This is a genomic window from Pseudomonas sp. OVF7, from assembly GCF_030644265.1.
Classification (GTDB): Bacteria; Pseudomonadota; Gammaproteobacteria; order Pseudomonadales; family Pseudomonadaceae; genus Aquipseudomonas; species Aquipseudomonas gorinensis.
Genome location: NZ_CP128996.1, coordinates 3,774,542 through 4,005,227, shown reverse-complemented (window position 1 = coordinate 4,005,227; position 230,686 = coordinate 3,774,542). Strand labels below are relative to the sequence as shown.

182 protein-coding genes, 1 pseudogene and 2 riboswitches (2 of these 185 cut by a window edge) are annotated in these 230,686 nt (G+C 61.8%); of the genes and pseudogenes, 96 read left to right on the top strand and 87 right to left on the bottom strand.

The window, feature by feature from the left end:
- Positions 1 to 629: the 5' portion of an IS110 family transposase gene (locus tag QU606_RS18200; RefSeq protein WP_024074122.1), read on the bottom strand. It extends 397 nt beyond the left edge of the window; the window shows 629 of its 1,026 coding nt (coding positions 1–629); its start codon is at positions 627 to 629; its stop codon lies off the left edge, out of view.
- Positions 630 to 896: 267 nt separating this feature from the next.
- Between QU606_RS18200 and QU606_RS18195 the strand changes: the two genes are divergently transcribed.
- From QU606_RS18195 to QU606_RS18180, 4 genes are all read left to right on the top strand, one after another.
- Positions 897 to 1,874, top strand: coding sequence for a helix-turn-helix transcriptional regulator (locus tag QU606_RS18195; RefSeq protein WP_024075347.1), 978 nt, complete (start codon positions 897 to 899; stop codon positions 1,872 to 1,874).
- 132 nt (positions 1,875 to 2,006) lie between these two features.
- Complete coding sequence (locus tag QU606_RS18190) at positions 2,007 to 2,888, top strand: transporter (RefSeq protein ID WP_304997283.1); 882 nt, start codon at positions 2,007 to 2,009, stop codon at positions 2,886 to 2,888.
- 22 nt (positions 2,889 to 2,910) lie between these two features.
- Positions 2,911 to 4,074: an MFS transporter gene (locus QU606_RS18185; RefSeq protein ID WP_069075899.1), complete on the top strand. Its 1,164-nt coding sequence runs from the start codon at positions 2,911 to 2,913 to the stop codon at positions 4,072 to 4,074.
- A 34-nt stretch (positions 4,075 to 4,108) separates the two neighbouring features.
- On the top strand, positions 4,109 to 5,215 hold the full coding sequence (locus QU606_RS18180; protein ID WP_304997282.1) for a class II histone deacetylase: 1,107 nt from the start codon (positions 4,109 to 4,111) through the stop codon (positions 5,213 to 5,215).
- Positions 5,216 to 5,342: 127 nt separating this feature from the next.
- On the opposite strand, the gene QU606_RS18175 is transcribed toward QU606_RS18180, so the two are convergent.
- Together QU606_RS18175 and QU606_RS18170 are read right to left on the bottom strand one after the other, a co-directional pair.
- Entirely contained in the window at positions 5,343 to 6,284 is a 942-nt protein-coding gene (locus tag QU606_RS18175) for a p-hydroxyphenylacetate 3-hydroxylase reductase component (RefSeq protein ID WP_024075343.1), read from the bottom strand.
- A gap of 65 nt (positions 6,285 to 6,349) precedes the next feature.
- Positions 6,350 to 7,519 carry a p-hydroxyphenylacetate 3-hydroxylase oxygenase component gene (locus tag QU606_RS18170; protein WP_069075902.1) on the bottom strand — a complete coding sequence of 390 codons (1,170 nt, stop codon included), beginning with the start codon at positions 7,517 to 7,519 and terminating at the stop codon, positions 6,350 to 6,352.
- A 272-nt stretch (positions 7,520 to 7,791) separates the two neighbouring features.
- On the opposite strand from QU606_RS18170, the gene QU606_RS18165 reads away from it, so the two are divergent.
- Positions 7,792 to 9,279: an aldehyde dehydrogenase family protein gene (locus QU606_RS18165; protein WP_024075341.1), complete on the top strand. Its 1,488-nt coding sequence runs from the start codon at positions 7,792 to 7,794 to the stop codon at positions 9,277 to 9,279.
- A gap of 44 nt (positions 9,280 to 9,323) precedes the next feature.
- Here QU606_RS18165 and QU606_RS18160 read toward each other — a convergent pair whose 3' ends face one another.
- The 3 genes from QU606_RS18160 to feaR form a co-directional block, all read right to left on the bottom strand.
- Positions 9,324 to 10,178, bottom strand: coding sequence for a transporter (locus QU606_RS18160; RefSeq protein WP_102623832.1), 855 nt, complete (start codon positions 10,176 to 10,178; stop codon positions 9,324 to 9,326).
- 87 nt (positions 10,179 to 10,265) lie between these two features.
- Positions 10,266 to 12,380: a PQQ-dependent dehydrogenase, methanol/ethanol family gene (locus QU606_RS18155; RefSeq protein WP_304997281.1), complete on the bottom strand. Its 2,115-nt coding sequence runs from the start codon at positions 12,378 to 12,380 to the stop codon at positions 10,266 to 10,268.
- Between the two features lie 130 nt (positions 12,381 to 12,510).
- A complete protein-coding gene (feaR, locus tag QU606_RS18150; protein ID WP_024075338.1) occupies positions 12,511 to 13,452 on the bottom strand; it encodes a transcriptional regulator FeaR in 942 nt (313 codons plus the stop codon).
- Between the two features lie 334 nt (positions 13,453 to 13,786).
- On the opposite strand from feaR, the gene QU606_RS18145 reads away from it, so the two are divergent.
- From QU606_RS18145 to QU606_RS18125, 5 genes are all read left to right on the top strand, one after another.
- The gene (locus tag QU606_RS18145; protein WP_168233236.1) at positions 13,787 to 16,219 is read left to right on the top strand and encodes a TonB-dependent siderophore receptor; all 2,433 of its coding nucleotides are present in this window, start codon (positions 13,787 to 13,789) and stop codon (positions 16,217 to 16,219) included.
- A gap of 62 nt (positions 16,220 to 16,281) precedes the next feature.
- On the top strand, positions 16,282 to 17,895 hold the full coding sequence (locus tag QU606_RS18140) for an ABC transporter substrate-binding protein (RefSeq protein ID WP_193690700.1): 1,614 nt from the start codon (positions 16,282 to 16,284) through the stop codon (positions 17,893 to 17,895).
- Positions 17,892 to 18,842 (top strand): ABC transporter permease, encoded by a 951-nt coding sequence (locus QU606_RS18135; protein WP_024075335.1) that lies wholly within the window; start codon positions 17,892 to 17,894, stop codon positions 18,840 to 18,842. The genes QU606_RS18140 and QU606_RS18135 overlap by 4 nt, the downstream gene beginning before the upstream one ends.
- 3 nt (positions 18,843 to 18,845) lie before the next feature.
- The gene (locus QU606_RS18130) at positions 18,846 to 19,739 is read left to right on the top strand and encodes an ABC transporter permease (RefSeq protein ID WP_150055360.1); all 894 of its coding nucleotides are present in this window, start codon (positions 18,846 to 18,848) and stop codon (positions 19,737 to 19,739) included.
- Positions 19,736 to 21,367, top strand: coding sequence for an ABC transporter ATP-binding protein (locus tag QU606_RS18125; RefSeq protein WP_168233213.1), 1,632 nt, complete (start codon positions 19,736 to 19,738; stop codon positions 21,365 to 21,367). Before QU606_RS18130 ends, QU606_RS18125 begins: the two co-directional genes overlap by 4 nt.
- Before the next feature lie 9 nt (positions 21,368 to 21,376).
- Here the strand turns inward: QU606_RS18125 and QU606_RS18120 are convergent, their stop codons facing one another.
- Positions 21,377 to 22,717, bottom strand: coding sequence for an ABC transporter substrate-binding protein (locus QU606_RS18120; protein WP_173903842.1), 1,341 nt, complete (start codon positions 22,715 to 22,717; stop codon positions 21,377 to 21,379).
- A gap of 324 nt (positions 22,718 to 23,041) precedes the next feature.
- On the opposite strand from QU606_RS18120, the gene QU606_RS18115 reads away from it, so the two are divergent.
- Positions 23,042 to 23,560: a sterol desaturase family protein gene (locus QU606_RS18115; protein ID WP_304997280.1), complete on the top strand. Its 519-nt coding sequence runs from the start codon at positions 23,042 to 23,044 to the stop codon at positions 23,558 to 23,560.
- Positions 23,561 to 23,847: 287 nt separating this feature from the next.
- Here QU606_RS18115 and QU606_RS18110 read toward each other — a convergent pair whose 3' ends face one another.
- The 6 genes from QU606_RS18110 to QU606_RS18085 form a co-directional block, all read right to left on the bottom strand.
- Positions 23,848 to 24,987: an FAD-binding oxidoreductase gene (locus tag QU606_RS18110; protein ID WP_102623836.1), complete on the bottom strand. Its 1,140-nt coding sequence runs from the start codon at positions 24,985 to 24,987 to the stop codon at positions 23,848 to 23,850.
- Entirely contained in the window at positions 24,980 to 26,602 is a 1,623-nt protein-coding gene (locus QU606_RS18105) for a methionine--tRNA ligase (protein ID WP_304997279.1), read from the bottom strand. The genes QU606_RS18110 and QU606_RS18105 overlap by 8 nt, the downstream gene beginning before the upstream one ends.
- Before the next feature lie 4 nt (positions 26,603 to 26,606).
- Positions 26,607 to 27,731: an FAD-binding oxidoreductase gene (locus QU606_RS18100; protein ID WP_227496877.1), complete on the bottom strand. Its 1,125-nt coding sequence runs from the start codon at positions 27,729 to 27,731 to the stop codon at positions 26,607 to 26,609.
- Positions 27,728 to 28,081: a cupin domain-containing protein gene (locus QU606_RS18095; RefSeq protein WP_150053779.1), complete on the bottom strand. Its 354-nt coding sequence runs from the start codon at positions 28,079 to 28,081 to the stop codon at positions 27,728 to 27,730. Before QU606_RS18095 ends, QU606_RS18100 begins: the two co-directional genes overlap by 4 nt.
- A 16-nt stretch (positions 28,082 to 28,097) precedes the next feature.
- Positions 28,098 to 29,438: a lysine N(6)-hydroxylase/L-ornithine N(5)-oxygenase family protein gene (locus QU606_RS18090; protein ID WP_304997278.1), complete on the bottom strand. Its 1,341-nt coding sequence runs from the start codon at positions 29,436 to 29,438 to the stop codon at positions 28,098 to 28,100.
- A 96-nt stretch (positions 29,439 to 29,534) separates the two neighbouring features.
- The gene (locus QU606_RS18085; RefSeq protein WP_102623838.1) at positions 29,535 to 30,908 is read right to left on the bottom strand and encodes an MFS transporter; all 1,374 of its coding nucleotides are present in this window, start codon (positions 30,906 to 30,908) and stop codon (positions 29,535 to 29,537) included.
- 139 nt (positions 30,909 to 31,047) lie between these two features.
- Here QU606_RS18085 and QU606_RS18080 point away from each other — a divergent pair, with 139 nt between their 5' ends.
- Positions 31,048 to 31,809, top strand: coding sequence for a helix-turn-helix transcriptional regulator (locus QU606_RS18080; RefSeq protein WP_024075325.1), 762 nt, complete (start codon positions 31,048 to 31,050; stop codon positions 31,807 to 31,809).
- On the opposite strand, the gene QU606_RS18075 is transcribed toward QU606_RS18080, so the two are convergent.
- From QU606_RS18075 to QU606_RS18055, 5 genes are all read right to left on the bottom strand, one after another.
- On the bottom strand, positions 31,784 to 32,449 hold the full coding sequence (locus QU606_RS18075) for a glutathione S-transferase family protein (protein ID WP_024075324.1): 666 nt from the start codon (positions 32,447 to 32,449) through the stop codon (positions 31,784 to 31,786). The two genes, QU606_RS18080 and QU606_RS18075, sit on opposite strands and share 26 nt — an antisense overlap.
- Positions 32,446 to 33,915 carry an FAD/NAD(P)-binding protein gene (locus QU606_RS18070; RefSeq protein WP_304997277.1) on the bottom strand — a complete coding sequence of 490 codons (1,470 nt, stop codon included), beginning with the start codon at positions 33,913 to 33,915 and terminating at the stop codon, positions 32,446 to 32,448. Before QU606_RS18070 ends, QU606_RS18075 begins: the two co-directional genes overlap by 4 nt.
- Entirely contained in the window at positions 33,912 to 34,346 is a 435-nt protein-coding gene (locus QU606_RS18065) for a nuclear transport factor 2 family protein (protein ID WP_024075322.1), read from the bottom strand. Before QU606_RS18065 ends, QU606_RS18070 begins: the two co-directional genes overlap by 4 nt.
- A gap of 111 nt (positions 34,347 to 34,457) precedes the next feature.
- Positions 34,458 to 35,000 carry an ester cyclase gene (locus QU606_RS18060; protein ID WP_024075321.1) on the bottom strand — a complete coding sequence of 181 codons (543 nt, stop codon included), beginning with the start codon at positions 34,998 to 35,000 and terminating at the stop codon, positions 34,458 to 34,460.
- Positions 35,001 to 35,028: 28 nt separating this feature from the next.
- The gene (locus tag QU606_RS18055; protein ID WP_304997276.1) at positions 35,029 to 36,033 is read right to left on the bottom strand and encodes a polysaccharide deacetylase family protein; all 1,005 of its coding nucleotides are present in this window, start codon (positions 36,031 to 36,033) and stop codon (positions 35,029 to 35,031) included.
- Positions 36,034 to 36,134: 101 nt separating this feature from the next.
- On the opposite strand from QU606_RS18055, the gene QU606_RS18050 reads away from it, so the two are divergent.
- From QU606_RS18050 to QU606_RS18030, 5 genes are all read left to right on the top strand, one after another.
- Positions 36,135 to 37,031, top strand: a complete 897-nt coding sequence (locus tag QU606_RS18050) for a LysR family transcriptional regulator (protein ID WP_304997275.1) — start codon at positions 36,135 to 36,137, stop codon at positions 37,029 to 37,031.
- A gap of 204 nt (positions 37,032 to 37,235) precedes the next feature.
- Positions 37,236 to 38,477, top strand: coding sequence for a multidrug efflux RND transporter periplasmic adaptor subunit MexE (gene mexE, locus QU606_RS18045; protein WP_024075318.1), 1,242 nt, complete (start codon positions 37,236 to 37,238; stop codon positions 38,475 to 38,477).
- A 15-nt stretch (positions 38,478 to 38,492) separates the two neighbouring features.
- Complete coding sequence (locus QU606_RS18040; RefSeq protein ID WP_024075317.1) at positions 38,493 to 41,672, top strand: efflux RND transporter permease subunit; 3,180 nt, start codon at positions 38,493 to 38,495, stop codon at positions 41,670 to 41,672.
- On the top strand, positions 41,669 to 43,084 hold the full coding sequence (locus tag QU606_RS18035) for an efflux transporter outer membrane subunit (protein WP_024075316.1): 1,416 nt from the start codon (positions 41,669 to 41,671) through the stop codon (positions 43,082 to 43,084). Before QU606_RS18040 ends, QU606_RS18035 begins: the two co-directional genes overlap by 4 nt.
- A gap of 140 nt (positions 43,085 to 43,224) precedes the next feature.
- Entirely contained in the window at positions 43,225 to 43,752 is a 528-nt protein-coding gene (locus QU606_RS18030; RefSeq protein WP_041160930.1) for a hypothetical protein, read from the top strand.
- Between the two features lie 56 nt (positions 43,753 to 43,808).
- Here the strand turns inward: QU606_RS18030 and QU606_RS18025 are convergent, their stop codons facing one another.
- Together QU606_RS18025 and QU606_RS18020 are read right to left on the bottom strand one after the other, a co-directional pair.
- On the bottom strand, positions 43,809 to 44,192 hold the full coding sequence (locus QU606_RS18025) for a hypothetical protein (protein ID WP_304997274.1): 384 nt from the start codon (positions 44,190 to 44,192) through the stop codon (positions 43,809 to 43,811).
- A 297-nt stretch (positions 44,193 to 44,489) separates the two neighbouring features.
- Complete coding sequence (locus tag QU606_RS18020) at positions 44,490 to 45,512, bottom strand: AraC family transcriptional regulator (protein WP_069075914.1); 1,023 nt, start codon at positions 45,510 to 45,512, stop codon at positions 44,490 to 44,492.
- Positions 45,513 to 45,679: 167 nt separating this feature from the next.
- Between QU606_RS18020 and efeU the strand changes: the two genes are divergently transcribed.
- The 4 genes from efeU to efeO (QU606_RS18000) are packed head-to-tail and all read left to right on the top strand — an operon-like array spanning position 45,680 to position 49,906.
- On the top strand, positions 45,680 to 46,525 hold the full coding sequence (gene efeU / locus QU606_RS18015) for an iron uptake transporter permease EfeU (protein ID WP_304997273.1): 846 nt from the start codon (positions 45,680 to 45,682) through the stop codon (positions 46,523 to 46,525).
- A gap of 10 nt (positions 46,526 to 46,535) precedes the next feature.
- Positions 46,536 to 47,738, top strand: coding sequence for an iron uptake system protein EfeO (gene efeO, locus QU606_RS18010; RefSeq protein ID WP_024075312.1), 1,203 nt, complete (start codon positions 46,536 to 46,538; stop codon positions 47,736 to 47,738).
- A gap of 14 nt (positions 47,739 to 47,752) precedes the next feature.
- The gene (gene efeB / locus QU606_RS18005; protein WP_150294139.1) at positions 47,753 to 49,060 is read left to right on the top strand and encodes an iron uptake transporter deferrochelatase/peroxidase subunit; all 1,308 of its coding nucleotides are present in this window, start codon (positions 47,753 to 47,755) and stop codon (positions 49,058 to 49,060) included.
- A gap of 27 nt (positions 49,061 to 49,087) precedes the next feature.
- Positions 49,088 to 49,906 carry an iron uptake system protein EfeO gene (gene efeO / locus QU606_RS18000; protein WP_304997272.1) on the top strand — a complete coding sequence of 273 codons (819 nt, stop codon included), beginning with the start codon at positions 49,088 to 49,090 and terminating at the stop codon, positions 49,904 to 49,906.
- Positions 49,907 to 49,961: 55 nt separating this feature from the next.
- Here the strand turns inward: efeO (QU606_RS18000) and QU606_RS17995 are convergent, their stop codons facing one another.
- On the bottom strand, positions 49,962 to 53,354 hold the full coding sequence (locus QU606_RS17995; protein WP_304997271.1) for a hypothetical protein: 3,393 nt from the start codon (positions 53,352 to 53,354) through the stop codon (positions 49,962 to 49,964).
- Positions 53,355 to 53,450: 96 nt separating this feature from the next.
- Positions 53,451 to 54,794 (bottom strand): CDP-diacylglycerol--serine O-phosphatidyltransferase, encoded by a 1,344-nt coding sequence (gene pssA, locus QU606_RS17990; protein ID WP_102623844.1) that lies wholly within the window; start codon positions 54,792 to 54,794, stop codon positions 53,451 to 53,453.
- Between the two features lie 124 nt (positions 54,795 to 54,918).
- Here pssA and QU606_RS17985 point away from each other — a divergent pair, with 124 nt between their 5' ends.
- A complete protein-coding gene (locus QU606_RS17985; protein WP_024075307.1) occupies positions 54,919 to 55,482 on the top strand; it encodes a TetR/AcrR family transcriptional regulator in 564 nt (187 codons plus the stop codon).
- Between the two features lie 42 nt (positions 55,483 to 55,524).
- Positions 55,525 to 56,004 (top strand): nuclear transport factor 2 family protein, encoded by a 480-nt coding sequence (locus QU606_RS17980; protein WP_102623845.1) that lies wholly within the window; start codon positions 55,525 to 55,527, stop codon positions 56,002 to 56,004.
- A gap of 201 nt (positions 56,005 to 56,205) precedes the next feature.
- On the opposite strand, the gene QU606_RS17975 is transcribed toward QU606_RS17980, so the two are convergent.
- A complete protein-coding gene (locus QU606_RS17975; protein ID WP_024075305.1) occupies positions 56,206 to 57,363 on the bottom strand; it encodes a PQQ-dependent sugar dehydrogenase in 1,158 nt (385 codons plus the stop codon).
- Between the two features lie 22 nt (positions 57,364 to 57,385).
- Positions 57,386 to 57,703, bottom strand: coding sequence for a hypothetical protein (locus QU606_RS17970; protein ID WP_024075304.1), 318 nt, complete (start codon positions 57,701 to 57,703; stop codon positions 57,386 to 57,388).
- Positions 57,704 to 57,886: 183 nt separating this feature from the next.
- Here QU606_RS17970 and QU606_RS17965 point away from each other — a divergent pair, with 183 nt between their 5' ends.
- The gene (locus tag QU606_RS17965) at positions 57,887 to 58,738 is read left to right on the top strand and encodes a Ku protein (RefSeq protein ID WP_304997270.1); all 852 of its coding nucleotides are present in this window, start codon (positions 57,887 to 57,889) and stop codon (positions 58,736 to 58,738) included.
- A 26-nt stretch (positions 58,739 to 58,764) separates the two neighbouring features.
- Positions 58,765 to 61,269: a DNA ligase D gene (gene ligD, locus QU606_RS17960; protein WP_304997269.1), complete on the top strand. Its 2,505-nt coding sequence runs from the start codon at positions 58,765 to 58,767 to the stop codon at positions 61,267 to 61,269.
- A gap of 17 nt (positions 61,270 to 61,286) precedes the next feature.
- Here ligD and lpxO read toward each other — a convergent pair whose 3' ends face one another.
- Positions 61,287 to 62,186, bottom strand: a complete 900-nt coding sequence (lpxO, locus tag QU606_RS17955) for a lipid A hydroxylase LpxO (RefSeq protein ID WP_102623849.1) — start codon at positions 62,184 to 62,186, stop codon at positions 61,287 to 61,289.
- 341 nt (positions 62,187 to 62,527) lie between these two features.
- Here lpxO and QU606_RS17950 point away from each other — a divergent pair, with 341 nt between their 5' ends.
- Positions 62,528 to 62,914 (top strand): TIGR03067 domain-containing protein, encoded by a 387-nt coding sequence (locus tag QU606_RS17950; protein WP_024075299.1) that lies wholly within the window; start codon positions 62,528 to 62,530, stop codon positions 62,912 to 62,914.
- A 138-nt stretch (positions 62,915 to 63,052) separates the two neighbouring features.
- Here the strand turns inward: QU606_RS17950 and QU606_RS17945 are convergent, their stop codons facing one another.
- Entirely contained in the window at positions 63,053 to 63,865 is an 813-nt protein-coding gene (locus tag QU606_RS17945) for a bifunctional 2-polyprenyl-6-hydroxyphenol methylase/3-demethylubiquinol 3-O-methyltransferase UbiG (RefSeq protein WP_024075298.1), read from the bottom strand.
- Positions 63,866 to 64,020: 155 nt separating this feature from the next.
- On the opposite strand from QU606_RS17945, the gene QU606_RS17940 reads away from it, so the two are divergent.
- The 3 genes from QU606_RS17940 (at position 64,021) to QU606_RS17930 (ending at position 68,429) form a co-directional block, all read left to right on the top strand.
- Positions 64,021 to 65,259 (top strand): MFS transporter, encoded by a 1,239-nt coding sequence (locus QU606_RS17940; RefSeq protein WP_193690647.1) that lies wholly within the window; start codon positions 64,021 to 64,023, stop codon positions 65,257 to 65,259.
- 142 nt (positions 65,260 to 65,401) lie between these two features.
- On the top strand, positions 65,402 to 66,988 hold the full coding sequence (locus QU606_RS17935) for an ABC-F family ATPase (protein WP_024075225.1): 1,587 nt from the start codon (positions 65,402 to 65,404) through the stop codon (positions 66,986 to 66,988).
- A 265-nt stretch (positions 66,989 to 67,253) separates the two neighbouring features.
- On the top strand, positions 67,254 to 68,429 hold the full coding sequence (locus tag QU606_RS17930; RefSeq protein ID WP_193690591.1) for an MFS transporter: 1,176 nt from the start codon (positions 67,254 to 67,256) through the stop codon (positions 68,427 to 68,429).
- Here the strand turns inward: QU606_RS17930 and QU606_RS17925 are convergent.
- On the bottom strand, positions 68,423 to 69,460 hold the full coding sequence (locus tag QU606_RS17925) for a dienelactone hydrolase (protein ID WP_024075223.1): 1,038 nt from the start codon (positions 69,458 to 69,460) through the stop codon (positions 68,423 to 68,425). The genes QU606_RS17930 and QU606_RS17925 overlap by 7 nt on opposite strands.
- A 241-nt stretch (positions 69,461 to 69,701) precedes the next feature.
- Positions 69,702 to 70,313 (bottom strand): FMN-dependent NADH-azoreductase, encoded by a 612-nt coding sequence (locus QU606_RS17920; RefSeq protein WP_024075222.1) that lies wholly within the window; start codon positions 70,311 to 70,313, stop codon positions 69,702 to 69,704.
- 124 nt (positions 70,314 to 70,437) lie between these two features.
- On the opposite strand from QU606_RS17920, the gene QU606_RS17915 reads away from it, so the two are divergent.
- Together QU606_RS17915 and QU606_RS17910 are read left to right on the top strand one after the other, a co-directional pair.
- The gene (locus QU606_RS17915) at positions 70,438 to 71,346 is read left to right on the top strand and encodes a LysR substrate-binding domain-containing protein (protein WP_024075221.1); all 909 of its coding nucleotides are present in this window, start codon (positions 70,438 to 70,440) and stop codon (positions 71,344 to 71,346) included.
- Positions 71,343 to 71,699: an MmcQ/YjbR family DNA-binding protein gene (locus QU606_RS17910; RefSeq protein WP_024075220.1), complete on the top strand. Its 357-nt coding sequence runs from the start codon at positions 71,343 to 71,345 to the stop codon at positions 71,697 to 71,699. Before QU606_RS17915 ends, QU606_RS17910 begins: the two co-directional genes overlap by 4 nt.
- On the opposite strand, the gene QU606_RS17905 is transcribed toward QU606_RS17910, so the two are convergent.
- On the bottom strand, positions 71,688 to 72,071 hold the full coding sequence (locus QU606_RS17905; protein WP_304997267.1) for a DUF1294 domain-containing protein: 384 nt from the start codon (positions 72,069 to 72,071) through the stop codon (positions 71,688 to 71,690). The genes QU606_RS17910 and QU606_RS17905 overlap by 12 nt on opposite strands.
- Positions 72,068 to 72,898, bottom strand: a complete 831-nt coding sequence (locus QU606_RS17900) for an undecaprenyl-diphosphate phosphatase (protein ID WP_024075218.1) — start codon at positions 72,896 to 72,898, stop codon at positions 72,068 to 72,070. Before QU606_RS17900 ends, QU606_RS17905 begins: the two co-directional genes overlap by 4 nt.
- Before the next feature lie 230 nt (positions 72,899 to 73,128).
- On the opposite strand from QU606_RS17900, the gene QU606_RS17895 reads away from it, so the two are divergent.
- From QU606_RS17895 to QU606_RS17885, 3 genes are all read left to right on the top strand, one after another.
- On the top strand, positions 73,129 to 74,763 hold the full coding sequence (locus tag QU606_RS17895) for a methyl-accepting chemotaxis protein (RefSeq protein WP_193690590.1): 1,635 nt from the start codon (positions 73,129 to 73,131) through the stop codon (positions 74,761 to 74,763).
- A gap of 132 nt (positions 74,764 to 74,895) precedes the next feature.
- Positions 74,896 to 75,459: a nicotinamide riboside transporter PnuC gene (gene pnuC / locus QU606_RS17890; protein WP_024075216.1), complete on the top strand. Its 564-nt coding sequence runs from the start codon at positions 74,896 to 74,898 to the stop codon at positions 75,457 to 75,459.
- Positions 75,456 to 75,974 carry an AAA family ATPase gene (locus QU606_RS17885; protein WP_024075215.1) on the top strand — a complete coding sequence of 173 codons (519 nt, stop codon included), beginning with the start codon at positions 75,456 to 75,458 and terminating at the stop codon, positions 75,972 to 75,974. The genes pnuC and QU606_RS17885 overlap by 4 nt, the downstream gene beginning before the upstream one ends.
- Positions 75,975 to 76,083: 109 nt before the next feature.
- Here QU606_RS17885 and ggt read toward each other — a convergent pair whose 3' ends face one another.
- The gene (ggt, locus tag QU606_RS17880; protein WP_024075214.1) at positions 76,084 to 77,808 is read right to left on the bottom strand and encodes a gamma-glutamyltransferase; all 1,725 of its coding nucleotides are present in this window, start codon (positions 77,806 to 77,808) and stop codon (positions 76,084 to 76,086) included.
- Between the two features lie 160 nt (positions 77,809 to 77,968).
- Between ggt and QU606_RS17875 the strand changes: the two genes are divergently transcribed.
- Positions 77,969 to 78,616 carry a TetR/AcrR family transcriptional regulator gene (locus QU606_RS17875; protein ID WP_069075925.1) on the top strand — a complete coding sequence of 216 codons (648 nt, stop codon included), beginning with the start codon at positions 77,969 to 77,971 and terminating at the stop codon, positions 78,614 to 78,616.
- A gap of 45 nt (positions 78,617 to 78,661) precedes the next feature.
- Here QU606_RS17875 and QU606_RS17870 read toward each other — a convergent pair whose 3' ends face one another.
- The 4 genes from QU606_RS17870 to QU606_RS17855 form a co-directional block, all read right to left on the bottom strand.
- Positions 78,662 to 82,183 (bottom strand): molybdopterin cofactor-binding domain-containing protein, encoded by a 3,522-nt coding sequence (locus QU606_RS17870; protein ID WP_304997266.1) that lies wholly within the window; start codon positions 82,181 to 82,183, stop codon positions 78,662 to 78,664.
- A gap of 2 nt (positions 82,184 to 82,185) precedes the next feature.
- On the bottom strand, positions 82,186 to 82,671 hold the full coding sequence (locus tag QU606_RS17865; RefSeq protein ID WP_024075211.1) for a (2Fe-2S)-binding protein: 486 nt from the start codon (positions 82,669 to 82,671) through the stop codon (positions 82,186 to 82,188).
- Between the two features lie 514 nt (positions 82,672 to 83,185).
- Positions 83,186 to 83,620, bottom strand: coding sequence for a MarR family winged helix-turn-helix transcriptional regulator (locus QU606_RS17860; RefSeq protein ID WP_041161193.1), 435 nt, complete (start codon positions 83,618 to 83,620; stop codon positions 83,186 to 83,188).
- 129 nt (positions 83,621 to 83,749) lie between these two features.
- On the bottom strand, positions 83,750 to 84,802 hold the full coding sequence (locus QU606_RS17855; RefSeq protein WP_024075209.1) for a 2,5-dihydroxypyridine 5,6-dioxygenase: 1,053 nt from the start codon (positions 84,800 to 84,802) through the stop codon (positions 83,750 to 83,752).
- Between the two features lie 308 nt (positions 84,803 to 85,110).
- On the opposite strand from QU606_RS17855, the gene QU606_RS17850 reads away from it, so the two are divergent.
- The 7 genes from QU606_RS17850 to QU606_RS17820 all read left to right on the top strand — a co-directional run bounded on the left by QU606_RS17850 (position 85,111) and on the right by QU606_RS17820 (position 96,065).
- Complete coding sequence (locus tag QU606_RS17850) at positions 85,111 to 86,244, top strand: FAD-dependent monooxygenase (protein ID WP_024075208.1); 1,134 nt, start codon at positions 85,111 to 85,113, stop codon at positions 86,242 to 86,244.
- Positions 86,241 to 87,041: an alpha/beta fold hydrolase gene (locus QU606_RS17845; RefSeq protein ID WP_277378230.1), complete on the top strand. Its 801-nt coding sequence runs from the start codon at positions 86,241 to 86,243 to the stop codon at positions 87,039 to 87,041. The genes QU606_RS17850 and QU606_RS17845 overlap by 4 nt, the downstream gene beginning before the upstream one ends.
- Before the next feature lie 10 nt (positions 87,042 to 87,051).
- Entirely contained in the window at positions 87,052 to 87,804 is a 753-nt protein-coding gene (locus QU606_RS17840; protein WP_024075206.1) for an Asp/Glu racemase, read from the top strand.
- Positions 87,805 to 87,891: 87 nt separating this feature from the next.
- Positions 87,892 to 88,524, top strand: coding sequence for an N-carbamoylsarcosine amidohydrolase (locus tag QU606_RS17835; RefSeq protein WP_024075205.1), 633 nt, complete (start codon positions 87,892 to 87,894; stop codon positions 88,522 to 88,524).
- 282 nt (positions 88,525 to 88,806) lie between these two features.
- A complete protein-coding gene (locus QU606_RS17830) occupies positions 88,807 to 90,117 on the top strand; it encodes an MFS transporter (RefSeq protein WP_024075204.1) in 1,311 nt (436 codons plus the stop codon).
- Between the two features lie 153 nt (positions 90,118 to 90,270).
- Positions 90,271 to 91,416: a MalY/PatB family protein gene (locus QU606_RS17825; RefSeq protein WP_193690587.1), complete on the top strand. Its 1,146-nt coding sequence runs from the start codon at positions 90,271 to 90,273 to the stop codon at positions 91,414 to 91,416.
- Between the two features lie 101 nt (positions 91,417 to 91,517).
- A complete protein-coding gene (locus tag QU606_RS17820; protein ID WP_304997265.1) occupies positions 91,518 to 96,065 on the top strand; it encodes a dermonecrotic toxin domain-containing protein in 4,548 nt (1,515 codons plus the stop codon).
- Between the two features lie 71 nt (positions 96,066 to 96,136).
- Here the strand turns inward: QU606_RS17820 and QU606_RS17815 are convergent, their stop codons facing one another.
- Positions 96,137 to 96,352 carry a molybdopterin-binding protein gene (locus QU606_RS17815; protein ID WP_003173733.1) on the bottom strand — a complete coding sequence of 72 codons (216 nt, stop codon included), beginning with the start codon at positions 96,350 to 96,352 and terminating at the stop codon, positions 96,137 to 96,139.
- Positions 96,353 to 96,669: 317 nt separating this feature from the next.
- On the opposite strand from QU606_RS17815, the gene QU606_RS17810 reads away from it, so the two are divergent.
- The 3 genes from QU606_RS17810 to QU606_RS17800 are packed head-to-tail and all read left to right on the top strand — an operon-like array spanning position 96,670 to position 99,177.
- Positions 96,670 to 97,626, top strand: coding sequence for an aliphatic sulfonate ABC transporter substrate-binding protein (locus QU606_RS17810; protein ID WP_102623858.1), 957 nt, complete (start codon positions 96,670 to 96,672; stop codon positions 97,624 to 97,626).
- Between the two features lie 10 nt (positions 97,627 to 97,636).
- Positions 97,637 to 98,464 (top strand): ABC transporter permease, encoded by an 828-nt coding sequence (locus tag QU606_RS17805; protein ID WP_304997264.1) that lies wholly within the window; start codon positions 97,637 to 97,639, stop codon positions 98,462 to 98,464.
- Positions 98,465 to 98,466: 2 nt separating this feature from the next.
- The gene (locus tag QU606_RS17800; RefSeq protein ID WP_150055330.1) at positions 98,467 to 99,177 is read left to right on the top strand and encodes an ABC transporter ATP-binding protein; all 711 of its coding nucleotides are present in this window, start codon (positions 98,467 to 98,469) and stop codon (positions 99,175 to 99,177) included.
- On the opposite strand, the gene QU606_RS17795 is transcribed toward QU606_RS17800, so the two are convergent.
- Complete coding sequence (locus tag QU606_RS17795) at positions 99,174 to 100,091, bottom strand: FecR domain-containing protein (RefSeq protein WP_304997263.1); 918 nt, start codon at positions 100,089 to 100,091, stop codon at positions 99,174 to 99,176. The two genes, QU606_RS17800 and QU606_RS17795, sit on opposite strands and share 4 nt — an antisense overlap.
- Complete coding sequence (locus QU606_RS17790; RefSeq protein ID WP_024075197.1) at positions 100,088 to 100,606, bottom strand: sigma-70 family RNA polymerase sigma factor; 519 nt, start codon at positions 100,604 to 100,606, stop codon at positions 100,088 to 100,090. Before QU606_RS17790 ends, QU606_RS17795 begins: the two co-directional genes overlap by 4 nt.
- Positions 100,607 to 100,872: 266 nt before the next feature.
- Between QU606_RS17790 and QU606_RS17785 the strand changes: the two genes are divergently transcribed.
- Entirely contained in the window at positions 100,873 to 101,838 is a 966-nt protein-coding gene (locus QU606_RS17785) for a threo-3-hydroxy-L-aspartate ammonia-lyase (protein ID WP_304997262.1), read from the top strand.
- Positions 101,835 to 102,215, top strand: a complete 381-nt coding sequence (locus QU606_RS17780) for a RidA family protein (RefSeq protein WP_304997261.1) — start codon at positions 101,835 to 101,837, stop codon at positions 102,213 to 102,215. Before QU606_RS17785 ends, QU606_RS17780 begins: the two co-directional genes overlap by 4 nt.
- Here the strand turns inward: QU606_RS17780 and QU606_RS17775 are convergent.
- Positions 102,203 to 102,829, bottom strand: coding sequence for a transcriptional regulator (locus QU606_RS17775; protein ID WP_024075194.1), 627 nt, complete (start codon positions 102,827 to 102,829; stop codon positions 102,203 to 102,205). The genes QU606_RS17780 and QU606_RS17775 overlap by 13 nt on opposite strands.
- A gap of 298 nt (positions 102,830 to 103,127) precedes the next feature.
- Between QU606_RS17775 and QU606_RS17770 the strand changes: the two genes are divergently transcribed.
- Positions 103,128 to 104,378 carry a ribonucleotide-diphosphate reductase subunit beta gene (locus QU606_RS17770; RefSeq protein ID WP_024075193.1) on the top strand — a complete coding sequence of 417 codons (1,251 nt, stop codon included), beginning with the start codon at positions 103,128 to 103,130 and terminating at the stop codon, positions 104,376 to 104,378.
- An 85-nt stretch (positions 104,379 to 104,463) separates the two neighbouring features.
- Here the strand turns inward: QU606_RS17770 and QU606_RS17765 are convergent.
- The 5 genes and pseudogenes from QU606_RS17765 to mdeB all read right to left on the bottom strand — a co-directional run.
- Positions 104,464 to 104,880, bottom strand: a pseudogene (locus tag QU606_RS17765) (response regulator); the annotation flags it as partial.
- 2 nt (positions 104,881 to 104,882) lie between these two features.
- Positions 104,883 to 106,211 carry an ATP-binding protein gene (locus QU606_RS17760; protein ID WP_024075191.1) on the bottom strand — a complete coding sequence of 443 codons (1,329 nt, stop codon included), beginning with the start codon at positions 106,209 to 106,211 and terminating at the stop codon, positions 104,883 to 104,885.
- 11 nt (positions 106,212 to 106,222) lie between these two features.
- Positions 106,223 to 106,834 carry a chemotaxis protein CheC gene (locus QU606_RS17755; protein ID WP_024075190.1) on the bottom strand — a complete coding sequence of 204 codons (612 nt, stop codon included), beginning with the start codon at positions 106,832 to 106,834 and terminating at the stop codon, positions 106,223 to 106,225.
- Positions 106,834 to 107,193: a response regulator gene (locus QU606_RS17750; protein ID WP_024075189.1), complete on the bottom strand. Its 360-nt coding sequence runs from the start codon at positions 107,191 to 107,193 to the stop codon at positions 106,834 to 106,836. The genes QU606_RS17755 and QU606_RS17750 overlap by 1 nt, the downstream gene beginning before the upstream one ends.
- Positions 107,194 to 107,590: 397 nt before the next feature.
- A complete protein-coding gene (gene mdeB, locus QU606_RS17745) occupies positions 107,591 to 110,269 on the bottom strand; it encodes an alpha-ketoglutarate dehydrogenase (protein ID WP_304997260.1) in 2,679 nt (892 codons plus the stop codon).
- 204 nt (positions 110,270 to 110,473) lie between these two features.
- Between mdeB and QU606_RS17740 the strand changes: the two genes are divergently transcribed.
- From QU606_RS17740 to QU606_RS17730, 3 genes are all read left to right on the top strand, one after another.
- Positions 110,474 to 111,400: a class I SAM-dependent methyltransferase gene (locus QU606_RS17740; protein WP_069075890.1), complete on the top strand. Its 927-nt coding sequence runs from the start codon at positions 110,474 to 110,476 to the stop codon at positions 111,398 to 111,400.
- Between the two features lie 148 nt (positions 111,401 to 111,548).
- Positions 111,549 to 112,265, top strand: coding sequence for a phosphatidylcholine synthase (gene pcsA, locus QU606_RS17735; RefSeq protein WP_024075186.1), 717 nt, complete (start codon positions 111,549 to 111,551; stop codon positions 112,263 to 112,265).
- Positions 112,266 to 112,402: 137 nt separating this feature from the next.
- Positions 112,403 to 113,182, top strand: coding sequence for a TSUP family transporter (locus QU606_RS17730; RefSeq protein ID WP_041161192.1), 780 nt, complete (start codon positions 112,403 to 112,405; stop codon positions 113,180 to 113,182).
- Here the strand turns inward: QU606_RS17730 and nudC are convergent.
- Positions 113,150 to 113,983 carry an NAD(+) diphosphatase gene (gene nudC, locus QU606_RS17725; protein WP_069075891.1) on the bottom strand — a complete coding sequence of 278 codons (834 nt, stop codon included), beginning with the start codon at positions 113,981 to 113,983 and terminating at the stop codon, positions 113,150 to 113,152. The two genes, QU606_RS17730 and nudC, sit on opposite strands and share 33 nt — an antisense overlap.
- A 5-nt stretch (positions 113,984 to 113,988) precedes the next feature.
- Positions 113,989 to 114,801, bottom strand: coding sequence for a crotonase/enoyl-CoA hydratase family protein (locus tag QU606_RS17720; protein WP_024075183.1), 813 nt, complete (start codon positions 114,799 to 114,801; stop codon positions 113,989 to 113,991).
- Between the two features lie 191 nt (positions 114,802 to 114,992).
- Here QU606_RS17720 and QU606_RS17715 point away from each other — a divergent pair, with 191 nt between their 5' ends.
- The 4 genes from QU606_RS17715 to QU606_RS17700 all read left to right on the top strand — a co-directional run bounded on the left by QU606_RS17715 (position 114,993) and on the right by QU606_RS17700 (position 118,646).
- Positions 114,993 to 116,282 carry a chloride channel protein gene (locus QU606_RS17715; protein ID WP_069075893.1) on the top strand — a complete coding sequence of 430 codons (1,290 nt, stop codon included), beginning with the start codon at positions 114,993 to 114,995 and terminating at the stop codon, positions 116,280 to 116,282.
- Between the two features lie 40 nt (positions 116,283 to 116,322).
- Positions 116,323 to 116,877 carry a UPF0149 family protein gene (locus tag QU606_RS17710; RefSeq protein WP_024075181.1) on the top strand — a complete coding sequence of 185 codons (555 nt, stop codon included), beginning with the start codon at positions 116,323 to 116,325 and terminating at the stop codon, positions 116,875 to 116,877.
- 90 nt (positions 116,878 to 116,967) lie between these two features.
- Positions 116,968 to 118,224: a 3-phosphoshikimate 1-carboxyvinyltransferase gene (gene aroA, locus QU606_RS17705; protein WP_024075180.1), complete on the top strand. Its 1,257-nt coding sequence runs from the start codon at positions 116,968 to 116,970 to the stop codon at positions 118,222 to 118,224.
- 32 nt (positions 118,225 to 118,256) lie between these two features.
- Entirely contained in the window at positions 118,257 to 118,646 is a 390-nt protein-coding gene (locus QU606_RS17700) for a hypothetical protein (RefSeq protein WP_041161191.1), read from the top strand.
- Between the two features lies 1 nt (position 118,647).
- Here the strand turns inward: QU606_RS17700 and QU606_RS17695 are convergent, their stop codons facing one another.
- Complete coding sequence (locus QU606_RS17695; protein WP_102625512.1) at positions 118,648 to 119,247, bottom strand: NAD(P)H-dependent oxidoreductase; 600 nt, start codon at positions 119,245 to 119,247, stop codon at positions 118,648 to 118,650.
- Between the two features lie 72 nt (positions 119,248 to 119,319).
- On the opposite strand from QU606_RS17695, the gene QU606_RS17690 reads away from it, so the two are divergent.
- Complete coding sequence (locus tag QU606_RS17690; protein ID WP_069075897.1) at positions 119,320 to 119,913, top strand: TetR/AcrR family transcriptional regulator; 594 nt, start codon at positions 119,320 to 119,322, stop codon at positions 119,911 to 119,913.
- 223 nt (positions 119,914 to 120,136) lie between these two features.
- Here QU606_RS17690 and QU606_RS17685 read toward each other — a convergent pair whose 3' ends face one another.
- Complete coding sequence (locus QU606_RS17685) at positions 120,137 to 120,802, bottom strand: GNAT family N-acetyltransferase (RefSeq protein ID WP_304997259.1); 666 nt, start codon at positions 120,800 to 120,802, stop codon at positions 120,137 to 120,139.
- A gap of 20 nt (positions 120,803 to 120,822) precedes the next feature.
- The gene (locus QU606_RS17680; protein WP_304997258.1) at positions 120,823 to 121,725 is read right to left on the bottom strand and encodes a LysR family transcriptional regulator; all 903 of its coding nucleotides are present in this window, start codon (positions 121,723 to 121,725) and stop codon (positions 120,823 to 120,825) included.
- 112 nt (positions 121,726 to 121,837) lie between these two features.
- Here QU606_RS17680 and QU606_RS17675 point away from each other — a divergent pair, with 112 nt between their 5' ends.
- From QU606_RS17675 to QU606_RS17650, 6 genes are all read left to right on the top strand, one after another.
- On the top strand, positions 121,838 to 123,043 hold the full coding sequence (locus QU606_RS17675) for an MFS transporter (RefSeq protein WP_304997257.1): 1,206 nt from the start codon (positions 121,838 to 121,840) through the stop codon (positions 123,041 to 123,043).
- A gap of 46 nt (positions 123,044 to 123,089) precedes the next feature.
- Complete coding sequence (locus tag QU606_RS17670) at positions 123,090 to 123,800, top strand: FadR/GntR family transcriptional regulator (protein WP_024075173.1); 711 nt, start codon at positions 123,090 to 123,092, stop codon at positions 123,798 to 123,800.
- A 112-nt stretch (positions 123,801 to 123,912) separates the two neighbouring features.
- Entirely contained in the window at positions 123,913 to 125,106 is a 1,194-nt protein-coding gene (gene lhgO, locus QU606_RS17665; RefSeq protein ID WP_304997256.1) for an L-2-hydroxyglutarate oxidase, read from the top strand.
- Positions 125,107 to 125,163: 57 nt separating this feature from the next.
- Entirely contained in the window at positions 125,164 to 126,489 is a 1,326-nt protein-coding gene (locus QU606_RS17660) for an MFS transporter (RefSeq protein WP_024075171.1), read from the top strand.
- 81 nt (positions 126,490 to 126,570) lie between these two features.
- Entirely contained in the window at positions 126,571 to 127,422 is an 852-nt protein-coding gene (locus tag QU606_RS17655; RefSeq protein WP_024075170.1) for a CAP domain-containing protein, read from the top strand.
- Between the two features lie 172 nt (positions 127,423 to 127,594).
- The gene (locus QU606_RS17650) at positions 127,595 to 129,781 is read left to right on the top strand and encodes a GAF domain-containing protein (protein WP_024075169.1); all 2,187 of its coding nucleotides are present in this window, start codon (positions 127,595 to 127,597) and stop codon (positions 129,779 to 129,781) included.
- 3 nt (positions 129,782 to 129,784) lie between these two features.
- On the opposite strand, the gene QU606_RS17645 is transcribed toward QU606_RS17650, so the two are convergent.
- The 4 genes from QU606_RS17645 to QU606_RS17630 form a co-directional block, all read right to left on the bottom strand.
- Positions 129,785 to 130,951, bottom strand: a complete 1,167-nt coding sequence (locus QU606_RS17645; protein WP_102624224.1) for a GGDEF domain-containing protein — start codon at positions 130,949 to 130,951, stop codon at positions 129,785 to 129,787.
- A gap of 51 nt (positions 130,952 to 131,002) precedes the next feature.
- Positions 131,003 to 133,240 carry a 1,4-alpha-glucan branching protein GlgB gene (gene glgB / locus QU606_RS17640; RefSeq protein WP_102624225.1) on the bottom strand — a complete coding sequence of 746 codons (2,238 nt, stop codon included), beginning with the start codon at positions 133,238 to 133,240 and terminating at the stop codon, positions 131,003 to 131,005.
- The gene (gene treS, locus QU606_RS17635; protein WP_024075166.1) at positions 133,237 to 136,584 is read right to left on the bottom strand and encodes a maltose alpha-D-glucosyltransferase; all 3,348 of its coding nucleotides are present in this window, start codon (positions 136,582 to 136,584) and stop codon (positions 133,237 to 133,239) included. The genes glgB and treS overlap by 4 nt, the downstream gene beginning before the upstream one ends.
- 92 nt (positions 136,585 to 136,676) lie before the next feature.
- A complete protein-coding gene (locus QU606_RS17630) occupies positions 136,677 to 138,665 on the bottom strand; it encodes an alpha-1,4-glucan--maltose-1-phosphate maltosyltransferase (RefSeq protein WP_304997255.1) in 1,989 nt (662 codons plus the stop codon).
- 204 nt (positions 138,666 to 138,869) lie between these two features.
- Here QU606_RS17630 and QU606_RS17625 point away from each other — a divergent pair, with 204 nt between their 5' ends.
- Both QU606_RS17625 and QU606_RS17620 read left to right on the top strand, forming a co-directional pair.
- Entirely contained in the window at positions 138,870 to 139,043 is a 174-nt protein-coding gene (locus tag QU606_RS17625; RefSeq protein ID WP_168233082.1) for a hypothetical protein, read from the top strand.
- A 333-nt stretch (positions 139,044 to 139,376) separates the two neighbouring features.
- Positions 139,377 to 140,207 carry a M10 family metallopeptidase C-terminal domain-containing protein gene (locus QU606_RS17620; protein WP_051448884.1) on the top strand — a complete coding sequence of 277 codons (831 nt, stop codon included), beginning with the start codon at positions 139,377 to 139,379 and terminating at the stop codon, positions 140,205 to 140,207.
- A gap of 7 nt (positions 140,208 to 140,214) precedes the next feature.
- Here the strand turns inward: QU606_RS17620 and QU606_RS17615 are convergent, their stop codons facing one another.
- Positions 140,215 to 140,712 (bottom strand): MgtC/SapB family protein, encoded by a 498-nt coding sequence (locus QU606_RS17615; protein WP_304997254.1) that lies wholly within the window; start codon positions 140,710 to 140,712, stop codon positions 140,215 to 140,217.
- Positions 140,713 to 140,832: 120 nt separating this feature from the next.
- Here QU606_RS17615 and QU606_RS17610 point away from each other — a divergent pair, with 120 nt between their 5' ends.
- From QU606_RS17610 to mapR, 3 genes are all read left to right on the top strand, one after another.
- Positions 140,833 to 141,072: a DUF3203 family protein gene (locus tag QU606_RS17610; protein WP_304997253.1), complete on the top strand. Its 240-nt coding sequence runs from the start codon at positions 140,833 to 140,835 to the stop codon at positions 141,070 to 141,072.
- 184 nt (positions 141,073 to 141,256) lie between these two features.
- Entirely contained in the window at positions 141,257 to 142,672 is a 1,416-nt protein-coding gene (ccoG, locus tag QU606_RS17605) for a cytochrome c oxidase accessory protein CcoG (protein WP_277378240.1), read from the top strand.
- 212 nt (positions 142,673 to 142,884) lie between these two features.
- Entirely contained in the window at positions 142,885 to 144,294 is a 1,410-nt protein-coding gene (mapR, locus tag QU606_RS17600) for a GntR family transcriptional regulator MpaR (protein WP_024075160.1), read from the top strand.
- A gap of 58 nt (positions 144,295 to 144,352) precedes the next feature.
- On the opposite strand, the gene QU606_RS17595 is transcribed toward mapR, so the two are convergent.
- The 7 genes from QU606_RS17595 to tpx form a co-directional block, all read right to left on the bottom strand.
- Positions 144,353 to 145,099 carry an SDR family oxidoreductase gene (locus tag QU606_RS17595; protein WP_024075159.1) on the bottom strand — a complete coding sequence of 249 codons (747 nt, stop codon included), beginning with the start codon at positions 145,097 to 145,099 and terminating at the stop codon, positions 144,353 to 144,355.
- A gap of 54 nt (positions 145,100 to 145,153) precedes the next feature.
- Complete coding sequence (locus QU606_RS17590) at positions 145,154 to 147,250, bottom strand: bifunctional diguanylate cyclase/phosphodiesterase (protein ID WP_024075158.1); 2,097 nt, start codon at positions 147,248 to 147,250, stop codon at positions 145,154 to 145,156.
- A gap of 225 nt (positions 147,251 to 147,475) precedes the next feature.
- Complete coding sequence (locus QU606_RS17585) at positions 147,476 to 149,041, bottom strand: efflux transporter outer membrane subunit (protein WP_024075157.1); 1,566 nt, start codon at positions 149,039 to 149,041, stop codon at positions 147,476 to 147,478.
- Positions 149,038 to 152,145, bottom strand: coding sequence for an efflux RND transporter permease subunit (locus QU606_RS17580; protein ID WP_102624227.1), 3,108 nt, complete (start codon positions 152,143 to 152,145; stop codon positions 149,038 to 149,040). Before QU606_RS17580 ends, QU606_RS17585 begins: the two co-directional genes overlap by 4 nt.
- Positions 152,142 to 155,243: an MdtB/MuxB family multidrug efflux RND transporter permease subunit gene (locus tag QU606_RS17575; RefSeq protein ID WP_304997252.1), complete on the bottom strand. Its 3,102-nt coding sequence runs from the start codon at positions 155,241 to 155,243 to the stop codon at positions 152,142 to 152,144. The genes QU606_RS17580 and QU606_RS17575 overlap by 4 nt, the downstream gene beginning before the upstream one ends.
- On the bottom strand, positions 155,240 to 156,538 hold the full coding sequence (locus QU606_RS17570; protein WP_304997251.1) for an MdtA/MuxA family multidrug efflux RND transporter periplasmic adaptor subunit: 1,299 nt from the start codon (positions 156,536 to 156,538) through the stop codon (positions 155,240 to 155,242). Before QU606_RS17570 ends, QU606_RS17575 begins: the two co-directional genes overlap by 4 nt.
- A gap of 231 nt (positions 156,539 to 156,769) precedes the next feature.
- On the bottom strand, positions 156,770 to 157,270 hold the full coding sequence (gene tpx, locus QU606_RS17565; protein ID WP_024075153.1) for a thiol peroxidase: 501 nt from the start codon (positions 157,268 to 157,270) through the stop codon (positions 156,770 to 156,772).
- A 158-nt stretch (positions 157,271 to 157,428) separates the two neighbouring features.
- Here tpx and QU606_RS17560 point away from each other — a divergent pair, with 158 nt between their 5' ends.
- Positions 157,429 to 158,718: a glycosyltransferase gene (locus tag QU606_RS17560; RefSeq protein ID WP_024075152.1), complete on the top strand. Its 1,290-nt coding sequence runs from the start codon at positions 157,429 to 157,431 to the stop codon at positions 158,716 to 158,718.
- 85 nt (positions 158,719 to 158,803) lie between these two features.
- Here QU606_RS17560 and QU606_RS17555 read toward each other — a convergent pair whose 3' ends face one another.
- Positions 158,804 to 159,316: a GNAT family N-acetyltransferase gene (locus tag QU606_RS17555; protein ID WP_041161187.1), complete on the bottom strand. Its 513-nt coding sequence runs from the start codon at positions 159,314 to 159,316 to the stop codon at positions 158,804 to 158,806.
- A gap of 245 nt (positions 159,317 to 159,561) precedes the next feature.
- Here QU606_RS17555 and QU606_RS17550 point away from each other — a divergent pair, with 245 nt between their 5' ends.
- The 10 genes from QU606_RS17550 to QU606_RS17505 all read left to right on the top strand — a co-directional run bounded on the left by QU606_RS17550 (position 159,562) and on the right by QU606_RS17505 (position 176,051).
- Positions 159,562 to 160,467 carry an AraC family transcriptional regulator gene (locus QU606_RS17550; protein ID WP_024075150.1) on the top strand — a complete coding sequence of 302 codons (906 nt, stop codon included), beginning with the start codon at positions 159,562 to 159,564 and terminating at the stop codon, positions 160,465 to 160,467.
- 167 nt (positions 160,468 to 160,634) lie between these two features.
- Positions 160,635 to 167,039 (top strand): hypothetical protein, encoded by a 6,405-nt coding sequence (locus QU606_RS17545; RefSeq protein ID WP_304997250.1) that lies wholly within the window; start codon positions 160,635 to 160,637, stop codon positions 167,037 to 167,039.
- A gap of 284 nt (positions 167,040 to 167,323) precedes the next feature.
- Entirely contained in the window at positions 167,324 to 168,607 is a 1,284-nt protein-coding gene (locus tag QU606_RS17540; RefSeq protein WP_168233115.1) for a sugar ABC transporter substrate-binding protein, read from the top strand.
- Between the two features lie 134 nt (positions 168,608 to 168,741).
- Entirely contained in the window at positions 168,742 to 169,632 is an 891-nt protein-coding gene (locus tag QU606_RS17535; protein WP_024075147.1) for a carbohydrate ABC transporter permease, read from the top strand.
- A gap of 10 nt (positions 169,633 to 169,642) precedes the next feature.
- Positions 169,643 to 170,473, top strand: a complete 831-nt coding sequence (locus QU606_RS17530) for a carbohydrate ABC transporter permease (protein WP_005788583.1) — start codon at positions 169,643 to 169,645, stop codon at positions 170,471 to 170,473.
- 36 nt (positions 170,474 to 170,509) lie between these two features.
- Entirely contained in the window at positions 170,510 to 171,613 is a 1,104-nt protein-coding gene (locus QU606_RS17525) for an ABC transporter ATP-binding protein (protein ID WP_024075146.1), read from the top strand.
- Between the two features lie 18 nt (positions 171,614 to 171,631).
- A complete protein-coding gene (locus QU606_RS17520; RefSeq protein WP_024075145.1) occupies positions 171,632 to 173,113 on the top strand; it encodes a mannitol dehydrogenase family protein in 1,482 nt (493 codons plus the stop codon).
- Positions 173,114 to 173,249: 136 nt separating this feature from the next.
- Complete coding sequence (gene xylB, locus QU606_RS17515) at positions 173,250 to 174,731, top strand: xylulokinase (protein WP_304997249.1); 1,482 nt, start codon at positions 173,250 to 173,252, stop codon at positions 174,729 to 174,731.
- 12 nt (positions 174,732 to 174,743) lie between these two features.
- Complete coding sequence (locus QU606_RS17510; protein ID WP_024075143.1) at positions 174,744 to 175,682, top strand: carbohydrate kinase; 939 nt, start codon at positions 174,744 to 174,746, stop codon at positions 175,680 to 175,682.
- Between the two features lie 99 nt (positions 175,683 to 175,781).
- A complete protein-coding gene (locus QU606_RS17505; RefSeq protein ID WP_024075142.1) occupies positions 175,782 to 176,051 on the top strand; it encodes a DUF2790 domain-containing protein in 270 nt (89 codons plus the stop codon).
- Between the two features lie 61 nt (positions 176,052 to 176,112).
- Here QU606_RS17505 and QU606_RS17500 read toward each other — a convergent pair whose 3' ends face one another.
- Together QU606_RS17500 and ilvA are read right to left on the bottom strand one after the other, a co-directional pair.
- Complete coding sequence (locus QU606_RS17500; RefSeq protein ID WP_024075141.1) at positions 176,113 to 176,382, bottom strand: DUF1652 domain-containing protein; 270 nt, start codon at positions 176,380 to 176,382, stop codon at positions 176,113 to 176,115.
- 245 nt (positions 176,383 to 176,627) lie between these two features.
- A complete protein-coding gene (gene ilvA, locus QU606_RS17495) occupies positions 176,628 to 177,650 on the bottom strand; it encodes a threonine ammonia-lyase, biosynthetic (RefSeq protein ID WP_024075140.1) in 1,023 nt (340 codons plus the stop codon).
- 272 nt (positions 177,651 to 177,922) lie between these two features.
- Between ilvA and QU606_RS17490 the strand changes: the two genes are divergently transcribed.
- Both QU606_RS17490 and map read left to right on the top strand, forming a co-directional pair.
- Positions 177,923 to 178,126: a ParD-like family protein gene (locus tag QU606_RS17490; RefSeq protein ID WP_024075139.1), complete on the top strand. Its 204-nt coding sequence runs from the start codon at positions 177,923 to 177,925 to the stop codon at positions 178,124 to 178,126.
- Positions 178,123 to 178,878, top strand: a complete 756-nt coding sequence (gene map, locus QU606_RS17485; RefSeq protein WP_168233090.1) for a type I methionyl aminopeptidase — start codon at positions 178,123 to 178,125, stop codon at positions 178,876 to 178,878. Before QU606_RS17490 ends, map begins: the two co-directional genes overlap by 4 nt.
- Before the next feature lie 151 nt (positions 178,879 to 179,029).
- On the opposite strand, the gene pepN is transcribed toward map, so the two are convergent.
- Genes pepN through QU606_RS17455 form a run of 6 tightly spaced genes read right to left on the bottom strand, consistent with a single transcriptional unit; the run spans position 179,030 to position 185,529 of the window.
- Positions 179,030 to 181,687: an aminopeptidase N gene (gene pepN / locus QU606_RS17480; protein WP_304997248.1), complete on the bottom strand. Its 2,658-nt coding sequence runs from the start codon at positions 181,685 to 181,687 to the stop codon at positions 179,030 to 179,032.
- 12 nt (positions 181,688 to 181,699) lie between these two features.
- Positions 181,700 to 182,530 carry a DUF2797 domain-containing protein gene (locus tag QU606_RS17475; protein ID WP_304997247.1) on the bottom strand — a complete coding sequence of 277 codons (831 nt, stop codon included), beginning with the start codon at positions 182,528 to 182,530 and terminating at the stop codon, positions 181,700 to 181,702.
- Complete coding sequence (locus QU606_RS17470; RefSeq protein WP_017528545.1) at positions 182,527 to 182,787, bottom strand: YeaC family protein; 261 nt, start codon at positions 182,785 to 182,787, stop codon at positions 182,527 to 182,529. Before QU606_RS17470 ends, QU606_RS17475 begins: the two co-directional genes overlap by 4 nt.
- 14 nt (positions 182,788 to 182,801) lie before the next feature.
- Positions 182,802 to 183,671, bottom strand: coding sequence for a rhomboid family intramembrane serine protease (locus tag QU606_RS17465; protein WP_024075135.1), 870 nt, complete (start codon positions 183,669 to 183,671; stop codon positions 182,802 to 182,804).
- Complete coding sequence (locus QU606_RS17460; RefSeq protein WP_162163607.1) at positions 183,668 to 184,642, bottom strand: metallophosphoesterase; 975 nt, start codon at positions 184,640 to 184,642, stop codon at positions 183,668 to 183,670. Before QU606_RS17460 ends, QU606_RS17465 begins: the two co-directional genes overlap by 4 nt.
- Entirely contained in the window at positions 184,639 to 185,529 is an 891-nt protein-coding gene (locus QU606_RS17455) for an NAD(+) kinase (RefSeq protein ID WP_003217892.1), read from the bottom strand. The genes QU606_RS17460 and QU606_RS17455 overlap by 4 nt, the downstream gene beginning before the upstream one ends.
- Positions 185,530 to 185,672: 143 nt before the next feature.
- On the opposite strand from QU606_RS17455, the gene QU606_RS17450 reads away from it, so the two are divergent.
- Positions 185,673 to 186,623, top strand: coding sequence for a DUF1853 family protein (locus QU606_RS17450; RefSeq protein ID WP_304997246.1), 951 nt, complete (start codon positions 185,673 to 185,675; stop codon positions 186,621 to 186,623).
- Between the two features lie 121 nt (positions 186,624 to 186,744).
- Here the strand turns inward: QU606_RS17450 and QU606_RS17445 are convergent, their stop codons facing one another.
- From QU606_RS17445 to cobW, 4 genes are all read right to left on the bottom strand, one after another.
- On the bottom strand, positions 186,745 to 187,347 hold the full coding sequence (locus QU606_RS17445) for a VWA domain-containing protein (RefSeq protein ID WP_304998632.1): 603 nt from the start codon (positions 187,345 to 187,347) through the stop codon (positions 186,745 to 186,747).
- Positions 187,348 to 187,400: 53 nt separating this feature from the next.
- Positions 187,401 to 188,399, bottom strand: coding sequence for an ATP-binding protein (locus QU606_RS17440; protein ID WP_102624234.1), 999 nt, complete (start codon positions 188,397 to 188,399; stop codon positions 187,401 to 187,403).
- Positions 188,400 to 188,510: 111 nt separating this feature from the next.
- Positions 188,511 to 192,272 (bottom strand): cobaltochelatase subunit CobN, encoded by a 3,762-nt coding sequence (gene cobN / locus QU606_RS17435; protein WP_304997245.1) that lies wholly within the window; start codon positions 192,270 to 192,272, stop codon positions 188,511 to 188,513.
- 3 nt (positions 192,273 to 192,275) lie between these two features.
- On the bottom strand, positions 192,276 to 193,343 hold the full coding sequence (gene cobW / locus QU606_RS17430; protein ID WP_150294029.1) for a cobalamin biosynthesis protein CobW: 1,068 nt from the start codon (positions 193,341 to 193,343) through the stop codon (positions 192,276 to 192,278).
- 91 nt (positions 193,344 to 193,434) lie between these two features.
- A riboswitch (cobalamin riboswitch) is annotated at positions 193,435 to 193,635 on the bottom strand.
- Between the two features lie 41 nt (positions 193,636 to 193,676).
- A riboswitch (cobalamin riboswitch) is annotated at positions 193,677 to 193,882 on the top strand.
- A 95-nt stretch (positions 193,883 to 193,977) separates the two neighbouring features.
- Between cobW and QU606_RS17425 the strand changes: the two genes are divergently transcribed.
- From QU606_RS17425 to cobM, 4 genes are all read left to right on the top strand, one after another.
- Positions 193,978 to 194,166, top strand: coding sequence for a CbtB-domain containing protein (locus QU606_RS17425; protein WP_024075128.1), 189 nt, complete (start codon positions 193,978 to 193,980; stop codon positions 194,164 to 194,166).
- 11 nt (positions 194,167 to 194,177) lie between these two features.
- Positions 194,178 to 194,882 carry a CbtA family protein gene (locus QU606_RS17420; protein WP_041160918.1) on the top strand — a complete coding sequence of 235 codons (705 nt, stop codon included), beginning with the start codon at positions 194,178 to 194,180 and terminating at the stop codon, positions 194,880 to 194,882.
- Entirely contained in the window at positions 194,879 to 195,271 is a 393-nt protein-coding gene (locus QU606_RS17415; RefSeq protein WP_024075126.1) for a cobalamin biosynthesis protein, read from the top strand. The genes QU606_RS17420 and QU606_RS17415 overlap by 4 nt, the downstream gene beginning before the upstream one ends.
- A gap of 70 nt (positions 195,272 to 195,341) precedes the next feature.
- Positions 195,342 to 196,088: a precorrin-4 C(11)-methyltransferase gene (gene cobM, locus QU606_RS17410; RefSeq protein ID WP_024075125.1), complete on the top strand. Its 747-nt coding sequence runs from the start codon at positions 195,342 to 195,344 to the stop codon at positions 196,086 to 196,088.
- A gap of 439 nt (positions 196,089 to 196,527) precedes the next feature.
- Here the strand turns inward: cobM and nfuA are convergent, their stop codons facing one another.
- Complete coding sequence (nfuA, locus tag QU606_RS17405) at positions 196,528 to 197,112, bottom strand: Fe-S biogenesis protein NfuA (protein WP_003190728.1); 585 nt, start codon at positions 197,110 to 197,112, stop codon at positions 196,528 to 196,530.
- Positions 197,113 to 197,206: 94 nt separating this feature from the next.
- Positions 197,207 to 199,501 carry a fatty acid cis/trans isomerase gene (locus QU606_RS17400; RefSeq protein WP_102625397.1) on the bottom strand — a complete coding sequence of 765 codons (2,295 nt, stop codon included), beginning with the start codon at positions 199,499 to 199,501 and terminating at the stop codon, positions 197,207 to 197,209.
- 164 nt (positions 199,502 to 199,665) lie between these two features.
- Between QU606_RS17400 and metH the strand changes: the two genes are divergently transcribed.
- Positions 199,666 to 203,376, top strand: a complete 3,711-nt coding sequence (gene metH / locus QU606_RS17395) for a methionine synthase (protein ID WP_304997244.1) — start codon at positions 199,666 to 199,668, stop codon at positions 203,374 to 203,376.
- A 24-nt stretch (positions 203,377 to 203,400) separates the two neighbouring features.
- Here metH and QU606_RS17390 read toward each other — a convergent pair whose 3' ends face one another.
- A complete protein-coding gene (locus tag QU606_RS17390) occupies positions 203,401 to 210,438 on the bottom strand; it encodes a dermonecrotic toxin domain-containing protein (protein WP_304997243.1) in 7,038 nt (2,345 codons plus the stop codon).
- A gap of 141 nt (positions 210,439 to 210,579) precedes the next feature.
- On the opposite strand from QU606_RS17390, the gene QU606_RS17385 reads away from it, so the two are divergent.
- Positions 210,580 to 210,795: a DUF2970 domain-containing protein gene (locus QU606_RS17385; protein WP_024075121.1), complete on the top strand. Its 216-nt coding sequence runs from the start codon at positions 210,580 to 210,582 to the stop codon at positions 210,793 to 210,795.
- Here QU606_RS17385 and QU606_RS17380 read toward each other — a convergent pair.
- Complete coding sequence (locus tag QU606_RS17380) at positions 210,792 to 211,859, bottom strand: ABC transporter substrate-binding protein (RefSeq protein ID WP_069075863.1); 1,068 nt, start codon at positions 211,857 to 211,859, stop codon at positions 210,792 to 210,794. The two genes, QU606_RS17385 and QU606_RS17380, sit on opposite strands and share 4 nt — an antisense overlap.
- Before the next feature lie 422 nt (positions 211,860 to 212,281).
- Between QU606_RS17380 and QU606_RS17375 the strand changes: the two genes are divergently transcribed.
- Both QU606_RS17375 and QU606_RS17370 read left to right on the top strand, forming a co-directional pair.
- On the top strand, positions 212,282 to 213,940 hold the full coding sequence (locus QU606_RS17375) for a nitrite/sulfite reductase (RefSeq protein ID WP_024075119.1): 1,659 nt from the start codon (positions 212,282 to 212,284) through the stop codon (positions 213,938 to 213,940).
- Positions 213,924 to 214,418 carry a DUF934 domain-containing protein gene (locus QU606_RS17370; RefSeq protein ID WP_024075118.1) on the top strand — a complete coding sequence of 165 codons (495 nt, stop codon included), beginning with the start codon at positions 213,924 to 213,926 and terminating at the stop codon, positions 214,416 to 214,418. The genes QU606_RS17375 and QU606_RS17370 overlap by 17 nt, the downstream gene beginning before the upstream one ends.
- Before the next feature lie 319 nt (positions 214,419 to 214,737).
- Here QU606_RS17370 and QU606_RS17365 read toward each other — a convergent pair whose 3' ends face one another.
- Positions 214,738 to 215,142: a MerR family transcriptional regulator gene (locus QU606_RS17365; RefSeq protein ID WP_193690566.1), complete on the bottom strand. Its 405-nt coding sequence runs from the start codon at positions 215,140 to 215,142 to the stop codon at positions 214,738 to 214,740.
- Positions 215,143 to 215,213: 71 nt separating this feature from the next.
- Here QU606_RS17365 and QU606_RS17360 point away from each other — a divergent pair, with 71 nt between their 5' ends.
- The gene (locus QU606_RS17360) at positions 215,214 to 216,446 is read left to right on the top strand and encodes an NADH:flavin oxidoreductase/NADH oxidase family protein (RefSeq protein ID WP_193690565.1); all 1,233 of its coding nucleotides are present in this window, start codon (positions 215,214 to 215,216) and stop codon (positions 216,444 to 216,446) included.
- A gap of 77 nt (positions 216,447 to 216,523) precedes the next feature.
- Entirely contained in the window at positions 216,524 to 218,248 is a 1,725-nt protein-coding gene (gene poxB / locus QU606_RS17355; RefSeq protein ID WP_150294016.1) for a ubiquinone-dependent pyruvate dehydrogenase, read from the top strand.
- A 55-nt stretch (positions 218,249 to 218,303) separates the two neighbouring features.
- On the opposite strand, the gene QU606_RS17350 is transcribed toward poxB, so the two are convergent.
- On the bottom strand, positions 218,304 to 218,861 hold the full coding sequence (locus tag QU606_RS17350; RefSeq protein ID WP_024075114.1) for an NADPH-dependent FMN reductase: 558 nt from the start codon (positions 218,859 to 218,861) through the stop codon (positions 218,304 to 218,306).
- 227 nt (positions 218,862 to 219,088) lie between these two features.
- On the opposite strand from QU606_RS17350, the gene QU606_RS17345 reads away from it, so the two are divergent.
- On the top strand, positions 219,089 to 219,325 hold the full coding sequence (locus tag QU606_RS17345; protein ID WP_027606489.1) for a hypothetical protein: 237 nt from the start codon (positions 219,089 to 219,091) through the stop codon (positions 219,323 to 219,325).
- Positions 219,326 to 219,388: 63 nt separating this feature from the next.
- Here the strand turns inward: QU606_RS17345 and QU606_RS17340 are convergent, their stop codons facing one another.
- Complete coding sequence (locus tag QU606_RS17340) at positions 219,389 to 219,733, bottom strand: hypothetical protein (RefSeq protein ID WP_041161183.1); 345 nt, start codon at positions 219,731 to 219,733, stop codon at positions 219,389 to 219,391.
- 103 nt (positions 219,734 to 219,836) lie between these two features.
- Complete coding sequence (gene gspG / locus QU606_RS17335; protein ID WP_069075859.1) at positions 219,837 to 220,283, bottom strand: type II secretion system major pseudopilin GspG; 447 nt, start codon at positions 220,281 to 220,283, stop codon at positions 219,837 to 219,839.
- A gap of 153 nt (positions 220,284 to 220,436) precedes the next feature.
- Between gspG and QU606_RS17330 the strand changes: the two genes are divergently transcribed.
- Positions 220,437 to 221,345 carry a LysR substrate-binding domain-containing protein gene (locus tag QU606_RS17330; protein WP_069075858.1) on the top strand — a complete coding sequence of 303 codons (909 nt, stop codon included), beginning with the start codon at positions 220,437 to 220,439 and terminating at the stop codon, positions 221,343 to 221,345.
- Positions 221,346 to 221,435: 90 nt separating this feature from the next.
- Here the strand turns inward: QU606_RS17330 and QU606_RS17325 are convergent, their stop codons facing one another.
- From QU606_RS17325 to QU606_RS17305, 5 genes are all read right to left on the bottom strand, one after another.
- A complete protein-coding gene (locus tag QU606_RS17325; protein WP_041160917.1) occupies positions 221,436 to 221,990 on the bottom strand; it encodes a GNAT family N-acetyltransferase in 555 nt (184 codons plus the stop codon).
- Positions 221,991 to 222,010: 20 nt separating this feature from the next.
- Positions 222,011 to 224,266 (bottom strand): Orn/Lys/Arg decarboxylase N-terminal domain-containing protein, encoded by a 2,256-nt coding sequence (locus QU606_RS17320; RefSeq protein ID WP_024075108.1) that lies wholly within the window; start codon positions 224,264 to 224,266, stop codon positions 222,011 to 222,013.
- 92 nt (positions 224,267 to 224,358) lie between these two features.
- The gene (dnaQ, locus tag QU606_RS17315; protein WP_168233117.1) at positions 224,359 to 225,093 is read right to left on the bottom strand and encodes a DNA polymerase III subunit epsilon; all 735 of its coding nucleotides are present in this window, start codon (positions 225,091 to 225,093) and stop codon (positions 224,359 to 224,361) included.
- 82 nt (positions 225,094 to 225,175) lie between these two features.
- Entirely contained in the window at positions 225,176 to 225,628 is a 453-nt protein-coding gene (gene rnhA, locus QU606_RS17310; protein WP_024075106.1) for a ribonuclease HI, read from the bottom strand.
- A gap of 86 nt (positions 225,629 to 225,714) precedes the next feature.
- Positions 225,715 to 226,473: a class I SAM-dependent methyltransferase gene (locus QU606_RS17305; RefSeq protein WP_024075105.1), complete on the bottom strand. Its 759-nt coding sequence runs from the start codon at positions 226,471 to 226,473 to the stop codon at positions 225,715 to 225,717.
- Between the two features lie 65 nt (positions 226,474 to 226,538).
- Here QU606_RS17305 and gloB point away from each other — a divergent pair, with 65 nt between their 5' ends.
- The 3 genes from gloB to QU606_RS17290 form a co-directional block, all read left to right on the top strand.
- Complete coding sequence (gene gloB, locus QU606_RS17300) at positions 226,539 to 227,306, top strand: hydroxyacylglutathione hydrolase (protein ID WP_024075104.1); 768 nt, start codon at positions 226,539 to 226,541, stop codon at positions 227,304 to 227,306.
- 98 nt (positions 227,307 to 227,404) lie between these two features.
- Positions 227,405 to 228,817 carry a lytic transglycosylase domain-containing protein gene (locus tag QU606_RS17295; protein ID WP_150294008.1) on the top strand — a complete coding sequence of 471 codons (1,413 nt, stop codon included), beginning with the start codon at positions 227,405 to 227,407 and terminating at the stop codon, positions 228,815 to 228,817.
- 211 nt (positions 228,818 to 229,028) lie between these two features.
- Positions 229,029 to 230,686, top strand: the 5' portion of a protein-coding gene (locus QU606_RS17290) for an extracellular solute-binding protein (RefSeq protein ID WP_150055978.1). Its footprint extends 172 nt past the window's final position; 1,658 of the gene's 1,830 nt are visible here — the first part of the coding sequence; it begins with the start codon at positions 229,029 to 229,031; its stop codon lies off the right edge, out of view.

Below are 230,686 nucleotides of genomic sequence, written 5' to 3'. Positions count from 1 at the left end.
CTCCCCAGATCATCGTCGGCCAGCTGGCAAGCCAGTTGTTTGTCCAGTTCCTTGATCTGTTCATCCAGGTAAACGAAGTGATCGTGCAGGCGTTGCAACAGCACTGTCAGCCGCACAGGCAGCTCATGCTCGGCCAAAACAGCTGCCAAACGCTTCATGATGGCTGAGCCTTTGGGCAGGCTGATGCCAAATTCCAGCAGGAAACCGTGCATCTGATTGGCTGTCTTGGTGCGGTCATGCACCAACGACTCGCGCATGCGATGCAGGACAGACAGGGTTTGCTGAGACTCGGTTTTAGGCGTAACGAAGCGCATGGACGGACGGGAAGCCGCCTCGCAAATGGCCTCTGCGTCGATAAAGTCATTTTTGTTGCCCTTGACGAAAGGGCGGACAAACTGCGGTGAAATCAACTTGGTCGTATGCCCCATCGCCGCAAGCTGACGGGCGATGAAGTGAGAGCCGGCACAGGCTTCCGTTACCACGACGCAGCTCGGCAAGTTGCCGAAGAACCGCATCATCTGCGCTCGCGAGAGCTTTTTGCGAAACACCTCGCGGCCCGATTTGTCTTGGCCCAGAAGGTGGAAATTATGTTTGCCGAGATCGATCCCGATCAGTGCTGACTCGCTCATGATGATGGCCTCCAAAAACAAAACACCCTGCGAAAGCGTAGCCCTCGCAGGGTGTGGGGGTGACCATCTCATTAGCCCGGTTGCGTTTGCGCGACAGCCGATGCCCGCAGCCGTCAGTCATACGATCCATCGTGCATCTGTAGGATAGCGATCCTCTTTCAAACCGCTGATACTCATCCCCAGGCCCTGCCCACGTCCAGACGACGTTCCGGTCCTTAATGACTTCGTGACGAAAACAATAAGAATGTCGCACAGAGGTACCTACGAATGAGCCGTCATGACCATGGACATGCCAGCCTCCTGGAAGCGTTCAGCGCGATAACACTGGAGCTTCAGCGCCTGGCGCAGAACAAAGATATCGAGCATTTCCATCACGCCGCGCTGAGCTGCATCAGCCAACTGTTGCCCTTCGACAGTGCCTGGTGGGGCCGTGCGGCACTGATTGACGGGTTGCCTGAAGAACACCACTCCTACCTCTACAAATTGCCCCGCAGCTACCTGCCGGACTGGCAATCGATTCGTCATATCGACGTGACCGTCGGCAAGGTCCACGACAACCTGGGACAAGCGGTCATCGTCGACATGCGCAACCCCGCCAGCGGTCCTGGGCTCAACTGGCTCGGCGAGCTGTATGGCATTGGCCAATTGCTGTGCGTTGCGTACGTCGACCCGCAGACCCACCTCAGTGATCACCTCACGGTGTATCGCGCTCCCGACGCACCGTGCTTTACCGGTCAGGATTGCCTGTTGCTGAACAACCTCATGCTGCATCTGGTAGCGGCGGTATCGGCCAATCAGATCCGCACCCTGGTGGCCATGCGCGAAACCCTCACCAGCCCGCGCAATCTGGCGCTCGCCGTATGCGACCAGCGCGGCACACTGCACTGCGCGGAACGTGGCTTCGTCGACTTGCTGCTGAGCGAATGGCCGGACTGGACCGGCCCTTGCCTGCCGGTGGCGATGGACGCCCAGGGGTATGAAGGCAAGCACTTGCAGGTCGAGGCTTCGACGGTCGGTGACCTGTTCCTGCTGGCAGCCCGCAGCCGCACGGTGCTGGTGCAACTGAGCCCACGGGAAAACGATGTGGCCCAGGGCTTCGGCGAAGGCAAGACCTACAAGGAAGTCGCCCGCGATCTGGGCATGTCACCCAATACCGTGCGCCACCACATCCGCGCCATCTACAGCAAACTCGGGGTCAAGGACAAAGCCCGAATAGCTCATCTGCTGCACGCCCCGCCTGACTGATCTGCACCGCTGACTCGCGCTGACTTTTTCGCGGTCCTTTTGACCGCCACGGGGCGCTTTTGCGCTTTTTTTTGCCCCTCTGCCAATGACGGGCGATCCGTTCGCCGCACAACAACTCAAAGAAGAGATGCAATGCCCATGACCAGGACCTTCACCCGCAACACCGCACTGGCCCTCATCAGTGGTCTGTCGAGCCTGCACGCTGGCGCTGCCGACCTCAACGCCCGGGATTTTTTTGGCGCGCCCTCGGGTACCACCCTGGGCGTACTCTATTTGCCGGCAAGCCGCGCCGGCGATTTCCACGGCCCGGCCGACAGCACCGGCAAGGCCGACCTGCAGGTCAACGCTATGGCTTATCGCCAGGTCTTTTTCACCGACATCTGCGGCACGCTCTGCACGCCACAGTTCATCGTGCCCTTCGCCGACATCAACGCCCGCCTGCCGGGTGCCAGCCAGCACACTGGAGAAAGCGGATTCGGTGATCCTCAGGTCGGCGGCACAGTGTTCTTCATCAACGACCCCGCCTCGCGCACCTACAGCGGACTGCTGAGCCTGATTACCCTGCCGGTGGGTGAGTACCACAGCAACCATCCAGATGTGTCGCCCGGCGCCAATCGCTGGGGCGCCACCTTCGTTTACAACTACACCCAGGGCATCGGTGAAAAATGGGTGCTGGAAGCCAACCTCGAAGCCCAGCTTTATGGCAAGAACGACGACTACTTCGGCAGCGACCTGAAACAGGACCCGCTGTATCGACTGCAAGCCTTTGCCTCCTACGACTTCACCCCAAGCACCTATGGCGCGTTGCGACTGATCCACGCCGACGGCGGCGAGCTGCGCATCAATGACCAGCGCATCGACGACACCCACAAGCGCTACACCCAGGTGGGTTTCGAAGTCGGTCATTGGCTCGATCAACAGAATCAATTGATGTTCAGCCTCTCGCAGAACGTCGCCACCGACAACGGCTATCACGGCACCGACGCGCTGCTGCGCCTGGTCCATGTGTTCTGAATTCATTCATCGGAGCTTGACCATGAACACCCAGACCAAACCGCTGCCCCATCAGCGTTCCCTCGCTTCATCGCAACTGGCATTGCTGGCCGCCATTGTGCTGTTTGCCGCCATCACCCCGACCATCCTCATGACCGCACCGGCAGTGGCGGCGCAACTGGCGACTCAATGGCAGTTGAGCGCCTCACAGATCGGCGATCTGTTCTCCACTGAACTGGGCGCCATGAGCCTGGCCACCCTGCCCGCTCTCTGGTGGCTCAAACGTGTCGACTGGCGCCGCGCCGCATTGGCGGCCGGGGTTGTGTTTATTGCAGCCAACCTGTTGTCGATACTGGCCCACGATTACCCGATGCTTCTGGCATTGCGCTTCTGCAGCGCCCTGGCCGGCGGTTCATTGATGATTATCTGCCTGTCCAGCGCGGCCTCGACGTCCAACCCCGGACGCGTCTATGGCTTATGGGTGATGGGGCAACTGGTGGTCGGGGCGCTGGGTTTGAGCATCCTGCCACGCCTGTTCGAACACTACGGGCTGTCGGCCTGTTACTTGATCCTCGCCGGACTGATGACCGTTTTTCTGCCACTGGCTCGTTATTTCCCCCAGGGCAGCCCGCCGCCTGCAAAAGTCGCCGAGCGAGTAGCCCTCGCCTCGAAGTGGAAGGCCGCACTGGGCATTCTTGGCATCCTGAGTTTTTACATCAGCCTGAGCGGCGTCTGGACCTTTATCGGTTCCATCAGCACACGCGCCGGCCTCTCTGCCGAGTCCAGCGGCGAGATCCTTGCCATCGCCACGATGACAGGCATTGTCGGCGCCGGTTGTGCCTCGCTGATCGGCAATCGTCTGCCACGCCTGCTGTTGCTGCTGCTCGGTTATGCGGTGATGGCAGGCTCGGTGCTGTTGTTGCTGGGCCAACCCGACATGCTGCGTTTTGCATTGGCCGCGCTGCTGTTCAAGTTCACCTGGACCTTCATCCTGCCGTTGATTCTGGCCTGCCTGGCCGACCTCGACCGCTCCGGAAAACTGATGAACGCCTCCAACCTGGTGATCGGTGGCGGCCTGGCCATCGGCCCGAGTGTGGCTGGGCGGCTGATCGAAGCCAGTGGCGACTTTCAATCGCTGCTGATCGGCGGGGCCTGCATCACCTTGCTGTCCCTGGTGTTGATTCTGAGCTGCCGCCCTAGCGCATGAGCAGCCCTTTTACCCTAAAAAAATGGAAACGACGATGAGCCGAAAAAGTGCATTTTTCTTCGACGAACTCAGCCTTTGGCACAGCGCTGGACTGCACGCCTTGACCTTGCCCGTAGGAGGTTGGGTGCAACCGCCTGCCGCTGCCGGCCACGCCGAATCGCCGGAAACCAAACGCCGGTTGAAGAGCCTGTTGGACGTTTCCGGCCTGACCCGACACCTGCAGGTACAAAGCGCCAATCCGGCAACGCATGAGGACCTGCTGCGGGTGCATACGCCTGGCTACCTGCAACGTTTCAAGGCCATGAGCGATGCCGGGGGCGGCGAATTGGGGCCGAACGCGCCCATCGGGCCCGGCAGTTATGAAATAGCCAGACTCTCCGCCGGCCTGGCCATGGCCGCGGTGGACGCGGTGCTGTCCGGCGAGGTCGACAATGCCTATTCCCTGTCACGCCCACCGGGCCACCACTGCCTCGCCGACAGCGCCATGGGCTTCTGCTTCCTGGCCAATATCGCCATCGCCATCGAGGCCGCCAAAGCGCAGCGTGGATTGGGCAAAGTCGCGGTGATCGACTGGGACGTGCACCACGGCAACGGTACGCAATCCATCTTCGAAGAGCGTGCCGACGTGCTGACCATTTCGCTGCATCAAGACGGCTGCTTTCCTGCGGGTTACAGCGGTGAAGCGGATCGCGGCCGTGGCGCGGGATTGGGAGCGAATATCAATATTCCGTTGCCCCCCGGCAGCGGTCATGAGGCTTACCTCTACGCGATGCAGCGCATCGTGATGCCGACGCTGGAGCGTTTTGAGCCAGAGTTGATCATCGTCGCCTGCGGTTACGACGCCAACGCCGTCGACCCGCTGGCCCGGATGCTGTTGCACAGCGACTCGTTCCGGCAAATGACCCGCTGCGTGCGCAAAGCCGCCGAACGCCTGTGTCAAGGCCGTCTCGTGCTGGTGCATGAAGGCGGGTATTCCGAAGCGTATGTGCCGTTTTGCGGATTAGCCGCCATTGAGGAACTGGCGGGCGTCCGGACTGAAGTGGCCGATCCCATGCTGGAATTTGTGCAGTTGCAGCAACCGAAGGAAGCGCTTGCGGCGTTTCAGCGGCACTGGATCGATGCGCTGGCCGAAGCACGCTGAGCCTGGATGCTGACAACGTTGCGGGTCAGTTCGCGGGGCCGAACCTGACGCAAAAAAATCCGATGCCATCACAGGCATCGGATTTTTATTGGTTGCCGCTAAAGATCAAACGCGCTTGGGCTGGCAGTCAGCAGTGGCTGATCAGTCGCTTCAACACGGTCTTGAACGTTTCGATCTGCGCTTCGCTGAATTCGGCAAAGACTTTCTCTTGTTGCGCCTGCGCGATCGCCCAAAGGTCTTCGGTCTGCTCGATACCGGCCGCCGTCAGACGTACGCCGTTGTCATCGTCGTTTACCAGCCCCTTGCGCTTGAGATTGGCGACGGCCTCATCGATTTCCCGAACAGGCATCGCCACCTCACGCAACAGATCATTGGGGCTCAGCCTGGCGTCGTTTTCCAGCACCATCAGCATGCGCGCCTCGCTGGTACGCAGGCCGGTGGACAGTTGCCGAGGCTGGTAGCTGGACTGGTAGGCGCGCACCGCCTGGGTCATCAAGTAATACAGGTTATGGCTGAGACGCCCCTGGAAATGGCTGCTCGGCGCCTGGTTTTCATCGCGCTGAGTCATTCGGGTATGGGGCAAGACCATGGAGTAAGCCCCCTGGTGATACAGCAACGGCGAGCGACCGAAATCGTCGAAAGCCACCACCTTGCCAATCATGATCCAATGGTCACCACCGTCGACCTGCTGGTACTTCTCACAATGAAAACGAGCCGCGCAGTCGGCAAACACTGGCGAGCCGCCCTCCCCCGATTCGTACTCGATCTCGGCGAAGCGATTCTCCTTGGGTCGGGCGAAGTTATTGGAGAGGTCGATCTGGTCCGCCGCCAGCACGTTGACGGCAAAATGACTGGCCTCCTCGAACACCTCATGGCTGTTGGAACGTTTGTCGATACTCCACAGCACCAACGGGGGGTCAAGGGACACCGAGTTGAAACTGTTGGCCGTCACACCGACCTTGCGCCCGCTGGCGTCGGCCGCCGTCACCACGGTGACGCCAGTGGCAAAGTTGCCCAGGGCGCGGCGAAAGGCGCGAGGGTCGAAAGACGCAGAACATTTATCAGACATGCAAGACTCCCGGACTGCTTGCACAAGCAGCCCTGATTATTGTTATGGCGCGTAGGGCGAATGACTCAGATCATGCTGGGATCGGGCTCGAGGCCCATCAACTCACGACCCAGGATCTGCGCGCAGACGTCGTAGTCGGTGTAGGCATGGGCACCGGTCATGTGCGAGTCACGGAACAGGCGCTGCATCTCGTTGTGCTCGAACCAGGCATTGCCGCCAGCGGCCTCGAACAGACGGTCCACGGCCTGGATGCACATTTTGGTCGCATAGGCCTGGTTGGTGCGCCAGAACGCCAGGGTTTCACGGCTCGGATAGCGCTGCTGCTCACTGTGCTCGGCGTGTTCCTGCCAGGTCTTTTCGAGAAAGGCCCGGGCCGCGGCGACCTGGTGCGTCGACTCGGCCAGGCGCATCAGTGCGGGCGTAGCCGCACCCACCGCGGCCCCGGTGTAGGCACGCACGCGCGTTTTGGTTTTTTCGCGGAAGACCTCCAGCATGCGCTCGGCAACCCCCAGGCTGACGGTGGAGAAACCGCTGGCAAAGTAAGGACGGTATGGCGAGTAGAAAATCTTGCTGTCCGGGTACAAGCCGAAGCCTGCCGACTTGCCTTCCATCATGTCCTTGGCTTTTTGGATGCGGTGCTCCGGCACCCAGGCGTTGTCGATGATCAGGGTCTTGGTGCCACTGCCTTTCATGCCGGCGGCAAACCAGTCATCGCGAATCTGATAGTCGCTGCGCGGCAGCACGGCAAAGCAATAGTCCTGGGTGCCTTCGGCATTCTTGCGCCGGAAACCGACAATCGCCCACTCGGCATGGTCACAGCCACTGCTCCAGCCCATCTCGCCGCTGAACAACACGCCCCCGTCGACCTCTTCGGTGCGGCCGAACGGCGCGATGCTGCTGCTCGCGGTTGCATTGGGGTCCTCGCCCCAGACTTCCTGCTGCAACTGCGCGGAAAACATTGCCAGTTGATGACTGTGGGTGCACAGCAGGCTCATCGCCCAGGCCGTGCTGGCGCAGGCTCCGGCGAGCAAGGCGATGCAATCGGCAAATTGCGGCAGGGAGATCTCCATGCCACCGAAGGCACGGGGCTGAAAAGCACGGTGCAGGCCGATGCCTTTGAGCAGCGCGATGTTTTCGTCGGGGACCCTGCGGTCTTGCTCCGCCTTGAACGCATTGGCGGCAATGGTCGGCAGAATGGACTTGAGGTCTTCGAGGAGCGGGTTTGGCTTTTTCATGGAGGGCCCTGCTTATTATTGGATGTCCGGCGGCCTTCCATTATCGAGGGGCGGCGCCGGCTGCAGGCTCAGTATGCGGTGAGCGGCATGTCCGGAAAATGCACCTTCCAGATGCAAAATTGTACTTTTCATGGGCGCTGGCCGCGCCCCGCCAACACGACTGGCGCGCCGGTGGCAGGCACAGGCATGGCGCCAGGCAGTCACAGTCAAGCCGACGTGGCAGCGGTTGATTAACCTCCCCGTTTGCCCTTGTTCGCCACCAGGAAAACCCCATGACCGACATCACCCTCCTGCCCCAAGTCGAAGCCTTCCTGCGTCGTCGCCATACGCTGTTTATCGATGGCGGCTACGTGCAGAGCCATTCCAGCCAGACCCTGGAAGTCATCAACCCCGCCACCGACCAGGTGATCGCCCACGTCGCCGATGCGGACGCTGCCGACGTCGACGCGGCGGTGGAGTCCGCTCGTCGTGGCTTCCAGCAATGGTCCCAAGTGGCCCCGGCCGTGCGCGGCAACGTGCTGCTCAAGCTTGCCGACCTGCTGGAACGCAACCGCGAGGAACTGGCCCAGATCGAGACGTGCCAGTCCGGCAAGATCATCCAGGTCTCCCGCGCCTTCGAAGTGGACCAGGCCGCGCACTTCCTGCGTTACTACGCCGGCTGGGCCACCAAGATCAGCGGCCAGACCCTCACCCCGTCCCTGCCCTCCTTTGCCGGCGAACGCTATACCGCGTTCACTCTGCGCGAACCGGTTGGCGTGGTGGTAGGCATCGTGCCGTGGAATTTTTCGACCATGATCGCCATCTGGAAACTCGCCTCGGCGTTGGTCACCGGCTGCAGCATTATCATCAAGCCCAGTGAATTCACCCCGCTGACCATCCTGCGCATCGCCGAACTGGCGGTCGACGCGGGCTTGCCTGCCGGGGCCCTGAACGTGTTGACCGGAAGCGGTCGGGTCGGCCAGGCACTGGTTGAACACCCGGGGACCGATAAGGTGTCATTCACCGGCTCGGTGCCGACCGGCATCGCCGTAGGCCGCAGTGCGGCCAGCGCAGGATTAACCCGCGCGACCCTGGAACTGGGCGGGAAAAACTCGGCGGGGTTCCTGCGCGATGTGGACCTCGACACGGCAGTCAACGGCATCATTGAGGCGGGTTTCCTGCACTCCGGGCAGATCTGCGCCGCGGCTGAACGCTTTTTCGCCCATCGCTCGCAGATCGAGCCGCTCATGGCTCGGCTGTCCGAGCGTCTGGGCAAACTGCACATCGGTTCGCCGCTGGATGAACGCACTGAATTCGGCCCGGTCACCAACCGCCAGCACCAACGCAAGCTCGAAGGTTTTTTTGCCAAGGCCCGTGCCGAAAACAATACGATCATTCACGGCGGCAAGCCCATGGATCGTCCCGGCTGCTATGTCGAGCCGACCGTGATCCTCGCCAACAGCCTCAACGACAGCTTGCTCAACGAGGAAACCTTCGGCCCGATTGCCACGTTCTTGCCCTACGACACCGAAGAAGAGTTGCTGGCGCTGATGAACCACACGCCCTATGGCTTGAGTGCCAGCCTCTGGACCAATGACCTGAGCAAGGCGCTGCGCATGGTACCGGCCATCCATGCCGGGACGGTGTGGGTGAACATGCACACCCTGCTGGACCCGGCCGTACCCTTTGGCGGCGTCAAGTCATCGGGGATCGGGCGCGAATTCGGCTCAGCATTTATCGACGATTACACCGAACTCAAATCGGTGATGATTCGCTATTGATCCGGCGCCGGCATGGACCGTGTCCATGCCGGGCAACCCTTGGCTCAGTAGAAGTACGCCAGGCGAAACTGCAGCGAATTATCAATCTTCACGCCCTCGCGCACCGACGTGTCATGCATCAACTGCCCCATCACTTGCACCTGCTTGCCCAGCATGGTCGCCACGGTGAAGCCCAGCGTGCCGTTGCTGCGGCTGGTGGCCAGGGTTTCATGGTCAAGGGTTTCGCGCGCGCCCCAGTTATGCCGGTAGGAGACCGCAGCGTAGGTGTCCGGGGTGAAGTTGTAGCGCAGGTGGTTGTGCAATTGCAGCAAGGGATCCTTTTTCGCATCGGTGGAGCGCTGCTCATCGTAGAACTCGGTTTCGGCGATCACATCCCAGGTGATTTTATCGGTAAGCCCCTTGATGTAACCGACCTGGAAGTCCAGGGCCCAGCGGTTGCTGCTCAAGGCAAAGCCCTGGTTCTTCTCGCTGCCGGTCGGCGCGGTGACGAATACCGACCAGCCCAGGTGTTCGTTCTTGGCCAGGTCGGCGATGGTCCACACCGTGCCACCGAAAGTGATATCCCCCAGCCCCGAATGCTTGCTGTCGGTGGCGCCAGTCTTCTGGTAGCCGAAGGGGATGACGATCTGCGGGTCCCAGGTCAGCCCAGTGTTGAAGAACTCGGTGAAGTGAATCAGCCGCAGCACCCCGACGGTGAGGTCAAGGTCGAGGTTGTCGGCGACTTTCTTGCCGCCGGAGTACACCTTATCCCCGCGCGGATTCTGCTGGTACAACACCACCACGTCCGTGCCTTGGGGCAGCGCCGTGTAGTCGCCCGGATCGGGTTTGACATCGGCCTGGGCCAAAGGGGCCAGGCTGGCGAGAAGTGTGCTCAGTGTCAGGGTATTGAGTGCTTTCATGGCGGATCTCTTTATTGTTATTGGGGGCATGGCTTCGCCATGACGACTCCGTGGGGAGTCGCCAGGCACAGGTGAAACAACGGGGAATCAGTGGGCGTCGACGTGCCCGACAGCCTTGAGGTCGGCTTGCAGATCCTGGGTGCGCTTGACCAGGTATTGACGGATCAACTCCATGTCTTCGCGCTGGAGAATGTCGGAGAAGTTCGGCATCCCGCGGGTGATCAGCGCGCCGCTGACAAACGCCGGGAACGCCGCATGCTTGTTGTCGTCCAGGTAGCGCAGGTCCGGCACCACACCGCCACTGATCGCGTTGAGGCCATGGCAACCTGCACACAACCCGTTGAACAGGCCGCGCGCCTGCGCCAGTTGCTCAGGAGTTGCCGTGAGTGCCTGGTGGGTGGTCGGCAATACCGGGGCAACCTTGGGGGGCGGCAGTTCGCCGTGGGCGCCCAGCTTGAAGGCTATCACCCGTGATTCGGCGCGCACCTTGCCCTTATTGGTCAACGGCCCGGTGAGCAAGGGGATGATCCCGCCCCATCCCACCGAGAACGCCACGTATTGCTCCCCCTTGACGGTATAGGTGACAGGCCCGGCCATCACCCCGGAGTTGGCGCGATGCTCCCACAATGGCTTGCCGGTGTCGGCGCGGTAGGCGACCACGCGGCCATCGGCCGTGCCCTGGAACACCAGGTTGCCCGCCGTGGCCAGTGTGCCGCCGTTGCCGGCGCTGATATAAGGCTGCTTCCAGGCGGCCTGCTGCTTGACCGGGTCCCAGGCGATCAGCTCACCGCTCCAGGCGTCACGGATTTTATTCAAGGCTTTCGGGTCTTCAGGCAGGTCCGGCACATCCAGCCCGAAGTTCACCACTGACTTGTTCGACAAGAACATCGGTGCCTTCGCGGCCTTGAGTTCGGCCAAGGTGTACTGGGCCGGGATGTAGACGTAGCCGGTCTTAGGGCTGAACGACATGGGGTGCCAGTTGTGCCCACCGAGAAAGCTGGGCTGCACCACTTTCGGCGCTTTGGAATAGTCGGCCGCACCGGTCAGGATGGGGCGTCCGGTTTTCATGTCGATACCGCTGGCCCAGTTGACCGGGACGAAATTCTTCGCCGACAGCAGTTGGCCGTTAGTGCGATCCAGAACGTAGAAAAAGCCGTTTTTCGGCGCCTGCATGATCACCTTGCGCAGGGTGCCGTCGATCTTGATGTCAGCGAGGATCATGTGCTGGGTCGCGGTGAAATCCCACTGGTCTTGCGGGGTGATCTGGTAGTGCCACACGTATTCGCCGGTGTCTGGCCGCAGCGCCAGGATCGACGAGACATAGAGGTTGTCGCCCTTGCCATTGGTACGGAACTGGTAGTTCCAGGGTGAACCGTTGCCCGTGCCCACATAAAGAAGATCAAGCTCGGGGTCGTAGGCCATGGAGTCCCAGACGGTACCGCCGCCGCCCCATTTGACCCAGCCATCGCCGTCCCAGGTCTTCATCGCCTTGGCCATGGCCGGGTTTTCCGGTGGCAGTTTCGGATCACCTGGCACCGTGTAGAAACGCCACACCTGTTGGCCGGTCTCGGCGTCGTAAGCCGTGACGTAGCCGCGTACGCCAAACTCGGCGCCGCCATTGCCGATCAGCACCTTGCCCTTGACGATGCGCGGCGCGCCTGTGATCGAGTAGCTCTTGGTACGATCGATGATGGTGTCGACGCTCCACACCGGCTGACCATTCACCGCATCCAGGGCAATCAAGCGTCCATCAAAACTGCCCACATAGACCTTGCCCTGCCACACCGCCACGCCCCGATTGACCGGGCCGCAGCAGCCCTGGCTAAGGTTTTCGGGCGGGACTTTAGGGTCATACTTCCAGAGCAACTCGCCGGTGGCGGCATTGATCGCATAGACAATGCTGAAAGCCCCGGTGGTGTACATCACCCCATCGACCACCAGCGGCGTGGCTTCGGTGCCGCTGTCGATATCCAGTTTCGTCGTCCAGGCCATGCCCAACTGCCCGACGTTGTCGGCATTGACGCTATCGAGCGGGCTGTAGCGTTGCTCGTCGTAGGTGCGGCCGTGGCTCATCCAGTTGCCTGGCTCCTGGTCGGCGGCGATGATGCGCCGACCGTCGACCTGCGCCGGACCCGCCCACACACCCGGGCACAACGCAGCCATCAGTAAAGGGCTGCCGATCAGCAAGCTCCGTGTTCTCATTTTTATTTTTCTCCAGCAATAATCGGCTCGGTATCAACCCCAGCCCAGGCAATCTTATTAGAGTGCCTGCCACGCCCAAGGACTTGACTGAGTCTGCCAAACCGCTTGGCATTCCCTGCCAGGCCGGCATTTATAGGGCGTGTTGGCGATAGTCCCGAGGGGCATGCTGGAAATGGCGCTTGAAGACGCGACTGAAATGCGCCGCGTCGACAAACCCCCATTTAAACGCGATCTGGGTGATTGATTCATGGCGCAGGTCTTGCGCGCACAGGTCTTGCGCCACCCGTTCCAAGCGGCGTTGCTGGATGTAGCGGGAGATACTCTCGTGGCGTTGCTCAAACAGCCGGTAAAGCTGGCGCACCGAGACGTTCAAGTGTCGGGCCAGGTATTCAGGGCCCAGTTCCGTCTCTTGCAGTGAGGTTTCCACCAGTCGCGTGGCCAGTCCGTAAATATCATCCTGGCCCACGCAGGCAAAACCGGGCTGGCGTTCGTCACGCTCGCGCAGGCCGGCGGCGGCCAAGCCGATCAATGCTTGCGCCAGTGCCGGGCCATCGCTGCGGCCACCCTCGTCCTTGCGCAACTCCACATCCCCCAGCGAGCGCGCCAACGTGCGAATCATGTGAGTGGCGACGCTATTGCGCGCAAGCTTGCCGAACAACTGTTCGGGGCGAAGCTGGTGGCTGACTTCGTCACGTGACAGATGGATCGAGATGTTGTGCACCAGGCCCTGGGGTTCGATCTCAAATGCCTGCGCCGAGTCGACCAGGGCAATGTCGTCTGGCCCCAACTCGATCACCCGGTTTTGCTGGCGAATGCGCTGATGGCCCGCACCCTGGAGAATCAGAAAGCAGTAGCGATCATCGTCCCCGTCCCCCGAGGTGCGCTGGCGGCTGATCAACCCTGCGTTGGTACGGATATGCGCCACCCCCAGGCCGCAGACATCCTGGCCATGGACACTGCCGATAAACAGGCTGTGCTGGTTTGACAGCGTCGTGTTGAAGTTACCGCAGACTGCACGCAAGTCGCGGTTCCAGTTGGCGAATGCATCGCAAGCGTGAAGCAAGGCAGGCATACCCCCCTCCCACTGATTCTTTTTAGTTATTCCGTTAACATATTATCTATCTGCGGCATATGCAAGCCGAGGGGGCCCGCGATGCTGGGGCCTATGGAGCGTGCACCGAGGACTTTGCGCAGCGTTGAGCCGCTCACGGGCAACATAATAAAAATAGATGATCTTATAAATTATTAAGATAACAATATCTAATAATTAGCTTATTCCAAAAAAGACTTTCACTCCCGTTTCTTATAGTAATACCTTCACATCACAGACCGACCCCATGCCTGGCGGAGGACGTACCCCCACGACCACCAGGAGCCTTCAGCAGGCTTACATGGACCTTTCCAACATGCCAGACATCACCGCCCCGCTCCCCCTCAACAAGTTCCACCTGTCACTCTTGACCAGCTCGTTGCTGCTGGCCAGCGCGCCCTCCTTCGCCGAGACCACGACGGATGACGCCCAACTGGGCACGGTCACGGTGATTTCCACCGGCATGCGCGGCCAACAGCGCACCGTGGCCGACAGCCCGGCACCGATTGACGTGATCAACAGCGAACAACTGCTCAAGACCGGCCGCGCCGAACTGTCCGAGGCCATTGCCAAGCTGCTGCCCTCGTTCAACTTCGGCACCAACATTGCCGGCTACAACTCAGTGACCCGCCCCCTCAGCAACCGCAGCCTGGGCCCCGCCTACACCCTGGTGCTGGTCAACGGCAAGCGCCGGCACAACGGCGCGACCGGCCAGCGCGGTTCGATCGATAACAGCGGCGCGAACGCGGTGGACATCGACCTGATCCCGGTCAGCGCCGTCGACCATATCGAGGTACTCAAAGACAGCGCTGCCGCCCAGTACGGCTCGGATGCGGTGGCGGGCGTGATCAACGTGATCCTCAAGAAAGACAACAGCGGCGGCCACCTGGAGACCAGTTACGGCCAGTTGTTTTCCGGCCAGGGCGAAACCATCAAGGTGGCGGGCGACGAGGGGTTCAAGCTCGGCGAACGCGGCTTTTTCCACTTCTCCGCCGATGCCCGCAAACGCGGGACCGCCGCCTGGAACGACAAGGCCGACAGCACGGTCAGGGCGTTCAGCGACCCCGCCAAGGAAGCCGCCTGGAACCGGGTGGCGATCAAGAACGGCGACCCTGACCTCAAGGCATTCAACCTGGCCTACAACGCCGAATTGCCCCTGGAAGACCTGACGCTGTACTCCTTCTCCACCTATGGCGAGCGTGACGCCGAGGCCGCCAACTACTTTCGCCTGCCCACCGGCAGGGCCGCGGTGCCCGAGGTATTTCCGGACGGTTACTACCCGCTGAACAACATCAAGGACCGCGACTACCAACTGCTGTTTGGCGGCAAGGGGCAAGTGGCCGAGTGGAACTGGGACCTGAGCACCACTTATGGGCGCAACAACGTCCACCACTCCAGCGACCTGAATATCAACCCGTCGCTGGGCACCGCCTCACCGACGCGGTTCGACAACCTGGCGACCTTTCGCTTTGAGCAGTGGGTCAACAACCTGGACATCACTCGCCGCTACGACAGCCTGTTCAACCTGACCTCGCCTGTGCAGGTGTCCGCCGGCCTGGAACACCGCTGGGAACATTTCAGCACCTTCGCCGGAGATCCCGAGGCCTATATCACCGGCACTTACCCGGCGGCGTCGGGGGCGCAGGCGGCCGTCACGATTCGCCCGGAGGATGAAGTCAGCCTGATCCGCAATAACTACGCCGGTTACCTCGACCTGGGCTTTGACCTGACCGAACGCTGGTTCCTCGACGTGGCCGGCCGTGTCGAACATTACGACGATGACTCTGGCAATACCTTCGGGCTGAAGGTGAACTCACGCTACGAGCTGACCGACACGGTGGCGGTACGCGGTACGGTCGGCACCGGCTTTCGTGCGCCGTCCCTGACGCAGATCGGCTACACGGTGGCAGACAACCGAGTGGCCACCGATGTGAACGGTAACGTGGTGCCCGCCGTGACCCGCTTGACCCCTTCCGGCAGCAACCTGGCCAAGGCGTTGGGTGGCGACGACCTCAAGCCGGAGAAATCGCGCAACCTGGGGCTGGGCCTGACCTGGCAGCCAGCGCCACGCACCAGCATCACCGCCGATGCCTACCTGATCGACATTGATGACCGCATCGCCCTGACCAGCAATATCTACGACCAGGGCAATGGCGCCATCAATGCCATCCTCGCCGCCCAGGGTGTGCCCACCGGTACCTGGGTCAACTACTACACCAACGCCTTCGACACCCGCACCCGCGGCCTGGACATCGTTGCCGACCACACCACGCCGCTGGATGCCTGGGGCGATGTGCGCTGGAGCCTGGGCTTCAACTGGAACAAGACCACCATTGAAGACAGTCGCGGTACACCCGCCGCCCTCGCCAATTCCGGCGTGACCCTGGTGGGCCGCGACCGCGAGGGCGACCTCACCGAAGCGTCGCCCAAGACCAAATGGATCCTCGGCGCCAACTGGAAGGTCGCGGACCTGGCGGTCAACCTGCAAACCAGCCGCTATGGCGCGGTCAAGACCCTGGCGGTGAACCCCACGGGCGACCGCAGCTTCGGCGCCAAATGGATCACCGACCTGGACGTCAGCTACACCTTCGTCGACCACCTGACCGTCAGCGTCGGCGGCACCAATATCTTCGACGTGCGCCCCGACCGGCACGCCGTCTACAGCAACCTGGGCCTGGCGCCCTATGGCAACCCGCCGTTCTATCCGGGCGGCGGCTACTGGTACACCAAGCTGGCCTACGACTTCTGACCCACCCCTTGCATACACCGCAATCGCCACCTGAGGGCACTCCATTGAATACCTCCAACTTGATGAGCCGTCTGCTGGCCCCCTGCACATTGGCGTTAAGCCTTGCCGCTTGCTCACCGTCGGGTAACGACACCCAGGCCGGCAAGACCCTCAACATCGCCTTTTTCGGCGACAACACCACCCTGGTCAGCGTCGATCCGTTCCAGGTCTACTGGCTTGAACACCGGGTGTTGCTGCGCAATGTCGCCGAGTCGCTGACCGACCAGGACCCGGAAACCGGCACGATCATTCCCTGGCTGGCCAAAAGCTGGGAAGTGAGCGACGACGCCCTCACCTACACCTTCCACCTGCGCGATAACGTCACCTTCAGCAACGGCGAGCGCTTCGATGCCCAGGCGGTCAAGACGGCCTTCGACAGCAACAAGGCGCTGGCCACCGAGTTGCCGGCCACCTTCGGCGCCACTTACCTGGCGGGGTTCGATCACGCCGAAGTGGTCGACGACTTCACCGTCAAGCTGGTGCTCGCCAAGCCGAATGCGGGCTTCCTGCAGGCCACATCCACCACCAACCTGTCGATCCTTGCCCCGGCCTCCTATGCGCTCAGCGCCAAGGAACGCTCGTTGGGCAAGATCATCGGCACCGGCCCGTTCATCCTGGCCAGCTATACCCCGGAAGTCGGCGCGCACCTGACCAAGCGCAAGGGTTACGCCTGGGCGTCGGCCAATATGAAGAACCAGGGCGAGGCCCACCTGGACGCGGTGGACATCAGCTATATCCCCGAGGAAAGCGTGCGCAACGGCCTGTTCCTGCAAGGCAAGGCCGACATTCTGTGGCCGCGCAACCCGTTCTCCGAGGTGGACCTGAAACTGTTCCAGTCCAGGGGCGCAACCATTCAAAGCCGCTCGCTGCCGGGCCCGGCGCTGAACCTGTACCCCAATACCCGTGGCGGGCGTGCCTTGGCCGACAAACAGGTGCGCCTGGCCGTACAGAAAGCCATCGACCGCAAGAGCTACGCAAGCACGGTGTACAACGCCGCGTTCCCGGTGGTGGACGGCATCTTCGATGTGACCACGCCCTACTTCAAGAGCCAGGGCGCCAAACTGGTCTACGACCCGGCCGCCGCCGAGCGCCTGCTGGATCAAGCCGGCTGGGCCAAGGGCGCGGACGGTTATCGGCAGAAAAACGGCAAGCGCCTGAGCCTGAGCTACAACATCAGCCCGGCAGAAACCGCCGGCGATGTGTTGATCCAGGATCAGCTGCGCAAGGTCGGCATCGAGCTCAAACTCAGCGTGGTCACCCGCGCCGAATGGGTCGCCAACAACACCGCCGGCAACTATGACCTGACCATCAACTATATGACCCGTGCTGATCCGATCATCCTGCAAACCATCCTCGATCCGCGCACCGCCAACAGCTCGACCCTGGCCACCAACCTCTATGAGCCGGCCGTGCTGGACACCGCCAAGGGCCTGTTCGATGCCGGCATCACCGCCACCCAGGGCGCACAACGCGCCACGGCCTATGGCGATTTGCAAGACCTGTTGATCGATGAGGGTTCGGCGTTCCCGGTGTATGAACGCGTGTGGCAGGCAGCGACCTCGCCACGGGTGAAACACTTTCGCTGGACTGCCGAGGGCTTCGCATTGCTGGGTGATATCGAGGTCGGTACGCCATGAGCCGTTACCTGATCGGCCGGATTGGCCAGGCGCTGCTGGTGCTCTGGGGCGCCTATAGCATCACCTATTTCATTTTGTACCTGCTGCCGGGCGACACCCTGTCCATCATGCTCAGCGCCTCGGGCATGGAGGCCGACGCGCTGTCGGTCGAAGACCTGGCCAAGGCCCGCGCTTATTACGGCCTCGACCAGGGCGTGTTCGAGCAGTATTTCAACCTGCTGCTCGGCGCGCTGCACGGTGACTTCGGCCAGTCGCTGTCGCTGAATCGACCGGTGGCCGAGCTGCTCGCCGAACGATTGCCGCAGACCTTGTCCCTGGCCGGGCTGGCGATTGTGTTGTCGCTGCTCGGCGGTGTCGGCCTGGCCTACCTGACTGCGTACCTGCGCTGGCGGCCGTTAAAAATCGCGTTGACCCGGTTGCCGTCGCTGGGCTTTTCAGTGCCGGTGTTCTGGATGGGCCTGCTGCTGATCCAGGTATTCGCGTTCGGCCTCGGCTGGTTTCCCGCCACCGGCAGCCGTGGGGTTGAAAGCCTGGTGCTGCCGGCGATCACCCTGGCGATCCCCAGCGCGGCGGTGTACGCCCAGGTGTTGCAACGCAGTTTCCAAGGGGTGTGGCAGGAGCCCTACATCGTCACGGCCTATGCCAAGGGCTTGAGCCGTGGCCAGGTGCAGGCGCGTCACGGCTTTCGCAACGCGGCCCTGCCGATTCTCACCCTGATCGGGCTGCAAGTGGGCAATACGGTGTCCGGCGCGGTGCTGGTGGAAACCATCTTTGCCCGCTCCGGCATCGGCCGCCTGGCGCAGGAAGCGGTGCTGCGCCAGGACATTCCAGTGGTGCTGGCCATCGTTGCCGTCTCGGCGGCGGCATTTGTGCTGGTGAACCTGCTGGTCGACCTGCTCTATCCCTGGCTCGACCCGCGCATCTCCCATACGCCAAAGGTGTCCTAGACCATGACCACGATTGACCGGCGTCTTGCGCCAACCACCCTGGCTCCCCCCCTCTGGCGCCGTCGCAGCCGACTGCAACGCGCCGCCTCGGCGGTGCTGCCCCTGCTGCGCCGTCCCGGTTTCAGCCTGGCGCTGCTGGTGGTGCTGTTTGCCCTGGTCGCGGCGGTGTCGCCGTCATTGCTGAGCAGTTTCGACCCCTACGCCACCGCACCGGCCGCCAAACTCAGCGCGCCCAGCCTGGGCCACTGGTTCGGCACCGATGAACTGGGGCGCGACCTCTACACCCGCGTGGTCTACGGCGCCAGCCTGTCGGTGCTGGCGGCGTTCCTCGCGGTTGGGATCGCCCTGGTCGGCGGGCTGGGGCTCGGCATCCTGTCCGGCTTTGCCGGCGGTCGCATCGATGCGGTGCTCATGCGTTTTATCGATGTCTTGCTGGCCCTGCCCGGCCTGCTGCTGGCCCTGGCGATCGTCACCGCTATCGGCTTCGGTACCGTGCCGGTGGCCATCGCCGTGGGCGTCGGCATCATTCCGGGGTTCGCCCGCACCACCCGCGCCGAAGTGCTGCGCGTCAAGACCTTGCCCTACGTCGAAGCCGCGCGCCTGGGCGGCGCCAGCTGGCGGCGCACCTTGCTGCGGCACATCCTGCCGAACGCGTGGGGCCCGGTGGCGGTGCTCGCCACCCTGGATTTCGGCGCCGCGATCCTGGCGACAGCGGGCTTGAGCTTTCTCGGTTTCGGTGCTGCGCCACCGGCAGCGGAATGGGGCACCTTGATCGCCAACGGTCGGCACTTCCTGATCACCGCTCCGTGGGTCTCGTTGCTGCCAGGCCTGTTCCTGGTGGCCGTGGTGTTCAGCCTCAACCATATCGCCCGCACCTTCGAGGAGATCCAGCGATGACCGCCGATAACAACCTGTTGATCGATGTGCGCCAACTCAGTGTCGGCTACCGCTCCGGCGGCCAGACCCTGCTGGCGGTACAACGCCTGTCATTGTCGATGGCCCAGGGCGAAACCGTCGCGATTGTCGGCGAGTCGGGCTCGGGCAAATCAACCCTGGCCAACGCGATTCTCGGCCTGCTGCCCGACCACGCGCAGATCAGCGCGGGTCAACTGTGGGTGGGCGGCAACGACCTGTCCCATGCCAGCGAACGCCAGAAACGCTTGCAGCGTGGGCGCACCGTCGGGCTGGTGCCCCAGGACCCGATGGTCAGCCTCAACCCGACCCTGCGCATCGGCCAGCAAATCGCCGAGGCGCTGATCCTGGCCAAGGGCAAGCGCTACCCCGGCGTCGATGCCGATATTGTCGAGCTGCTGCAACAGGTGGGTATCGACAAGCCGGTCCTGCGGGCCCGCCAGTACCCCCATGAACTCTCCGGCGGCATGCGCCAGCGCGTGCTGATCGCCATCGCCCTGGCCGGCAACCCCCGCCTGATCATTGCCGACGAGCCCACCAGCGCCCTCGACGTCACCGTACAACGCAAGATTCTCGACCACCTGCAACGGCTGGTCAGTGAACGGGGCATTTCCCTGCTGATCATCACCCATGACCTGGGGGTGGCCATCGACCGCGCCGATCGCATCCTGGTGATGAAGCAAGGCGAAGTGGTCGAACAGGGCCCGCCCCGGCAGATACTGGCGAACCCGCGCCACGACTACACCCGCGCGCTGATCGCCGCCGCTCCCGCGTTCGCCAGGCGCCGAGAGCCACACGCCAGGTCCGATGCAACGCACGCACCGATCCTGCGCCTGCACAACGTCGGCAAGACCTTCAGCCTGCCCAAGGTGAAGGGCGAAGACCCCACCTTCGTGGCCCTGCAAGACCTCAGCCTGCAGGTCTACCCCGGCCAGACCCTGGCTATCGTCGGCGAATCCGGCTCAGGCAAGAGCACCGCATTGCGCATCGCCCTGGGCCTGGAGAAACCCACCCAGGGCCAGGTCTGGTTCGAGCAGCAAGACGTCACCACCCTGAGCTGGCGCGAGTTCCGCCCGCTGCGTCAACGCCTGCAACTGGTCCAGCAAAACCCGTTCGCCGCGCTCGACCCACGCTTCACGGTGTTTGACAGTATTGTCGAACCCCTGGTGTCGTTCGGAAGGCTCAAGGGGGCGGCGCTGGAACACGCGGCGCGCGAGCTGATCGGTCGCGTGCACCTGCCGGTCAGCTTCCTCGATCGCCTGCCGCGCGAGCTGTCCGGTGGCCAGTGCCAGCGTGTCGCGATCGCCCGTGCGCTGGCGTTGAAGCCGGACCTGTTGCTGCTCGACGAGCCGGTCAGCGCCCTCGATGTGTCGGTGCAGGCGCACATCCTCGACCTGCTCGAAGAGCTGCAGCGGGAAATGGGGATTGCCTATGTGCTGGTGTCCCACGACTTGTCGGTGGTGGCCAACTTTGCGCATGAGGTACTGGTACTGCGCAATGGCAAGGTGGTCGAACAGGGAACGGTGGAACAGATCTTCAACCGGCCGGGCAGCGATTACACCCGTGAATTGATTGCCGCCATCCCTGGCAGCGTGGCGGCCTCCGCCGCCTGAGCCGGTGGCCTACTCGGCCGCGCAGTCACGCGCTGCGATGCCTTTTTCCTGGGCATACGCAGCGGATTTGGCTTCGATCAACGGACGCAAGGTGGCGCGGTCGGCCTGGACCCAGTCGGTCACCAACACCCACTTTTGCCCGTCCCACTGCTGCACCCGCGCCGCGCCGCCGCCTTCATGGTCGGCGCAGGACAGTTTCAACGGCGCCAGCAACCCTTCGAGCCCCAACGCTTTGATGCGCGCTGCGTCGATGTCCAGGTGCTCGAAGGCCCAGCGCGTTTCTTCGCCGTTCAACCCACGGTGGCCGAACTTGGCCTGGCCGGTGCGCAACGCCTCGACCGCAATGGCGGCGTTGATCAGGCCGATGTTGTAGTAGACCTTGCCGAAGTAACTGGGGTCCTTGAGGTTGCTTTTGCCCGGATCAAGGATGAACTGCTTGAGCCTGCGGTGAATTTCAAAGGTGTCGCCACCCGGGAACGGCGCCAGTGCCTGGTAGCCTTTGGCAGCGGTGCCCGCGGGAATCACGTCGGCTTCGGAGCCGGCCCAGACATCCCCGATCAGGCGATCCACCGGGATGCCGAAACGTACGGCAGTCTTGATACCGACCGGCGTGGATACGCCCCAGGTACGCAGGAAGACCCAGTCCGGATTGATCTGGCGCACTTGCCGCCATTGGGTGGACTGTTCATTGCCAGGGTCGGCCACCGGGATCTGGATGTTCTCGAAGCCGTACTTTTCTGCGAGCAATTGCATGGCGGCCTGGGTTTCACGGCCATAGGCGGAGTCGTGGTAGACCGTCACGATCTTCTTGCCCTTGAGCTTGTCCAGCCCCCCCTCACGCTGGGCGATGTAGTTGATGCCCACCGACGCCTGGCCGTAGTAGTTGAGCAGCAACGGGAAGGCATAGGGGAACACGCGGCCATCGGTCGACTCGGTACGCCCGCCGGCGCCATCGATCAACGGGATATGGTCGACGGCGGCACGGTCCATCAGCGCATAGGACGCCGGCGTGCTATGGGTGAAGAAGAAGCCGGTGGGCGCGCCGTCCAGGCCGGCCTTGTAGCGCTCGTAGCATTCGATGATGCGATCGGTCTTCCACTCGGTCTCGCACTCCTGCCAGACCAGCTTGACGCCGTTCACACCGCCCTCGACCTCGTTGATGTAGCGAAAGTAGTCAATCTCCCCCGCCCACCACGGAATGCCGCTGGAGGCGTAGGCGCCGACCCGATAGGTCGCCAACGGGATGAACTGTTGATCATTGGCCGCCTGGGCCACGGCAGGCAACAGCCCGCCAAATGTGCCGATGGCCAGCAGGCCGGCGATTAACGTGCGCTTGAAGGGGATGTGCATGGGTGTGGTTTCTTATGAAAGGTGAGGGTTAACCCTCCCGTTGTCGGGTCAGTGCCAACCCACTGACAACACAAATCATGCCAAAGCATAAGCCTCGTAGATTCAACGGGTTACCCCCATTCGCGCGAAGCGTAGAGCCCGTGAAATCGCACAGTTTATTGAACCGGTGTTGCGCCACCAACAGCGCTTCGGCCGCTTTGCGCGGTGTGGATGGGAGGATTTATTTGCGGCCGCGCATTCAAACGGCACACACCTTCGGGTACATTCAGCGCCCCTACGGACAGCACGCCCGCCCCTTATCGGGCATTCAAGGACACCCTGCGCATGGCTGCATCAAACAAATGGCTGATGTCATCGGTCGCGTACTACCTCGACTTTTTCAGCGTTCCGCTGTTCGTGATCCTCGCACTTTACCTCGCACCGTTTGATCCCGGCCTGGCGCTTGCCGGGTTGTTGGGATGGACGTTGGTGGAATATGGGGTACACCGTTTTCTGTTCCACTCGCTGTATCGCCACGAGCATTGGACCCACCATGTCGATGTGCTCGCCTTTATCGGTGTATCCAGCTGGAAAACCAGTTCGGCGCTGACGGTCCTGTTACTGCTGGCCTGGTATGGGCAACTGACCTCGGTATTCGTCGGTGCGGTGGTGGGCTATTTCTATTACATCTCGGTGCACTACGTGATGCACCGCCCCAACCATTGGGCTTATCGGTTCATTCCAGGGCTGATCGCCAATCACGATCTGCACCATCGCAAAGGTATCGAGAAGAACTTCGGGGTCTCTTCGCCGCTGTGGGATCACGTGTTTCGCACCTTCATTCGAAATGAAGCGCGCGGCTGAGCCCCCCGGTAGATAGGGCCGTTGTGGCGAGCGCTCGTGTTGTGGCCAGTGGGCTTGTTGTGGCGAGCGGGCTTGCCCCGCGTTGGGGCGCGAAGCGGCCCCATTCCAGGCGATGTGTTTTTAACTGACACACCGCGGGGCCTGGTTTTGGGGCTGCTGCGCAGCCCAACGCGGGGCAAGCCCGCTCGCCACAGTTACATTCCTTACAGTCCTAACAGTCCTTACAGGCATTCGGCCTTGTCGAATCGTCGACACCGGCTGATCGCCGGCTCGGACGTCAGGATCAACTAGGTTGACTGAACGCTCCCGAGAAATCGCTCTACCGCAAACACCCCCATCTGCGCCGGCATCTCGCCCTGCAATACCCACTGCGCAATCGCCTGCCCAAACAACGGCGCAAACTTGAAGCCATGCCCACATAACCCCGCCGCGACGAACAGCCCCGGCACCCGAGGGTCGGGGCCGACAATCGGGTTGCCATCCGGTGTGTTGTCGAAGAACGACACGCGGCGGCCGGTGGCCCGTGCGCCGGTCAGGCGCTTCAAGCGCAGGGCGGCGCGGTCGCGGTAGGCCAGCACGTTGGCGTCGCAGAAGCTGCGGTCGAAGCTATCCGGGTCGATCACTGCGCCTTCGGCGGCAATCAGCGAGCCGATGAAATAGCTGCCGGGCTGGTCCGGGCGCAGGTAGAAGCCCGCCTCCCGGTCGCAATAGCCTGGCATCGGCGAGTCAACGCCCTCCACCTGGACAATGCCGACGCTTTGCCGGGTGGCGTGGATCGGCAATGGCGCCTGGCAATCGTCAGCCAGGGTGGCAGCCCACGGCCCGGCGGCATTGACCACATGGGCGCAGGCGATAAAGCCGGTGTCGGTCTGCACGCCGATGGCGCGCCCGGCCTGGCGCACGATCCGTCGTGCCGCCCGCCCCTCGTCGATCACCGCGCCGAGGTCCAGTGCACCGGCTGCAAAACTGCGCGCGGTCAGGCGCGGATCGCAATAGCCCGCGTCGGGCTCGAACACCGCGCCCGCCAGGCCGTCGATAATCAGGTCAGGCACCTGCGCCTGCATTTGCTCGGCAGACAACCACTCAAGCGCCGCGCCCGTCGCGCGCAAATGCTCGACGTTGGCCTGGGTGGCCGCTTGTTCGCGGGCGGGAATACCGGTCAAGAACCCCGTGCGCTGGTAGCCGCAAGTGCCGGGATAGTGCTGCCGCCAATCGCGATAGGCCCGCACGCCCCGTGCCGCCAGTTGGCTGAGGACAGGGTCGGCGTAATACTCGCGCACGATCCCCGGCGACGCACCCGACGAGCCACTGGCAATCGCGCCTTTGTCCAGCAGCCGTACCGACGCGCCGGCGCGCGCCAGGTGCCAGGCGGCGCTGGTACCGGTGGTGCCGGCACCGATCACGATGACGTCAGCGTATTCATGCATCGCTGGATGCACCCGCCAGCACCACGCTGGCCGGCAAGCATGGCGCCAGCGCCAGCGGGGACAAGGCCGCAAAGCGCGGGCGCGCCACGGTCTCCGGCCTCGGCAGCGAGGCGGCATACAGCGCCTGGACCACCGGCAAACCGTCATGGCCCAGGCGGTGCCACAGGTGCTCGGCCAGGCGCGGCATGATCGGCGCGGCCAGGTACGCCAGGCCCTTGAGCCACAAGTAAGCGTGCCCAGGCTGTGTCACGTCCAGGTCCGGCCGTTGCATCCACTGGTGCAACACCTCCCAGGCGTCGCGCACCGAGACAGCGTCGAGCCGGAACGCCTGGCCCAGGCGCGCAACGGCCATTTCGAGGCCCGGCAACAAGTCTGGCTCGATGGACTGCAACCGGGCCTGATCGAGGCTGCCGAGGGCCAGGTCGACACGCCGGTCGAGGGCACCGGCCAGGTCCACATTGACCACCTCGACAAACTCCTCCACGGCGAAATTGGTTTCGCCCAGTTCGGGGCTTTCGCGGCAGAGGAAATAACGCACGCCATCGCTGGTGGCCGGGGTTTTTTCGACGATATCGGCGGCCCAGACCACATGCAGGCGGCTGGTGGAAAACTTCGCGCCTTGCAGGTTGTAGAAGTAGTTGGTCAACACGTAGTCAAACGACTGGTGATCCTGCAGGGCATCCATCACCGCCACGCTGCCCGCCAGCAGCAACACCGCGTTATCGATACCAAAGCTGACCAGCGTGGTCACCTCGCTGCTGCGCAGCATGGAGTGGCCGTGCTCCGGGGAGTGCTCGCGGGCACGGTCGGCGCAGGTCAGTGCGTATTCCCAGCCGGACTCGAACAACACGCGTGGGTTGTCAAAACGATCCGGGCTCCAGGCCACACCCCAGTCGCCGGGTGCAGTCAGCCGCACGCGGCCATTTTCGCGTTCCAGGAAGCGCGCGATCACCTCGATGATCGACGCCGGCGCACCGGACGCCGCCATGCGCCGCAGCAACTGGTCGGGGTGGGCCACTTTCAGGAACAGACTTTCGACCTCGACCCACTGCAACGGGCTGTCGCCCATGCGCGGCTGGGGATTGAGCATGGTTTCCGGGCGGAACAAGGCACCGCAGGCTTCACAGAAGTAGCCGCCAGCCCCGGCCTGGCAATACGGGCACTGCCCCACCAGCCAGGCGCCGGCCATGTAGCGACGGGTATGCGGGCAATACAGCACACGTTCGACCACGGTTTCGGTCACGCCCAACGCCACCAGGCGCTCGACCGTGCGCCGGGCATTGTCTGCATGCTGCGCGGCGTACGGGCCTTGCACCAGGTCGAGGAAGTCATCGACCTCGACATCCAGCGCGCGCAGGTCGTTGGCGATCTGCCCGTGGTAGTCACGCACCACCTCTTCGGGCTCGCGCAGCTCCTGCACGCCTTTCCACAGGACGTAGGAGTCGAAGCCGTCTACCGCCGAGACCACATCGACACTGTGCCCCTGGGTGCGCAGGTAGCGCCCGAGCATGTCCATGCGCAAGTAAGGACCGGCAATGTGGCCCAGGTGCAACCTGCCGTTGGGCGTGGGAGGAATCGGCATCAGGAAGAATTTTTGCGCGGTGATAGCAGTCATCTTTTCAATCCATCGAGGCAGCGGAAAGTGTGGGTTCGGCGATGGCCGCCGTATCGGGCCGATGAGCCACGATCAAATCGAGGGCCTCGCGGGCAATGCCGGGTGCCAGGCGGAAACCCGCACCACTGCCGGCACCGGCAAATACCAGGTGGTGCACCGGGTCGAAGCTCACCCGCGATTCGCCGCTGGGGCTGTAGCTGTCGCAGAACACCCGGCCGCCGCGACACCGCGCCACCAACGCCGGCAGGTAGTGCGCCAGCGTGCGGTTGGCGACGTCCCGGTCGTGGGGAGTGATTTCCAGCGCGTGCTTGCGCGGCGCCACATCCCATTCATCACAACGAAAGCTGAACAGCCATTGGTTGCGAGCGGCCAGTGGCATCAGGTACGCATCCGATTGCGGCAGGAACAACGCCGCGGCATTCGCCGGCGGTACGCCATCGATATGCAAGGCCACCACCTTCTTGACCCGTAGCCCGTGCTCGGTAGCGAGTGCGCCAAACGGCGACTCGCTGACCCATGGCCCGGTGGCAACCAGGGTGCGTCGGGCGCGCACGCTGGCGCCATCGGCCAGGGTGATACGCGAACCGCTGCCCTGCGCATCGATACGCTGCACCCCCACGCCCTCGATGCAGCGCACCTGGGCGCTGGCCAGGCTCTGGCTGATCAGCAACCGTGCCACCCAAGGCGGCTCATAGCTTTCGGCGGTGCCGCCGCGCAACAGGCACTCGCCCGTGCCCACCGTGAGCGGCGCGCCCAGGCGTTCACCGAGGTCGGCGGCCGACAGGTCGGCGGGCTCCACCGTGGCCTCGACCACGGCCTGCTGAATCTCGGGCGTCAGGCTGCGATCCGCCAGCCAGTACACCGGTGCCTGGCTGGTGCGGATGCCCAACCGATCACGCAGCGCGCGGTACAGCCCGGCACTCTCCCCGGCCAGGCGCCGTTCGCGTGCCGAGCGCCCGGTGGCCAGCAGCACCCCCGCCGAGTGCGAGGTCGCCCCATCGCCGATGCGGTAGCGGTCGATCAACAGAATCCGCCAGTGCGGGTAACGCTGTACCGCGTGGTGCAAGGCCCAGGCGCCGATAATGCCGCCGCCGACAATCACCAGGTCGAAATCCTGCTGCATGCTCATGCCCACCACACCGAAAACACCTGGACCTGCGCGGTGCCGGTGTTGCGCGCTAAATGTGGGCGCCAGGGGGCAAAATACAAACTGTCGCCATTTTTTACCGCGTGCCAGGTACCGTCGTAGAACACGTTGAGGTCGCCGCCGCTGATAAACCAGATCTCGTTGACTGCGTGCCTGTCTTCATCCGTTGCGCAGTCGGGATCGATGGTGAAACGCGAGGACTGGATCGGGGCGTTGACCAATTTGCCGGAAAAGTGGTGCAGGTACAGGTGCACGCCTTGCAGCGCCACCGGTTCCTTGGTTTCGCGAATGACCGGGGCGTTGCCGTTGGGCGGTAGTGTGATGGGCTCCATGGCCGGGCTCCTGGGTCTAGTTGGCGAGGGCGGTCAGGCGATCGAAACGCGCGTCGCTGACCTCGTCGAAGGCAGCGCTGGGGCCCCATTGGACGAACGCCTCGGGTTCGTCCAGGTCGTACAGGGCTTGCCCGCTGACGCTGTTGAGGATGTTTGCGCAGCGCCAGGGAATCAGGCCCAGGTTCGGGTCGGCGATGCCTTTCTGGCTGCGCGCGGCGTTTTGCACGTAGATGGCCGTCCCCTGCGGGCCGTCCCACTGCACGGAGTAGTCCTGGTTGAACACGTATTCGCCATTGCGCCGGGTGATGCGTGGCTCGATCGCCCCCAGGCATTCCGGCATCTGGTAGGCGTACCCGGTGCACAGCACCGCCATGTCGGCACTCAGCTCTTCCTGCACATGGCTGTGCCCATGCACCAGCGACAGGCTCCAGTGATGGGGTCGCTGCTGGACTGCGGTCAACTCGCGACCCGGCAACAAGCGGATTTTGCAAGGGTGATGCAGCACGTGCTTGAGCTCGTACAGGCGGCGGTAAATCGATTGCAACAACGATTGGGAGATGCCGTCGCTCGCCAGTTTCTGTTCGACCAGCAGCGACTGGCGCACGGCCTCGGGTTGGGCAAAGAAGTGGTCGCTGTATTGCGGGGTATACAGCTCGTTGGTAAAGGGCGACTCATCCAGCGGCGAGAAATTCCAGCGCCGCGACACCCAGGTCACGCTGGCCGGTAGCGCGCTGGTGTCGGACAGCAGGTGCTGAATGATCTCGGCGCCGGTCTGGCCGCCGCCGATCACCACCACGCGTTTGTCTTTCAGGCTGCGCTTGCGGGTCATGTACTGGGAGGAATGAAACAGCGTGTCGCCCAGGTGTGGGCGCGCGAATGCCGGGATCGAAGGCTGTTGCCCGGTGCCCAGCACCAGGTTGCGCGCCGGCTGGACCCAGGTATCGCCCTTGAGCAGGAACAGCCCGTTCTCGAACTCCACCGAGCGCACTTCGCTGTTGAAATGCAGGTTGGGCAGTTGGGTACAGGCCCAGCGGTAGTACTGGTTGAATTCGCGGCGCAGCACTTGATCGAAATTGGCGTTGATAAAGCTCAACAACTGTTTTTGCTTGGCCAGGTAGGCGAGGAACGACAGTGGATTGGACGGGTCCACCAGGCTGACCAGGTCCTTGAGGTAGTGCACCTGCAACATGGCGTCGGGCACCATCATCCCCGCATGCCATTGAAATTCGCTGCTGCGCTCGAAAAACGTCGCGGTGAGGCCGGGTTTGGGCTGGGCCAGCGCCGCCAGGCTCAAATTAGCCGGGCCAATGCCGATTCCCGCTATATCTACAACGGCTGCCGCAGAGAGCACATTCATGATCATTATCCCTAGTGATGATGTTTTTCAGGTGCAGCGGCGCCTCGCGGCATTCACGAAGGCGTGCTGGGCAATGGTTTTACAAATGCAAACGCATCAGTTTTTCACGGGGTGCGCAGCTGGCACCTTGAGCACCAGGGCGGACAGCATCATGGCCAGCAATGACAAGCCGATCGCAACGCTGACAGCGAGGTAGATGGCATCGCTACGCGGTTCGATCGAGGTCAGCAGGGCCCCGAAGATCGCCACGCCAAAGGCTGAACCACTTTGTCGACTGGCATTGAGCGTGCCTGCGGCCACCCCGGCCTTGGCACGATCAACCACACTCATGAGCACGGAGGTGGCGGCCGGCGTAATGATCCCCGCACCGAACCCCACCGCCGGGTAACACAGCGCGATGCGCCAGTACGGCGCATCGACGGCCAACGCGAACAGGCCGATAAACCCCAGGGTGTACAGGCCGAACCCCGCACACAGCACGGCGCGGGCGCCATAGGCCCGGGTCAACCGGCCGCAGGTGAAGCTGCCGAGGGTGACCATGGCGGTCAATGGCAGGAACGCCAGGCCCGTCTCCAACGGTGACCAGCCCCGGTCGGTCTGGAAGTACAGGCTGAGCAGGAAAAACAACCCGTAGAACACCAGGGCCGAGACCAGCGACAGGAACGTTGCCCCGGAAAACACCGGGTTACGGAAGTAATGCAGCGGCAGCATCGGGTCCTTGTGCCGGCTCTCGGTCACCAGGAATGCGCACCAGGCGATACACGCGACAAACACCCCGACGTAGACCCACTCGGAATTCCACCCCAGTTTGGCCCCTTCGATCAGCACGGCCACCGAGGTCGCCAGCGCAATAATGGCGGTGATTTGCCCCGTGACATCCAAGTGGCGGTTGGGCGCCAGGGGCGCTGAAGATGGGATGCGCGACGTCAGCCAGACGCCGACCAGGGCAATCGGCACGTTGATCAGGAAAATACTGCGCCAGCCGAACAGTTCGATCAGCACCCCACCTACCAAGGGGCCGGCCGCCATGGCAATACCACCGCAGCCTGCCCACACGCCGATGGCACTGGCACGCTGGTGGGTCTGTGGGTAGGCGCTGTTGATCAGCATCAAGGAGCATGGCACCAGCAGCGCGGCCCCTACCCCTTGCAGGACGCGTGCGCCCACCAGTTCAGGCAGATCGTTGGCCAGCCCGCATAAGCCCGAGGCCAGCGCAAACAGGCCGAGGCCGACGGCGTAGATTTTCTTTGCTCCGTAGCGGTCGCCGAGCAAGCCGCCCGTCAGCAGCAGGCTGGCAAAAGTCAGGGTGTAAGCGTTGATCACCCATTGCAGGCCGGTGATATCCGAGCCGAACGTCTGGGAGATGGACTCCAGTGCCACGTTGACGATGGAGGTATCCAGAATGACGACCACATAGCTGAGGCTGGTGGCGATCAGTACCTGTCGTTGGTAGCGCGTGTTGAGTTCCATAACCCCGTCTTTCCTATCCATAATGGCGCTTTGACTATAAGCAGCTTTTCAATTGAAACGCTTCGGGCTGTGTCGAAGTGTTAGTGTTTATGTCATCCTGAAACCCGACATCACCTGGCAAAGCGCGGAGTTCAATGGAATGACCCAGCCCAAAATTTCATCCATCGCCTACCTGATCGCCGAGCCTGTACGCGCCGTGATCCTCATCACCCTGGCCGATGGCAGTTCCATGTCCGCCAGTGCCCTGGCCGATGCTGCTGGGGTGACACCGCAGACAGCCAGTTCACACCTGGCGAAGTTGCTCGATGGCGGTTTGCTCACGGTCGAGACCAAGGGCCGCAACCGCTTCTATCAGTTGGCCGGCCCTGATGTATCCCATGTATTGGAAAGCCTGGCGGCGGTGTCGCCGCAGACCAGTACCTGGCGCAGCCTGCCCAACCGTGCCGCCCATGAGCTGCGCTTTGCCCGTTGCTGCTACGATCACCTGGCCGGCCAGGTCGGCGTTGCGGTGACCCAGGGCATGCTCGACCGTGGCTACATCCTCGATCGCAACGAACGCGAATATGTGCTGACGCTGCGCGGCATTGAATGGCTGCAATCGCTTAACCCGGACAGTGGCGAGCCGTGCTTCCAGGACCACGTCCAGGCCCGTCGTTGCCTGGACTGGACCGAACGCGAGCACCACATCGCCGGCCCGCTTGGGGCCCATCTGCTGGAGACCTTTTGCCAGCTGGGCTGGCTAAGGCGAACCACCGGCACGCGCGCGGTGCACGTCACCGGCGCCGGCTGGCGCGCGTTCAAAATGCATTTGGGGATTGAACACTTGCGGCATCTGGAGGCGCCCTTGCATGCGATGGCGCCGGCCCGCAAAAGGCTTATGCCGGCTCCCGCCGCGGGCTGAACAGCCCTTCGATTTCGCGGATCCTGCGCTCCTGGGCAACCCCGCTCTGCTGCCAGGCGGCAATCGCGTTGATCCGCTCATACCAGGCCGCCACATGGGGGTACTCCAGGAACGGCGCCTGGGTACGCGGGATATGGCTCAAGGGCGCCGCCAGGTCGATGTCGGCCAGGGTCAGCCCATCGCCGACCATAAACCGTCGGGTACTCAGGTGCCCCTCGAGCACGGCGGTGTAGCGGTGGATGGCGTGCAGGGCTTCCGCAACCAGGGTCGGGTTTTCGGCATGCCCCTTCAGGCGCTCCATGAAACGCTGTTCGATCAGCACCGTGGGCCCGCGGCGAAAATGCTCGGCGGCCCAGAACATCCACTTGAGGGTTTCGTACTTGGCCTTGCCCGAGGGCAACAACGACGAACCGGCCTGTTCCGCCAGGTAAATCATGATGGCCGACGCCTCGAACAGCACCACGTCGCCGTCGACAAAGGTCGGGATCGTGCCGTTCGGGTTGAGCGCCAGGTACTCCGGCGTACGGTTCTGGCCGCTGAACAGGTCGAGGAACACGAATTCCACGTCCAGCCCCAGGTAAGCGGCCGTGGTCAGCACACGCCGGGTATTGCTCGAACCTCTGTCGCCATACACTTTCATGCCACTGCCTCGGTTGCCTGTTCGTCCATTAATGAAAAGTGCTCGCCGAGCATCACCACCACCTCGCCCGCCTGACGCACCGATTGGTACACCGAATTGACCATCGGCGCCGCCAGGTAGGAGGCCACGCCCAGCAGCCAGATGTTTTCCGGCGCCCCGGCGCCCGGCAAGCTGACCTGCAATTGCGCTGACACCTCGGGGGGCGTGCAGGGCGTGGCGGGCGTCACGTGCAGGGCCAGGCCGTCCGGGGTGGCATGGAACGGTTGCTTGTGAAAGCCGGTGGCGCAGACCACGGCATCGACCACCTCGACATGCCCATGGCGGTCACGGGCCTGCCATCTGCCCTGCCACTCCAGCGTCGTCGGCAACTGGGGCGCCAATTGCAGCTGCCCTTGATCGATCAGGCGCAACAGGGTGGTCGCGGTCTGCAACGGCACCGCGAACAGGTAGCGCCCAACCGCTTCCCAGCAGTTTTGCAGCGCCGCCAGCCTGACTGCCGGCGGCGCGGCGCGCAGCTTGATGTCGGCCAGGTCCATGCACTGCACCAGCAGGTTTTGCCAGTCTGTCGCGCCCCCCTCGGCCAGGGCGATTTCACCGCGCAGGCGCTGGACAGGCTCGGCACTGCGATCGATCTGCGCGCGCAACGAGCGGCCACTGATGGCCTTGGCTGAACGCGCGACGATGCGCAGCAAATGCCAGTACAGCTTGGGGCTTTCCAGGTCCAGTCGGGCAAACCGCGCTTCATCCAGGCTCGCCGTGCACCGTCGGGGAGTGCCCGTGCGCACGCCCGGCAAACGCCCGGACGGCGAAGCCATCAGCACCTGGTGCCCCGCGCCGCACAACAGCAGCACGCTATCGATGGCCGACAACCGACTGCCCAGCACCAATACCCGCGAAGGCCGGGTCAGGCTCGCCAACCACGACCGGGTCGGGTACGGCGTCGCGAAAATCCCCGGTGCGCCCAGGTGCGGGGTCACCAGCGGCGGCACAAACGGCGCCGCGCTGCCGGTGCATACCAGCACCGCCGAGGCTGAACGCTGGCTGCCATCCTCCAACTCCAAGCGGTATTCACCGTGGGCGACCGGCTTGATATGGCGCACCGCCGCACGCACCACCCGGTGCTCTATGCCCCGGGCCTCGGCCAGGTCGCGATACTCGGCATACCGCTGTTTGAGGTAGCCCGACACCCAGGCCCGCGGCACAAACGCCTGTTCACCGGCATCGATGCCTTGGGCCCGCAGGTAGTGCTGGAAGTCATGCATGTCGTCGTCCAGCACCGACATGGTCTGCACCGAGGTATTGCACAACAGCGCGTCCTGGGAGGCCGTGAAGGCGATTGAATCCGCCAGCCCTTCGGGATCGATGATCTCGATGCAACCCGCCACGCCCGTGCGCACCAGCTTGATAAAGGCCGCAACGCCGGTGACTGAGCCACCAATGATGGCGACCGTCGCCCGCCGCGTCACAACGTATGCGCCTTGGCCAGGACAGGCGCCAGCAACCGCACGCCGTACCAGCCCCAATACACGCGGTGATAGGTGATCAGACCGTTTTCGATCTCCATCATTTCCATCAGGTCGACCTGTTCGCCTTTGGGCGTCTTGCGCGGGTACTCCCAGGTCAGGTTGCGACCATTGATGAACGCTTTGTCGCTGCGATACCACTCGGCCAAGTCACTGGGGAACTTGCGCTTGCTGTCTTCCATGAACCGCTGGATCACGTCGCGCCCCACCAGTACCCCGCTGCCGTGGTCGGGGTAGATCGCCAGCACCAGGGGTGTCTCGAACACCGCGTGTTCTGCGTACAGCGCTGCAGTGGCCGCGAGGTCGCCCGCACAGACGGTGGTGTGCCAAGCTTCATAAATACCCAACAGGCCAGGATCGATAGACGAAGTCATGGAGTTTCCTCAGGGGGCAACACTGCAATAATAGAAGCCCCAACTATAGGGAATTGCCACCCCAGGATGCTTCGACCTGGCCCGAAGTGTCTGCCCTGCCCCTCTCAGGCGTCAGAACGCGCCCAGCTGTTTCATCACACTCAGGTTGTCTTCGATGTGCCAGTTGGCGGCGATCTTGCCGTTTTCGATCTGGTAGATATCGGTGGCGATAAAATCCACCGGTTGCCCGGCCCCCTTGATCTGGCCGAATGTACCGGTGAAATGCCCGCGAAAATGCAGGTGCACCACCACCCGGTCACCGGCAAGGATCATCTGTTCGACCTCGCAACGCAGGTCCGGCACCGCACCGCGAAAGGTCCGCGACGCCAGCAACGCGCCCTGCGGGCCGGGTTGGCGACCGGGCGGCGGGGTTTTGTCGACGAAATCATCGGCCAGGGCTTGCAGCGCCAGGCGTTCGTCACCGGTATTCCAGAAGGTGTCATAGCGCAGGGCGGCCGTTTCCATGCTGGCCCGCTGTGCGGCCGACAGGCTGTTGTCGATCACCCGCACGCCCGGCTTCACCAGCTCGGGGGTTGCCGCCATGGCCGCGCTGCAAAACGACGAGGCCAGGAGCGTAGTGACAATGCCAAAGCGCGATATCGCTGAGTGTTTCATGCTGCAGTTTCCTTGTGTGGGGGACGGTTCAAATCGTCTCGCCTTCCCTGACGCTGAGGGGACTCTTGAGGGTGTATTGCGCGATCGCGTCCTTGCGCATGAAGGCGACGCCGGGGTGGCTGTTGGCGTAGCGCAGGAACTCATCCCAGACCCTGACCATTTGCGGCGTACCGCTGATGCGGTCGTGGGCACTGATCGACATCATGCGGCGCCGGCTGCCGGCCTCTTCGTACAGCTGGTCGAAATCCAGCTTCACCTGTTCCAGGAACTGCGACGGTGAGTAGTTGCGGCCTTCGATCAGGACAATGTCGTTGTTGCGCAAGGTGTACGGCACCACCACAAAGTCCTTGCCGTTGACCTGTTCGATAAACGGCTCGTCACGGCTCACATCATCGATGTGATAGACGTAGCCCAGCTCTTGCAGCAACGACAAGGTATTGGGGCCGCGGCGCAACCAATTGCAGTTGTAGCCGCTGACCGGTTGGCCGGTGACGTCTTGCAGCATGCGGGCGGCCTGGCGCAGGAACGTGCGTTCTTCATCACGGCTCATGGCAAATTGCGAACTCCAGCGCGGGCCATGGCCGGAGGCTTCATGGCCGCGCGCGACGATCTCGCGGGCCAATTCAGGGTGGCGCTTTACCGCGTCCCCGATCATGTGGCTGGTGACCTTGACACCATGCCGGTCCCAGAGGTCGAGCAGCCTGGGAATACCTTCGCGGTAGCCGTAGGCGAACCAGGTATTGGTGGCCGGGTCGGCGGGCACGTTGTCGGGAAAGTCCACAGGGGGAAACGGGCTGTCGGTGCCCTTGAGCGGTTGCCCGCCGGCTTCGAATTGCATCGACACCGACACCACCAGGCGCGTATTGCCCGGCCAGAAGCCGCCCTTGGCCTGGCGTACGCTTGCCGCTGGGGCAGCGTCCGTTGGCGCCGGGGCCGCGTTGGCCGTGCCGAGCAACGATCCGGCGGTTAGTACCGCGGCACCGGCGCCCGCCTGGGCCAGGAAAGTACGCCGTTGCAGGTTCACGTATGACATGAGCGTCACTCCGTTGGATAAACACGGATGCAACCCTAAGCCTTTAGGTTTATTTTGATAATTGAGCGCAAATCAAAAATCACTTTCGGAAAAACCGAATAATGCTACTGAAGAACCTTGAGCTGTTTTTGCTGATTGTCGAGAAAGGCGGGTTATCCGCGGCCGGCCGGGAACTGGGTTTATCCCCGGCCTCCGTGTCGGAACGGCTGGCGCAGTTGGAGAGTTTCTACAGTGCCAGCCTGCTCAACCGCACCACCCGCGCGATCAACCTCACGGATGAAGGCCGCCTGCTGGTCGATGGCGCCCGGCGCCTGCTGGCGGAGGCGGATGAGTTGCACAGCAGCATTCGCCTGGGCACCCAGAGAATTTCCGGGCCGATCCGCCTCAGCGCCCCGGAAGACCTGGGCCGCCAATACATCGAGCCGATCCTTGCGCAGTTTATGCAGGAGTACCCGCAGGTCAGCATCGACCTGAATCTCAGCGACGGCTACGTCGATCCCGTCAGCCAGGGAATCGATTTCGCCGTGCGCTTCGGCGCGTTGGCCGACAGCACGCTGCATGCGCGGTTGATCGGTGAAAACCGACGTGTCGTGTGTGCGTCACCGCTGTACCTGGCCCGGCATGGCACCCCGCAACACCCCGAGGACTTGACCCGACATGAATGCCTGGTCATGCGCTTCGGTATCAATATCGCGCGGGAATGGACCTTCAAGCTGCACGGCAAGACACACCGCATCCTGGTGAGTGGCCGCCGCGTGGCGAATGACGGCGCGCTGGTCCGGCAGTGGTGCCTGGCCGGCCATGGCCTGTGCTTGAAATCGGTGTGGGATGTGCGCGCCGACCTCGATGCCGGGCGCTTGGTCAAAGTACTCAAGGACTACGACCTGGGTGGCACTGCACTGAACATCGTCTACCCGCCCTCGCGGGTCCAGCCCCGGCGCGTGCGCCTGCTGATAGAGCGGATCGCCGCGCAGTTGACGGCTGAGGGCACACCGTAAGCCTGGATAAGTTCCTTGCAGCCTGCGCAACACACCTTTGCTATCAATCACATTGATAGCTGCCTAATGAAACCTGCATGCTAGAGGGCTGACAACGCGCTTATATCATTCCGAATGATAGTTACCTTTGCTTCATTCGATTCGTGACATACCGCCTCGCCGCGCATGATCCGCCCATCTCAAATACATTGGCGGATGCACCTCATGGAACAGTCACTCAAACACTTACGCTTTCCCTTGGCGATTTTGGCCGTGGTAGTGATGAGCGCGTGCGGCAAGGCGCCGGAACAAGCTGCCGCCATGCCTGCTGCGAAAGTCAGCGTGGCCAAGGTACTCGAACAACCGGTCAACGAGTGGGACGAGTTCACCGGTCGCCTGGAAGCGCCTGAGACCGTACAGATTCGTCCACGGGTTTCTGGCCAGATTGACCAAGTCGCTTTCACCGAAGGCGCTTTGGTCAAGAAAGGCGACCTGCTGTTCCAGATCGACCCGCGTCCATTCCAGGCTGAAGTGCGCCGCCTCGAAGCCCAACTGGCGCAAACCAAAGCCGCTGCCACCCGCAGCGATAACGAAGCCCAACGCGGCGAGCGCCTGCGCCAGAGCAATGCGATCTCCGCCGAACTGGCCGACTCGCGCACCACCGCCGCCCAGGAAGCCCGCGCGGCTGTCGCCGGGATCCAGGCGCAGTTGGACCTGGCCAAGCTGAACCTGAGCTTTACCCGCGTGACCTCGCCGATCAGCGGCCGCGTCAGCCGTGCCGAAATCACCGCCGGCAACCTGGTGACCGCCGATGTCACCACGCTGACCAGCGTGGTCTCCACCGACAAGGTCTACGCCTACTTCGACGCCGATGAGCGCGTGTACCTCAAGTACACCGAGCTGGCTCGCCAGGGCCGTCGCGGGGCGACCACCCCGGTGTACCTGGGCCTGTCGAATGAAACCGGCAACCCGCACCTGGGCCAGATGAACTTTGTCGACAACCAGGTCAACCCGGCCACCGGCACCATCCGTGGCCGCGCCGTGTTCGATAACAGCAAAGGCGAATACACCCCTGGCCTGTACGCACGCCTGAAACTGGTCGGCAGCGGCACCTACTCCGCCGTACTGATCAACGACGAGGCCGTGGGTACCGACCTGGGCAAGAAGTTCGTGCTGGTGATGGAAGGCGACAAGCCGGCTTATCGCGCGGTGGAGCTGGGGCCGAAGATCGAAGGCTTGCGTATTGTGCGCAGCGGCCTGAACAAGGACGACACCATTATCGTCAAGGGCCTGCAACGCGCGCGCCCCGGCTCGCCGGTCGCCCCGGAAACCATTCCGATGGCCAGCAAGGAAACCCTCGCCGCCTTGGCCCAACAACGACAAGCGCTTGAAGCCAGCAACCTGGAACAAGTGGCGCCGGACAAAACCGCGCCCAAACTTGCCAGCGCTGCGACTCCACGCGGTTAAGGGATACGACTCAAGATGAATTTTTCCAAGTTCTTCATTTCGCGGCCGATCTTCGCAGCGGTGCTGTCGCTGCTGATCCTGATCGCCGGTGCGATCTCGCTGTTCCAGTTGCCGATCAGCGAATACCCGGAAGTGGTGCCGCCCACCGTGGTGGTACGCGCCAACTTCCCGGGCGCCAACCCCAAGGTCATCGGTGAAACCGTGGCCGCGCCGTTGGAGCAAGCCATCACCGGCGTCGAGAACATGCTGTACATGTCCTCGCAGTCGACCGCCGACGGCAAGCTGACCCTGACCATCACCTTCGCCCTGGGCACCGACCTGGACAACGCGCAGGTGCAGGTGCAAAACCGTGTGACGCGGACTCAGCCAAAATTGCCTGAGGAAGTGACGCGCATCGGTATTACCGTGGACAAGGCCTCCCCCGACCTGACCATGGTGGTGCACTTGACCTCGCCGGATCAGCGTTACGACATGCTGTACCTGTCCAACTACGCGATCCTCAATATCAAGGATGAGCTGGCCCGCTTGGGTGGTGTGGGCGACGTGCAGTTGTTCGGCATGGGCGACTACTCCCTGCGTGTCTGGCTGGATCCGAACAAGACCGCCTCGCGCAACCTGACCGCGACCGATGTGGTCACCGCGATCCGCGAGCAGAACCGCCAGGTAGCAGCCGGTGCCCTCGGCGCCCAGCCTGCTCCAACGGATACCAGCTTCCAGTTGTCGGTCAATACCCAGGGTCGCCTGGTCACCGAGGAAGAGTTCGAGAACATTGTGATCCGCGCCGGCGCCAACGGTGAAATCACGCGCCTCAAGGACATCGCCCGCGTCGAGCTGGGGTCCAGCCAATACGCGCTGCGCTCGCTGATCGATAACCAGCCGGCCGTCGCGATTCCGATTTTCCAGCGCCCCGGCTCGAACGCCATCGACATCTCCAACGATGTGCGCGCCAAGATGGCCGAGTTGAAAAAGAGCTTTCCGGCGGGCATGGATTACCGCATCGCCTATGACCCGACGATCTTTGTGCGCGGTTCCATCGAAGCGGTCGTGCATACCCTGTTCGAAGCACTGATCCTCGTGGTGCTGGTGGTGATCCTGTTTCTGCAGACCTGGCGCGCCTCGATCATTCCGTTGGTGGCAGTACCGGTATCGTTGATCGGTACGTTTGCGGTGATGCACCTGTTCGGGTTCTCGCTCAACGCGCTGTCATTGTTCGGCCTGGTACTGGCCATCGGCATCGTGGTGGACGACGCCATCGTGGTGGTGGAGAACGTCGAACGTAATATCGAGCTGGGCCTGGCGCCGTTCCCGGCGACTGAAAAAGCCATGAGTGAAGTGACCGGCCCGATCATCGCCACGGCGCTGGTGCTGTGTGCGGTGTTCATTCCAGCCGCCTTTATCAGTGGCTTGACCGGCCAGTTCTACAAACAGTTCGCCTTGACCATTGCGATCTCGACGGTGATCTCGGCGTTCAACTCGCTGACCCTGTCCCCTGCCCTGGCCGCCGTGTTGCTGCGCGGTCACGATGCGCCGAAGGATCGCTTCTCGAAGTTCCTCGACAAGCTCTTTGGCGGCTGGCTGTTCCGTCCCTTCAACCGCTTTTTCGAGAAAGCCAGCCATGGCTACGTGGGTACCGTACGCCGGGTGATTCGCGGCACGGGCATTGCCCTGTTCGTGTACGCCGGCCTGATGGTGCTGACCTTCTTCGGGTTTGCCCACACCCCGACCGGTTTCGTACCGGCCCAGGACAAGCAATACCTGGTGGCCTTCGCCCAACTGCCCGACGCTGCGAGCCTGGACCGCACCGAAAACGTGATGAAGCGCATGTCGGACATCGCCTTGAAGCAACCCGGTGTGGAAGCCGCGATTGCCTTCCCCGGCCTGTCGATCAACGGATTCACCAACAGCCCGAACAGCGGCATCGTGTTCGTGACCTTGAAACCGTTCGATGAGCGCAAAGACCCGAGCATGTCCGCCGGGGCAATTGCCGGTGCATTGAACGGCAAGTACAGCGGCATCGAAGAAGCCTACATGGCGATCTTCCCACCGCCGCCGGTACAGGGGCTGGGCACCATCGGCGGGTTCCGCCTGCAGATCGAAGACCGTGGCAACCTCGGCTATGACGAGCTGTACAAAGAAGTGCAGAACGTCATCACCAAGAGCCGTGGCGTGCCGGAGTTGTTCGGCCTGTTCACCAGCTACACGGTCAACGTGCCACAGGTCGACGCGGCCATCGACCGTGAAAAGGCCAAGACCCACGGCGTGGCAATCAGCGACATCTTCGACACCCTGCAGGTGTACCTGGGTTCGTTGTATGCCAACGACTTCAACCGCTTCGGGCGTACCTATCAGGTCAACGTGCAGGCTGAACAACAGTTCCGCCAGGACTCCGACCAGATCGGCCAACTGAAAGTGCGTAACAACAAAGGCGAGATGATCCCACTGGCCACCTTCATCAAGGTCAGCGACACCTCAGGGCCAGACCGTGTGATGCACTACAACGGCTTTATCACCGCTGAAATCAACGGCAACGCGGCACCGGGCTACAGCTCCGGCCAGGCCCAGGCGGCGATTGAAAAACTGTTGAAGGATGAACTGCCCAACGGCATGACGTACGAGTGGACCGACCTGACCTATCAGCAGATCCTCTCGGGCAACACCGCGCTGTTCGTATTCCCGCTCTGCGTACTGCTGGCGTTCCTGGTACTGGCCGCCCAATACGAAAGCTGGAGCCTGCCACTGGCGGTGATCCTGATCGTACCGATGACGCTGCTGTCGGCCATCACCGGGGTGATCATCTCGGGCGGCGACAACAACATCTTCACCCAGATCGGCCTGATTGTACTGGTGGGCCTGGCCTGTAAGAACGCGATTCTGATCGTCGAGTTTGCCAAGGACAAACAGCAGGAAGGCCTCGACCCGCTCGCTGCGGTGCTGGAAGCCTGCCGTCTGCGTCTGCGGCCGATCCTGATGACCTCGTTCGCCTTCATCATGGGCGTGGTGCCCTTGGTGCTGTCCACCGGTGCCGGTGCCGAGATGCGGCATGCCATGGGTGTGGCGGTGTTCTCCGGGATGATCGGTGTGACCTTCTTCGGTCTGTTGCTGACGCCAGTGTTCTACGTACTGATCCGTCGCTATGTGGAGCGCAGCGAAGCGCGCAAAGCGGCCAAGGCCTTGAAGCTGGAGACACAGCAATGAGTGTGAAAGTCTTTCTGCCGAGCTTGCTGGTCCTGGCGCTGAGCGCCTGTGCCGTGGGCCCGGACTACAAAACCCAGACCCCGGAGGCGGCGAATATCACCGCCGCCGCGGACGCCAAACAGTATGACCACGCCAAGTTCGAAGGCATCTGGTGGCAGCAGTTCGACGATCCGACCCTCAACCAGTTGGTCACGCAATCGCTGCAAGGCAACCGTGACCTGCGCGTCGCCTTTGCCCGCCTGCGCGCTGCACGGGCGATCCGCGACGACGCCAGCAACGACGCCATGCCGACGATTACCAGCCGCGCCAGCAGTGACCTGGCCAAGGGGCAAATCCCTGGCCAGACCACCCGGCGGGTGAACAGCGAGCGGTATGACCTGGGCCTGGACATGGCCTGGGAACTGGACCTGTTCGGGCGCATCCAGCGCAACCTGGAAGCCACCGACGCCGACCAGCAGGCCGCCGAAGCCGACCTCTACCAACTGCAAGTCACGATGATTGCCGAACTGGTGGACGCCTACGGTCAACTGCGTGGCGCGCAGTTGCGTGAACGCATCGCCTTGGACAACCTGAAGAACCAACAGGAGTCACGCACCATCACCGTCAGCCTGCGCGACGCCGGTGTGGGCGATCAACTCGACGTGGAGCGTGCCGACGCACGCCTGGCGGCGGTGGAAGCCAGCGTGCCGCAACTGCAAGCCGAGCAAGTGCGCGAGCGTAACCGCATCGCCACCCTCCTCGGCCAGCGCCCCGACAAGCTGACCGTGGACCTGAGCCCGAAAGACTTGCCGGCGATTGCCAAGGCGCTGCCGATCGGCGATCCAGGGCAACTGCTGCAACGACGCCCGGACATCCTCAGCGCCGAACGCAAACTCGCCGCCGCCACCGCGCGCATCGGCGTGGCCAAGGCCGACCTGTTCCCACGGGTCAGCCTCAGCGGCTTCCTCGGCTTTACCGCCGGGCGGGGTTCGCAGATCGGCTCATCGGCCGCGAACGCCTGGGCCCTCGGCCCGAGCATTACCTGGGCCGCCTTTGACCTGGGCAGCGTGCGTGCCCGCCTGCGCGGCGCAGACGCCGAAGCCGATGGCGCCCTGGCGACCTACGAGCAGCAAGTGTTGCTGGCCTTGGAAGAGTCCGAGAATGCTTTCAGTGATTACGGCAAACGCCAGCAACGCCTGGTCTCGCTGATCCGTCAAAGCGAATCCAGCCGCGCCGCCGCCGACCTCGCCGCGATCCGCTACCGCGAAGGCACCGTGGACTTCCTGGTCCTGCTCGACGCCCAACGCGAACGCCTGGCCGCCGAAGACTCCCAGGCCCAGGCCGAAGTCGACCTGTATCGCGGGATTGTGGCGATCTACAAGGCGCTAGGGGGTGGCTGGAAACCAGACACCGTCGTGGCGACTGCCCAGTAACGTAAAGAGCTCCTTTGGTTGGTCGCATCCAGCCAATTTTTTGCCCCGCGGTCCATTCGGTCGCGGGGCTTTTTTTTTAAAGTGACATTTAGGATGGCCGATAAATTAAGTGTAGTTTTCAACTAATGGAGGATTTCACGATGGCCGTTTTGTTGACTGCGGAACAAATGAGGCACACGAAAGCGTCGAACCCGTTTCAAATACAACATCCGGAACAGGTGACGAACAAATTCACAATAACGGAAGAATCAAAAGCCGCGGAAACGCTGAAACTTGGCAAGCAGCAATCGATTGATGAGTTGAAAGTATTCTTGAAAGACTATGACATGACGTCGATCACCACCAACGAACTAAAAAAAGTCGGCAGCCGACTCTATAACAGTGGCGTCATTGATGGCGAAGCTTTTCATATGTTCATCTCTGGCCTGGGTGCTTTTGATGCCAACGGTCAGCAAGCCGAAACCGACGTAAAATACAATGCAATCGCTTTATTCAATGAAAAGCTAGAAGACTACCTGTCGTTTGTTGAAAGTCATCCAAACGTCAAGCGCTCCCAAGGCATCCCCGAATATATCCAGGGCATGGTCGCTGCCAATCACGCAATCAATGCACTGACATTTTTCGTCAATTCATCCAAAAACGAACTTTCGATAGAAGAGCATGCTTGAAATGAGCCCCATGCAGGGCGCCAACGACATCCTCGGCGCCCTGCTGCTTCAGGACATTACCGACCGAACCTGACCGTTCCCCAATAGGACTTGGAGACCGTTTCGCGGTTCTCTAGCATTACCCGATAAGTACCCAGCGGACCGAGCCATGAGGCATAGGCTGACAAGGGGTTACCGGCCACTGTTTTCCAGGAACCGCCCACCTGTTGTTGAATGTAAATCTGTGGCGCTCTGCCCCCGCCTGCGGCTGACACCATTGCGTCAATATTTGCGTTAGAGCAACCGTTGGCCCCAGTAATGGTGAATGGACCAAGCGCGACAGCCTCTGATTCGGGTTGAATTATTCCGCTATAGCTGTCAGTAATAGTCAAGCACAAAGCAGACACTTGGGCCGACAGCAACATCAAAGCCAGACATGGCAATGCAAAAAGACCTTTCATGATTTTCACCTTCAGTATCAAGCCAATAATATTTATTGCCACTACTCAAGACTGATACCCGCTATGCCTTTTAACTCCCCATAGGCGGCCCTCGACTTAGCGGCGCGCAATCGCTGTAGCCAAGGCACGCCGAACATGATTCGAACCATTAAAGAAAAGTAATAACTATCGTGCCAAGGACTATGCATGATTAAGCACTGGCAGTAAGCCGGCCACTTCCTAAAATCTCGAAAGACCCTTCTGTCGTCCGCAAGAAGAACTAAGTCAGTTATTTCCTAATCCCGCACACCCCTGCGGTTACAGCCTATTTGTCTCATTCAAAATCAAACTCCGATAATGCCCCGGATTCGACCCCGCCCATTTACGAAACGCCTTATAAAACGAACTGGTGTCGGCAAACCCCAGTCGCGTCGCGATCTCGGCAAAGCTGATGTGGGGTTCCGCCAGCCAGACAATCGCCAGCTCTTTGCGCACGCTGTCCTTGAGGCCCTGATAGGTCTGCCCTTCTTCCGCCAGGCGGCGGCGCAAGGTTGAGGCGGAGATGCACAGGCTGGCGGCCAGGCCGTCGGTTTCCGGCCAGATGTCGGGTGGCATCTGGCGCAGGTCGTGCTTGATGCGGGTGGCCAGGCTGTCGGGGTCACGGTACTTGACCAGGATGTTCGCCGGCGCATGGGCGAGGAAGCGCTTGAGCTCCTCGGGGCTGCGCTTGATGGGCAGGTCGAGGCAGTCGGCGGAGAAGATCATGCGGGTGCGAGGTCGATCAAAGCGCAGGTTGTCAGAGAACATCACCTGGTAGTCATCGCAGAAATCCGGCTGGGGGCAGCGCAGCTCGATGGCGAGGATCGGTATACGCCGCCCCGCCAACCAGCAGGCAACGCCGTGGACGATCATCCAGTACGTGAAATAGGTAAACGCCCGGCGTGGCTCTGCCTCGGTTTCCAACAGCACGATTTCCGCCAGGCTTTGCTGGCGCACCAGTTGCGCGGGCAGATGGTCGAGCATCAATGACAGGAACCCCAGCCCGGTTTCCAACCCATCGACCACGGTGGGTTGGGCCAGGGCGGCCCGGCACAGAAACGCCAGGCTGCCGGATTTGAGCTTGCGCGGGTCCATGCCAAAGAACTCATCGTCCAGGCGACGCGCCAGCAGGCGCCACAACCGCGCGTAGGCGGTGGCCGACACACGTGCGCCGGGCTGCAGCAACAGCTCGGGGTCGATGCCCACCTTGTTCAACGCTTCAACGGTGGCGGCCCCCGGCGCACAGCTCTGCGCCAGCGCTTCGCGCACAAGATGGATGGAAATGGTGTCTTTTTCCGACATGGGGGCGGGGCAATCCAACGGCTCAAAAGGTGGTGTGCATCATAAGGGCGGTTGCGCTTCCCCACCACCGTTCAGCCGGCGTTCAGTAAAGGTCAATATTTCTTGTTTAGCAATGAGTATCATTATGTTACAAATTAGCTTCCTATCTAGTTACCCTGCGGTGCCGAATGCTTGTCCCCTTTCTCATCATGTTGCGCGAAGGAATTGAAGCAGCCCTGATCGTTGGCATCATCGCCAGTTACCTGCAACAGACCGGCCGCGGCCAGTGGATGCCAGCGGTATGGATCGGCGTGTTTCTCGCTGCCGCGCTGGCCTTGCTGGTGGGCGGCGGGCTGGAATTGGTCAGCGCCGAGTTCCCACAAAAGCAACAGGAGTTGTTTGAAGGCGTGGTCGGCCTGGTGGCTGTGGGCATCCTCAGTTCCATGGTGTTCTGGATGCGCAAGGTGGCGCGCTCCCTCAAGCATTCCCTGCACGCCTCCCTCGATCATGCACTGGCCGGCTCCAGACATCAGGTCATCGCGTTGATCCTCATGGTGTTTTTCGCCGTGGCGCGCGAAGGCCTGGAAACCGTATTTTTCCTGCTGGCGGTGTTCCAGCAAAGCGAAGGCCCCGGTGCACCGTTGGGCGCCCTGCTCGGCCTGGTCCTGGCGGTCATCGTCGGTTTCCTGATCTACACCGGCAGCATGCGCCTGAACCTCGGGGCGTTCTTCCGCTGGACCGGTCTGTTCATCCTGGTGGTGGCCGCGGGCATTCTCGCCAACTCAGTGCAGGCCTTGCATGAAGCCGGCCTGTGGAACCACCTGCAAACCGTGCTGTTCGATTTCAGCGCCGTGCTGCCGATGGACAGCCCGTTGGGCTCGGTACTGGCCGGGATGTTCGGGTATCAAGAAGCGCCGACCGTCAGCACCCTGGGCGCCTACCTGATTTACCTGGTGGTGGCCCTGGTGATGTTCTTCCTGCCCGCAGCACCGGCCAAGCCGGCCGTCACCTCTTCTTCCGTTTCCAGCCAGTAAGGACCGTCCCTTGTCCAACCCAACGCCTCAACCCGCCTCCCCGCACCGCGCCTTGCGCTGGGCGGTAGCCGGCTCGGTGGTCGTGATGATCGCCGCCGCAGGCCTGTTCTATTACGCCTCGCAAATGGCCGCCGCCAAGCGCCAGACCAACCACAATGAAATTGCCGTGACCATTCATGGCCACGCCTGCGAGCCGAACGCGCTGACCGTACCGGCTGGCCGCGCAAGCTTTCGCATCATCAACCGCTCGGATCGCGCGGTGGAGTGGGAAATCCTCGATGGCGTGCTGGTGGTCGAAGAACGTGAAAATATCGCCCCCGGCCTGAGCCAGGTGATCAATGCCAACCTGCTGCCCGGCGACTATGCGATCACCTGCGGCCTGCTGAGCAACCCGCGCGGCACCCTGCATGTGACCGCGACGGCGGAGTCCGACGCCCAGGCCAAGGCCAAGCCGTCGATGGTGGCGTTTATCGGCCCGCTGTCGGAGTTCCGCGTGTACCTGAGCAGCCAGGGCAGTGCACTGGTCAAGGCCGTGAGCGCCTTGCAGCAAGCGATCGACGCCGGTGACCTGGCCCAGGCCCAGGCGTTGTACGTGCCGGCCCGTGAGGCTTACCAGCGATTGGCCCCGGCGTCGCAACGCCTGGCGGAGCTGGACAATGCCATCAACGCCCGCGCGGATTACTTTGAAAAACGCGAACAAGACCCGGCCTTCAGCGGCTTCCACCGCCTCGAATACAGCCTGTTCCAACAGCGCAGCCTCGATGGCCTGGCGCCGATTGCCCAGCGCCTGGTTGCCGACGTGACCACCCTCAAGCAACAACTGCTGGCGCAGTCGCTGCCACCGGAGCAGTTGGTGAGCATCGTGGTGCGCAACCTCAACAGCCTGGCCGATGTACGCGCCGTCAGCGGTGAAGAAGAACGCTACAGCCATATCGACCTCAACGGTTTTGCCGCCAACCTGGATGCCGCCCACAAGGTCGTGGACCTGATGCGCCCGTTGCTGAGCAAATCCGCCGCTGACTTGCTGCCCAAGATCGACAGCGCGCTCGATGCGTTCGATGCCCAGCTCAGTGGCTTGAAGGTCGACGGCCAGTACCGCCGCTATGACAGTGTTACCGCCGATCAGCGCAAGCAGATCGCCGACAAGGCCAAGGCTCTGGCCAATGTACTCGATGGAATCGACCCCGCCCTTGGCCTTTCCGGCCTGCAGTGAAGACGACCGCACACATGAGTGACTCACAATTGTTTGACCTTCAGCGCCGCCGTGTCCTGCTGGGCATGGCCGCCACCGGCGCCGCGATTGCCGGCAGCACCTTGAGCTGCCCGGCCATGGCGGCCGCCGCGCAAGCCCAAGTCACCACCGCCCCCAGCAGCGACAAGACCCAGGACCACCACGACTTTATCGGCCAACACCAGAGCGGCATCGTCACGCCGCGCCCGGCCTGCGGCATGCTGGTGGCGTTCGACGTACTGGCCAACGACCGCCAGGACCTGGAGCGCTTGTTCCGTACCCTCAACGAGCGCATCCGCTTCCTGATGAGCGGCGGTACCGTGCCGCAAGTCGACCCGAAGCTGCCGCCCACCGATTCCGGGATTCTCGGCCCGGTGGTGACGCCGGACAACCTGACCATCACCGTGTCCGTGGGTGAATCCCTGTTCGACGAACGCTTCGGCCTTGGCAGCGTCAAGCCTAAGCGCCTGAGCCGCATGGTCGGCTTTCCCAACGATGCCCTGGAGCCGGCGCAGTGCCACGGCGACCTGAGCCTGCAGTTTTGCTCCAACACCCCGGACACCAATATCCACGCCCTGCGCGACATCGTGAAAAACCTGCCCGACCTGCTGCTGGTGCGCTGGAAACAAGAAGGCAGCGTCCCGCCCCAGGCCCCTGCCCGCCCTGGCGAGCCGGCACAGAGCGCGCGCAACTTCCTCGGCTTTCGTGACGGTTCGGCCAACCCGAACTCCAACGACAACCAGGCGATGGACCAGATCGTCTGGGTCCAGCCCGGCAGCGATGAGCCCGCCTGGGCCGCCTATGGCAGCTACCAGGCCGTGCGGATTATCCGCAACTTTGTCGAACGTTGGGACCGTACCCCCCTGCAAGAGCAGGAAAGCATCATCGGCCGTGTCAAGACCACGGGCGCGCCCATGGGTGGCCAGCAGGAAACCCAGGTTCCCGACTACAGCAAGGACCCGGAAGGCAAGTTGACCAAGCTCGATGCCCACATCCGCCTGGCCAACCCGCGCACCCCGCAGACCCAGGCCAACCTGATCCTGCGCCGGCCGTTCAACTACTCCAACGGCGTCAATAAAAACGGTCAGCTGGACATGGGGCTGTTGTTCATCTGCTACCAGGCTGACCTGGAGAAAGGCTTCATCAGCGTGCAAACCCGGCTCAACGGCGAGCCTCTGGAGGAATACCTCAAGCCGGTCGGCGGTGGGTATTTCTTCACCTTGCCGGGGGTCACGGGCCCTAAGGATTTCATCGGGCGCACGCTCCTCGCGGCAACGCACCCGCACACCCCTGCCAACACCTAAAACACACACCAGAGCGGAAATCGTCCCATGAAGAAGTCGTCTATCGCATTGTCGTTGTTAATCACCCTTTCGCCGCTGGCAGCGTTCGCCGCTACCGCGCCGCTGGACCTGGTAGGCCCGGTGTCGGACTACAAGATCTACGTCACTGAGGAAATCGGTGAGCTGGTGACCCAGACCCAGGCGCTCACCGATGCGATCAACAAAGGTGACCTGGCCACGGCCAAGAAGCTCTACGCACCGACCCGCGTGCACTACGAGTCGATCGAGCCGATCGCCGAACTGTTCAGCGACCTGGATGCGTCGATCGATTCGCGCGTGGATGACCATGAAAAAGGCGTGACCGCCGAAGACTTCACCGGCTTCCACCGTATCGAATACGCGCTGTTCTCGCAGAACTCGACCAAAGGCCTGGAAGCGCTGACCACCAAGCTCAATGCCGATGTCAACGACCTCAAGACCCGTGTCGACGGCCTGACCTTCCCGCCTGAGAAAGTCGTCGGCGGTGCCGCGGCGCTGCTCGAAGAAGTCGCGGCCACCAAGATCTCCGGTGAAGAAGACCGCTACAGCCACACCGACCTGTATGACTTCAAAGGCAACATCGACGGCGCGAAGAAAATCGTCGACCTGTTCCGTGGCCAGATCGAGAAGCAGGACAAAGCCTTCCTGGCCAAGGTCGACAAAAACTTCGCCACCGTAGACAAGATCCTCGCCAAGTACAAAACCAAGGATGGCGGTTTCGAGACCTATGACAAGGTCAAGGAAAACGACCGCAAGGCCCTCGTGGGTCCGGTCAACACCCTGGCGGAAGACCTGTCCACCTTACGCGGCAAACTGGGTTTGAACTGACACAACGCGCCAATGGCCGCTCACCCTCCCGCGCCCGGCGCGGGAGGTCGTCGGCTCAGCGTACCTGCTGGAACCCGCTCAATGGCGTGCCGAACGGCCGGCCGCTGCGCGGATCAATCGCATACCAACGTCCGTTGTTGCCCGTGGCGTGCACGTCAATGCCCTGGCTCGTTCCCGCAACGCCCGCCGCTGGAGGCCGCGAGGGTGCTGCTTGACCGGCCGCCGCCATCAGATAGCACCTCATCTTCTCCTCGGCCGTTATCAAATGCGGCACAGACTTACCCAGCCGGGTCGCGCCGCCTGCAACCAACGCAGGTAACTTGACCAGCCCCTTCGTGGCTGCGCTGACCATTTGCGGGTAGCCATCGAACGGGTTGAGTGCGGCGCTGGTGAACAATACGCCTTCCCTGACAAAATCGAAGGCCTTGTCGCTGAAGGACGCTACCGGTTTTACCCAGGCCGTTTTCGGTACAAGGGGACTGAGCGTCGGCGCCAGCCGCCGGATAACCCCGGCCACGGGGGCCTGCGCCAGTGCCCTTCCCGCACGTATCAACGAGCGTGCCCGGCCAGCGGCCGACAGTGCCACCCCGCCCACATCCAATGCCAGGCTGAACAAGCCGCTGCCAATATTGCCTGCCGCAAACTCTTGATAAGCCCCCACGAAAGGCACCAACCCGAGCAGGATCCCATGATCGCGCGCAACGGCCTCGCGGTGTTGTTCAAGGGGCAACACCCCCTTCGCCCTGGCGAGCATAGTCTCTTGCGATTCATAAAAATTGCCTTGGGTGATTCGCGTCACGATGTCGGCTGTCTTCGACGATGAGTAGCTGTCAGGGACGAAATCATCGGGTGCGAAACCCTCCGGGCGGGGAACGCCGGGCAGCGTTGCGCCAAGCTTTTCAACAATGACCTTGGAAGGCTCCCGCGTTGACCGAGGATCCGATCCCTTGGCGTAGGCGTCGACGTCGATGGCCAGGGCAGTGCCGCGGACAATCGGCACGGAGGTAACGCCCCACGGCGCGGGGACGCGCTTTCTCTCCACCACGCCCCCCAACACCAACTGCGACGGCAGGTCTGTGCGCTTGACGATTGGCCCTTTGGCGAACACCTCGTAATAACTCACGGTGGCGCCGTGCTCCGCACGTATCAGGGTGCCTTGCCGGTACTTGGCCGCGTCACGATGCGCATCAGTCTCCTTGGCCTGAATCTCCCCGGTTTCGCCGCGCAGGGTAAAGAGCTCGACATTGCCCAGTTCCAGCAGCTTGCGATCCGCCAATGGCAACTCGGCGATTCTGAGTTTGAGCTGGGTCGCATAAGCGCTCGTGAGGGCGCTGCGATGCTCATCGACAGCCTTTTTCAGCAGGCCGTCCAACGCCGGTAGACGGCGAATGCGGGCATCCAGTTCGTTGCGTTTCTCGACGGGCGCTATCACCTCACTGCGTGGCTGGTAGGGCGAACTCGCCGCGCGCGCTGGTGCTTGTGGCAGGTCACTGGTGAGCACCCACTTGCCGGGGGTCAGATCACCGGTCATATAGGTCTCCACCAGCGAACGCGTACGGGGTTCGGAGACCCGCATGTTACGACGCGCCCCGGCATCGGCGAGCTGTACCGTCATGCCTTCCAGGCGGCTCGCGGCGACGCCTGGGAAAACCTTGAGCAACTCGGCAATGGCGACCGACCTGCGCGTCGGCAACCCGGACGCGCACTGCGTGAATGCGCGGCTGACATCTTCGCGCTGGCCCTGAAATGCCGCAGACGCGGCCTGAATCATGTGCGCGGAGTACTCGCCGTCGGGTGCGCGAGGAATCACCCCGTTGAGCACGGCCCAATCGGTGATGATACGCAGGCCGAGCAAGCGCATCAGGGTCGCCTGCGCTTCACTGGTGGGGCCCAGGACAGTGATGGCGCTGATCTGCTCTTCGTCCATCGCCCGCGAAGTACCCGGGGCTAAGTTGTCGACCATGCCGCATCCCAGGCGCAGTTCCATCCATGCCGGGGTTCCCATGTGGATCGCATCAGGCACATCGCGTACAAGGAACTCCGGCGCAGCCTGTGCCAGGCCGATATGCGCGGCCAGTACCGCCAGTTTCGAGTCCAGGCCTTTTTGGTGGATCAGATGGTTTTCCAGGTCGCGGCGTATGGCGGTAAACGTGCGCCCCATGTTGGCGGGCTGGTAGAGGTCATAACCGGCCACCTGCCCCGGTTTTCCCGGTGCCTGTGGATCGGCGTGCAGTTTGATTGCCGCAATGACCATCTGTTGGCATACCGCCTTTGGCACTGTCGTGCCGATATCGAACGTACCGTACCAATTCACACTGCGGGCCCAGCGCTCGCCCAGATCCAACGCCTCGGGACTGTCGAGCAGGCGGTGCAGATGCCCGGCCGGATCCGCTTGCAGCGCCTCTAGGCCATGGCCCTTCAGGTAGTCGAAGCCCTCGGCGCTCGCACCGCCCAACTGTGTGTTGGCCAATGCCGCCAGCGTGGCTTTGTCTGACGCCGATAACTGGCCCGGAGCCCACGTCCAATCCATGAAACCGGCGTAATTGCCCAAGGGCGGCGCCGGAGGCAAGGTGGTGCGCAGCCATTGGATGACGTTACGCACTTCTCCCACGGTGTGTGGGGTACCCAGGCCCTTTTGCTCAACGATCTGACGCAGCGTAGGGGAACCGTCTGCTGGCAGCGCCCCGTCCCAGGGCGTGGTGTCCGGCAAATCCGTGATGAGTCGCTCAAGCTGGTCCGCCAAGCGGGGACGTTCTTCAAGTTCGCCAAGGGTCAGCTGCACCTGGGCCAGATCGGCGGCCATTGATCGGGCCCGCGCAGGCGGCATCGACAGGCCCTGGGTGCGCAATTGCCGCTCCAATTGATTGGCCTGCTCGATGCCCATCGGAAGCTCAATGCCAAACGCCTGTAGAACCAGGTGCCGAGGCACCCACTGCTCACCGTCTGCCAGGTGGGTGAGACCTCGGTCCCGTGGGTCCAGAACCTCGCGAAGAGCACGCAACGGCGCTGAAACTTGCCACCATCCCGACGCATCGCTGGTGGAGAACCTCACAGGCGTGCGCACGCCATCGCGAACGACGTAGCCTTGGATGAAATCTTTATGCAGTCTCAGGGTCCCCGTCTCCAGACCCTTGCTGGTCAGCCAGGCCTGCAGGGCCGGCTGGCTCCAAAGCTCGCGGTAGAGCGCCAGCGCTGGCGCCAGGCTGCTGTTGGCGGGCACCTCGACCATGGCGTAACCGCTCTCCATTGCCGCACCCAACCGTTGCCCCAGCCTCACATCGGCAGCGGGGTGTTGATCACCCTGCCCCTCTGCGGCACGGCGCCCCCGCGATGCCGGCCATGAGTGCTCAACCGGCACGCGTGGGTGCTCGGGGGTAAGCACAGTGAGCCCGACGGGGATCGGGTTATCCGGGATAAATCGCTGGCGGTTTTGCAAGGAAATGGACATGGGCACGTTCTCTTGAGGTTATTCCGTCAGAGAAGTGGTCCCAGGCCCGTCATCGGTTCACGGTTAATCATGAGAAATGTCGTGGCGAGGCCACATTCAGAGAATCCGATACAACAACCGCTCAATCCGCACCCGGCTGACGCGACGCAAGAATTTGCCGACCGCTTGCGGGTAGTCCACCAGGCTCTGCAAATCCTGATAGCGTTCGATGCGTGTGGTGTGCTGGAAGATCTGCGCCAGTTCGGCCCCCCTCGGCTCCAGCCACTCATGCTTGGGATCATCGATCAGCAAGGCGTTTTCGAGGTCGAGGCGGAATGCCCGCGGGTTGAGGTTGTTACCGGTCAGCAACGTGTAGCGCTGGTCGATCCACATGCCCTTGAGGTGGTAAGTGTTATCGCCGTCGCGCCACAGGTGCAGGTTCAGTTGGCCGCTGTCGATCATCGGCTGATGACGCTTGGCAAAGCGGCGCAGGCTGATTTCGTATAGATACGGCAGCGCTGCGATGACCTTGAACGGTTCGCTGGGCGGGATGTAGAAATCGTTGGCGGTCTTGTCGCCGACGATGATGTCGATGTTCACCCCGCGCGCCAGGGCGCGGTTGATCTCGCGGGTCACCGGCAGCGGCAGGTTGAAATACGGCGTGCAGATGGTCAACTGATGCTGGGCGCTGGCGATCAGCTCCAGGATGACCCGGCTCAGTGGGTTGTTCTTGCCCACACCAAGCAACGGGCTGACCGAGAGGTTGCCAGTGGGCAACTGGCCCGCCGTGGTGTCGTAGGCCGCATGCTTGAGGCGGCTGCGCAGGTCACCAATGTCATTGCGCAGGCTGCGCGTGGTCGGCGGGTTGGGCAAGTCGAGTCGATGCACCGCCTTGGAGGCCACCAACCCGTGCTCCACCAGATGCTGCATCGAATCGGCCAGCGCTTGGCTGTGGATCAGGTGGTAACGGTCGAAGCGGTATTTGTCGAACTTGTGCAGGTACACGTTGTTCAGGCTGGCACCGCTGTAGAGCACAGTGTCGTCGATCACAAACCCCTTGAGGTGCAACACGCCGAACAGTTCGCGGGTTTGCACCGGCACGCCATACACCGGCACTTCACTGGCATGGCTCTGGGTCATGGCCTGGTACCAGGCGCTGTTGCCCGGCTGCTTGCCGGCGCCGATCAACCCGCGCTGGGCGCGCAGCCAGTCGACCACCACGACGATGTCCAATTCCGGTCGCGCGGCCTTGGCCGCGTGCAAGGCGTCGTAGATCTCCTGCCCCGCTTCGTCCTGCTGCAAGTACAGCGCGACGATGTAGATGCGTCGCGTGGCCTTGTGGATTTGTTCCAGCAGGCAGCGACGAAACGCATCGGCGCCGGACAACACGTCGATGGCATCGGTAGTCAGAGGAAAACCGCGCAGTTTGGGCAACAGGGAGCGTTTGAAGAACGACGGCATAAGGCTCGCAATGGGTCGAATCCGAAGAGGCCCCGAGCTTACACCATGGGGTTGCTCAGGTCTCGCTGCCCGGCATGGAAAAAGTCTATTGACCAAGAAGAACGATCGTTCTACTTTATGCAGCATGAACGACATGACCCACAATGAAACTCGCGACATCATCCTCGACGTCACCGAAAAGTTGATCTATCGCCATGGCATCGCCGCCACCGGCATGGACTTCCTGGTGAAAACCGCCGGGGTCTCGCGCAAAAGCATTTACCGTTACTTCGCCAACAAGGACGAGTTGGTGGTCGCCGCCCTGCAACGCCGTGATGAGCGTTGGATGCAGTGGCTGCGCGACGAAGTGGAGCGCGTCGACGATAGCGGCGAACGCTTGCTTGCGCTGTTCAGCGCACTCAAGGCCTGGTTCGGCTCGGCGGACTTTCGCGGTTGCGCCTTCATCAACACCAGCGGTGAAACCGGCAACCCTCAAGACCCCGTGCGCCTGCTGGCCAAGGCGCACAAACAGAAACTGTTCGAATACACACGCCAACTGTGTCAAGCACATGGCACCCCCGACCCCGAACGGCAGGCCGCGCAACTGCTGATCCTGATCGATGGCGCCATTACCGTTGCCCTGGTGATGGGCGATTCAACCGCTGCTGATAATGCGCAATGCATGGCGCGAACGTTATTGGGGCTTTGAACGCATCACCCGCGCAACTTTCTTTAGCCCAGGAGCCATGACATGCCATCCACCTCGCAAATCCGTCCACCGCTGCCGCCCTTCACCCGTGAATCGGCGATCGAAAAAGTCCGCCTGGCCGAAGACGGCTGGAACTCCCGCGACCCGCAACGGGTGTCCCTGGCCTACACCTTGGATACCAAGTGGCGTAACCGCGCCGAATTCGCCTACAACCGCGAAGAAGCCAAGGGCTTCCTGACCCGCAAATGGGCCAAGGAGCTGGACTATCGGCTGATCAAGGAGCTGTGGGCGTTCACCGATAACCGTATTGCCGTGCGCTATGCCTATGAGTGGCACGACGATTCCGGTAACTGGTTTCGTTCCTACGGCAACGAGAACTGGGAGTTTGACGAGAATGGCCTGATGGCCAACCGCTTTGCCTGCATCAACGATTTGCCGATCAAGGAAAGTGAACGCAAGTTCCACTGGCCCCTGGGCCGGCGCCCGGATGATCACCCGGGGCTGTCCGAACTCGGCCTTTAGGGCTTGCACGCTTCCAGAAGGCGGTAGCCCCCGGCACCTATAAGATAATTTATTGATTATCCAAGATTAAATGCCGGCTTAAACGACTGCACTTTGTGGTGAGGGCGCTTGCTCCCTCACCACAGGGGTTCCAGTTTGCTGTGCGGCAGCGCTAAGTTGCAGAGTCAGCGGGCTATCCCACCGTTTGGAAACCCGTAAGTGTCAGTCCTGATTCAGACCGACGCGATACAACACCCCATCGTCTTCATCCGTCAGCACGTACAGAAACCCATCCGGCCCCTGGCGCACGTCACGAATCCGCGCTTTCAAGCCCCCCAGCAAGCGTTCCTCATGGATCACCTTGTCGCCATCGAACTGCAGGCGAATCAACTCCTGACTGGACAGCGCCCCAATGAACAGGTTGTGCTGCCAGGCCTTGAAGCGGTCGGCGTCGTAGAACGCCATGCCGCTGATAGCTGGAGACTTCTCCCACACATGGTGCGGCGCGACTGTGCCTTCCACCGTCTTGCCCTGGGCTTCGGGAATCGGCGTCAGGGAGTAGTTGATGCCATGGGTCGCCAGCGGCCAGCCATAGTTCTTGCCACGCTCGATGATGTTGACTTCATCGCCGCCACGCGGCCCATGCTCGTTTTCCCAGATCGTGCCGCTCCAGGGGTTCAGTGCCAGGCCCTGGGGGTTGCGCTGGCCATAGGACCAGATTTCCGGACGTACGCCTGGCTGCCCCACGAATGGGTTGTCATCGGGGATGCGGCCATCGGGGTAAATCCGCACCACCTTGCCTTGCAACTTGTCCAGGTCCTGGGCCGTGGACCGGTCGTTGTTTTCGCCCAACGTCACGAACAGGTAGCCATCACGGTCGAAGGCCAGGCGTGAGCCAAAGTGATTACCGGTGGACAGCTTGGGTTCCTGGCGTAGGATCACCTTGAAGTCCTTCAAGCCACTCAAGTCGTCCGACAAACGCCCGCGCCCTACCACCGTACCGGCCGTACCGCCCTGGCCACCGCCCTCAGCGTACGACAGGTACACCATGCGGTCCTGCTTGAAGTCGGGTGAGAGCACCACGTCAAGCAAGCCGCCCTGCCCCTTGGCCCAGACCTCAGGCACACCGCTCAGCGGCGCCGACAGCTTGCCGTCCGGGCTGACAAAGCGCAGGTGCCCAGGCCGCTCGGTCACCAGGAAGCCCTGCCTGTCGGGCAAAAAAGCCAGCGCCCATGGGTGGTCCAGGCCCTTGGCGATCGGGGTGACGGTGATGCTGCCCTGCTCACTTGGGAATTGCTGCACATCGGCTGCGTAAACCGCCGTCAGCGGCAGCAAGGTCGTGGCACAAAAGGCGGCAAGAAACGTTTTGCGTAGAAACATAAGGCGGGGTCCTTACCGGCGCTCAAGGCCGGCGATTGCCGTTGGCATCAACAGTGGGGGCTTTGGTTTCGGTCGCGGGGCGGCTGGGTGCTGCGTCGCGCTGCGGATAACGATTGCCGATGCCGCCGTTTTCCAGGGTGGGTGTACGCGGGGTCGGAGCGGTCTGGATGCCGCGTATCAGCGACGGATTGGGCTGGGTGCCCTGCATGCTGTTGGGGTTGGCCCGGTGGATCGGGCCATTGTCCGAGTTGTTGCTGCCAGGCAGGTTTTGCGCCTGGGCAGCGGTGGCCAGCGCCAAGCCCAATGCCAACGCTGCAAGATGACGCACACAGATGTTCATGACAAAGCCTCTCTGGGCGAGGAGTACGTGCTTTCGATAACACGCTACGCGCTGGGTTCGAATTTCGACACTAAATAGTTTCTCATCAGGTGTAACACGATCTGTCCGCGCATCCGCTGATCGAAACTTTTGCCAACGCCCACGAGTCAGCCGCACATAGCCTCTTCTCAAGGAACTGCACGCATGCCTAGGGCAATCTGGAAAGGTGCCATCAGTTTTGGCTTGGTCCATATCCCGGTGTCGCTGGTTTCGGCCACGGCTTCCCAGGGGGTCGACTTCGACTGGTTGGATAAACGCAGCATGGACCCGGTGGGCTACAAGCGCATCAACAAGACCAGCGGCAAGGAAGTCACCAAGGACAACATCGTCAAGGGCGTGGCGTTCAAGAAAGGCCGCTACGTGGTGCTCAGCGAAGAGGAAATCCGCTCGGCCAACCCCAAGTCGACCCAGACCATCGAGATTATCGCCTTCGTGGCCAGCGACCAGATCCCCCTGCAAAACATCGATACGCCCTACTTCCTGGCCCCGGACAAACGCGGCGGCAAGGTGTATGCATTACTGCGCGAAACCCTGAAGAAAACCAACAAGGTCGCCCTGGCCAATGTGGTGTTGCACACCAAGCAGCACCTGGCTGCGCTGATGCCGCTGGAGTCGGCCCTGGTGCTGGTGATGCTGCGTTGGCCCGCTGAAGTGCGCAGCCTCGATGAACTGGAGCTGGGCAGCGATGTGACCCGGCCCAGCCTGGCCAAGGGCGAGCTGGACATGGCCAGGCGCCTGGTGGAAGACATGAGCGCCGACTGGCAGCCCGATGCCTACCGTGACAGTTTTCAGGAGAAGATCATGGCGTTGGTGGCGAAGAAGGCCAAGGCCGGCAAGATCGAGGACGTGGAAAGCCAGGCCGGCAGCGAAGAACGCAAGTCGGCTGACGTGATCGACCTCACCGAACTGCTCAAGCGCAGTCTGGCCGGCAAATCCGCCGCCAAGCGCCCGGCGAAAAAACCAGCCGCGAAAAAAACCAGCAAAAAGGCCTCTTGAGTCCGCCATAGAAGGGAGAAAACGACATGGCAAAACCCTTGAGCGAATACCACCGAAAGCGCGATTTCGAGATCACTGGCGAACCTGCGGGCGACTCGAAACCCAGCAAGCGCCAGGCATCGGCGTTGGCGTTCGTGATTCAAAAGCACGATGCGCGCAGCCTGCATTACGACTTTCGCCTGGAACTCGACGGGGTACTCAAGAGCTGGGCAATACCCAAGGGCCCCAGCCTGGACCCCAGCCAGAAACGCCTGGCCGTGCATGTCGAGGATCACCCCTTGAGCTACGGCAGTTTCGAGGGCAGCATCCCGGCGGGCCAATATGGCGCCGGCGACGTGATCGTATGGGATCGCGGCGTCTGGCAACCCCATGACGATCCGCAAAAAGCCTACGCCGCCGGCAAGCTGAAATTCACCCTGGTCGGGGAGAAACTCGCCGGCGACTGGACCCTGGTGCGTACCCGCCTCAAAGGCAGCGGCGATAAGCAACAATGGCTGCTGATCAAGGAACAGGACCAGCAGGCACGCCCGAGCAGCGACTACGATATCGTCCAGGCGCAGCCCCGAAGCGTGCTCAGTGATGCATCGGTGGGCACGCCGACGACCGTCGCCAAACCCTCCGCGAAAAAAGCCTCACGCAAGAAAACGCTCGCCCTGCCCGATCAATTCGCGCCTCAACTGGCCACCTTGGTCGACCGTGCACCGGAGGGTAACTGGCTCTACGAAATCAAGTTCGACGGCTACCGCATGTTGGCGCGTATTCGTGACGGCGAAGTGCGCCTGTTCACGCGCAACGGCCATGATTGGACTGACCGCTTGCCGCGCCAGGCCAAGGCCCTGCAAGCCCTGAAACTCAAGGACAGCTGGCTCGACGGCGAAGTGGTCAGCCTCAATGGCGATGGCTTGCCGGATTTCCAGGCCCTGCAAAACGCCTTCGATATCGGACGCAGCCTGGACATTGTCTATTACCTGTTCGACGCGCCGTTTCTGGAAGGCCGCGATCAACGGCAAGACCCGCTGGAAAAACGCCGCGCTGCGCTCAAGGCGGCCTTGGCCCGTAGCAAGAGCAAACTGTTGCGTTTCTCCGAGGCGTTTGCCGCCAACCAACACGATATCTTCGAAAGCGCCCGCGACCTGGCATTGGAAGGCGTGATCGGCAAGCGTGCGGGTAGCCCCTATGTATCCAGTCGCAACACCGACTGGATCAAGCTCAAATGCCGCCTGCGCCAGGAGTTCGTGATTGTCGGGTACACCCGCCCCCAGGGTTCGCGCAGCGGGTTTGGCGCGCTGTTACTGGCGGTCAACGGCGATGCCGGGCTGGTCTATGCCGGGCGTGTCGGCACCGGGTTTGATCGGGCCGCGCTGCAGGACATCTACGCCCGGCTTACGCCGCTGCAGCGCAAGACTTCACCCCTGGACAAGCCACTGACCCGCGCCCAGGCCCGCGGCGTGCATTGGGTGGAGCCGCAATTGGTCGGCGAGGTGCGATTTGCCGAGTGGACCCGGGAAGGCGTGGTACGCCAGGCCGCGTTTGTCGCGCTGCGTTCTGATAAACCGGTGCAACAGATCATTCATGAGCAGCCACGCGCGGCCAAATCGCTGCAAGCACCAACGGCCCGGAAGTCCGGCGCGCCCAGCACCGTCGCCGGGGTGAAGATTACCCACCCGGAGCGGATCATCGATCAGCACAGCGGCACGCAAAAACTGCAACTGGCGCAGTTCTACGACAGCATCAGCCGTTGGATCCTGCCCTTCCTGCACCATCGCCCTGTGGCATTGCTCCGTGCCCCGGAAGGTGTGGGGGGCGAGCAGTTCTTCCAGAAGCACACAGAGCGCCTGGCGATCCCGCATCTCCAGCAACTGGACCCGGCGTTGGACCCAGGTCACGCCCGCCTGATGGAAATCGACAGCACCGCCGCCCTGGTGGGCGCGGTGCAGATGGGCACCGTGGAGCTGCACACCTGGGGCGCCACCTCGGACAAGATCGAGACCCCAGACCTGTTTGTGCTCGATCTCGACCCGGACCCCGCACTGCCGTGGAAAACCATGCTGGAAGCGGCGCAACTGACCTTATCGGTGCTGGATGAATTGGGGCTGCAAGCCTTTATCAAAACCAGTGGCGGCAAGGGTTTGCACTTGGTTGTCCCATTGGCACGCCGCGACGATTGGGACACCGTAAAAGCCTTCGCCAAGGCCATCGCCCAGTTCATGACCCAGCAACTGCCGGAGCGCTTTACCGCCACGTCAGGGCCGAAAAACCGCGTCGGCAAGATTTTCATCGATTACCTGCGTAATGCCCGTGGCGCCAGCACGGTCGCGGCCTACTCGGTTCGGGCACGACCCGGCCTGCCGGTATCGGTGCCGGTCAGCCGTGACGAATTGAAAGGGTTGCGCGGTGCCCAGCAGTGGACGGTGGCCAACCTGCACGAACGCTTGCAGGGTTTGAAGGACAACCCGTGGGCGGGTTATGCCAATCGACAGAAGATCAGCAAGAAGATGTGGGACAAGCTGGGCGCGACTCCACCTGAGTGAGTCGCGCCGGCCCAGGCTCAGATCAGGATGAAGATCAACGCCAGCACTGCGAAAATCGCCCACTTCTCCAGGTAGTAGCGCGTGCGATTGCGCTTTTTCAGCTCTTTGCCACGCAGGCGAATCTTGTACAGGCGGTTAAAGGCGCGGTTCAGGCCACCGGTTTTGTCGCCGTCATCATTGGGCGAGCCGGCTGCCGCCATGACCGTGCGGCTGAACCAGCGGTTGAACGCCGCCGCCCAGCGGTATTTCATCGGTCGCTCAATATCACAGAACAAGATAAGACGGTTCTGCGCGGTGGTGTTTTCCGCGTAGTGAATATAGGTCTCGTCGAACATCACCGGCTCGCCATCGCGCCAGGAATAGCTTTCGCCATCCACATTGATGTAGCAGCCCGGATCGTTAGGGGTGTCCAGACCCAAGTGATAGCGGTAGGAACCGGCATAGGGGTCGCGGTGCCGCACCAACCGGGAACCTGGTGGCAGCTCGGCAAACATGGCCGCCTTGATCGAACCGATGCTCTGCACCAGCTCAGTGGTACGCGGGCACAGCTTCATCGCCGAAGGATGACTGTCGCCGTACCATTTCAAATAGAAGCGCTTCCAGCCTGACTTGAAGAACGAGTTGAAACCCACATCGTTGTACTGATCCGAGCGCTTGATCGCCCCTTCCCGCATCAGGTTCTCGCCTTCCGCGCGGATTTCCTGCCAATGCTCCTGTAACGGGCTCAGGTCCGGAAAGTCGCTGGGCGACAGGAAGGGCCGGCTGGGCAGCTTGGAGAACAGGTAGAGAAAGCAGTTGACCGGCGCCAGGAAAGTCGAGTGATCGCTGAGCTGGCGGCCCAACTTATGCCGCACCCGGCCACGCAGGTGGACATACGCAATAGAGGCAACGTAGAGAGCAACAATGATGAGTTTCAAGAGATTTCGTCACAAGTCAGAAGAAGACAGGCTGCTCCTGCGTGCCCACGACGGCCGAGGATTGGATAGCAGCACCTGAAATCACAATTCACATAGACGCAGCATGACCGGCCGGGTGACAGACCGGTCATGCGCATTGGCCGTTATTTAGCCACATCTTGTAACCAAAAGTTAACTAAGATTTGTGAAAAGCTGTCTAGTGAGTGTGCTTTTGAGGGTGTGGAAGATGACGGTCGGGCATCGATCAGATCCATCCCACATCTGATAGCGTCTCAGGTGATTTAATCGTCCTCCCTTCCCAAGACCGCCTGCAATCAGCCCTTCAACAAAAAGGAATTTGTATGTCATCCATTTCAGACCCGGATTACCAAGCCCTTCAAGGTGCCTGGGAGCAAACTTCGCTCGAAGACAGCGGCGTGCTTAACCCGGTGGATGCCCATAGCGCGCCTGGTGCTATGACCACCATTACAGGCGACCAGTTCACCGTGACTACCACCACTGGAGCAATATTACTGGCTGGCCGATTCTTCCTGGACAGCAGCGCAGTGCCCAAGCGCATTACCTGGGTGGACGCCATGGGCGAAGATGCGGGTAAGCAACTGCCTGCGAGCTACCGCCTCGAAGGGGATGATTTTGTGTTCATTGCCGCAGATGAAGGCATGCCCAGGCCAACCGTCTTCAGTACTGGCCCAGGTCAGACAATGAGGACCTTTGTACGCCGGCGGTAAGCGTATACACCGTGCAAACTTGCGACCGCATTTTCACGAAGCGTTCACTTCGCGGTCTATAGAGTGAAACCTACCTACTCCAGTGAATCCCTTAGCCCGCCTCTACGTGCGGGCTTTTTTTGCGTGCCGAAAAGGTCGTTATACGCAGCGCTTGGTCGCTGTCAGGGTAAAGCACAAGGGCAATTGCGCCGGCTGATCCTCATACTGATCGTAGAGTTCCTCGCGATTGCAATGCGGGTATTCCTGCAAGTGGCCGATCTGCAGACCCGCCGCAATCGCTCCGTTGACCAGGCTGCCCAGGGTATGCACGAACCAATAGGAGGTTGGACCGGTAGTTTCAGCCAGCCCTTCGTACACGATGGATTCCTGCAGCACAAAGGGCTCACGCTGAAAATAGGCGCTGGCGGGCCGCAGCGGGTCGCTCGCCCGCGGGTCGAACACCTCGAGGAACGGATGGGTTTCATACATCACCAGGGTGCCACCCGGTTTCAAGGTACTGGCAACGTGCCGCATGAACAACGCCACATCGGGCATCCAGCCCAGTACACCGATCGTCACTAAGGCGACATCGAAGCGTTCGTGCAAGCGCTCGGGTAGTTGATGGATATCGGTTTCGATGAATTCGGGGCAATGGGGCGACACGGCGGCCAGCTCTTCGGCCTGTTGCAGGAAGGCCCGGGATTGATCGACCCCGACGACCGAGCGCGCGCCCAGGCCGAACAGCGACAGGCTTTCGCGGCCGTTGTTACAACACAGCTGCACCACATCCTTGCCCTCTACGCCGACCGCTTGCAGCAGCGCGGTGATGGTCGGGTCCAGGCACGAAAACCTCGGGTTGACCACTGCGCCCAACAGCGCTTTCCAAGTCGGCGTGTCTTTGTGCAGCCTGGCGGATGCATCCCAGGCGTCCTTATTGCTGGCAATTGCTTGTTGAGCCGAGGGCATGTCCATTGCATCTCCTAAGAATCAGTGCGGCAAGCTTGGGAAAATAAGCCAATTGCCTGTCAGATAAAACCCTATGCGCAGGGGAAACTTCCCGGCAAGCCCGAAGGTCATTAAGCCAACGGGTGTCCAGTCCTTGAACACCGCTCCTCGAAGATCGCACCGTGGCCCATCACAACGACCTGCGCACCACCTTGTCCCTGGACAGCCTGAATTTCTTCCTGGCCGATGTGCGTGACGGCCTGGGACCGTACCTGGCGATTTACTTGTTGGCCGTGCACCAATGGGACCCGGCCAGCATTGGCGTGGTCATGACCCTGGCCGGGATCGCCGCCTTGATCACCCAAGGCCCGGCAGGCGCGCTGATCGATCGCACTCGCAGCAAACGCGCGGTGATCGCGGTTGCGGCGCTATTGGTCACCGCCAGTTGCCTGATGCTGCCCTTTGTCAGTTCGTTCAGCCTGGTGGCGCTGACCCAGGCCGCCAGCGCCGTTGCAGCCTCGGTGTTTGCCCCGGCGATCTCCGCGATTTCCCTCGGCATCACCGGGCCACGGGCCTTTACCCGCCGCACCGGACGTAATGAAACCTTCAACCACGCCGGCAATGCCGTGGCTGCGCTGCTGGCCGGTGGCCTCGCCTATCTGTTCGGGCCGGTGGTGGTGTTCTACCTGATGGCGTTTATGGCGGTCGCCAGTATCGTCGCGGTCAGTTGCGTGTCGGCCAAGACGATCGACCATGAGGTCGCCCGGGGCTTCGATCCTGCCCATCACACCGCGCATGAGCAGCCATCCGGCGTGGCCGTTTTGCTGGCCAACCGGCCGTTGCTGCTGTTCGCGATCTGCTGCGCGCTGTTTCACTTGGCCAATGCGGCCATGCTGCCACTGGTCAGCCAGAAGCTGTCGCAGATCAACTTGCACATGGCCACGCCACTGACCTCGGCCTGCATCGTCGCCGCACAACTGGTAATGGTGCCGATGGCCTGGCTGGTGGGCGCCAAGGCCGACCTGTGGGGGCGCAAACCGCTGCTGCTGATCGGTTTCATGATTCTGCCGTTGCGGGGCGTGCTGTATACCTTCTCCAACGATCCCTATTGGCTGGTCGCCGTGCAGATGCTCGACGGCATCGGCGCGGGCATTTTCGGCGCGCTGTTCCCGGTCATCGTCAAGGACCTGACCCAGGGCACCGGGCGTTTCAACGTCAGCCTGGGCGCGCTGTCCACTGTGTTTGGCCTGGGGGCGGCATTGAGCAACAGCCTGGCCGGTTTCGTGGTGCAACAAGCCGGCTATAACGCCGCGTTCCTGACCCTGGCCGGTGTTGCCGCCGTGGCCTTGGCGCTGTTGTGGCTGGCCATGCCGGAGACGCTGGAAAAACCATCTTTCGCGTGCCATACAACTGTCGCCTGACATATGCGACAATGCGCGCCAAATTCCAACACACATCCCCCATTTTTTGCTCAGCGACCGGGTTTCGCGCCTTGATGTCGCTGTTGACGCATGCCTGGAGGCTCACGCCGCCACGCTCGCAACCCATTGATAGGTAAAGTAATTGATCTCCACAGCTAACATCACCATGCAGTTCGGCGCCAAGCCGCTCTTCGAGAACGTCTCGGTCAAGTTCGGCGCCGGCAACCGGTATGGTCTGATCGGTGCCAACGGTTGCGGCAAGTCGACCTTCATGAAAATCCTCGGCGGCGATCTCGATCCGTCCGGCGGCCAGGTCATGCTGGAACCGAATGTTCGCCTGGGTAAACTGCGCCAGGACCAGTTCGCCTACGAAGAATTCACCGTGCTCGACACCGTGATCATGGGCCACGAGGAGCTGTGGAAGGTCAAGGCCGAGCGCGACCGCATCTACTCGCTGCCGGAAATGAGCGAAGACGACGGCATGGCCGTGGCCGAGCTGGAAACCGAATTCGCCGAGATGGACGGCTACACCGCCGAATCCCGTGCCGGTGAGCTGCTGCTGGGCCTGGGCATTCCCCTGGAACAGCATTTCGGCCCGATGAGCGAAGTGTCCCCTGGCTGGAAACTGCGCGTATTGCTGGCCCAGGCGCTGTTCTCCGATCCTGAAGTGCTGTTGCTCGACGAACCGACCAACCACTTGGACATCAACACCATCCGCTGGTTGGAAAACATCCTGACCCAGCGCTCCAGCCTGATGATCATCATCTCTCACGACCGTCACTTCCTGAACAGCGTGTGCACCCACATGGCTGACCTGGACTACGGCGAGCTGCGCCTGTTCCCGGGCAACTACGACGAGTACATGACCGTGGCGACCCAGTCCCGCGAGCAATTGCTGTCGGACAACGCCAAGAAGAAAGCGCAGATCTCCGAACTGCAATCCTTCGTCAGCCGCTTCTCGGCCAACGCCTCGAAAGCCAAGCAGGCGACTTCCCGTGCCAAGGCGATCGACAAGATCCAGCTGGCCGAGGTCAAGCCTTCGAGCCGCGTGAGCCCGTTCATCCGTTTCGAACAGACCAAAAAGCTGCACCGCCAGGCAGTCATCGTCGATCGCATGGCCAAAGGCTTCGACGGCAAGCCGCTGTTCAAGGACTTCAGCTTCCAGGTCGAAGCCGGCGAGCGCGTGGCGATCATCGGCCCGAACGGTATCGGCAAGACCACCCTGCTGCGTACCCTGGTCAACGAACTGACCCCGGATGCCGGTAGCGTCAAGTGGACCGACGCCGCAGAACTGGGCTACTACGCCCAGGATCACGCGAGTGACTTCGAAAACGACATGAGCCTGTTCGACTGGATGGGCCAGTGGACCCAAGGCGAGCAAGTGATCCGTGGCACCCTGGGCCGCATGCTGTTCTCCAACGATGAGATCCTCAAGTCGGTCAAGGTCATCTCCGGTGGTGAGCAAGGCCGCATGCTGTTCGGCAAGCTGATCCTGCAAAAGCCGAACGTGCTGATCATGGATGAACCGACCAACCACCTGGACATGGAATCCATCGAGGCGCTGAACCTGGCCCTGGAAAACTACCCCGGCACGTTGATCTTCGTCAGCCACGACCGTGAGTTCGTATCGTCCCTGGCCACCCGCATCATCGAGTTGAGCGCCAACGGCGTGATCGACTTCAGCGGCACCTATGACGACTACCTGCGCAGCCAAGGCGTGGTGTTCTAAAAGCAGCGACCTGAAGTGGCGAGCGGGCTTGCCCCGCGTTGGGCTGCGAAGCGGCCCTAAAACCAAACACCGTGTTTTGCCTGGCAGAACGCGGTGTTTTTTTATTGGGGCTGCTTCGCAGCCCAACGCGGGGCAAGCCCGCTCGCCACAGCAAACTTACGCTGCCCCCGGCAAGCCTATTCATCAGCCAAATTAGTTAGGCTGCTTCCTTTTCCCCCAAGCCCTTGCCATGATGCGCTCACCGCCCGCCCGCGAACGAGCACCCATGCCTGCCGCCCCCCCCAGCTCATTGTCGATCACCCTGCAGATCGTCTCCATCGTCTTCTACACCTTCATTGCCTTTATCTGCATCGGCCTGCCGATTGCGGTGATTCCAGGCTATGTGCATGAGCAATTGGGCTTCAGTGCCGTGGTGGCCGGGGTCACCATCGGCTCGCAGTACCTGGCCACCCTGCTCAGCCGCCCCATGGCTGGGCGCATGTCCGACACCGTGGGCACCAAGCGTGCGATCGTGCTGGGCTTGGCCGGTATCCTGGTCAGTGGCGTGCTGACGTTTGTCGCGACACTGATGGAAAGCCTGCCGGCGCTGAGCCTGGGCGTCCTGATTGCCGGGCGCTTGTTGCTCGGCGTGGCCCAGGGCCTGATCGGCGTGGGCACCATCAGTTGGTGCATGGGCCAGGTTGGCGCCGAGCACACCGCACGCTCGATTTCCTGGAATGGCATCGCCTCCTATGGCGCCATTGCCATCGGTGCGCCGCTGGGCGTGGTGATGGTTGCCGAGTACGGCTATACCAGCCTCGGGGTCGCTCTGTCGGCGCTGGCAGCCCTGGGCCTGGTGCTGATCCGCAACAAACCTTCGGTGCCGGTGGTACGTGGCGAGCGCCTGCCGTTCTGGGCAGTATTCGGGCGTATCGCACCGTTTGGCGCCAGCCTGTGCCTGGCCTCGATCGGCTACGGCACCCTGACCACTTTTATCACCCTGTATTACCTCAATCGCGGCTGGCAAGGCGCGGCCTACTGCCTGACGGTATTCGGTGTGTGCTTTATTGTCTCGCGCCTGGTGTTTATCTCGGCCATCAGCCGGTTTGGCGGCTTCAGGGCAGCGATCGCCTGCATGATCATCGAGACCCTGGGCCTGACCCTGCTGTGGCTTGCGCCGTCCACTGGCGTGGCACTGATCGGTGCGGGGCTGACCGGCTTCGGGTTGTCGCTGGTGTACCCCGCGCTGGGTGTGGAAGCCATCAAGCAGGTGCCCAACAGCAGCCGGGGCGCGGGGCTGAGTGCCTATGCGGTGTTTTTCGACCTGGCCCTGGCGATTGCCGGGCCGTTGATGGGCGCCGTGGCGCTGAACCTGGGTTACGGCTGGATCTTCTTCTGCGCGGCGCTGTTGTCAGTCACGGCGCTGGGCGTGACCCTGCTGCTCAAGCGCCGCGCTTACTGATCGGCCGTCTGCAAACCGGCGCGGGTGGACTGCCCCAGGGTGTGACTGAAAAAGCGACCGGCCTCGGAGATCAGGTCGCGGTGAATGCCTTCGCGGTCGACCCCATCGGCGTCGGTGCAGATCGCCGGCATCAACGCCAACTGATCGCTGTCGCACGGCGCCATGAATACGAAGTGCCCTGCCCCGGCCAGCAGCTTGAAGTCCGGCGGTTCCGGCAACTTGCGCGCCAGGGCGGCGGCATTCTTGTCCACCGCCACCAGCTTGTCGCCGTCGCCGCTGTAGAGCAGCACCGGCACATGCACATCGGCCAGGGTGTGACGGCCGAACATCAAGCTCAGCGGCGCCATCAACATCAAGGCATGGATACGCGGATCGGATTGCGGCTGCAGGTCATCGCGGTCTACCACCAGTTCACCCTTGGTGGTGCAGGCATCGCGGTCTTCCGGGCGCTCCTGGCAATAGCGGCGCAGGCGGTCGAAATCAGGCTTGGCGCCCGCCAGGATCAAGGCGGTTTCGCCACCGGCCGAGTAACCAATGACCCCCACCTGATCGACGTTGACGAACGGTGACAGCATGGGGTCCGCCAGGGTCGCGGTGATCGCTTCGGAAATCTGGATCGGCCGCCCATACAGGTTGCTGACCGTGCCCAGGCGGCTGTGATCCTTGTAGTTGTCGCCGGGGTGCAGCACCGCCACCACCACAAAGCCCTTGCGCGCCAGGGAGGTGGCCAGGTCATGCAGGGCCAGCGGCGTGCCGGTGTTGCCGTGGGACAGCATCAACATCGGGAAGCGGCCGATGGCAATCTTGGAATCTTCGGTGGCGGCGACGCGATAAGGCCCCAGCTGCGTGCTGTGCTCGTCGTCGGTGGAGGGGTAGAACGCAACGGCTTTCATCGGCTGCAGATCCAGCGGATCGAGAAACGTCATGCGATGGAAGCCCACGCTCCAATGCGGGTGCGGGGCGGGTGCGGCGTGCACTGAAACCAGGCCGCCGAGCAGGGAAAGAACCAAAACAGCACAAAGACGCATCATGAGGATGTCCACCTTTGCTGTGCAACCACGCTCAACACCCGCGGCATGTCTGATTGAAAAGTCCATGGTTCAAGGTACTCGCACCGAGTGATATACCCATGCTGCATAACCTGGGCCAAAGTAAAGACTGCGCGCAAACGAAAAAACTCCGTACTCCGATCACTTTTCAGGCGATCAGAATACAGAGTTTAGGCGCCCGGCTTCGGATTGAAACCGGTCAACGGCGAAATTTACACAAGCCTTACGCGGCGGCGAACAATTGTTCGTTGATGAGTACGTTGGCGTCGTTCAGGGCTTTGCTGCGAGCGTCGTCGCCGTACGCCAGGCCGTGGGCACGGACGAATTCGATGTCGGTGATACCGAGGAAGCCCAGCATGACTTTGAGGTATTCCTCATGGGCTACACCCGTTGCCTGGCCAACATGCAAGCCACCGGACGTGGAGACGATGATGACTTTCTTGTTGCCGCACAGGCCTTCCGGGCCGGCTTCGGTGTAACGGAAGGTCTGGCCGGCAACCGCGATGCGGTCGATCCAGGCCTTGAGCTGGGTCGGAATGGTGAAGTTGTACATCGGCGCACCGATCACAACAGCATCGGCGGCGAGGAATTCAGCCAGGGTCGATGCGCTCAGGTCAGCCTCGTGTTTTTGCGCTGCATCACGCAGGTCAGCGGCAGTCCCCAGGGCCCCCAGGGTCGCGCCGGAGAAGTGGCTGATACCTTCGTTGGCCAGGTCGCGATAGGTGACTTCCACACCCGGCTCAGCCGCTTGCCAGGCTTTGACCACGCCGGCAGTGAGCTGACGGGAAGCCGAGTTGTCACCGAGGATGCTGGAATCGATATGCAACAGTTTCATGGGAAAGCTCCAAATAAGGTCAGCGGTAAGGATTAGATGGTGTTAAGCCTACGCATGAAACCAATAGCCGATAAGGTGGTTGAAATGCGATAGTTCGTCCCACTGACAGGACAATAGGCCCATCATGCAAGACCTCAATGACCTCTACTATTTCGCCAAAGTCGTCGAATCCGGCGGCTTTGCGGCGGCCGGACGCCTGCTGGGGATTCCCAAATCGCGCCTGTCGCGGCGCATTGCCGAGCTGGAAGAACGCTTGGGCGCGCGCCTGTTGCAACGCACCACCCGGCAATTGACCCTCACCGCCGTCGGCGAGCGCTACCTGCGCCATTGCCAGGCGATGCTGCTGGAAGCGGAAATGGCCGATGAGGCCGTGGCCAGCATGTCCAGCGAACCCCGCGGGCGCCTGCGTGTCAGCTGCCCGGTGGGCATGGCCCAACACATCCTGCCGGAACTGGTCGCCGGGTTTCTCGCCGCCCACCCGTTGGTACAACTGGAAATGACCCTGGTCAACCGTCGCGTGGACCTGGTAGCCGAAGGCATTGACGTGGCCCTGCGCGTGCGCGAGCTGGGCGATGAAGACCCGCTGCTGGTGACCAAGCGCCTGCGCCAGGCCCAGACCGTGCTGGTTGCCAGCCCCGAGTTCATGCGCAGCCGGCAGGTCAACGACCTTGATGACCTCAAGCAACTGCCGGTACTCGGCGCACTGGAAGCCGACCGCATGGTGCACCTGCGCGTTCTCGACCCCCAGGGCAATCCCCAGGACCTGGTGATGGAGGCGCGGCTGGGCATCGACGACTTTATCGTGCGCAAGGCCAGCGCGATCATGGGGCTCGGCTTTACCGTACTGCCGATGATGTATTGCGAAGAGGAATTGGCCAGCGGCCGATTGGTACAGCTGTTGCCGCAGTGGTCGCTGCCAGGCGGCTGGCTGCAGGCCGTGTACCCGCATCGGCGCGGCGTACTGCCGGCCATTCGCGCCTGGATCGACTACCTGGAAGAAGGCTTCAAAGACTGTGGAGACCGCTTGCTATGAACATGACCGAAGCACAAGTCGCACACTTCTGCCTGAGCCTGCCGGGCGCGCGGGAAGACTACAAATGGGGCGGCGTACGGGTGTTCTCGATCGCCGGCAACAAGATGTTCGCCGTGCAGCACCTGCGCGGTGACTCGTTGGCGTTCAAGGTCGACAAAGACCTGTTCCTCGGCCACGTGGATCGCCCAGGCATCCACCCGGCGCCGTACCTGGCACGCGCACAGTGGATCATCATGAACACGCCCTACCCGTTGGGCGCCGAGGAGTTGCGTGGCTTGTTGCAGCGCTCCCACCAGCTGGTGGTGAGCAAGCTGCCCAAGCGCACGCAGATCGGGTTGTTGCTAGAGGATTGAACCCAAGGTGCCGCCCAGGAATAACTGATCCAGCCAGAACACCTGGTGCAACAGCACGATTGCCCAGAACAGCACCTGGTAAGACACCTTGCGCGTCTTGTGGCGGAACACCTGTTGGGCAATCAACGCCCCCGGCCAGCCACCCGCCAGCTCGACGGCGTGCAGGATGTTTTCCGGGGTGCGCCAGCTGTCGGTACGCGCCTTGCGCTTGTCGTTCCAGTACAAAAAGAACGCCACCACGCTGACCACGCCATAGGCCACCAGCGGGATCACCGTTTCACCGCGCTGCCACACCAGCACCGCCCCCAACAGCGGCGCCGCGCACAACAACGCGAAGATCAGCGCCTTCAGGCGCGGGTGTTGAATCGTCATGCCTTGGCCGCTGCCCAGTCGATCCAACCGAACTGCCAGGTCGCCAGGATCAGCAGGCCGAAGGCAATCCGATACCAGGCAAACACCGCATAGCTATGGCTGGCGATGAACTTGAGCAGGCCCTTGACCGCGATCATCGCGAAGATGAACGAGGTGACAAAGCCGATGGCGAACACCGGCAGGTCGGCCGGCTGGAACAGGTCACGGTACTTGTAGCCCGAATACACCGCCGCACCGACCATGGTCGGCATGGCCAGGAAGAACGAGAACTCGGTGGCGGCCTTGCGCGACAGGCCGAACAGCAGGCCACCGATAATGGTCGAGCCGGAACGCGAGGTGCCGGGGATCATTGCCAGGCACTGGGCAAAGCCCACCTTCAGCGCGTCTTTCCAAGTGATGTCATCGACGGTCTCGGCATGCACTTCGTGTTGGCGGCGCTCGGCCCACAACATGACGATGCCGCCCACTACCAGCGCCGTGGCCACGGTGATCGGGTTGAACAGGTAATGGTGGATCAGGTTGGCGAAAATCACCCCCAGTACCACCGCCGGCAGGAACGCGATCAACAGGTTGAGCGTGAATCGCTGGGCGTTGCGCTGGGTCGGCAGGCCGGTGACCACGTCGAGAATCTTGCGCCGAAACTCCCAGACCACCGCGAGGATCGCGCCGAGCTGGATGATGATATTGAACGCCATGGCACGTTCGCCGCCGAAGTCGAGCAAGTCGGCGACGATAATCTGGTGGCCTGTGCTGGAGATGGGCAGGAACTCTGTCAGTCCTTCCACCACGCCGAGTATCAATGCCTGTGCGGCGGTCCACAAATCCATACTTCCCCCAAAGGTCTTGCGCTACGGCAAGCCTCGCTAGTCTTTTTAATGGTTCACTGACAACGAGCGCACTAAAGTGCCCGGTGTTGAGATTCAACGCCGGTCTGCAAAAATTCTGTGAAAAATCAGGCAGTACTCAGGTTTTCCAATTTCAGGCCGAAAGCCTATCAGACAAGCCGGAAATGTCGATGCGACGGCCACAATTATAAAAAGCACGGAGTGACAGGACGATGAACAGTTTGCGCAATATGTCGATCAGCCGGCGCCTCTGGCTGATCCTGATAGTCGCCGTGCTGATGCTGCTGACCCTGGGTTTGCTGATGCTCAAGCAGATTCATGGCGACCTTTATCAGGCCAAGCGCCAACAGACCCAGAACGTGGTACAGACCGCCAGCGGAATCCTGACTTTTTATCACAGCCTCGAAACCACCGGCGTCATGACCCGCGAAGCTGCGCAAAAACAAGCCCTGAGCGCGGTGCGCGGTTTGCGCTATGGCCATGACGATTATTTCTGGATCAACGACCTGACGCCGGTGATGATCATGCACCCGGCCAACCCCAAGCTCGATGGCCAGAACCTCTCGGCGATCCGCGACCCGGACGGCTTTGCCGTGTTCAACGAGTTCGTCAGCCTGGCCAAGACCAAGGGCGCCGGGATCATCAGCTACCGTTGGCCGAAGCCGGGGTCCGACGCACCGGTTGAGAAGACCTCGTATATCCAACTGTTCGAGCCCTGGGGCTGGATCATCGGCTCCGGCGTGTATGTGGATGATGTCCAGGCCGAGTTCAATGTGCAGGTGTGGAAAGCGTCGGGGATCGGCCTGGCCATCGCCGTGGTCATGGCCCTGCTGGTCTCGCTGATCGTGCGCAGCATCGTGCGGCCATTGCAGGAAGCCGTGAACGCCATGGGCAATATCGCCAGCGGCGAAAGCGACCTGACCCGCAACCTCGACACCCACGGCCGGGACGAAGTCACCCAGTTGTCCCAGCATTTCAACAGTTTTACCGCCAAGCTGCGCCAGGTCGTCAGCCAATTGCAGGTCTGCGCCAATGCCCTGGGACAGTCGTCCACCGAGCTGGGCAACAACGCCTCCCAGGCCCATGACCGCAGCCAGCAACAGTCGCAGCAGATGGAGCTGGTGGCCACCGCGATCAATGAAGTCACCTACGGCGTGCAGGACGTGGCGAAAAACGCCGAGCACGCCGCCAGTGAAATGCGCGACGCCCAGGCCCAGGCACAGCAGGGCCAGGTCAATATCGACAGCAGCCTGCAACAGATCGACCAACTGTCCACCACCATCAGCCAGGCCGTGGAAGTGATCCGTACCCTGTCCAGTGAAAGCACCCAGATCGGCGGCGTGCTCGAAGTGATCCGCTCGATCGCCGACCAGACCAACCTGCTCGCCTTGAACGCCGCGATCGAAGCCGCGCGGGCCGGCGAGCAAGGGCGCGGGTTTGCCGTGGTCGCGGATGAAGTGCGCCTGCTGGCCCAGCGCACGCAAAAATCCACGGCTGAAATCCAGGCGATGATCGAGCGCCTGCAAGGTCACTCGGAAGCTGCGGTCAAGGTCATCAGCGATAGCCACAGCGCCTCGCAACTGACCATCGAACAGGCCGGCCAGGCCGGTGCCAGCCTCACTGCCATCGGTCAGGCGCTGCAAAACCTCAACGGCCTCAACGCCTCGATTGCCAGCGCCACCCTGCAACAGGCGCACGTAGTGGAAGACATCAACCAGAACGTGACCCAGGCCGCCGGGCTGTCCCACAGCACGGCGCTGGCGGCAGAACAGTCCAGCGTGGCCAGTGCGCACCTGCGTAGCCTGAGCGAGCAACTCGAAGGCTTGCTGCGCCAATTCAAGGTCTAGCGCCGTTCAACCTGTGGGAGGGGGCAAGTCGAATCGTCGCACCGCCCCTCCCACATTTGCCCTCCGGTGTTTTGAAGATTGCCTGCCTCTGGTTACAATCCCCGCCCTCTCCCACTCTCCCAAGGAACCACCATGTCCGGGCTTGAACTGTTCGCCGCCGCCCTGGGGGTGATCGCTGTCTGGCTGACAGTCAAGCAAAACCCCTGGTGCTGGCCCATCGGGCTGGTGATGGTGCTGCTCTACACTTGGGTGTTCTATGACGTGAAACTCTACTCCGACATGCTGCTGCAGGTGGTCTACGCCGCCTTGCAGGTGTACGGCTGGTGGCAGTGGACCCGCGCCGGCGAGGTCAGGCAAGGCCGCCAGGTCACCCGCCTGGGCTGGCCTGCAATCATGACCAGCCTGGCCATCGGTGCGGTCGGCAGCCTGCTGCTCGGCGCTGCCATGGCCCACTGGACCGACGCCGCCCAACCCTGGCTCGATGCCGCCCTGACTGGCTTCAGCCTGGTGGCGCAGATGTGGATGGCGCAGAAGCGCGTGCAGTGCTGGCCGCTGTGGGTCGCCCTCGATGTGATCTTCGTCGGGCTGTTTCTCTACAAAGGCCTCTACCTCACCGCCGCGCTTTACGCCTTGTTCACGGTGATCGCCGTGCAAGGCTGGCGTGAATGGCGCGCCGACCCGGCGTTGCACGCATGAAAGTAGTGGTACTGGCCGGCCCCGAATCCAGCGGTAAAAGCTGGCTGGCGAGCGAACTGCAAGCCCATTTCGGCGGGCTGATGGTGGGGGAATACGTGCGCTATTTCATCGACCAGCATCAGCGTGACACCCGCCTGGCCGACATTCCGGCCATCGCTCGTGGCCAACTGGCCTGGGAAGATGCCGCCCGCGCCGAACAACCGCACCTGCTGATCCTCGACACGCACCTGCTGACCAACAAGCTGTGGAGCCAGACCCTGTTCGGCGACTACCCGGCGTGGCTCGACGACGAACTGCTGGCCCGGCACTACGACCTGCACCTGCTGCTATCCCCGGAGGATGTGGAATGGACTGCGGATGGCCAGCGCTGCCAACCGCAATTGGCCGACCGCCAGGCGTTTTTCAACGATGGCCTTGAGTGGATGCAGCAGCATCGACAGGCGGTGGTGGTGATTCGAGGGGATTGGGAAGCGCGCCGCGCCAAAGCCTTCGCGGCAGTCAAACAGATACTGTAGGAGCGAGCTTGCGCGCGAAGAGCGCAGGGGCACCGGATCAATCCAGAATGCCCGCGTTATCGTTGACGTTCTTCGCGAGCAAGCTCGCTCCTACAGGGAGTTGCAGCGGTTAGTAGCCCAGCGACAGCCCGGTATTACGACGCGGGTCATTGGCCCCATAGAAGCGGTTATTCCCCACTGGCTTGCCCTCCAGCGACGGTGCGCCCACCAGGATCGCGGCCAGGTGGTTGGCATCCTGAGGCCCGGCAAACTTGTGGCCCCAACTTTCGAGGATCTTCTGGGTGTCGGGGCTCACCGCAAAGGTTTCGAGGTTGGTGGTGTCTGGCATCCACTGTTGGTGGAAACGCGGCGCGTCGACGGCTTCCTGGATGTTCATCTTGTAGTCGATGACATTGAGGATGGTCAGCAAGGTGGCGGTGATGATGCGGCTGCCACCCGGCGTACCGACGACCATCACGGCCTTGCCGTCCTTGGTCACGATGGTCGGGCTCATCGACGACAACGGCGCCTTGCCCGGTGCGATGGCGTTGGCTTCACCCTGCACCAGCCCATACATGTTCGGCACGCCGACCTTGACGGTAAAGTCGTCCATTTCATCGTTGAGGATCACCCCGGTCTTGCTCGCCATCACGCCGGCACCGAACCAGTCGTTGAGGGTGTAGGTCACCGACACCGCGTTGCCCCACTTGTCGACGATGGAGTAGTGAGTGGTGTTGTTGCCTTCATGGGGCGATACGCCGGGCTTGATCGCCTGGGAGTCGCCGGCCTTGTTCGGCTCGATCGCGTCACGCAGTTTCGTGGCGTAGTTTTTGTCGAGCAGATGCTCGATCGGGTTCTTCACGAAGTCCGGATCGCCGAGGTAGCTGTTGCGGTCCACATAGGCGTGGCGCATCGCTTCGATCTGGTAGTGCAGGCCCTGGGCCGAGTGATAGCCCAGGTCGGCCATCGGGTAGCCTTCGAGGATGTTCATGATCTGGCAGATCACCACGCCCCCGGAGCTCGGTGGCGGCGCCGAGACCACGTGGTAGCCACGATAGTCGCACTCGATAGGCGCCAGTTCGCGGGTCTTGTACTTGTCGAGGTCAGCCTGGGTGATGATGCCTTTGCCGGCCTGGCTGGAATCCACCAACGCCTTGGCCACCCAGCCTTTATAGAAGCCGTCGCTGCCCTTGGCAGAGATTTCTTTCAACGTCTTGGCCAGGTCTTTCTGGACCAGCTTCTGGCCCACCTGCATCGGTTGGCCGTTGTGCAGGAAGATCGCGCGCAGGTCCTTGTCTTTTTCGAACTCACCAGTGGCGGTGTGCAGCAGGTCGATATCGCCCTGTTCCAGTTCAAAGCCGTTTTCCGCCAGCTTGATCGCCGGGGCAATCACCTGGGCGCGCTTGAGGGTGCCGTATTTGCTCAAGGCCAGCTCCATGCCCGACACCGTGCCGGGAACGCCGACCGCCAGATGGCCCTTGGCGCTGAGGCCGTCAACGACGTTGCCGTCCTTGTCCAGGTACATGTCGGCGGTGGCCGCCAAGGGGGCTTTTTCGCGGAAGTCGAGGAAGGTCTTGCGCCCGTCGGCCAGTTGCACGGTCATAAAGCCGCCGCCGCCGAGGTTACCCGCCGCCGGATACACCACCGCCAACGCGTAGCCGACGGCCACGGCCGCATCCACCGCATTGCCGCCAGCCTTGAGTACATCCACGCCCACATGAGTGGCCAAATGCTGGGCGGTCACCACCATGCCATTTTCACCGGCCACCGGGGCCTGGGAGGCGGCGTGCACGCCGCTGACCGTCAAAACCAGCGCAGTGGCAATTAATGTGCGGCTGAAAGGTTGGTATTTCATCCATGACTACTCTAGTTATTGAGATGCACCAAAATAGCCCGGCGCGGATTGAATCCCCAGCGCAATGGCGTTTTTATTACAGAACTTGTCGGCCACAGAACGGAGCGGAAAATCCCCATGCTATATTCCGCGCCCAAACTGTCGTGCGAGGCACTTTGACATGGTGATCAAGAAGACCGGCATTCGGGCACAACAGGCCGACCAGACCCGCGCGCGCATCCTCCAGGCGGCGGTCAAGGTGTTCACCCGCGACGGCTATTCCGGCGGGCGCGTCGATACCATCTCCAAGGAGGCCGACTCCAACGACCGCATGCTCTATTACTATTTCGGCAGCAAGGAACACCTGTTCGTCTGCGTGCTGGAACACACCTACGAGCAATTCAACCAAGCCGAAGGCAAACTCAAGCTGAACCTCGACACACCCGTGCAGGCCCTGCGCGACCTGGTGGGGTTTATCTGGAACTACTACGTCAAGCACCCGGAGTTCGTGGCGATCCTCAGCATCGAGAACCTGCACCAGGGCAAGCACGCCCGGCAGTCGGGTGAGATGCGACGGCTGTCAGGCGAAGCGGTTGGCGTATTGCGGCCGATTATCGAAGCCGGCCAGGCCCAGGGCGTGTTCCGCGAGGATGTCGACCTCAAGCACGTGTACTTGATGATCGCCTCGCTGTGCTACTTCTATAACTCCAACCGCCATACCCTCAGCTCGTTCCTGGGGGAGGATTTGTCGAACAAGGGGCCGCAGCAGGATTGGCTGGGATTTATCAGTGACCTGGTGGTCCGGGGCGTCACACCGCCCCCCTTGTAGAAACCGGACCCACCTGTGGGCGCAAGCCCGCTTGCCATAATAGTGTCAGTGCGTACCAGGGTTGGCGCGTAGGTGGGCGACCTTCTGTTCCAGCCCTTCCCAGCCTGGCGCGTTCGGCGCAAATCGCCCGCGCAGATAGGCCACCAGATCCGCCACCTGAGTGTTCGACAGGCTGTCCTTGAAGCCCGGCATATAGCCCAGATCCTGTGTGGCCGGGTTGTTGATGCCTTGCAGGATCACCTTGATCAAATTGTCCGGCCGATCGCTGTGCACATTGGTATTGGTCGCCAGTGACGGGCTGACCCCAAACAATTTCGGCCCCAGGCCATCGGCATGGCAGGCTTTGCACGCGCCCTCGAACACACGCCGGCCATTGGGATTTGGCACCCTGGTCGCCACCTGCACGTCAGCAACGGCCTCGCCCTTCAGCGACGCCAGGTACACCGCCATCGCACGGATATCCGCCTTGGGCAATTTCGACAACTCACTGACCACCGGCCCCATCGGGCCCGCCGCCACGCCATGGGCATCGGCATAACCGGTACTCAAATACGTGAACAACTGATCTTCGGTCCACGGCGTCGGCGCCTTCGACAGCCCCGTCAGCGCCGGGGCCTCCCAGCCGTCCACGATGCCACCGGCCAGGAACGCCTTGCCGCCCTTCTCTGCCCCCATCAGATTGCGCGGCGAATGGCACGCCGCGCAGTGCCCCAAGCCGTTCACCAGATAATTGCCGCGATTCCATTGCTCACTGCGTTCAGGCTGCGGGGTGATTTCACCGCGACGCAGATTGAGTGCATTCCACCCCGCCATCAGTGGCCGGAGATTGAACGGAAACCTCATGGCATTCGGCGTCGGCGCCTGGCTAACCGGCGCCTGGGCCATCAGGTAGGCGTACAGGGCCTGCATGTCGGCATCGTTGATGTTGCGAAACGCCGTGTAGGGAAACGCCGGGTACAGGTTGCGTCCGTCACGGCCAATCCCATCGCGCATCGCCCGCTCGAACGCGGGGTATGACCAGGCGCCAATGCCGGTCTCGACATCCGGGGTGATATTGCTGCTGTACAGCGTGCCGAACGGCGTCTGCATCGCCAGGCCACCAGCATTGGCCGCTCCACCAGGCGCCGTATGGCACACCGCGCAATCCCCTGCCGCCGCCAGCAAACGCCCGCGTTCCAGCGTGGCCTTGGACCAGGTGCCGGCGCTGGGCGGCGCAATGGGTGCAATCTCGCTGTGAAACGGCCAGGCCGTGGCCAGCACCGCGCCCAGGGTGGCGAACAGCGCACCGAACCACCACCTGCGGCGTTTTTCCGGCGACTTGGCGGGCTCCCCCAAGGTGCCGGCATTCAACGCCGCCAGCACACGTTCCGGGGTGATCGGCAACTCGCGAAAGCGAATCCCGGTGGCGTCGTAGATCGCATTGGCAATCGCCGCCGCGCTGGGCACCGACGCCGACTCACCAGCGCCCATGGGCGGCTGATCCTGGCGCGGCCTCATCATCACATCGATCTGCGGCACTTCGGGAAAGGTCAGAATCGGGTAACCGCCCCACTCCTTGCTCGCCACCGTCGACTCTTCAAACGTCACGCGCTCTTTGAGTACGCGGCTGGTGGACTGGATCACGTTGCCGTGGATCTGATGTTGCACGCCCGCCGGGTTGATCATCATCCCTGCGTCATGGCCGATCACCACCCGCGTCACCGACACATCGCCGGTCTGCTTGTCGATCGCCACGTCCGCCACCCACGCCGCCCAGGCCGCACCGAAACCTGGGAATTTGCTATGGATGTAGCGCGCGTAGGCAAAGCCGCGGCCGCGCAGCAGGTGGTCTTCGCTGGCGGTCTGCATCGGCGCAGTGCGCGGCGACCAGTTGGCGCGTTCAGCGGTGGATTTGACCAGATCGATGGCGCGCTCATCCTTGAGATAACGCAGGCGGTATTCCACCGGGTCCACGCCGGCAGCGAACGCCAGTTCGTCGATATAGGATTCGTGGGCGAAGGTGTTGGGCAAGGCCGATACGCCGCGCATCCACGAAGCCCGCACGATGGGTGCCATGTCGTTGATGGTCACGCGCATGGACTCGATGTCATAGGGTGGAATCGAGGTGCGGTCGCCCATCTCGAACATCGCCGCCACCGGCTCGACACGACCGGTCAACAACAGCGCCAGGGTCGGCGCGCCATTCGAGGGGTAGCTGGTTTCAAAATCGTAGGCGGCAATGCTGCCGTCGGCGTTGAGGCCGCCATCCACTTCCATCAGCTGCGCGGTGCCCTTGGGCTCCCACAGGTGTTCCTGTTCACGGCTCAGTTGCACGCGCACCGGCTTGCCCACCGCGCGCGACAGCAGCAGCGCGTCGGCACACACATCGTCGGCACAATTGCGCCCGTAACAGCCGGCAGCCTCCATGCGGATCACCTCGATCAGCGCTTCATCGCAGGCCAACAACCACGCGAGGTCAGCGCGCAGCAGGTGCGGGTTCTGGCTGCCGGACCATACGCGGCTGCCGGCCGGCGTGTAATCCGCCACGCCGCAGGATGGGCCGATGGAGCCGTGCATCTGGTATGGCCACAGGTAACTGCGCGGCATGCGCTGGCTGGCATTGGCGAGCGCTTCGTCGACATTGCCCTGGTCGAGCACCGTGCGGCGAACGCGAGGATTGTCGCGGATCGCCTGCTCAACATCGCTCATATCCGGCAACCCATTGTTCCACGGTTTCCAGTGCACCTGCAGCGCCTCGGCGGCCTTGATCGCCTGCTCCTCGCGCAGCGCCACCACCCCGACAAAATCACGGATCACCACCACCGCGACGATGCCGGGGATATGCGCGATGGAGGACTCATCCACGCTCAACAGGCTGTTGCCGACAAAGTCGCCGCAATCCAGCCCTGCATACGGCGGGCGCACCACCCGACCATGGAGCATGCCGGGCACACGCATGTCATGGACATAGGTCAACTCGCCAGTGGCCTTGCCGGGGATGTCTACCCGTTCGGCGCCCTTGCCCACCAGGCGATAATCCTCAAGGGCCTTCAAGGGGGCATCACCGCTGACGCGCAACTGATCGCGCTGGCCGCAGACCAGCTCGCCATAGGTGAGGGTTCGCCCGTCTGACGCATGAATCACGCCCGCTTCCACCTTGAGGCTCGCCGTACTCACGCCCCAACGCCCGGCGGCCCGCGCCAGCAGAAAGCGCCGCGCTTCGGCCGCCGCGTTACGCAGCGGCACTGCGGAAATCTGCAAGGTCGCGCTGGCAATCGTCGCGCCCTGATTTGGCACGCGCTCCGTGTCGCCGAGCACCATCCTCACCTGGTCCAGGTCCAGATCGAGCTCTTCGGCGACGATCTGCGCCAGCGCGGTGCGGATACCGGTGCCCAGGTCCACATGGCCGTTGAAGGCGTACACCAGACCGTCATCGTTCACGGCGATAAACAATCCCAGTTCCTTGGGCTTCACGGTGGGCGTCCCGCCCTTGGCCACCGGGCCGGAAGGCGGTAGCACATCATCGACGATCAGCAGCACGCCGGCCTTGGCCAGCCACTGGTCACGGGAAAGCGGAGTATCGGTCATGGTCATCGATCCACGGTCATAAGGCGGGCGGCACGCAGCACCGCGCGGAGGATTTCGAGATGGGTGCCACAGCGGCAGAGGTTGCCCGACAACTCATTGCGCACCTCGGCTTCGCTGGGGTTGGGATTGCGGTCAAGCAAAGCCTTGGTGGTCATGATCATGCCGTTGAGGCAGTAACCGCATTGGGCGGCCTGCTCATCAATAAAGGCCTGCTGCACCGGGTGCGGCGCCTGGCGCGTGCCGAGGCCTTCAAGGGTGACGATCTTGCGCCCTGCCGCCCCCGACAGCGGGAATACACAGGAGCGCGCGGCCACGCCATCGATGATCACGGTACATGCGCCGCACTCCCCCAAACCGCAGCCGTACTTGGGGCCGTTGAGTTGCAGGTCATTGCGCAACACCAGTAGCAGCGAGGTGTCCGCCATGGCGCTGACTTCGCTGGGTTGGCCGTTGACCTCAAGCGCTACCGTGATGTGAGGGCTGATCATTCGCTTCGCCTGTCTCCATTGATGAAGTAGTCACTACATGAAACAGTCAAAAAAAAGCGTCACGGACCTGGGGCCTCGCGACACACTTGACTCATGAAGTGCCTGCTACATCAACTCAGAGCAAAAACGATGCCAAGGGGGTGGACGCATCCTCTGTGGCAAGTGGGCTGGTTGTGCTGTGGCAAGGGGACTTGTTGTGGCGAGCGGGCTTGCCCCGCGTTGGGGCGCGAAGCGGCCCTAACCCCAGGCGCCACGGTTTTTCAGAAAGAACTCGGCGACTTTATTGGGCGGCTTCGCCACCCAACGCGGGGCAAGCCCGCTCGCCACAACAAGCCCGCTCGCCACAACAAGCCCGCTCGCCACAACAGGTCCCCTTGCCACAACAGGTCCCCTTGCCACAACAGGTCCCCTTGCCACAACAAGTCCCCTTGCCACAACAGGCCCACTTGCCACAACAAGGTCCCCTTGCCACTACGGGCCCGCTAACCAAACCAAGCCCGGCTCCAGGCCGCTATCAGTCCTGGGGATCGTCGATCATCTTGCGCAGCAGGAACAGCACCGCCACCCGTTCGGCGGGGTTGAGGTTGCTCATGGTCAACTCGCTGATCTGTGCCGCGCGCGGCGTAGTGTGTGCGACCAGTTCGGCGCCCGCGCCAGACAGGTTGACCACCACCTTGCGCTTGTCTTGCGGGTCGGGCTCCAGGGTAATCAGTTCCTTCACCTTGAGCCGTTCGACAATCCCGCGAATGGTCGCCTGGTCCACAGCCGTGGCCTTGACCAGCTCAGTCAGGGAACTTGCACCGTGATCGCGCAGCGCACACAGGGTGACGAACTGCACAGCAGTGAGCTGCGAATCGCCGACATTCTGCTGAAAGATCGCCAGGTGGCGCTGGTAGGCCTTGCGCAACAGGTGGCCAACTTGTTCAGAAAAGACGTAGGAATCAGGCACGGCGGACTCGGTGGGTGGTTGGCGATGGGAAGGCATGATGGCGGGGATGCCGAAATGACTCAAGGCACTCATCGCCTGAAAGCACTCAAAAATGCGGGAGGGGACTTGCCCCCTGCCCACACGGGATTTTCAGCGAGCCAAGGACGCTGCGGGGGCCACCACATCCCCCGCAATCACCACCGCCTCATCATCCAGGTACACGTCGCAATTGCGCAGCGGAATATCCATATGGCACGGCGTCTTGCGCGTGCCGCCCACCTCGGTATTCGGCCCGGTGGAAAACAGGAAGTTGCCATAGAACGCCCGCGCATCCATGCACATGCCGTCGTTCTTGTCATGCAGGCCCATGGCGGTCCATTGCGCCCGCGGCTGCAAGCCCCAGCCGATATGGGAGATGCCGTACACCTCAGGGTCGTTGAAGTACTTCATGTAGTCGCGCAGGTATTCGGCCTCGAAACCACCATGAATCCCGGTGATAAAGCCTTTCTCGATCTCCAGGGTGATCTTCTCGCGGGTGTAGGTCTTGAACGGCAGGAGGATGTCGCCAATGTCCAGCACCAGCACGCCCTCGGCGGTTTCTTCGTTAGGCCAGGAGAACAGAAAACCACTCGGCCAGTGGTCCCAGCGCCCAGGTTCATCGGCAAAACCGTATTCAGTCACTGACGGGTACTGCCCCAAGGCGGCGCGGAAATCGCTGCCGGCGCGGGATTTGACGTGGATCGAACGCGCTTTCTTCAACATCTGTTCGGCCGCCAGTACGCGCACCTTGTCGTCTTCGCTGGGCAGCATGCGCGCCAGCACTTCCGGCGGCTCCACAGCCAGCAGGATGCGCGTGCCGGTCTTGAGGATCTGCTCCTGCTCCGGCGAGTGCAGCAGCATCATGGTATCGACGATCAGGTCGGCGGCTTCAAGCGCACGCTGGGCGGCGATATTGCCGGTGAGTGCGGTGTCACCGCAGTAGGCGGTCATGTCATTGCCCATCGCCCGTGGATGGTTGAACGACGGCAATTCCACTGCGTACACCTTGGCGCCCAAGCGCTGCGCCGCGTCCATTGCGGCACGCACGGTACGCGCGTCGGAATAATGGCTCTTGAGCACGGCCACGCTCTGGGTCGCATCGACCTTCGACAACCTCAGCACATGTTCAAACATCTGGGTCAGTTCGCAATCGCTTACCGGCATTTTCCTGTCTCCTGTTGGGTTGCACCAAGTTCAGGCATTGCGCTTCACTCTAGTGCACTTTTATAGCGTATACGCCATTTAATAACGATAAGACCTGAATTGCAGGCCGACTGCAAGCGCCGCGCCAAACCGTTACCAACCCACACAAACCTAATATTTAATGGCTACCAAGCGTTACACAGGCCGATTGACGCCCAAAAATAAATTTTCAACGATGGACTTCCCATTTCAAAAAATGAGCGTATACACTTTAAAAACCTTGCGGAAAGATACCGCCGAAAAATCAAAAAGAGAGAGGAACACGCCCCATGGGAAGCACACAAAAAATCGCCATCGTCGGTGCCGGCCTGGGTGGCGCGGCGGCAGCCACCCTGTTGCAACAAGCCGGCTTCGACGTGGACGTTTTTGAGCAGGCACCGGAATTTTCCCGGTTGGGCGCGGGCATCCACATGGGCCCCAACATCATGAAAATCTTCCGCCGCATGGGCATCGAGAAGCAGTTGGACTTGATGGGCTCGCACCCCGAGCACTGGTTCAGCCGTTGCGGCGAAACCGGCGACTACCTCTCGCGCATCCCCCTCACCGGCTACGGTGCTTCCTATATCACCGTGCACCGCGGCGACCTGCACGCCTTGCAGATGTCCACCCTCAAGCCCGGCACCCTGCACTTCAACAAGCGCCTGGAAACCCTTGAAGAAACCGATACCCAGGTGCGCCTGACCTTTGCCGACGGCGAAGTGACCTACGCCGATATCGTGATCGGCGCCGACGGCATCAACTCAAAGATCCGCGAAGAACTGCTCGGCGTGGAAAAACCGCTGTACAGCGGCTGGGTCGCGCACCGCGCGCTGATCCGTGGCGACCAGTTGGCCAAGTACGACCTCACGTTCGAGGACTGCATCAAGTGGTGGACCGAAGACCGTCACATGATGGTCTACTACACCACCGGCAAGCGCGACGAGTACTACTACGTGACCGGTGTGCCCCATGCCGAATGGGACTTCCAGGGTGCCTTCGTCGACAGCAGCCGCGAAGAGATGTTCGAGGCGTTCAAGGGTTACCACCCCACCGTGCAGGCGCTGATCGAATCCACCGAAAGCGTGACCAAATGGCCGCTGCGCAACCGCAACCCGTTGCCGCTGTGGAGCCGCGGCCGCCTTGTGCTGTTGGGCGATGCCTGCCACCCGATGAAACCACACATGGCCCAAGGCGCGGGCATGGCCATCGAAGACGCCGCCATGCTCACCCGCTGCCTGCAGGAAACCGGGATCAGCGACTACCGCACCGCCTTCCAGCTCTACGAAGCCAACCGCAAGGAACGTGCGTCCCGCGTGCAGGCCGTGTCCAACGCCAACACCTGGCTGCGCACCCAGGAAGATCCGGCCTGGGTCTACGGCTATGACCTGTACGCCCAGGAGCTGAAATCGGGGGTGGCCGCGTGAGCACCTTCCTCTATGGCGGCAACGTGCAGGCCAATGGCATTCGCCAGCATTACCTGCGCTACGGCGGCAAAGGGCCGGCGCTGATCCTGATCCCGGGCATCACCAGCCCTGCAATCACCTGGGGGTTCGTCGCCGAACGCCTGGGCGAACACTTCGACACCTACGTGCTGGACGTGCGCGGACGTGGGCTGTCCTCCACCGGACCTGGGCTGGACTACAGCGCAGACACCTGCGCCGAGGACATTGGCGCCTTTGCCGACGCACTCCACCTGGACAGCTACCACTTGGTCGGCCATTCCATGGGCGCGCGCTTTGCCGTACGCAGCGCGGTCAAGCACCCCAGGGGCGTCAACCGTGTGGTGCTGATCGACCCACCAGTGTCCGGCCCCGGCCGGCGTGAATACCCGAGCAAACTGCCGTGGTACGTCGACTCGATCCGCCAATCCCTGATCGGCATGGACGCAGAGGCCATGCGCGCCTTCTGCGCCACCTGGACCGACGCGCAACTGCAACTGCGCGCCGAGTGGCTGCACACCTGCTTTGAACCGGCCATCGTGCGTGCCTTCAATGACTTCCACACGGTGGACTTCCACCAAGACCTGCCGCACCTCAAGGCCCCGGCCCTGTTGATGGTGGCCGGGCGTGGTGGCGTGATCCTGGATGACGACATCGCGGAAATCCAGGCCCTGCAACCGAGCATCCAGGTCGCCCGCGTACCGAATGCCGGGCACATGATTCCGTGGGACGACCTCGAAGGCTTCTTCCACGCCCTCGGCGACTTCCTCGTACAACAATAAGGACACCACCATGCAGAAGCTTTACCGCATTGGCCAGATTGTGCCGAGCTCCAACACCACCATGGAAACCGAGATCCCGGCGATGCTCACCGCGCGCCAGGCGATCCGCCCCGAGCGCTTTACCTTTCACTCCAGCCGCATGCGCATGAAGCAAGTGCGCAAGGAAGAACTGGCGGCGATGGACGGCGAATCCGATCGTTGCGCCGTCGAACTGTCCGACGCCAAGGTCGACGTGCTGGGCTATGCGTGCCTGGTGGCGATCATGGCCATGGGCCTGGGCTATCACCGCAACTCCGAACAGCGCCTGCGCAAGGCCACTGCCGATAACGACGCCAACGCCCCGGTGATCACCAGTGCCGGGGCGCTGATCGAAGGCTTGAAAGTCATGGGCGCCAAGCGCATCGCGATTGTCGCGCCCTATATGAAGCCGCTGACCGAACTGGTGGTGAACTACATCCGCGAAGAAGGCTTCGAGGTGGTGGACTGGCGCGCCCTGGAGATCCCCGACAACCTCGACGTGGCCCGTCACGATCCGGCCAACCTGCCGGCCATTGTCGCCGGAATGAACCTACAAGGCGTCGATGTGATCGTGCTGTCGGCCTGCGTGCAGATGCAGTCGCTGCCGGTGGTGGCCAAGGTCGAAGCACAAACCGGCAAGCCAGTGCTCACCGCCGCCATCGCCACCACCTACGCCATGCTCAAGGCCCTGGACCTGGAACCCATCGTTCCCGGCGCCGGCGCCTTGCTCTCCGGCGCGTACTGAAGCGCAGATGGAGAAGTGGCGAGCTGACCCCAACAAACTCCATCACCACAGGGTAAGTGCATTGTCCAAATATGAGGGATTGAAACGATGAGCGAACAATCCGCCAACGCCAACTACCAGGGCGTCTGGGGCAACCGCATCGGCTTCGGTAAAAAAGCCGCCTTGCTGATGATCGACTTCATGCAGGGCTACACCACCGAAGGCGCACCGTTGTTCGCGCCGGGCGTGGTGACTGCCGTGGCTGAGAGCGTCGAGCTGCTGGCCACCGCGCGCAAGCACGGGATTGCGGTGGTGCACACCAATATCCGCTACCATCCCGGCCATTTCGTCGACGGCGGTATCTGGGTAAAAAAGGCCCCAGTGATGAAGGACATGGTCGAAGGCAACCCCCTCGCCGCGTTCTGCGCCGAGGTCGTGCCCCAGGCCGATGAAGTGGTGATCACCAAACAATACGCCAGCGCGTTTTTCGGCAGCAGCCTGGCCCCGATGCTGCACGCCCAGGGCATCGACACAGTGGTACTGGCCGGCTGCTCCACCAGTGGCTGCATTCGTGCAACGGCGGTGGACGCGGTGCAACACGGGTTTCGCACCATCGTCGTGCGCGAGTGCGTCGGCGATCGACACCCGGCGCCCCATGAAGCCAACTTGTTCGATATCGACAGCAAGTACGGCGACGTGGTGAGCAAGCAGGAGGCGATGAGCAAATTCAGGGAGCAATAAGACGTTACTAAGAACTGCGCCGTAGAGCGCGGTCTTGAAAAAACTGAGGCCTGAAGCCAGGCACCTTACCGGTGGCGAGCGAGCTTGCTCGCGTTGGAGTGCGCAGCGCTCCCAGCACTCTGGGGCTGCTCGACGGGAGCAGGCTCCCTCGCCACCGGTAAAGGCCAACCCGACCCCCTCAGTCTTCTGACACTGCCTTTGGACGTCGCTTGTACAGCACGCCGAAGTGCTGGAACAAAGCGGCAGCATAAAAACCATAAGTCACCGCCAGGAGACACCCCAATGCCCATTGCGAATGCAGCACCCGCGACCACGGTCGCCGATCCCGTCAACACGCTCTACCACAAGATCACCTGGAAGCTGATCCCGTTCCTGTGCTTCTGCTATCTGGCCGCGTACCTCGACCGGATCAACATCGGCTTCGCCAAACTGCAGATGCTCGACCAGTTGCAGTTCAGCGAAACCGCGTTCGGCCTCGGGGCCGGCCTGTTCTTCGTGGGCTACATCATCTTTGAAGTACCGAGTAACCTGGTGCTGGAGCGGGTCGGCGCAAAAATCTGGATCGCGCGCATCATGATCACCTGGGGCCTGCTCTCGGCCTGCACCATGCTGGTCACCTCGACCACCCAGTTCTACATCCTGCGCTTTTTGCTCGGTGCCGCCGAAGCGGGCTTTTTGCCTGGGGTGCTGTACTACCTGACCACCTGGTTTCCCACGCACCGGCGCGGACGCATCATTGCGTTGTTCATGATCGGCCTGCCGCTGTCCAGCGTGATCGGCGGCCCGCTGTCCGGCTGGATCATGGGGCACTTCGACCATATGGCGGGCCTGCGTGGCTGGCAGTGGCTGTTCCTGATCGAAGCAGTGCCCAGCGTGCTGCTCGGCGTCCTGACGTTCTGGGCGTTGCCCAACAGCTACCAACAAGCCAAATGGCTGTCGATCGAGGAAAAGACCCTGCTGGAACGCGAGCTGCGCAAGGATGACGCCGACGGTGCCGGCAGCAAGCACAGCTTCCGTGACGGGTTCTTCAACCTCAAGGTGTGGATGCTCGGCGGGATCGACTTTTCGATCCTGCTCAGCGCCTACGCCATGGGGTTCTGGATGCCAACGTTTATCCGCAACGCCGGGGTCACCGACACCTTCCATATCGGCATCCTCACCGCGCTGCCGAGTGTCGCCGCGCTGCTGGGCATGCTGCTGATTGGCGCCAGCTCGGACAAGCACCGCGAACGCCGCTGGCACATCATCGTGCCGTTTTTCATTGGCGCAGCCGCGATGGCCACCAGCACCTTCTTCACCCATAACGTGGCTGCCACCGTGGTGCTGTTCGCGATTGCCTCGGCGGCGATCATCGGCGCGGTGCCGGTGTTCTTCAGCCTGCCGGCGACCTTTCTCAAAGGCACCGCGGCGGCCACCGGCTTCGCCCTGGCCTGCTCGGTGGCGAACATCGCGGGCCTGGTGAGCAACTCCTTGATGGGCGTGGCGATCGACGTCACCGGCAGCAGCGCGGGTGCGTTGTGGTTCTTCGCCGGTTGCCTGATCCTCAGCAGCTTCCTGGTCATCGCCTTGCCGGCGAAACTGGTGAATCGCTGATACCCCAACTTTCTCGGATGAATCACCCTGCAAGGTTTTCTGAAACGCTGGGGACTGACCGACTGAACACCTGCGGCAAGTTGCGCATCGGCAAATGAATGGCGCTAGAATCAGCGCCATTCTTGCCCCCGCCTTTTCCGACACGAGCCCCCCATGAGTTTTGATTTCGACACGATCCACCCCCGCCTCGGCACCGGCAGCACCAAGTGGAACCGTTACCCGCCAGATGTCTTGCCAATGTGGATCGCCGACATGGACATCGCCGCGCCGCCGGCGGTGTTGCAAGCCCTGCGCGAGCGTCTCGAGCAGCAGATCCTCGGCTACAGCGTGGCCGGCCCGGATGTGCGCGAGGCGATTGTCGACGACCTGTGGGCCAAGTACGCGTGGCGCGTGCAACCCGAAGAGCTGCTGTTCCTGCCCGGCGTCGAACCGGGGTTCAACATGGCCCTGCACGCCTTCGTGCAACCCGGCCAACCGGTGGTGCTGCAAACCCCCAACTATCGGCCGATTCGCCTGGCCCCCGGGCACTGGAACCTGCCCCGTATCGAAGTGCCGTTCGACTGCATCGACGGCGAATACCTCACGCCCCTGCCCGCCTTGCGCCAGGCGCTGAGCGGCGCTGGAGCGCTGCTGCTGAGCAACCCGCACAACCCCGTGGGCAAGGTTTTCCCCCGCGCAGAACTGCTGGCCGTGGCCACCGCGTGCCTGGAACAGGGCGCACTGATCATCAGCGACGAGATCCACGCCGAGCTGTGTTTCGATGGGCGTCGCCATATCCCCACCGCCAGCCTCAGCCCGGAGATCGCGCAGCGCACGATCACCCTGATGTCGGCGAGCAAGGCCTACAACGTGGCCGGCCTGAAGACCTGTTTTGCCGTGGTGCAGAACGCCGAGATTCGCGAACGCTTCAACCACGCGCGTTGCGGCATGGTCGATAGTGTCAGCCCCCTGGGCCTGGAAGCCACCCGCGCGGCCTACAGCCAATGCAGCGACTGGCTGGCGGCGCTGGTGCACTACCTGCAAGGCAACCGCGACTACTTGCTTGAGGCGGTGCGAACCCGCTTGCCCGGCGTGGTGATGCATGCACCGCAAGGCACGTTCCTGGCCTGGCTGGATTGCAGCGCCCTGGGGCTGGACGACCCGCAGCAGTTCTTCCTCGAACAGGCCAAGGTCGGTCTGAGCGCCGGTATCGAATTCGGCGATGACAGCCAGCAGTTCGTGCGCCTGAACTTCGGCTGCCCCCGAGCGATGCTCGAAGAGGGTATTCAACGCCTGGAGCGCAGCTTACAAAACCGCTGAAATCGGCTGGAACCGCAACACCGACGTTTCCCACACAGATCAGGTCCACGCCTTGGCGGGGCCAGTCCAGTTGTAGAAACGTTCGCGGAGCCAGCCATCCCATGACGCAATCAATCCAGAACACCGCCCTGCCCCCTGTGCTCGTCCTTAACTCCTACACAGGGGAGGCTCCCCGCAATCAACCGGCCTACACCATTTCGCCGCCGTCGAGCCGCGAAACGCTCAGGCACCAGGGCGACAGCCAACTGGTGCAAAGCCTCGGCCCCGCGCCGTTCGACCATCCGCTTTCGGGCCCGGACTCACTGTTCAACGTCCCGCCCCATTCCACCCTGGGGCTCTGGTTGAAGCAATTGGACGATGCCCTGCGCACGCCAGATTTCAAGCAGTGGATGAAGGCCAATAATATTTCAACGTCAAACGTACAGTTCCACCCCGGGCCCAATACCCTGGAAGTCACCGTCGATGGCCAACCCAAGACCTTCAGCCTGGACGACCACTCCGGCTTTGCGGCAGTGGCCGGGCCGCTGATCCAGGCGGTACAAGCCCTGGGTTTCTGGCCGCCCTCCAGCGGACGACTGCTCGACTACCCGTCCAAGCCGTACGACGTGGCCAGCGCCCAGGATGTGCTGCGCTTCTATGGCATCAGCCAAGCTGACTCGAATGCGCTGAACACCACGGCCCGCAAACAGACATTTGCGCCCATCACCGACACTGACCCCCTGCGCGGCGCGGCCGCCCTGGCCGCACAACAGCGCGTGGTCGGTGACAGCCATGACCGACATCACCTGATCGCCGGCCTGGCCCGACTGCTGGCTGGCCTGCCCGCGCCGCCAGAAACCCTCCTGGCCTTGGCGCGAGGCCTGAACAGCAGCCAGATCAGCGTGCATCCAGGCTCCTCCTACAGCCAGGAGCACCACAACGGCATGGCCGCTCGCGCCAGCCTGGCACAGGTGCTCCAGGCGTCGGGCAGGCGCCCACCCAAAACATCCGGTCAGTTGAAGCGCCTGCTACGCGACCTGAAAGCAGCCGGGCCGCCAAACCCTGTGGACCTGCGCGAAAAATCCCGCTACGCGCAGCGCTTGCAGTCCATGCAGAACGCGCTCCCCAACGTGCGCAACGAGGCGAAGAAGTGGGCCGAAGAGATCATCTTCACCTTGACTGGGCGCAAGGTCGATGCTGACACCGTGTTCCTCAATCGCTTCTACAACGCGGATTCGGCGCCCACCGTCACCGGCTGGGAACACCTGGGCACAGAGCCGTTACGCTCCCAGCGCCTGCCGGACGCGCTGCTGAGCAACTTCGGCGAGCAGGATTGGACACCGGGCGTGCTCGACCAGGATGCCGGGCTCTATACGGTGGGTACCGGCGAGAGCAAAAAACGCGGTTATGGCGTGCATAATCAGTTCCCGCTCACCCCTTCAAGGCTGATGCATGAGAGTTGGAAAACCGACTTTCAGGAACTCACGGCGACCCGGCAGGCGCGCTTCTGGAAAGACCATGGCGACGACTACCGCATGGCCTTGAAGGGCAATTTTGTCGCCCAGGCGCGCCAGCAACGCATGGCGTACGAAAAGGCTTCGCCGGCCGAACGTGAGAAAATGCCGCCTGAGCAGCGGTTTACCCATGACGACTATCAGTGGGTGATGGGAGCCGCGTCCAACCTGCCACTGAAGGAGCATCGGCCCCTGACCGTCGAACAGCTGAAGGCGACGGCTCCGGTCAAGGTGTCGACCCACGTGTTTGATATCAACGGCTTTCAATCCAGCGATATCCTGCGCTTTACCGGCCACGACGAGGCGTATCGATCGGTGCGCGACCGTCGCGACGGCGTGCAGATCCTCTACATTCCAGGCCATCAACCGGCCTTTCTTCGCTTCGATTCCCTGGAAAAAATGGACCAATGGGTCACCGAGCAAGGCAAGGATCCCGATAAGCTCAAGGCGCTGGCATCACATTTTTCGCTCAGGGATCGGCAGGACAACGACAACGGTTTCTGGACAGGCTTGAAGACGTTTTTCACCGGCGACGATCAATCGAACAAAGGCGTGGACCGCGCCTTGAAGTACCTGGGCAGCGGGTACTGGGACAATCTCGAAGGCACCGTGATCGATCAAGCCAATGTGCGCATTCAGGGCGATGTATTCAGCGCCATGACGGACGCGGCCCGCAAACGCATGACCAGCGATACGGACATCGCGATCAAATCCAACAGCGAGGTGACCCGTGATACCTGGCTGAACGATGTGACCGCAGCGGCGGGCCTGGTGACCAAGCTGGCGGTGATTGGCGAGCCGGTGGTCGTGGGCATCGCCGCCGCCACCGGTCTTGCAGAAACGGCGTTGGGCGCAGAGAAAGCCTATTCCGGCGATACCCAGGCGGAACGCAGGCAGGGCGCATCCGCGGCGCTGGACGGTGTGCTCAATACGCTGTTCGCTGTCGCGGGCGGCACGGACCCGGTGGCCAGCGACCCGTTTGAGCTGCCGCGCGAACGCCCCGCCGTCCTCCCGCTGCGCAACGAAGTGTTTTCAGACGGCCAGCGCGCCCAGGTGATTGACCACGCCCTGACGCCGAATGCCTACACCCTGCCCCGAACCAACGGCTACGACCTGGTCGACGGTGACAGGATCTATCGCTATCGAGACTCCCGGCCTGGGGAGCTGACCGACCTCCAAGCGCAGGAGCCTGCCCAGCCCCTGGACGATTTCGAGGCGATTTGCCCGGCCCCCGCGGCGGGGCGGCGTGTCCGGCGCGGCGCCAACGACGAATGCTTCGCCAAAATCCTTAACGACCTGCCCGAGCCCAAGGCACAGCTGCAGGCCCTGGAGCATGTGCGGCTGTTCCCCTCCAAGCCCAGTTTGTTCAGCAAGGACCGCTGGGTGATCCACGAAAAACGCCTGCATAAAATGCTTGAAACCGACATCGGCTCACAACTGGTGCCGGTCAACGACGCCAAGCGCATCACCTATAAACGCCAGGTCCGCGGCAAGCTCGTGGCCGACCCGGGCTTTGGGTTCTATCCAGGCAACACCTTGGGGCCACTCGCGGAACAGACGCGGGTGGTCAAGCTGAACAAGATCAGCGAAGCCGTTGACGACCAGCGTCAACTGAGGGCCGTGGTCGTCACCAGCGGTACCCAGCCCTACCTGGTCGTGGAAGCGGACACCGCCGAGTTCTACTATGCCCCGCTGGACAAAAAACAGACCGGCGATATCACGTTCAAAAAGTGCAGCCCCACCGAATTGGACCTGGTGCAAGGCTACCGACAGTTCCTGGGCTTGAACCACAGCACCCAGGCCCTGGATGCCGATTTCATCGCACTGCCCAAGCTCAAGGGCGTGTACCCGCAGCTCGAAGCGGCGGGCTATGCAAAAGCCGATGTGGATGAACTCAAACAGCTGTGCAAAGCGTTGACCGATGAGCAGCAGCGGGAAGTGGTCTACCAGCTGCAGCGGGCCAAAGCCATCACCCCGCCTGACGTTGCACTGCGGCCACAGCAGGTTTCAGCGCTGGAAAAACCGGCGGACTTTGCCCGCTGGCCCGCCGCCCGGCAGAACCGGTTTTACGCCGAGAACGCCAAGGCCCAGGTCCAGCAAGCGCTCAAGGCCACCGGGCTCGGCCCTGGCAACCAGCTGCGTTCGGCGAATGACCTGGCCCGGGCGGATGCGGCCGACATGACGCTCAACTGGCTGCGCCGTACCGCCGACTTGCGCGCGCCGAACGGCCCCGACCTGATCATGAAGACCGGTGCCGGCAACTGCGGCGAAATGGCGCTGCTGTCCAGGGACATCATCGGCAAGAGTGGCGGCAAGGCGGCAGAATGGCGCGCGGGCGACGCGCACGCGTTCACCGTGATCGGCGGCCCACCCGGCCCGGTCAGCGCGACAACCGACTTCGCCGGACCAGCCTGGGCCGATGCCTGGGTCGTCGACCCTTGGGCGGACATCGCCTGCCCTGCGTCTGAGTACACGCAGCAACTGCAGGCCACCATGGCCAAATGGGACGCCGCCGGCTTGAAGATTCGTCAAGGCGGCCAAGCCAATATGAGCCCCCTCGACCCGGACTGGATCGACACCCTGGTCAAGCAACCGAAGCGCCCTTACGAGCTGTCGCGCCCCCGGAACGCGAAGGTCCCGGCAGTACGCCCGCCATCATTGCAACCGGCCGCCCCTGTCCACGTGGCCATGGGCGAATCGACCACCCTCAGCAATAACCACGCCCCCCTGTCGACCCGCAGCCTGAGCGACTGCTCGGCGCTGGCGGTACTCAGCGACTGGAATGGCAGCACCTACCAGACCCGTACGCTGATGCACCTGACCGGCAGCAACCTGGAACTGGGCCTGCGCGATGGCAACGCCCAGCAACTGCTGGACAACCTGTTGGCGTCATTGAACAAAGGGGGGCGCGTGATACTGGTCGGCGGGGTCAACACCCAATCCACTCAGGGGTTGGCCACGGTTATCGGACAAACGCTCAATGGGCAGCAGCCCCTCAACGCGTTGCTCAAGGAGCGGCCGGGGGTCACGGTGACGATTGCCAGCTCAGCGGGTATTACTGTCAACGCCGATGGCACCTTCGAGCTGATCGAAGGCACCGGCAAGGGGGTACTGCCCCCCGAAGAGCTGCGCGCCATCTTCGACCGCATCGATTGAGAGGTTCAGCCACACGCCTTTCACCGGCGATGGTGGCCAGCACCGCCGGCTACCGTCACCGGTGCAGTGGGTCAAAGCTTGGCGATGGACACTTCGGTCGACTTCACAAACGCGATCACTTCACTGCCGACCTTCAATTCCAGGTCCCGCACCGAGCGAGTGGTGATGACTGAGGTGACAATCCCGGACGCGGTTTGCACGTCGATTTCAGAGACCACCTCCCCGAGCAGAATTTCCTTGATTACGCCCTTGAACTGGTTGCGCACGTTGATCGCTTTAATGGTCATGTCGGCTTTCCTTTTGGCTGTTGGGTCAATCCGCACGAATGCGCAGACCCTCAAAATGCGCCAACCGCAAAGACATTAAAAGGAATATATAACTCTTTATTTATTCTATTTGGATATATTCAAGCTGTTGCACCACCGACACTTGATCAACAGTTTGCCCCTCTCACAACAGCCTTGGCCCTTCGAAGCCCCGTAAATACGCGTGCAAACGAGATGGCACAGAGACTGCATATTCCTGAAAAGCATGATGGAACATGCCATTTCATTTTTATGAATATAAGAAAAGCCCTCTCTCAACGCCTTGCCGGAGCTGTTCCATGAAACCCTTCACTCAACGCTTACTCGGCGCATGCGCGCTGGTCCTGTGCCTGCAACCCCTGGCCCAGGCCGCCGAAGCCGACCCTGTCGAAGTCAACCTGGACTATGCCTACTATTCGCCCGTCAGCCTGGTGCTCAAGCATTTCGGCTGGCTGGAACAAGCCTTGCCGCACTCCAAGGTGGGCTGGGTATTGAGCCAGGGCAGCAACCGGTCCCTGGAATACCTCAACAGCGGCGGCGTGGACTTTGCCTCCTCCGCCAGCCTGTCGGCGGTATTGAGCCGGGCCAACGGCAGCCCGATCAAATCGGTGTACGTCTACAGTCGCGCCGAATGGACCGCCCTTGTGGTGCGCAAGGACTCGCCATTCAAGAGCGTCACCGACCTCAAGGGCAAGAAAATCGCCGCCACCAAAGGCACCGACCCTTACCTGTTCACGCTGCGCAGCCTGCAACAAGCCGGGTTGAAGAAGGACGATGTGGAGCTGGTGCACCTGCAGCACCCCGACGGCCGCACGGCCCTGGAGAAAGGTGACGTGGACGCCTGGGCCGGTCTCGACCCGCACATGGCCGCCAGCGAAATCCAGGCCGGTTCGCGCCTGCTGTACCGCAACAAGGCGTTCAACAGTTACGGTGTCGTCAGCGTGACCGAAAAGTTCGCCAAGGAGCATCCACAGACCATCACCAAAGTGCTCGGCGCTTATGAAAAGGCCCGGGATTGGGCGGTGAAGCACCCGGAGGAGTTCGCCAAGCTGCTCGCCGACGAGTCCGGCCTGCCGTTGGAAGTGGCCAAGCTGCAACTGTCGCGTACGGATCTGAGTACACCGTTCTTGAGCAGCAAGGATGTGCTGTCGTCCAAGGCTGCCGCACCGATCCTGGTGTCCGAAGCGTTGGTGCGCAAAGGCGTGAATGTGGACGAGGTGATCGACCAGTTGATCGACACCTCGTTCGGCCACTGAGGAACCCGTGATGACCAGCAAAACCCAAGCACTCCCCCTGGCCACGCCCGTGGCGACCAACCGCAGTGCCTGGCCAAGGCGGCTCAAGGGCCTGGTGTTGCCGGTGCTGATCCTACTGGTGCTGGAGGCGGTGGTACGCGTGGGTTGGCTGCCGTCCTACCAGATGCCGGCGCCCAGCGAGATTGCCGTGACCCTGACGGACCTGGCCGAAGGCGCATTGTGGAAACACATCAGCGCCAGCCTCGGCCGGGTGTTGCTCGGGTTTGCCATCGGCGCCAGCCTGGCCCTGGTATTCGCCGCCTGGGTCGGGTTGAGCCGTGAGGCCGAAGCCTATCTGGAACCGACCTTCGCCGGCTTGCGCTCGATCCCCAGCCTGGCCTGGGTGCCGCTGTTGTTGCTGTGGCTGGGCATCGATGAAACCTCGAAAATCGTACTGATCGCGATCGGCGCGTTTTTCCCGGTGTACCTCAATGGCGTCGCGGCGATACGCGATATCGACCGCAAGCTGGTGGAGGTCGGGCAAATGTATGGGTTCAGCCGACGGCGCCTGGTACGCCGCATCCTGTTGCCTGCCGCCCTGCCCGGCCTGTTCACCGGGTTGCGCAGCGGCTTGAGCCTGGCGTGGATGTTCCTGGTGGCAGCCGAGTTGATCGCGGCCACCAAGGGCCTGGGTTACCTGCTCAGCGATGGGCGGGAAACCTCACGGCCAGACATCGTGCTCGCAGCGATCATCGTATTGGCGCTATTGGGCAAGGTCAGCGATGGCTTGCTCGCCACCCTGGAGAAACGCTGCCTGGCCTGGCGTGACACCTTCAACGGCCAAGGCACGGAGCGATAGGCATGCAACCTTTATTGGATATTCGCGTGGCGCGTAAAAACTTCGCCAGCACCACGGTCTTGAGAGATGTGCACCTGGCCCTGCAGCCGCGTGAAGCCGTGAGCCTGCTCGGCCCCAGCGGTTGCGGCAAAAGTACCTTGCTGCGCATCGTCGCCGGGCTGGAAACCGACTTCCAGGGCGAGTTGCGCAGCCCTGAAGGTGAAGTGGCGTTTGTGTTCCAGGAACCCCGGCTGATGCCCTGGCTCACGGTGGAACAGAACATCGGCTTGCGCGACGACCAGCACTACGACCGGGCCTGGGTGACGCAGTTGATCGAGGAAGTCGGCCTCACGGGCTTTGCCCAGGCGCTGCCCAAGGCACTGTCCGGGGGCATGGCGCAACGGGTGGCGATCGCACGCGGCTTGTATTCGCGACCGCAGGTGCTCTTGCTGGATGAGCCGTTCAGCGCGGTGGATGCGTTTACCCGCATGAAGCTGCAAGACCTGTTGCTGCAACTGGCGGCGCACCATGCCATTGCTTTGTTGCTGGTGACCCATGATGTGGATGAGGCGCTCTACCTGAGTGATCGGGTATTGGTGATGGACAACCGGCCGAGCAGCATTCGCCAGGAACTGGCGGTGGACTTGCCGCACCCAAGGGACCGGCGTGATCCGTTGTTGGCGCAGCTCAAGGCGTTGTCGCTGACGCACCTGCAGCGCGCTCATGTGATCTAGGCGTTCTTGCGCAACGTTACCCAATACCGTGTCCGCGCCTGCACCTCAAGCCCCAGGGTCGAGGCCAGCAGGTTGAGGACGCGGTCGGTGTCATCCAGGCGAAAACTCCCCGTGACCCGCAACGTCTCCAGGCTCGGATCCCAGCGCAACACACCTGGCCGATAACGTGCCAGTTCGCGCAAAAAGTCCCCCAGCGCCTGGTTCTGGGCGGTCAGTACACCGTCGCGCCATCCCAATTGCAGCACGTCAAACGGCGCCCATGCACCCAGTCCGCCAGCGTTCAACGGCGCCTGCTGGCCACCCGGCAACGTCGCCAACCTGCCGCTCAAGTCGCGCACCTGCACCGCGCCCTTCAGGACCGACACCCGGCAGCCAGCGGTCAGTTGCCGCACACACACCTCGGCCTGGCTGACCCGCAGTTGCCCGTAGCCTGTATCCAGCGTGAGGGCGGCCGCGCCGGGCACGTTCAAGGCCAGTTCCCCTTCCACCAAGGTGATACGCCGTTGCGCCAGGTCCACGTCCACCGCGGTGGCGGTATTGAGCTGCAGGCTGGCGCCGTCGGCCAGGGACAGGCGCTTGCGCTCGCCGGTGGCGGTGTGCAGGTCGGCACGCCAGACCTCGATAGGCAACTGGCGGCTGATCAACCAGGCGGTCGGCAGCAGCGCCGCCACGCCCAACGCACGCTTGAGCAACGCGCGTCGCCCCGGTTGCGGGCGGTCGAGGCTGGCCATCGCCAATGCCTGGGGCAACTCACTGAAGCGCTGGCGCAGGGATTGGGCTTTTTGCCAGGTCTGTTCATGCTGGGGGTGGCTGTCACGCCAGTGCTGCAGCGCGGCGTGATCGCGCTCGGTGGCGGCGCCAGATTCCAGCAGCGCCAGCCACTGGGCAGCGGCGCGCGCAATATCTCGGCTCACAGGTCCACCAACAGGCAATGCTCATACGCCTGCGCCATGTAGCGTTTCACCGTGCGCTCCGACACCTCCAGCCGCTCGGCGATCTCGCGATAACCCAAGCCTTCGAGCTGACTCCAGAGAAACGCGCGGCGCACCAGCACCGGCAAACCGTCGAGCAGTTCATCCAGGGCTTGCAAGGTTTCCAGCACCAGCCAGCGCTGCTCGGGCGACGGCACGCAGGCTTCGGGCAGGTTCGCCAGGGCGTTCAGGTAAGCCTGTTCCAGGCTGCGCCGCTGATGAAAATTGACCAGCAGGCGCTTGCCCACTGTCACCAGATAAGCCCGTGGCTCCTGCATCTGCGCAATCGGCTGGGCACTGGCGAGCACCCGCAAAAAGGTGTCCTGACTCAGGTCCGCTGCATCCCAGGCATTGCCCAGGCGCCGCCGCAGCCAGCTTTCCAGCCAGCCGCGATGCTCACGGTACAGGCTCGACAGGGTCAGTTCGGGGGCGTGCGTCGGGACAACAGCATCATTCATGGCAACCACCTGCACGGCGCGATTGAGTCTCAAATGAGATTAATTCTATTTAATATCCTGCCGTGACACCATGATCTTTTCAACATTGGGTTTAGAGTGTTACAGCGTTCTGGCGCGGCAAGTCACGTTTTGGCGCCCTGTGCGCCATGCCGATCCTCCAAAGATCAGGGAAGCCCGAGCGCGAACACGCCGGTGCGCACAATCGAAACTTTACTCTTTGTCTTGTTATGGATATTTTATCCAGACACTTCAACAAGGCCCGTCTCATGCTCACGTCCACTTACCAAGACGTCATCGCCGCCGCTGAACGCCTGGAAGGCTTCGCCCATCGCACCCCGGTATTCACCTCACGCACCCTCGACGCCGAGACCGGCGCCCAGGTCTTCATCAAGTGCGAGAACCTGCAACGGGGCGGCTCGTTCAAGTTTCGCGGCGCGTTCAATGCCCTTTCGCAGTTTGACCCGCAGCAGCGCAAGGCCGGGGTGGTGGCGTTTTCTTCGGGTAACCATGCCCAGGGCATTGCCTTGGCGGCAGGCCTGCTCGGCATACCAGCGACCCTCGTGATGCCCACCGATGCGCCCGCCGCCAAGGTCGCGGCCACTCGGGGCTATGGCGCCAGCGTGGTGCTGTATGACCGTTTCAGCGAAGACCGCGAGCAGATCGGCCGTACCCTGGCCGCAGAACACGGCCTGACCCTGATCCCACCCTATGACCATCCTGATGTACTCGCGGGGCAAGGCACCGCGGCCAAGGAGTTGCTGGAATTCACCGGCCCGCTGGATGCGTTGTTCGTGGGCCTGGGCGGTGGCGGCATGCTCTCGGGCACCGCCCTGAGTACCCGCGCCCTGGCACCCGATTGCCTGCTCTACGGTGTCGAGCCCGAGGCCGGGGATGACGGCCAACGCTCGTTTCGCAGCGGCAGCATCGTGCATATCGACACCCCCGCGACCATCGCCGACGGTGCCCAGACCCAGCACCTGGGCAACTGCACCTTCCCAATCATCCGCGACAAGGTGGACGACATTCTTACCGTCACCGACACGCAACTGGTGGCAGAAATGAAGTTCTTCATGCAGCGCATGAAGATGGTGGTGGAGCCCACCGGCTGCCTGGGCCTGGCGGCGTTACGCCAACTGGGCAAGCGGTTCAAGGGCCAGCGCGTGGGCATTATCGTCACCGGCGGCAACGTGGATATCGAGCGATACGCCGCCCTGCTCCGCGAGGCGCCATGAAGATCATCCAGACATCGAGTGCGGCCAAACCGGCCGGCCATTACGCCCAGGCGATCGGTCACGCCGGCACCCTGTATATCTCCGGGCAACTGCCGGTGAGCGCCGATGGGCGCCATCACCCCGAGGCGTCGTTCGCCGCACAGGCCCAGGTGGCGCTGGAGAACCTGTTGGCCATCTTGAAGGCGGCGGGCGGCTCGCCACAGGACCTGGTGAAAATCACGGTATATGTGGTCGGGGTCCAGCACTGGGCTGAATTCGACCAGCTCTACGCCGCCGCATTGGGCGAGCACCGCCCTGCCCGCGCCGTGGTGCCGGTACCTCAATTGCACCACGGCTATCAGGTCGAGATCGAAGCGCTGGCGCGTTACTTGGCGTAGGTATAGACCGCCGCGCGCGACACCCCCAGGTGCGAGGCCACGGTTTCCATGGCCCGGCGAATGTCGAGGCAACCCGAATCTTTCAACTCCTGCATCAACACGCGTCGATCTGCGGTCTTCAATGCGCGCGGCGTGGTTGCCAGGCGCGCGGCGAACTGGTCGATGCGTGCACGGATCGCGTCGGCGCCGGAGGGATCGAGAGACTCGCCGAGCTTGTCACCACTGACCGAACCGAACTGCTCCAGCAGGCCCTGCAAACCACGAAACAACGTGAGGTCGACATTCAGGCACAGGGCGGCGACGTACTGGCCGCGAGCGTCCTTGATGCCGATCGACGTGCTTTTGACCTGGCGCCCATCGGCGAACTGGTTCTGGTAATTGGCAATGACCTGCGGGTAGTCCGGGTCGGCGATACGTGCCAGCCCCAACTCGGTGGCCGGGTCACCGGGGGCACGCCCGGAGAGGTTGTTATGGATGGCCAGGATCGCGTGCTGCGGGTCGCGCAAGTCGTGCAGCACCACTTCGCAGAACGGGCTGAAGGTTTTGCTCAAGCCTTCGGCAATCTGTTCGAGCTGGCTGATCAGGGTGGTGTCTTGGAGAGAGGTCTTTTTCATGCAAGACAACATATCCAGTCCTGGACAGGGCGTCAATTTGCACCCTGCCCTTCACTTCACAGCCCGCGACATCCAATGGGCTCCGGGCAGCGACCGAAAACCGCACATCTTGTCCGTTGACCACTGGGACCACACCCCATATAGTGTGCCCACAAACAAAACAGACCACTACATAGTGTGCAGCATCGGTATTTATCGACCACACTACGCGCAGTATTTCAATGCCTAGTAGCCTGCAAATCACCTATTTTTGGACGGGTTCACATGCCGTCAGAACAGACCAGGAAGGAGTATTTCGATGCTGAGTTGGGATGAAGTCGACAACGAGGACACCGGTGCAGCGGTGATCAAGGGCGCCAACGCCGGCCACGCCAGCGAAGCCAACATGGACCGCCTCGACGGTGCCGGCGCCGCTGCCGCCATCGAAGCCCGCGCCGTCACCGCCAGTGACTCCGCCGCCATCGTGCGCGCCAAGGCGGCCCTGGACAAACTCGACATCGCCGAAGGCCTCGCCGAACTCGAAGGCGCCTCCGCCCGCGTCGCCGTTGACGAAAAACGCATGATCAACTGCCGCGCCGACCTCAACCAACTCGTGCCCTTCAAGTACGACTGGGCCTGGCAGAAGTACCTCGACGGCTGCGCCAACCACTGGATGCCGCAAGAGGTCAACATGACCGCCGACATCGCCCTGTGGAAAAACCCCGAAGGCCTGACCGACGACGAGCGCCGCATCGTCATGCGCAACCTCGGCTTCTTCTCCACTGCCGACTCCCTGGTTGCCAACAACCTCGTCCTGGCCGTGTACCGCCTGATCACCAACCCGGAGTGCCGCCAGTACATCCTGCGCCAGGCCTTCGAAGAAGCGATCCACACCCACGCTTACCAGTACTGCATCGAATCGTTGGCCATGGATGAAGGCGAGATCTTCAACATGTACCACGAGATCCCATCGGTGGCGAAAAAAGCCGCCTGGGGCCTGAAGTACACCCGTTCGATCTCCGATCCGAAGTTCGAAACCGGCACCGTCGACACCGACAAGGAACTGCTGCGCAACCTGGTCGCCTACTACTGCGTGCTGGAAGGCATCTTCTTCTACTGCGGCTTCACCCAGATCCTGTCCATGGGCCGCCGCAACAAGATGACCGGCGTCGCCGAACAGTTCCAATACATCCTGCGCGACGAGTCGATGCACCTGAACTTCGGTATCGATGTGATCAACCAGATCAAAATCGAAAACCCACATTTGTGGGATGCCGAGATGAAGGAAGAAGCGACCCAGATGATCCTGCAAGGGACGCAGCTGGAGATCGAATATGCGCGCGATACCATGCCGCGCGGCGTGCTGGGTATGAACGCGGCGATGATGGAGGATTACCTCAAGTTCATCGCTAACCGTCGCCTGTCGCAGATTGGTTTGAAGGAAGAGTATCCAGGGACCACTAACCCGTTCCCGTGGATGAGCGAGATCATGGACTTGAAGAAAGAGAAGAATTTCTTTGAGACCCGGGTAATCGAGTACCAGACCGGCGGCGCGCTGAGCTGGGACTAAGCCCTACCCTGGGCCATGTTCAACTTGACGGAAACGCTGTCAAGAACCGTGAAATGTCGCACTCCAGTGGTGCGACATTTCACGCCAGGCTGTCGCGGTTACGAAGCGCATTCTGCATCTCGAGAGCCTGGTCGAGCGTGCGCTGCAGCTCGTCATCATTCCAGGGTTTGCTGATATAGCGGTAAACGTACCCATCGCTGATTGCCTGAGTAATCATGCTCATGTCGGCATAGCCGGTGAGCAGGATATTCACGCATTCTGGATTGCGCCTATACACCTCGCGGAGCAGAGTCGGACCGTCCATCAACGGCATGCGCGCATCGCAAACGATCAAGTCGATAGCGTGCTGTTCGAAAAGACTCAGTGCCTGCGCGCCATTAGTCGCCAACAGCAAGTCATAAGGTTTGCCACGCAACAGGCGCCGGAGGCTGTTGAGGATACTTTCTTCATCATCCACCAGCATGACGGTGTAGCGTTTTACGCAGGAAGTGGGGGCGTTCATGATCAGCGTCCTTCGGCGGCAGAAGTAGCGAGGGCCTGCACCTGGGGCTGGCGTAATGGTAACCACGCCCGGAAGCAACTTCCCCTACCCGGCTCACTCTCGACGGTGAGCCGTCCATGGTGCTTGACGATGATGCTATACGACAACGACAGGCCCAGGCCCGAGCCCATGCCCACCGGCTTGGTGGTGAAGAACGGTTCGAATATCCGGTTCTGGATCTCAAGGGGGATACCATGGCCGTTGTCGGCGATCTCAACGAACACACCGCCGTCCTCCCTGCCACTCCTGATGGTGATTTGGCCGTCGGCACCCACAGCATGGCTTGCGTTGATGAGCAAGTTCAGAAAGACCTGATTGATCTGTGAGCCCATGCATTCAATAGGCTCGATATCGCCGTAGCACTTGATCACCTGGGCCTTGAACTTGATCTCGTTCCAGATAACGTTAAGGGTGCTATCGAGCCCTTTGTGCAGATCGGCCAACTGCCATTCATAACTGTCGACATGGGAGAACTCACGCAGGTCCTTGACGATGCGAGTGACCCGGTCGAGACCGTCGACCGATTCCACAAGCAACTCGTCGATGTCCTGACGCATGAAGTCGTAATCCACCTTGTCACGCATCGCCGCCAGCTCGGGATGAGCATCGGCATGGCTTTCGTCACTCGCCTGCTCATAAGCCTCGAGCAGCGCGAAAATGTCCACGAGGTAACGACGCAGGCTGTTGACGTTGGAGCAGACAAAGCCGATCGGGTTATTGATCTCGTGGGCCACCCCCGCAGCCAGTTGCCCTATCGCCGCCATCTTCTCGGACTGCAGCAACTGCGCCTGCGCATCTTCGAGCCGCGCGATCAGCAGCGCCTGGGCGCCCTTTTCCTCTTCCAGCAGCTTGTTCAGGTGCGTCAGCTCGAGTTGACGGGCAGCGGTGTCGGTCGTATCACTGATGGCTAAGCCCACGCCCAGGCTGCTGCCATCGGCGTCTTGCACCGGGAAGAAAGTGCAATTCTGGTACATGTGCCGAACCAGTCCACTGATGGGCCGGGTGCTTTCGAAATTGAACAGGTGCGGCCGTTGCTGCCACGAAGTGAAAGCAAAGTTTTGCAGAGTGAGGACGCTGTTGATCTTCTGCCGGGTCCAGACCTCCGGTAGCTCAGGAAAGGCTTCGAACAGCGTACGGCCAACAAGTTCTTCGGCGCTGCGGCCGCTGTTGATGGACATGAAGTGGTTCGAGAACAGCACTTTGCAGTCCTTATCGACGAGCAGCACACCCATGTTGATGGCCGTGAGCATCGACTCAAGGGTTTCCCGGGAGATTGCCTTGCTGTCTGTCATGAGAGGTCCCTTCAAAGCTCGTCCAGCAAACGATCAATGGCCCGAACGACAACGCCTGCTGTACGTTCAGTGATGCAGATCAGCAAGTCGCAGGAGAATTGATGAGCCTCAACCTCGAAGCGGATTTCCAACACCATCGCAAGGTGTTCATTCAGGTTCAACTCATCCAGTGCGTTCGCTTCCTGATCCCTGTGGACGAGAATGGATGGCGCGTCATAGCTCACTTGAGTCGCCACCTGTTTTGCCAGGCCACTGATGCAGGCGCCGGTCAGAATGTTGGTGACATCGAGCATCAGCTCGTCCTGCTGGTCCAGACCGCCGCCCTTGTAGCCCAGCAGTTCGGCCAGTTCATCTGCCCCCATGCAGCCAAAGCACACGAACACTTCTCCGCGTAACTCCCCGAGGAAAGACTGGCGGGTGACGATCATGAAGCTTCGGCGCAGATGCTCCGGAATCGCCAGGTTATTCTGTTCCCGGATCAGCGGGTGAATAAAAGGAACCGAAAGCGTGACCATGGTATTGGTCAGCAGGGCCAGTCGCTCGGCCGCCTGCCCCATGGCGATATTCATCAGTTCCTGCAGGGCATCGCGTTGGTCTTCGGTGAGCTCGGCCAAGGTTTCCATCAAAGCACTCCTATGAGGTGTAAAGCTTCGAGTAGAGCTTCAGCCGTAACAGGCTTGGCCACAAAGGCAGCGGCGCCCAGGTTGAATACGAGTTGCCTGGCCCGGGGCTGGATGTCTGCGCTGATCACGACGACCACCACATTGGCGTCTTCGCGCTTGAGCGCCTCCAGGGTCTGGAAACCGTCCATGACGGGCATGGTGAGGTCGAGAAAAAGCAAATCGACCAAGCCCGCGTGATAGGCCTCCATCACCTCGGAGCCGTTACAGGCTTGGCGGACATCTTCGGTCAGTGATTCTGGCAGGGCACGCAAGACCAACTTGCGGGACATGGATGAGTCATCGGCGATTAGAACTTTCATGGTGCACTCCACATTTATGAAGTGTCCTACGGCTTCAGTCGCGGCCGAAGAAACTACAATTTCTTTTATTCTTTCAAGCACTCTAGCGTGACAAATAGCAAAGAGCCATCAGGAAATCCTGATATTGCGTGAGTGTTTTGCGATATAGCGTCGATGATCAGTGATCTGGGACGTCCACCTTATATAGTGGCGAGCGGGCTTGCCCCGCGTTGGGCTGCGAAGCGGCCCCATTACAGGCGATGTGTTTTTAACTGACACACCGCAGTGCCCTGGTTTTGGGGGCCGCTTCGCAGCCCAACGCGGGGCAAGCCCGCTCGCCACAGCAAGCCCGCTCGCCACAACAGCCCGCTCGCCACAGGTGACTGTTTGCTCAGCCTTCCCACTTGCTCTGCGTTGTTCAGGAGGCCCAGGAGGCGACGCGCTCCGGCAGCAGGCCATACTGCTCAATCGCCCGCTGGCACACCCGCGGCTCCAGACTGCCCTGCTCTACCAACGCAGTGAGTGCAGCCAGCACAATGTGATGACGATCCACCTCAAAGAAATCGCGCAACGCCGCCCGTGTATCACTGCGTCCGAAACCATCGGTGCCGAGCACGGTGTAGCTGGAGTCCAGGTACGAACCGATCATCTGCGGCACCGCCCGCACATAGTCAGATACTGCCACCACCGGCGCGCCCGTGGGCAAGCAGTCTGCCAGGTGACTGGTGCGTGCGGCCTGCAGCGGATGCAGGCGATTCCAGCGTTCCACCTCGCGCGCCTCGCGGGCCAGTTCGCTGAAGCTGGTGACGCTGAACACTTCGCTCGCCACCTGCCAATCATCTGCCAGCAACTGCGCCGCCGCCTGGGCTTCGCGCAACAACGTGCCGGAGCCCAGCAGGCGTACTTGAGCGGCGCTGGCGCCTTCCAGGCGATACAAGCCCTTGATGATTGCGCCCTCCACGCCCTGGGGCAGAGTCGGTTGCGGGTAGTTTTCGTTCATCAGGGTCACGTAGTAGAACTCGTCTACGTCGTGTTCGAGCATCTGGCGCATGCCATGGTCGAGGATCACCGCAAACTCGCCGGCAAAGGCCGGATCGTAGGCGCGGCAATTGGGCACCGTGGCAGCGGTCAGGTGACTGCTGCCGTCCTGGTGCTGCAAGCCTTCACCGCCCAGGGTGGTACGCCCGGCGGTGGCGCCGAGCAGGAAGCCGCGGGCACGCTGGTCAGCGGCGGCCCAGATCAGGTCCCCCACACGCTGAAAGCCAAACATCGAGTAATAGATGTAGAAGGGCAACATGCGCAGGCCGTGAACAGAGTAGCTGGTGGCTGCCGCGACCCAGGAACTGATGGCACTGGCCTCGCTGATGCCCTCTTCGAGGATTTGCCCGTCGGTGGCTTCGCGGTAACTGAGGATCGAGCCAATGTCTTCCGGCTCGTAGCGCTGGCCGACGCTGGAATAGATACCAATCTGCTTGAACAGGTTGGCCATGCCGAAGGTCCGCGCCTCATCGGCAACGATGGGCACGATGCGCGGGCCGAGGGCCTTGTCCTTGAGCAGGTTGGTCAGCATGCGCACGAAGGCCATGGTGGTGGACATTTCCTTGCCGTCGGCGGCCGTGGCAAAACCGGCGTACCCCGTCACGGGAGGCACGGTAACCGGCGCGGTGAGCTGGCTGCGGCTGGGCACATAACCGCCCAGGGCCTGGCGCCGCTGGTGCAGGTAGCGCAGTTCAAGGCTGTCATCCGCCGGCTTGAAGAAACTCAGGGATTCGGCCTGCGCATCCGACAGGGGCAGTTGGAAGCGATTGCGAAAGGCGATCAGTGCTTCGCGATCGAGCTTCTTCTGTTGGTGGGTGGTCATCTTGCCCTGCCCGGCCTCGCCCATGCCGAAGCCCTTTTTGGTCTGGGCCAGGATCACCGTGGGCTTGCCCTTGACCCGACGCGCGGCGTGGTAGGCGGCGTGGATCTTGACCATGTCATGGCCGCCACGCTTGAGCCGGTCGATCTGTTCATCACTCATGCCCTCGACCAGAGCGGCCAGGGATGGGCTTTGGCCAAAAAAATGTTCGCGATTATAGGCGCCGTCCTTGGCCGCGAAGGTCTGGAATTGCCCGTCCACGGTGTGCGACAGGGTATCGACCAGCGCACCGTCGGCGTCGTTGGCGAGCAAGGCATCCCAGTCCGAGCCCCACACCAGCTTGATCACGTTCCAGCCCGCGCCACCGAACAAGGCCTCCAGTTCATCGATGATCCGCCCATTGCCGCGCACCGGGCCGTCGAGACGTTGCAGGTTGCAATTGACCACCCAGGTCAGGTTATCGAGGCCTTCGCGGGCGGCCAGGGTCAGGGCCGACATGCTTTCCGGTTCGTCCATCTCGCCGTCGCCGAACACGCCCCACACATGGCGGTCGGTGGTGTCCTGCAAGCCGCGATGCTGCAGGTAGCGCATAAAGCGCGCCTGGAAAATCGAGCTGATCGGGCCAATGCCCATGGAACCGGTGGGAAATTGCCAGAAGTCCGGCATCAACCACGGATGAGGGTAACTGGAGAGTCCCCGCGCACCGGCCTTGGCCCCGCCGATTTCCTGGCGATAGTGAGCCAGGTCCTGTTCGCTCAGGCGCCCTTCAAGGAAAGCGCGCGCATAGATACCGGGAGCGGAATGAGGTTGATAGAACACCAGGTCGCCGCCAAACCCGTCGTTGCGTGCGCGGAAAAAGTGGTTGAAGCCCACTTCGAACAAATCCGCCGCACTGGCGTAGCTGGCGATATGGCCGCCGAGCTCGCCATAGGCCTGGTTGGCGCGCACGACCATGGCCAAGGCATTCCAGCGCACCAACGAGGCCAGGCGCTCCTCGGTGGCCAGGTCACCGGGAAATGCCGGCTGCTGGTCGACGCTGATGCTGTTGACATAGGGCGTGCCGTGGCGCGGTTTCCAATCGATGTGGGGGGCACGGCCTTCGCGGGCCAGCAGGTCAAGGATCTGCCGTGCACGCGCGGGGCCGGCGTTGGCCACCAGTGAGGCCAGGGCATCGCGCCATTCGCTCAGTTCTTCGTCGTCCACTGCGGTGTGATTCACTGCACTCGCGAAACCATTCATGGGCACCTCCGGGCTTTTTTCCAGTTTATGTCGGTGACGGAGGATTTTTTGCCTATTTTCAGGCGCTGCAGCGCGCATTTTGAGCATGAATCACTGCCAATCAGATTTTTCCCAGCACGTTGTGCTCCAGCGCCGTGTCCATCCCTCACAAAAAAACCGCAACTGTGTTTAAAATGCCGCCCGCTCAATGAATGACGCACAACGATGAACCCAGACGCACTCGCCACGCTGCATGCCCACCTGCTCACGGCCCTGGCCGATGCGCCCACGGAAACCCGCCGCCTGTTCCACGGCCGTGGCCGCTGCTGGCCGGGCCTGGAGCAACTGACGGTCGATTGGTTGCAAGGCGTGGTGCTGGTCGCGCTGTTCAAGGAACCGGAAACGGCGCAGCTGGATGCCTTGAAGCAGTGGTTGAGCACTTTCGAATGGGCGCGGTACGGCGTGCGCAGCGTCGCCTTGCAACACCGTTACCTGCCGCAAAGCACCACCGAATGGTTGTTCGGCGAAGCCGTCGACGCGTTGACGATCACCGAAGGCGGCCTGCGCTATTTGATCGACCTGGGGAAAAAACAGAACAGCGGTCTGTTCCTCGATATGCGCTACGGTCGCAATTGGGTGCGTGAGCAGGCCAAGGGCCAGCGGGTACTCAACCTGTTCGCCTACACCTGCGGTTTCTCCGTGGCCGCCATCGAAGGCGGTGCCGAGCATGTGGTGAACCTGGACATGGCCCGTGGCGCCCTCAGCCGTGGCCGCGACAACCATCGGCTGAACGGTCATGACCTGGGCAAAGTGACCTTCCTCGGCCACGACCTGTTCAAGTCCTGGGCCAAGGTGACGAATAGCGGCCCCTACGACCTCGTGATCATTGACCCGCCGTCCTTCCAGAAAGGCAGCTTCCTGTTGACCAAGGACTACCAGCGTGTGCTGCGCCGCCTGCCGGACTTGCTCACGGCACAGGGCACGGTGCTGGCATGCATGAACGATCCGGCGTTCGGCGAAGACTTCCTGATCGACAGCGTCACGCGCGAAGCACCGGGCCTGCGCTTTATCGAACGGCTGCAAAACCCGCCGGAATTTCCGGATATCGACGCGCAAAGTGGCCTGAAAGCGCTGGTGTTCCGCCAGGGCTGATGCTGAATCGTCCTACGCTTGCTACGCTAGGCAATACACCGGGGCGGTGAACCTTATCCCCCCCTTCCCGGTCGATACCTGCATTCCCTGGCCAGACTCGACGGTGTCACACCGTCGGCTGCCCCGTTTCACCTTTGGAGAACCGCCCGTGATATCGACCCTGCATGTAGCCAGACTGAAAGCCTGGGGCGCCCACGGCTTTACCGCCACCGGTGTGGTATTGGCCTTCCTGGCCACCCTGGCGCTGCTGGAAAACTCACCCAAGGCTTGCCTGCTATGGCTGGGCCTGGCGCTGGTGGTCGATGGCGTGGATGGCTCGCTGGCTCGCCGGGTGAATGTCAGCACGGTACTGCCCAGCTTTGACGGTTCGGTGTTGGACCTGGTGATCGACTACCTGACCTACGTATTTATCCCGGCACTGTTTATCTATCGCTATATCGACCTGCCGGACTTCACCCACTTGTTCACGGTGTCGGTGATCCTGGTGTCGTCGTTGTTCTGCTTCTGCAACGTGAACATGAAGAGCAAGGACAACTACTTCGTCGGCTTCCCGGCCGCGTGGAATGTGGTTGCCCTCTGCGTGTATATCATCCAGCCAGACGCCTGGGTGACCTTGTTGACCGTGATCGGCCTGGCGCTGCTGACCGTGACGCCGATGAAGTTTTTGCATCCGTTCCGGGTCAAGCGCTTCATGCCGATCAATATCGCGGTGACCACGATCTGGTTGCTGTGCAGCTTTTTGATGGTGGTGGATTACCCCAATACCAACCCGTGGACATTCGGCTTGTGGTCGCTGATGTCGGCGTATTTCCTCGGGATTTGCATCTGGCGCACGGCGCTGGAGTGGCTGGGCACGCACAAATAGCCAAGCAGGCACGGTAAAACATGTGGGAGGGAGGGGGCTGGCCCTCCCACATTTGGTTCTGCGTACCTCAGGCAGGTAAGATGGCGGCCCTTCGCACAGCGCTTTTGCTGCGCCCTGCCACCATTAAGCCCTGCCCAATGCCTTTCGAACTCAGCGTAGACCTCACCACCCTCGCCATTCTGGCCGTCGTGGCCTTTATCGCCGGCTTCATCGACGCCATCGCCGGCGGCGGTGGGTTGCTCACCACCCCGGCCCTGCTCACCGCGGGCATGCCGCCCCACCTGGTGTTGGGCACCAACAAGCTCAGTTCCACCTTCGGCTCAGCCACCGCCAGCTTCACCTTCTACCGACGCAAGCTGTTCCACCCGCGCCAATGGGTGCACGCCATCGTCGGCACCTTGGTCGGCGCACTGGCCGGGGCCGTGGTCGCCCACTACCTGCCCGCCGAAACCCTGAACAAGATGCTGCCGGTCATTGTCTTTGGCTGTGGCCTGTACCTGTTATTCGGCGGCACACCCAAGGCTGCGCTGGATGCCGATGCACCGATCAAGAAGAAATGGCAAAGCACCCAAGGCTTTGGCCTGGGTTTCTATGATGGCGTAGCCGGGCCAGGTACGGGCGCGTTCTGGACCGTGAGCACAATGCTGCTGCACCCCATCGACCTGGTGAAGGCCAGCGGCGTGGCGCGCAGCATGAACTTCGTCAGCAACGCGGCGGCGCTGTCGGTGTTTATCTTCAACGGCTCGGTGGATTGGATCGTCGGCCTGGCCATGGGCATCTCGGTGATGTGCGGCGCATTCTTTGGCGCACGCAGCGCAATCAGCGGCGGCGCCAAATTCATTCGCCCGGTGTTTATCACCGTGGTCCTTGGCCTGACTGTACGCCTAGCCTGGCAGCACTGGTTCAGCGTGGCCTAAGCGACGCGCGACGTACAGGTCGATCAGGTAGCGCGCAATCGAGCGTGACGCCGGCAACGGCGGCAGGTCGTGGATGTTGAACCACTGCGCGTCCTCGATTTCGTCAGCCTGGGGCACGATATCACCGCCGGCGTACTCGGCATGGAAGCCCAGCATCATCGAGTGAGGGAACGGCCAGCACTGGCTGCCCATGTACTGGATGTTGCGCACCTCCACCTGCACTTCTTCGCGCACTTCACGGATCAAGCAGTCTTCGGCCGACTCACCCGGTTCGGCAAACCCCGCCAACGTGCTGTACACCCCAGGCACAAAGCGTGGCGAACGCGCCAGCAGGATCTCATCACCGCGGGTCACCAGCACGATCATGCTTGGCGAGATACGCGGGTAGCTGCGCAGGTCACAGGCCTCACAGAACATCGCTCGCTCACGGGGCACCTGGACCATGGCCTGCCCGCAACTCCCGCAGAACCGGTGTTCCCGGGCCCAGGTACCGATCTGCGCGGCATAGCCCAACACTTTGTAAAGCCGGTGATCACCTTGCAACATGAAGCCGCGCAGGCCCTGCCAGCTGCAGCCGGGGACCTCGCTGGCGGCGTTGAGCTCCAGCAGGTACACCGGCTCGCCGTCGAGGTGGCCGATACCGTGTTCGGCGAACACCGAAAGGTCTTGGCGCTTGAGCCATTCCCGGGGGAACAGCGGGCCGTTGGTGTCATGCAAAAAGCCGTCGCGGCTGCGGGCGACAGCCCAGCCGCCGGGGGTTTGGTTGTCCAGCAGCGTAGTGGTAATCCAGCCTGGGGTCATGTCAGTCAATCCACGAATTCGGGTTTCTGCTTGCTCATATGGGCCGCGATGGCCACGCGCAGGTCGTTGGATTGCAACATAGCCGAGTTCCAGGTGGCAACGTATTCCAGGCCGTCATTGACCGTATGGTCACGCATGTAGCTGATCATGGCCTTGGTACCGGTCACGGCGATCGGCGATTTGGCGGCGATTTCATGGGCGATTTCCAGGACGCCGGCCAACAGGCTTTGCTGGTCGGCATACACGCGATTGACCAGGCCGATGCTGCGCGCTTCCTCGGCACCGAACGCGCGGCCGGTATAGGCCAGCTCACGCAGCATGCCGTCGCCGATAATGCGCGGCAGGCGTTGCAGGGTGCCGACGTCAGCGGCCATGCCGATGTCGATTTCCTTGATGGAGAATTGCGCGTCCTCGGCGGCGTAACGCATGTCGCAGGCGCTGATCAGGTCGATGGCCCCCCCAATGCAGTAACCCTGGATCGCCGCCAGCACCGGCTTGCGGCAGTTGTCGACGGCGTTGAACGAGGCTTGCAACTCAAGGATCTTGCGGCGCAGCAGGCGTGCGTTACGGCCCACGTCCTTGCCGAACGCATTGGCCACCGAGGCCAGCATCATCAGGTCGATACCGGACGAAAAGTGCTTGCCGGCACCGCTGAGTACCACGGCGCGCACGGCGTCGGTGTCTTCCACCCATTGGAAGATATCGATGATCTCGGTCCAGAACGCCGCGTTCATCGCGTTGATCTTTTCCGGGCGGTTGATCTGCACATGGGCAACGTTACCGATGAGTTCGACGACGAAAGCTTGGTATTCGGACATGGCAGTGATCCCTGGCTGGCGATTGAGAAAGGCCAGACTATAACAAGGGTGCACAAGGGCGCATCGGCCAAAAACAGGACTGGTAAAAGCCATTGAATGCAGTGGCGCAGGGTTGACGGCACGCCGATACATTTCATCCAGGCCCGACGGTTTATCGGCTATACACTCTGGGGCACTGTCTGGAGTCGTTTATGCCGTCCACGTTTCGCTCATCGTTGATTCTGGCCCTGGTGGTCGTGTTCACCGGCATTGGCGCCGGCCTGGGCGGGATGCTCCTGGCGTTGCTGCTGCATGGCATCCAACACCTGGCCTACGGCTACAGCCTCGACAGCCTGGTCGGGCATGAAACCTTTCTGCGGGGTGTCACTGCCGCGCCCCCCGAGCGGCGCTTGCAGGTGTTGGTGGTGTGCGGCCTGGTCGCCGGCCTGGGTTGGTGGGCCGTGTATCGCTATGGTCGCCCGCTGGTGAGCATCAAGCAGGCGGTGTCATCCACGATGCCGATCATGCCGCCCAAGACCACCCTCGCCCACGCCCTGTTGCAGATCGTCACCGTGGCGCTGGGATCGCCCCTGGGCCGTGAAGTGGCGCCGCGCGAGGTCGGCGCACTGGCCGGCAGTTGGTTGTCGCAACGCGCGCGGCTGACCCCGGATATGCACCGTTTGATCGTTGCCTGTGGCGCGGGCGCGGGCCTGGCGGCGGTGTACAACGTGCCGCTGGGCGGCGCGGTGTTTGTGCTGGAGGTGCTGGTGGGCGCGTTCAGTTGGCCCGCGGCGCTGATCGCCCTGGCGACCTCGGCCATTGGTGCGGCCGTGGCCTGGATCGGGTTGGGAGCGGAGGCGCAGTACGTGGTGCCGCATTTTGTCCTGAGCCCGGCATTGATCGCCTGGGCCGTGGTCTGCGGGCCGCTGTTTGGCATGGCCGCCTACGGTTTCACGCGCCTGACCGGCGCCGCGCGGGCGAACGCCGCGCGCGGCTGGCGCCTGCCGGTGCTGTGCTTGATTAATTTCACGCTCATCGGCGGCCTGGCGATGCTGCTGCCGCAAATCCTCGGCAATGGCAAAGGCCCGGCGCAATTGGGCTTCGACAATGAACTGACGATCGGCCTGGCCGCGCTGTTGCTGCTGGTCAAGGTACTGATCACCACCAGCAGCCTGCGCGCCGGAGCCGAGGGCGGGCTGTTGACGCCCGGCCTGGCCAACGGCGCGCTACTGGCGATTATCCTCGGCGGCGCCTGGAGCCTGGCGTGGCCGGGGGTACCGTTGGGGGCTTTCGCGATCATCGGCGCGGCCGCTTTCCTGGCCGCCAGCATGAGCATGCCGCTGACAGCGATCGTGCTGGTGGCGGAATTCACCCGTATCGAGCATGACTTCCTGGTACCGATTATTCTCGCGGTGGTGGGTGCGGTCTGCGTGAGCAAGCTGTGCCAACGCTGGGAAAGTGCTGGAAAAAAGCCGGCCCAAGCGCCATCCTGCGCGCTTTAAGCCGCCCCATCAGCGGCGCTCGACGTTTAAGGACATGCCCATGCTCACCCAACCCCTCACCCCCGCCGATTTCGAATTTATCGAAGACACCCTGCTCCAGTACGGCGATGACCATTCGGTGCTGAACCTGGCTGAGCTCGACGGCTACTTCACGGCCTTGGTGTCCAGCCCGGCGCAGGTGGATATCGCCGAATGGTTCCCGGCGATCTGGGGTGGGCAAAACCCGGACTGGGAAAGCGCCGAGCAAGCCAAGCAGTTCCTCGAACTGTGCGTACGCCATATGAACGCCCTCGCCACACAGCTGGCCACCGATGCCCAGGGTTTCAAGGCGCGCTTCGATGACACCGAGCATCAGGGGCAAACCGTGACCCTCGCCGAAGAATGGTGCTTTGGTTATATCCGTGGTGCCGCGATCGGCAACTGGCCGGACCTGCCCGCTGAACAGGCCGCGAACCTGGAGAAAATCTCCTGGTGCGCCGAACAGGACAACTTCGAGTTGCCGGCCGACCTCGATGTACAGGCCCACCAGCAGCGCGCCAGCGCAATCGAACCGGCCGCCCGGGCGCTGCACGATTACTGGCTCGCCCAGCGCTAAGCCTCGACAAGCGTGGCGTCTATGCCCGATTATTCGGGTCCGCCCGTCGGCCACTCCGTACCACCTTGCCTGAATCAGGAGCCTTGTACCTTGAGTTCGCAGAAAACCGTGACCGTTACACCGCCCAATTTCCCCCTCACTGGCAAGGTCGCGCCCCCCGGCTCCAAATCCATTACCAACCGCGCCCTGCTGCTGGCGGCCCTGGCCACCGGCACCAGCCGCCTGAGCGGCGCACTGAAGAGTGATGACACCCGGCACATGTCGGTGGCCCTGCGCCAGATGGGCGTGATCATCGATGAGCCGGACGACACCACCTTCGTGGTCACCGGTTCAGGCAAGCTGCAATTGCCGGCACAACCGCTGTTCCTCGGCAACGCCGGCACCGCCATGCGCTTCCTCACCGCCGCCGTGGCCACCGTGCAAGGCACCGTGGTGCTGGACGGCGACGACTACATGCAAAAACGCCCGATCGGCCCGCTGCTGGCGACCCTGCGTGAGAACGGCATCCAGGTCGAGAGCCCGACCGGCTGCCCCCCGGTGACCGTGCACGGCGTCGGCAAGGTCCAGGCCAAGCGCTTCGAGATCGATGGCGGCTTGTCCAGCCAGTACGTCTCGGCCCTGCTGATGCTCGCAGCCTGCGGCGAAGCGCCGATTGAAGTGGCGCTGACCGGCAAGGATATCGGCGCCCGTGGGTATGTGGACCTGACCCTGGACTGCATGCGTGCGTTCGGCGCGCAGGTCGAGGTGGTCGACGACACGACCTGGCGCGTGGCCCCCACCGGCTACACCGCCCATGACTACCTGATCGAGCCCGATGCTTCCGCCGCCACGTACCTGTGGGCTGCCGAAGTGTTGACCGGCGGCCGCATCGACATCGGCGTGGCCGCGCAGGACTTCACCCAGCCAGACGCCAAGGCCCAGGCCGTGATTGCCCAGTTCCCGCACATGCAGGCCACGGTGGTCGGTTCGCAGATGCAGGATGCGATCCCCACCCTGGCCGTGCTGGCCGCGTTCAACAACACCCCGGTACGCTTCACCGAACTGGCCAACCTGCGGGTCAAGGAATGTGATCGGGTGCAGGCGCTGCATGACGGCCTGAACGAGATTCGTCCGGGCCTGGCGAGCATTGAAGGCGACGACTTGCTGGTCGCCGCCGACCCGGCGTTGGCCGGCACGTCGTGCAACGCCCTGATCGACACCCACGCCGACCATCGCATTGCCATGTGCTTTGCCCTCGCCGGGCTGAAGGTCTCGGGCATCAGGATTCAAGACCCGGACTGCGTGGCCAAGACCTATCCTGAGTACTGGAAGGCCTTGGGCAGCCTCGGTGTGGCGCTGACTTACTGAGGAAAACGCGTCGGAATGGGGAGGGAATGAACATGACGATTCGCCAACCCTGCCCACCCGGCGCCTGCGTCTGCGATCGCGAACAATTGCTGCAAGCCCCCGGCGCCGACCTGCGCATTCTCAGCCTGACCCGCCAGGAAGAAAAACGCCTGCTCGAACGCCTTGAAAACCTGCAGAACCTGCAAGACCTGGAACGTATGCAGCAGCGGATGTACGAGCTGTTGGGGATTCGCGTGCACATCGCGCCGGGGCACACCGAGGTCAAGAGCATGCGCGGGATTCAGATCGTGATCGACGAACTGCCCGGCATGTGCCGCAAGACCCGACAATCGATCCCGGCGGCGATTCGTCGGGGCCTGGAGAAAAACCCGGAAATTGCCTACCGCCTGCTGGACGCCCACGATCTGTTTCGCGAAGGTTGAATCAACCGGCAACCGTCTCGGCCTCGAACAGCCTCTGCCCCACCGCCTTGGCCGTTTGCAGATGCGCGGTCGCCGCGCCATCTTCCGACTCCAGCAACAGCTCCGACGTCACCACCTGGGCCCCGCAGTAATCAAAGATCCCGTAGTCGATTTGCGTGCGCATCGCCTTGGCATAGCCATGTCGATCAAAGGCGCTTTCATCGGCGGCGCCCAGGGCCAGCAGGTGCACACGCAAGTGGCGCAGCTTTTTCACCACGGGCGTGGCGGGGCCGTAGTCGATTGCCCAGCCGTTGACGAAAACGCGGTCGACCCAGCCCTTGAGCAACGCCGGCATGGACCACCAGTAGATCGGGAACGCTATCACCAGCGCATCGGCACGGTCGATGCGCGCTTGTTCGGCCAATACGTCGGCCGGCGGCGTAGCGCGGATACGGTGCACAAGGTGATCGGCGGCGGCGTAGCGCGGGTTGAAGCCTTCGGCGGCGAGGTCGGCGATTTCGAAGCTGTGGCCCGCCGCAGTCAGCCCGGCAGCCACCTGCGCGGCCACGGCGTGGGTGAGCGATTGTGGGTCGTGATGGGCAACGACGATGAGTGCGTGCATGACTTTGACTCCCTTTCGGTTTAATCTACTTTTAGTAAGTTAACGCAGATAAGTTACTTTTGGTATATAATCATGTCAAGCCTTGAATCCCCTGCCCCACGTCGTCGCCTGTCCCGTGAAGATCGCCTGCGCCAATTATTGGATGTGGCCTGGCAACTGGTGCGCGAGGAAGGCACCGAAGCGCTGACCCTGGGCCGCCTGGCGGAACTGGCGGGCGTGACCAAGCCGGTGGTCTACGACCATTTCGTCACCCGCGCCGGGTTGCTCGCCGCGCTGTATGAAGACTTCGACGGGCGTCAGACCCAGGTGTTTGCCGAGGCCCTCGACGCCAGCAGCGCGACCTTGGAAGAGCGCGCAGGGGTGATTGCCTCGTGCTATGTCGATTGCGTGTTATTGCAGGGCCGGGAAATTCCGGGGGTGATTGCGGCACTGAGCAGCTCGCCGGAGCTGGAAGCGCTCAAGCGTAAATACGAGGCGATTTTTCTCGACAAATGCCGCGCCGCGCTGGCGCCCTTTGGCCAGGTATCACAGGCAGGATTGCGGGCGATGCTGGGTGCCGCGGAGGCGTTGTCCCACGCAGCCGCCAGTGGCGAAATCAGCCGTGAAGAGGCGCAACAGGAGTTGCTGGCGACGATTCTGGCGATGGTCAATCGCTCACGGAGCTGAAGACTGGACGGGCTTGCCCTGATGCCGTCCAGTTAAGGCTTTTTTGTAGGAGCGAGCTTGCTCGCGAAGAACTCACAGGCGCCGCGTTGATTCAGGAAACACGCGTTATCGTTGAGGTTCTTCGCGAGCAAGCTCGCTCCTACAGAAAGAAGGCGATGTACGCTTAACTGAACGGCATTAGCGCAAACCCGCTCGCCACAAAAAAAAGCCAACCCGGCCCAGGCTAGCGCCCCGCCACAAACAACTGGACCTTGCGCGCCAGTTGATCCAGGTGCCGATCGCGCTGTTTCTCGGCATCCACCATCGCGCGCTTGCCGTGCTTTTGCAGCAGGTAGGTATGGATCTGCCGCACCTCCAGCGAGCTGTAGATAGACGCTACATCCAGCACGCCCATCAGCCCATCGCTGGCGTAGCTGCGGGTGTTCATCAGCACCTGGGTGTCACGCGCGGCTCGCACTTGAAAACCCATGGCTTCGAACACCGGTACCTTCTCCACCGCACATGCCAGTTCGGCATGGGGATAGCGCGCCAGCACGTCCTGAAGCATTCCGCGCGCCACGCCCTGGCGCCGGAAACCGGCTTGCACCGCCATGAACGCGATACCACACGCTTGAGGGTCATCTTTCATCGGTAGGTACAGGCAAAAGCCAATCACCTGTTCGTCCTCCATCGCCACGACCAGCTCGACCGCAATCCCCTTCGATCCACCCAACGCCTCCAGGTACAGGTGCACCTCAAAGCCAATGGCGTACTGGTAGATGGTGTAGAGCAGGTTGCTCGGCGGCAGTGCCACACTGCTGATGTCGGTGAGGTTGTCCACCACCATCTGCAGGATCTGGCTGTTGATCGGCTCGGGGCACGGCGCGGTGTAGCGGGTAAGGCTGAACATGCAAATTCCTGGGTTTCACGTCAAGGCAGCGCGGATTGTACCTGCTGGGCACACACCTCGCGCAAACAGCTGCGCAACCAGCGATGGGCCAGATCGACGTCCAGGCGGGGGTGCCAGAGCATCGCGACAGTGAACGTCGGCAGCGCCAGTGGCAGTGGGAAACAGAACAGGTCGCGCCGGTCGGCGGTGTAGCGCTCGGGAACGGCGGCGATCAGGTCGGTGCTGCGGGCCAGGGCAATCGCGGTGGAAAAACCGGCGACGATGCTGGTGATCTGCCGAGCCAGGCCCAGCGCTTCGAGGGCATCGTCGATCTGGCCGCGCGCCTGACCGCGCCGGGACACATACACATGGCGGCCCTGGGCAAAACGTGCGGCGCTGACGTCGCCCTGACTGAGGGCATGACCGCTGCGCACCACGCCGATCAGGCGATCGCGAAACAGCGCCTGGGTCAGCACTTCGGGGCTGGCGGTGGGGTCGACCACACCGGTTTCCAGGTCGACGCTGCCTTCGCGCAGCAAGAGGTTGTCTTTATCGGTCTTGTTGACGAAGCGCAGGCGCACACCCGGGGCTTGCTGATCGAGACGGGCCAGCAGCGCCGGGGCAAAGCTTTCAACAAACTCCTCGCTGGTGCGCAAGGTAAACGTACGTGTCACCTGGCCCATGTCCAGGGACTGCACGGGGCGCAACACGGCCTGGGCGTCCTGCACCAGGCGGCCGACCTGTTCACGCAACTCCAGCGCCCGTGGCGTCGGCACCAGGCTTCGGCCCGCGCGGACCAGCAACGGGTCGCCCGTGGTTTGCCGCAGGCGTGCCAAGGCGCGGCTCATCGCCGAAGGACTCAGGCCCAGGCGCTGGGCCGCGCGGGCGACGCTGCCTTCGGCCAGCAGCACATCCAGGGTGACCAGCAAGTTGAGGTCGGGCATCAGCGCTCCTATCAGGCGTTTGACGCAGGTATTCAGTGCAACTCATGCGTCTTCCGCCATGTTAGGCCACGCCGTAGATTTGTGACAGTTGCGTTCATTCAAGGAATCTCCCATGCACACTTCCTCACGTGGCGGTCTTGCCAGCCTGTCCCTGTCCATGTTGCTCGCGTCCCTTGGCACCAGCATTGCCAATGTCGGCCTGCCCCGGCTGGCGCAAACATTCGATGCGTCATTCCATGCCGTGCAATGGGTGGTGCTGGCCTACCTGATGGCGATCACCGCGGTGATTGTCAGCGCCGGACGCCTGGGTGATCGCCTGGGCCGCAAGCGGTTGTTGCTCGCCGGGTTATTGTTGTTTGCGCTCGCCTGCGGGTTGTGCGGTGTCGCGCCCGGCCTGCATGGGTTGATTGCCGCGCGAGTCGCGCAGGGGCTGGGCGCGGCGATCATGATGGCGATGACCCTGGGCCTGGTCGGCGATACGGTGCCCGCGGAACGCACCGGACGCGCGATGGGTTTGCTCGGCACGATGTCGGCGGTGGGCACGGCCATGGGCCCCAGCGTCGGCGGCATGTTGCTCAGCGTGTGGGGCTGGCAGGCCCTGTTCCTGGTGGGTGCGCCCCTGGGGTTACTGGCGGCCGCCCTCGCCTGGCGCTACTTGCCGGCTGATCAGCAACGGGCGCGCCCAGCCGCCAGCGCAGGGTCGTCATTGAAAGCCGGGGCGTTGTGTGCCGGCCTGGCGATGAGTGCGTTGGTCGCCGCGGTGATCATGGCGACCTTTGTGGTCGGCCCTTTTTACCTGTCCCTTGGCCTGGGGCTGCCCCCTGAGTGGATGGGCCTGGCCATGGCCGTCGGCCCCTGTGTCGCAGCGCTCACCGGTGTACCGGCAGGCCAACTCACCGACCGCCTGGGCAGCCAGCGCATGACGCTCGCGGGGCTGGGCACTCTGCTCGGTGGCGCCCTGCTGCTGTCACTGGCGTCGGGACTGGTCGCCTACCTGGGCTCACTGGTGATTTTGACGGCGGGCTACAGCCTGTTCCAGGCCGCCAACAACACCGCAGTGATGAGCGGTGTGGAAAGCGCGCGCCGCGGTACGGTCTCGGGCCTGCTCAACCTGTCACGCAACCTCGGGCTGATCTTCGGTGCCTCGGCCCTGGGCGCGGTATTCGCGCGGGCGACCCCCGACGTTGTCCATGGGACCGCGCAATCGGTGACGGAGGGCCTGCATGCGACCTTTTTCGTCGCCGCCGGCCTCATGCTGCTGGCCTGTGCGATTGCAGGGTGGCGCGGTGTCGACCGCGCTCACCTGTTGACAAGATAAAATCGTAACGACTATTGTCTGACAACCTGACTACCAAGGTTGTCCCATGCTTGAGCTCCAGCGCCCCGATTCGCTTGTCGTACGGGTTGTCAGCGCCATCCGCGCAGAAATCGATTCCGGCCAATTGCCGCCCGAATCGCGCTTGCCCACCGAACAGCAATTGGCGGAGCAACTCAACGTCAGCCGCTCGGTGGTGCGCGAGGCCATCGCCCAGCTCAAGGCCGACGGCGTCATCACCGCGCGCCGCGGGCTGGGCTCGTTCATTTCGCAAACCCCGGCCGGCACGGTGTTCCGTTTTCCGCAGCCGAATGGCCGTCTTCCCGACCTGGCGCAGATGTTCGAGGTGCGCCTGTGGATCGAGACCCAGGCCGCCGCAATTGCCGCCCGGCGCCGCGACGACGCCGACCTGCAACGCATGCAACGCGCCTTGCAGGCCATGCAGGAGCATCGCGACAACTTCGAAGCCGCCGCCCTGGCTGACGTGGAATTCCACCGCGCCATCGCCGACGCCAGCAAGAATGACTACTTCGTGGCCTTCCATGACTTTTTACGCAGCCAGTTGGCCAGCGCACGCAAGACAGCCTGGGAAAACTCGGCCTCGCGTTTTGTCACCGGCTCCGCGGATGCGACCCAGGAACACCAGTTGCTCTATCAAGCCATTGCCGACGGTGACGCTCAACGCGCCGCCGCCAGTGCCGAGGCCCACCTGCGCGCTGCGGCCGGGCGCCTGAGCCTGGAATTGCCCACCACCAACTGACCGATTCCACCCCGTTTATAGCGTGTCCTCGACACGCCATTTTTTTAACAAAAACATTAGTCTGACAACCTGATAAGCAGACTGAAATGTGCACTGTGAGGTCCCCCACGCAATGATTCACGACTTTTGCATCATCGGCGGCGGCATCGTCGGCCTGGCCACGGCAATGGAGCTGCTCAAGCGCCAGCCCGGCGCGTCTTTGGTGATCCTGGAAAAAGAGCCCGTGCTGGCCAAACACCAGACCGGCCATAACAGCGGCGTGATCCACGCAGGCATTTACTACGCGCCGGGCAGCCTCAAGGCTGACCTGTGCAAGCGCGGCGCCGAAGCCACCAAACAGTTCTGCACCGAACACGGGATCAAGTTCGAGGTATGCGGCAAGCTGCTGGTGGCGTCCAGCCCGTTGGAAATGCAGCGGATGGAAGCCTTGTATGCCCGCGCCCAACTCAATGGCATGAAGGTCGAGCGCCTGGACGCGGACCAGTTGCGCCAACGCGAACCGAACATCGTCGGCCTGGGGGGGCTGTTTCTTGACGCCACCGGCATCGTCGATTACCGCCAGGTATGCGAAACCATGGCCCAGGTCATCCGCCGCAGCGGGGGGGAGATCTGCCTGGAGCGCACCGTGACGGCCATCCACGAGGACAGCGACAAAGTCACCGTCAGCACCCGCGGCGAAACCTGGCAAGCACGCCATCTGGTGGTGTGCGCAGGCTTGCAGTCAGACCGCCTGGCGCGCCTGGCCGGGGTCAGGATCGACCACCAGATCATCCCGTTTCGCGGCGAATACTTTCGTCTGCCGGCGGCGAAAAACAACATCGTCAACCACCTGATCTACCCGATTCCCGACCCGGAGCTGCCGTTCCTCGGTGTGCACCTGACGCGCATGATCGACGGCAGTGTGACCGTCGGCCCCAATGCGGTGCTGGGCCTGGGCCGTGAGAACTACCGCAAGTTCTCGGTGAACTGGCGTGACGTGGCGCAGTACGCCAGCTTCCCCGGTTTCTGGAAAACCCTCTGGCAAAACCTCGCTTCAGGCACCGCCGAGATGAAGAATTCCTTGTTCAAGTCCGGCTACCTGGAGCAGTGCCGCAAGTACTGCCCATCGCTGACCCTCGACGACCTGCTGCCCTACGAGGCCGGCATCCGCGCCCAGGCAGTGATGCGCGACGGCAGCCTGGTGCACGACTTCCTGTTCGCCCAGACCCCACGAATGCTCCACGTCTGCAACGCGCCCTCGCCGGCCGCCACGTCAGCCATGCCAATCGGCGCCATGATCGCCGACCGCCTGTTCAAGCCCGAGTAACCCCTGCAATACACGTCCATTTGACAATAACTACAAAGACCCAGAAGGAAGTCCAGCATGACGGCATCTGCCTCCATCCCCGGCACCGAAACGCCCGCACAAACCCGCAAGCGCCTGCGCAAAGTCGCCGCCGCCACCATCTTTGGCTCGATGCTGGAGTGGTACGACTTTTACCTATACGCCACCATGGCGGCGATTGTGTTCTCGAAGATCTTCTTCGATAACAGCGACCCTAAAGCCGCCGCGCTGATGGCCTTCTCTACCTTTGCCATCGGCTTCATCGCTCGCCCGTTTGGCGGCATCCTGTTTGGCTACCTGGGCGACAAGTTCGGCCGCAAGCAAGTGCTGGTGCTGACCTTCTGCCTGATGGGCGTGTGCACCACGCTGATCGGCCTGATTCCCAGCTATGCCTCCATCGGCATCTGGGCGCCGATCGTGCTGGTGTTTATCCGCATCATCCAGGGCCTGGGCGCAGGCGCCGAGCTGTCAGGGGCGGCGGTCACCTCCTATGAACACGCGGCGCAGGGTAAACGCGGCAGCCAGGGCGCCTGGCCGGCCCTGGGCCTGAACCTCGGCTTGTTGCTGTCGTCGCTCACCGTGTACCTGCTGACGATCAACGGCAACGAGTTCCTGTTGGCCGGCGGTTGGCGCATTCCGTTCATCTGCAGCATCGTCCTGGTGGGTGTGGGCCTGTGGGTGCGTAACAGCATTCCGGAAACCCCGCAGTTCAAGGAACTGAGCCAGGAAGCGAACAAGGCCAAGGCGTCGCCTCTCAAAGCCTTGTTCAAGAACGACCTGAAGGGCCTGGCCGTGGTGTTTTTCGTGGCCATTGGCTACAACGCCCTGAGCTACATCTTCAAGACCTTCTCCCTGGCGTACCTGACCCAGTTCAAGGGCGTGGATGTCCACGTCACCTCGCTGTCGGTGACCATTGCCAGCCTGATTGCCATCGTCGCCGTGCCCTGCTTCGGCTGGCTGTGCGACAAGTGGAGCAGCAAGACCGTGCTGATACTGGGCGGGTTGCTCTCGCTGCTGTTCGCCTACCCGTTCCTGGCCCTGCTCAACACAGGTGAAAACCTGATGATCTACATCGCCATCGGCGTCGGTACCGGCCTCCTCGCGCCCATGATGTTTGCACCTCAGGGCTCGTTCCTGAGCCGACAGTTCCCCACCCAGACCCGCTCTTCGGGTTTCGGTACCGGACGCGAAATCGGCACCGCCATCGCGGGCGGCCTGGCCCCGCTGGGCGCACTGTCGATGGTGGCAGCATCAGCGACCCACTCCACCGATGGCGTGGTGATTATCCTCGCCATTTCCGCGCTGCTGGTGGTGGTGTTTGCCTTGTGTGACCAGGGTCGTAAACACTCGGCATTCAAAAACTGAGGAAAAAAGTTCGGACCAACGGGTGCATGGACGCCCCCACATCGCGCATCATGGGCACTTTCAAGTTCAAGGGTAACGTCCATGCGCGTTCTGTCATTGATGATGGGTCTTACGACGCTGGCCGCCAGTGTAGTGTTCTGCGCCAGCGCGATGGCGAATGAAGAAAGTCAGTTGGTACAACAGATCAACGCGTACCGCAGCCAGGTGCAACGCTGCGGTGACCAGGGTTCCCAGGAACTGCCGCCGCTGGCCAACGATACGCGGCTGGTGTTGCCCGCCAGTAATGTCGGCGACCTGCAACAGGCGCTGGCACGGGCGGCGTACCCGATGGTGAATGTGCAAGCCATCAGCCTGTCCGGCCCCAAGGATGCCCAGGCGGCCATGAAGGCCGTGCGTGAAAGCTTCTGCCGCGTGGTCCTGGACCCGCAGTTCGTCGACATCGGCGTGAGCAACAACGGCCAGGATTGGCGCATCGTACTCGCCCGCCCCCTGCTGTCCAGCGGCCGGGGCGATTGGCAGACCGAGGGCAAGCAACTGCTGAACCTGATCAACGCCGCCCGTGAACAACCGCGCCAGTGTGGCACCCAGGCCTTTAACGCGACCACCCCGTTGTCGTGGAACGCCAACCTCGCCGATGCGGCCAACAGCCATGCACGCAACATGGCCAACGGCAATTTCTTCGATCACCTCGACCCTGACGGCCGCACCCCAGGCGACCGCGCCGAACTGGCCGGGTATATCGCGAAGAACATCGGGGAAAACATCGCCGCCGGCCTCGACACGCCGCGCAAGGTGGTGGATGGCTGGCTCGCCAGCCCCGGCCATTGCGCCAACCTGATGAACCCGCAGTTTCGCGAACTGGGCGCCGCCTATGCGATGGATCCGAAGAGCGATGCCGGGATTTACTGGACCGGTTTATTCGGCTCGCAATAAGGTTTGGGCAACGGCCCCCGCCGACGCTCGTGCCGCGTTCAAACAGGGGCAGCATCAAATCGCCATCTAAGGGATACTTGCGCTGAACTGGCGGCGATTAACCGGGTCAGTAGCTTGGCGCCTGTCACGTTCGGGCGCGCTATAAGACTCTGGCAGACAAGGTGTTTTCCCAATGATGAATTGGCTGCAAAGCAGCAGCGACATGGCTGAGCGGATTCGCCAGCATGATTGGGCCAGTACGACCCTCGGGCCAATTGAGCTGTGGCCGGATGTATTGAAGACCACCGTTGCCCTGTGCCTCGCTTCCAGCTTCCCCCAAGCCATCATTTGGGGGCCTCGGTTGATCACGCTCTATAACGACGCGTTTGTCCCCATACTCGGCAATAAACCCTATGCCTTGGGCCGCCCGTTCAGCCAAATCTGGAGCGAAGCCTGGGATGAGATCGGTCCCATCGCCGACGCCGCCTTCGAGGGCCATGCCACCTATATCGAAAACTTCCCCTTGGTGATCGAGCGCAGCGCCACGCCGGAACAGGCCTATTTCACGTTCTGCTACAGCCCGATCCGTGACCCCAAGGGGCGGGTCGTGGGGATGCTCGACACCGTGACGGAAACCACCGCAACGGTGTTCCTCTCTCGCCGCCTGACGGTGCTGGATGCCATCGGCAACGCGGTGGCCAACGCCACCGACGCCGAAACCATCATGACGGCCACCACCCGCCTGCTGGCGCAGCACCTGCAGGTGTCCATTTGTGCCTACGCCGATATGGACGCCGACGAAGACGGCTTCACCATCCGCGACAACTGGACCGCACCCGGTTCACCCAGCATCACCGGGCACTACAGCCTCAAAGCGTTCGGGCACACGGCGGTCAAGCATCTGCGCGCCGGTGAGCCGCTGGTGATCCGCAATCACCTGGTCGAACTGCCCGCCCATGAATCCCTGAGTTTCCAGGCGCTGGGCGTAGCGGCCACGATCTGCATGCCGCTGATCAAGAACGGTCGCTTGACCGCCCTGATGGCCGTGCACAACAAGACCGAGCGGGACTGGTCAGCCTATGACCTGGCGTTGTTGGGCGAGGTAACCGAGCGTTCGTGGGCGCATATCGAACGCGTACGCGCCAACGCCGCCGTGCGCGAAGGCCTGGCCGCGTTCACAGAGCTCAACGCCACCCTGGAGCAACGGGTGGAAGAACGTACACGGCTGTTGACGCAAACCGAAGCCGCCCTGCGTCAGTCGCAAAAGCTCGAAGCCATCGGCCAATTGACGGGGGGTGTCGCTCATGACTTCAACAATCTATTGACCATCATTCGTTCGTCGGTGGACTTTCTGCGCCAACCCGGGCTCTCCGAGGAACGCCGCCAACGCTATATGAGCGCGGTTTCCGACACGGTGGAACGCGCCAGCAAGCTGACCAGCCAGCTGCTCGCCTTTGCCCGCCGCCAACCGTTGAACCCGGAAGTCTTCGACGTAGGCCAGCGTGTGCAGAACATCGCTGAAATGCTGGAAAGCGTGACCGGCGCGCGCATTCAGGTTCGCGTCAACCTGCCCGAGCAGCCTTGCCATGTGCGGGTGGACTCCAGCCAGTTTGAAGCGGCATTGATCAATATCGCCCTCAACGCCCGCGATGCCATGGACAGCCAAGGCACCCTGACCCTGAGCGTCGCGCGCCTGCCCGCCTTGCCGCGCATCCGCGGCGATGCCGAATCGCGCCAGCCGTTTGTGGCGGTGTCCCTGGCCGACACGGGCAGCGGTATTGCCGGCGACACTCTGGAGCGCATTTTCGAGCCGTTTTTTACCACCAAGGCCGTCGGCAAAGGCACCGGCCTCGGTTTGTCACAGGTGTTCGGTTTCGCCAAGCAATCCGGCGGTAACGTCGATGTGGCCAGCACCCTTGGCGAGGGCACGGTATTTACGCTTTACCTGCCCGAAGCGGAACCGCAGCTGACCGGGAACGAGCCCGCCCCCGCCGAGCCGACACCCCTCGACACCAGCACCCTGCGCAATATCCTGATTGTCGAGGACAACCTGGAGGTTGGCCGTTTCGCCAACCAGATCCTTCAGGACCTGGGTTACCAGACCACCTGGGTCACCGATGCCGAACAGGCACTGGCCCTGGCCGGCCCGGATGCCAGGGCATTCGATGCGATTTTCTCGGATGTGGTCATGCCCGGCATGACCGGCGTGGCGATGGCCAAGGTCTTGCGTCAGCGCCGCGCGGACTTGCCCGTAGTGCTGACCTCTGGCTACAGCGACGAGCTGGCAGACAACGGCTATGAAGGGTTTGCATTCCTGGCCAAGCCCTACTCCGCCGACCAAGTGGCGCAAGTGCTGGCCAAGGCCATGCTCAAGGACTGAGCCCTACTCCGCCACGGCCACTTGATTGCGGCCCAGGGCCTTGGCGCGGTACAGCGCCTTGTCAGCGGTATTCATCAGGCCGTGCAGGTCCTGATCCTGGTTGTGGGTCGACGCCACCCCGAGGCTGGCGGTCAAGCCCTGGACCGGGTCCGATGCCAGGCCGGCGATCGCCTTGATCAACTGCTCGGCGATATCCAGCGCGGTTTCCAATGACGTGTTGGGCAGCAGCACCGCAAACTCTTCCCCGCCCAGCCGACCATAGACGTCGGCCTGGCGAAACGAGGCGCTGATCACCCCACCGATCTGGCGCAACACTTGGTCCCCCGCCTGGTGGCCATAGGTGTCGTTGATTTGCTTGAAGTGATCCATGTCCAGCATCAGCGCACACAGGGGCTGCTGGTGATACCGGCACTGCGCGTACAACTGTTGGGCATGTTCGAAGAATGCGCGACGGTTCATCAGGCCGGTCAATTCGTCGGTCTGTGCGGCGTGGGTGGAAATCGTGTGGGCGCGCTCCATCTCGCGGGTGAGACGAAAGGCTTTCTCCAGGGCGTCGGACATTTTACGCGTGGCGCTGACCACAAACGATGAGAACACCAGCACGGCCAGCGCCATCCCCACCTGCATCGGCGATGGCTGGAACAGCAGCCACAGCGTCGACGGCAACAGTACCAGGCCAACCGAGGCCATGGTCATGTAGCGATAGGCCGAGTAACAGGACACGGCGCTGACGGACATGCCCACGGTAAACAGGATGACCAGGGTCTGGGACAGCCGATCGTCGGTGGGCATCACCGCAAAGGCTCCAAGGCCCCAGACGCCGGCAGACAGGCACAGGGTGATCCAATAACGCCGCTCCCAGCGGTCCGGGGTGCGTTCGCTGCCGGGGCAGCGAAACCAGTCCATGAACATCTTGACCCGCAGCAGCGACGAAGCCGCCAACACCAGCAGCCAGACCATCATGACCTGATGATCGAAGCGATCCCAGCACACCCAGCAGAGCATGACGGCAGCGAAGTAACTGCCGAAAATCGCAGCAAAAGATTGGCGAAACAGCTGGTGCAAACGGTCAGTTCGCACCTGCTCTTCTATAAAGCAATCCTCGTCCTGACTACGCCCAAGGCCATTCATGAAACCCGCCCGATTCGACTGCCGCAACAAAGATGCCATTGTGGCATCCTGCCACTAGCGCGGACAACTGAATCCAGTGCGGTAGAGCCTTTAACTGGCTTGCGGACGCAAAATCAGCACCCCCAACGGCGGCAGATTCAACGACAACGACACCGGTTGTCCGTGGCGCGGTTCATCTTCGGTAAACACGCCACCGCCATTGCCGTAATTGGAGCCGGCGTAAGTGTCGGCATCGCTGTTGATCACTTCGCTCCAACGCCCGGCAAACGGCACGCCCACCTTGTATCCCTCACGTGGCACCGGGGTGAAGTTGGCCACCACCAGCACAGGCTTGCCGTCTTTGCTCCAGCGCAGCCAGGCGTACACACTGTTGATCGCGTCATCGCCGATCAGCCACTGGAACCCCTGGGGCGCGTCATCCTGCTCGTGCAGCGCGGGCTCCTCGCGGTACAGGCGGTTCAAGTCGCCCACCAACTTCTGTACCCCCCGGTGTTCCGGGTATTGCAGCAGGTACCAATCCAGTTGCTGATCGTGGTTCCACTCGCGCCACTGGCCGAATTCGCAGCCCATGAACAACAGCTTCTTGCCTGGGTGCATCCACATGAAACTCAGGTAGGCGCGCAGGTTGGCGAATTTCTGCCAGCGGTCGCCGGGCATCTTGTCGATCAGCGAGTGCTTGCCGTGTACCACCTCATCATGGGAGATCGGCAGGATGAAGCGTTCGGACCAGGCGTAGACCAGGCCGAAGCTCAGCTCGTTGTGATGATGGGCGCGGTACACCGGGTCCTGCTGAATGTAATGCAGGGAGTCATGCATCCAGCCCATGTTCCATTTGTAATTGAACCCCAGGCCGCCCTGTTGGGTGGGCTGGCTGACACCGGGCCAGGCGGTGGACTCTTCGGCAATCACCAGTGCCCCCGGAGCTTCCAGGGCCACCACGTCGTTGAGGTGGCGCAGGAAGTCGATGGCTTCCAGGTTCTCGCGGCCGCCATGGCGGTTGGGCACCCACTCACCGGCCTTGCGCGAATAGTCGCGGTAGAGCATCGAGGCCACCGCATCCACGCGCAGGCCATCGACGTGGAAATGCTTGAGCCAGTGCAGCGCCGACGCCAGCATATAGCCGTGGACTTCGGTGCGGCCCAGGTTATAGATCAGCGTGTCCCAATCCTGGTGGAAGCCTTCCAGCGGGTTGGCGTACTCGTACAGGGCGGTGCCGTCGAACTGCGCCAGGCCATGGGTATCGGTCGGAAAATGCGCCGGCACCCAATCGAGGATCACGCCGATATCGGCCTGGTGACAGGCGTTGACGAAATACGCGAAATCTTCCGGCGAACCAAATCGGGCACTCGGTGCGAACTGCGACAACGCCTGGTAGCCCCAGGATCCGCCAAACGGGTGCTCCATGATCGGCATCAGTTCGATATGGGTGAACCCCAGTTGCTGCACATACGGAATCAAACGCTCGACCAGCTCGCGCCAACCGTACTGACGCGCCACTTCACCGGCTTCGTCCAGCTCGCACTGCCAGGAGCCCACATGCAATTCGTAGATCGACAGCGGCGCGGTGGGCTGCTGCTTCTCTGTGCGCGCCTGCATCCACTCATGGTCCTGCCAATCCACCTGCAACGGCGGGGCGACCTTGGACGCGGTGTCGGGCGGCAGTTGGGTGGCCAGGGCCATCGGGTCAGCCTTGAGCGGCAAGATACCGTGGGCGCCGAGGATCTCGTACTTGTACGCCGCACCCGCTTGCAGGCGCGGGATAAAAATCTCCCACACGCCCGACGGATGACGCAGGCGCATCGGGTGGCGGCGACCGTCCCAGATATTGAAGTCGCCCACCACCGAGACACGCCGCGCGTTGGGTGCCCATACGGCGAAGCGCACGCCCGGCACGCCATCGACCGTGGTCACCTGGGCGCCAAGGCAACTGCTGAGGTCGCGGTGATTACCTTCGGCAAACAGGTACAGGTCCATTTCCCCCAGCAGCAATTGCTGGAAGCTGTACGGGTCTTCGGTGATCTGCTCACCGCCGGCCCACTGGATCTTCAGCACATAAGGCTGGCGTGTCGCGAGATGCCCGACGAACAACCCAGGCACCTGGTTCGCCTCCAGAGTGGCGAGGGGCTCGCCGCCCTCTTTGCTCAACACTTGGACGCTCAAGGCGTCCGGCAGGAACGCGCGGATAAACTGCCCGCCCTGCTCGTCATCATGGGGCCCCAGAATGGAAAAGGGGTCGTGGTGCTCGGCGCGCACCAGCGCTTCGACGTCCTTGGACGCCGGCATTGCTGTCAACTTCGGTTGCAGCGGTTCTTTACTCGTAAAGCTCATGACGTCTCCCCACCGCGTGCAGTTTTCGATTTAGGTGTAAGCCCACTCAGCAGGCCATGCAAGCCCTGCAAGGGCACCGGCAACCAGGTCGGGCGGTTTTCCGCTTCGTAGGCCACTTCGTACGCGGCCTTCTCCAGGCTGAACAACGTCAGCGCCGCGTCCTGGCCTTTGGCATCCTGCCAGTCATGGCCCAGTGTAGCCGTGGCTGCCTGATAAGCCTGGATAAATGCCTGGCGCGCCTCGTTCAGGTAACGGTCGGTCACCCGCTTGCGGGCGGTATCCGCTTCGGGCGAGTGATCGACCCCCTGTCCATTCAGGGCCATGGCCGCTGCGTAATCAAACGACCGCAGTACGCCACTCACATCCTTATAGGGGCTGTGCTTGCCGCGGCGTTCATGCAGCGGCCGCGCCGGCTCCCCTTCAAAGTCAATCAAGTAGGCATCGCCCTTGACCACCAGCACCTGGCCCAGGTGCAAGTCACCATGCACGCGGATCCGCAGGCCGCCCACCGTGGCCTTGGCCAGGGTCTGTACGTGGCTGGCGATGGCTTTTTTGTGGTCCAGCAAAGCACTGACCAGCGCCTGATCGGCCGGGTTCAATTGGTGTTGATGCAGCTTGAGCAATTGCAGGGCGCGGTCGATCTGCGCCCCCACATCCTTGGCCCAGGCTTGGGTGTCCTTGACCGTGGTGGCTTCGGGCTTGAAGTCCTTGTTCGTGGTGGGCGCTCCCAGTACCAGGTGCATTTCCCCCAGGCGCTTGCCGAGCAACCCGGCGAAGTCCGCCAGTTCACCCAGGGCGTTGTAGTGCTGCTCCTGTTCGGAGATGGCCTCGGCGAGTTCGTCGCGAATCGCGCGCTCCAGATTATTCTGGGTCCAGCTCCACGCATCGCCCTGATTGCTCAGGTAACCCTGGGCAATCATCAGCAGGTTGTCGTCACCGGCCGCATCGCGGCGAATCACCGACCCCAGCAGCGGCGAGATATTCGGGTATCCAGCGGCGGTCAGGTAGGCACTCATCTCCAGCTCCGGGTGTACCCCGGCGCTGACTTTACGGATCAGCTTGAGCACCAGGCTCTCGCCGACCACCACCGAGCTGTTGGACTGCTCGGCGGCCAGGTAGCGTACCTGGGCGTCCTCGGCCAACTGCAAGGGTGCCAGATGGGAAGTGGCCTCGAAGCGCAGGTCGCCCTCGCTGGAGTTGAGCACGCTGCCGGCCTGCAGGCCCTGGATCACCGCGCGAATAAAGTGCTCCAGGCTGAAGGCATCGGTGACCAGTCCCACCTGGCGCACCCGGCGTACACGGGCCAGGGCCAATTGCTGCGGCAAGGCGCTGGTGAACTGGTCTTCGCCGAGGAAGCCGAAGGGCAACTGGTAACGGCTGACCTGGCCGCCACTGGTCACATCGATCTCGCTGAGCAACACCGGGTGCTCCGGGTCGCCGAAACGCACACCGTAGGCGATATGCACGCTGTCGATGGCCGTGTCCTTGCCGGCGAACCAACGCCGTTTCGGCAGCCAGGCCGGCAGCACCTGTTGTTCAAGGCTGGCGCGGCAAGGGGCGTCCAGCAATTCTTCCATGCGTTTTTTCAGCACCAGGGTGGTGAAGTCCGGCATGCTCTGCGCCGGTTCCACGTGCCAGCTGGGCATCTGGTTTTCCGCCGCCAGCACAAACCAGTAGAAGCCATACGGCGCCAGGGTCAGCAGGAAATTAAGCTGGCCGATCGGAGGGAAGGCATTCCCGCCGAGCATCTCCACCGGCACCATGCCGGCAAAGGCCGACAGGTCCAGCTCGGCAGCCTGGGCGCTACGCGATACGTTGGCCACGCACAGGATGATTTCCGTGCGGCCATCGTCGCCGGTGAATTCACGGGTATAGGCGAGGATGCGGCGGTTGCTCGGCGAGAGCATCTTCAAGCTGCCGCGGCCAAACGCCTTGGACTGCTTGCGCACCGCCAACATGCGCCGGGTCCAGTTGAGCAATGAGTGGGGGTCCTGGGCCTGGGTTTCGACGTTGACCGACAGGTAGCCGTATTGCGGGTCCATGATCGGCGGCAGCACCAGGCTGGCCGGGTCGGCGCGCGAGAAGCCGCCATTGCGGTCGATGGACCACTGCATCGGCGTGCGCACGCCATCGCGGTCACCGAGGTAGATGTTGTCACCCATGCCGATTTCATCGCCGTAATACAGGGTCGGCGTGCCGGGCATCGACAACAGCAGGCTGTTGAGCAACTCGACACGACGGCGATCGCGCTCCATCAAGGGCGCCAGGCGCCGGCGAATGCCCAGGTTGATCCGCGCACGCCGGTCGGCTGCGTAGTAGTTCCACAGGTAGTCGCGCTCTTTGTCGGTGACCATCTCCAGCGTCAGCTCATCGTGGTTGCGCAGAAAGATCGCCCATTGGCAGTTGGCGGGGATCTCTGGGGTCTGGCGCAGGATGTCGGTGATCGGAAAGCGGTCTTCCTGGGCCAGGGCCATGTACATGCGCGGCATCAATGGAAAGTGAAAGGCCATATGGCATTCATCACCGTCATCGCCCTTTTTGTCACCGAAGTACAGTTGGGTGTCTTCCGGCCACTGGTTGGCTTCGGCGAGCAGCATGCGGTCAGGGTAATGGGCGTCGATTTCGGCGCGGATCTGCTTGAGGACGTCGTGGGTCTCCGGCAGGTTTTCATTGTTGGTGCCATCACGCTCGATCAGGTACGGGATGGCGTCCAGGCGCAGGCCGTCGATCCCCATGTCGAGCCAGTAACGCATCACCGACAGCACGGCCTTCATGACCTGCGGGTTGTCGAAGTTGAGGTCCGGCTGATGGGAATAGAAGCGGTGCCAGAAGTACTGGCCAGCGACCGGGTCCCAGGTCCAGTTGGACTTTTCGGTGTCGAGGAAGATGATCCGCGTGCCATCGTATTTCTGGTCGTCATCGGACCATACGTAGAAGTCGCGAGCCGCCGAGCCGGGCTTGGCCTTGCGCGCGCGCTGGAACCAGGGGTGCTGGTCGGAGGTGTGGTTGATCACCAGCTCGGTGATCACCCGCAGCCCGCGCTTATGGGCTTCGGCGATAAAGCGCTTGGCGTCGGCCATGGTCCCGTAGTCGCTGTGCACGCCACGGTATTCAGCGATGTCATAGCCGTCATCACGGCGTGGCGAAGGGTAGAACGGCAGCAGCCAGATGGTGTTCACACCGAGGTCGGCGATGTAGTCGAGCTTGGCGATCAGCCCGGGAAAGTCACCGATGCCGTCGTTATTGGAGTCGAAATAGGATTTGACGTGAACCTGGTAAATCACCGCGTCCTTGTACCAGAGCGGGTCTTTGATAAAGGTGGCAGCCTTGGGTTTCTTCGCCATTGGAAACTCCTGAAATACTGAAATTCTTGCAAACTGAACGCGGTCAAGGTGGGAGGGGCTTGCCCCCTCCCAGCTGTTGATCTTCGCCAGGCTCAGGAGGTGGTGATACGCCAGATCCCGAACGGCATCTGCGGCTCCAGCCGCGTCCACTGGTTCTTGCCGTACCAGGTCCAGCGATGGCCGTTCATCAAGTCTTCACCCTGGATCTGCGCATCGTCCGGCAGGCCCAGCTCCCAGAGCGGTAACTCGAAATGGGCTTCCTGGGCGTTGAAGGGGTCGAGGTTGACTGCCACCAGGATGAAGTTGCTGCCGTCCTCGCTGCGCTTGCCGAAGTACAGGATGTTGTCGTTCCAGGCGTTGTACAGCTTCAGGCCCAAGTGGGTCTGCAACGCCGGGTTCTGTCGGCGGATGCGATTGAGCTGGGCGATCTCGGCAATGATGTTGCCCGGCGCGGTGAAGTCCCGTGGGCGGATCTCGTACTTCTCCGAGTCCAGGTATTCTTCCTTGCCCGGTACCGGCGCGGCTTCGCACAGTTCAAAACCTGAATACATGCCCCACAGCCCCGAGCCCATGCTGGCCAACACGGCGCGAATCAAGAAGCCCGGACGCCCGGACTCATGCAGGAAGCCTGGGTTGATGTCCGGCGTATTGACGAAGAAGTTCGGCCGGTAGCATTCGCGCCACGGTGACTGGTTCAACTGCGTCAGGTACTCGCTCAGTTCGGCCTTGGTGTTACGCCAGGTGAAATAGGTGTAGCTCTGGGAGTATCCGACCTTGCCCAGGCGCGCCATCATCGCGGGGGTGGTGAAGGCTTCGGCGAGGAAGATCACTTCCGGGTGCTTGGCCCTGACATCACTGATCAGCCATTGCCAGAACGGCAGCGGCTTGGTGTGAGGGTTGTCGACGCGAAAGGTCTTCACGCCCTCTTCCACCCAACCGACCACGATGTCCCGCAGCTCGGTCCATAGGCCGGGGATGGCATCGGCGGCGTAAAAGTCGACGTTGACGATGTCCTGGTATTTTTTCGGCGGGTTTTCCGCGTATTTGATCGTGCCGTCCGGGCGCCAGTTGAACCAGCCTGGGTGCTGCTTGAGCCAGGGGTGGTCCTGGGAGCACTGGATGGCAAAGTCCAGGGCGATTTCCAAACCATGCTCGGCGGCGGCCTTGACCAGGCGGCGAAAGTCATCGCGGCTGCCCAGTTGCGGGTGGATGGCTTCGTGGCCGCCCTCCTCGCTGCCGATCGCGTAGGGGCTACCTGGATCATCCGGGCCGGCCGTGAGCGCGTTGTTCTTGCCCTTGCGGTGGCTGCGGCCGATGGGGTGGATCGGCGGGAAGTACAGCACATCGAAGCCCATGTCATGGATCATCGACAGCCGCGAGTGCACATCATTGAAGGTGCCGTGGCGTGCGGGATCGTCGGTGATCGAACGGGGAAACAGTTCGTACCAACTGGCAAATTGTGCGGCTTCGCGCTCCACATCGATCGGGTATACGGTGCTGATGCTCAAGTAGGCGCGGTGGTCGGCCTGGGTCATGAGATGCGCACTGTCTTCGTGCAAAAACAGCGCGACCTGCTCGGTTTCCAGCAGGCCGGAGAGTTCGTGGTGCAGCAGCATCAGGTGGTCGCGCAGCTCGTTGTCACTGCGTTCGGCGGCCTGCAACACCAGGCTGCGGCCTTCCTGCAACTCCAGGCTGACCGGCACCCCGGCCTCGTGTTTCTTGCGCAGTTCGTAGCAGAAGCTGGCGAAGGTATCGATCCAGGCTTCGATGCAATACTCGTGGGGCCCCTGCTGGACGACGCTAAAAGCACCCTCCCAGCCATCGTTGCCCACATCGGCCATGACCACGCTGTGCCAGCTTTCTTCGTGCAACGCACGCCAGCGGATCAGCACGGCGAGCTTGTCGTGCCCATCGGCGAACACCTTGCTGGTGACATTGACACGCTGGCCCACCACGGCCTTTACGGCAAATTCTCCGCCATCAATCACGGGGGTGGTGCTTTCAATCGCGATCCTGGGCAACAACAGCGCCTGGGACAACGGCAATAAGGATTCCTTTGGAGCCAGTGTTTCAGCAGTCATCGAGCATCTTCCCCTTACGCCCTGTGGACGCTCTTTGCTTGATCCGAATTCTGATACGGCGCCGCTCTCCCTGAGCAGGGCCGTATAAGGTCCGAGCCTGCCCCCTGGTTAAAAGTTCAGGCGGATATGCCGCCATTGGGCGGGGAATCAATTCCCCCCACCCGATGTCCACCGCTAGAGCAAAGCACAAACGAGGCCATACCGATGAATATCCCGATCCCGGCTGAAACACCCGACCCGAATATCGATAACCCGACGCTGCCGCCCACAGAGCCTGAGCCCATTCCAGAACAAGAACCACCTGAAAACGAGCCACCGCCGGTGGAGGAGCCACCGACGACGATCGCCCCCGTGATGTCGAGTACCTCTGGGAACTGACCTTAACAAGCGAAATACCCTACTGGCTCGAACGGTGAAGTCCTTACTTCGTCTGAATGGACATTGGTGATACTGACCGCGCATAGACGTCATCCCAAGACGACTCGCTTACCCAAGCACTCGCGAGGACACATTATGTCAGCCATCCATCAAATACCGACGCCCCACTCCGCACTCCCTCCAAGCCAGCATCGTGCGGAACGGGGCCTCCCTCCCGCGTCTTCAGTCGTAACCGCGCAAGCCCTGGAGGCCCTGCTCCGCTCAGGCCCGAACCACGCCAGGCAACCCAAGCGACCCGACAACCCCGAGCCGGCCCCTTCAAGCACGGCAACGATGAAGCAAAGCCTCACTGACCTGGGTGCCCAGGTAAACCGAAGCACGGTTGAACACATGCTGCGTGATCCAACATCCAGAGGGTCTATAGACACCTTCAACAAAATTGGCACGCTATTGACGACCGACAAGATCAGCACCTTATTGTCCGGGCCCGATGCAAACGACAACGTCAAGGTCCTCGAGAAGGTCGAATCTCAATTGAGCAAAGATGCGATCGACACTGTCCTGTCTCCCTTCGAGGCTGAGCAGGTCGACAGCTATCGGAACCATGTCGAGTCGGCCCTGTTCGACCTGAAGTACAGATTAATGACCGCCCCGCTTGAAAGCCGATTTGATCTCGTGCGCCGCTTTGCCAGTAAAAAGCATGAGCCTTTGCTGGATATCCAGGACAACCTTGCTCAAGCAAATGCCAGGGCGACGTCCCTGTGTTCCATTTCCGCGCTGGTGAGAAAAGCAATCGGGTCGTTGAAGTTCCCACACCCCACTGATCTGGAGAATCGCATACCCACTGACACCCCCCACAAACCGTGCACGGTTCGGCCGAATATCTACCGTTACACCAGCATCCAGGAGTCTTCCCTCGACGCCCCCAGCGAAGTCCGGGATTTCGTGCACGGTCAAGACAAACTGGATGTTTCAGGTATTCGCAGACAACTCAATAAACCCTTGCAATGGGTCCACCAACTATCCGGGGCCAGTGGGGAAATGCAGCTGAAGTACTCCCCCACCACCAACACGAGCGTTCTGGTGATTTCAGGTAACCCGTCGGAGCCAGCGTTTGTCGCAAAGATATTTGGGCAATTGAAGGAAACCGACCTGTTGAGCTGAGCGGTGGTCATTGATCCTTCTCAAAGACCTTGACGATCCTCGGCATCACGCTCAACACCGCCAGGGCCAGTAACGTACTGAGCACCGCCGTCGACTCGCGCCCCATCCCCGCCGCCACCCCAATGGCGGCGGTCATCCACAACCCGGCTGCGGTGGTCAGGCCCTTGACGTGCTGGCCCTCCTCATCCTCCTTGCCTTTGAGGATAGTGCCCGCCCCCAGGAACCCAATCCCGGCAATCACCCCCTGCACCACCCGGCTCATGGCATCCGCCTGGTTGCCGGACATCTGTGGCACCAACACGAACAGCGCCGCGCCCAGGGCCACCAGCATGTGCGTGCGCACCCCGGCCGCCTTGCCCTTGTGCTCACGTTCAAAACCGAGGACCCCGCCCAGGAGCGCGGCGATCAACAAGCGTACGGTGATCTGGGTGAGTTGCTTCGCATCGGTAATATCGGCGAATTCGGCTTGCAGGGTTTGCCAGACTTCGTGCCACCAAGCGTCCATGGAAACTGTCCTGTATAGGGGTCGATAAAGCATGGACCGCAGCGACCGCCAGTCAGTTGCCTGGAACCACTGCCGATGGCATGCCCCTAACCTTCATAGCCTATGAAAAGGGAGATCAGCATGACCGTACGTATCGAAAACCATCTGTGCTATTTCATACTCGATGAAAACGGCCAGGAACAAAGCGTGCCGGCTACCCGAGTCAAGGTCCTCACCGACAACGACAAAGCCATGTCTTACGTGGACCTGGCCGGCCAGCGGATCTATATCACCGAAGCCGAGGCCGACGCCCTGACGGTCGAGGGTGCAACGGATGCACGCAACCACGTCAAGGCCGAAGAGCCTGGTTCGCTGATTTAATTGATCTGCGTCAGCATCGCCAAATCAAGCCTGCACCCCAGGCGCCACGGGGTGCAGCACATTGTCGCAGCGCTAGGCCACCAACGTATCTGATCCGCTTTTTATCGCCATACCTGAGTCTGTTATGCAAACAGAGCGACGGGCATAGTTCATCCGCCTGATGGAGGCTGATGAGCGAATGACCATGAGCGAAATAATCCCCGTCCGAACCGTGGAACCCCATGCACCTGCGCACCCAAAGAAGGTGAAGGCCGCATCCAGCGACAACCTGATTCACACGCGCAGCTTTACCGGCCTGTTTCGTACCTTGCGCGTGAGCGGTGCAGGCTTTCTGTTCCTGGCCTTCTTCGGCACCGTGTGGCTGAACTGGGGCGGTCGCCAGGCCGTGCTGTGGGACCTGGCTGAAAGCAAATTCCATATCTTTGGCGCGACCTTCTGGCCCCAGGACTTCATCCTGTTGTCGGCGCTGCTGATCATCTGCGCCTTCGGCCTGTTTGCGATCACTGTGTTTGCCGGCCGCGTATGGTGCGGCTACACCTGCCCGCAAAGCTCCTTTACCTGGTTGTTCATGTGGTGCGAAAAAATCACCGAAGGCGAACGCAACCAACGCATCAAGCTGCAAGCGGCCCCCTGGAGCCTGAATAAACTGGCGCGGCGCTCGGCCAAACATACCTTGTGGCTGGGCATCAGTGTGCTGACCGGGCTGACTTTTGTCGGCTACTTCACCCCCATTCGCCCGCTGGCCACCGAACTGCTGACCTGGCAGATGGGGGGCGTGAGCCTGTTCTGGGTCCTGTTTTTCACCGCAGCCACCTACATCAATGCCGGCTGGCTGCGCGAAGCCGTGTGCATGCACATGTGCCCCTACGCCCGGTTCCAGAGCGTGATGTTCGACAAAGACACCCTGACCATCTCCTATGATGTGGCCCGTGGCGAAAGCCGTGGCCCACGCAAACGCGAGGTGAAACCGGCGGATGTCGGCCTGGGCGACTGTATCGACTGCCAGTTGTGCGTGCAGGTCTGCCCCACCGGCATCGATATCCGCGACGGCCTGCAAATGGAGTGCATCGGCTGCGCGGCGTGCATCGACGCCTGCGATTCGATCATGGACAAAATGGGCTATGCCCGTGGCCTGGTGAGCTATACCTCCGAACATCAACTGCAAGGTGGCAAGACTCACCTGCTGCGGCCGCGCCTGATCGGCTACAGTGCCGTGCTGCTGGTGATGATCGCGGCGCTGGTGGTGGCGTTGGTGCAACGGCCGATGGTGTCGCTGGACGTTACCAAGGACCGTGGCATGTTCCGCGAGAACGCCCAGGGCTTGATCGAAAACATCTACAGCCTCAAGGTCATCAACAAGACGCAGCAACGCCAGGATTACCGCCTGGAGCTGGTGGACGCCGAGGGCTTCCAACTGCAGGGCAAGACCGAGATCAGCCTGGCACCCGGGGAAATCAGCGATGTGCCGGTATCGGTGGCATTGCTGGCCGACAAGCCGGCGAGCAGTTCGCAGACGTTGCGGTTCAAGGTGTCGGATGTGGATGAACCCTGGATCTACAGTGCGGCCGATAGCCGCTTCGTGGCGCCGCTCAACCGCTGAGACCTCGGTACCGAGAATGAATGTGGGAGGTGGGCTTTTTTGTAGGAGCGAGCTTGCTCGCGAAGAACTCAAAGGCGCCGCGTTGATTCAGGAAGCACGCGTTATCGTTGACGTTTTTCGCGAGCAAGCTCGCTCCTACAGAAGGCGATGTACGGCATTAGGGCTCCCCCAATGGGATCTCCACTCATATAAAACACGTGTTTAAGGCCAAAATGAAACGCTACGAAAAATTCGCCGATGACATTGCCGAACTGATCCGCTCCGGCGTCCTCGGCCCCGGCCAACGGGTGCCCTCGGTGCGCTATGCCAGCCAGACCTACGGCGTCAGCCCATCCACCGTCTTCCAGGCCTACTACCTGCTGGAGCGCCGGGGCCTGATCCGTGCGCGTCCGCGCTCCGGCTACTTCGTCAATACCCATGCACCCAGCCCGTTTTCCGAGCCGGTGGTGAGCGAGCAGGTCCACGAGTCCACCGAGGTCGATGTGAGCGAACTGGTGTTCTCGGTACTCGACTCCATCAAGGACCCGAACACCGTGCCCTTCGGTTCGGCCTTCCCCAGCCCGATGCTGTTCCCGCTGCCACGCCTGGCCCGCTCCCTGGCCAGCGCCAGCCGTGAGATGGACCCGCGCCTGGTGGTCACCGACATGTCGCCGGGCAACCCGCAATTGCGACGCCAGATTGCCCTGCGCTACATGGTCGGCGGGCTGATGCTGCCCATGGAAGAACTGCTGATCACCAACGGGGCGCTGGAGGCCCTGAACCTGTGCCTGCAGGCCGTCACCGAGCCGGGTGACCTGGTGGCCATTGAAGCCCCCGCGTTCTATGCCTGCCTGCAGGTGCTGGAACGCCTGAAGCTCAAGGCGGTGGAGATCCCGGTGCATCCACGCGATGGCATTGACCTTAACGCGTTGTCGCAAAGCCTTGAGCGCTACCCGATCAAGGCCTGCTGGACCATGACCAGCTTCCAGAACCCCATGGGCGCCACACTGCCAGAGTCGAAGAAACAGGAACTGGTGGAGCTGTTGCGCCGTCACCAGGTGCCGCTGATCGAAGACGACGTCTACGCCGAACTGTACTACGGGCAACAGGCACCGAAACCGGCCAAGGCCTTCGACACCGAGGGACTGGTGATGCACTGCGGTTCATTCGCCAAGAGCCTGGCCCCGGGTTACCGGGTTGGTTGGGTCGCGGCCGGGCGTTATGCGCAGAAGGTCGAGCGCTTGAAGCTGATGACCTCGCTCTGCCCGTCGATGCCGGCCCAGGCAGCCATCGCCGACTACCTGCAACACGGCGGCTATGATCGGCACCTGCGCAAATTGCGCTATGCCCTGGAAGAACAGCAAAGCGCCATGCTTGCCGCCATTGCACGCTACTTTCCGGCGCAGACACGGGTCAGCCAGCCTGCCGGCGGCTACTTCCTGTGGTTGGAACTGCCAGAGCAGACAGACTCGTTGAAATTGTTCCAGATGGCTTTGGCCCAGGGCATCAGCATTGCGCCGGGACCGATTTTCTCGGCAACCCAGCGTTTCCGCAATTGCATTCGCTTGAACTATGGCAGCCCATGGACCGAGGCGTCGGAAAAGGCGATGGAGACGTTGGGCCGGATCGTAAGGTCATTCTGAGCTGGAACCCGGCGGAGTAATGAACCTGCGCCGACTTCCGAGCTGATTGCGCTGACGCTTAACGGCCACCGCCCAGGTCGACAAATGTGCCCGTGGCATAAGAAGCCTTATCCGACAACAACCAGATAATCGCTTCCGCCACTTCATCCGGGCGCCCGCCCCGGGCCATGGGGATGCCAGACTCCAGCTTGCTGACCCGATTCGGGTCGCCGCTCAAGGCATGGAAGTCGGTAAAGATATAGCCGGGGCGCACCGCGTTGACACGAATGCCTTCGCCCGCGACTTCCTTCGACAAGCCGATGGTGAAGGTATCGAGCGCGCCCTTGGAGGCTGCGTAGTCGACATACTCTCCCGGTGAGCCGAGCCGCGCGGCCACCGATGACACGTTGACGATACTGCCGCCCTGCCCGCCATGCTTGGGCGACATGCGCAGCACGGCATGCTTGGCACACAGGATCGGGCCAAGCACATTGGTCTTCATGACTTTCAGGATGCGGAACTCGGACATTTCGTCCACCCGCGATTTATGCCCCACGGTGCCAGCATTGTTGACCAACGCCGTGACCCGGCCCAGTTCGGCGTCGACGCGATGAAACAGTGCGATCACTTCATCTTCGATGCTGACATCCGCCCGCACGGCAATCGCCTGGGCGCCCAGGGCCCGAACCTGTTCAAGCACGCGGTGCGCGGCGTCCTCGTCGGACTGGTAATTGATGCAGATGCGATAGCCCTCGCGAGCGGCCAGCAATGCCGTCTCGGCGCCAATCCCACGGCTGCCCCCGGTGATGATGACGACTTTGTCCATGCGTGCGGTCCCCTGTTTCAACCTGATGTTTATGCATGAATCCAATACTAACTGTCACCTACGGCTTTTGTCAGGCGCCAACGCGTCTTCGACGCGCTGGATGCCGACCATGAAGCCGTCAGCCGGCAGCGGGTGTCCGAGCAGATAACCTTGCAGGGAATCACAGCCCAGGCGGGTCAGGAAACGCTGCTGCGCATCGGTTTCCACGCCTTCGGCGACGATTCGCAGGCCCAGGGCCTGGCCCAGGGCGACAATGGCCGAGACGATGGCGGCATCGTCGCTGTCGTGCTCCAGGTCGCGTACAAACCCACGGTCGATCTTCAGTTCGTTGGCCGGCAGGCGCTTGAGATACATCAGGCTGGAATAGCCGGTGCCAAAGTCATCGATGGACAGATCGACCCCCATGTCGGAAAGCTGCTGCAACACCGTCATGCTCGCATCGGCATCGCGCATGGCGGTGGTCTCGGTGATCTCCAGGGTCAGGCTGTTGGCCGGCAACTGGTGACGCTCCAAGGCCGCCGCCACACTCTGGACCAGCCCCCCATGGCAGAACTGCAACGCCGAGAGGTTAACGGCAATGCGCCACCCCTCGTAGCCCTGGCCGTACCACTCGCGCATCTGGCGGCAGGCTTCATTGAGCACCCATTCCCCCATCGGGATGATCAGCCCGGTCTTTTCCGCCAATTCGATAAACGTGTCGGGCAACAGCAAACCGTGCTGCGGATGCTCCCAGCGCAGCAACGCTTCGGCCCCTACCGGGAGACCACTGACGGCGTCGAATTTGGGCTGGTAATACAACCGGAACTGCTGGTGTTCGAGGGCATTGCGCAGGTCCTGCAACAACTGCAGCTGCTTGCGCGCGTTAGTGTTCATCGACACATCGAAGAAGCTGTAGCCATTCTTGCCCATGCCCTTGGCGTGGTACATCGCGGCATCGGCGTTCATCAGCAGCTCCTGGGGGTTACCGCCGTTGCCGGGGTACAGGGCAATGCCGACGCTGGCGGAGATTTTCAACGCATGCTCGGCCACCTGGAACGCGCGATTGATCAACGACACCTGGCGTTCAGCCAGGCCGAGGGCATCATCCGGCTGCGTCAGTTGCACCAGCAGCACGAACTCATCCCCGCCGATACGCGCCAGGGTGTCCTGGCTGCGCAGGTCTTCACGCAGGCGCTGGCCGACCTCGCGCAGCAACTGATCTCCCAAGTGGTGGCCGAAGGCATCGTTGACCGGTTTGAAGCCATCCAGGTCGATAAACATCAGGGCGAAGCAACCGCCCTGCTCCTTAACGGCCTGCATCGCCTGCTGAATACGGTCTGCGAGCAAGGTGCGATTGGGCAGGCCGGTGAGCATGTCGTGCAGGGCCAGGTGGGTCAGTTCCTGGTTCGCCAGGGTCAGGGAGTCGGCGAGTATGGCGGTGCGGGCTTCCAGGCGCGCATCAAGCAGCGAGGTCAGCAATGCAATGGCAAGCACGGCCAAGGTCGTCACCAACACCAGGTTATCCAGGCCCTTGCCACTCAAGCCGGTCAAGGCGGCGCCGCAGAAACTGTCATCGGCAAAGCGTGCCGCGGCCATACCGGTGTAATGCATGCCAACAATGGCAAACCCCATTACCACCGCCGCCCCGCCACGTACCAGGCGTACGTAGGGAGTATTGCGCCGAAGGTTAAAGGCGATCCAAAGTGCCGCGCCGGACGCCACCACCGCTATCAGCAACGACACGCCAAACAAGCCGGGGTCGTAGTCGATGCCCGGCGTCATGCGCATCGCGGCCATGCCGGTGTAATGCATGCTGGCGATGCCCATCCCCATGACCAGCGCGCCAAACACCAGCTGCCAGGCGGGCAGGTGCTGCTGGCTCACCAGCCATAAGGCAAAACCGCTGGACAACACCGCGATCAACAGCGACAGCGCGGTAATGCCCAGGTCAAATCCCAGGGCAAACGGCAGGCGCAGCGCCAACATGCCGATAAAGTGCATGGACCACACCCCCACGCCCATGGCCAGCGCCCCGCCTGCTATCCATAGATAAACCGCGCGCCCGCTGGCCGTGGCGATGCGGCCACTGAGGTCCAGCGCGGTATAGGACGCGAGGATCGCAACGAACAGGGAGATCACAACCAGGGAGGGGGAATAACTACCGACAAGCATGCAATTTCTCGTGCGCAACGGGCCGGAGAGGCCCGTGCCAAGTGGCAAAGCGGGCGATTGTAGCGAGAATAATTCTTGGGCACTCGATTAATTATCAGAGAGCCATCAGTGGCATTTTGACGCCAATCTACCGGCTCAACGCCGATCGATTCTTGCCGTCATGCCTACTGCTTAGCCTCCACATTATCGCTGCCAAAATGCGGCTCACTGTCCTGCCTTGCGCACTCACTCCTTCTCGGCAATCGACGTCTGCCCATCCCAGCCACCGCCCAGTGCGGCGATCAGTTGCACGCTCGCCACCAATCGCGACTGCAGCAAGGTCAACACAGTGCGCTCGTTACTCAAAGCGGTGGCCTGCACAGTGACCACATCCAGATAGGCAATCAGCCCCGCCTTGTATTGGTTCTGGGTCAAGCGCAACGACTCCCGCGCGGCTTCCAGGGCTTCGTTGCTGACCACGGCCTCGTCTTCCAGCACCTTGAGCTGGACCATGTAGTTTTCCACTTCGCGGAACCCGTCCAGTACGGTCTGGCGGTACTTGGCCACGGTTTCGTCATAGGAAGCCACTGTGCGGTCCACTTCCGCCGAGCGCTGGCCGCCGTCGAACAGGGTCATGGCGAGTTTCGGCCCGACCGACCAGAAGCGGTTCGGCAGGCTGATCCAATCGGCATAGGTGCTGCTGGAGTACCCGCCGGCCAGGCTGAGGCTCAGGTCCGGGTAATAGGCGGCCTTGGCCACGCCGATATTGGCGTTGGCAGCGATCACTGAGCGCTCGGCCGAAGCGATGTCCGGGCGACGCTCGAGCAATTGCGAAGGCAGGCTGACCGGGATCTGCGGCAATGCCGGGATGTCCTTGCTCACCGCCAGGTTGAAGTTGGCGGGTGCCTCACCGATCAACACGGCGATGGCGTTTTCCAGTTGCGCGCGCTGCCAGATCAGGTCGATCAGGCTGGCTTGGGTCGTCTTGAGCTGGGTTTGCGCCTGGGCCACCGCTTCCTTGCCGGAGACACCGGCGCGGTATTGGTTTTCGGTCATTTGCAGGGAGCGTTGGTACGTGTCCAGGGTGGCTTGCAGCAGACGGGTCTGCTCGTCCATGACCCGCAATTGCAGGTAGCTTTGCACCAGTTCCGACTGTTGGCTCAAGCGCATCGCGGCCAGGTCGGCCGAGCTGGCTTCGGCGCTGGCTTCGTTGGCCTCCAGGCCGCGGCGCAACTTGCCCCAGATGTCGGCTTCCCAGCTCACGCCCAGCTGGGCGTTGAGGGTGTTGCGGATGCCGCTGCTGGAACTGCTGAGGCTCGCGCTGCTGCTACCAGAGCCCTGGCTCGCGCGGGTTTTTCCGACGCTCAGGTCAACGGTGGGGTAAAACGCGCCACGGGAACTGCGCACCAGGGCCTGGGCCTGGCGAAAACGTGCTTCGGCCTGGGCCACGGTCTGGTTGGAGCTGTTCAGGCGCTGCACCAGGTCATTGAGTTGACGATCACCGTACAGCTCCCACCAGGCGCCACGGGCCAGGGAATCGCTCGGCGTGGCCTGGCGCCAGCCCTGGGCCTCCTTGAACTGCGCCGGTTCGATGACTTCCGGGCGATGGTAGTCAGGGCCGACGGCGCAGGCGCTGAGCAACAACGCCAACCCCACTGTAGGAGCGAGCTTGCTCGCGAAGGTCGTTAACGATAACGCGCCGAGCCTGAATGAACGCGGGGCCTGCCGTTTTTTCGCGAGCAAGCTCGCTCCTACAGGGGTGGGTGCCGTGTCGGAAACCCGCCGTGCATGGGTGTGGGTTGAATCGGTCATAGCGCAGTGTCCAGGGCAGCATCGGTACGCACGCCACGCCAGGCGTTGAAACGGTGGCGCGCGCGGTCTAGATAAAGGTAAACCACCGGGGTGGTGTAGAGGGTCAGGATCTGGCTGAAGGCCAGGCCGCCGATGATGGTCAAGCCCAGTGGGTGGCGCATTTCCGCGCCATCACCAGCGCCCAGCAGCAAGGGCAAGGCGCCGAGAATGGCGGCCAGGGTGGTCATCAGGATCGGCCGCAAGCGCAGCAGGCAGGCACTGCGAATCGACTCCAGCGGGTCCATGCCGTCGTTACGCTCCAACTGCAAGGCCAGGTCGATCATCAAGATGGCGTTCTTCTTCACCACGCCGATCAGCAGGAACAGGCCCAGCAAGGAAATCAGGCTGAACTCGCCGCCCGTCAGGTAGATGGCGAGCATCGCACCGACCCCGGCCGACGGCAGGGTCGAGAGGATCGTCAGCGGGTGGATATAGCTTTCATAGAGGATGCCCAGCACCAGGTACACCGCCACCAGCGCGCCGAGAATCATGAACGGCTGGCCCTTCTGCGTCGCCGCGAAGGCGTCGGCGGTGCCGGCCATCTTGGCAATCACATCCTCAGGCAAGCCGAGCTTGGCGATCGCTCGCTCGATGGCGGCCGTCCCCTGCTCCACCGTCACACCGGGCGCCATGTCGAAGGCAATGTTTTCCGAGGCGAACTGGCCTTCATGGCTGACGCGATCGTCCGCCAGGCTGTTTTCATAGTGGGCAATGGTCGACAACGGCACCCGCGCGCCACTGGACGTGATCACCTGCATCTGGTTCAGGGTAATCGGGTCCTGGGCGTATTTCGGGTTGACCTCCATCACCACCTGGTACTGGTTGAGGCTGTCGTAGATGGTGGAAATCTGCCGCTGGCTGTAGGCATTGTTCAAGACTGCCGTGACCATGTTCATGTCGATGCCCAGGCGCTTGGCCTGGTCGCGGTCAACGATCAGCGTGACCTGGGCAGCGCCGCGGCCTTCGCGGGCATCGATGGCGGTCAGCTCGGGCAGCTCACGCAGGGCGGCCACGACTTTCGGGTACCACAGGCGCAGCGCGGCCAAGTCACCGCTTTGCAGGATGTAGGAATACTGTGCAGTGGTCTGGTCACGGCTGCCGCCGAATTGCAGGTCCTGGTCGGCCATCAGGAACAGGCGCCCGCCCGGCACCAGCGGCACATCCTTGCGCAAGCGCTCGATCACCGCTTGCGCCGAGACCTTGCGTTCGCTGATAGGCTTGAGCCGCACCAGCATCACCGCGTTGTTGGTGCCGTTGCTCCCGCCGATAAACCCGGCCACGCTGAGTACCGCCGGGTCCTTGAGCACCGCCTTGCGGAAGGTCTCCATCTTCGGCTGCATCACGCTGAACGACAGCCCGTCATCGCCGCGCACGAAGCCGATCAACTGGCCGGTGTCCTGCTGCGGCATAAAGGTTTTCGGCACCACGACATACAACGCCACGTTCATGCCGATGGTCAGCAACAGGCTGAGCAGGGTCAGTCGGCGGTGGCGCAGCACCCAGTCGAGGCTGGTGGCGTAGCCGGCGACCATGCGGTCGTTGATCTTCTGGCTCCAGCGCTGCAAACCGGTCATCTGGCCTTTGACATGGGGCTTGAGCCAGCGGGCGCAGAGCATCGGCGTCAGGGTCAGCGAGACAATCAGCGACACAATGATCGCCGCCGACAAAGTGATGGAAAACTCGCGGAACAGGTTGGTGACGATGCCGCCCATGAACAGGATGGACAGGAACACCGCCACCAGCGACACGTTCATCGACAACAAGGTAAAGCCGACTTCCTGGGCGCCCAGGTACGCCGCCTTCATCGGTGGCACCCCTTCGTCGATATGTCGGGAAATGTTCTCCAGTACCACGATGGCATCGTCCACCACCAGGCCGGTCGCCAGGATCAGCGCCATCAGCGAGAAGTTGTTCAACGAAAACCCGTACAGGTACATCACCGCGAACGTCCCCACCAGCGACACCGGCACCGCCAGGGTCGGAATCAATGAGGCGCGGAAGTTACCGAGGAACAGGTACACCACCAGGATGACCAGGCCCACGGCAATCAGCAGGGTCATCTCGGCTTCATGCAAGGTCGCGGTGATCACCGGCGAGCGGTCCATCGCCAGGCTCAGCTTGACGCTGGACGGCAGCACCGCCTGCAATGCCGGCAGCTGGGCCTTGATCTGCCTCACGGTCTCGATGATGTTGGCGCCGGACTGGCGATTGATCACCAGCAGCACCGCCGAATCGTTGTTGAAGAAACCACTGTTGTAGCGGTCTTCCACGCCATCAGTGATCGTGGCCACATCCTTCAGGCGCAGGGCCGCGCCGTTCTGGTAGCGAATCAGCAGCGGTTCATAGTCCTTGGCCTTTTCCAACTGGTCATTGGCCTGGATCTGCCAATTGCGCTCGCTGTCTTCCAGGGAGCCCTTGGGGCGCCGCTGGTTCGCGTTGGCAATGGTGTTGCGCACATCGTCCAGGGCCACGCCGTACTGGTCGAGAGCCTTGGGTTCAAGTTCGATACGCACCGCCGGCAGGGAGCTGCCGCCGATCTGCACTTCGCCCACGCCGGGCACCTGGGACAGGCTTTGCGAGAGGATGGTCGAGGCCAGGTCGTACAACTGGCCTTTCTGCAACACGTCCGAGGTCAGCGACAGCACCATGATCGGTGCCTGGGACGGGTTGATTTTCTTGTAGGTGGGCATGCTGCGCATGCCGCTGGGCAGCAGGTTGCGCGAAGCGTTGATGGCCGCCTGCACTTCCCGCGCCGCGCCGTTGATGTCACGGTCGGAGTCGAACGCCAGGATCACCCGGGTGGAGCCCTGGCTCGACGAACTGCTCATGGTGGTAATGCCGGCAATCGCGCCAAAGGAGCGCTCCAACGGCGTGGCCACGGTCGACGCCATCACCTCGGGGCTCGCGCCGGGCAAGCTGGCCGAGACCACGATCACCGGGAAATCGATCTGCGGCAGCGGCGACACCGGCAGCAGGTTAAAGCTGACACCGCCCAGCAACAGGATCGCCAGGCTCAGCAGCATGGTGGCGACCGGCCGGCGAATGAAAGGTCCGGACAGGTTCATGACTCAACCGGCTCCAGGCTTTGCGGCTCTTTACGCCAGCGACGACCGAGGCGGTCGAAGTACAGGTAGATCACCGGGGTGGTGAACAGGGTCAACACCTGGCTCACCAGCAAACCGCCAACCATCACCAGGCCCAGGGGCTGGCGCAGTTCTGCGCCGGAGCCGGTGGCCAGCATCAACGGCACCGCACCGAACAGCGCCGCCAGGGTGGTCATCAGGATCGGCCGGAAGCGCAACAGCGCCGCCTGGTAGATCGCGGTCTGCGGGTCCAGCCCCTGGTTGCGTTCGGCGTCCAGGGCGAAGTCGATCATCATGATCGCGTTCTTTTTCACGATGCCGATCAGCAGGATGATGCCGATGATCGCGATCATGCCCAGGTCATTGCCACTGAGCAGCAACGCGAGCAAGGCCCCCACCGCTGCCGACGGCAGGGTCGAAAGGATGGTGATCGGGTGGATGTAGCTCTCGTAGAGCACGCCGAGCACGATATACATGGTGACCACCGCCGCCAGGATCAGCAGCAAGGTGCTCGACAACGACGCCTCGAACGCCTGGGCGGCGCCCTGGAACTGAGTCTGCACGCCCACCGGCATGCCGATGTCCTTCTGCACCTGGTTGATCAGCTCGACGCCTTTGCCCAGCGCCACGCCGGGCGCCAGGTTGAATGACATCATCACCGCCGGGAACTGGCCGATATGCGCAATCGCCAACTGGGCCTGGCGCTGTTCGACACGGGCCAGGCTCGACAGGCGGACCTGGCCGCCGTCGGTGGTCTTCACATGGATCTGGTTCAGCGCATCCGGCCCCAGGGTTTCGCCCGACTGGGCCTGCAAGACCACGCGGTATTGGCTGGCCTGGGTGTAGATGGTGGAAATCTGCCGCTGGCCGAAGGCGTCGTACAGCGCATCGGTAATGGTCGACACGCTGACACCCAGGCGCGAGGCCGCATCACGATCGATCACCAGGTACACCTGCAGGCCCTTGTCCTGGAGGTCGCTGGCGACGTCGGTCAGCTCCGGCAACTGGCGGAGGGCATGCACCAGCTTGCCGCTCCACAGGGCCAGCAACTCCGCATCCGGCGAGGACATGCTGAACTGGTACTGGGTTCGACTGACGCGGTCTTCAATGGTCAGGTCCTGCACCGGCTGCATGAACAGGCGGATGCCCACCAGCTTGTCGATTTCCGGTTGCAGGCGGGTGATCACCTGGGCGGCACTCAGGTCGCGCTGGCCGTGGGGCTTGAGGTTGATCAGCAAGCGGCCGCTGTTGAGGGTGGCGTTATCGCCATCCACGCCGATGTAGGACGACAGGCTTTGCACCGCCGGGTCGGCCAGGATGATCTTGGCCAGCTCCTGCTGGCGCTGGCTCATGGCCGCAAAGGATATCGACTGCGGCGCTTCGGAAATGCCCTGGATCACCCCGGTGTCCTGCACCGGGAAAAAGCCCTTGGGCACCACCAGGTACAGCACTACCGTAAGGCCCAGGGTGGCGATGGCCACCAGCAGGGTCAGCGGCTGGTGCCTGAGCACCCACTGCAATTTGCGCCCGTAGGCGCCGATCAGCCAGTCGATCCAGGCGCCGCTGGCCTTGTAGAAACGGCTTTGTTCTTCTTCCTTGGGTTCCCGCTTGAGCAGCCGCGCGCACATCATTGGCGTCAGGGTCAGGGACACCACCAGGGAAATCAGGATCGCCACCGCCAGGGTAATCGCGAATTCGCGGAACAGGCGCCCGACCACGTCAGCCATGAACAGCAACGGAATCAATACGGCGATCAGCGACAGGGTCAGGGAAATCAGGGTGAACCCGATCTGCTTGGCGCCCTTGAGCGCGGCTACCAGCGGGGTCTCGCCTTCCTCGATGTAGCGGGAAATGTTCTCCAGCATCACGATGGCATCGTCCACCACGAAGCCGGTGGCGATGGTCAGGGCCATCAGCGTGAGGTTGTTGATGGAGAAACCGGCCAGGTACATCACCCCAAAGGTGCCGACCAGCGATAGCGGCACGGCAATGGAGGGAATGATCGTGGCGCTGACCCGGCGCAGGAACAGGAAGGTCACCATCACCACCAGGGCAATGGCGATCAGCAGTTCGTGCTGCACGTCGGTGACCGACGCGCGGATGGTCTGGGTGCGGTCGGTCAGGACCGTGACGTCCAGGCCGGCCGGCAGGTTATCGGTGATACTCGGCAGCAGGGCCTTGATACGGTCCACCACCTCGATCACGTTGGCGCCCGGCTGGCGCTGGATGTTCAGCAACACGGCCTGGTTTTCATTGGCCCAGGCAGCAAGGCGTTCGTTTTCCGCACCATCGACGATCTGCGCCACATCCTTGAGGCGCAGCGGTGCGCCATTGTTGTAGGCCAGGATCAGTTCGGCGTATTGCTGGGGCGAGACCAACTGGTCGTTGGCATCGAGCATCGACACCCGGGTCGGGCCGTCGAAGTTGCCCTTGGGCTGGTTGACGTTGGACGCGGCGATCAGGGTACGCACGTCCGACAGGTTCAAGCCGTTGGCCGCCAGGGCCTCGGGGTTGACCTTGATCCGCACCGCCTGGCGCTGGCCGCCGGCGATGCTGACCATGCCGACGCCGCTGATCTGCGCGATCTTCTGCGCCATGCGCGTATCGACCAGGTCATTGAGCTTGGGCAGCAGCATGGTCTTGGAGGTGATCGCCAAGGTCAACACCGGGGTGTCCGCCGGGTTGACCTTGTTGTACACCGGCGGTGCCGGCAAATCCTTGGGCAGCAGGTTGGTGGCGGCGTTGATCGCGGCCTGCACCTGTTGCTCGGCGACATCCATATTGATGTCGAGGTTGAAACGCAGGGTCAGCACCGAGGCGCCGCCGGAGCTGGTGGACGCCATCTGGGTCAGGCCGGGCATTTGCCCGAACTGGCGCTCCAGGGGCGCGGTGACGGCGCTGGTCATCACGTCCGGGCTGGCGCCAGGGTACAGGGTCATCACGCGGATGGTCGGGTAATCCACCTGGGGCAAGGCCGAGACGGGTAGCAGGCGGTACGAGATGATGCCGGCCAGGACAATGGCCAGCATGCTCAGCGTGGTGGCGACCGGGCGAAGGATAAACAGCCGCGAGAGGTTCATGAACCGACCTTTTGCGCCTTGCCGGCGTCAGCGCCGGTCTCCCCTTTCGCAGCAGGCTTGCCTTGCAGGTGCTCGGTCGGCGTGGTCGGTACCTGGCTGCTGTCGTTGACCACTTCGATTTCGCTGCCGTCCTTCAGGCGGTCGGTGCCTTCAAGCACCACCCGGTCGCCGGCGACCAGGCCCTCCTTGATCACGGTGTTATCGCCATCGCTGTCACCCACCACCAACGGCTGGACCTTGACCTTCTTATCGCCATCGAGCTTGTAGACAAAGGTGCCGTTGTTGCCGAACTGAATCGCGGCCGACGGCGCCAGCACCACGTTGTGCAGGGTATCGGCGAGCAGATGCACATTCACGAATTGGTTGGGGAACAGTACCTGGTCCTTGTTATCGAAACGTGCCTTGAACTTCAGGGTACCGGTGGTGACGTCGATCTGGTTGTCCAGGCTCTGTAGCACGCCGGTGGCCTGGCGCTTCGCATCGCCACGGTCCCAGGCCTCCACGGGCAGCTTGTTGCCGGCGTGGTAACGGGCGAGCACGGTTTCCAGGGTGCTCTCCGGCAGGGTGAAGGCCACGCTGATCGGTTGGGTCTGGGTGATCACCGCCAGCGCCGTGGTGTCGTTGGCGGCCACCAGGTTACCGACGTCGAGCTGACGCAGGCCGACGCGCCCGCTGATCGGCGCGCGGATCCTGGTGAATTCGAGGTTGAGCTTGGCGTCGTCCACCGCGCCCTGGTTGGTCTTGACCGTGCCCTGGTATTGCAGGACCAGCGCTTCGGCTGTGTCGAGGGTCTGCTTGGCGATGCTGTCCTGGGCGTAGAGGTCGCGGTAACGCTGGACGTCGACCTGGGCGTTCTTCAACTGGGCCTGGTTCTGCATCAGCGTGCCCTGGGCCTGGAGCAAGGCGTTCTGATAGCTGCGCGGGTCGATTTCCGCCAACAGGTCGCCGGCCTTGACCATCTGCCCTTCTTCAAAGGCGATCTTCACCAACTGGCCGCCCACCTGGCTGCGTACATTGATGGTGTTGAGCGCGGTGACCGTACCCAATGCCTTGTAGTACACCGGGAATTCCCCCAGCACCGCCGGTGCCACGCGCACCGGCACCGGCCCAGTGGAACCACCGAAGCCTGGGCGTGCCATGCCCGTCTTGCTGGTGCGCGCGGCCGGCGCATCTTTATGGGCAGCGCCACCCGGCCAGAATTTCCAGCACAGGCCGGCGATAACCAGCAGCACAAGCAGGCCGAACAGCCAGCGTCGGGAGTTACGGGGGGTGGATTGCATGGAGTGATCAACCATTGGGCGCGAGAGCTTCTTCTTTGGGAGGCTGAAAGATAAGCACTGGGGCGCGTTAAGAAAAGCGCCTTTACCGGCTATTTACCTTGGGCTTACATCTTTTAACTTTTGAGCTTAGTCCGCCGGCTATTTCCCTAAGCATCTGACGTGCAAATAAAAACGGCCTGGACTAGGCCAGGCCGCAATTATGTGCCGCGCGTGTTACTGCGTAACGACAGTAATGCGCCGAAACAGTTACTTCAAAACAGCCAGGGCTGCTTCGTAGTTTGGCTCCTGGCCGATTTCAGGGACCAGTTCGCTGTGCAGCACAGTGTCGTTTTCATCCAACACGACGACGGCACGGGCGGTCAGGGCCCGGAGGGGGCCGTCAGCAATCGAAACGCCGTAGTCAACGGCGAAATCAGCGTTGCGGAAGTCCGACAGGTTCTGCACGTTGTCCAGGCCTTCGGTGCCGCAAAAACGCTTCTGGGCAAACGGCAGGTCGGAGGAGATGCACAGCACGACAGTGTTGTTCAGCTCGTTGGCCTGGGCGTTGAACTTGCGTACCGAGGTGGCGCAGGTCGGGGTGTCGACGCTTGGGAAGATGTTCAGCACTTTGCGTTTGCCGGCGAAGGTGGCCAGGGTCGCATCCGACAGATCGCCGGCGGTCAGGGTGAAGTCTGGCGCCTTGGAGCCGGTTTGCGGCAGTTCGCCTTCAACTTGGACGGGGTTACCACGAAGGGTGACTTGAGCCATGGACGGAATCCTTATGCTGGGTTTGATTAAACGAATTCGAGAGGCGGAAGTTAACCACAAAGTGCTGTGGCTACCTACCGCCAGACACAAATTGTCATGTCTCGCGGTTGTGGTTTAATTGCGCGCTTTGCGCCTGCCCTCCAAGGAAACCGTTGTTAATGAATCAGCCCGCTACCAAAGTCCTGGTCATTGGTTATGTCTGGCCGGAGCCACGCTCCTCGGCAGCGGGCGGGCATATGATGCAGATCCTCGAGACTTTTCTTACGCAAGGTTGGGATATAACCTTCAGCAGCCCCGCAGCGCTGGGCGAGCACAAAGCCGACCTGGCTGCGCTGGGCATCGCCGAATGCGCGATTGAGCTCAATAACAGCAGCTTCGACGATTTTATTTGCGAATTGGCCCCGGACATCGTGCTGTTCGACCGTTTCATGATGGAAGAACAGTTTGGTTGGCGCGTGGAGAAGTGCTGCCCCCACGCCCTGCGCGTGCTGGAGACCTCCGACCTGCAAAGCCTGCGCGACGCGCGCCACCAGCGCCTCAGGGACCACCTCAAGGCCCATCCCGACGGCGAAGACTTCAGTGCACTGTTTACCCCGGCGCTGAAACAGGAATTCCAGTTGATGGCCGACACCGACCTGGCCAAGCGTGAAATCGCGGCGATTTACCGCTGCGATATCAGCCTGATGATTTCCGACGTGGAAATCCGCCTGCTCATCGAACAGTTCAAGGTGCCCGCCGCCCTGCTCCACTGGTGCCCGTTGATGATGCAGCCACCGACCGCAGCCTTCGCGCCCTTTGAAGACCGCGCGCACTTCCTCAGTATCGGTAACTTCCGTCACGCGCCGAACTGGGATGCGGTGTTGTGGATGAAAAACAGCGTGTGGCCGCTGATCCGCCAGCAACTGCCGGGCGCCCAACTGCATATCTACGGGGCCTACACCCCGCCCAAGGCCACCGCCCTGCACAACGCGGCCCAGGGGTTTCATGTGATGAACTGGGCCGAAGATGCGTTGCAGGTGATGAGTGCCGCACGTATCTGCCTGGCCCCCCTGCGCTTTGGCGCCGGGATCAAGGGCAAGCTGGCGGATGCGATGCTGTGTGGCACGCCGAATGTCACCACACCGATCGGCGCCGAAGCGATGGGCGACGATCAGCCCTGGCCCGGCGCGATCGAGCAGAACGCCCCGGCCCTGGCCGCCGCCGCCGTGGCCCTTTATCAGGACCGCGAGCGTTGGACCCAGGCCCAGGAACAGGGGCGCCAGCTCCTGGCCCGGCGCTATGACCAGGCCCTCCACGGACCGGCCTTGGTGGCATGCCTGGAGCAATGCCGCCGCAACCTTGCGGCCCATCGCCGCGACAACTTTACCGGCAGCATGCTGCGCCATCACGCGCATAAAAGTACGCAGTACATGTCCCAGTGGATCGAGGCGAAGAACCGCAACCTCTAGGGAATCGAGCAGCGCAAAGAACATGAACATCGTGACTCTGACTTGCCGCCGCTGCGCGGCAAGTTGAATCGGGCATCCCTGCCCCCTAACGCGCCCAGACGTACCTCACCTCCTCCAGGGACACCCCGCCACGGACGAGCGTGCGACGGCTGCCAAGCTCCTCCTGCCCTCCGAGCCCTTGATAGAAGCGCACAGCCCTTTCGTTTTCAGCTAAAACCCATAAGGTAACAAGCTTGTAACCCTGATCAACCAAACGCTTTAAACCTGACGCCCATAATTGGGCGCCTATACCCTTGCCCCAGTATTCTGCCAAGACGTAGATAGCCATGACCTCTCCCGCTTCGGCGCCAGACTTATCTTCATCACGACAAGGCCCCACTGAAATCCAACCAATAACGTTCCCATCCACCTCTGAAACTAAAACGTCAGACTCTTTGCTTTCAATTGCATGAGCCCAATAAGCTTCCCTCTTAGGCAACGTTGCAGTAAGCGAGGACAAAAAATCAGCCGGCATCAGACTGAGATAAGCGTGTTGCCAGCTACTGACATGAACATTGGCGATGCTCTTCGCGTCCTTGGGTAGTGCATCACGAATCATAACCACACCCTCACTCGTGCTCTGTTTCACATAAAAATCTTCTTTGATCCCAGCGGCCATGCCGCTCTCGATCAGCACAACGGATGCCTGCAAACGCTTTTGTTAATATCACAGCCCAGTTAAATATATTAAGTAGCCAATCACCAAAAACGGCATTCAGAGATGCTCCGATCAACTTGCCGCTGGCAGCGACAACACACAAGGGGGCATTATTCGAATCGCAACCACAATAAAGCGACGGCAGCATGACCCGAGCAACGCGAATCACCGACCCTTCCTACGAGCTGATGGACGATCACAACGGCCTGTCCATCATCTATCGCCAGCATGGTTTCCCCTGCCCGTTGGTACGCTGGCACTTCCATAAGGAGTACGAGCTGCACTTGATTATCGCCAGCTCCGGCAAAGTGTTCATCGGCGACTACATCGGCAATTTCTACCCGGAAAGCCTGTTCCTCACCGGCCCTAACCTGCCCCACAACTGGATCAGCCAGGTGGAGGAAGACGAGGTGGTGCCCAAGCGCGACATGCTGGTGAACTTCACCGATGAACTGTTTGAGAACGGCAGCCCTATTTTCGCCGAACTCAAGACCCTGGCACCGCTGCTGGAACGGGCGCAGTCCGGCATCGAGTTTCGTTGCAAAAAAACCATCGCCCAGGCCATGACCCTGATGCAACGCATTGAGGACGCCCAAGGCATGGCGCGCCTGGGGCACTTCTTTATCCTGCTGGACGTGCTGAGCGCGTGCGAGGACTACCAGTTGTTGTCCGGCGTGACCACGCCGCAACTGGCCGATGAGCACAGCATCGACCGCACCAACCGCGCGGTGGACTACATCTTTGCCCACTACGCGCGGGAGTTGCCGCTGGAGGAAGTGGCGGAACACCTGGGCATGAAGCCGACGTATTTTTCCCGGGTGTTCAAGCAGGCCACCGGTCGCACGTTTATCGAGTTCGTCAATCGCTTGCGTATCAGCAAGTCCTGCGAGTTACTGGCCGATGGCGATAAAGCCGTCACGGATGTGTGTTTCGAATCCGGCTTCAATAACATCTCCAACTTCAATCGACGCTTCCAACAGCTCAAGGGCATGACCCCCTCCCACTACCGTCGCCTGGCGGTGCAGCGGCTCACCGAACAAAACCTGGCTTGAGCTCTTTGCGCATCGACAAACGATTACACAGCAATCCCTTGAAGTAATCCCTCCACACCCTGTCACTGGAACTGGACCAAGCCCCTGGCCACTTAGCGAAGACATCGCTCCTCTTTCACTCGATGGGTGATGCCTTGTCTATCAACGCAAAGGTAAAAGGGCTACTCATGATCAACGTTCAGCGGTTACCTGCTCCCGCCACCATCACCGGCTCAAACGACATGAGCGCCGCCGCAAAACCTGCGTACTCAATGGCCTCGCAAGTCATCCCGCTGTTTAATAATCAGATGAACAGCCACCAGGCTCTCCTCGCGCCCGTGCAGGCCGGCGATATACCGCCACACGCCCGGCAGCGCATCGTGCACCTGCTCAGCTACGCGATGACAGAAGAACGACCGAGCCTGGCCGCGCAGATCAGCCAGTTGATAAACAACAGCCGTCCGCCCCTCACAGGCGAAATACTGCACGATGAAGTCGAGCGACACCTGAACCAGCCCAGCGCACTGAATCCGCAGAAAACCTACGCCCAGCTCATTCACGACATACTCCAAACCCCATCGCAACCCGCCTCGCTCCCTTCCCCTGTGGTGTCACGAGCACGTCGGGAACTGCAGAACCCAGATCCCGCGCAACACACCGACAACACCTCAACCACTCAGTTCGCCAATGCCCTGGTTGAAGACGGCGACCGGCAATTGTCGATCAATTTCGCCAATCATTTGATCCGCCAATGGGTCGATGCAACCCGAAGCTCCGGCTTTGGAGAGGAAAAGATTGCCGTCCCGCCCGGTTCAACATTCGGCCTGGCCTGGAACGCGTTGGCTGACGCGCTCGACGCGCAACCGTTCAAGACCTTTGCCCAAGCCAAGGGTATTGATGTTTCCAGCCTGGTCATCAACACCAACGGAGACCTGAGCGGGTTACAGAACAAGCAAACCGTCAGCTTTTCTTTGGCGCAAGATCCCGATTGGGCCGCCGCTTCATCGGCCGTTTTAGCCGCGGCCAAAAAACTGGGCGGGGACATCCGTTTCCACGACCGCGGGCATGCACCCGCGGAGGATGTCGCGGCCTTTTATTTAGTGCGCAAAAGCCGCTTCAACAGTGACGACCGATTATTCACGATCGACCAATTGCTCAAAGAGCAAAACTTCAGTTCGATCAGTAACACCGACAGTTACTACGCGGCGCAATTCGCCCCGGTTCAGCAGCGCCAAAGAGAGGCCAAGCAACAGGTTGCGGAGCTGCCCACGCCACAGTTGAACCGGCTGCTGGCAGGCTTCATACCCGCGTCGGTGCCGGCGATACAAAAGGTCAAGGACGCCGATCAGGCCCTGGCCCGCCTGTGCAGCCAGGCACTGGGGCAGGCGTTTGCGTACACGATAGACGAACTGCCCGAGTACTCGACCTTTAACCTGGCCCGCAATAACCTCAAGGACGCACTGAACAGCAGCGCCTTTACCACGTTTGTACGCGCGAACAGCCTTGACCTGTCGAGCATCCAAATCAACTCGGACGACGGGACCTTGAAGGGTAAAGTCAAGGGTGTCGACACCACCTTCCCTGTCAACGCCATTTCAGATTGGGCCTCTGTCTGGCAAGACGTGGAACCCGCGGTAAAGCAGATGGCGACAGGCTCGGGCGACTACGTTGATTACCCCGGTGCGAACCCTGTAACGCTGCCGGAAGTACTGCGTTTCTACGGCGAAGAACCACTGCCACCCCATGGCTTCCCTCAGGATGGCTGGCAACAACGATCACGTGCAGCCAATCTGAGCAGAAGTGCGCAAATCATCCGAGACAACGGCTTCAAGGCGCTGGTCTCCCCCTCGGCTGACGATGCTCGCTCGCGTAGCGTGCGGGAGAAGCAGCAGGCAGTCGCCCTACCGCTCAGCGCAAAGACGCTGAACCTTTCGCCACTTGAAACCCTGGCGGTCGAGGTCAAGTCCCGCCTGCAGGAAAACGACAGCGCTACGCCCCTCGCGCCCCCCGCACACAGCCCGGACACGCCCGAAGACGCCTTGGCCAGCACCGAAAGAGCACTGGCTGTCGCGGTGCATGGCGTAATGCTTGAGCTCAAGAGCGACTCGAGCCAAGCAGAGTCGAAAATGCTTGAATCGATCCCGGCCAACAGCCTGATCGGACAGTGGCGGGCTTACTTGGACAAGGCCCTGAAGGGACGTGGGTTTACCGAATGGGTCCAAAAACAGAACATCGACCTGACCTCCCTGCGCTTTGACCCCACGGACAACGCCTTGATCGGTAAGGTCAATGGCCTTGAGCAGCGCTTTACCGCCACTGACTTCGCGCAAAAGTACCCTGAGCATTTCGATGTGCTTGCACCGGTATTGAACGCTGCGGCCGCATTCAGCCCCCCTGGAAAAACCATCGCGCTGAACCAGCCCGACAACAGCATGCCCTTCGAATGGGTGGGCAGTTTTTATGGCATCAGCAACGACTACAGCAGCCAGGCGTTCGCACGACACACGGAGCTGATGGGCCGCACGCAGCAATTTCCAACACCGGTTGAAAACCCGCAGAAAGTCGTGAACTGGCTGAACCGCCAGAGAACCGCACTGGGCGACAGTAACGATCGATATGCGCTGATCCATCAGCTCAAACACGGGAATGTCGATAACGACCAGACCACGGGCTTCACGGTGGACCCGGACTCCTCCCACCAGCCCAAGGGCACCACGACCGTCCAGGCGTTTCTTTCGGACCAAGGCTGGTACGGCGCCATATCGGCCGCACAGGTCGATAACTTGTTGCGGGCCTTGCAGACCGAAATTCCGCAGGCGCCGTCCTTTGGCAATCTATGGGGTTTCCTGTCCACAGACATACCGTTGAGTACTGAGCAGCGTGTGGCGGTAACCGAGTTCGTGAAAAAGTCCATTGGCAGCCATGGTTCCCTGGCCGGTTTCTTGAGTGCCAGTGTCCCGAACCTGAGCAGCGACCCTGACCAAGCGCGGGAACAGCTGCTTTCCAGTGACACCGCCCTCGAGTTTGCCACCCGCCTGCAAACCGAGATGAAAAGCGCTGAAACCTCTACCAGCCTGAAGCAATGGCTATTGACTGCGCTGGTGCTGGAGCTTGACCCCACGGCCGGCACCCAGCGCAATAGCGTGGCGGGTTTCGACCTCATGGCCTCTGGGAACTGGGGGCATGGCACCGACACCATTGTCGAGCAGTTCAAGCAACACTTGATTGACACCAAGCAGGTCCCGGCCAACCTCGCACCGGCCATGGCTAAGGTGTTGTTAGCGGGGGCAGCACCGCACCTGCTGGTAAAAGACGTGCCGCAGACCCTCACCCTGGGCTCCCCCGAGTGGGTCGGCTTTAACACAGCCGTCAACCGGATCGAACGGATCGCCGCGGGCGCTACCGCGAGCATGACCTTCCAGAAAGTCATGGAGCTCCACAAGATCAATCCTATTTCACCGTCTGAAACCCAGTTGCAGGCCATTGCCCAACTGAACCCGATAATTGATTGGGCAATCATCAATAATCACCTGGTGAAAAATGACAGCGACCAATACAGCCTCGAACAGCTGAACGACAGCCAAGAAAAACTCAACGCACAGATCAACGAAACCTCGCAAGCCAAGCGTTATCTGCGAACCTTCACGCCGCCGAGCAGAAGGGCCATGGCCCTGGCGGCATTGAGAGAAACGTTTGGCTCAGCCATCGACTTTGAGAGCCCGGTCCTATGGGAAAAGGTGGCTGGCGGGCTCTTTTCCGGAATTAACGCGAGCATCGTCGAGGTCTATGAGGCGGGCCGTCTGGGTGAAAGCTGGAGTACCTACAAAACAGGCCTGAACGTTGACGACCTGCGCAACAGAGCCCACGAGTTGCCGGACATCAACGCGCAATTCGACAAAGCCATCCAGGAAGACTTTACCCCGCGCAGGCTCAATACGATTTCCCTGTTCAAAGACATGCTCAGCAAGCTGCCTTTTGACGAGCGCAATAGCCTCCAATTCGGCACATTGGACTTCTTGAAGGTGGAAGGCGTCGGCAACGGCGTGGTGATAACGTCCGACCACAAGGGCGTAAGAAGGTATTTCGCGGTCTATCCGGCAACCGGGCAAATCGTCAAGATTCCAAACATCAATCCTTCAACGAAACAGGGCCACACAGTTGAACTTGGCATTGATGTGGACGCGTTAAAAAACGGCACCGCCCCCAAACCAGGTGCCACCGCCAACGTTGCACTGACGGCCATTAAACCCTTCATCCAGGTGGTTCCTGGCGACACCGATAAGAACCCCTTGTTGCGTGAAATCACGTTCGACGAGGAGAGCCCCAGCCAGGAATCATCTCCCCCCTACAGCAACAGAAGAATGGAGGCCGTGGCCACGGCGTTGACTGACGCGGTGTACCTGCACAAAAGTGATTTCATCAGCTTCCACCGAGGATTTAACAATCCCGTTGAGAACGGCGTAGAACCCAGTGACTTCTTCAAGGGCATTTTACGTGCCCTGCCTGGCGGCTCCAGCCTGGAAGACCTTTACCACGGTGAATTTGTAAAAGCCGCAGGTGACCTGGCTGTTGATGTCGCCCTCTACGCAGCCACTGAAGGTGCCGGGAAATTGTGGCGCGTCGCTAAATCCGGCGCGGCGTGGGCGGCGGCCAAAACCTCTGCCAAGTTCATTGGGAAGTTTGGCGCTGAAGGCGCCGAAAGCATCGCACTCAAGGACATGACCGCAGCCAACACCTCGGCATCCCTCAGCGCACTCGCCCGCATGCAGGGCAGCCACCTTGCCGAGGCCTCGGCCGGGATGTCTGGCAGAGCGGCCAACCTGGCCGATGGCGCAGTGACGCGAACCGGCACCGCAGAACAACAGATCAAGGCGACTGCGCTATTCCAGGATGGCCAATGGCATGCCTACGACCCCAAAACCCTGTCAGCCTACGGGCCAGCACTATCAGATTTCCGCTCGGACACATCCATCGTACTGAAGCGCGAGACTTCGCCTGACGGCGAAAGCATCTTGATGCCTGAAGCGCTCTTTTCAGAAAACCCACAGGTGATTAACAGAGCGACCCACACCGACCTGAGGGTTGGGGACAGGGTGTATCGCTTTGACCCCAAGAAACCTGATGTCATTACCGATCTTGAATCAGCGGATCATTTCAACACCCCACAAGACATGGAAGCCTTTTGCCCGGCAGGGCCAAGAGTCAAACGTGGGACAAATGATCTGTGTTTTTCAAACATCGTCTCGGACTTCAGCGGCAACACCGCCAAGTTGGTTCAAGCCCTTGAACACAAACGTCTCTACCCTTCACCCGCTATCGCCGGAAAAAGCCCAACGATCGTTTTTGAACGCCGTTTATTCGACGTAGTAGAACAAGACGGTGTCCATTCGCTGACGCCACGAACATTGCAAGTACCTGTCGATTATCTACCAGTGACACGCGGCACAATCATCAAGGACCCGCACTTTGGTTTTCCCGGAACCAGCACCCTGGCGAACCTTGAGCAAAATACGCGAATTGTCAAACTCGGCCCGATCAGCAGCCTGAGCAACGACCAGCGCGAGCTGCGTGGAACGATTTCCCTGCTGGCAACGCAGTCGGGAGGACCCAAGCGTTACCTCACTGTAGAAGCGGATCCTCTAACGTTTTACTACAGCGAATTTGATGCAACCTCGACGGTGCTCAACTTCAAAAAAATCGGCCAACAGGCATCGGCTTTTGAAAACGTGCTGATCAAGGCACACACTGCGGAAACCGAAAATTTGCTCAAACTGACTGGCGCGCCCTTGAATAAAGCGTTCGTCGCGTTACCCACCCTGGACTCGGCTTTCGCAAAACTCGAAGCCGCCGGCTATACACACGCCGAAGCCACAAAACTGAGAACGACTATTGCGACGTTCAGCGCGGAGAAAAAACGCGAATTTGTCTATCAACTCATCAATAGGCTGAAAAACGCCAACGACACGGTCGTGCTCAAAGCGACGAGCATCGAACCATTAACCAAAGCGGAGAATTTTGCGAACCTGCCTGTCGAGGAGCAAAACCGGTTTTATGCCGAAAACGCAAAAAAAACCGTGGACTCACATTTCAACGCCACAGCCATCGGCTCCGCTAACAAGCACACGCCCAACGACCTTAATGATCGGTACCGAGAAGACGTCGCCAATACCATCATCTCTTGGATGCGCGACAACCATCGGCCAGCGGTTGAATCCAGTCTGAAGTTCGGCGCTGGAAACTGTCACGAAATGGCTGAATCGGCAGCTCAAATCATCAAAAAAAGCGGAGGTACAGCACAAGCGTGGTATGTCGAGGGTGGGGACCATGTGTTTACGGTAGTCGGAGGCCCCCCTTCAGCAGGCAAAAGCACCGTCAATTTTTCACAGGCCGAATGGAAGGATGCCTGGATCGTAGACCCTTGGGCCGACATTTCATGCAAGGCGTCCGAGTACACCGGGCGGCTGAGGAAAAAGATGTCCGAGTGGCACGCAAACGGTCTGAAAATCTACACCAACAAAGGTTGGCGTAACCCAACGTACCCACAATGGATCTACGAGCTGACCACGCTCCAAAAACGCCCGCTGCGAGCTTGACCTCTTAATGCCCAGTACCTGGCACTGTTGCGCAATGCGCAGTGCCAGGACTCCGTAAAAGTGTCCGGCTCAACGGCCAGGCCGAGATCGAGTGCAAAAAAGTATCAGTCCCAGTGTTCCCAAGGATTTGTCACCACCCCGTTTGAGGGCTGTAATCAACGCACACTCTTCCTGGCTCCTTGCGGGAAGACACAACAACAATAACTGTCCTTCTGTAGCCCCTGGGCGCAGAAATGGAGTGCGCGATGAAGTTCCCAGCAAAAGCACTGCTTGTCTCCACTTGCATGACTACCTGCATGACCCTCAGCGCCGTCAGCCTCGGCGCGCAAACCCTGACCATTGCCACCGTCAACAACAGCGACATGATCCGCATGCAAAAGCTCTCGAAAACCTTCGAGACCGCGCACCCGGAGATCAAGCTGAATTGGGTCGTGCTGGAAGAAAACGTGTTGCGCCAACGCCTGACCACCGACATCGCCACCCAAGGCGGGCAGTTCGATGTATTGACCATTGGCATGTACGAAGCTGCACTGTGGGGCGCCAAGGGTTGGCTGGAACCGATGAAAGACCTTCCGGCCTCCTACAACCTGGACGATGTGTTCCCTTCCGTGCGTGACGGGTTGTCCGTCAAGGGCTCGCTGTATGCCCTGCCGTTCTATGCCGAAAGTTCGATCACCTATTACCGCACCGACCTGTTCAAAAATGCCGGGCTGAGCATGCCTGAGCATCCGACCTGGACCCAGATCGGCGAATACGCGGCCAAACTCACCGACAAGAGCAAAGAGCAATACGGCCTGTGCCTGCGCGGCAAAGCCGGCTGGGGCGAGAACATGGCGCTGATCACCACGCTGGCCAACGGTTACGGCGCGCGCTGGTTCGATGAGAAGTGGCAGCCGGAATTCAATGGCCCTGAGTGGAAGGAGGCGCTGACCTTCTACGTCGACAACATGAAAAAATCCGGCCCGCCGGGTGCTTCCAGCAACGGTTTCAACGAAAACCTGGCGCTGTTCAACAGCGGCAAGTGTGCAATCTGGGTCGACGCCAGCGTCGCCGGCTCGTTCGTGACCGACAAGACCCAAAGCAAAGTGGCCGATCATGTGGGCTTCACCTTTGCCCCGCACGAAAAAACCGACAAAGGCACCTCATGGCTGTACTCCTGGTCCTTGGCCATCCCGACCAGTTCCAAGGCCAAGGACGCCGCCAAGACCTTCACCACCTGGGCGACTTCCGAGGAATACAGCCAACTGGTGGCCAAGACCGACGGCATCGCCAACGTACCGCCAGGTACCCGCAAGTCGACCTACAGCGACGAGTACATGAAGGCCGCGCCGTTCGCCAAGGTGACCCTGGAGTCGCTGAAAGTCGCCGACCCGACCAAGCCGACCCTCAAGCCGGTGCCGTATATCGGTATCCAACTGGTGACCATTCCTGAGTTCCAGGCGATCGGTACCCAGGTCGGCAAGTTCTTCTCGGGCGCGTTGACCGGCCAGCAAACGGTCGATGCCGCACTGACCGCCGCGCAGACCACCACCGAGCGTGAAATGAAGCGGGCCGGTTACCCCAAGTAACCCCCGATCCTGTAGGAGCGAGCTTGCTCGCGAAAAAGGTACATCCGACGCCGCAATGCGCCTGAAATACCTTCGCGAGCAAGCTCGCTCCTACAGGGGTTTTGCGCCCCCGTCTCTAATCGGTCCTGATCACCATGAATACACCCACCAAAAACCGCCTGGCCAACCCCGGCTGGTTTCTCGTCAGCCCCTCGGTGGCCTTGCTGCTGCTGTGGATGATCGTGCCGCTGGGCATGACCCTGTACTTTTCGCTGATCCGCTACAACCTGCTCTACCCTGGCGAAAACCAGTTCGTGGGGCTGGAAAACTTCACTTACTTCATCACCGACTCGGGCTTCCTGCCCGGCGCTACCAATACGTTGTTGCTGGTAGGCAGCGTGCTGCTGATCAGCGTGGTATTCGGCGTGCTGATCAGTGCCCTGCTGGAGGCCAGTGAGTTCCTGGGGCGTGGCATTGTCCGGGTGCTGCTGATTTCGCCGTTTTTCATCATGCCCACCGTCGGTGCGCTGATCTGGAAGAACCTGATTTTCCACCCGGTGTCGGGGATTCTCGCGGCCGTGTGGAAGTTCTTCGGCGCCGAGCCGGTGGACTGGCTGGCGCACTATCCGCTGCTGTCGATCATCATCATTGTGTCGTGGCAATGGCTGCCCTTCGCGATCCTGCTGCTGATGACCGCCATGCAGTCCCTCGATCAGGAACAAAAGGAAGCGGCGCGCCTGGACGGGGCCGGCGCCATCGCGATCTTCTGGCACCTGACCCTGCCCCACCTGGCCCGCCCGATTGCGGTGGTGGTGATGATCGAGACCATCTTCCTGCTTTCGGTGTTCGCCGAAATCTTCACCACCACCAACGGTGGCCCCGGCTACGCCTCGACCAACCTCGCCTACCTGATCTACAACCAGGCGCTGGTGCAGTTCGACGTCGGCATGGCCTCGGCCGGCGGCTTGATTGCCGTGGTCATTGCCAATATCGCGGCGATCATCCTGGTGCGGATGATCGGCAAAAACCTGACTGACAAGCCTTGAGGGCCGCGCCATGACACTCCAACAATCCCGCCGCCTGCAAAGCCTGTTGCTCGGCACCCTGGCCTGGGCCATCGCGATCCTGATTTTCTTCCCGATCTTCTGGATGGTGCTGACCAGCTTCAAGACCGAAATCGACGCGTTCGCCACGCCGCCGCAGTTCATCTTCACGCCGACGCTGGAGAACTACCTGCACATCAACGAACGCAGCAACTACTTCGCCTACGCCTGGAACTCAGTGGTGATCTCATTCAGCGCCACGGCCCTGTGCCTGCTGATCTCGGTACCGGCCGCCTACTCCATGGCGTTCTATGAAACCCAGCGCACCAAAGGCACCCTGCTGTGGATGCTGTCGACCAAAATGCTGCCTCCGGTAGGCGTACTGATGCCGATCTACCTGCTGGCCAAGAGCTTTGGCCTGTTGGATACGCGCATCGCGCTGATCATCATCTACACCCTGATCAACCTGCCGATCGTGGTGTGGATGGTTTACACCTACTTCAAGGACATCCCGAAAGACATCCTCGAAGCCGCCCGCCTCGATGGCGCCACCCTGTGGCAGGAAATGGTGCGGGTGCTGCTGCCGATCGCCAAGGGCGGGCTGGCCTCCACCGTGCTGCTGTCGCTGATCCTGTGCTGGAACGAGGCGTTCTGGTCGTTGAACCTGACCTCGTCGAGTGCCGCGCCGCTGACCGCGCTGATTGCCTCCTACTCCAGCCCCGAAGGCTTGTTCTGGGCCAAATTGTCTGCCGTGTCGACCCTGGCCTGTGCGCCGATCCTGATCTTCGGCTGGATCAGCCAGAAACAGCTGGTGCGCGGCCTGTCCTTCGGCGCCGTGAAATAACGGTTTCCATAAAAATTAAAAGAGGAGGCCCATCCCATGGCCAACCTGAAAATCAAGAATCTGCAAAAAGGCTTCGAAGGCTTCTCCATCATCAAGGGCATCGACCTGGAAGTGCACGACAAGGAATTCGTGGTCTTCGTCGGCCCCTCGGGCTGCGGTAAATCGACCCTGCTGCGCCTGATCGCCGGCCTGGAAGAAGTCAGCGAAGGCACCATCGAACTCGATGGCCGCGACATCACCGAAGTCACCCCCGCCAAGCGCGACCTGGCGATGGTGTTCCAGACCTACGCGCTGTACCCGCACATGAGCGTGCGCAAGAACATGTCGTTTGCCCTGGATTTGGCCGGCGTCGACAAGAAGCTGGTGGAGAGCAAGGTCAACGAAGCGGCGCGCATCCTGGAGCTGGGCCCGTTGCTGGAGCGCAAGCCCAAGCAACTGTCCGGCGGCCAGCGCCAGCGCGTGGCGATTGGCCGGGCGATTGTGCGTAACCCGAAGATCTTCCTGTTCGACGAACCGCTGTCCAACCTCGACGCTGCGCTGCGCGTACAGATGCGCCTGGAACTGGCGCGCCTGCATAAAGAACTGCAAGCGACCATGATCTACGTGACCCACGACCAGGTCGAGGCCATGACCCTGGCCGACAAGGTCGTGGTGCTCAACAGTGGCCGCATCGAACAGGTCGGCTCGCCGCTGGAGCTCTACCACCAGCCGGCCAACCTGTTTGTGGCGGGCTTTCTCGGCACACCGAAGATGGGCTTTCTCAAGGGCAAGGTCACTCGCGTCGACGGCCAGGGCTGCGACGTGCAACTGGATGCCGGCACCCTGATCAGCCTGCCCCTGAGCGGCGCCAGCCTGAGCGTAGGCAGTGCGGTGACCCTGGGTATTCGTCCGGAGCACCTGGAAATCGCCACGCAAGGGCAGACCAGCCTGACCGTCACCGCCGATGTCGGGGAACGCCTGGGCAGTGACACCTTCTGCCACGTCAACACCACCAACGGCGAACCGCTGACCATGCGGATTCGCGGTGACATGGCCAGCCAATATGGCGAGACCCTGCACCTGCACCTCGACCCGGCGCACTGCCACCTGTTCGACACCGATGGCGTGGCCGTGGCCCGCCCACTGCGCGCTGCCGCCTGATTTCGCGAGTATTTCGTTATGAAGCTGAACAAACAGAACCTCAACCGGCTGGCGCCGCACGTGAAACTGCCGACCTACGACATTGCCAGCACCACCCAGGGCATCGCGCACATTGGTGTCGGCGGCTTCCACCGCGCGCACCAGGCGTATTACACCGATGCGCTGATGAACACCGGGGTTGGCCTGGACTGGAGCATCTGCGGTGTCGGCCTGCGCGCCGAGGACCGCAAGGCGCGCGACGACCTGGCCGGCCAGGACTACCTGTTCACCCTGTATGAACTGGGCGATACCGACGACACCGAAGTGCGTGTGATCGGTTCCCTCAGCGACATGCTGCTGGCCGAAGACGGTGCCCAGGCGCTGATCGACAAACTGGCCAGCCCAGCCATTCGTATCGTGTCGCTGACCATCACCGAGGGCGGCTACTGCATTGACGACAGCAACGGCGAGTTCATGGCCCACTTGCCGCAGATCCAGCACGACCTGGCCCACCCGACAGCGCCGAAAACCGTGTTCGGCTTTATCTGCGCCGCGCTGACCCAACGCCGTGCCAGCGGCACGCCAGCCTTCACGGTGATGTCCTGCGATAACCTGCCACACAACGGCGCCGTGACGCGCAAGGCCCTGCTGGCGTTCGCCGCCCTGCACGACGCCGAACTACATGACTGGATCAAGGCCAACGTAAGCTTCCCGAATGCCATGGTCGACCGCATCACGCCAATGACCAGCACCGCCCACCGCCTGCAACTGCACGACGAGCACGGCATCGACGATGCCTGGCCAGTGGTGTGCGAACCCTTTGTGCAGTGGGTGCTGGAAGACAAGTTCGTCAACGGCCGCCCGGCCTGGGAACAGGTCGGCGTCCAGTTCACCGACGACGTGACGCCCTATGAGGAAATGAAGATCGGCCTGCTCAATGGCAGCCACCTGGCCTTGACCTACCTGGGTTTTCTCAAAGGCTATCGGTTTGTGCACGAGACCATGAATGACCCGCTGTTCGTCGCGTATATGCGCACGTACATGGACCTCGACGTCACGCCGAACCTGGCGCCGGTGCCGGGGATCGACCTGACCGAGTACAAGCAGACCCTGGTGGATCGTTTCTCCAACCAGGCGATTGCCGATCAGCTGGAACGGGTGTGTTCGGACGGCTCGTCGAAATTTCCCAAGTTCACCGTGCCGACCATCAACCGCCTGATTGCCGATGGGCGCGAGACGGAGCGCGCGGCGCTGGTCGTCGCTGCCTGGGCCTTGTATTTGAAGGGCGTGGATGAGAATGGGGTGAGCTACAAGATCCCGGATCCGCGCGCGGAGTTCTGCCAAGGCCTGGTGAGTGACGAGGGGCTGATCAGTCAGCGGTTGCTGGGCGTGGAGGAGATTTTCGGCAAGGCTATTCCCAACTCGCCTGAATTTGTGGCAGCGTTCGAGCGGTGCTATGGGAGCCTGCGCGACCACGGCGTCACCGCGACCCTGCAACAGCTTCTGAAGCAACCGGCTTAAAACTGTGGAGGGGGCTTGCCCCCGATAGCGCTGGGTCAGTAAAGAACATTTACACTGAAACACCGCCATCGGGGGCAAGCCCCCTCCCATATTTAAAGCGCATTTACAATCCAACAATAATGCTGAGCAAACCATCATGACCCAGCAAAACCTGTTCCTCGGCATCGACTGCGGCACCCAAGGCACCAAGGCGATCGTCCTCGACGCCTCCAGCGGTAAGGTCCTGGGCCTGGGCGCCGCCGCACATACGCTGATCAGCGGCGCCAATGGCCGTCGCGAACAGCACACCCAGGAGTGGCTCGACGCCTTTACCGAGGCCACCCACCGCGCCCTGCAACAGGCCGGCGTGGACGGCCAGGACATCCTCGGCATCGGCGTGTCCGGCCAGCAGCACGGCCTGGTGCTGCTGGATGACAGCGGCCAGGTGCTGCGCCCGGCCAAGCTGTGGTGCGACACCGAAACCGCGCCGGAGAACCAGCGCCTGCTGGCCTACCTGGGCGGCGAGAGCGGCTCGCTGGAACGCCTGGGCGTGGCGATTGCGCCGGGCTACACCGTGTCGAAACTGCTGTGGACCCTTGAGCAGCACCCGCACATCTTCGCGCGCATCGCCCACGTCCTGCTGCCCCACGACTACCTCAACTACTGGCTCACCGGCCGCGCCGTCGCGGAATACGGCGACGCCTCGGGCACCGGTTACTTCAACGTGCGCACCCGTGAATGGGATGTGGCGTTGCTCAAGCACATCGACCCCAGCGGGCGCCTGGAAGCGGCCTTGCCGGAACTGATCGAAGCCGACCACACCATTGGCACGATCCTCCCCGCCATCGCCGAACGCCTGGGCATCAACCCCGAGGCCATCGTTTCGAGCGGCGGCGGCGACAACATGATGGGCGCCATCGGCACCGGCAATATCGCGCCCGGCGTGATCACCATGAGCCTGGGCTCCTCGGGCACCGTGTATGCCTTTGCCGACCAGCCCAATGTGAGCCCGCAGGCGTCGGTCGCAACCTTCTGTTCATCCAGCGGCGGCTGGTTGCCATTGATCTGCACCATGAACCTGACCAATGCCACCGGGGTGATTCGCGAACTGTTCGATCTCGACCTGGCCACGTTCAACGCCCTGGTCGAACAGGCGCCCATCGGCGCCGACGGCGTCAGCATGCTGCCGTTCCTCAACGGCGAACGCGTGCCCGCCCTGCCCCATGCCACGGGTAGCCTGCACGGCCTCACCATGACCAACCTGACCCGCGCCAACCTGTGCCGCGCCGTCGTCGAGGGCACCACCTTCGGCCTGCGCTACGGCCTCGACCTGCTGCGCCAGACCGGCCTGCAAAGCCAATGCATCCGCCTGATCGGCGGTGGTTCGAAAAGTCCGGTGTGGCGGCAGATGGTCGCCGATATCATGAACACCGAAGTCATCTGCACCGAACAAAGCGAAGCCGCCGCCCTGGGCGCGGCGATCCAGGCTGCATGGAGCCAGTCCGGCGAATCCCTGGCCAGCCTGTGCGACAAATGCGTGAGTGTCGATCCGGCCAGCCGTACCCTGCCGGTGGCCGCCAGTGTCAGCGCCTACCAACAGGCTTACGAACGCTATCAACAGCATGTGGCAACCCTTTAAGAGCGAACAACTATGTATCTGGTGTGCGGTGAGGCGCTGTTTGATTTTTTCAGTGAGGAGGATGCCAGCGGGCAGGCTTCCAGGGTCAATTACCAGGCGATTGCTGGCGGTTCGCCGTTCAACGTGGCGGTGGGTCTGCGCCGCCTGGGCATCGAGGCCGGGCTGTTTGGCGGGCTGTCCACCGACTTCCTCGGCCGGCGCTTATTGCAGGTGCTGAAAGACGAAGGCGTAAGCGAACAGTTCCTGGTGGAATTCGCCGCGCCGACCACCCTGTCGATGGTCGCGGTGGGCGCCAATGGCTCACCGCAGTACAACTTCCGGGGTGAAGGCTGCGCGGACCGGCTGTTGGAAGTCGCGCATTTGCCGGTCCTCGGTGATGAGGTACGCGGCCTGCATATCGGCTCGTTCTCCCTGGTGGTACAGCCGATTGGCGACACTCTGCTGAGCCTGGTCAAGCGCGAAAGCGGCAAGCGCCTGATCAGCCTCGACCCGAATGTGCGGCTTAACCCGCAGCCCGACATCCAGCTCTGGCGCGAACGCGTGGCGGAACTGGTCAAGTACGCCGACCTGATCAAGGTCAGCGATGAAGACCTGCACCTGCTCTACCCCGACCAATCGCCGGAAAGCGTGCTGCAAGGCTGGCTGCAACACCGTTGCCAGTTGGTGTTCCTGACCCGTGGCGGCGATGGCGCCAGCGTGTTCAGCCGCCAGCATGGCAACTGGTCCGCGCCGGCGGTCAAGGTGGTGATGGCCGATACCGTGGGGGCTGGCGATACCTTCCAGGCCGCGCTGATTGCCTGGCTGACCGAACAGCAATTGGATTCGGTCGAGGGCTTGCAACAGCTGACCCGCGCGCAGATCGACGCCATGCTCGGCTTCGCCATCCGCGCCGCAGCGTTGACCTGCGGCAAGACCGGGCCGGACCTGCCGTATCGCCACCAATTGGGCTGAACCACGCATTCATGAAGGTTTTGTCAGCGAAGTAGAAATTAATCGATGGTTAATCCCGCAAGCCGAGGGTAACGGTGTATCCACTTGCGGAGAACCACCATGAAACTGCGTACATTCATGCTCGGCGGCGCACTGGCGCTGGCAGCGGTGTCGGGTCTGGCCCAGGCCGACGATCAAGACGCCGCGGCCAAACCCGTGCCTTACCATTACGGCATGCCGATGAACATCGCCAAGGTCCTGGCCATGAACGAAGCCCCGACCGATGACTGCAAGGTCATCGACGCGGATATCAAGTTCGTGGACAAGGCGGGCAAAGTCGAAGATGTCAGCTATCGGAAACTGTCCGAAGCCTGCGACTTCCAGAATTGATGGGCGGGCATAAACAGCGTTGGGCCTGGCAATCACCAGGCCCAGCGTTCATGTCCAACTATCAGAAGTGACTGCGCCCAGCGGCTCTTTGCAGGACCGGTGCCTGTGACTGCTTCAGGTCTTCGCGTAATCCAGTAATCAGATTGCAAATTGCGCGACTGCTGTCGAGTTTGTCGGCGTTTATACCTTTGACTTCCAGGTCCACGCGGTCGCGGTCGCGGTCGTCATAGACCTTGATCGTCAACGAAGCATCTTCGGCTTTGATACATTCACACCGTTTAGGCAGAAAACTTCCTTCAATAATGCTGCGAAGTTCTAAATCTGAAAGCATGGCCAACCTCTCCTTTTTATGAGACTGCCAACAATTGTTATAGGCCTGGCAGGCGCGTGCCTGCCACGTCTTGCCAACCCTGGCAGACGCTTACAACTTCCAAGCGTACTCGGCAAAATCCAATGCCGTTGTAACCTTTCCTCATAAGCAAGGCGCCATTTTGTATAACTTTGTGCAAGTCCGGATCGCACGAGTTAGATCATCGCCGAACAGCTTCGATTAAACGTTTAACCCTGGCCTTCGGATTAAACAGCCGCCTGCGCAGCCACTCTTTCAGCAACATATCGCAAACTATCAAAGTTGATATTGGCGCCCGAGTTGATTGCCACCAGCGTCTGCCCACGCACGCCGTTTTGGCCGACATAGTGACGAATACCCGCCACGGCCAACGCGCCGGAGGGTTCGGTGATGGACCGGGTATCGTCATAGATCAACTTGATCGCACTGCACAGTTCATCGTTGCTGACAGTGATGACTTCATCCACCCAATCCCGGCAGATTTCATAGCCATATGCGCCGATCTGCGCCACGGCAGTGCCGTCGGCAAACCCGTCGACACTGGGCAGCACCACCCGCTCGCCCGCGCGCAGGGCGGCCAACAGGCAACTCGAACCTTCCGGCTCGACGCCGATGATGCGCACCTGTGGCCGCAGGTATTTGACGTATGCCGCGATCCCAGCGATCAGGCCACCGCCGCCCACCGGCACGAAGATCGCGTCCAACGCGCCCTGCTGCTGGCGCAGGATCTCCATGGCCACGGTGCCCTGGCCAGCGATGACGTCCGGGTCATCGAACGGTGAGACAAAGGTGCAACCGGACGTCTCGGCCAGTTGCAGCGCATGGGCCAGGGCCAATGGAAAGCTCGCACCATGCAGCACCGCTTCGCTGCCCCGGGAGCGCACACCCAGCACTTTCAATTCCGGCGTACTGCACGGCATGACGATGCGTGCCTGGATCCCCAGCTCGCGCGCTGCCAGGGCGACACCCTGGGCGTGGTTGCCCGCCGAAGCGGTCACCACGCCGCGAGCCTTCTGCTCATCGCTCAGTTGCACCAACTTGTTGTAGGCACCGCGAATCTTGAAGGAAAAGGTCGGCTGCAAGTCTTCGCGCTTGAGCAGCACCTGGTTGCCCAGCAATGCCGACAACGCCGGGGCGGCTTGCAGCGGCGTGCGCAGCGCCAGGTTATAGACCGGGGCGGCGAGGATCTTCTTCACATAGTGCTCAAGCAATCCCGTGTCGGCAGTGTGGGGCGCTGTGCAGGTGCTCATGGGTGTCTCCTGGCTTGCTTAAAGGGCCCTGGAGACGGAAAAACAAAACCCGCCTCTAGGGCGGGTTTGGGTACAGCCGTGCGCTATCCCGCCAAATGAGGAATGGCGGTAATAATGCTTGGCTGGCTGCGAAGGGTTTGAAATGTCATGTATCGAAATTACCCGGCGGGTACAGGGCAAGTCAATGGCCCAACACCATTTAGCGCGTGGGGGTTTACTCAGAATATACGAAACGTATACGCTTCATATATTCAATCAACACAGTGAACACCATGGGCATCGTCAAGATCACCGACCAATTGCACGAACAACTGCGCCTGGCCAGCGCCGCGATGGATCGTTCCATCAACGCCCAGGCCGAGTTCTGGATCAAGATCGGCCTGCTGGCCGAGCTCAACCCCAGCCTGCCGTACAACGAGCTGATCAACAAACTGTTGCTGGACAAGCCCGACCTGATCCGAGGCCGCAGCCAATGATCAAGACCCCTGCCCAACTGACCGTGATGCGCGAAGCCGGTCGCCTGCTGGCCCAGGTGTTCAGCATGCTCGATGGTTTTGTCATCGCCGGCCGTTCCACCCTGGAGCTGGACGCGGCGGTCGAAGCCTTCATCCGCAACGACTTGAAGGCCCGCCCGGCCAGCCTCGGACAATACGACTACCCCTTCTCCATCAACACCTCGATCAACGAAGTGGTGTGCCACGGCATGCCCAGTGCCAAGGACGTCCTCAAGGACGGCGACATCATCAACATCGACATCACCCTGGAAAAAGGCGGCTTCATCGCCGACTCCAGCAAGATGTACATGATTGGCAACGTCCCCCCCAAGGCCCGGCGCCTGGTTGAAATGACCTTCGAAGCCATGTGGGCCGGCATCCGCCAAGTCAAGCCAGGCGCGCGCCTGGGCGATATCGGCCATGCGATCCAAAGCCACGCGCAAGCCAACGGCTACAGCGTGGTGCGTGAATACTGCGGCCACGGCATTGGCCGGCAGATGCATGAAGAGCCGCAGGTCCTGCACTTCGGCCGCCCCGGCACCGGGCTGGAACTGCGAGAAGGCATGGTGTTTACCATCGAGCCGATGCTCAACCAGGGCAGCGCCAAAGTGCGCAGCCTGAAAGACGGCTGGACGGTGGTGACCAAGGACAACAGCCTGTCGGCGCAGTGGGAACATACCGTCGCCGTGACACGGGACGGGTTCGAGGTGCTGACCCTGCAAAAAACCGACTGACCCATAAGCTGTGGGGCGGCCTGGACAGCGTGTGTCAGCCAATACTCAGTGCCCACATTCAAACCAACAGCCCTTCAGCCCACTGGACCGCACGCAAAAAAAACGGCCCACCGAGCAATCGGTGGGCCGTTTTTGTCAACCAACCCGCGCGTTACGCCAGGCTCTTGCTGACCACCTCAAACACATCACTGGACAATTCACCCGAGCCACGAATACGTTCCAGCTCCGCCTTCATCAGCGCCTGCCGCGCGCTGTCGTATTTACGCCAGCGAGTCAACGGCGCCAACTGGCGCGAAGCGATTTGTGGGTTGAACGCATTCAGCTGGATCACCAGGTCCGCCAGGAAGCGATAGCCCGAGCCATCCGCCGCATGGAAGTTGATCAGGTTCTGCCCGGCAAACGCGCCAATCAGTGCACGCACCTTGTTCGGGTTCTTGATCGTGAATGCCGGGTGCTCCATCAACGCCTTGACCCGCGCCAACCCGCCGGGCAAGACGCTGGCGGCCTGCACACTGAACCATTGATCCATGACCAGCGGGTTGTCCTTGAAGTTCTCAGCGAATACCGCCAACGCCTTGGCTTTTTCCGCCTCGAATGGCGAATTCACCAGCACCGCCAGCGCGGTCAAGCGTTCGGTCATGTTGTCGCTGGTATCAAACTGGTCCAGCGTCGCCGCCAGCACTTCGGGCTTGCCGCTGAGCATCAGGTACGACAGCGCGATGTTCTGCAAGGCGCGACGGGCAAAATGCTCGGCCGCGGGCACGTACGGGGTTTGCTTGGACTGCTCACGGTTGGCCTGGTAACGCAGCCACAGCCCTTCGAACAGTTGGTCGGCCAGTTGCTTGCGGGCAAACTCGCGGGCGGCGTGGATGGCGTCGACATCGGCCACTTCACTGATTTCGGTCAAGTAGGCTTCACCCGGCAGCGAGAGCATCTCCGCGACCATGGCCTGGTCCAGGCTGTCATCGCTCAACACGCTGCGCAGTGCATCGATCAGGCGTTGATCCAGCTTCAGCGGTTGCCCGGCCTGATGTTGGCCGATCAGTTCCTGCAACACCTGCACCGACAGTTGCTGGCCGGCATCCCAGCGGTTGAAGCCGTCGCTGTCGTGCTGCATCAGGAACATCAGTTGATCGCGGGTGTACGGGAAGCTCAGTTTCACCGGCGCCGAGAAGCCACGCAACAACGACGGCAACGGCTGTTCGGCGATATCGACGAAGGTGAAGGTCTGCTCGGCTTCGGTCACCGAAATCACACGCGAAGTACCGCCCGCCGCCGCCTCACCGGCCAGGCGCAACGCGATACCGGCGCCCTGCCCGTCCAGCAGGCCCAATTCCACGGGAATCACAAACGGCAGTTTCTCCACCTTGTCTGGGGTGGCCGGGCAGCTCTGACGGAAGGTCAGGCTGTAGGTTTTTGCCGCGGCGTCGTAAGACTCGCTGACCGCCAGGCGTGGCGTGCCGGCCTGGCTGTACCAGCGTTTGAACTGGCTGAGGTCGGCACCGTTGGCGTCTTCCATGGCCTTGACGAAATCGTCGCAGGTCACGGCCTGGCCGTCATGGCGTTCGAAATACAGGTCGCTGCCTTTACGGAAGCCTTCGGCGCCGAGCAAGGTATGGATCATGCCGACCACTTCCGAGCCTTTTTCGTACACAGTCAAGGTGTAGAAGTTGGAGATCTCGATAAAGCTGTCCGGGCGCACGGCATGGGCCATGGGGCCGGCGTCTTCAGCGAACTGGTGGGTGCGCAGGTAAGCCACGTCCTGGATGCGCTTGACCGTGGCCGAGTTCATGTCGGCGGAAAAGCACGAATCACGGAATACGGTAAAGCCTTCTTTCAGCGACAGCTGGAACCAGTCGCGACAGGTCACGCGGTTGCCCGACCAGTTGTGGAAATATTCGTGGGCGACGATTGCCTCGACCCGCTGGTGCGCGGCGTCGGTGGCGGTTTCGGCGCGCGCCAGCACGGCGCTGGAGTTGAAGATATTGAGGCCCTTGTTCTCCATGGCGCCCATGTTGAAGTCGTTGACCGCCACGATCATGAAGATGTCGAGGTCGTACTCACGGCCGTAGGTTTCTTCATCCCAGCGCATGGACTTTTTCAGGCTGGTCATGGCGTGCTGGCACTTGTCGATATTTTCCGGCTCGACATAGATACGCAGCGCCACGGTGCGGTCAGTCATGGTGGTGAAGGTGTCTTCGACACACCATAGGTCACCGGCTACCAGCGCGAACAGGTAGGCCGGCTTCTTGAACGGGTCTTCCCAGGTCGCCCAGTGGCGGCCATCCTCGCCGGGGCCGCTGGCGATGGGGTTACCGTTGGACAGCAGGATCGGATAGCGATGTTGCTCGGCGATCACCGTGGTGGTGAAGGTGCTCATCACGTCCGGGCGGTCGAGGTAGTAGGTGATCTTGCGGAACCCTTCGGCCTCGCACTGGGTGCAGAACATGCTGCCGGATTTGTACAGGCCTTCCAGCGCGGTGTTGGTTTCCGGGTGGATGCGCACGCTGGTGTCGACCGTGAACGTCCCGTCGGTCGGCTGCAGGGTCAGGTGGCTATCGGTCAGTTGGTAGTCGGCCGCGGTCAGTTCACGGTCGCCCAGATTCACGCTCAGCAGCTCCAACTGCTGGCCATCGAGTACCAGCGGCGGCAAGCCGGCGCCGCGCTCGGGGTTACGGCGCATCACCAGTTGCGCGTGGACCAGGCTGTGGTCCTCGAACAACTCGAAGGTCAGGTGCGTCTCTTCGATCAGGTAATCCGGCGCCTGATAGTCCTTCAGGTAAATCATCTTCGGTTGTTCGGTGCGCATGAGGGGATCCTTTTACTGATGCACGGCGAGCTGGTAGGCCGTGTACTTACGAATATTAATGACGCCGGTGTCGAAGATCAGGTACTGGCCCTTGATCCCCAGCAGCGTACCTTCGGCAATCGGGTTCTTGTCCAGGTTGAAGCTGACGATCTTGTTCGGATACTGCTCGATCGGGTAGCGAATTTCGATCGGTTCGATGTCGGCAATGGTCTGGATGGCGTGCAGACCAAAGCGTTCCTGCAAACCCAGCAGGCCTTCGGCGCAGGACGCAAACAGCTCGTCGCGTACCTGCTTGAGGTCGACCGATTGCGCATCGCCCTTGAGCAACGCACGCCAGTTGGTCTTGTCAGCGACCTGGCTGCGGAACAGGTCCTCGACGAAACCGGACTGCTGGCGTGTTGCAACCCGCATGATCGGCAGCGCCTGGCTGGCGCCCTGGTCGAGCCAACGGGTGGGCAGTTGGGTGGCGCGGGTGATGCCGACCTTGATCCCCGACGAATTGGCCAGGTACACCACATGGTCGGTCATGCAGAACTGTTCGCCCCAGCTGGGATCACGGCAGGTGCCGGCGTCGTAATGGCAACGCTCGGGGCTCATGATGCACAGGTCGCACTGGGCCAGCTTGGTCATGCACGGGTAGCAATAACCCTGGCTGAAGCTGGTCTTGGTCTTGCGGCCGCAATGGCTGCAATGGATGGCGCCGAGATACTCCAGGCGTACATGGGTGCCGATCAACGGGTTGACCGGCACCTCGGTATCGCCTAGCCGAAACGCGTACTGAACGGTCGGCTCACCGAGTTGCGCCGACATTTTGCTGACTGCACCGCGACCGATTTCAATCAATGGATCGCATCCGACTTGAACAAGATGTTCGGCACGGTGGTCGACTTCGACTGGCATTCCTGCGGGCCCATGTAGCCGGTGCGCTGGTCTTCGGGCAGGTTCTGGATTTCCCAGGCGATCACCGCTTGCAGGGACAGCTCACGCTGTTCTGCAGTGAGCTTGCGGCCATCGGACCATTTACCGATTTCCACAGCGAGCTTGAGGCTCTCGTAGATATCCGGGGTGATGTTTTCGATCATTTCAGCAAAAGAGGACATGAGGCTCTTCCTTATCAAATAGAAGATTTGCGACGGCTGTACAAGCCGCCCAGCAAACCCGTCAGGCAACCGATAACCAGGCCGCCAACATGGGCAGCGTTGGCGATTTCACCGAAACCGATCATCGAGACCAGCCCCGACAGGCACAGAACCAGCCACACCAGCATCATCACCAGCACCCCACGGGGCAAGCGATAAGCCGGGTTGGGCGACAGCAATTGAAAGATCCAGCAATGCCCGAGCAGACCATACAACACGCCGGACAACCCACCAAACAGGCCAGGGCCGCCATAGGCGTATTGCGCGTAGTTGGAGACCAGGCTGAACAACAGGGTCAGGCCCAGCAGGTTGATGCCGCCCTGGCGCACTTCGATGCGCCGCCCCAGTTCCCAGTACCACATGCCGTTCATGGCCAGGTGCAGGATGCCGAAGTGGATCAGCATTGGCGTGATCAACCGCCACCACTGGCCGGAAGCCAATGAATCGGCCAATGGCGTGAACTGGATGTATTCGCCCGTCACCCGGAAGGGCAGGAACGTCAGCCAGCTCATGGCTTGCAGGTTTTCACCGAGCAAGGTCACCGCGCCGACAATGATGCTTGCCAGCAGCACCAAGGCGGTGACCGGGCTATGCCGCAATTGCTGGACAAAGCCCGGGCGCGAAACGGGCGCCTGCTCTGGAATATCCAATTGCTGGTCCGGGTCGCCCGCAGGAAAGCGTTCGTAGAGCACGCGTACGTCGTCGCTGATGGTCTCGGGCACCCACAACACCTGCTCGCCGGCTTCTTCGCTGACGCGATGGGGCACCTGCATGCGTTGCAGCAGTTTGACGAAACCGCCCAGGTCGACGCTCAGGGGCAAGCGCAATACGGGCACGGCACTCATACAATCACCTCGGGTCGCTCAACGTCCACCCATACGAATTTACCTGGATCCAGGCGGGTTTCCTGGTCCAGGCGGTAGGCCACCAACTTGCCGTACAGCACCGCGCTGTAGTCCAGGCAAGCCAGGTTCGGGCGGATCGGCGCCGGTTTGCCGCTGCGCCAGTAATGGCCGACGAACAGCAAGGGTTCGTCGACGCCGTAGCGCAGCAGGGAGTTCTTTTGGCTGGACGATAACGGTGTGCGTGCCACCGGCTCTGGCAAGGCATCGGGTTGGAACACGATGTCGCCGTAAGTCTTAGGGTCGTCCTCCCAGAATTTGGTGCGGAAGAAGGAACGTGTCAGTCCGTCGCCGCCGGTCAGGGTCAAGCCATCCGGCAGGCGCATGTCGGTACCGCGCAGCAGGCGGTCGAACGCGTTGCAGGCAAAACTGCCCGGCACGGCCGCGGCCTGCAGGAAATGCTGGTCGATGCAGCCGTCGGGGAAGGTTGCGCGCAGCGGCTGGATAAACCCGTCGTCCCAGCACGCATGCACCACGCGGAAACGCCCGGCGTCGACAAACAGCGGCATGTCATAGAACCAGCCGAGGAAGTCATGCCAGTCGGCGGGGTGATGCTCGAATTGGGTCAGGGTCTCGTGGATCAACCGCTCGTGCCGTGGGTTGTGCTCGCGCACGAACTGCTTGCCACTGCCGGGTGGCGCCGGCGTGGTCCAGCCCAGCGCATTGAATTCGTGGTTGCCCATGATGCACAACGCCTGGCCGGCCTCGGTCATGTCATGGACGATATGCAACGCCTCGCGAATGCGTGGGCCACGGTCGATGATATCGCCGAGGAACACCGCCATACGCGACGGATGGCGCCAGGTGCCAGCCTGTTTGTGATAGCCCAACAGGTCGAGCAAGTGCTCAAGGGTATGAGCGCAACCGTGCACGTCACCAATCAGGTCGTAGCTACGCGCGGGATCGAGCATCAGTCGCCTCCACCCCCCAAGCGGCTGCCCCAGCCCAACTTGGTACGGCACACTTCATAGTAGTTGTGGTCCAGCGGGTGGATCAGCCGCAGCTTTTGCGCCTTTTTGCTCACGGTGATGGTGTCACCGGGGGCGCAGGTGAAATGGTTCTGCCCGTCACAGGAGACTTGCGGGTAAATCTGCATGTCTTTGGAAACCACGATTTTCAGCTCACTGTTGCCGTCGACCACAATCGGCCTGCTGGACAACATATGGGGGTACATCGGCACGATCACAATGGCGTCGAGCTTGGGATGCATGATCGGGCCGCCCGCCGACAGTGCATAGGCGGTAGAACCGGTGGGCGTGGCGACGATCAGGCCGTCGGCCTTCTGGCTGCAGACGAACTGGCCGTCGATATACAGCTCGAACTCGATCATCCGCGTGGACTTGCCGGGGTGCAGCACCACATCATTGAGGGCATCGCCCTGGCCGATGGCTTCGCCGTGGCGGCGCACTTCGGCTTGCAGCAGGAAGCGGTTTTCCACCAGGTAATGGCCATCGAGCACCTTGGCCACTTCCACTTCCAGTTCATCGGGGCGGATATCGGTCAGGAAACCCAGGCTGCCACGGTTGATCCCCAGCACCGGCACGTTATGCCGCGCCAACGCCCGGGCGGCACCGAGCAAGCTGCCGTCGCCGCCGACCACGATGACCATGTCGCACACTTCGCCAAGCATCTTGCGCGACGAGGTCTGCAGGCCGTGGCCGGGGAGGATTTCAGCGATGGTGTCTTCGAGGATCACATGCAGGTGGCGTTCCAGCAGGAATTTTTTCAGCCGGCGGACGGTGTCCAACACCTGGGTACTGCCCAGGCGACCGATAATGCCGATATTGCGAAATTGCTCCATGGGGCTCCTGCGGGCTTGGGGTGTGGCAAAAAAGAACGATTATGGGCGAAAGGCTGCTTCAGGCAAAATCCTTTGTCGCCGTGAAGCCTTGATGACAACGCTTCTCAGCCACCTGACCCAGCGTAAAAGGCTATGCTCGGACCATGACTCTGTTCCCCGACTTGCACAACCTGCCCCGCCAGCTACGCCACCCCGAGGTGCGCGACCTGGCATGGGTGATGCTCGCCCCGCCGATGCTCGCGCAAACGCCTTGGCCGCAACGCCATCCGCTGGCGGGCAGTGACTGGGTGCAGGCGCCCGACCGCCTCGAACAGTGGCTGCGGCAATTGGACCAGGACAGCAGCGCCTTGCAGCATTGGTTGAACCTGTCACGCACCCGGCGCCTGGGCTTGTACTACGAGCGTCTGTGGCAGTTCGCCGTGCAGCATGCGCCGGGCGTGGAACTGCTCGCCGCCAACCTGCCGATCCGCCGCGCCGGGCATACCCTGGGCGAACTGGACATGCTGCTGCGCGACCGCGAAGGCGTGCACCACTTGGAACTGGCGATCAAGCTCTACCTCGGCCCGCAGGACGGCGATGGCCTGGACACCGCGCAATGGTTGGGCCCAGGCTGTCATGATCGGCTGGACCGCAAGCTGGCGCACCTGGCCCAGCATCAATTGCCGATCTCGGCACGGCCGGAAAGTCGCCAAGCGTTGTCGGCGTTGGATATCCAGCAGTTCGATGCGCATTTATGGCTCGGCGGCTACCTGCTGTATCCCTGGCCGGGCCAGGCCGAACCGCCCCGCGGCGCCCACCCCCAGCATCTGCGTGGGCGTTGGCTGCACCAGCGCGATTGGCGCGACTTTATCAGCACCCGCCCACCCGGCCGCTGGCAACCCCTGCCCCGGCACGCGTGGCTGGCGCCGGCGCATTACCCTGAGAGTGAGGTATGGAGCGAGGAACAGATGCAGGGATGGCTGACGGACCTCAACCCGATGGCACCGGCGCAGTTGCTGGTACGGCTGGTGCAGAGTGGAGAGGATTGGGAGGAAGCCGAGCGCTTGTTTCTGGTGGCGGATCTTTGGCCGAATGTGCCGGGGGCTGGCGGATAGATTGGGGGGGCTGTGAGAGCCTCATCGGGGGCAAGCCCCCTCCCACACTGACCGCATTCCAAATGCCTGTACTCGGTCAAATGTGGGAGGGGGCTTGCCCCCGATAGCGGCGACCCAGGCACTACAACCTATCGATATGCCGATACTCCAACTGCAACCCCACCGCCAACTCCTGGGCGCGCCCCAACCTGATCGGCCCGCGCTCGATATCCACCAGCAACCCCGCACACGCCAATAACGGCAACCCAGCAATGTCCTTGAGTCGCCCATCCGTGATCACCAGCACGCGCTGCTGCTCAGCCGGATAACGCTTGCGCCGCGCCATCAGCCAATGCCTGGCCTCGGTCAACGCCGCCAGCAACGGCGTACCCCCGCCTGCCCCCAATTGCTCCAACCAGCCTGCCAGGCTTTTCGCCGCCTTGAGCCCCTGCACCTGCCATTTGGGCGACTGCCCGCTGGCCGTCAGCAATGCCATGCGTGCGCGCTGTCGATAAGCGTCATCAAACAGTTGCGCCAGCAAGCCCTTGGCATCGGTCAACGCGCGGTGCCGCCGAGTGGAGGCCGATGCATCGACGATCACCAGCCACAACTCATGGGCCGAACGGCTGCGCAGGTGAAACAGCAGGTCGTCACGGCACTGCGGCCGACCACCGAGCAAGGTGCCCGGCCAGTTGATCGTGCCCTGCCTGGCGGCGCGCGCCTTGCCGTGCCGGCCTTTCTCCAGTCGCCCCGCCTTGGGTCGCGCATCCGCCCCCGTGCCAGGTCGAGGGCGGATGCCTAGGGCTTTTTTGGCCAGGTGGGTACTTCTCGGCGAGCGCCTGTGGGCAGGGCCGGTGCAGGCATGTCGCCCCATTGACCTTGACCGGGTGCGGTGTCCGTGTGGCTTGCTGACGGACCTTCATGGGGTGGGCTGGCCGGTGCGGATGGCCCCTGGCGACGATGGCGCAAGGCAAATTCGGCCACGGCGTCGATATCTTCCTCGGCGATGGCGGAGGCCCCACGCCACGCCGCATGGGCCCGTGCGCCACGCAGCCACACCAGGTCGGCGCGCAGGCCATCGACCCCGGCGGCAAAACAGCGCTCGGTAATCTGCGCCAACGCCTGGTCATCCAGTGGGATACTGTCGAGCCGCGCCCGCGCCTGGGTGCAACGCTCGCGCAAGGCTGCCTGCGGTTCAGCCCACTGTGCGCAGAACGCAGCGGGGTCGCTGTCGAAATCCAGGCGACGGCGGATGATCTGCCCGCGCTCGGCCGGCAAGGTGTGCCCGCTCAGCGCCACGTTGAAACCGAAGCGGTCGAGCAACTGCGGACGCAGCTCGCCCTCCTCCGGGTTCATGGTGCCGATCAGTACAAAGCGCGCCGAATGCCGGTGGGAAATACCATCGCGTTCGATCAGGTTGGTGCCGCTGGCCGCCACATCCAGCAGCAGGTCGACCAGATGATCAGCCAACAAGTTGACTTCATCGACATACAACACACCGCCATCGGCCTTGGCCAGCACGCCAGGGGAAAACTGCGCGCGACCTTCGCCCAGTGCGGCGTCCAGGTCCAGGGTGCCCACCAGCCGCTCTTCGGTGGCGCCCAGGGGCAAGGTGACAAACTGACCGCTGGCCAACAGGTCTGCCAGGCCACGGGCCAGGGTGGACTTGGCCATGCCACGCGGGCCTTCGATCAGCACGCCGCCGATCCTGGGGTCGATGGCGGTCAGGCACAGCGCCAGTTTCAGATTTTCTGCGCCGACCACGGCGGACAGTGGGAAATGGGGAATATCAGTCATCCGGGCTCTCTATTAATTCTGCTGTGCAGGCACCTTGTGGCGAGCGGGCTTGCCACAACAAGCCCGATTGCCACAACAGCCTGGCTTGCCACAGCAAGGGCATCTCGTGTTCTAACTGTCTTCTTCTATATCCAGCAACAGGTTTTCCAGGGCTTCACGGTACGCCCCCGGCGCCTGCCACATGCCCCGCTGCTGGGCTTCGAGCATGCGCTCGGTCATGTCGCGCAGGGCATCCGGGTTGTGCTGCTGCACAAACGCCCGGGTATCGGGGTCGAGCAGGTAGGCGTCGGCGAGCAAGGCGTATTGGTGATCGTCGATCAACGCGGTGGTGGCGTCGAAGGCAAACAGGTTGTCCACGGTCGCCGCCATCTCGAACGCACCTTTATAGCCGTGGCGCTTCACGCCTTCGATCCACTTGGGGTTGGCGGCGCGGGAACGGATCACCCGGTTCAGCTCTTCCTTCAAGGTACGCACCCTGGGCAAATCCGGCTGGCTGTGGTCGCCATGGTAGCTGGCGGCCTTGTCGCCACTCAGGGTTTCCACGGCGGCAAGCATGCCACCCTGGAACTGGTAGTAGTCATTTGAATCGAGCAGGTCATGCTCGCGGTTGTCCTGGTTCTGCAACACCGCCTGCACCTGGCTCAGTCGCTGGGCGAACTGCTCGCGGGCGGCGGTGCCTTCATCGCCAGCGCCGTAGGCATAGCCGCCCCAGTTCAGGTAGACCTCGGCCAGGTCCTCGCGGCTTTGCCACAGGCGGCCGTCGATCGCACCCTGCACGCCCGCGCCATAGGCACCGGGCTTGGCGCCAAAGATGCGCCAGCCAGCCTGCTTCGCCGCCGCCTCTTCGTCCAGGCCCGACTCAAGCAACGCCGCACGCTCGCTGCGCACCTTGGCCGCCAGCGGGTTCATGTCGTCCGGTTCATCCAGCGCCGCCACCGCCTGCACCGCTGCGTCGAACAGGCGGATCAGGTTAGCGAAGGCATCGCGAAAGAACCCGGAAACCCGCAGCGTGACGTCGACGCGCGGGCGATCCAGCAGGCTGATCGGCAGGATTTCAAAATCATCCACGCGCTGGCTGCCCGTGGCCCACACCGGGCGCACGCCCATCAGCGCCATGGCCTGGGCGATATCGTCGCCGCCGGTACGCATGGTGGCGGTGCCCCACACCGACAGGCCAAGCTGGCGCAGGTGGTCGCCATGGTCCTGCAAATGCCGCTCGAGAATCAGGTTGGCCGATTGAAAACCGATGCGCCAGGCTGTGGTGGTCGGCAGGTTACGCACGTCCACGGTAAAAAAGTTACGCCCGGTGGGCAGCACGTCCAGGCGCCCCCGGCTCGGCGCGCCACTGGGCCCGGCGGGCACAAAGCGACCACTCAAGGCATCCAGCAGGCCACGCATTTCGGCGGGGCCACAAGCATCCAGGCGCGGCGCCACGACGATGCGCAGGCTTTCGATGACCGCTTTCACAGCCTCCCAACCCGGTTCTTCCAACTGTTCGAGCGGGCCTTCCAGCGCCTGCTCGATCAAGCGCGCTGCGTAGCGCTCCAGGCGCTCGCGGGTGTCGCCGGCGGTACGCCATAACTGTGGATCGATCGTTTGCAGGACCTGGGGCCGGCGACCGGTCCACGGCTCGGCCAAGGCGCAGTCCAGCGGATCGAAACCCAGCTCGAACGCCTTGGCCAATACGCGCAGCAAACTCGATTGCGGGCCACGCCCGTCGCCACGCGGGATGCGCAGCAACGCCAATAAGGTATCGATACGCAAGCGGCCTGCGGGCGACTCGCCAAACACATGCAGGCCATCGCGTATCTGCGATTCCTTCAAATCACACAGGTAGGTATCCAGGCGTGGCAACCAGATCGCCGCGTCGGCGTCGCTGTCCAGTTCCAGTTCCTGGTCGATGCGGGTTTCGCGCACCAGTTTGAGGATGTCTTTTTGCAGCTCACGGGCGCGGCGCGGGTCGAGCAATTGCGCCTCGTAGTATTCGTCGGCCAACAGCTCCAGGTCGCGCAACGGCCCATAGGTTTCGGCACGGGTCAGCGGCGGCATCAGGTGATCGATGATCACTGCCTGGGTGCGGCGCTTGGCTTGGGCGCCCTCGCCCGGGTCGTTGACGATAAACGGGTAGATATTCGGCAGCGGGCCCAGTAACGCGTCGGGCCAGCAGTTTTCCGACAGCCCCACGCCCTTGCCCGGCAGCCATTCCAGGTTGCCGTGCTTGCCGACATGGATCACGCCGTGGGCGCCGTAGGTGTGGCGCAACCAGAAGTAAAACGCCAGGTAAGCATGCGGCGGTACCAGGTCCGGGTCGTGATACACCGCGCTGGCGTCCACCTGGTAGCCGCGTGCGGGCTGGATACCGACGAACGTCTGGCCCAGGCGCAGGCCGGCAATCATCAGGCGGCCGTCGCGACACATCGGGTCGTTGTCGGGCGAGCCCCAGCGCGCCAGTACCGCTTGGCGGTTGGCCTCGGGCAAGCGGCTGAACATCACCGCGTAGTCGTCCAGCCCCAGGCTTTGGTGGCAGGGGCGTAGGTCGAGGCTGTCCAGGTCGTTGGTGACACCGCCGAGCAGTTCATGGATCAGCGCCGTGCCGCTGTCGGGAAGCGTCTCCGGCACCGGGTAACCTTCGCTGTGCAGGGCGCGCAGGATATTCAGCGCGGCGGCCGGGGTATCCAGGCCCACGCCGTTGCCGATGCGGCCATCACGGGTCGGGTAGTTGGCCAGGATCAGCGCGATACGCTTATCCCCATTCGGCACCCGCGCCAGTTCGACCCAGCGCCGCGCCAGTTCGGCAACAAAGTCCATACGCTCGGGCGCGGCGCGGTAGCACACCACGTCCGACTGGCTGCGCTCACTGCGCCAGGCCAGGTCTTTGAAGCTGATCGGCCGGCTGATAATCCGCCCGTCCAGCTCCGGCAAGGCAATGTGCATCGCCAGGTCGCGCGGGCCGAGGCCTTGTTCGCTGGCTTGCCAGCCGGGCTGGTTGTCCTGGGCGCAGATCGCCTGGATCACCGGGATATTGCGGCGAAACGGGCGTAGATGGGGGGCTTCGGGGCTGGATTGGGCAAAGCCGGTGGTGTTCAGAATCACCGCCGCATTGACTTCATCCAGCCAATCCTCGACCACCGCCAGGCAGCCGGGCTCTTTCAAACTGGCCACCGCCACCGGCAACGGGTTAAGGCCCGCTGCCTGCAAACGCTGGCAGAACACATCGATAAAGCCGGTATTGGCCGCCTGCAAATGAGAGCGATAGAACAGCACCGCCGCCACCGGAAACTCCGGGTGCCACTCCATTTGCCAGTCATTGAGGCGGGCATTGGCCTGATGCGGGTGATAAATCGCAGTGCGCGGCAGAGTGTGTGGCTCGGCCCAGGCGTAGTCACGCTGCAGATAAGCGCTGGCCAGGCAGCGATAAAAATCCAGGGCATTGCCCAGGCCACCCTGGCGCAGGTACTGCCACAAGCGGTCGCGTGCCTCAGCGGCCACGGTGCTGAGGCCACTGAGTTCCGGGTCCGGGCGATCATCACCGGGCACCAGGATCAACGTGACGCCGCGCTCGGCCAGCGCCACCAGGCGCTCGATACCGTAGCGCCAATACCCGATGCCACCATGCAGCGAAATCAGGATGACCTTGGCATGGCGCAGCACTTCATCGACATACAGATCGACCGAGGCGTGGTTCTGCACCTGCATGGGGTTGGCCAGGCGCAGGCTCGGGTAGTCCTCGGGCAACTGCTGGGCGGCTTCGGCCAGCAGCGCCAGGCTGGAATCGCCGCTGCACAGAATCACCAGCTCGGCGGGGGTTTGCCCCAGGTCGGCGATATTGTCGTCCGCGACGAAGCCGCCGGGTTGAGTCCTGAGCAGGTGCATGGGTTAAACGTTGAGCGCTGCGCGCAATTGCGCTTCGAGGCCGGCCGCGTCCAGCGCCTGGCCGATCAGCACCAGGCGCGTGATACGCGCCTCGTCGGCCCCCCAGGCGCGGTCGAAGTGCTTGTCGAAACGCGTGCCCACGCCCTGGATCAGCAGGCGCATCGGCTTGTTCGGAATCGCCGCGAAGCCTTTGACACGCAGGATGCCGTGCTGCACCACCAACTGGGTCAGCGCGTCGAGCAACAGTGCCTCATCGGCCTGGGGCAGGTCGATGGAGATGGAGTCGAACGCGTCGTGATCGTGGTCATGGTCGTCTTCACCGTCGTGGTGATGATCGTGATGGCTGTGGCGGCCGTCGATATGCTCTTCGGAGCCGGCGCCCAGGCCAATCAGCACGTCCAGGGGCAGGCGACCGCTGCTGGCTTCGACGATCTTCACCGCGGGTGGCAGCTCTTCGGCCACTTCCAGGCGCACGCGGGCCAGGTCCTCGGGGCTGATCATGTCGCACTTGTTGAGGATCACCAGGTCGGCGCTGGCCAACTGGTCGGCGAACAGTTCATGCAACGGCGATTCGTGGTCCAGGTTCGGATCAAGCTTGCGCTGGGCATCGACCTGGTCCGGGAAGGCGGCGAAGGTGCCGGCGGCCACCGCCGGGCTGTCGACCACGGTGATCACCGCGTCGACGGTGCAGGCGCTGCGAATTTCCGGCCATTGGAAGGCTTGCACCAGGGGCTTGGGCAAGGCCAGGCCCGAGGTTTCGATGAGGATATGGTCGAGGTCGCCGCGACGGGCCACCAGTTCGCGCATCACCGGAAAGAATTCTTCCTGCACGGTGCAGCACAGGCAGCCGTTCGCCAGTTCATACACGCGGCCGTTGGCTTCTTCCTCGGTGCAACCGATCGAGCACTGCTTGAGGATCTCACCGTCAATGCCCAACTCGCCGAATTCGTTGACGATCACCGCAATGCGACGGCCCTGGGCGTTGTCGAGCATGTGGCGCAGCAAGGTGGTTTTGCCCGAGCCGAGAAAGCCGGTAACGATAGTGACGGGAAGTTTGGCCAGTGTTTTCATCGGATGCCCTTGGGGGCGGGCATACGGGACGATAGGCCCTGCGTGGCGCGCAGCAGCAGATTTCGTCACCGGATCACCCCGCCCGGTTGAATTGGAAAATCGGTTGCGAGGCAGGTCTCCTGGCTTGGGGCTTGCGGGTCTTGCGACCGGCGCTGGCTGCGCCTTCCCGCCGCAATGGCAGTGGCGTGGCAGTCAGATAAACCCTTCACAGTTGCGGGGGCAGCCGCGGCTTGAACCGCGTTCCCTTCTTAGCTTCGGCCTGGGCCGAAGAACCTCGAAGGTGCAAGGCTACAGGGGCTCGGTCAATTTGACTACCGTCGCTCTGCATGCTTTCCTACACTCCTTGTTTCGGGTGCCCTTCACAGGGTGAAACGGGAAACCGGTGAGTCATAGCCTTATGACCAGTCCGGTGCTGCCCCCGCAACGGTAAGCGAGTGAAGCGTCAGATCCACTGTGCCTGTACGGCATGGGAAGGCGACGCTTTATAGACCCAGTGTCCCTCGCAAGCCCGGAGACCGGCCCGAATAACATCAGATAACAAACCCGCGGTGGGCGGGCGCTGTTAAAACCCTGCGTGCCCGGCTCGCGGGGTTTGCATGCGCTCGTTTCACCCTGAACACGATAGGGACGCGCCATGTCGATCATCAGCAGCACTTCGCACACCGCCAGCAGTACCGCCACCCTCAGCCAACGCCTGACCGCCGCCATCGGCGCCTCGATCCTGGGCGCGTGCCTGGTGTATTTCGCCGGGTTCTCGCATATCGAGGCGGTGCACAACGCAGCCCACGATACCCGCCACAGCGCCGCGTTCCCGTGCCACTGAGACCTGCCGACATGATCAAACGTATTGCGCAAACCGCAGGGTTCACCGGCTTGCTGGCCGCCCTGCTGCTGACCCTGCTGCAAAGCTTCTGGGTCGCTCCGCTGATTCTGCAGGCGGAAACCTTCGAAAAGGCCCCGGCCGCGACTGAAGTCGTGCACGAGCATGCCGCTGGCGCCGCTGCGCACACCCACGACGCCGAAGCCTGGGAGCCGGAAGACGGCTGGCAGCGTGTGCTGTCGACCACCGGCGGCAACCTGGTGGTCGCCGTCGGCTTCGCCCTGATGCTGGCCGGCCTCTATACCCTGCGCGCACCGACCCGCACAGCCCAAGGCTTGCTGTGGGGCCTGGCCGGCTACGCGACCTTTGTGTTGGCGCCGACCCTGGGCCTGCCGCCCGAGCTGCCGGGCACGGCCGCCGCCGACCTGGCGCAACGCCAGATCTGGTGGATCGGCACGGCCGCCTCCACTGCGGCCGGTATTGCGCTGTTGGTGTTCGGTGGCAACTGGCTGCTTAAAGGGCTGGGCGTGGCGATCCTCGTGGTGCCTCACGTAATCGGCGCCCCGCAGCCGCAAGTGCATTCGATGCTGGCGCCAGAGGCACTGGAAGCACAATTCAAGATCGCCTCGCAGTTGACCAACGTCGCCTTCTGGCTGGCCCTGGGCCTGATCAGCGCCTGGTTGTTTCGCCGCAACCGCGACGATCAATACTCGGCATGAAACTAGCGGTCGGCCTCGGTTGCCAGCGGGGCTGCGAATTGCACGCCCTGCTGGCGCTGTTTGACACGGCCCTCGCCGAAGCGGGTATCGAGCGCCAGCACATCACCGCACTGGCGAGTCTCGACCGCAAACAGGACGAGCCGGGGTTACTGGCCCTGGCGCATAGGTTGAACCTGCCATTGCAGTGCTTCAGCGCCGAACAGTTGGCCGCGTATGAAGGCCGTCTGAGCCATAAATCAGCGGTCGCCTTTGCCCACACCGGCTGTTACGGCATCGCCGAAAGCGCCGCCCTGGCCCTGGCCGAACAGCTCTCCCCAGGCCCCGCCCGCTTGCTGATCACCCGCAAGAAAACCGCCCAGGCCACCTTTGCATTGGCCTGCGCCGGCTGAAAAATCGATAATTGCGTCTTCCGATCATGAGCAATCTTCATGCTCGCCCGTTTTTCGACAGGAATCCTCCATGACCGTCTACTTCATCGGTGCCGGCCCCGGCGACCCGGAATTGATCACTGTCAAAGGCCAACGGCTGATCCGCAGTTGCCCGGTGATCATCTATGCCGGTTCGCTGGTACCGGCGGCCGTGCTGGAGGGGCATCAAGCGCAACTGGTGGTCAACAGCGCCGAACTGCACCTGGAGCAGATCATCGAGCTGATCAAGACCGCCCACGCCAACGGCCAGGATGTGGCGCGGGTGCATTCCGGCGATCCGAGCCTGTATGGGGCGATCGGCGAGCAGATTCGTCATCTGCGCGAGCTGGGCATCCCGTTCCAGATCATTCCGGGCGTGACCGCAGTCGCCGCCTGTGCCGCGCTGCTGGAGGCCGAACTGACCTTGCCGGACATCGCCCAGAGCGTAATCCTGACCCGTTACGCCGATAAAACCCGCATGCCAGCCGGCGAGGACTTCGACAGCCTGGCCCGCCACGGCACCACCATGGCGATCCACCTGGGGGTCAACCACCTGGAGAAGATCGTCGCAGAGCTGCTGCCGCACTATGGCGCGGATTGCCCGATTGCCGTGGTGCACCGGGCAACCTGGCCGGATCAGGATTGGGCGGTGGGCACACTCAGCGATATTGCCGACAAAGTCGCCGCCAAGGGCTTTCGGCGTACGGCGCTGATCGTGGTGGGCCGGGTGCTGGCGAGTGACAGTTTCAGTGAGTCGTCGTTGTATCGGGCGGGGCATGCGCACCTATATCGACCTTGATAATTCACTTTATAAAACTAGAACAATGCATTGATTTAAATGAACAAATTAAAAAATGTGGGAGGGGGCTTGCCCCCGATGGCAGTGTGTCAGCCTACTCACGAGGCGACTGACATGCCGCTATCGGGGGCAAGCCCCCTCCCACATTTGACCCTCCTTGTCAGGGAGATAGCGTCAGCATTCGAATTTGATTTTTTAATTCACAAATCATCAACAACACACTGATTTAACTGAATAAATGCACAAAATTTGGGAGGGGGCTTGCCCCCGATGGCAGTGTGTCAGCCTGCTCAGGAGGCGACTGAGGCACCGCTATCGGGGCAAGCCCCCTCCCACACTTGATATTCAGCGTTAGATAGATTGCGTAAATAGCTGAATTTTAAGAATAAAAAACGGCGCTCACGGGGCGCCGTTTTTTTGTTCGCAGTGAACGCCTTACTCAGTAGTAGGCATTTTCTTTCTGCGTGTGGTCGGTCACGTCGCGTACGCCCTTGAGCTCCGGAATCCGCTCCAGCAGGGTGCGCTCGATGCCTTCGCGCAACGTCACGTCGGCCTGGCCGCAGCCCTGACAGCCGCCACCAAACTTGAGCACGGCAATGCCGTCATCTACTACGTCGATCAAGCTGACCTGACCGCCGTGGCTGGCCAGCCCTGGGTTGATCTCGGTTTGCAGGTAGTAGTTGATACGCTCGTTGACCGGGCTGTCGGCGTTGACGTTCGGCACCTTGGCGTTCGGAGCCTTGATGGTCAATTGGCCGCCCATGCGGTCGGTGGCGTAATCCACCACGGCATCGTCAAGGAAGGCTTCGCTGAAGGCATCGATATACGCGGTGAAGCTTTTCAGCCCCAGGGCGGTGTCTTCCGGCTTTTCTTCACCGGGCTTGCAGTAGGCAATGCACGTCTCGGCATACTGGGTGCCAGGCTGGGTGATAAAGACGCGGATACCGATACCTGGGGTGTTCTGCTTGGACAGCAGGTCGGCCAGGTAATCGTGGGCGGCGTCGGTAATGGTTATGGCAGTCATGGAAACTCCTCACAGGCTTGCCGGCAGTTTACGCCAAAATATTACGCAGGTACAAAGTCCCAGTAATTTTGTCGGAAAAGACTCAACAGCCACGTCAGAGGTTTTCATAGCGGTTCATATCCAGCACCCCTTCTTCCACCGGCGTGGTTTCGCGGATGTAGGTCGACAGGTCATGGAAGTACTGCCAGAACTGCGGATGACTGCGACGTATGCCCCAGCGGTCGACAATCTTCTCGAAACCCTGGGCGTCCCTGGCGTCCTCCATGGCCGCGACGAACTCCGGCACTTGCTCGGCTGGCACGTTGAACATGAAGTTCGGGTAGCTGCCGAGCACCCCTGGGTAGATCGTCAGCGTATCCAGGCCCGGCTGATAGCGATAAGCCTCACCCAGCATGAACGCCACATTACTGTGGGCACGGTTGCGCAGCAGGCTGTAGACCTCCCGCTGGCCGCTGCGGGTTTCGACGCGCAGCATCGTCGCTTCAGGCAGTTGCCCAATGACCTTGAGCCCCGCCGCCGGGCGCGATGTCAGGCGACTCAGGGCCTGCTCGGCGTCGCGCAACGCCGGGTCGATCCCCGGCCGTGAGCAGTACGCGCCGGCACAACGATTGATCGGGTCCGGGGCGGCATTGAGGTCGCCATAGCGGGCCAGCAGCTGGTTGGCGAAGTCGCGCTTGGGGTCCTTTTCATCAAGCTTCAGGCCGGTGGGCTTATCGTCGTCGATCGACTCATAGTCCAGCCACAGCTTGACCTTGCCGCTGTTCTGGTACCAATCGTCGAGGAAATCATCCCGCGAGTTCGCCGGCATCAGGCGCAGGAAGTTCTGCTCGGCGCCATTGCGGATCAGGTCGAAGTACAGGCGAGTCTGGGCCTGGTGCGACACATTACCGAACACGTCAAAGTTGACCACCAGTTGGTAATAGGTGCGTTCGAGCAACGGATAGTCGAATAACCACAGGGTCTGCGGCACCTCACCGATCAGGCCCTTGTTGACCGAGGCGCTGTCGAAGTGGCGGAAGATGCTCAACAGCGCATTGTCGTTGCCAGCCCACAGCGTCGACCAACTCGGTGCTGGCAGTTCGGCATAGCTGTCGCGACGCAGGGCTTCGTACTGGTTGCGCTTGTCGCGGTACTTGAGCCACAGGCTGAGCACACTGCCCACGTCGTCATTTTGCCCAGGCATCGCCAACAACGGCGTGGCCTGGCCGCGATAGCGAGCATCGGTGATGTACAGGTCATGATCGGGCGCCTGGAACAATGCCCAGAAATTGTCGCGGATCACATCCGTGGCAATCTGCCCCCGGCATACGGGCCCGCGGATGAAGGTGCGGACAAAATACTCGGCGTTATCCAGCATGAACTGGTAACGCGCCTGCGCCGGGATCGCCTCGAACGTCTCGAACGGGTTGGCACGGCGGCCAGGGCCGTAGCCCGGCAACGCACTGACCTGCCAGTCGCCGCTGTAGAACAGGGCTTTGACCCGCGCCATTTTCTGCGCGCTCAACGGGTACGTGATGTGGGTCTTATGGACGATCACCCCTTGTATTGGCCACAGGCGGTAGTAAACACGAGTGCCGGGGTCGTCATTGGGGCGACGGGTGTTGATCAGGTCAATCGGCTGGCCGCTGGGCGTCCGTGAGCGCACCCACTGGAAGAAGTGCCCTGGCTCACCGCCTTCGAAATACAGATGCGCAATAAACAGGTGCTCAAACAACCAGCGGGCCACCAGGCTTTCCCGGGCGCCGGGGGCATTGAGCAGGTTCTCCCATTGCAGCACCTGCGCCGCTTCCTGGGCACTGGGCGCCACGCCTTGCTGGTCGATCGGCGCACCCGAGGCCAGCCAGCGTTGCAGGGTGTGGTATTGCTGGTCGCTCAAGCCGGTCACGGCCAGGGGCATGCCTTCGTTGGGGTGCGCGCCGGCATAAGCGTCGAACTCTCCGGGCAAGGGGCACATGTTCTCGCGGTTCAGCCCCAGCACGATGTCATCCGGCAGCTTGCCATTGGGTGCAAGCGGCGCGCGGTGCTGGCCGAGTTCGAGCATGCGCGCCATCAGGGCCGCCTGGCTGCCCTGGGCGTCGAGCACCGAACTGAAGCCTTCGCGCTGCCAGGCGGCCTTGCCAAAGGCGTCGTAGAACAGCCGCGTCGGCTTGGTCGCCTGGCTGCGCTCACCGTCGTAGACCAGCACCTTGGTCGCGCCACGGGCGGCCCCCTCGCCACTGCCCAGGTTCAACTGGCAGGCCGAGTCATAGCAGGCATGGCACGCCACACATTTCTCAGTAAAAATCGGTTGGATATCACGGGTGTAGGAAATCGCCGGGGCGGGATCCTGGGCCTGGGTGGTAGTGGCAAGCAGCATCAATGCAATGCTGATGAGGAAACGATACGGCATGAGCCTGGTCCCGATCTGAAGCCAAAATAAAAAAACCTGGGGATTCTACCGATCCGCCACCCGCGCCAACATGAACGATATTCATGCAAAACCTTGGCATGCTCCAAATCCGCACAGGTTTGTTATGATCCACGCCCTCCGTAATGCCTGACCAGAGTAGTCCCATGTCCGATCGTAGCGCTCGCCTGCAAGCCCTTCACCAAGCCCTCAAGGAACGCATCCTGATCCTCGACGGTGGCATGGGCACGATGATCCAGAGCTATAAGCTGGAGGAGCAAGACTATCGGGGTAAACGTTTCGCCGATTGGCCGAGCGACGTCAAGGGCAACAATGACCTGCTGGTGCTCACCCGCCCGGATGTGATCGGCGGGATCGAGAAGGCTTACCTGGATGCCGGTGCCGACATCCTCGAAACCAACACCTTCAACGCCACCCGCATCTCCATGGCCGACTACGGCATGGAAGCGCTGGCCTATGAACTGAACGTCGAAGGCGCACGCCTGGCGCGCAAGATCGCCGATGCCAAGACCGCCGAGAACCCGGCCAAGCCGCGTTTCGTTGCCGGTGTACTCGGCCCGACCAGCCGCACCTGCTCGCTGTCGCCCGATGTGAACAACCCCGGCTACCGCAACGTCACCTTCGATGAACTGGTGGAGAACTACACCGAGGCCACCAAGGGCCTGATCGAAGGCGGCGCCGACCTGATCCTGATCGAGACCATTTTCGACACCCTCAACGCCAAGGCCGCGATCTTCGCCGTGCAGGGGGTGTTCGAAGCGCTCGGCATCGAATTGCCGATCATGATCTCCGGCACCATCACCGACGCTTCCGGCCGCACCTTGTCGGGCCAGACCACCGAAGCGTTCTGGAACTCCGTCAGCCACGCCAAGCCGATTTCCGTGGGCCTGAACTGTGCCCTCGGCGCCAGCGAGCTGCGTCCGTACCTGGAAGAGTTGTCCAACAAGGCCAACACCCACGTTTCCGCGCACCCCAACGCCGGCCTGCCCAATGAATTCGGCGAGTACGACGAGCTGCCGTCACAAACCGCCAAGGTCATCGAGGAGTTCGCCCAGAGCGGTTTCCTCAACATCGTCGGCGGCTGCTGCGGCACCACGCCGGGGCATATCGAAGCCATTGCCAAGGCGGTGGCCGGCTACCCGCCACGGCAGATCCCGGACATCCCCAAGGCCTGCCGCCTGTCGGGCCTGGAGCCGTTCACCATCGACCGCCAGTCGTTGTTCGTCAACGTCGGCGAGCGCACCAACATCACCGGTTCCGCACGTTTTGCCCGCCTGATCCGTGAAGACAACTACACCGAAGCCCTGGAAGTCGCCCTGCAACAGGTGGAAGCCGGCGCCCAGGTGATCGACATCAACATGGACGAGGGCATGCTCGATTCGAAGAAGGCCATGGTGACCTTCCTCAACCTGATTGCCGGCGAGCCGGATATCTCCCGCGTACCGATCATGATCGACTCCTCCAAGTGGGAAGTGATCGAGGCCGGCCTCAAGTGCATCCAGGGCAAGGGCATCGTCAACTCCATCAGCATGAAGGAAGGCGTCGAGCAGTTCATTCACCACGCCAAGCTGTGCAAGCGCTACGGCGCGGCGGTGGTGGTGATGGCGTTCGACGAAGCCGGCCAGGCCGACACCGAAGCACGCAAGAAGGAAATCTGCAAACGCTCCTACGACATCCTGGTCGATGAAGTCGGCTTCCCGCCGGAAGACATCATCTTCGACCCGAACATCTTCGCGGTCGCCACCGGTATCGAAGAACACAACAATTACGCCGTCGACTTTATCAACGCCTGTGCGTATATCCGCGACGAGCTGCCGTATGCGCTGACCTCGGGTGGCGTGTCCAACGTGTCGTTCTCGTTCCGTGGCAATAACCCGGTGCGCGAGGCGATCCACTCGGTATTCCTGCTGCATGCGATCCGCAACGGCCTGACCATGGGGATCGTCAACGCCGGCCAGTTGGAGATCTACGACCAGATCCCCACCGAACTGCGCGACGCCGTGGAAGACGTTGTACTTAACCGCACGCCGGACGGCACCGACGCCCTGCTCGCCATTGCCGACAAATACAAAGGCGACGGCAGCGTCAAGGAAGCCGAGACCGAGGAATGGCGCGGCTGGGACGTGAACAAGCGCCTGGAACATGCGCTGGTCAAGGGCATTACCACCCACATCGTCGAAGACACCGAAGAATCCCGGCAGTCGTTCGCGCGCCCGATCGAAGTGATCGAAGGCCCGCTGATGTCAGGCATGAACATCGTCGGCGACCTGTTCGGCGCCGGTAAAATGTTCCTGCCCCAGGTCGTGAAGTCCGCCCGCGTGATGAAGCAGGCCGTGGCGCACTTGATCCCGTTCATCGAACTGGAAAAAGGCGACAAGCCGGAAGCCAAGGGCAAGATCCTGATGGCGACCGTAAAGGGTGACGTGCACGACATCGGCAAGAACATCGTCGGCGTGGTGCTCGGTTGCAACGGCTATGACATCGTCGACCTCGGCGTGATGGTGCCGGCAGAGAAGATCCTGCAGGTGGCCAAGGAGCAGAAGTGCGACATTATCGGGCTGTCCGGCCTGATCACGCCGTCCCTGGACGAGATGGTGCATGTGGCCCGCGAGATGCAGCGCCAGGACTTCCACCTGCCCCTGATGATCGGCGGCGCGACCACCTCCAAGGCGCACACGGCGGTGAAGATCGAGCCCAAGTACAGCAACGATGCCGTGATCTACGTGACCGACGCCTCCCGCGCGGTGGGCGTGGCCACGCAACTGCTGTCCAAGGAGTTGAAGGCCGGCTTTGTCGAGAAGACCCGCCTGGAATACATCGATGTACGCGAACGCACCTCGAACCGCAGCGCGCGCACCGAGCGCCTGAGCTACCCGGCGGCCATCGCCAAGAAGCCGCAGTTCGACTGGAGCAGCTACACACCGGTCAAGCCAACCTTCACCGGCACCAAGGTGCTGGGCAATATCGACCTCAACGTCCTGGCCGAGTACATCGACTGGACGCCGTTCTTTATCTCCTGGGACCTGGCTGGCAAATTCCCACGCATACTCGAGGACGAAGTGGTCGGTGAAGCCGCCACTGCGCTGTACGCCGACGCCCGGGAAATGCTCAGGAAGCTGATCGACGAGAAGCTCATCAGCGCCCGCGCGGTGTTCGGTTTCTGGCCGACCAACCAGGTGCAGGACGACGACCTGGAAGTCTACGGCGACGATGGCCAGCCGATTGCGAAGCTGCACCACCTGCGCCAGCAGATCATCAAGACCGACGGCAAGCCGAATTTCTCCCTGGCCGACTTCGTCGCGCCCAAGGACAGCGGCGTGACCGACTACATCGGTGGCTTCATCACCACCGCCGGCATCGGCGCCGAAGAAGTCGCCAAGGCTTATCAGGACGCCGGCGACGACTACAACTCGATCATGGTCAAGGCCCTGGCCGACCGCCTGGCCGAGGCCTGCGCCGAGTGGCTGCACCAGCAGGTACGTAAGGAACACTGGGGCTACGCCAAGGACGAGCAACTGGACAACGACGCGTTGATCAAGGAGCAGTACAGCGGTATCCGCCCTGCCCCAGGCTACCCGGCGTGCCCGGACCACACCGAGAAGGCCCAGTTGTTCCAATTGCTCGACCCTGAAGCCCGCGAAATGCACGCCGGCCGCAGCGGCGTATTCCTCACCGAGCACTACGCAATGTTCCCGGCGGCGGCGGTCAGCGGCTGGTACTTCGCCCACCCGCAGGCGCAGTACTTTGCCGTGGGCAAGATCGACAAGGACCAGGTGGCGAGCTACACCGCGCGCAAAGGCCAGGACCTTGCCGTGACCGAACGCTGGCTGGCACCGAACCTGGGGTATGACAACTGACCCGGCCCGGTGCCTGACGACCAGTTAGTCGCCCAAATCGGCTATTTCGCCGGTTGAAAGCTCGTTCAACAGTTTGCGCCGGGCCGACTCATTGGTTTTTTGCAGGGCCTGCAACGCCTCGAAATACGCCGGATTGAATTCGGCGTATTGATCCTCCAAGGTCGAGAGGGCGTCATCCAGCGTCTGTTGCACCGCCGAGAACTTATCCGGGTACTTTTCCTGCAGGTAATTGACCCAGTATTGACGCACGGTCAGTTGCTCGATGAACGCCGGGGTTTGTTCCTGGGCGATTATCGCCGTATAGGCCGCATCCAAGTCTGCCGCCATTACACGGGACAGGTTGTTGTAGAGCATGCTCCTGGGCTGGGTCGGCAACTCCAGGCGCTGGGCCAGGCCAATACGATAAGCCAGGCGAATTTCCGCGGGATCTATGCCTGGGTTCTGCTGGATGCGCGCTTCGGCCTGGGCTTCCACCTGAGCCAGACGAAACAGCTTTCTGGACAGTTTCAGCAGGACCCGGCCCTTGTCGGCGGGGTCGATGGCGCGCAAGGCATTGAACTCAAACACCTCGACCTCCAGCGCATTGAACAATAAGATCCGGCCATCGCCACATGTCGCACCATGCCTTGACGCCCGGGCGATCCCCAACAGACGCTCGCGCAGCGCTTGATCGCCATACGCCGCTTCCAGGACGTTCCACACCCGCTCCGTGAGATTGACACGGTCCAGCTGAAAATCCCGGGTATGGCGCAGTTGTCCCAATATAGTCGCCAAGTCACCTGGCGTGCCCTCAGGCGCCCCCTCCTCCTGAACCATCCTCGCGTCCTGTGCCATTACCGTGTCCCACACCGCCTGCCTTTCGGAGTCGGCGGCGCCGCCGGTAAACCACCGGGCCTTGGCCTGTTCCGGCGTCTCGTTCTCCGGGTGAAGCGCAAGACCAGGCTCATCGTCCTCGGCTTCGGAATGGAAGCCTGCAAGCAACTCGTCGATGTCGTGGGGGGTAAAACCCAAGCCCCGGCCCGTTTCGCGCTGATACTCCTGCAACCGCAGGAACTCTCTCTCCTCCAACATGTTGTCGGACAGGTCCGTTCCAGCCATCAACGCATTATGTTCCGGCAAGAATGCCCCCACCGGAATGGTCTCTATGTTGTAGTTGCTGCGCAGGCCCAGCGTGGTCAGCGCGGGCGCCTCCAGCACACCTGCGGGCCAGTCGCTGAGCCTGTTGTAATTCAGGTTGAGGACCTGCAACCGGTCCAGGCCGGCCACATCGAAACTATCCAGGTGGTTGGTTTCCAGGTCGACCTGTTGCAGTTGCGGCAAGGCGCGCAATTGGCGCTGCAGCAACGGGGCATCGCTCAGTTCATTGTGGTGGGCACTCAGCCGGGTCAGCCGCTCAAGCCCCGTCACCGCGTCGGGCAGCGCGCCCAGGCCATTGCCGTTGAGCATCAGGCTCTCCAGCCTGGGGAATGCGCGCAAAAACGCATCCGAAGCGGTCGTGAGCCCGACATTGCTCAGATCCAGCGTTCCCACATGCCTGAATGTGATCGGCAGGGCCGGTAGGTCGCCCACCGTCAAACCGCTCAAATCAAGGGCATAATCGTTCGCGACCGCCTCTGCGCTGCGCACCTCGCGCAGCGTCTCGCGCCAGCACGCCATCAAACGGTCTGCGGCACGACGACGATCGGGCGCGTTGACCCACCCATCACGACTGCGCACCGCAGGGTTATCAATCCAGCGATTCAAGCCTTGGATCATTTGTACCTGCTGCTCCTGCCACAGCCGCAATGCATCCTCGATTTGCGTCGCGCTCACCCCCTGCCCCAACCAGGCGTCCAGCCGCTCAACGGCTTGGCCCGCGCCAAGCTGGGGATCAAGACGTTGCAGCCGTTCGGCCGACGTCAGCGGTAACTGCCCTGGCACGTCTACAGGCAGTGGCACTAACAAATCCGGTTGTTCCGACACTTCTTCCGGGAAAAACTCCGGGTCGCCTCCGGTTCTGCCGGCAGCGAGCACGGGGCGGTCGATGCCCAGCGGGTTTCTATAGAGGAACGCCGACGGTGTGCCCGGGGCGGTACGCTCAGCAAACGCCTGCACCGCAGTGATGGCTTGCGGGCTCAATCGGCAACCGCGCAAGGAGGTGTGCGCCAAGAGTATATCGTGGTCCGTCCACAGCGCATTGGGCACCTCCGTGATAGCGCTGTAGCTCAAATCCAGAAAGCGCAGTTTCGACAGGTCCAGCACCCCTTCCGGCCATGCCCGGAGCTGGGTGCGGCTGACATTCAGAGACTGCAACTCCATCAGCGCATTCACACTAAGCCCGGTGAGGCGATTGCCCGCCAGGTCGAGCCCCTGCAGGGACGTCAGGCGATTGAGCCGTGCTTGTATCGAGGGGGTGATCGTCAGTTCGTTGCCAGACAGGTTCACCTTGGTGAGCCGCTGCTGCGTCTCCAGGGCCTGGGGTAGATCGGTCAGCCGGTTGCCACTCAGATCGAGTTCTTCCAGGTTGGGAAAATGCAGAAGCAAATCATTGGCTTGCGCCGTGGAAAGGTTGGCCCTTGCCAGACTCAGGACACGTATCTGGGTGAACTGAACATCGCCCAGCGCAGGCAGGTCTCCCAGCCCACTGGTATCGCCCAAGCTCCATCGATCGGTGCGACGCGGCTCGTCAAAGAGTCGGGAGGGCCCCGCCTCAGGCTCCCCGCCCCCGTAGCGAGCAACCAGCGCGTCACGCCACAGGGCGCGCACCCTGTCAGCCCACGCCCTGCGCCCCTGCACCGATGCTGGCCGCCCGTCGACGCGTACCGGCGTGGCCTGCCATTGTTCCAGCGCCCCATCCAGAGCGCTGTGTTCTTGCTCCAATGCCACAACCTTATCCAGCAGCCCTCGCCCTTCCAGCCCTTCACGGCGTAAAGCGGCCAAAGCGTCGCCAGCAAAGCGCCAATGATTGGGCACCAACGCCCCAAGGCGTTGGTGACAGTGGTGTGCAATAACCTGCGACTCCTCGACCAAATGGCCGGGGTTATCGTGCACGTAGTCAAACACCCGCGTGAATTGTTCTGGCTCCAATGCCCCCCAGTTCAACTGCAATCGGCGCCATAACGCCTCGTGCCCGCTGAACAGTTCGTTCGGCAAAGACTGAACAGCGACACCGGACAAATCCAGCGACTCCAGGGCCGGCAGGGCTAGAACCCCGGTCGGCCATTGGCCCATGGGCCCCGCCAGCGTCAGGGCTCGCAAACGAGGCAGCGTGCTGTAATCGAGCTCAGGAATATTGCCAACCAGATGCAACCGCTCCAGTTGCGTCATCCCCTGCAAGGCTTGCGACAACGCGAGCGAATCGCCCACGCCCTGGGCAGAAAAGGTGAGCTTGAGCTCAGTCAGGGTCTGGAGCGACGAAAGTTGATCGGCCAACATCGGTATGTGCAGGGGTATGACGTTGAGTTCAAGGCTTTTCAGCGCAGGAAACATCCGCTCAAGGTCGCTACCGGCAAGCTGTAGACTGGTCAATCGCAGCCTGCGCACATGGGAAAAGTCGGCGGCCAGCCTCGGCACGGACAATGTACTCGCGATGTCCAGCTCGAACGCTGGCGCCAGTCCGCGGTACAGACCGTTTCTCCAGCAGTCAATGATCCGATCGGCGATCCCCCGCAGGTGTGTCCGTATCGAACCACGTGGATCAGGTGACAAGACACCTTCAACCCAGGTATCCAATGTGGAACACAAGCCTTCGAACTCCCTGCGCCGGTTTTCCAACAGATGAAAAACCTGCTGGTCGGTATCACCCGCACTGAGGCGGCTCCTGACAAACTGCAAGGCTTGTTGATCCGTGACATTGGGATAGATCGCCCGCACCCTGGCGACAAGGGCTTCATCGGCGAAACCGGCAACATCGCCGCTGGCCGCATAACCGACCCGGCCGGATGGGCGGCGCAACAATCGCCCGCCGCCGCGTTTGAGCGGGTCGCGCTTGATGATCCGAGACATGTCGTCACGATGGCTGAGCGCGTAGTCGACCACCTGCTTGCGCAGTGCCTCGCTCGGCTTGCCTTGTAATGACTCTCGTACTGGCGCGGGCACGACCTCCAGCAGCGATTCAAACAGATTGCGCCCGGACGCCGGCACGCTGTTCAACGCCTTGCCCTGGGCATCGAACGCTTGAATGAAATCGCCGCCCTTTACCAGGTAGTAGCGCGTGGCGGCCTGCTCGCCGCCGATGCTGTCCACCAGCGGCCCCCTCACCCCGTGCAACCGCACCTCCACCCGTGTATCCGCCGACCAACCGGGCAGGTGTTCCAGGCAGTGCAGTGCCAGGCGATCGCTGGCCGAGGACGCCAGGCTCTCCACGGACAGGCCGATCAATGCCCGGCTTACGCCGCTTTCATGCAAATGCACACGTATTTGCGTGGCCAGTCGCAGGGGAACCCGCTGGGTGCTGCGCAATTGCCCCAGCACCTCGTCGCTGGCATGGCTCAATACCTGCCGCGCTGCTTCGGGCGACAGCGTTGGAAAGCTGCGCTGAAGGATCTGCGTGTCAGCGTCCGGGGCGGCTTGCCGGCTCATCAGGTTATCGAATACTGCCTTCCTGCGGCGCTGCGCATGGTCGGCCAAACGATCCCTGAACACCTGGACGCGATCAGCATCCGGCTGCTGGTTTTCGCTACCCAGCAAGCGTGCAATTTGCCCGTCGTCCAGGTTTTCCAGCACGCGCTCTGGCATTTTTCCGGCATCGACTTCGGCCCGAGTGATCTTGATGGTGGGCCTTGCCGTATCGGCTGCATCCGCCGCAGAGAAACGTTGCGAGGCCCCCCAGGGCTCCGGCCCGCTGAAGACTTCCAACACTTCATCCACCGGCCAATTCGGCAACTCCAACGTCAGCGGCACCATGAACTGGCACAGGCCCTCCCGGCACGCACCTTGGCGGATATCCCGGATCACCTCGTCCGTCTGGCGATCCAGCTCGAACAGCCGGACGGTCTCAGCCAGTACCGGTGGCGGCGGCTGATGATCGGTATGTAACCGGCGCAGGTGATCGTCATTGACGCCGCTGACGTCGGCGATCTGCTCCAGTTGCGCGTCGGTGAAGGGCTCCATATGCGGCCCCATCCGCCGCATCAACGCGACGCGATCCCACCCCAACGGACGCTCCAAGGTGTGGCGCCAGGCCCCGAAGCCGTTGTGTCTCAGAATGGGCTGGTAGGTATCGTGCACCGTAGGGTGCTGGATTCTCCATAGCTTGATCTCGGGATCGAAGGTCTTTTCGAAGACATTGCCCTCCATGCGGATATAGGTCTTGCCCCCCAGCCGATACTGCCCCAACGCATTGGGGGTGAGCCCCTCAAGCGAGGCACTGCTTTTGTAGGCCGCAAGGTCCGGGTGCCATAGACGCACCTTGCCGAATGGCGTCGTCACCTTCGACATGCTGTTGACAAAGCGGGACGGCAGAACCGCTGGCCCCTTGCTCGCGACAGCCCCCAATGCAGCCATGTAAGCCACGTTCTGCAACACCGACTTGAAGTGCTGCCAGGCTTCGTCGGCGTCGCCCGCGCTCCAGGCCTCCACGCCCTCGAAGACTTCGTAGCCCAGTTGCACGGCCGTGACGCCCATCATCATCTCGCCCAGCCCCGGAACGAAGAAGGCCGCTACGTTCAGCAGGTTCATGCCCCATTCAGCGTAGTGCTGGAGTCGCTCTATCCATGCCTCGCGGTCTACGACACCGGTCGGCCGGGCCAGCAACCCGGCGTTGGATTTGATTCGGGCAAGGTGGAAATCATAACGGGCCCCGAACACCTCACCGTCGATGACCGATTCCTCCAGGGCCAGGTTCATCTCGGTGTTCCAGACTTGCTCATAGACCCCGTTGGCATAGGTTTCGGGATTGTACGGCGGGCCCGGATAGACCGGATTCGGGTTCCAGCGATAAACCGTCAGCTGGTTCTTGAGGCGGCGCAGGAATCCTGGCGACTCTCCATGAGGCACCAGACTTGCGAACAAGCGTTGATAAGGGGGGTGCCGCAGCTTGACCCCAAGTTCGCTGGCGAACGCACTGACCGACGCGTAAGTCTTGAGGGGATTGACCGGGTCCCCAGGGATATACACCACGAATCGGGGCTCGGGAGGCAGTCTTCCTTTGGCGACCCACACGCCGGGAATCAGGTTGTACCAAGGGTTTTGCAACTCGATTCGTGCCTGGCGTGAGTCGTTACCGATAATGAACACGTCGCTCAAGGTCGAACCGAGAATACTCAAGCGACTGAAAACCATGGGTTTCCCATCAAATCGGGCTTGCCCTGTGCCATCGAGGAACGCCAACAGCGAAACGTACACGCTCTCGTCAATGTCCAACTTCATCCTGGCAATGTGCGCTTGTACGCGCAGCCGGTCCTTGCTTGCCGTCATTGTCCGCTGACGCACGACGGCGGCCGTACCAGGGGTTTGGAACACCGCACGCAGATGGTTCTGATAGTGCTTGCCCAAATCCAGCTCTCGGCACAGGCCAGCGAAATCCGCGGGCTTGATTGATAACTTGTTACGGATGAGGTAGCGGGTTTTGCCAAACGGGTACCTATCGGTCTCGTCATAGCGTTCACTTTCCAACGAACCCTCTGGAGCCAGTGCACTGGTTTCCTGCAGGGAAACTTCGTCAAATGATTCGTTCGCCTCGAAGTTTCGCATCGCGGCTTGCAACAGGGGCTGCGCATCGACCGGGCTCGACGTGTGCAGATGGTATAGATGGGTCTTGACCACATCCGGCGTCTGGCCGAATTTCTTGCGCATGGCCTCGATCAACAGCGGCTTGCAGAACTCGGTGATGCCTTTGAAGTCCTTGAGGGTCCTGGCCAATTGCTGGATCGAGGTGTTGCTGCGGGCCTGGCTGTCGAGTAAACGCTGGCGCAGCATGGGCGACGCCTGGTCGAACAGGTCAGGGTAGACGCTGATAAAGCGTTGCGCGAGATCGCGCGTGTCGGTCATGTCCTCCAGGTGGGCGCTATGAAGGTGCTGCGTCCAGTCAGGCAAGCGACGCTTGATAAACGGGACATGAAGCCCCTTGGAACGGTCCGGCATGGTGTCACTCCTGATACCTCATTAAGAGCACATCAGAAGATCACGGCCGTTCGGCGGCCTGGGGGTAGATACTTAACCGCCAATACAGAGCCGAGCTATGCTCTGGCAATGGCTTATTCAACCCAGTGCGTGAGGCAGCTCATGGACGATTCGAACAATAAACCACCGACGTTTCTACAGATGCTTCACAGCGTCCTGGCCGCTGCCTTTGGCGTACAAAGCGGCAAAAATCGCGCCCGCGACTTTACCCACGGCAAGCCCAGCCACTTTGTGATTCTGGGCATCCTGTTCACGGTGGTGTTTGCCTTGACCTTGTTTGGGATCGTCAAGCTGGTGCTGCACCTGGCCGGCGTCTAGCGCAGCAACAGACGCAGGCTGAAGGGGTAGCGATAGGACACCGGCTTGCCCTGGGCAGACAGCGCGCGAAAATTCACCGACGGTGTCGGCCCCAACAAGCGCCGCGCCTGGCCGGCATCGATCAATTGGAATAACGCCAACTGACGGTCACGCCCGCCGTATGCGCCAATATCCACGCCCTTTGCATCATCATGGATCAGCACCATGGCCCAGCCGCCCACGGTGAAATGCCCGGCGACCAGGGACGACAAACGCCCGTCCAGGCGCGCCTGCAAGATCTCCGGCGAGCTGTTGACGGCACTGAACAGCGTGTCCTTGCCCGGTAAACGCCCACTGGCCTGGAGCGCCTGCATCGCGCCCAGCGCCATCTGATCGCTGGCCGACCACACCAATGCCGTCTGCGGGTAGCGCTTGAACAACTGCGTCGCTTGCTCGAAGGCGCGCTCGCGGTTCCATTCCCCGTAGACCAACTGACGCAGGCGCACCTCGGGATGCTCGGCCAGCGCTCGGCGCATGCCTTGTTCACGCAACTGCGCGACCGGCGTGGTCTTGACGCCGGAAAAGGCCAACAGGTCGAGGGATTGACCGGGCGCAACCGGGCCATGCTGGCGCAACAGGTCGCGAAGCATCAGGTAGCCAGCCTCTTCATCGTCAGCGACCAGGCTGCCGATCAAACGGATGCTACTGCGGGTTCCCAGCAATTGCACCTGGTCGGGGGTCAGCGCGCTGTTCACCACCAGCAGCTTCACGCCGCTGCCCTCGGCCATGCGCAGGATCTGCGGTGCAACGTATTGCTCATTCACCAGCACCAGGTAATCGGGCGGCTGGCTGCCTTGCAGTACCTCACGCGCCTGGAGCAGCGTGTTGTCGGCATTACGCTCGCCATAACGCACGCGCAATTCCAGGCCGAGGTCCTTGGCGGCGGCCTGCATGAATTGCGTGTAGCTGACCCAGAAGGTTTCCGTGGACATGCCCGGATTGAGAAACACCACCGACGTTGCATGAGCCATCACCCCATACGTCGATCCCAGCAACCAGACACACGTAATCAACACCTTCAACATGAATGTTTGAGCCTCGAAAATAGGCCGCCATGATAGTGGCAATGCCCAAACCAATCGAGGCTCAATCAAGGTCCTTTATTGGTGGCTGACCCAGAACACGGCAGTTCCCACCACCAGAATGATCAAAAACAGAATGGCCCAGGCATCAACGGTACTGTCAGGTTTACGGGCTTTTGTCGGATTGCTCATTGCATCGCCTCTTGTCAGTTTTATAGGTGATTGCACTCAAACACGATCACAGTAAAGTTCACGATTGCCCGCATGACAAATGTGGGTATCTCGATAACGGTTCTCATTAGTCAATTTGGTTATTTGCATATACTCAAACATCACTTTTGCGCATAAACGCAAACTGGTATCGTGCGCCGGCTCCGTTGGGAGTGCGCGGCCGTGCGCGCAGATTTGCCGAGAACAGGACCTATATGTACGTATACGACGAATACGATCAGCGCATCATCGAGGACCGCGTCAAGCAGTTCCGTGATCAGACCCGACGCTACCTAGCAGGTGAACTGAGCGAAGAAGAGTTCCGCCCTCTGCGCCTGCAAAATGGCCTTTATGTTCAGCGCTTTGCGCCGATGCTGCGGGTGGCCGTGCCCTATGGCCAACTGACTTCGCGCCAGACCCGCATGATGGCCAAGATTGCCCGCGACTACGACAAAGGCTATGCCCACATCAGTACCCGCCAGAACGTGCAGTTCAACTGGCCGGCGCTGGAAGATGTGCCGGATATCCTGGCTGAACTGGCCACCGTGCAGATGCACGCCATTCAGACCAGCGGTAACTGCCTGCGCAACGTGACCACCGACCAATTCGCCGGGGTTGCCGCCGACGAGCTGATCGACCCACGCCCGTGGTGCGAAATCGTCCGTCAATGGACCACCTTCCACCCGGAATTCGCCTACCTGCCACGCAAGTTCAAGATCGCCATCAATGGCTCGACCTCGGACCGTGCAGCCATCGAAGTACACGATATCGGCCTGGAGCCGGTGTACAACGCGGCCGGCGAGCTGGGTTTCCGTGTACTGGTGGGTGGCGGCCTGGGCCGTACCCCGGTGGTGGGCGCGTTCATCAACGAGTTCCTGCCGTGGCAGGACCTGTTGAGCTACCTCGACGCCATCCTGCGGGTCTACAACCGCTACGGCCGTCGTGACAACAAATACAAGGCCCGGATCAAGATCCTGGTCAAGGCGCTGACCCCTGAGGTGTTCGCCCAGAAAGTCGATGCCGAGATGGAGCACCTGCGCGGTGGCCAGACCACCTTGACCGACGCCGAAGTGCACCGTGTGGCCAAGCACTTTGTCGACCCCGAGTACAAGGCCCTGAGCAATCAGGACGCCGAGCTCGCAGCGCTCGACCAGCAGCACCCAGGCTTTGCCCGCTGGCGCACCCGCAACACCCTGGCGCACAAAAAGCCGGGCTATGTGGCGGTGACCCTGTCGCTGAAACCGACCGGCGTTGCACCGGGCGATATCACCGACAAGCAGCTGGACGCCGTGGCCGACCTGGCCGAGCGCTACAGCTTCGGCCAACTGCGCACCTCCCACGAGCAGAACATCATTCTCGCGGACGTTGAGCAAAGCCAGTTGTTCACCCTGTGGGGCGAGCTGCGCGAAAGCGGTTTTGCCACGCCGAACATCGGCCTGTTGACCGACATCATCTGCTGCCCGGGCGGCGACTTCTGCTCCCTGGCCAACGCCAAGTCGATCCCGATTGCCGAATCGATCCAGCGCCGTTTCGACGACCTGGACTACCTGTTCGACATCGGCGAGCTGGACCTGAACATCTCCGGTTGCATGAACGCCTGTGGTCACCACCACGTCGGCCACATCGGCATCCTGGGCGTGGACAAGAAAGGCGAAGAATTCTACCAAGTGTCCCTGGGTGGCAGCGCCAGCCGCGATGCGAGCCTGGGCAAGATCCTCGGCCCGTCCTTCGCCCAGGAAGCCATGCCCGAGGTGATCGGCAAGCTGATCGACGTCTACATCGAACAGCGCACCGAAGATGAGCGTTTCATCGACACCTACCAGCGCATCGGCATTGACCTGTTCAAGGAGCGCGTCTATGCAGCGAATCATTAAGAACAACGAAGTCATCGATGAAACCTGGCACCTGCTGCCCAAGGACACGAGCTTCGACAGCATTTCCAATTGCGACGACCTGATCGTGCCTTTAGCCCTGTGGCGCGAACACGGCCACGCCCTCAAGGCCCGTGATGGCGGCCTGGGCGTGTGGCTGGACGCCGATGAAGAAGCCGAGGAAATCGGTGACGACGTGGAGCATTTCCAGGTCATCGCCCTGAACTTCCCGGCCTTTACCGATGGACGCAACTACTCCAACGCACGCTTGCTGCGTGACCGTTACGGTTACAAAGGCGAACTGCGGGCGATTGGCGACGTGTTGCGCGACCAGTTGTTCTACCTGCACCGCTGCGGGTTCGATGCCTTCGCCTTGCGCGCCGACAAAGACCCGTACGCGGCGCTGGAAAGCCTCAAGGACTTCTCGGTGACGTACCAGGCTGCAACGGATGAGCCGCTGCCGCTGTTCCGGCGGCGCTGAGCTTCAAATGTGGGATTGCCGTGAGCTGACGACTCTCTAACGGATGCCCCGCGCTGAATGTGGGAGGGGGCTTGCCCCACCACTCGGCACCTCACCCAGGCTCGGTGTGCCCGCACTCTTGTGGCTGTGGCTGTGGCTGTGGCGAGCGGGCTTGACCCGCGTTGGGCTGCGAAGCAGCCCCAAAACACAGGCCCGGAGCTGCCTGGCACACTGCAGCGCTCTTATTGGGGCTGCTGCGCAGCCCAACGCGGGGCAAGCCCGCTCGCCACGGGGGATTTTCCACATTTGGGTCTGCCTGGCGGTGCAAATCGGAGTTTTTTCAGGCACCGATCTTGATCGACGCCAGCACCTGCTTCTGTCCCATGGAGCACGGCACGCCTTCCGGCTGCGCCCGTACCGCCTCGATCACGCCCAGCAACTGCGCCTTGCTATGAGCCAACTGCGCCTGCATCGCCTCGATCTGCGCCACCTTGCGCTCCAGCGCCTCTATTAACTCCTCACGCTTGTGCTCCCCCGGCGCAGGCATCAATGCCTTGAGTTCCTGCAGGGTAAACCCGGCCTGTTGTGCACTCTGGATCAGTTGCAGCGTTTGCAAGGCATCGGGCGCATAGCGTCGATAACCATTGGCCTGGCGCCCCACTTGGCTGATCAGACCTTCGGACTCGTAAAAGCGGATACGCGACGCCGCCAACCCACTCCGCTTTGCCAGCTCACCAATATTCATCAAAACACCCGCTTGACATTAAAGTTAACTTTAAGCTTAGCCTGAGGCCTCCCCCACTCCGGAGTCAACTCATGTCACCCTTTGAGCCCTTGCAACTGCCCAATGGCCAGGTCCTCGCCAACCGCATCGCCAAGGCGGCGATGGAAGAGAATATGGCGGACGCCGATCAAGCACCTTCCCGTGAACTCAAGCAGCTTTACACAACCTGGGCGGACGGTGAGCCCGGCCTGCTGCTGACCGGCAATGTGATGATCGACCGCCGCGCCATGACCGGCCCCGGCGGCGTTGCCCTCGAAGACGAACAACACCTGGACAGCTTTCGTGAATGGGCCGACGTGGCCCGCGACAAGGGCGTGCACTTTTGGGTACAGCTCAGTCATCCGGGTCGCCAGACCATGGCCAACCTCGGTCAGCAAGCCCTGGCGCCCTCCGCGATTGCACTGGACCTGGGCAGCTTTTCGAAGATGTTTGCCAAGCCCAAGGCGATGACCGAGGACGACATTCAGGACGTGATCAAACGCTTCGCCACCAGCGCACGCCTGGCCGAGAAAGCCGGGTTCACCGGGGTGCAGATCCACGGCGCGCACGGCTACCTGCTCAGTCAGTTTCTCTCGCCGTTGAGCAACCAGCGCACTGACCGCTGGGGTGGCTCGCTGGAGAACCGCGCGCGCCTGCTGCTGGAGGTGATCCACGCGGTTCGTGCCAGCGTCAGCCCGTCCTTTTGCGTCGGGCTAAAGCTCAACTCGGCGGATTTCCAGCGCGGCGGATTCGCAGAGGCCGATGCTCGCGCAGTGGTGGAAATGCTCAACCCCCTGCCCATCGACCTGCTGGAATTGTCCGGAGGCAGCTACGAAGCGCCGGCCATGCAAGGCGAAGCGCGGGACGGTCGCACCCTGGCCCGTGAAGCCTACTTCCTGGAGTTTGCCAAAGAGCTGGCGACCATCGCCAAGATGCCGCTGATGGTCACCGGCGGCATTCGCCGCCTGCCCATCGTGCAACAGGTGCTGGACAGCGGTATCGCCATGGCCGGCATCGCTACCGCCCTGACCCTGGAACCGCAACTGATCAAACACTGGCACGAGGGGCGCGACCTCAACCCGCAACTCAAACCCGTCAGTTGGCAGCGCAAACCCTTGGCCGCCCTCGCCACCCTGGCCGTGGTGCGTGACCAGATGCGCCGCCTGAGCCGTGGCCGCCTGCCCGATGCCAAGGTCGCCCCCTGGCTGGCGCTGCTGCGCGACCAGTGGTTTATCGCGCGGCGCACCCGGCAATACCGCGCGACCATGACGCAATCTTCACATTAAAGGCGGAGCATTCGCCGTGATCGAACTGTCCTCTACTGATCAGCAGCTTTTACCCTCACTGACGATTGGAGTTCTTCATGGCGAAAATCAACCTGGCCCAACAACTGGCGACCACCCTTGAGCAGGCGGGCATCAAGCGCATCTGGGGCCTGACCGGCGACAGCCTCAACGGCCTCACCGATGCGTTGCGCACCATGGACAGCATCGAGTGGATGCACGTTCGCCACGAGGAAGTCGCCGCATTCGCCGCCGGTGCCGAAGCGGCGGCCACCGGTGAATTGACGGTGTGCGCTGGCAGTTGCGGGCCGGGCAACCTGCATTTGATCAATGGCCTGTTCGACTGTCATCGCAACCATGTACCGGTGCTGGCGATCGCGGCCCAGATCCCGTCTTCCGAGATTGGCCTGAACTACTTCCAGGAAACCCACCCCCAGGAGCTGTTCAAGGAGTGCAGCCACTTTATCGAGCTGGTGACCAACCCTGAGCAAATGCCGCACGTGCTGCACCGTGCCATGCGCTCGGCGATCCTCAATCGCGGCGTGGCCGTGGTGGTGATTCCGGGGGATGTGTCATTGCTGGAAGTCGAGAACACGCTCAAGCCCTGGCCGGCCCTGCATGCACCCCGCACCTTGCCAGCGGAACAAGACCTGCAGCGCCTCGGCGAAATCCTCGCCAGCAGCCAGAAAGTCACCCTGCTGTGCGGCAGCGGTTGTGCCGGCGCCCATGCCCAAGTGGTGGCGCTCGCCGACGCCCTGGGCGCACCGGTCGTACACGCCCTGCGCGGCAAGGAACATGTGGAATGGGACAACCCATTCGACGTGGGCATGACCGGCCTGATCGGTTTCAGCTCCGGCTACCACGCCATGCTCGACTGCGACACGCTGATCATGCTCGGCACTGACTTTCCGTACCGCCAGTTCTACCCCACTGACGCGAAAATCATCCAGATCGACCGCAACCCGCAGGCGCTGGGGCGTCGCGCCACCCTGGACCTGGGCATCGCGGCGGATGTGAGCGAGACCATCGGCGCACTCCTGCCGCGCCTGACCCGCAAGACCGATCGCAGCTTCCTCGAGACCTCCTTGAAGCACTACGAGAAAGCTCGCCAGGGCCTGGATGACCTGGCGCAACCGTCCAAGGCCGGCCGGCCGATTCACCCGCAATACGTCGCGCGCTTGCTCAGCGAGCTGGCCGACGACGATGCGATCTTCACCGCCGATGTCGGTTCTCCGACCGTGTGGGCGGCGCGCTACCTGAAAATGAACGGCAAGCGCCGCCTGATCGGCTCGTTCAACCACGGCTCGATGGCCAACGCCATGCCCCAGGCCATCGGCGCCCAGGCCGCCTTCCCCGGCCGGCAAGTGATCTCGATGTCGGGCGACGGGGGTTTTGCCATGCTGATGGGCGATTTCATTTCATTGGCGCAACTGAAGTTGCCAGTGAAAGTCATCGTGTTCGATAACTCGTCGCTGGGTTTTGTCGCCATGGAAATGAAAGCGGCCGGCTATCTGGATGCCGGTACCGAGCTGAAAAACCCGGACTTCGCGGCCATGTCCAATGCCATGGGCATCCTGGGGATTCGCGTGGAGCAATCCGAAGACCTGGAACCGGCCCTGCGCCGCGCCCTGGCCCATGATGGCCCGGTGCTGGTAGACGTGGTCACCGCCACGCAAGAGCTGGTGATGCCGCCGAGCATCAAGCTGGAACAGGCCAAGGGCTTCAGCCTGTACATGCTCAAGGCGGTCATGAGTGGACGGGGGGATGAGGTGATCGAGTTGGCGCGGACCAACTGGTTGCGCTGATCCAGTACTGTGAGAGGGGGCAAGCCCCCTCCCACATTGGATAATCAGTGCCGATTCAAGCGCTCTGTTTTTCTACCCATTTGCCGTAGGCATCGATAAACGCCTGCAGGAACGGCTTGGTCTTTTCCGATACCGCGCCAGCGTCATCGAACACATTGCCAGCCCCACCCAGATAGGCTTCCGGCTGCTGCATGCACGGCACATCGAGAAACACCAGGGACTGGCGCAGATGGTGGTTGGCGCCAAACCCGCCAATTGCCCCTGGCGAGACGCTGATGATCGCCCCCGGCTTGCCGCTCCAGGCACTTTGCCCGTAAGGGCGCGAACCCACGTCAATCGCATTCTTCAACGGGGCGGGCACGGAACGGTTGTATTCCGGGGTTACGAACAGCACCGCGTCGGATGAACGTACCTGTTGACGGAAAGTACTGTAGGCTGCGGGCGGTGATGCCCCGTCGATGTCCTCGTTGTAGAGCGGCAAATCGCCAATTTCGACAATTTTCAATGTGAGGTTGGCTGGGGCCAGTTCGGCCAAGGCCAAGGCGACCTTGCGGTTGATCGACTCTTTTCTCAAGCTGCCAACCAGGACGGCAATCGTGTAGACCTTGCTCATTGAGGTTTTCCCGACGTCTGACTAAAGGAGCTTGTAGTTATAGAGTCTTCGCGGCGGGTTCACCAGAGGGTTTTGATAATCCCCAGGCGTTTGCCTCGTAGCTCCTTACGTAGGACGCATCTGAAAACATCAGCGAATAGTATTTTTTTTCAATAGGTAAACTACCCCGCTCTACGACGGTCTACAGAACCGAAAATCGAGTGTTTATCTCCAGAGGTTCTAAACAGATGGCAGCAGTATTAGTCGGACAGTTTCATGCCAGAGACGCAGAAGGACGTGTGTATTCGGTGCATGAGTTCCAGGAATCCAACCCGGCGCAAGGCGACCTGGCTGGCTCGGCACCCACCACCACCTACAAGCTGGCCATTGGCGACCGTGTAGAGAAACTGGAAGGCGATGAATTCAAACTGATCCAGTCGGGGACCATTATCGTCCGCGAATCGCAAACCACCCTCGCCTCATAAGATTGATCACCCGAGCGTACCTGCTCAGTCCTGGCCATTGACGGCATTGACTGGGCCGGGCGATCACGGACGGCGAATCTCCGTCACTTCAATCCCCTGATCCCCCTCGATCTGCTTGAGCGTCACCATCAGTTGCCCTTTCTCGCCCTCAACGGCATACATCAAGCGCTGGTAGCCCGGCGAGCCGTACGCGGGATACGCCACCACCTGCCGCACCAGCGTGACGCCCAATATCGCCCCGACTTGTTCGCTCACCTGTTCCTGGGAACGGATAAAGGCAACCCGTGCAAGGCTTTCGGGCGTGGCGTCATCGTGATTACTGAAAAGATAAGCGGCCACGCACCCCACGGTCACCAGGACCAGCAGTTGCCTGGCCGTTACCCCGAGGAATTTCGTGGGCATCGGCATTTGAGACCAGACCTGTTTTTGTTGTAAGTACCGGGTAACCGGCATTGGTCGTTAGTGATCAGACGAGCCATTCTAATCAGGTCGATGGGTAATGCCAGATGAATCAGTTGGCTCCGTAGGTAATATCCTTGTTATCCCCGACACCGCCCAATGTCCGGTCCTTGCCGAATGAGAACAGATCGAACGAGACCTGGGGCTGGCTCGGCGGAAAGTGGTACTGATAGGCAACCCCCCAGGGATCGTTCAGCAGATCCTCGTCGATGTAAGGGCCCTTCCACTTCACCTCGCCTGCAGGCTGCTGGACAAGCACCTCCAGGCCTTCCTTATCTGTCGGGTAGCGCCCCGTGTCGTTATGAAACTGTTCGACAGCCTTGCCCAACTCGGCGACCTGGGCCTTGGCCGTGGCAATTTCCATCAGGGTCACCTCCCCAAACAGCCGCGGCCCCAACGCCAGGGCCAGCAAGCCGATGATGACCAGTACTACCAGCACCGCCCACCGCGTAAAGCCGCGATGGGTGCGCAAATTGCCGACTGCGATTGCTACAGGCATCGTGAGCACCCCCTTGTCTCTCGGTTGATACGCTCGTTATATGACCTGCTTGTTGCAGTTGCGCAAGGCCAACGTTAGTCGACGCGAATCAACGTTCACGCTGTTTTTTGACAGGCCATTGAATCCCTGCACGGCTGACCCTAGACTCCGGCCATGCGTTTACGTCATATCGAAGTGATTCAGGCTATCTTGCAGACCGGACACCTCGGCACGGCCGCCGAATGGTTGCAACTCCCCGTGGGCGATGTGGACGCCACGCTCAAGGATGCCGAGCAGCAAATGGGTTTCATGCTGTTTGCCAGTGTACGCGGGCGCCTGCAGGCAACCCGGGAAACCCTGGAACTGCAGGCCGAAATCGCCCACCTCTATGAAGCGCTGGAGCCCATACAACGCCTGGCCAGCCGCCTGAAGCACCATCACGCCCCCACACTGCGCGCCCTGTGCACTCCGCCGCTGGCCAACCAACTGTTGCCGCAAAGCATCGCGGTGCTGCGCCGCCGCTTCCAGGACACGCCGTGCAACCTGTCGAGCCAGCCGACTCGGGAGATTGTCAGGAGCCTGTTGCTGCATGAAGCCGATGTGGGCCTGAGCCTGCATGACCCGGAACACCCACAAATCCAAAGCACCGTATTGGCCCAGGGCAAGCTGCAACTGCTCGCGCCCCATGGCTGGCTGAAACCCAAGCAGAAGTACATTGCGCTACAGGACCTGGCCGGGCAGTCGATGATCGGGCTGGAAGGCCAGGACCCGCTGAGCCGCCTGCTGGACGCCAAGCTGCAAGCCTTGCGCCCGCTGCCGGTGGTGCAGACGCGGGTACAGACCTACCAGATGATGCGCAGCATGGTGGAGGCCGGTGAAGGCCTGGCGATTGTCGATCCGTTCACCGCATTCGGTGCGCGGGAGGCCGGGCTCGATACCTGCCCGGTGTCGCCGCCGATCCTGGTCAACCTGTACGCACTGACACTCAGGGATGGCGCAACCTCACCGGCGTTGAATGCATTGCTGGAGATTGTCACGCAGAAAGCCGAAGGCCTTCTCTCTGGCGAGGCAAAACCCCTGTAGGCGCGAGCTTGCGCGCGAAGACCTGCAACGCTGGCGCAGGCAGTCAGGCTTAACGCGACGCCGGTGTGTTTTTCGCGAGCACGTTCGCGCCTACTGCTTGAACAACCGGTACCAGAAAATCGCCACCTCCCGGGTTTGTGGGTCGATGCCGCGATAACGCAGGTGGTCGATTCCGCCCATCACGTACCCACAGCGCTCGTACAGCCGGCAGGCACCGAGGTTGTTGTTCTGGGTTTCGAGCATCATGCCCGGCAGGTTTTTCTTGCGGCTCCAGAACTGCGCCACGTCCAGCAGGGCCTTGGCCACCCCATGACGGCGGGCGGGCAAGGCCACCGCCAACTCGTCGACATGGGCAAAGCCATTCCAATTGGTACTGACCACGATATGCCCCACCGCACGGTCATCCAGGAAGGCCATGAAGATCGCGCTGTCCGGCGCATCGCGAAAGCTGGCGAACTCTTCCGGGTCGATGCCATAGCACTTGCGGTACGGCAAGATACGCTCCACGGCCCATTGATCGACCCGCTTGCCCATCTCGGGCACACCATAGGCGCTGACCTCAAAACTGAAATCATTGCCCCATACGTAGGCATCGAAGCCTTCGTCGGCGACCCGCACACTGAGCCCTGGATACTTCGGGTTCATTACAGCTTGCATAAACATCCTTAACCCTTGATGCAATCGACGGTGTAACAACGGCCGTTGCCGTCATCTTCGTGTTGCAATCCATGAACATCCGCGACAAACCCAGGGAAACTGCTATCAAATGTCCGGGCAAACGCCAGGTAGTCGATGATCGATCGCGTCGATTCGGTAAAACGCTCGCCCGGCATAATCAATGGAATACCCGGCGGATAAGGCACCAGCATCACGGCTGCGATGCGCCCTGGCAAGGCATCAATGGAAACCGCCTCCACTTCCCCCTTCACCAATTGGTCGTAGGCGTCGGCCGGTTTCATCGCGATTTCCGGCAACACCGTGTACATCCTCTTGAGGTGCCTGGCAGTGGCATTGCTACGGTAACAGGCGTGCAATTGATCGCACAGGTCGCGCAAACCCAGGCCTTGATAACGGGCGGGGCCTTGGGCAAACACCGAGGGCAGGCAACTGGCCAGGCTGATGTTGGCGTCGTAGCTGCGCTTGAACTCCAACAATTCGGTGAGCAAGGTACTCCATTTGCCTTTGGTGATCCCCATGGAAAACAGGACCAGGAACGAATACAAACCGGTCTTCTCCACCACCAGCCCACGCTCCCAGAGAAACTTGCTGACCACGGCTGCCGGGATCCCGCAGTCGCTCAACGCGCCACCGGCGTTGAGGCCGGGCATGACCAATGTCACTTTGATCGGGTCCAGCAATACGTAATCTTCAGCCACGTCACCAAAACCGTGCCAATCATCCTCAGGCTGCAACAGCCAATCCGCCGTGGCGACGCGATCGATACCCGCTACCGAGGGCGGCTGCCAGATGGAAAACCACCAGTCCTCGGCTGCAATATGCTGGCGCAGGTTGGCCAGGGCACGTCGGAAGCTCAGGGCCTCGTCAAACATTTCCTGCAACAGCGAGCGCCCTGCGGGCCCCTCCATCATCGCCGACGCCACGTCCAGCGAGGCGATGATGCTGTACTGCGGCGAAGTGGAGATATGCATCATGAACGCTTCATTGAAACGGTCGCGGTCCAACTGTCGTGCGCCGCCGTCCTGCACATGAATCATCGAGGCCTGGCTGAACGCCGCCAGCAATTTGTGCGTGGAGTGAGTGGTAAACACCAGCGGGCTGTCGGGGGTTCGCGAAGTGCCCATGCCGTAGCGCCCGGCGAAAAACTCGTGAAACGCCGCGTAGGCGTACCAGGCTTCGTCAAAGTGCAGCACCTCGACACTCCCGCCCAATTGCTGCTTGATCAGCTCGGCGTTGTAGCACAGGCCGTCGTAGGTGGAGTTGGTGACCACAGCCAGCTTCACTTTCGCTGGGCGGCCACGGGTCAGCGGGCTGGCGTCGATCTTGGCGCGGATCGACGCGGGGCTGAATTCGCTGAGGGGGATCGGGCCGATGATGCCCAGTTCGTTGCGCTCCGGGCACAGGTATAGGGGGATGGCACCGGTCATGATGATCGAATGCAACACCGACTTGTGGCAGTTGCGATCCACCAGCACCAGGTCATCGCGACCGACCATCGAATGCCAGACGATCTTGTTGGCGGTCGACGTGCCGTTAATCACGAAGAACGTGTGATCGGCGCCAAAGTTGCGCGCGGCGCGGGCTTCGGCTTCGGCCAAGGGCCCGGTGTGATCCAGCAGCGAACCCAGCTCCGGCACCGAGACAGAAAGGTCCGAACGCAGGGTGTTTTCCCCAAAGAACTGATGGAACGCCTGCCCTACCGGGCTCTTGCGATAGGCCACGCCGCCGCCATGGCCTGGCGTGTGCCAGGAGTAATTGGAGTCGGCGGTGTGCTGCACCAGGGCTTTGAAGAACGGCGGCAACAGGCCATCAAGGTAAGTACGCGCCGCGCGCGCGACCTGACGGGCGAGAAACGGCACGGTGTCTTCAAACAGGTAAAGGATGCCGCGCAGTTGATTGAGCTCACTCATCGCATCGGCCGGTGCATTTTCCAGGGTGACTTGCTCGCCCAGGGCAAAGATCGGCAGGTTGGGCGCCCTCACCCGCGCCAGGCGGATCAGCTCGACCATGTTTTGCAGCAAGTGGGTATTTTCCCCGGCGCCTTCGGCAGCAATCAGCATGCATGCCAGGCCGTGATGGGTAGACGCCACCAGCCGGCCTTCGGCGTAGTCCACCGCGGAAAAGATACTGAACCCCTCTTGTTCCAACTCTCTGGCGATGCCTCGAACCCGGTCACCGGCAACGGTGTCGGCCTTGATGTCGCGGTGCACGATAAGGACGGGAAACTTCAGGTCTTTATACATGAGGGCTTGTAGTCCTGAGGGCTATGCACTCAAGGGTAGAAGCTCGGGGACGATCTTGCGAACGTCCTGTGCGGGAGCGAGCAAGCCCGCGCCTACATCAGCTGGGTCCACAACGCCGGCGCACCCGCCGACTTTGCAATCGCTTCCAGCCGCGCCGCGTGCTCGGCCAAGTCCTGCTCGCTGGCGCGGATGATTGGGGTTGGCTTGCGATCGGCCGGCAGACGGCGGATTTCCGAAGGGCGGTTGCCCGAGCCTTCCGCCGAACCGGCACCATCGGAGGCGTTGCCAGCCAGGGACAGGCTGGTCTGCCCGCCGGTCATGGTCAGGTAAACGTCGGCGAGAATCTCGGAGTCGAGCAAGGCGCCGTGCAGTTCACGGCCGGAGTTGTCGACGCCATAGCGTTTGCACAAGGCATCGAGGCTGTTGCGCTGCCCAGGATGACGCTCACGGGCCATCATCAAGGTGTCGAGGATCGTGCAATGCCGGGAAATATCCGCACGGTCCGTCTGCCCCATCAGGGCAAATTCGTTATTGATGAAGCCGATGTCGAACGCCGCGTTATGGATGATCAGCTGTGCGCCGTTGATGAACTCGAAGAATTCATCGGCCACTTCGGCGAAACGCGGCTTGCCCTTGAGGAATTCATCGGTGATGCCGTGGACGCCAATCGCGCCTTCGTCACTTTCCCGGTCCGGTTGCAGGTACACATGGAAGTGGCGACCGGTGAGGCGACGACCCATGAGTTCGACACAGCCGATTTCAATGATCCGGTGGCCGTCGGTCACCGGCATGCCGGTGGTTTCGGTATCGAGTACAACAGATCGGATGGCCATCAGGGTTCAGCTCTCAACGGTGTGGTATGCAGTGTGGTGTGAGTCAACGTGGGCGATGTTAACACGTCAGCCAGCCTCAGCTCTGCTTGTAGCCGCGCACTTCATCGACACCACGGTTGGCCAGTTGGTCGGCGCGTTCGTTGCCATGATGGCCGACGTGCCCACGCACCCATTTCCAGGTAATGTTATGGCGATTGCATTGCTCATCCAGCAATTGCCAGAGGTCGGCATTTTTCACCGGCTCCTTGGCGGCGGTCTTCCAGCCACGCTTCTTCCAGTTGACCATCCATTCGTTGATGCCCTTCATCACGTATTGCGAGTCGGTCACCAGCAGCACGTCGCAACGACGCTTGAGTTCTTCCAGCCCACGGATGGCGCCCATCAGCTCCATGCGGTTATTGGTGGTGTTGGCTTCGCCGCCCCACAGTTCCTTCTCCACGCCCTTGCACACCAGCAAGGCGCCCCAGCCACCGGGACCGGGGTTGCCCTTGCAGGCGCCATCGGTGAAGAGTTCTACGCTATCGGTCATCGGTTGCATCCATCAAGACGGGCTGCCGGCCATCGGCCGACAGTATCCCGAGGCCGAGTGACCCGGCCTGAAATCAAAAAAGAGTTTTACGGTTCGCTTTGCTTGCGATTGACCTTGGCCATCGGCATCGGCACCAGCTTGCCCATGGGCTGGCGTAGCACCTGGCGTACCGGGCGCAGCCCCACCACGATCTTGCGCGCCACCAATAAATAGAAGCCGCCACCCGACAATTGCCAGGCACCCGCCCGACGTTCCCAGCCGGCCAGGCGGCCCTGCCACTTGGTCGACGCCAGCGGCGGACGATAGCACCCGAAGCGGCGTTTCTCCAGCGCGAAGCCCAGCAGGTTCAGCCAGTCACCCACCCGTGACGGCGAGATACAGCGTGCCTGGCGCAGCCCGTCATGGGCGAATACATGCCGCAGGCCCCAGCTGCTCCAGGGGTTGATCCCGATAATCAGCAAATGGCCGCCTGGACGCACGGCGCTGGCGGCTTCACGCAGCAGGCCGTGGGGCGACAGGCAGAAATCCAGGCCATGCTGCAACACCACCACATCGGCGGCGTGCTCGCTCAACGGCCAGGCCTGTTCCTCGCAGACAATCTCCACCCCCGGCAACGGCGCGCCCAGGCGTACATTGCGTTGCACCTGCGGCGCGGCAGGCGGCGTCTGGGCCGAGGGACCGTAATGCACCAGGTAACCACCAAAGAACCGCCCCAGCTCGTCCTCGAGCATGCGCCGTTCCTCGTCCAGCAAAAATTGCCCGATCGGACCCGACAGCCACTCCCGGGCTGCGCTGATCAGGGCCAGCCATTCAGGATCGGCCTGGGCGAACGCTTTATCAGTCATTGCATTCTCCAACTCGCCTAGACGTTCTAAGATGCACCAATGTGTTCAGCTTGGCGAATCAAAGAATGATACAGATCAGTGCCCTACCCGCCTTCACCGACAACTACATCTGGCTGTTGCAGGACCCACATACCCACCGTTGCGCCGTGGTCGACCCCGGCGATGCCGCTCCCGTACTGGCCTGGCTCAAGCAGAACCCCGAGTGGCACCTCAGCGATATCCTGGTCACCCACCATCACCATGATCATGTCGGCGGCGTGGAGCAGATCAAACGTGTGACCGGCGCCAAGGTCTATGGCCCGGCCAACGAGCAGATCCCGGCGCGGGACGTCGACCTGCACGATAACGACCGCATCAGCGTACTGGGCTGGGATTTCGACGTGTATGCCGTGCCTGGCCATACCCTGGGGCACATCGCGTTTTATCACCCGGGCGTGCTGCTGTGTGGCGATACCCTGTTCGCCGCCGGCTGCGGTCGCCTGTTCGAAGGCACACCCGAGCAGATGCACGCCTCGCTTGAGCGCCTGGCGGCCCTGCCCGCCGACACGTTGGTGTACTGCACCCACGAATACACACAAAGCAACCTCAAGTTTGCCCAGGCCGTGGAACCGCACAACCGCGATATCGCCGAACGAGTGGAAAGCGTCAACCAACTGCGCGCCCGTGGCGAGATCACACTGCCTTCCAACCTGGCCCTGGAAAAGCGTACCAACCCCTTCCTGCGCACCTCTGAAACATCCGTTAAACAAAAAGCGGACGAACGGAATGGTCGCGACAACCGCTCTGGGGCCGAGGTATTTGCTAGCTTGAGGGCATGGAAAGATAAGTTCTAAGCCAACGCAATCTGATACGTAATTTCTGAATGGTTGACCGGAACCAAAGCGCTTTCTAGAATCGCCCGACATTTTTGCCCGGAACTTACTTCCAGCCAATGTCGTCATCTACTCGTAAATCCAACCATTCAGACGCATTGACCCGCCTGGCTCAAGCCGTGGCGGTGGCTGTCTCCGCAACTCTGGCGGGCTGCCAATCGACAAATTTCGCTGCACAATCCACCGTGCAACCCAAACCGAATCTTGCTGCCAAGATCAAGCAAAAACCTATCTGGCTTTCAGAGAAGCCCAGCCCCGAAGCCCCCCAGGATGTCTGGGAGCGCATGCGCCGGGGCTTTCAATTGCAGGACGGCCTGGGCGTCAACCCGCGCATCGAACAGCAACGCCTGTGGTTCGCGAGCAACCCTTCCTTCCTGGAGAACGCCGGCGAACGCGGCAGTCTCTACATTCACTACATCGTCGAACGCCTTGAAGAACGCAACATGCCCCTGGAACTGGCGTTGCTGCCAGTGATTGAAAGTGCCTACAACCCAATGGCCTATTCGCGCAGCGATGCGGTTGGCTTGTGGCAGTTCATTCCCTCCACCGGGCGCTACTTCAACCTGCGCCAGACCCGCGCCTACGACGGCCGCCGCGACATCACCGCCTCCACCACCGCCGCCCTGGACTACCTGACGCGCCTGCATGACATGTTCAACGGCGACTGGCTGCTGGCCCTGGCGGCGTATAACGCCGGCGAAGGCACGGTAAGCCGGGCCATCGAGCGCAACGAAAAGCTCGGTTTGCCGACGGACTACTGGAACCTGCCCCTGCCCCAGGAAACCAAGGACTACGTGCCCAAGTTCCTGGCGCTGTCCCAGGTGGTGCTGGCCCCGGAGGCCTACGGCGTCAACCTGAACCCGATCGCCAACACGCCGTATTTCGAAGTGGTTGAGGTCAAGCAAAGCATGGACCTGTCCCGGGTCGCGGCACTGGCCGAGATCGACGAAGACGAACTGTTCCAGCTCAACCCGGCGCTCAAGCAACGCACCACCCTGGATGGCCCGCAGCATCTGCTGGTACCCAGTTCGAAGGCACAATTGCTCACCAGCACGCTTTCGACGATGAAGCCGGAAGAATTGCTGGCGATGCGCCCTAAGAAGCAGGTGTTCGACGAAGTCGAGAGCACACGGGTGGCCGGCCGTACCCGCACCTACAAGGTACGTACGGGCGACAACCTGACGCTGATCGCCAAGGCCAACAAGGTCGACGTACACGACCTGCAACGCTGGAACAAGCTCAATGGCCAGGCCCTCAAGGTCGGCCAGACCCTGGTGATGCAGGACACGCGCAAGCTGGTCGCCAAGGCCGACAGCAAGAAGCCTGTGCAATACAAGGTCAAGAAAGGCGACTCGCTGTACATCGTCGCCAAGCGCTTCAACGTCGAGATGCAACATCTCAAGCGCTGGAACCCACGCACTGGCCAGGCGCTGAAGCCGGGGCAGATGCTGGTGGTTTCCGGGCCGCGCTGATACCTCAAGAACACTGTAGAACCAATGTGGGAGGGGGCTTGCCCCCGATAGCAGTGTGTCAGCCACCCGATTCATTGGCTGATCCACCGATATCGGAGGCAAGCCCCCTCCCACATTGGTTCTCCAGTGTTTCCAACCGGCTTTTTCCAACCGGAACAAGCTGTTACTGTACCGAGCTTAAAGCCCAAGCCGCCTGGATCGGATCTCTGACTTGAAGCGACCCCTCCTTCTACTAATAAGTCTGGCCTTGAGCTTTGCTGCGAATGCGACGATTACCGAGAGTCACGGTTACACGCAGTTCGGCACGCTCAAGTACCCAGCCAAATTCACCCACTTCGATTGGGTAAACCCCGCAGCGCCGAAAGGCGGGACGTTGCGGGTCATGGCTTTTGGTACGTTCGATACCCTCAACCCCTACACCTTCAAGGGCTCAAGCCCGGTCTCCACGCCCAACTTCCTGCAATACGGCGTCAATGAGCTGAACGAGCCATTGATGGTCGGCACTGGCCAATACGCGCCCTCCGGCGATGAGCCCACCTCCAGCTACGGCCTGATTGCCCAATCGGTGGAGTACAGCGAGGACCGCAGTTGGGTGGTGTTCAACCTGCGCCCCCAGGCACGCTTCCACGATGGCAAGCCAATCACTGCCTATGACGTGGCGTTTTCCTATCGCACCCTGCTGACCGAAGGCCACCCGCAGTACCGCACCAACCTGCAGGAAGTGGCGCGAGTCGACATCCTCAATCGTCACCGCATTCGTTTCGTGTTCAAGCGCGCCGGCAACCCATTGCTGATCCTGCGCCTGGGCGAGTTACCGGTGCTGCCCCAGCACTACTGGAAAAATCGGGATTTCAAGGCCACCACCTTCGAGCCACCGCTGGGCAGCGGGCCGTACCGCATCAGCAAGGTCACCCCCGGGCGGCAACTGGTGTTCGAGCGGGTCAAGGACTACTGGGGCAAGGACCTGCCGGTCAACCAAGGCTTCTATAACTTCGACAAGGTCGAGGTCGAGTTCTACCGCGACAGTGACGTGGCCTTCGAAGCGTTCAAGGCCGGCGAGTTCGATATCTATATCGAACACCAGGCCAAGAACTGGGCGAATGGCTACAACTTCCCGGCCGTCAACCGCGGCGACGTGATCAAGGCGCAGATCGCCCACCAGATCCCGACCCAAAGCCAGGGCCTGTTCATGAACACCCGGCGCCCGACCTTCAGCCAGACCAAGGTGCGCGAAGCCCTGGGGCTGATGTTCGACTTCGAATGGACCAACCGAACGTTGTTCAGCAGTGCCTACAAACGCACCTTGAGTTACTACCCCAACAGCGAATTCTCGGCCACCGGCGTTCCGGTCGGGCATGAATGGCTGATGCTCTCGCCCTACCGCGACCAGTTGCCAGCCAACCTGTTGACCCAACCGTTCAGCCTGCCCCAGACCGATGGTCGCGGGATCCCGCGCGAGACCCTGCGCCGTGCCCTGGCCCTGCTCGGCGAAGCCGGCTGGAAGCTGTCCGGCCAACGGTTGCTCAATAAGGATGGCCAACCGCTGCGCTTTGAAATCCTGCTGGTCAACCCGAACCTGGAGCGCATCCTGCAGCCCTATGTCGAGAACCTGATCAGTGTCGGCATCGATGCACGCCTGCGCACGGTTGACCGAGCGCAATACAAGCAACGCCTCGATCAGTTCGACTTCGACATGATCCTGATCACCCTCAACCAGACCCTCAGCCCCGGCCTCGAACAGTGGCAGTACTTCCACTCCAGCCAGGCGACGATCAAGGGCAGCAAGAACTACGCAGGCATCGCCAACCCGGTGGTCGACCATCTGCTGGAACAACTGCTGGCCGCGCAGACCCGCGAAGAACAACTGGC

Coding starts and splice junctions, on each gene's coding strand:
- QU606_RS18195 (WP_024075347.1), top strand. CDS start 897: ATGAGCCGTCATGACCATGGACATGCCAGCCTCCTGGAAGCGTTCAGC.
- QU606_RS18190 (WP_304997283.1), top strand. CDS start 2,007: ATGCCCATGACCAGGACCTTCACCCGCAACACCGCACTGGCCCTCATC.
- QU606_RS18185 (WP_069075899.1), top strand. CDS start 2,911: ATGAACACCCAGACCAAACCGCTGCCCCATCAGCGTTCCCTCGCTTCA.
- QU606_RS18180 (WP_304997282.1), top strand. CDS start 4,109: ATGAGCCGAAAAAGTGCATTTTTCTTCGACGAACTCAGCCTTTGGCAC.
- QU606_RS18175 (WP_024075343.1), bottom strand. CDS start 6,284: ATGTCTGATAAATGTTCTGCGTCTTTCGACCCTCGCGCCTTTCGCCGC.
- QU606_RS18170 (WP_069075902.1), bottom strand. CDS start 7,519: ATGAAAAAGCCAAACCCGCTCCTCGAAGACCTCAAGTCCATTCTGCCG.
- QU606_RS18165 (WP_024075341.1), top strand. CDS start 7,792: ATGACCGACATCACCCTCCTGCCCCAAGTCGAAGCCTTCCTGCGTCGT.
- QU606_RS18160 (WP_102623832.1), bottom strand. CDS start 10,178: ATGAAAGCACTCAATACCCTGACACTGAGCACACTTCTCGCCAGCCTG.
- QU606_RS18155 (WP_304997281.1), bottom strand. CDS start 12,380: ATGAGAACACGGAGCTTGCTGATCGGCAGCCCTTTACTGATGGCTGCG.
- feaR (WP_024075338.1), bottom strand. CDS start 13,452: ATGCCTGCCTTGCTTCACGCTTGCGATGCATTCGCCAACTGGAACCGC.
- QU606_RS18145 (WP_168233236.1), top strand. CDS start 13,787: ATGCCAGACATCACCGCCCCGCTCCCCCTCAACAAGTTCCACCTGTCA.
- QU606_RS18140 (WP_193690700.1), top strand. CDS start 16,282: ATGAGCCGTCTGCTGGCCCCCTGCACATTGGCGTTAAGCCTTGCCGCT.
- QU606_RS18135 (WP_024075335.1), top strand. CDS start 17,892: ATGAGCCGTTACCTGATCGGCCGGATTGGCCAGGCGCTGCTGGTGCTC.
- QU606_RS18130 (WP_150055360.1), top strand. CDS start 18,846: ATGACCACGATTGACCGGCGTCTTGCGCCAACCACCCTGGCTCCCCCC.
- QU606_RS18125 (WP_168233213.1), top strand. CDS start 19,736: ATGACCGCCGATAACAACCTGTTGATCGATGTGCGCCAACTCAGTGTC.
- QU606_RS18120 (WP_173903842.1), bottom strand. CDS start 22,717: ATGCACATCCCCTTCAAGCGCACGTTAATCGCCGGCCTGCTGGCCATC.
- QU606_RS18115 (WP_304997280.1), top strand. CDS start 23,042: ATGGCTGCATCAAACAAATGGCTGATGTCATCGGTCGCGTACTACCTC.
- QU606_RS18110 (WP_102623836.1), bottom strand. CDS start 24,987: ATGCATGAATACGCTGACGTCATCGTGATCGGTGCCGGCACCACCGGT.
- QU606_RS18105 (WP_304997279.1), bottom strand. CDS start 26,602: ATGACTGCTATCACCGCGCAAAAATTCTTCCTGATGCCGATTCCTCCC.
- QU606_RS18100 (WP_227496877.1), bottom strand. CDS start 27,731: ATGAGCATGCAGCAGGATTTCGACCTGGTGATTGTCGGCGGCGGCATT.
- QU606_RS18095 (WP_150053779.1), bottom strand. CDS start 28,081: ATGGAGCCCATCACACTACCGCCCAACGGCAACGCCCCGGTCATTCGC.
- QU606_RS18090 (WP_304997278.1), bottom strand. CDS start 29,438: ATGAATGTGCTCTCTGCGGCAGCCGTTGTAGATATAGCGGGAATCGGC.
- QU606_RS18085 (WP_102623838.1), bottom strand. CDS start 30,908: ATGGAACTCAACACGCGCTACCAACGACAGGTACTGATCGCCACCAGC.
- QU606_RS18080 (WP_024075325.1), top strand. CDS start 31,048: ATGACCCAGCCCAAAATTTCATCCATCGCCTACCTGATCGCCGAGCCT.
- QU606_RS18075 (WP_024075324.1), bottom strand. CDS start 32,449: ATGAAAGTGTATGGCGACAGAGGTTCGAGCAATACCCGGCGTGTGCTG.
- QU606_RS18065 (WP_024075322.1), bottom strand. CDS start 34,346: ATGACTTCGTCTATCGATCCTGGCCTGTTGGGTATTTATGAAGCTTGG.
- QU606_RS18060 (WP_024075321.1), bottom strand. CDS start 35,000: ATGAAACACTCAGCGATATCGCGCTTTGGCATTGTCACTACGCTCCTG.
- QU606_RS18055 (WP_304997276.1), bottom strand. CDS start 36,033: ATGTCATACGTGAACCTGCAACGGCGTACTTTCCTGGCCCAGGCGGGC.
- QU606_RS18050 (WP_304997275.1), top strand. CDS start 36,135: ATGCTACTGAAGAACCTTGAGCTGTTTTTGCTGATTGTCGAGAAAGGC.
- mexE (WP_024075318.1), top strand. CDS start 37,236: ATGGAACAGTCACTCAAACACTTACGCTTTCCCTTGGCGATTTTGGCC.
- QU606_RS18040 (WP_024075317.1), top strand. CDS start 38,493: ATGAATTTTTCCAAGTTCTTCATTTCGCGGCCGATCTTCGCAGCGGTG.
- QU606_RS18035 (WP_024075316.1), top strand. CDS start 41,669: ATGAGTGTGAAAGTCTTTCTGCCGAGCTTGCTGGTCCTGGCGCTGAGC.
- QU606_RS18030 (WP_041160930.1), top strand. CDS start 43,225: ATGGCCGTTTTGTTGACTGCGGAACAAATGAGGCACACGAAAGCGTCG.
- QU606_RS18025 (WP_304997274.1), bottom strand. CDS start 44,192: ATGAAAGGTCTTTTTGCATTGCCATGTCTGGCTTTGATGTTGCTGTCG.
- QU606_RS18020 (WP_069075914.1), bottom strand. CDS start 45,512: ATGTCGGAAAAAGACACCATTTCCATCCATCTTGTGCGCGAAGCGCTG.
- efeU (WP_304997273.1), top strand. CDS start 45,680: ATGCTTGTCCCCTTTCTCATCATGTTGCGCGAAGGAATTGAAGCAGCC.
- efeB (WP_150294139.1), top strand. CDS start 47,753: ATGAGTGACTCACAATTGTTTGACCTTCAGCGCCGCCGTGTCCTGCTG.
- efeO (WP_304997272.1), top strand. CDS start 49,088: ATGAAGAAGTCGTCTATCGCATTGTCGTTGTTAATCACCCTTTCGCCG.
- QU606_RS17995 (WP_304997271.1), bottom strand. CDS start 53,354: ATGTCCATTTCCTTGCAAAACCGCCAGCGATTTATCCCGGATAACCCG.
- pssA (WP_102623844.1), bottom strand. CDS start 54,794: ATGCCGTCGTTCTTCAAACGCTCCCTGTTGCCCAAACTGCGCGGTTTT.
- QU606_RS17985 (WP_024075307.1), top strand. CDS start 54,919: ATGAACGACATGACCCACAATGAAACTCGCGACATCATCCTCGACGTC.
- QU606_RS17980 (WP_102623845.1), top strand. CDS start 55,525: ATGCCATCCACCTCGCAAATCCGTCCACCGCTGCCGCCCTTCACCCGT.
- QU606_RS17975 (WP_024075305.1), bottom strand. CDS start 57,363: ATGTTTCTACGCAAAACGTTTCTTGCCGCCTTTTGTGCCACGACCTTG.
- QU606_RS17970 (WP_024075304.1), bottom strand. CDS start 57,703: ATGAACATCTGTGTGCGTCATCTTGCAGCGTTGGCATTGGGCTTGGCG.
- QU606_RS17965 (WP_304997270.1), top strand. CDS start 57,887: ATGCCTAGGGCAATCTGGAAAGGTGCCATCAGTTTTGGCTTGGTCCAT.
- ligD (WP_304997269.1), top strand. CDS start 58,765: ATGGCAAAACCCTTGAGCGAATACCACCGAAAGCGCGATTTCGAGATC.
- QU606_RS17950 (WP_024075299.1), top strand. CDS start 62,528: ATGTCATCCATTTCAGACCCGGATTACCAAGCCCTTCAAGGTGCCTGG.
- QU606_RS17945 (WP_024075298.1), bottom strand. CDS start 63,865: ATGGACATGCCCTCGGCTCAACAAGCAATTGCCAGCAATAAGGACGCC.
- QU606_RS17930 (WP_193690591.1), top strand. CDS start 67,254: ATGCCTGCCGCCCCCCCCAGCTCATTGTCGATCACCCTGCAGATCGTC.
- QU606_RS17925 (WP_024075223.1), bottom strand. CDS start 69,460: ATGATGCGTCTTTGTGCTGTTTTGGTTCTTTCCCTGCTCGGCGGCCTG.
- QU606_RS17920 (WP_024075222.1), bottom strand. CDS start 70,313: ATGAAACTGTTGCATATCGATTCCAGCATCCTCGGTGACAACTCGGCT.
- QU606_RS17915 (WP_024075221.1), top strand. CDS start 70,438: ATGCAAGACCTCAATGACCTCTACTATTTCGCCAAAGTCGTCGAATCC.
- QU606_RS17910 (WP_024075220.1), top strand. CDS start 71,343: ATGAACATGACCGAAGCACAAGTCGCACACTTCTGCCTGAGCCTGCCG.
- QU606_RS17905 (WP_304997267.1), bottom strand. CDS start 72,071: ATGACGATTCAACACCCGCGCCTGAAGGCGCTGATCTTCGCGTTGTTG.
- QU606_RS17900 (WP_024075218.1), bottom strand. CDS start 72,898: ATGGATTTGTGGACCGCCGCACAGGCATTGATACTCGGCGTGGTGGAA.
- QU606_RS17895 (WP_193690590.1), top strand. CDS start 73,129: ATGAACAGTTTGCGCAATATGTCGATCAGCCGGCGCCTCTGGCTGATC.
- pnuC (WP_024075216.1), top strand. CDS start 74,896: ATGTCCGGGCTTGAACTGTTCGCCGCCGCCCTGGGGGTGATCGCTGTC.
- QU606_RS17885 (WP_024075215.1), top strand. CDS start 75,456: ATGAAAGTAGTGGTACTGGCCGGCCCCGAATCCAGCGGTAAAAGCTGG.
- ggt (WP_024075214.1), bottom strand. CDS start 77,808: ATGAAATACCAACCTTTCAGCCGCACATTAATTGCCACTGCGCTGGTT.
- QU606_RS17875 (WP_069075925.1), top strand. CDS start 77,969: ATGGTGATCAAGAAGACCGGCATTCGGGCACAACAGGCCGACCAGACC.
- QU606_RS17870 (WP_304997266.1), bottom strand. CDS start 82,183: ATGACCGATACTCCGCTTTCCCGTGACCAGTGGCTGGCCAAGGCCGGC.
- QU606_RS17865 (WP_024075211.1), bottom strand. CDS start 82,671: ATGATCAGCCCTCACATCACGGTAGCGCTTGAGGTCAACGGCCAACCC.
- QU606_RS17855 (WP_024075209.1), bottom strand. CDS start 84,802: ATGCCGGTAAGCGATTGCGAACTGACCCAGATGTTTGAACATGTGCTG.
- QU606_RS17850 (WP_024075208.1), top strand. CDS start 85,111: ATGGGAAGCACACAAAAAATCGCCATCGTCGGTGCCGGCCTGGGTGGC.
- QU606_RS17840 (WP_024075206.1), top strand. CDS start 87,052: ATGCAGAAGCTTTACCGCATTGGCCAGATTGTGCCGAGCTCCAACACC.
- QU606_RS17835 (WP_024075205.1), top strand. CDS start 87,892: ATGAGCGAACAATCCGCCAACGCCAACTACCAGGGCGTCTGGGGCAAC.
- QU606_RS17830 (WP_024075204.1), top strand. CDS start 88,807: ATGCCCATTGCGAATGCAGCACCCGCGACCACGGTCGCCGATCCCGTC.
- QU606_RS17825 (WP_193690587.1), top strand. CDS start 90,271: ATGAGTTTTGATTTCGACACGATCCACCCCCGCCTCGGCACCGGCAGC.
- QU606_RS17820 (WP_304997265.1), top strand. CDS start 91,518: ATGACGCAATCAATCCAGAACACCGCCCTGCCCCCTGTGCTCGTCCTT.
- QU606_RS17815 (WP_003173733.1), bottom strand. CDS start 96,352: ATGACCATTAAAGCGATCAACGTGCGCAACCAGTTCAAGGGCGTAATC.
- QU606_RS17810 (WP_102623858.1), top strand. CDS start 96,670: ATGAAACCCTTCACTCAACGCTTACTCGGCGCATGCGCGCTGGTCCTG.
- QU606_RS17805 (WP_304997264.1), top strand. CDS start 97,637: ATGACCAGCAAAACCCAAGCACTCCCCCTGGCCACGCCCGTGGCGACC.
- QU606_RS17800 (WP_150055330.1), top strand. CDS start 98,467: ATGCAACCTTTATTGGATATTCGCGTGGCGCGTAAAAACTTCGCCAGC.
- QU606_RS17790 (WP_024075197.1), bottom strand. CDS start 100,606: ATGAATGATGCTGTTGTCCCGACGCACGCCCCCGAACTGACCCTGTCG.
- QU606_RS17785 (WP_304997262.1), top strand. CDS start 100,873: ATGCTCACGTCCACTTACCAAGACGTCATCGCCGCCGCTGAACGCCTG.
- QU606_RS17780 (WP_304997261.1), top strand. CDS start 101,835: ATGAAGATCATCCAGACATCGAGTGCGGCCAAACCGGCCGGCCATTAC.
- QU606_RS17775 (WP_024075194.1), bottom strand. CDS start 102,829: ATGAAAAAGACCTCTCTCCAAGACACCACCCTGATCAGCCAGCTCGAA.
- QU606_RS17770 (WP_024075193.1), top strand. CDS start 103,128: ATGCTGAGTTGGGATGAAGTCGACAACGAGGACACCGGTGCAGCGGTG.
- QU606_RS17760 (WP_024075191.1), bottom strand. CDS start 106,211: ATGACAGACAGCAAGGCAATCTCCCGGGAAACCCTTGAGTCGATGCTC.
- QU606_RS17755 (WP_024075190.1), bottom strand. CDS start 106,834: ATGGAAACCTTGGCCGAGCTCACCGAAGACCAACGCGATGCCCTGCAG.
- QU606_RS17750 (WP_024075189.1), bottom strand. CDS start 107,193: ATGAAAGTTCTAATCGCCGATGACTCATCCATGTCCCGCAAGTTGGTC.
- mdeB (WP_304997260.1), bottom strand. CDS start 110,269: ATGAATGGTTTCGCGAGTGCAGTGAATCACACCGCAGTGGACGACGAA.
- QU606_RS17740 (WP_069075890.1), top strand. CDS start 110,474: ATGAACCCAGACGCACTCGCCACGCTGCATGCCCACCTGCTCACGGCC.
- QU606_RS17730 (WP_041161192.1), top strand. CDS start 112,403: ATGCCTTTCGAACTCAGCGTAGACCTCACCACCCTCGCCATTCTGGCC.
- nudC (WP_069075891.1), bottom strand. CDS start 113,983: ATGACCCCAGGCTGGATTACCACTACGCTGCTGGACAACCAAACCCCC.
- QU606_RS17720 (WP_024075183.1), bottom strand. CDS start 114,801: ATGTCCGAATACCAAGCTTTCGTCGTCGAACTCATCGGTAACGTTGCC.
- QU606_RS17715 (WP_069075893.1), top strand. CDS start 114,993: ATGCCGTCCACGTTTCGCTCATCGTTGATTCTGGCCCTGGTGGTCGTG.
- QU606_RS17710 (WP_024075181.1), top strand. CDS start 116,323: ATGCTCACCCAACCCCTCACCCCCGCCGATTTCGAATTTATCGAAGAC.
- QU606_RS17700 (WP_041161191.1), top strand. CDS start 118,257: ATGACGATTCGCCAACCCTGCCCACCCGGCGCCTGCGTCTGCGATCGC.
- QU606_RS17695 (WP_102625512.1), bottom strand. CDS start 119,247: ATGCACGCACTCATCGTCGTTGCCCATCACGACCCACAATCGCTCACC.
- QU606_RS17690 (WP_069075897.1), top strand. CDS start 119,320: ATGTCAAGCCTTGAATCCCCTGCCCCACGTCGTCGCCTGTCCCGTGAA.
- QU606_RS17685 (WP_304997259.1), bottom strand. CDS start 120,802: ATGTTCAGCCTTACCCGCTACACCGCGCCGTGCCCCGAGCCGATCAAC.
- QU606_RS17680 (WP_304997258.1), bottom strand. CDS start 121,725: ATGCCCGACCTCAACTTGCTGGTCACCCTGGATGTGCTGCTGGCCGAA.
- QU606_RS17675 (WP_304997257.1), top strand. CDS start 121,838: ATGCACACTTCCTCACGTGGCGGTCTTGCCAGCCTGTCCCTGTCCATG.
- QU606_RS17670 (WP_024075173.1), top strand. CDS start 123,090: ATGCTTGAGCTCCAGCGCCCCGATTCGCTTGTCGTACGGGTTGTCAGC.
- lhgO (WP_304997256.1), top strand. CDS start 123,913: ATGATTCACGACTTTTGCATCATCGGCGGCGGCATCGTCGGCCTGGCC.
- QU606_RS17660 (WP_024075171.1), top strand. CDS start 125,164: ATGACGGCATCTGCCTCCATCCCCGGCACCGAAACGCCCGCACAAACC.
- QU606_RS17655 (WP_024075170.1), top strand. CDS start 126,571: ATGCGCGTTCTGTCATTGATGATGGGTCTTACGACGCTGGCCGCCAGT.
- QU606_RS17650 (WP_024075169.1), top strand. CDS start 127,595: ATGATGAATTGGCTGCAAAGCAGCAGCGACATGGCTGAGCGGATTCGC.
- QU606_RS17645 (WP_102624224.1), bottom strand. CDS start 130,951: ATGGCATCTTTGTTGCGGCAGTCGAATCGGGCGGGTTTCATGAATGGC.
- glgB (WP_102624225.1), bottom strand. CDS start 133,240: ATGAGCTTTACGAGTAAAGAACCGCTGCAACCGAAGTTGACAGCAATG.
- treS (WP_024075166.1), bottom strand. CDS start 136,584: ATGGCGAAGAAACCCAAGGCTGCCACCTTTATCAAAGACCCGCTCTGG.
- QU606_RS17630 (WP_304997255.1), bottom strand. CDS start 138,665: ATGACTGCTGAAACACTGGCTCCAAAGGAATCCTTATTGCCGTTGTCC.
- QU606_RS17625 (WP_168233082.1), top strand. CDS start 138,870: ATGAATATCCCGATCCCGGCTGAAACACCCGACCCGAATATCGATAAC.
- QU606_RS17620 (WP_051448884.1), top strand. CDS start 139,377: ATGAAGCAAAGCCTCACTGACCTGGGTGCCCAGGTAAACCGAAGCACG.
- QU606_RS17615 (WP_304997254.1), bottom strand. CDS start 140,712: ATGGACGCTTGGTGGCACGAAGTCTGGCAAACCCTGCAAGCCGAATTC.
- QU606_RS17610 (WP_304997253.1), top strand. CDS start 140,833: ATGACCGTACGTATCGAAAACCATCTGTGCTATTTCATACTCGATGAA.
- ccoG (WP_277378240.1), top strand. CDS start 141,257: ATGAGCGAAATAATCCCCGTCCGAACCGTGGAACCCCATGCACCTGCG.
- mapR (WP_024075160.1), top strand. CDS start 142,885: ATGAAACGCTACGAAAAATTCGCCGATGACATTGCCGAACTGATCCGC.
- QU606_RS17595 (WP_024075159.1), bottom strand. CDS start 145,099: ATGGACAAAGTCGTCATCATCACCGGGGGCAGCCGTGGGATTGGCGCC.
- QU606_RS17590 (WP_024075158.1), bottom strand. CDS start 147,250: ATGCTTGTCGGTAGTTATTCCCCCTCCCTGGTTGTGATCTCCCTGTTC.
- QU606_RS17585 (WP_024075157.1), bottom strand. CDS start 149,041: ATGACCGATTCAACCCACACCCATGCACGGCGGGTTTCCGACACGGCA.
- QU606_RS17580 (WP_102624227.1), bottom strand. CDS start 152,145: ATGAACCTGTCCGGACCTTTCATTCGCCGGCCGGTCGCCACCATGCTG.
- QU606_RS17575 (WP_304997252.1), bottom strand. CDS start 155,243: ATGAACCTCTCGCGGCTGTTTATCCTTCGCCCGGTCGCCACCACGCTG.
- QU606_RS17570 (WP_304997251.1), bottom strand. CDS start 156,538: ATGGTTGATCACTCCATGCAATCCACCCCCCGTAACTCCCGACGCTGG.
- tpx (WP_024075153.1), bottom strand. CDS start 157,270: ATGGCTCAAGTCACCCTTCGTGGTAACCCCGTCCAAGTTGAAGGCGAA.
- QU606_RS17560 (WP_024075152.1), top strand. CDS start 157,429: ATGAATCAGCCCGCTACCAAAGTCCTGGTCATTGGTTATGTCTGGCCG.
- QU606_RS17555 (WP_041161187.1), bottom strand. CDS start 159,316: ATGATTCGTGATGCACTACCCAAGGACGCGAAGAGCATCGCCAATGTT.
- QU606_RS17550 (WP_024075150.1), top strand. CDS start 159,562: ATGACCCGAGCAACGCGAATCACCGACCCTTCCTACGAGCTGATGGAC.
- QU606_RS17545 (WP_304997250.1), top strand. CDS start 160,635: ATGATCAACGTTCAGCGGTTACCTGCTCCCGCCACCATCACCGGCTCA.
- QU606_RS17540 (WP_168233115.1), top strand. CDS start 167,324: ATGACTACCTGCATGACCCTCAGCGCCGTCAGCCTCGGCGCGCAAACC.
- QU606_RS17535 (WP_024075147.1), top strand. CDS start 168,742: ATGAATACACCCACCAAAAACCGCCTGGCCAACCCCGGCTGGTTTCTC.
- QU606_RS17530 (WP_005788583.1), top strand. CDS start 169,643: ATGACACTCCAACAATCCCGCCGCCTGCAAAGCCTGTTGCTCGGCACC.
- QU606_RS17525 (WP_024075146.1), top strand. CDS start 170,510: ATGGCCAACCTGAAAATCAAGAATCTGCAAAAAGGCTTCGAAGGCTTC.
- QU606_RS17520 (WP_024075145.1), top strand. CDS start 171,632: ATGAAGCTGAACAAACAGAACCTCAACCGGCTGGCGCCGCACGTGAAA.
- xylB (WP_304997249.1), top strand. CDS start 173,250: ATGACCCAGCAAAACCTGTTCCTCGGCATCGACTGCGGCACCCAAGGC.
- QU606_RS17510 (WP_024075143.1), top strand. CDS start 174,744: ATGTATCTGGTGTGCGGTGAGGCGCTGTTTGATTTTTTCAGTGAGGAG.
- QU606_RS17505 (WP_024075142.1), top strand. CDS start 175,782: ATGAAACTGCGTACATTCATGCTCGGCGGCGCACTGGCGCTGGCAGCG.
- QU606_RS17500 (WP_024075141.1), bottom strand. CDS start 176,382: ATGCTTTCAGATTTAGAACTTCGCAGCATTATTGAAGGAAGTTTTCTG.
- ilvA (WP_024075140.1), bottom strand. CDS start 177,650: ATGAGCACCTGCACAGCGCCCCACACTGCCGACACGGGATTGCTTGAG.
- QU606_RS17490 (WP_024075139.1), top strand. CDS start 177,923: ATGGGCATCGTCAAGATCACCGACCAATTGCACGAACAACTGCGCCTG.
- map (WP_168233090.1), top strand. CDS start 178,123: ATGATCAAGACCCCTGCCCAACTGACCGTGATGCGCGAAGCCGGTCGC.
- pepN (WP_304997248.1), bottom strand. CDS start 181,687: ATGCGCACCGAACAACCGAAGATGATTTACCTGAAGGACTATCAGGCG.
- QU606_RS17470 (WP_017528545.1), bottom strand. CDS start 182,787: ATGTCCTCTTTTGCTGAAATGATCGAAAACATCACCCCGGATATCTAC.
- QU606_RS17465 (WP_024075135.1), bottom strand. CDS start 183,671: ATGAGTGCCGTGCCCGTATTGCGCTTGCCCCTGAGCGTCGACCTGGGC.
- QU606_RS17455 (WP_003217892.1), bottom strand. CDS start 185,529: ATGGAGCAATTTCGCAATATCGGCATTATCGGTCGCCTGGGCAGTACC.
- QU606_RS17450 (WP_304997246.1), top strand. CDS start 185,673: ATGACTCTGTTCCCCGACTTGCACAACCTGCCCCGCCAGCTACGCCAC.
- QU606_RS17440 (WP_102624234.1), bottom strand. CDS start 188,399: ATGACTGATATTCCCCATTTCCCACTGTCCGCCGTGGTCGGCGCAGAA.
- cobN (WP_304997245.1), bottom strand. CDS start 192,272: ATGCACCTGCTCAGGACTCAACCCGGCGGCTTCGTCGCGGACGACAAT.
- cobW (WP_150294029.1), bottom strand. CDS start 193,343: ATGAAAACACTGGCCAAACTTCCCGTCACTATCGTTACCGGCTTTCTC.
- QU606_RS17425 (WP_024075128.1), top strand. CDS start 193,978: ATGTCGATCATCAGCAGCACTTCGCACACCGCCAGCAGTACCGCCACC.
- QU606_RS17420 (WP_041160918.1), top strand. CDS start 194,178: ATGATCAAACGTATTGCGCAAACCGCAGGGTTCACCGGCTTGCTGGCC.
- QU606_RS17415 (WP_024075126.1), top strand. CDS start 194,879: ATGAAACTAGCGGTCGGCCTCGGTTGCCAGCGGGGCTGCGAATTGCAC.
- cobM (WP_024075125.1), top strand. CDS start 195,342: ATGACCGTCTACTTCATCGGTGCCGGCCCCGGCGACCCGGAATTGATC.
- nfuA (WP_003190728.1), bottom strand. CDS start 197,112: ATGACTGCCATAACCATTACCGACGCCGCCCACGATTACCTGGCCGAC.
- QU606_RS17400 (WP_102625397.1), bottom strand. CDS start 199,501: ATGCCGTATCGTTTCCTCATCAGCATTGCATTGATGCTGCTTGCCACT.
- metH (WP_304997244.1), top strand. CDS start 199,666: ATGTCCGATCGTAGCGCTCGCCTGCAAGCCCTTCACCAAGCCCTCAAG.
- QU606_RS17390 (WP_304997243.1), bottom strand. CDS start 210,438: ATGCCGGACCGTTCCAAGGGGCTTCATGTCCCGTTTATCAAGCGTCGC.
- QU606_RS17385 (WP_024075121.1), top strand. CDS start 210,580: ATGGACGATTCGAACAATAAACCACCGACGTTTCTACAGATGCTTCAC.
- QU606_RS17380 (WP_069075863.1), bottom strand. CDS start 211,859: ATGTTGAAGGTGTTGATTACGTGTGTCTGGTTGCTGGGATCGACGTAT.
- QU606_RS17375 (WP_024075119.1), top strand. CDS start 212,282: ATGTACGTATACGACGAATACGATCAGCGCATCATCGAGGACCGCGTC.
- QU606_RS17370 (WP_024075118.1), top strand. CDS start 213,924: ATGCAGCGAATCATTAAGAACAACGAAGTCATCGATGAAACCTGGCAC.
- QU606_RS17365 (WP_193690566.1), bottom strand. CDS start 215,142: ATGAATATTGGTGAGCTGGCAAAGCGGAGTGGGTTGGCGGCGTCGCGT.
- QU606_RS17360 (WP_193690565.1), top strand. CDS start 215,214: ATGTCACCCTTTGAGCCCTTGCAACTGCCCAATGGCCAGGTCCTCGCC.
- poxB (WP_150294016.1), top strand. CDS start 216,524: ATGGCGAAAATCAACCTGGCCCAACAACTGGCGACCACCCTTGAGCAG.
- QU606_RS17350 (WP_024075114.1), bottom strand. CDS start 218,861: ATGAGCAAGGTCTACACGATTGCCGTCCTGGTTGGCAGCTTGAGAAAA.
- QU606_RS17345 (WP_027606489.1), top strand. CDS start 219,089: ATGGCAGCAGTATTAGTCGGACAGTTTCATGCCAGAGACGCAGAAGGA.
- QU606_RS17340 (WP_041161183.1), bottom strand. CDS start 219,733: ATGCCGATGCCCACGAAATTCCTCGGGGTAACGGCCAGGCAACTGCTG.
- gspG (WP_069075859.1), bottom strand. CDS start 220,283: ATGCCTGTAGCAATCGCAGTCGGCAATTTGCGCACCCATCGCGGCTTT.
- QU606_RS17330 (WP_069075858.1), top strand. CDS start 220,437: ATGCGTTTACGTCATATCGAAGTGATTCAGGCTATCTTGCAGACCGGA.
- QU606_RS17325 (WP_041160917.1), bottom strand. CDS start 221,990: ATGAACCCGAAGTATCCAGGGCTCAGTGTGCGGGTCGCCGACGAAGGC.
- QU606_RS17320 (WP_024075108.1), bottom strand. CDS start 224,266: ATGTATAAAGACCTGAAGTTTCCCGTCCTTATCGTGCACCGCGACATC.
- rnhA (WP_024075106.1), bottom strand. CDS start 225,628: ATGACCGATAGCGTAGAACTCTTCACCGATGGCGCCTGCAAGGGCAAC.
- QU606_RS17305 (WP_024075105.1), bottom strand. CDS start 226,473: ATGACTGATAAAGCGTTCGCCCAGGCCGATCCTGAATGGCTGGCCCTG.
- gloB (WP_024075104.1), top strand. CDS start 226,539: ATGATACAGATCAGTGCCCTACCCGCCTTCACCGACAACTACATCTGG.
- QU606_RS17295 (WP_150294008.1), top strand. CDS start 227,405: ATGTCGTCATCTACTCGTAAATCCAACCATTCAGACGCATTGACCCGC.